Raw genomic sequence first — 230,686 nt, 5'->3', positions numbered from 1 at the left:
TGTAAACCGAATCGTGTAGCAATACATCACCAATAGCATAGATGGATGCCGTCGTGACGGTTGGCTCAGGTTCGGAAGGGGGCTCTTCTACAGGTGTTTCGACGATTGGCTCTTCGGTTTCAATTGGGGATTCTTGATTTGTCGATGAAGATTGACCACAACCGAATAATAGAATCAGGCTTGAAGCGAATGTGAGATGAGAGATGGTTTTAAAGGGTTTCATCAAAAATCTCCTTTTCAAAATGGAATTAATCTTAATATATATATAGTATTCGTTAAAAATCTATAAAACTCCTTGTACATAAAAATGGCAGGTCAAGAAGACCTGCCGAGAAGATTATTTAATATGTTCTTTCACCATGTCACGCATTTGGTCGAATTCACGTTGAATGACCTCACTTGGTGGAGGCGTCATTAAACTAACGACATAAATGGCGAGTGCAGACAGGAAGAATGCTGGAATCATCTCATAGAGCGTTCCGAACGTGCCAAAAAGTGAAGATGCGTAATTCTTCCAAAGGATGACGACAAATGCACCAGTCAACATACCGGCAAGGGCGCCTTGACGAGTTGTTCGTTTCCAAAAGAGACTGAACAGTATGAGAGGTCCAAATGATGAACCAAATCCTGCCCAAGCATAACCGACAAGATTTAAGATGGTGTCATCTGCATCGAGCGCGAGTACAATCGATACGACAGAGACGAGAATGACAGTGATACGACCGACCATGACGAGTTCACGGTCACCTGCGTCCTTACGGAAGAATTTTTGATAAAAGTCTGTCGTCGCTGCACTTGATGAGACGAGCAATTGTGATGAAATGGTCGACATGATGGCAGCAAGAAGAGCCGCCAATAACACACCGGTGACCAAATCAGGGAACAATAAGTCTGATAGATTAATAAAAATGTTTTCAGGATTATCGATTGTCAGTCCTTGTTGCGTGTAATAGGCAAGACCAAACAATCCGGTCGCCATCGCCCCGACGACAGTGAAGACCATCCAAGAGATTCCAATGCGACGTGCTGTTTTAATGTCTTCTAGTTTTCCAATTGCCATAAAGCGTACGATGATGTGAGGTTGACCGAAATATCCAAGGCCCCACGCGAATAAAGAAATGATACCAATCAGCGATTGTCCCGTCCAAGGGTCAAGTAACGCTTCATCGATATCCCGAACCGTGTCTAATGCGTTCGAGACACCATCCGTTGCCATAATGGCGATCGCCGGTACAAAAATGAGCGCAAAAAGCATAATCAATCCTTGAACGAAGTCCGTCCAGCTTACGGCTAAAAAACCACCGATGAACGTATACAGAATGATAATCGATGCAAGAATGATAACGCCTGTCACAAACTTGATGTCAAAGACGGCATTGAACAGTCGTCCACCTGCAACGAACCCACTCGTCGCATACAACGTGAAAAAGATGAGGGTGACAGCAGCAGAAAAGGAACGTAACAATCCTTTTGAGTCTTTGAATCGCTTCTCAAAAAAATCTGGAATTGTGATCGCATCATCCGATATGTAGGAATAAATGCGCAATCTCGGAGCGACCAATAACCAGTTCAAGTAGGCGCCGATTGTCAACCCGATGACAATCCAGCCGCTTGAGATTCCCGTGGCATACATCGCACCAGGTAATCCCATCAAGAGCCATCCACTCATGTCAGACGCGCCAGCAGATAAAGCGGCGACGCCGGGTCCGAGTGCCCGTCCGCCTAACATATAATCTCCGATACTGCTTGTTCTTCGATATGCGATGATCCCAAGTAAGACCATCAGTGCCATGTATAAGACAATGGACACTAAAATTCCGTTCATCAACATCCCCCCGAAAGATATAAAATATGAAAACGTTTTCAGTGATAGAATATCACTTTGTCAAAATATTGTCACAAGAACGGGGGAGATGTAAAGATGTTTTTGATATCTGGTCTTAAGTTATCGAAATGTGCAAGAGACGAGATGGTCATTGACAAGACCTGTCGCTTGTAGGTGGGCATAAACCGTGGTTGGTCCTAAAAATTTAAATCCACGCCGCTTCAGGTCTTTACTCAATCGCTCAGACAATTCTGTCGTTGCGGGGACTTCATCAAGTCGCTCCCACGAATTGATGATCGGTTTATGATCAACGAACGACCAAATATATGAATCGAACGAGCCAAACTCTTCCTGTAGTTTGATGAACTGTTTCGCGTTATTGATGGATGCTTCAATTTTTCGTCGGTTCCGGACAATTCCGCTATCTGCCATGAGTCTCTCAATATCTGCTTCTGTAAAACGTGCTACTTCGTTCACCTCGAAATTTGCATAGGCGGAGCGATAGTTTTCACGCTTTCTTAAAATCGTGATCCAACTGAGCCCAGCCTGTGCACTCTCAAGTGTCAGACACTCAAAATGTTTTTGGTCATCGTGAACTGGATTGCCCCATTCCTCGTCATGATAGCGAACGTAGAGCGGGTCATTCCCACACCACGGGCAGCGAAGTGTTTCTTGCATCTCCATCAACTCCTTTTTATATAAGTGTAGCATGCCTCAACGATTACTCGTTTGGAAGGTTGGGTATAAAGTTGGGGAATGGAGGCATCAAAATGAGTGACTGGATGATTTCGATAATCGAACAATACGGATACATAGGAATCGCGTTCATGATTTTTATTGAGAACGTCTTTCCGCCCATCCCTTCTGAAGTCGTATTACTCTTTGGTGGTTTTTTTGCAGTCAAGACTGATTTATCAATCATACTCGTGATTGTCGCTTCGACGGTTGGAGCTATTTTAGGGGCAGTATTACTGTACGGACTTGGTCTCTTATTTGATGTCGAACAGATTGAAAAGTGGACGAAGAAATATGGGAAGTGGCTTCGTCTTAATATCGATGACGTTAAAAAAGCGGATGCCTGGTTTGATCGCTATGGAGGATGGATGGTCTTCTTCGGTCGATTGATGCCAGTCGTTCGAAGTCTCATCTCTGTCCCGGCTGGTATGTCAAATATGCCATTTCTGAAGTTTTTACTTCTCAGTACTGCCGGAACGGCAATTTGGAATACGATCCTCATCATGGTCGGGATGAAGGTTGGTGAGAACTGGCAAGATATTCTCGCCTACCTGGATGCGTATTCTTACACGATTTACGGCCTGCTCCTCGTTGGGGTGATCGCTTATGTTGTTTGGCGTAAAAAACGGCACAAAAACTAGCAAAAGACTAAATGAAAAAGCGGGTGGACCTATGAATGGGTTCGCCCGCTTACTCTTCTTTTTTCTTCTCGGGTAATACTTTTGTAAGTGTTCGTTCTGTCTTCTCAGCCAAGTATTCAGAGAAGCGGAATAAGATAATACCGACAATGGCTGATACGAAAATGTAGAGACCAACAAATAAGTTGATTGCACCGTTCGAGAGGGCGGTAAACAAGATGGAGAACTCTCCACGAGGAGCGAGAGAGAAGCCGGCTTCATTTGCCTGAACACGAGATAGCCCGTAGATCCTGCCTCCGACACGACCGACAATCCATTTCGACAAAACACCCCAAACAATCAAGACAAAAAATAGTGCGTTAACGATGACACCTTTCTCTAAATTGATTGATATCCCAAATGAAATAAAGAAAATGGGGAGAAACAAATCACGAACTGGTACAGTCAAACGTTTAAGCGGACGAACGTCATGGATATCAGCTAGCATGATTCCGGCAATGAAGGCTCCTAAAATCTCAGAAAGCCCAAATACCATACCGATCCCAGCGAAGAAGAGGATAAGTCCAATAAGACCGATACTCGCATCATCCTGACGCAACAAATGTTTCGAGAACTTTTGTTGTTTTGATACAAAATTTGAACCAATAAACAACAGCACACCAAAAATGAGGAATCCGGCAAACACTTTGCCAACGTCAGTCATGGCTATCGGTTCCTCTTGAATAATGAATGGGGCAATTGTAAGCAGGAGTGGTGCAAAAATATCTTCGAAAATAAGTAGAGCGAGTACGAATTCTTTAATATCTTCATGTTTTTCGGAGTGGCGCTCAAGCAGTTTCGCCGAGATGGAAGAGCTCGTCGCATACAATACGGCACCAATCAGGAAGGCACGTGGAAAGTCCAACCCAAACAGCAAGGCGATTCCGAATGAGACACCAAATGAAAGGACGATGTCCAGAACGCCCGCCTTCCATACTCTTCGCATCCGTTTCCAAAGTTCACGTAACGGAAACTTTAAACCGAGCAGGAAAAATAACAGAATAATCCCGATTTCACCCGCAATTTTAAATACCTCGTTTCCGTCCCAGAAAAAGCCGACTCCAACACCAATGGCGATAAACGCTAAAATACTAGGAAAGTACAGGCGTTCAATAAGGAGGCTGAAGACGGAGATGAGCGTGAGCGCCAGTCCGAGCAACACGATGATGTTCAATCCATCCATAAGTCATCTCCTTCGTTGAGGGGTATTAACTTTCTGATTGATTCCACTGGTACTCCATGCCAACTGATTCAGGACGTGAATAGTCAAAGCCGAATTGTCGATATAATCCATCCGCCGGAATATCTGCGATCAGACTGATGATAGCCGTCTCATCCGCTTCCTTTAAAATCCACTCCATTAAATTCTCCATAATTAGCTTTCCAAGACCGAGGCCTTGACACTCTGGATCAACAACGATGTCGACTAGATGAAAGACCATCCCGCCGTCCCCGACGACTCGTCCCATTCCGACGATCTCATCATCTAAATATAAACAGACACCAAATAATGTGTTTTTAAGACCTTTTATTGTACTTTCATCCGATCGCCGAGGCATTCCCGCCTTCACACGTAACGACTGATGTTGTTCCGGTGTCGGTGTCTCAACTTTAACAGTAACTTCATTGACCATACTAAAATCCCCCTCTACACAAGTTAATTTTACTTTCCCACTATATTGAATGAGTAAACCTTGATTTCTGAAAATGGCTATCGGCATAATGAGAGAAGAGACAGGGGGAATTGCGGATGTTACATGGACAATCGATCTTGCCCGCGATAAGGGATATGCGCGATCTAGAACGATTTTTGTCAAGTGAACTTGAGTTAGGCGTATTGCTTGAGGTTCATATGAGTCGTTTAGAGTCAATTTTCAAACTGCTGGAGAAGCATCAAAAAAAGGTATTCGTTCATATGGATTTAATCCAAGGCATGAAAGCGGATGAATTTGCGACCGAATACGTCTGCCAAACGTTTAAACCGTTGGGAATCATCTCGACGAAAGGAAACGTCATCGTTAAGGCGAAACAAAATAATGTGATGACGGTACAACGTTTATTTTTAATTGACTCGACATCTTTAGAAAAGAGTATCAGACATATTGAACGGTCAAAACCAGACTATATTGAGGTGCTTCCAGGAATTGTGCCGAAGTATATTCGACGAGTGCAGGAGCGGACCGGTATACCGGTATTTGCAGGTGGCCTCATTGAGACGACAGAAGAAGTGAACGAAGCCCTTGCTGCTGGTGCAAGCGTCATTACGACATCGAATCGTAAACTGTGGACTGAGTAAGCTACATTCGGGTATACATTCTTCTAGGAGGGATGAATAGATGAAAGACGTGATGATTATTACAGGAGTGACTCAAGGAATTGGATATGCGCTCGCAAATGAGTTTGTAGACCAATATGAAGTGATTGGTTTAGATATCGAGGATGACCCGCATATTGAAGGGATGCTCTTTTATCAAGTTGATCTTGGAAATACAGAGGAATTACAACGTGTATTTGAAAATATCAAGACACGTGTCGGACGTGCGCACGTTTTGATTAACAATGGTGGAATCGCCTCACTCGTCAAGCCAATCGACGAACTGAATGTCGATACGTTTAAACGAGTCATCGACGTCAATTTAGTCGGCACTTTTACTTGTGCAAAATACTTTTTAGAACTTAATCATGATGAATCGTACGGTCGGATCGTCAACATGGCCTCTACAAGGGCTTCTCAAAATGAACCTCACTGGGATGCATACGGCGCCTCAAAAGGTGGAATTGTCGGTTTGACTCACTCACTTGCCATTTCATTGAGTGAACGACCCGTAACGGTAAATGCAATCAGCCCAGGGTGGATTCATACGTCAGAAGAAAGCTTACGTGAAGTCGATCATCGTCAACACCCGTCAGGACGAGTCGGGGAACCGGATGATATCGCCCGAGCAGTAAGCTATTTGATTGACCGAAACAATGACTTTGTCAATGGTCATAATCTCGTCGTAGATGGTGGAATGACGAAAAAAATGATTTATGAAGAATGATAAGACTATATACCTAATTTTAGAAAGAAAATAGGTTATTTCTGCCTAAATCCGGGTAATTAATAGAAGAGTTTATACCCGAGATTAGGAGGAAGGTGCTATGAATCCCCTTGTAGAAGAAGCACTCCGCTTTTCATCGATTCGTCATGGAGGACAACATCGCAAAGGTTCATCGATTCCATATTTGTCACATCCATATTCAGTTGCATTGCTTCTCGAAACGGATCAGCAACCGCCAACGGTCGTGGCAGCAGGGCTCCTTCATGACTTGATTGAAGATACGAATACGGAACCGGAAGAAATTTTAGCGAGATTTGGTCCAGACGTGTTACGGCTCGTACTTGCCGTCTCTGAGAGAAATCGGGAGGAAACGTGGGAACAACGAAAACGAAAGACTTTGCAACACATCTCCTTTCTACAATTTGATGAGGTCGCACTCCTCGTGGCGGACAAGCTACATAATCTCCGTTCCATCCGCTATGATTTAGAGATGGAAGGGATGACGGTGTGGCAACGCTTTAAACGTCCGATGCGCGATCAATCTTGGTATTATCATCAGCTGCTACTTGCTTTCGAACCATTTCGTAGTTCGACAGACTTGATTGGTCTGTACGAACAAGAACTCAATATCTTATTTTATGGCGGAAATAATGAAAAAGATCGGAAAGTGGCAAGACTCTTTGAATCAATTCTTACCTATTTTATCGAGGATGAATGGGTTCAAGAAGCGGCACCACTTTGTAAAACTGCATATGAACTAAAAGAGATTGTTGCTCGTGCATCGGTGGATGAGGCTGAGGTACATGAATTTCGTGAACAACTCGAGCGAGCTGGTTGGAACACACCTTTGTCGGCCCCATTACTAGCTGCAATTCAAGAACTGGGCTATCGAACTGCTTTGGATGCACCGGATTTTGTCACACTCATGCGCCGTTCGATTGTCAACTAGGACGGTTCATGCTATAGTCAAGTGGAAGATAAAAAGGGGAGTAGCGACCACAATCGTGGTCGATGGGTCGTCATTACAGTGCGCATGCACTCGGTCCATCGAGCTTTTACAAGTCCGCAAGACCTTTTTATGGGCGTTTTTGTCGTCCATAAAAAGGTCTTTTTTGTTTACCCAAGGAGGAGAAAAAATGATATTTGTTTATTTCTTATTGGCTGCGGCCATCACGGTTTTCGCCGCAATCAAGTTGTCCACATACGCCGATGTCATGACGGAAAAGTCAAAAATGGGCGGGATGCTTATTGGTACCGTTCTTTTGGCGGGGGCGACGTCACTACCTGAAGTGACGACAAGTATATCGGCGGTCATGATTGACAATCCAGACATCGCTATCGGAAACATGCTAGGCTCTAACTTGTTCAACATTTTTATTTTGGCAATGTTCGATCTTTATTTCCGTCAAAAACAACTCTTCAATTATGCGAGCCGTGATCATTTATATACGGCGGGACTTGGTTTGTTGTTGACCGTTACGACTTTGGTCGCCTTGATTGTCCGTGTCGATATGACGTTTATCGGAATCGGTGTGGACGCACTTTTGATCGCTATTCTTTATGGGGTCGGAATTTACTATATTGGGAAGCAGCCGAAAGAGCCAGTCGCTGAACATGAAGTAGAAAAAGAGGTTGTTGTCAGCAAGTATGAAGATATCACCTTGAAACGAGCTGGATTTGGATTTTTGATTGCTGCCGTCGTCATCATGGCGGCCGGAACAGCACTCTCCATCACGGGTGACCAGATTGCCGTCGTCACAGGACTCGGTTCAAGTTTTGTCGGTAGCTTTTTGATTGCGGCATCAACGTCTTTACCTGAAGCGGTCGCCGTGTTTATGGCACTTAAACTTCGAAACGTCAACTTGGCGTTCGGATCGATTCTCGGAAGTAACATCTTTAACATGCTCATTATCGCTATGTCAGACGTCTTCTATCGCAATGGTTCGATTTTGGCAGACGTATCTACGTCACATCTCGTATCAGCGGTCGGTATCACGATTCTATCAATCCTTGTCATGTACAGCGTGCTTCGACAAAACGTCACCTCGAAGGTACGCTACGTCATTCCTTCACTACTTGTGGTCGTCGTTTACTTTGTTTCGTCTTATTTGATTTTCATCGGATGATTCGATGCATCAGCTTCTTGCTGATGCATTTTTTTGTGGGAATGTGAAGCAGTCGCTTCGGGTATAGAGGAAGGGAGAGGAGGGGTGGCGATGCAAATGCATGAAGTAGGAGTACGTGATGCGTATTCAATTCTAATCCCGGCCTATAACCCTGATGGTGCACTCGTCACACTTGTAGAGAAATTGAGAGCAGACGGATTCTCGACAATTATCGTCGTGAATGATGGAAGTGATGCATCGTCCGATTCAATTTTTCGGGAGCTAGGTTCAATCGTCGATGTGGTGTTAGCACATGAACAGAATCGAGGAAAAGGAGCAGCACTAAAGACTGGTTTACGCTATATTGTGGAGAATTATACTGATAAGTTAGGTGTCATCACGGTAGATGCCGATGGACAACATCTTCCTAAGGATGTCGTCAATGTATATGAGGAGGGTGTAAGTAAGCCGCATCATCTAATCATGGGATGTCGTGATTTCAGTGGTGACAAGATCCCCCTTAGAAGTCGCTTCGGTAACCAGGCGACGCGACTCGTCATGTTAATCGGGAGCGGATTGAAATTGAAAGACACACAGACTGGTCTACGTGCCATACCGATGCGATACGTGAGACAGTTGCTCGACATTCCTGGGAACCGATACGAGTTCGAGATGAATATGCTGACGTTCACCAAACGCTTGCAGGTCCCCATTCAACAGACGACCATCCAGACGGTATATGAGAACGAAAATGACTCGTCCCATTTCAGACCGATTTTAGATTCGATATTAATCTATCGCATGTTTTTGATGTATTCGGCATCATCCGTCGCATCGTTCCTTGTCGACGTGGGTATGTATGCAGTCTTTATCTATTTATTGTCACCGTACTTCGATACAACCCATGTCATCGTGGCAACGGTACTCGCACGAATCATTTCCTCTTTATTCAACTATTTCGTCAATCGGAAAGTCGTCTTTCATTCAAAAGCGCGACGATCACTTTCCAAATATTTTTCTCTCGTCGTTCTCCAGATGGCGATCTCGGCACTACTGGTATATATCCTGTTTCTATTATTTAGACAAGGAGAAGTTATCTTAAAAATTATTGTCGACAGTTTTCTCTTTTTCGTCAGCTATTATGTTCAAAAGCGATGGATTTTCAAAAAATAACCGGCTACGAAATCGTGGCCGGTTTAGTATGCGAGTGTACCTGTTTTCACTGAGGTGTAGCGATGTAACTCACGGGGACTCATAATACCTGTCTTTTGCATCATGTCGCGCATTAAGAGCGCACAGACCCGCGCATCTTCTGCAGCGTCGTGGTGAATGAACGGGACATTCAAGTAGTCTGCCATCGTGTTTAACTTATGGTTCGCTAATCCTGGATAGAGTTTTCGTGACAGTTTGACAGTGCACCCGTACTCAATCGTTGGAAAATCGTACAAGTCATATTTCACGATCGCCTTTCTCAAGGCGCCCATATCAAATGAGGCGTTATGTGCGATGACGAGGTCGACTTCTCGTAAAATCGGGTAAAGAGAGGCAAGTACTTCCGGTAACGCTGGGGCATCCCACACGTCGCTCGGACGAATGCCGTGGACACGGATGTTACCCATATCAAAGTCCTCCTCTGGATTGACAAGTCGTTGATCAGTGTCGATGACTTCTCCGTTTTTGAGGATACTCCATCCGACAGAACAGATACTGCGACTGTCTCGGTTTGCGGTCTCCACATCGAGCGCGAGAATGGTATGTTGCATGGTGCTTCACCTTCTTTCTTTGCAATAAAAAAAGTCTAACAGAAAGTTAGACGAATGTCGTGGTTAAGCAGCGACGAGTGTACGACACGCTTCTGCACAGCGCTCACATGCTTTCGCGCAAGCTTGGCAGTGGTCATGCAAGTGGCGACCACACTCGACGGCACATGTATCACACACCTGAGCGCACAATGCGACAATTGGTTTAGAGAAAGCTGAATCTGTTTCTAAGGCGTTTAACGCCAACGTGCAAATGTCAGAGCATTCCCTTGTCAGTCGAATGCATTCGGTGAACATGTGCAAATCTTCTTCTTGTAAACTTTTTGAAAAACAATGATTACAGGCGCGCATGCATTCAATCACGCTCGTCAATGTCTCTTCTACAGATGTGCGTTCCATCATAAAGTCCCCCTTGTATGAAAAAGTCTACATTACCTTACCCGTTCAACAAGGGATTGAATCGCATAACATCAATAAAAAAGTCACATCTCATTTGAGATGTGACAGATTAATGGAGCATAGGGGGCTCGAACCCCTGACCTCTACGCTGCCAGCGTAGCGCTCTCCCAGCTGAGCTAATGCCCCGTTCGAAATCATTATATCATCCTAGTATTCGACATGGCAATTCCCTTTTTCATTTTAGGTTTATAAAAATGGAAGCATGGGAATTTCATGTTAGACGTTATATTAAGAAAGTAGGTGTGTTTCATGGAAATGATTTTATTGGCGCTCTTACCAGCACTCATGTGGGGGAGTATCCCGCTCATCGTGTCGAAAGTGGGCGGGAAACCGATTCAGCAATTGATTGGTACGACCATCGGAGCCATGATCATGGCAGGAATCATCGCCCTCGTTTTCAGACCAGAGTTCACGACACTTGCGATTGTGACCGGGTTTATTTCTGGGGCGTTTTGGGCGCTCGGTCAATATTTACAGTTCCAATCGTTCCAAATCTTAAGTGTCTCAAAGGCGATGCCAATTAGTACCGGTATGCAACTCGTCGGGACGTCTCTCTTCGGGGTCATCGTACTCGGTGACTGGAAGACGACGACAGAGCTGTGGTTAGGGTTTTCGGCGCTCGTCTTGATTATCATCGGGGCGACAATGACCTCATATCAACAGAAGAAAGACCAAGACAGCGCCGGTGCATTGAAGAAGGGGTTACTGGTCCTATTCGTCTCAAGTATCGGTTACGTCACATATGCTGTCTTGACGAACTATTTTGAGGTGGACGGAATCACTGCAATCCTTCCACAATCAGTCGGGATGTTCATCGCGGCGCTTCTCTTCAGTCTTCGGGAGAAGGACGTGAAGAAAATCGATCCACGTACGTTCAAAAATATCTTGGCAGGTCTTGCCTGGGGAATCGGGAACTTCGGACTTTTCGTTTCAAGCGGAGAAGTCGGGATCGCGACTTCGTTCGCCTTATCCCAATTGAACGTCGTCGTGGCGACACTCGGTGGAATCTATCTATTGAAAGAAGAGAAGACGACAAAAGAACGTGTCTTTGTCTTTATGGGAATCGGTCTCATTGTCGTCGCTGGATTTATGCTTGGGATTGCCAAGAGTTAAATTTCGATGATGAAATGAAAAGAACCTTGAATGTTCACTCGGTCTAGAGTGCCATTCAGGGTCTTTCTTTTGAGTAAATTTTAATCGTTAAAAGGAGAGCAGGAGATGACGTAATCGATAGGGAAGTAATCCCATGTTGCGTTCGTCATATAGGACGTGCAACGCATTCGTGATGAATCAAAAAAATGTAGAGTAAAGGAGAAAACAATCATGGAATCAAATGTAGTGACGATCTCGACGCTTGTGGATACACCAATCGAAAAAGTCTGGGAACTCTGGACAGATCCAGTTCATATCAAACAATGGAATCATGCATCTGAAGATTGGCATACGACCGAAGCGGAGAATGACTTACGCGTCGGTGGGAAGTTTCGCAGTCGGATGGAAGCAAAAGACAACAGTATGGGGTTTGATTTTGAAGGCGTGTATGAGGAAATTCAAGTGAACGAGCTTATTCAATATCGCCTCGATGATGAACGGAGAGTGAGAATTTCATTCGCACCAGAAGGTGATCAGACAAAGATTGTTGAAACGTTTGATGCGGAATCGATGAATCCGGTTGAGTTGCAACGTCAAGGATGGCAGGCAATCCTCGACAATTTCACTCGATATGCGAATGGTAAGAGTGTATAAAAGATAAACAGATGCTTTGAACAGCAGGTCCCTTTTCAATGATATGAACAAGGTTTTCGATAATACTGAGCGATGCGATGATTTTGAGCGGTGTTTAAGCGTCTTTCATCGAGTTGGAGTAAATAAATCCGTGCACATGGTCCGTTGTGGTGGGCGCTCATATATGTGAGCGGAATAAACCATCTTTAAGGATATGCTGCCATGTCAACATTAGTATTGTCAGACTTTTTTATGGTTTTTGACGTTAATGTACTCGTCATCTGAGTTCTTTCACTTAGGGAGCACATATGTGCAAAAGGTGCTTGTCCGAATTCGTTAGTAGAGTTTCGTCAACTAAATTATTTCGTTCATTCTTTTCTCGATGCGTAAGAAGTCGCTCAGCTCGAACATTTTCCTGTTGAATGTGCGCTCAAGTTGACTCGCTGTACCTTTTTCAAACCGATAGGGAAATTCGAAGGGACTCATATACTATTGGGGAGATTTAAAAAAATGGATATAGCACAAAAATTAATTAATACTCTACTAGACACAACTATTGATGATGCTGTTAGAGATGACGCAGCCATAGATTTAGGTTTCATATCCAACAATGAGATGGTAGAAGCCGCATTATTAAGTATCGTGAATGATCAAATGACAGAAGAAATGATAAGAGCTAGCTGTGGAGAATCTTTAGCTCAAATTTGGTTAACAAATCAAAAATTTGAATGTAATAAAATTAATTTGTTAGATGGAGTTGCATTTGAAGAAGCAATTGCTTTGATGAAAGTTAAAAATCCTCTTTTATAGAAAAAGAGAAAAGATAGTTGCTTATAATGATTACTCTATATGTAAGATAAATGATAATCCTTTTAACCACAATTAAAGCAAAATAAATCCTTTTGCAGATTAAATGAGTAAAACAAAGAGAAGATGGGATTATAACTAGCCCATTATAGAACTTTTCAATAAAAAGAAGGTTCTGGCCACCAATTTTTAGCGGCCAGAACCCTTTTTGCAATTTCCCGGATGATTTTGACGATAAACTTCCATAGGTGGACTGAATGGACTTTCTGTGAGAAAAAATTCTGTAGAGAATGTGGTGAAGTTTAGACGCGATGAACGAACGACTACTTGATGACTTTACGTTCGAAGGATTGTATCTGTTCGTCCGGACGGTGTTCTCGTTCTCGGAAGTGATGGAACACTCCGAGTGGATGTGTGTCGTCGACAAGAAACATTACTTCCCTATGTTCCTTGTCCTTTGTGACGGGAGGCACGGAGCGCAAGAGAAAAGTCAAATACAAGGATTTGGGCCGTCTCCTTACGCCCAAATTGAAATTAAGAGAGAAAAATGGAAATTGATCATAGTGATTTATATTAGATATAGTCAATATATGATCCGGTATCAGCATATCCATAAACTCGAATAGCATCCTCAAGAACCTCTCCAGGAACGTGAATTTTTTCAAGGATATCTAAAAGGTCTTTTCGGAGTTCCTCGGTATCTGCCTTAATTTCTAACCATTCAATGTATTTGTAGTCCCCAAGTCTGAAATGATAATACCACTCAGCATCCCACATCGAAATATAGCCGGTTTCAATATCTTTTGTCCGCCATTGGAAGTGTGTGGGATTATTGCACATTGCTTCTCTAATTTCTTCCCATTTTGTATTATTCATCACTGGATGGGAGTAATAAGAGTTCATTTTAATCATTCTCCTCTTTTTTCAACTTGCGTTGTCTAATACGCCACATCATCGACGTTATAAACGCCGCCCATCCTCCGAGTACAAGGATATAAATTGCCAAGAAAAACACAAATTCTCCATAGTCTTCGAGCTTTTCAAATGGATTTTGAATAATCATCGGTTCGGATAATATACCGACCATCATCAATGGAATGAAGAAAAGAAAGAAACGTTTCCAAAAGTAGTGTTTGTATGGTTGTGAGAATGTCTGCTCCATAATCGTGTACCTCCTCAATTGAATTACACTTATTTACATATATGATAGCATGTTCTCAATTAATGTTGGATGATTGGTCTTTATTTTTTTGGCAATTTCAATTGAAAAGAGGGTGGCCAATTTGTTCAGCGACCCTTCAGTCAATTCATTCACTTGTTACAGCCAGTTCTCCAGTCCCAAACGTCGCACTAAAAGCACGGCACCAGATCACTACGGTGCTATATTCTGACAGATCGACATCTGCCGGAACTAAATAGTTTTGGTTTCCTGTATTCCCTTTAAGTGCTCCAAGTCGAATCCCTTCGGACGTCTCTTGTCCTGGCTTTGTCAAATAGACAAACAAATCAGGTCCGTTCGTCGTTTCAAACTCTTCAAATCGAAGATACGTCCCGTCTTCTGCCTCGATGGAGCGAATCGTGCCCGTCGTCTCATAATTTTTCTCCCCGTCCATGAACACACCCGCTACTTCGGTTGGACTCGGTTGTGCTTCCGGTGTCTCGGTTGTCTCTTCCTCTGTCTCTTCTTCTGGAGCAGGCGTCTCAACTGCTGTCGGCGGCAATCCTTCATCGACTGTCTCAGTCAAAAATAGTGGTGAGATGAGCCACCAGGCGATGGCGATCACGGCTACGCCGATTACACCGATGATGATTTTTGAACGAGTTTTCATGTGTGAATCCTCCTATTCATGTGTTTGAATCGTTACATTTCTTTTCCCGAATCATGGGCTTATAAAAAGACGCGAATTAATACATTCGCGTCAATTGAACATCATACCGTCTCGGTCCAGTTCTCCTCGATAAACGCGTCGCGTCCCGAGATGGCCCGGTCTTCCTTGTAATGTTTTGGATTCTTTTTATGATAGTCCTGATGGTAGTCTTCTGCAGCAAAGAACGTTATCGCCGGAATGATTTTTGTGACGATTGGGGCCGTGAAACGTCCACTTGCCGCTAACACATCGCGACTCGCTTCCGCAGCGATTCGCTGCTCCTCCGTGTGATAGAAGATGGCTGGGGCATACTGAGGCCCACGGTCTTGGAACTGCCCACCGTCATCGGTCGGGTCTGTCTGAATCCAATAGAGTTCTAGGAGACGCTCGTATGAGAAAAGAGCTGGATCGTATGTGATCTGAACGACTTCTAGATGTCCGGTCGTCCCAGTCTTTACTTGTTCATATGTCGGATTGTCGATATGTCCTCCCATATAGCCGGACACGATTCCTTCAATCCCTGGTAGTTCTTCAAAAGGTGTCACCATGCACCAAAAACAGCCGCCTGCAAATGTTGCTTTTTCCATCTTGTCGTTCCCTCCAAATCGTATTTCAACAAAAAAGCGCTCACGTCGGATGACATGAGCGCTCTCGTCATATCGTCCAAGGTTTCCCTTGCTGGTCGTAGCACCTTGCCTGAGGCAGGTTGCTGTGAAGTCATGGAGCCAGATCTCTCGTTCACTCTTGATATCGATATGTAGTTGGTGAAAGCATCATACCACCCTCAAAATACTTTCGTCAATGATTCGGTTTTCGTTTTAACTGAAAAATCGTCAAGACGATGATGAATCCAATCAATGCGATGGAGATGAACGTACCATACGGCACATTCTCACCATATAATTGCAAGAAGAATAGACCGAATACGGCGAGCAACACGAATACGTAGGAGCGCGTCATAGGAACCTCCTGTTTTTTCTTAAGTGTAACAAGAACACATCGACTTGGCGATGAGAAAAGGAAATCAAGCATATAACACGAATAAAGGGTGGGAGGTAAAGGAGGAATGAACAATGAAACAATCACAATTGTTAGAGCTGACAATCGAAGACGCGCATCGTGGCTATAAAGAAGGGAAATTCACAGCAAGAGACGTGACCGCGTATTATCTAAAAAGGATTGCGACATATAATGATCGACTCCATGCAGTGATCCAGGTGAATCCGGACGCACTTTTCGAGGCAGAGGCGGCAGACCGGGGCTATAAAAAAGGGGTACGCAAACCACTACTTGGGATTCCCGTATTGATCAAAGATAATATCGAAACGGGCGGACTGATGCGGACAACGGCAGGTGCTGCCGCGATGCGACATCATTTCGCAGGTCGGGATGCCGAGCTCGTCAAACGGTTACGGGCTGACGGGGCCATCATTCTCGGTAAAGCAAACCTGTCCGAATGGGCCAACTTCTTGACAGAAGACATGCCGAACGGTTGGAGTGCCGTCGGTGGCCAGACGATGAATCCGTATGGGGACCAACTAGATGTCGGAGGATCAAGTTCAGGGTCGGCATCTGCGGTTGCGGCAAATTTAACGCTTCTTGCAGTTGGATCTGAGACGAGTGGTTCAATCGTACACCCGAGCGTGCATAATGGCATCGTCGGAATCAAGCCGACCGTTGGACTGATCAGCCGCTCGGGAATCATCCCGATTTCACGTTCTCAAGATACGGCTGGACCGATGGCGCGGACACTCCGTGATGCGGTCATCGCTTTACAGACGATATGTAGTGAGGATGAATCGGATCCGGCGACTCTAGAGACTCCTGTCGGACCGCCTTATGTGACATGTCTCGATGTGAGGCAGGCGGTCGGGATGCGTGTCGGGTTCATCAGACCGGACATTTCGGAAGAAGAAGTCGGGTTGTATGAACAGGCGCTTCGCTTGTTGCGTCAAGCCGAAGTAGAACTCGTCGAGGTCACGCTACCAAAGCATACGGGGCTTGAACAAGCAGACATTCTGTTCGACGAATTCAAGCTCGGGATCGAGGCGTATCTTGCGAACACAACCGTGCCTTTTAAGACGCTTTCTGACTTGATCGAGTGGAACGCAGAACACCCTGAATCGATTCCGCACGGTCAAACCATTTTTGAAGAAGCGAACGCCCGATCTGGGAAACTGATTGAAGCGAGCTATCTCGACCGTCGCATCGAGGACGTTCGTTTAGCGAAAACAGAAGGGATTGACGCGTTGCTTGCGTCGCATAAACTTGATGCGATCGTCTTACCACATGATGCGAACTATGACATGGCAGCGAAAGCAGGGCATCCGACGATCACAATACCCTATAAACGAAAAGAGAGCGGTGCCCCGTTCGGTCTATCATTCACGGGGACGAGCTATTCGGAACGTGATTTGATTCGTGTCGCCTATGCGTTCGAACAGTTCATCACTCGTCCGACGCCTCCTGATTATTCGTAAGTTGCACCCGTCTCTGACGTCCGCTACAATGGTACGTATGCGGATTAGAGAAAGGACAGGTTAGAATGAAATCATCTATATACGGGTTGACGTTCAATCAACTCACAAACGAGTGCATGGAAGCAGGATATGGTGCCTTCCACGCACGACAAGTCTGGGACTCGCTCTACATCGATCGAGTCAAATCGATGGACGCGCTAAACGTCCGTGACGAGGTACGCGATTACTTAACAGAGAAATATGTCATCTCGACACAAGAACTGTTCGTCAAACAAGAAGCGGGCGATGGAACGGTCAAATTCTTACTTAAACTTCATGACGGGCACTACATCGAGACGGTGCTTATGCGTCATAAATATGGGCGTTCGGTCTGTGTAACGACACAGGTCGGTTGTAACATCGGCTGTAGCTTCTGTGCGAGCGGCTTGTTGAAGAAGACGCGTGACTTGACGGCTGGTGAGGTCGTCGAACAAATCATGACCGTCCAACATTTCCTCGATGAAGAAGGAGAAGGGGATCGCGTCAGTCATATCGTCGTCATGGGAATCGGTGAACCGTTCGATAACTTTGACAACTTGGTCGACTTCTTGCGCGTCGTCAAAGATGAGCGTGGTCTTGCGATCGCCCCGCGTAAAATCAACGTGTCGACGAGTGGTCTCGCGGACAAGATTTACAAGTTCGCAGACCTCGACTTGCGGATCAACTTGGCACTTTCACTTCATGCACCGAACGATGAGCTTCGGACTCGCATCATGAAAATCAACCGTGCGTTCCCGCTTGATAAACTCATGCCATCGATTCGTTATTACGTCGAGAAGACGAATAAACGCATCACGTTCGAGTACATCTTGCTATCGAAAGTGAACGATCTACCGGAACATGCGGAAGAATTGGCGGATCTGATTGAAGACATCAAAGACAAGTCTTACATCAACTTGATTCCGTATAACCCGGTCAACGAGCATATTCAATATGAACGAAGCACACCGGAAGATATCATGGCATTCTATGATATCTTGAAGAAACGTGGCGTCAACACGGGTGTCCGTCTCGAGCACGGGACAGACATCGATGCAGCTTGCGGTCAGCTCCGCAGTAAGCATATGAACGTCGAGGGTGCGAAGTGACGAGAGGCCTCTCCGATAGCGGAGAGGCCTTTTGTTTACCTTTTTTGACCGACATACTCGATGACGGAAGAGTCACCGTGATGGAGTGACCCTTCTTCGCGCCATACAACCACCTCATGTAAGATGAGCGGTACGAAATCGTCCTCTAGTTTGTGGAACATTTCTTCAGAATAGAGAAGTGAGACGTCTTGTGGTCCGCCTGTGCCGTAAGCGAGTTGATTTGTAGAGTACACTTCGGTCAGGAATACACCACCAGGTCGAAGCGTTCTTTGAATTCCGGCGAACACCTTTTCTCTGACATGTTGAGGAAAGTGACCGAAGATACAGATGACCACATCATACGCATCTTGCGACCAATCCGCTTCATTCAAGTCAATCTGTTTCGTCTGAAGGGAGACGTTTCGCGAAATCGCCAAGCGCTCCGCTTTTTCGAGCCCTACTTTCGAAGCGTCCCACATCTCGACTTCGAAGCCAAGCGAAGCGAGCCATACCGCATTTCGACCTTCACCCTCCGCAATCGCCAGCACACGCTTTCCTTCAGGTGGATAAGACGTGATCCATTCGCGTAAAAACTTGTTTGGCGCTGTACCGTACACATAATCTTCCGAGCTAAAGCGTTCATCCCATTTCGACAAACCATCCACTCCTCTCACTTTTCCTTAAATATAGCAAAACAATGAGACTCAGATGGAAATCCTTCACGATTTTCTGAATTCATGCTTAGTCCAGTTGGGAGAGGGGAATAGATTTCTGAACTAATGGATAGAGTGGAGGCTAAGTAATGGAGAGAGTAGATGCGTCGTTGTGGATTCGGGTACGAAATACGCTTGGTGAAGGTCCTTGTTGGGATGCTGAGTTGAAGCGTTTTTATTGGGTGGATATCGAAGGTCATACGTTGTGGTGGTATGACGAACAAGAAGATGAAATTTCTTCTTTTGAGGTCGGGAAACAAGTCGGTTTCGTCATTCCAAAAGTGACGGACGGTGTCGTCCTTGGTCTAAAAGACGGGATTTATGAATGGGATGAAATCAATCGGGAGCTAAATAAAATTGTCGAATTGGATGATCCCGACGGTCGATTACGTTTTAATGATGGGAAAGCCGATCCATATGGTCGTATTTTTGCGGGCACACTCCACCTCGAAGATGAAGAAAATCAAGCGACATTGTATCGGGTCGATCGTGATGGAACGACTACATCATTGATGGATGAGTTGACGCTTTCGAACGGATTGACGTGGTCTCCTGACCATTCCGTTTTTTATCATATCGATACACCGACTGAAAAAATCCGGAAGTATGATTTTGATTTGAAGACAGGAACAATTTCGAACGGAGAGGTCGTCATCGATTTTTCGGAGGAAGAAGGTTTTCCTGACGGGATGACGTCCGATTCTGAAGGTTGTCTATGGATTGCGCATTACGCGGGTGGAAGAGTATCGCGGTGGGACCCGTCAACAGGCAAAAAGTTACTTGAAGTCCATGTTCCCGCACCAAATGTCACTTCATGTGCCTTTATCGGAGATGGACTCAATCGATTAGCTATCACGACGGCTCGTGAAGGAATGGATGAGGAGGCGCTTTCTGAATATCCGGAAGCGGGATCGGTATTTATCATCGACACAGAAGTGAAAGGGATGCCATTGTATCGTTTCGGTCGCTGAGGAGGAAGTACGATGGTGAAACGACTGTTAGTTCGAGCTGGAATTGGGTTGGCAGTTGCTGCAGCGGTCAAGATTGGGATTCAAAAGTTACAAGAAAATCGAACGCGTGAAGAAGATCATTCGTATCTCGATCCGAAGTGGGATGAAGTGCCAAGTATTGATTCGGATAAAGATGAGGATGAGGTCGGATTGACTCAACTCGATTCGATTTATCGGGCTGAATGGCAGGCGAATGCTTATCCACGCTCGGAGGCAGAACGAAAAGCATTGGAAGAATAATTGTATGTTCTTCAAAAACACGTCCATGTGGCGTGTTTTTTATTGACAAAAGTAAGGAACGACTCCATTATACAAAGAGTAATGATTACGATTTAATGGAGGTCCATCATGAAACGAATTCCAATTACAGTACTTTCGGGTTATCTCGGTAGCGGGAAGACGACACTGCTCAACCACATCTTACATAACCGAGAACATAAAAAATATGCGGTCATCGTGAATGATATGAGCGAGTTGAATATCGACGAGAAGCTGATTGATCAGGGCGGGTTCTCGCGGACCGATGAAAAGCTAGTCGAACTCTCGAACGGGTGTATCTGCTGCACGCTGCGGGAAGATTTGTTGACGGCTGTCTATGACTTAACAAAAGACCGTGAGCTCGACGGGATCATCATCGAGTCATCAGGAATCTCTGAACCAATTCCTGTCGCGCAGACATTCACGTATGCCGATGACGCTCTTGGGATTGATTTGACGAGCCGTGTGTACATCGATGCGATGGTCACGGTCGTCGATGCGTACCGTTTCTTCAAAGATTTCAATTCTGGTGAATCGCTCATGGAGCGTCAACAAGCCGTCGACACCGGTGACGTCCGTGAAGTAGTCGATTTGCTCGTCGACCAAGTCGAATTTGCGGATATCATCGTATTGAATAAGGCGGACCGTGTGTCCGAAGGGGAACTACAGGAGATGAAGGGGTTACTCCAAACACTGAACCCGAGTGCGAGATTGTTGACGTCGACATACTCGAACGTCGCGTTAGAAGACCTTCTAGACGTCCAGTTATTCGATTTTGATCAGGCGATGCGCGCTGCAGGGTGGATCCAAGAACTCGAGTCGGAAGAACATACGCCGGAAACGGAAGAGTATGGCATCAGCTCATTTGTCTACCGGCGCCGTCGACCGTTCCACCCTGAACGTTTGATGCACTGGATGGAACATTATCCAGAAGAAATCGTCCGTGCAAAAGGATTTTTATGGATTGCGACAAGAAACGACCTCGCTTGTCTGTTTTCACAGGCAGGGTATGCATCAACGCTCGAACATGCAGGTCGTTGGCTTGCGACGTTACCTGCAAGTGAACGTGAGGAGATGTTTGCAGCTGAACCTGAGCTTCGTGAGGATTACATCGAGCCATACGGGGATCGGCAAAACGAGTTGGTGCTCATCGGTCAACGAATGGAACGGGAAGTGGTCGAGCAATCGCTTGACGCCTGTTTATTGACGGACGAAGAGATGCCGTCATCGTGGAATACGTTCCATGACCCACTTCCGGGTTCAGGTCATCTCGTCACATATTCAGATTGACCGTTTACAAAAGATTAAAACATCGCTATACTGTGACTGCATAAGTAACCGCATATTAATGACTGCACTAGGGGTGCTTCGGCTGAGATGAGAGCATGGCTCCGATCCCTTATAACTCGATCCAGATAATACTGGCGTGAGGAAGTGCGGCACTTTCTCTATGCAAGTTTGTATAGATTTTGTTGCTGCATTCTCATGAATGCGGCTTTTTTTATGCAAACACATTTAGAGGGGGAAACAAAATGAATGAATCATGTGGTACGAGCCCAATCGTCGGGTTTCGATTCACACTGAGCCCGATGACAGACGATTTTGTCGGGACAATCAAAGGTGCTCTAAAACGAACGGATCTGTCAGGTGTGTGGAGACATACGGATGACGTGTCGACGGTCATCCGTGGACGAGTCGAGCATGTGTTTGACGTCGCTCGAACGGTGTTGAGTCTTGCTTCGGAGGAAGGGAAGCACGTCTCGCTGAGCGGAACGTTCTCTGTCGGTTGTCCAGGAGATTCAACGGGAGATGAGGCACTCGAGGCTCCGAGCGAACCATCAAACGGTGCATCAAGAGACCAGTATGTGTCTTCGCAGTTCGCACTCTATCCGATGGGTGCTGACAATTACATGGAACTCATCTATGAAGAAATCGAGCAAGCAAAACAGGCTGGTGTCTATAACGAGTCGATGCATTATGCATCAGGCATCCATGGGAACTTAGATGACGTGTTCTCGTACTATGAGGCGGCTTTTAAGCGGACGCGCGAAAAGAACCGACATGTTGTCATGACGGTGACGTTCAGTGTAAATAGTCCGTCACATGGAGGGCGACATGCTTAAATCGTGGAAATTAAAAGAGGTCGTCCTTGTCTCCGTATTGTCTGTCGTCTTTGCCGTCGTCTACTTATTGTTCGTCCATATTGGGAACTTATGGGCAGGATTGATCGGACCGATCGCCTACGAGTGGATCTTCGGTATCTGGTTCATCGTGTCAATCATCTCGGCGTACATCATCCGGAAGCCTGGTGCCGCCTTCATCTCAGAAGTGATGGCCGCGACGATTGAGATGTTGATTGGGAATGCCATTGGGCCACGCATCATCTTGGTCGGCATCGTTCAAGGTTTAGGGGCAGAAGCCGTCTTTGCGATGACGGGCTACCGACGTTATGAGCTATGGGTACTCATGCTTGCCGGATTTGGGTCGGCTGTCACGAGTTTCGTCTATACATATTTCATGAGTGGGTTCGCGATGTTAGAGCCAGGTTATGTGGCGACGATGTTCGGGCTGAGAGCCGTCAGTGGGATGGTCATCGCTGGGATCGGTGGGAAGTTGCTCAGTGACCTATTGCTGAAGACAGGATCACTTCGCGGTTATGCGATTTCACGAAGTGGGAACGTCCATGGTTGAGACAGAGTCACTTCATTTTAGATTCCCAGAGAGTTCTGAGGCGATTCTTGAAGACGTGACCGTTTCAATCCGTCAAGGTCGTACGATTCTTAGTGGGGCGAGCGGAAGCGGGAAATCGACGCTTCTCGCGCTATTCAACCGTCTCTATCCGGAGAATTGTGACGGAATCCTTGATGGTAGACTCGAACTACTTGGACGATCATACGACGACTATGCACCTGGCGAGATCAATCAGCGGGTCGGGACGGTGTTTCAAGACCCGGATACGCAATTTGTCATGGAGCGGGTGGATGAAGAACTGATCTTCACACTTGAGAACTTGTCGACACCTGTCTCAGACATCGAACAACGCGTGACGGAAATCCTCGAATCGTTACAGTTGAGTGATTATCGAAACCGAAAAATCGATTCGTTGTCAGGCGGACAGAAACAGCGGATTGCTGTTGCGTGCGCTCTAGTCGGAAGACCGGAATGGCTACTGCTCGATGAACCGTTGACTCATCTTGACCCGGTGACCGCGTACGAATTTGTGGAATGGCTCGATCGAGTGACAGGACTGAACGTCATCGTCGTTGAACATCGTCCTCACCTATGGGGTGATTACTTTGACTGGCATATTGAATTAGAGCGAGGGCGTATCGTTCGGAATGAATCCTTTTGCCCGGTCGATGACTTTGCATTTATAAAGTCAAACGCTTCGCTAAAAAATCCTTATCACTACACAATCGAAGAGGTCAGACGTGATTCATTTCAGCTGAAAAGATCGGAGCTTCATGTCCGAGCAGGAGAAGTGATTGCCATACTTGGTCCGAATGGGAGCGGGAAGTCCACGTTTTTAAGAAGCTTAACGGAACATGACCGACGGGTTGGGCTCGTACCGCAATCGCCGGAACATTTATTTTTCATGAATTCTGTCGAAAGTGAATTACAGTTTGGTCATGAAGATTCGATTGAGAGCGTTTTATCTGACATGTCGCTTCTTGATCAGCGACATCTCCATCCGTTATCTCTCAGTCACGGACAAAAACGGAGGCTCGCAGTTGCAATCCAGTCGCTATCGAACAAACAGTTGCTCGCATTCGATGAACCGACAGCGGGTCAAGACGAACCGTCATTGCATGCGCTCGAGCTGTTGATGAAGCGACATGCTGAAATGGGTCGAACGATTCTATTCGTGACCCACGACTTGTCGTTCGCCCGCATCGCCAACACGTTTTATTTGATGAAGGACGGGGAACTTTCAGGACCATTTAAAGATGAACTCTGGAAGGACACGGAGACACTTCGTCATTATCGGTTGCAAGGGAGGAGAGCGCGATGTCACTCCATGACATGAATCCGACGGTGAAATTTCTAACATTGACGTTCGTCATGTTCGGTCTCGCATTGTTTTACAATCCATGGACCCCGCTCGTGATCGTAGTAGGGACGGTACTGATTCAATGGATGGCAACCAATGTCTCATGGAAAAGATGGCTACTTTTCTTGATCCCTTTTCTCATCACGGCGCTCGGAACGTTTTGGACAACGCTCGTTTTCGGAAAAGACCTCGGGGGAGAGACATGGGTGACCATTCTGAGTCAGGAAGTCACAATTGAGGAGAGGGATGTCGCGATTGCCCTCAGCCTTCGCGTATTGGCGTTCACGGTCCTCTCGCTTCTTTTCATGTTGACGACGGATTCAAAGCGGTTCGTCATGAGTCTGATGCAACAGGCGAAGTTGTCACCGACAATCGCATATAGCGCGCTCGTCGGGTTCCGTTTCATTCCTCTTTTAAAACGGGAACTGCAACAACTTCAATATGCACATCGCCTACGGGGTGTCCCACTCGATACGAGATGGGAACGTCTACGGCACGTGCCGAAATTACTGTTGCCACTCCTTGCCGGATCGATTCGAAGAGCGGAGCGTGTCGCCTTCTCGATGGAAGCGAGAGGGTTTACAGGCGGAAAACGGACGATTTATGACAGGGTTGAAGTCAAATCAAGTGATTTTATATGGTCAGGTGTCTTTTTCGCGTTGTTTGGATTTGCCATCTGGGCAGGAATATAAAAAACGAATGGCCGCCACAAGGGGCGGCCATTCGTGCGGCTCGTCCCACGGCGCCCCGACGCCTGCAGGAAAGCAATCCGATGGAGACCCAGCAGCGACTTGAGTCGCGATGCGGCTCCGGGATTGCCTGCGGAAAGCGTGGGCGCCGAAAGGACGAGTACGAACATGTTATTTGTCAACAAGCTGTGACGACTCACTCGGAGTCGTCTTTTTTTGTTTCTTTTACGATTCGAAACTTTGGTTTGATTGATTCATTGTTGAACGCCTCGAGCACTGTGTTCTCGTTGGCCATACGGATCTGTTGTGGTTCACCTTTGGCCGTCGTACCAATGCAGTACATGTTTGACTCGTAATCGGCAAAGAGCGACTTATAGGATGTCGCATGGTGCATCAATCGACCAGGTGAACCCCAACCGACGATGATCATGCCATTGCTTGCTGCTACCTCTTGCAACGTCTCTTCGACATAGTGATAGTTTGTCTCGTCGAGTTGTGATTCCACATACGGAAGATTATCATTGATGGCAAGTGTCGGCACAAGGCTGATGACACGCATCTCCCGAATCGGCTGTGACAAATGATTTTGCATCAACATATAGGCACGTTGCGTTGTCGTACCTGATAAGAAAGCATCGCTCATTCTCGGTGAATAAATGATGACGGCACAAATGACCCCGTCTTCCACATCCGTGAACTCATACGTTCGCATATAGCGTTTTGTTTTATCTTCATTGAAGATTGATTTTACGCGGATGGTTACTTCTTCTACATGCGTATTCATTTCCATTCCTCACTTTTTCATGTAAGCATCAGCCGAGTGTTTTGAACCACTCGATGTATCGAATCGTATAATAGGCGACATGTTGACTGATTGTGTCCCGTTCTTCAGGGATGTACGTCACGTTTGTTTCGTAATTTTCATAGTATGTCATAACATCGTTAACATACTGCTCACTCCGGTTGTACTCGAAGATAGCATTTCGAATAGATGTGGTAGAATCCGTTTTCTTCCCACCGTGTTCACTTAAATAATACGCCGCGGTATGTGCGGAATCAATAAGACTATGTGGGTCTGCTTTCCCGTCTCCATTCCCGTCACGACCGAGACCACCGTACTGGTCGATCAATGCAAGGTCTGTCAAATCGACTTCGTCTTCTGGGACGTCACCTTTTTGGTCATCCGTATCATATTCCCAACCGAGCCAAGTACGAGGCATGAATTGGAATGGTCCGATCGCACCAACGGATGAGCGCATGGAAGAACTGTGAGAGAAAATCGTCTCGACGCGATGTACGGCGGCAAGCAAATGCCAGTCCACATCGTATGCGTCAGCAGCGTCCTGATAGACAGCGATGTGAGCGTTCGGTACGCCATGCTCACCATAATAGGTTCGATACAATCCATTGTTTACTTTATCGTGTTGACCGAGCCAGCCGATTGCCCCGAGCAAAAGCACGAGCACAATGATAAAACCGGTCAATCGCAGCATCATACGTTTCAAGATACCGCCTCCTAGCTTTTAGACAATACCCGAATAGTGTAGCATATAGCTAAGAGTAAGGACAGGAGTGGATATGGATGCTCGAACGATTGATTTTTACGGCAATTATTGGATACATGTTGATTGTCCAAATCTTCAACGCAAAATTGATCCGTCCATTGATTGAGACGAAGGGACGGGCGTGGGTGTACGATCAAACCGTAAAATCAGCATGGGGACTGACCTTGTTGATTGTCGCCCTCATATTTTTATTTCAAGTACCGCCATCCGAAGTCGGTTTGACATTTGCGCCAGAAACGGGCAACGAACAGGCGTGGCAAGTCTTTTTCCTATCATGTATCCTCGTTGCATTTACGCTCGTCTTTTATTTATTGGTCAAGACCTCATCAAAACTTCGTCGAGCATTGCGTCCTTATTATGAGCTCGATTTAGAAAAACTGCTCCTGCCAAGAACGAAGAATGAGGAGCAGGCATGGAGCGCCGTCTCGGTCACGGCCGGCGTGACAGAAGAGTTTATTTTCAGAGGAGTGCTCTTGTACACAATCTCCCTCTATATAGAAGTACCGAATCTGACACTTGCCTTGATCGGAGGTGCCCTGTTCGGTATGGCACATGCCTATCAAGGGATCAAAGGTGTCGTTACGACAGGCATTGTCGGTTTCGGTCTCGGTCTCTTATATCTAGGGATGGGTGTCCTGTGGCCGGTCATGGTCTTGCATGCACTGCTTGACTTGATTGCTGGACCAATCCATGTCGACGTAAAAAACGATTAACCGCGTCTTCATATGCAGGCGCGTCCTTGATCATACAATCCGTATGTTCCGCCCCGTCAATCAATAGCAAGTCATTTTGCCGGTTCAGAGCGTTCATCTCGACTGACATCCACGTTGGGACGAAATCATCTTTTGATCCGTGTACGAATAAGATCGGGGTCGTCGTTTCGGTGACGGCCTTTTTCGGTTGTACTTGCTTCATCGTGAACCCGGCACGTGACCATAAGAAATAATTGATACCGGGAAGGAAAAGTTCTGCCGGTATCCGGTGTAACTCCTTCAACTGGTATCGCATCAGGTGACCCATATCGTCAAACGGACATTCTGCGATGACGAAATCGACATCTGTGAGAGGGGTCGTCTGAAGGACCGTCGCGGCACCCATCGAGACCCCGTGAAGACCAATTTGGTCGACCGATTCATTTATTTTCAACCATTCGATCCAATCAATCATATCGATTTTTTCATGATATCCGTAAGAAGCATAAATCCCTTCGGATTCCCCATGAGACCTCAAATCGACAGCGAGCAAGTTATAACCGAGGCGATGGAACATGGCAAGATGAGGAGCCATGAAACTATGAGAAGCGGTATACCCATGAACGAATACAATCCACTTCGTCGATGCCTCATTTCGATAAATCCGTCCGTAGAGTCGATAATCGTCCCTCGACTGAATCGAGACGTGCTCGAACGGAACATCATGATAGAAGGCGCGATCCTCTTCTGTGTACGGAGCGAGTAACATCTCCGGTGTTTTCCGTTTCCCTCGAGTCATCCGTTTGAAGGCATAGTAGCTGATTGCGTAATAACTTGTGAAAAGTGAAGCTAATCCGATTTGCCATTTCCGTTGCATAATACCGACTCCTTTCACCGTTATTGTACCCGAAATGAAGACAAATCGTCCTATTTTCATACATAAGAAGAACGCATACGCACAATAACTCCTTAGGTTGGATAACATATATTCACTCGTTTTAGATGTGAGCCAACGCTATGATTAGTAAACAATATACAAGGGAGTGGGAATCACGATGGAGCGAACGGATATCTTTCGAATGATTCAAAGCATATTGAGCAATCCAAACGGCACACTTGATCGGGGAGTAACTTTTAAGTGGACAAGCGATGGAAACATACGAGTCGTCGGACTCGTGTTTGATTTGTTGCTAGACCGCTATTTTTTACACAACAAAACGAGTCTATCCACCGAGGTACAGGAAATCGCAATGTCAACCGGATGTAGACCAGAAGAGGTCGTCCGGGCGTTTGCCTGTCTCTCGGGGATTCGACTCGAATCCAATCATATAATGGAGCGGTTCATGGTGATCGAAGAAGCGATGATCTCTCAAAGCGGAGAAATCGGAGTCACAGTACGTTTCGGCGGTTGGCTCACATATCAGCTCCAACAAATCTGTCAGCATGAGAAGATACTTAGTTTCTAATCTCTGTCAGCGTGCCATCAATGACGCGTAAGACACGGTCACACACATCAAGCATGCGCTCGTCGTGCGTGATGACGACAACGCTGCGCCCTTTACGGTGTGCCTGTTGTGACAGTAATTCCATCACTCGACGTCCGTTCTCATAATCCAGGCTCGCCGTTGGCTCATCTGCCAGAATCAGTCGTGGAGAATTGACCAAAGCTCTTGCGACGGCAACTCTTTGTTTTTCTCCTCCTGACAGTGTCATCGGGAGATGATGCAGCCGATGTTCTAATCCGAGCTCTTGTAACAGTTCTTTAGCATCGACGTTTCTGTTTTCTTGAATGAGTTCGAGTTGCTCGAGCACCGTCAAATAGGGAATGAGATGAGCCTGTTGAAATACGAACCCGACCTCATGAAATCTTAGAAGACGCCGTTGTTCCTCATCTAAATCAGACACGTCTCGTTCATTCAGCAAGAATGTTCCATGTTCCGGTTTACGAAGCAGTCCGAGAATGTATAACAATGTGCTTTTCCCACTACCACTTGGGCCGACAATGGCGATACATTCTCCCGGAGACACGTTTAAATTGATATTGTTTAAAACGAGTTGACCATCGAATTGATGGGATACGTGTTGTAGTCTCATGATGCTTTTCCTCCTATGATTTCAATTGCGTCAACTTGGCGAAGTTTCCAAAGGGGGAGCAACGCGCCAAGAATCGATAAGATGATGAACATGAAGCCGAATCGTAAAACGTGACCGATGTCGACGATAAACGGCATGGACGACGGAATCACTATATCAGCGATGTACATAATCCCGATAGACGTAACAACAGCGGATGAAACGATTACGATGACCTGAAAGAGCAAAGCTTGCCCGATGATACGAGGTGACAGACCAATCGCTTTTAAAATACCGAGTTCCGGTAGTTTTTGTAAGGTGAACAAATAGAAAAAAGCAGTCAAAATAAATGTACCGATTACGAGTAGGAATGCTCGCATCATCGTAAAGGTACTCTGTTCGGCACTATAGCCAGGAACGGACTCGATGAGCTCCTGTTGACTCATCATGAGCGTATCGGATGCTGAGTGATTTGTACCAATTTCAGCAGATACATATGGGCGTTGTTCAGAATATCGTAAATAGTCGAACCATGTTTCATTCGTCGTGTAGAGAACAGGTCCATGACTGTATCTTCCGATTGACTCACCGGCGATTGTAAAGTCATATTCCGACACGAAGTCTGTCAAAACATCACCTGCTCGAAGGTTCTCAGAAAGACTAGAATCGTACAGGACTTCTCCTTTTTGTAGATGATCGACTGGGCCGATATCGCTTCCTTTTGGAAGAGCAAACAGTGTCACCTCTTCCTTTTTTCCATTCAGCGTGATTGTGAGGGGACGTACACTCATCGTCGCGATAGAAGAATCGGCAGGGACGTCTAAGAAGGACCGCGTCAACTGTCCATCCGAATCCTTGTCTAATCGATACGTCGAAGCGTTTAATTCGTGCAGGGCAGAGCCATTATCGTATGCGAGTCCGTCGGCAAGTCCAGTGATCAAAGTTGTCAACATAACAATCAAAAGTGTAATCACAAAGAGCATGGAAAACTTTCGTTTTTGTCTCCACATCTCTTTCCATCCTAATTGCATAAAAAAACCTCCTTCAAGTTCTTATGAAGGAAGTGTAATCGTTTAATATGAACAGAATATGAACAGCTTCAAAAATGAAGATGAATCGTCGTCCCTTTTCCTTTTGTGGATTCGAGCGTGATCTGCCCACCGTGTAAGGCGATGATGTCTGAAGTGATGGCAAGACCTAAACCGGTTCCTTGACTCGACCTCGCGACGTCGCCTCTGAAGAATCGGTCGAACAAATGTCGTTTCGTCTCTTCATCCATTCCGATCCCTTCATCGGTAAAGGAAACGGTGATACGTGGGTCGGTGGAGCAGGTGATACGAATCGTTCCGCCCTCGTGAGAGGCGTGAACGGCATTCACCAATAGATTGTTCCATACTTGGGCGAGAAGGACCGGGTCACTTTTTAGTATGGTGTCGGTCGGGATATCGGTCATGACGGCGAGTCCTTTTTGGTCGAGCAGAAAAGCATTCATTTGTATGACCTCTGAGATGGATTGAAGGACGTTCACATCTGAATCAAGGGAAGGCGGCTGTTCGTCTAAACGTGATAAGAGTAAGAGTTGTTTGGTCAATTGAGATAAACGTCTCGTTTCCTGTTCAATGACGCGAGCGTATTCATTCGAGACACCATCGGTACGTTCTGCCAGTTTCTCGGCATAACCGACGAGTGATGTCAAAGGCGATTGAAATTCATGAGAGACGTTCGACACGAACCGACGTTGGCGTGCCTCAGTCTGATTGATGACAGTTGTCATCTCTTGAAACTGTCTCGCTAACGTTCCGATTTCATCTTTTCGCTCGATAGGCAGATGTTTCGGCTCCTGTCGCATCGCCACGTCCGTTGTCGCTGTAGTGAGCGTTTTTAAAGGCCGGACGAGTGAACGTGTCGAAATCGCAATCAAGCCGAACGCAAGGATTGTTACGAGCGCGAAGAACATGCCGACAAAAAGGTGAAGCTCTCGGATCTGGGCACTTAAATCCGGACGAATGAAAACGACGTCCCCGTTTTCGAGGGTCATTCCGTACGTATTTGTCAACTCGTTATCGAAAAGGCCTAATAAGAACAAGTGAAACGGAAAATCACGCATTCCTTGATAAGCGCTACCTTCACGGACGGATGCAATCACTTCTTCAGGAATCGACTCATCTCGAAATTCCCCACCGTAGCGAGAGCGCATATTGGTTGAATCAATCACGACCAATTGGTAGCCTGTTGCAGCTAAAAACGTATAAAAAGCCTCTTCATCCGCATCTGTATGTTCAGCAAAATAAGTCGATGCCTCGTTTGCAACCGATTCGGTCTTCTCACTATATGAGGGTTGCCACCACGTATAATATGCGACATTACTGATGAGGAGAGAGATTGCGCCAGAGACAAGTAAAATGAAAAACATGGTGAGGATGATTCGAGTATAGAGCGTCTTCATTTCACTACCTCGAACGAATAGCCGACGCCACGAACCGTTCGAATAGAGAGTGCAGGATGATCGAATCTGTGTCGAAGTCGTTTGATGTGCACATCGACGGTTCGTTCGTCGCCTTCAAAGTCATAACCCCAGACAAGTTCAATCAATTCCTCACGGCGATATACTCTTCCTGGAAATGAAGCCAACTGAAACAATAACTCGAATTCCTTTTTTGGAAGATAGAACATTTTGCCTTCCAGTTTCACCTCATACTCTTTTAAATCCAACTGAAGCGGGCCTGCCTGAATGCGCGAAGCGGACGAACGTTCATAGCGCCGGGATACGGCTTGCAGTCGAAATAATAACTCCTCCGGGATGAACGGTTTTGTCATGTAGTCATCTGCCCCGTGTTCAAAACCTTGACGCTTATCCTCCCATTCGCCGAGCGCGGTCAGTAAGATGACTGGAATATCGAATGCGCTTTTTAGACGGCGACACAACTCTCGACCATCTATGCCAGGGAGCATGATATCAATGATTGCCGCATCGATTGGCTGGCTCATGTATAGTTCCTCTCCTGTCTTGCCGTCGGTCGCAATCAAGACATCATGCCCGGCTTCTTCAAACGTCTCTTTCACGAGTCGTAAAATGGAAGAGTCGTCTTCCACGATGAGTAAACGCATGTTGATCAATCCTTTCCTTCGGACTCCGTACGCGAAACGAGGTGACCCTTTAAGAGCCACCTCGAGTCCATTTAGTTCAATTGCTTCGTCATCTCTTGATGCAAGGCGCGAAGCGCACGGATGAAAGCGTCTTTGAAGTATTTATCCTCTTGGGTTTCTAGTGTTTGTACCGCTTTTTGATCACCTGTCGTTGCTTTTACGAGCAGATTCACGACTGTTCCCCAACGCTTGACGTGTTCTGGTCTTGGGTGATTGAGGGCGGTTGTCAGCGTGAACCAATACGGTTGGTCACGTCGTTGCAGAGTGGCAATCATTTGTTTTGCAAGAAGTGCCTCTTCTTCGGAAGGGAGTGTTGCCGTTGCGAACCAACCAAGTAGCGAGGCACTCATCGATTCGAGTTCCTGCTTCATTGATTGTTCCATCGGCAAACGTCCGAAATCTGTGACGTTCACAAACACCAGGCGGTCTTTCGGGTCGATATGGGTGACCCATCCGGTGATGACTTTCAACTTGTCCCGTTCCTTTGACTGTGCTTTACACGTATAACCCTGTTGTTTTCCGATGTAGATTCGGAACTGCCCCCGATCGACATGTTTATCCACTTTGAATTCAATGTCTTGTCCCACTTGAAACGGTTGATTTCGCTTATTCAAAGTCTGTCCTTTTTTCAACTCAGGTCGTTTTGAAATATGACGCAATGCTTCTTGCTCGGTTCGATCATCCAATGTCCAAAGATTGTGAGGGGTCACATTCTTGAAGCGATGGCGTCGTACAAAAATGTATTGATCGAGCGCATCAATCGCGTCTGCGGAAGCGAGCGTTCCATTCAAATAGTCATCAGCGATGTCGCGTAACGTGAGGGATTCGAGACGATCGATATATCCGGCGTATGGAATTGTTTCGACAACGTATAAAGCAGTCGCAATCAATTCACTTTCGCGAGGGGTCAACGGTCGTTTGGCCATGGTGCACTTCCTCTCTAGATTCATACGATTAGTATAACAAAAACAATGCAATCGGTGCGAATTCGACCGAGATTTGGAAAATCATGAGGAATGGACAGGATTCCCACAACGCATCACGAATAGTAACTTGTAGAGAATCGGATGAAGGAATGAAAAGTGAGGTGAGGCGATGAAACTCTCCATCGAACCAGGTGATTATGTTGTCTTGATTGAAATCAATAAAGAAGTCTTAAAATGTGTCTCACTCGAAGAAGCGGATCAGGCAGACCGAATCAGATACGAATTAGTCGGACGGATGAGTGAACGGCTACCAGCTGAAGTCATCGTACCGTCCATCATCGACTATATTCGCTTTGGAAGTGGGTATATTGGAGATCGTATCGTCTGGGATGCGGAAACGGAGTCTTTTTTTTGTCAACAGTTCGAGACAATCGAAGGCTCACCGCTCGGAGAAGATTTGGAAGGATTCCGACCTGACCCGAGTCGAGTCGAACTAGCACGGTACTATACGTACTTGACTATTGGACGGATTGTCGAATATGAGATGTTACATCCTGATGAACCGAGCTATTGGTAAACTTTTCGACAACTTTTTATTCAAAAAAAGGGAAATCTAATCCAAAGTTTGAGATAATGAAATCACTTTATCAGTTTGGAATGGAGCGGAAGGAATGAAAAAGATTGCCCTTTTGACAGCGATTGCGCTTTTACTCCCTGCAGGAGTGGACGCAGCGAAACCTGTCGTGCTAGAAAAGCATGGATACGTGGTCTCAGAGCCACGGATCACGAATCAATATTACGTTCATCAAATTGGAACCGATTTGGCTTGGAGTAAAACGAGAGGTGCATCAGATATTGTCGTGGCTCTCATCGATTCATCCGCGGATCGTAACCATACAGATTTAAAGAATGTGCCTCGTGTCGTCAATTCGATGAAGGGTCCCTACAGTGCGGATACACACGGGACTCATACTGCCGGAATCATGGCAGGGAAACATAACCGGTTTGGGATTGCAGGACTTGCTCCAAACGTACGTTACCATTTTTATAATGTGTTTTATGGAAGAAACTCAGAATATACAGACTCATGGACGGTTGCAAAAGCAGTTGATACGGCGGTAGCGAAAGGCGCGACAATCATTAATCTCTCTTTAGGTGGAGATGACTATGATAGTCGGTTAGCTGCTTCCATCAAACGAGCGAGAGCAAAAGGTGTCATCGTCGTCGCGTCCTCAGGGAATGATGGGGCGAACCAAACATCATTTCCGGCAAACATGAAAGAAGTGATTGCTGTTGGTGCGATTGATTCGCGTCATCGTGTCGCTGACTTTAGCAATATGGATGGAAATGTGAAAATCGTCGCCCCAGGCGTGAACATCCTCTCGCTCGGGGTCAATAATCGTTTCATCTATATGGACGGTACCTCTATGGCCGCCCCGATGGTCAGCGCAAGTCTCGCGCTTGTCAAATCGATCAACCCATATTTAACTCCGGATGAAGTGGATGCCTTAATCGCAAAAATGCCACGTTCTCAAGGAAAGGTTTATACGGAGTTGAATACGTTGAAGTTACTTGAGGCGACGCCACGTCCTCTATCACTTTCTGCAGATTCTTTATGGAAACAACGATATATTACGGATGTGAAACTAGATGTCATGCAACGTCCGACGATCAAAACGACTTACGGATTGTATATGGGCAGTAAAAAAATTAAGACGTTAAGTCCAAACTCGAATTTCACGATGTTTGCTTACGGGGATTGGTTACCGAGCGGTCAATATCGACTTGTCGCCCAAATGACGGATGGAAAATACAAACGTTCTACGAGTAAGACGATTGAATATATCAATACGGTTAAAACAGCGGTCTCTGTCAATGCCACAGATGCTCAGACGTTCTCTTTACAGACGACTCGGAAAGGGGTTGTCACTGTCCTCGATTCTGAAGGGAACACCATGTATGAAGCCCTTCATATCGCCGGAACGTTCCCGGTAAGGGGAGATACGACGAAACCGTTAACAGTGATTTTGAAGCCGACAGATGTGCGTGAAAAAGTAGTGTCGTCAACTTACGAACCTCCTGTGATTGAGGAAGAGCCACCAGTTGCCGAGTCACTGTAAATAAAAAAGCCGTCTCCTCCGAAAGGAGAGGCGGCTGATTTTATTTAACTCTTGGTGATGGCTTCTCCACACCAACGGATACTCGCTTCTAGTACATTTCCTTGGTCGTCAATATGCTCAAAACTGAGTTTACCATCGCGGATAATCTCGCATAATCCGACTCGAACCCGATCGCTCCAAGCGCGACGTGTTTCATGGGATTCATCGAACACCGGAATCGCGTCTGGGAAACGCTCTTCTAGGTGTGCTAAATTATGATGGTCAAAATGATAAGGTCGCTTTGAGAGTTCGTTCGGTGCTTTAATATCGAACGGTTCAAACCCTCGGACGAGACGATTATTTCGGTAGAAGGCGAACACGCCGTTGTTCGGGTGGAGCACTTTAATGTCATCGATTTCTATTACATAGGTTAGACGTTGAATCCAACCGTTTTTTGCATCTTGATGCATCAAAATCCCTCCTTATTCAATGAACACGCCTTATTTTAGCGCTGACTGAACGTAAAATCAAGTTTCGAATTTAAGTTGTCAATCATTGAAATTTCCGCTACAATGGTTGAAGTGACTATGAGGTCTGGACAATCGCGGGATGCAAGTCTTGAGGAAAGTCCATGCTCGCACAGCCTGTGATGGCTGTAGTGATCGTGCTACACGAAAAGATAAGTGTAGGCAACGCAAGTTGACGGCAGAAGAAATACCTAAGTCTACGGATATGGTATCCGCTTCTTGAAAGTGCCACAGTGACGGAGTCTGATCGGAAACGTTCAGAGTGGAACGAGGTAAACCCCACGAGCGAGAAACCCAAACTATGGTAGGGGAACTTCCAGACCGGAACCGAACGGGACGGAGGGCGCCTATGTGCGCAGATAGATGATTGTCACTCCATCGTGCCAGGGAAACCGCTATGAGCACCGGAGTACAGAACATGGCTTACAGGACAACATAGTCTCAACTGACAACGACAAGGAGTTCAAGCACATATACTTGAGCTCCTTTTTTCATGATTTTTTTACAACTTACAGAATCAATGAGAGAATTTAATGTAGAAAGAAGGCGATTGCAGATGGCAAAACGTAAACTGATTGCGACGGCAGCGATGGGAATCGAGGCGCTCGTTGCAAAAGAAGTGAGAGATTTAGGATATACATGTGAAGTGGAGAACGGTCGAGTGTATATCGATGCAGAGATGGAGGACATTCCACGCTTAAATATGTGGTTGCGTACGGCAGACCGGGTCAAACTCGTCGTAGCGGAATTCAAGGCGACAACGTTCACAGAACTTTTCGACGGGGTCGTGGCTTTGCCATGGACAGACCTCATGCCGTGGGATGCTGCGTTCACGGTTGACGGTCGATCGGTCAAATCGAAATTGTTCTCAATCCGAGACTGTCAAAAGATCACGGAGAAAGCGATCGTTGAAGCGATGCAACGCGGCTATCATAAGGAAGGGGAATGGTTGCCGAAATCAGGTGCGAAATTCCCAATCGAAGTCGCATTGTTGAAAGACGTAGCGACAATCACAATCGATACGTCAGGTCCGCTTCACCGTCGTGGGTACCGTGAGCTTCATTCACAGGCACCGCTGAAAGAGACGATGGCGGCAGCGATGATTCAACTGACGAACTGGCGCCCGGATATGCCGTTTTATGATGTATTTACGGGATCAGGGACACTTGCGATCGAGGCGGCGATGATCGGCCGGAACATCGCTCCGGGGATCAACCGTGAATACTTCGCACAGGACTGGACATGTATCCCGAAAAAAGCGTGGTATGCTGCGATTAATGAAGCGAATGAGAAGGCGGAATGGGATAAACCGCTTAAAATCTACGGGATCGACCTCGACCCGCGCATGGTGAAACTCGCGAAAGATAACGCCGAACTCGCTGACGTACGTGATGCGATCACGTTCGTGCATAGCGACGCGGCTGCCTTAAAGCCGAAAGAAGAGTACGGTGTCATCATCGGTAACCCGCCATACGGGGAACGACTGCAGTCAGAAGAAGAAATCATCGACTTGTATGAACGGATTGGAGCGCAATATGCGAAATATCCTGGTTACAGCGTCTACATGTTGACGAGTTACGAAGACTTTGAGAAGGCGTACGGTCGTCCGGCGACGAAACGTCGAAAGTTGTACAACGGGAATATCGAGACCCAATACTACCAATTCTTTGGGAAACGTCGTCCACGACCAGATCGTGACACGTCATCAAAACCTGAATAAGAGATCGAATGACCGTTCTAGTGAGCGGTCATTTTTTCTCGTTCCCCTAAAACCAACTCAGTTGTTTCATCATTGGGCGAACAGGTTATACATATCATATGTATAATAAGAGGGGGACATAGGATGCAAAAGTATACGGTCGAATACCAGTTACATGCGAAAGAGCAGAATACCCGAACGGTCGAGGTAGAGATGGATCGGGTGCCAGACTTGAATAACCAAAAAGAATTAAACGCTGCCTACCAAATCGTTTCGGACGCCATTCGGGAACCGATTACAAGTTTTGAGATTGTATCTATTACATGAGCCCGGGGCAATTGCTTCGGGCTTTCTACATATGACTTAAAGGAGTGGACAGATTGAATATTTTAGTAGTAGGACTTGGTGATGTGGCTAAAAAGGCGTATCTCCCTGTGTATGCCGGCTTGAAAGGTATTGGTGTGTATCTCGTGTCAAGGAGTGAAGAGAAGTTGAACGACATCGTATCGACGTATCGTTTCGAAGGAGGATATACGGACCTTCAGGACGTTTCGATGACTCAAATTGATGCTGTCATGATTCATTCGACAACAGCGGTTCATTACGAGCAAGCCAAGTATTGTCTAGAGCTAGGTAAGCATGTCTTCATCGACAAACCAATCACGTTCACACTTGAAGAGACAGAGCGACTTGTCGCATTGGCGAAAGAGAAAGGAGTCCATCTCGTCACGGGCTTCAATCGTCGATTCGCGACAGCCACTCAGGCGTTGAAACAAGTCGAGCAAAAGAATATGGTGTTCATTCAAAAAAATAGAACGTATAAACCGGCCACACTGCGAGAATTCGTCATCGAGGATTTTATACATGTCGTCGATACATTACGTTATTTAACGGACCTTCAACCTGTCGAACGGTTGCGTGTCACTCCACGTTACGACGGGGACGTATTGAAACAAGTCATGATTCACTTCACTGCAGGTGGAATCGAAGCAATCGGTTGGATGAACCGAGATAACGGCTGCACCGAAGAAGTGATGGAGATCATGTCTCCGTCAGTGAAACGAGTCACGCGTGACGTCGAACGGATTATGGAATACGGGGTCGATGGGATGAAGGAATGGTCGCTAGACCCTTGGGAGTCAAATTTGAAGCGTCGAGGTTTCATCGACTTGATTGAAGATTTTGTGAAACTGTTAAAAGGGGAACCGAACAGGTCGGTTGTTGCTGAAGATAGTCTAGAGACGCATCGACTATGTGAAGAGATTCTTGAGGCCGTGCAATGAACGGGCTGTTTCTCGCAGATTCAGAGCGGGTAAAAACCCGATAAAAGGAGGCGATTTCGTTGGATATCCGTGAACTGATTATGCAAATCAATGACTATTTATGGTCGTACCTTCTCATCTTCGTATTGATAGCAGGAGGACTTTATTTTACGATTCGGATGGGGTTCGTCCAGTTTCGGATGCTACCTGAGATGTTCAAGTTACTATTTGTGAAAGGTCTTAAACACGAGAAAGGTCAGGTCTCTTCTTTCCAGGCGTTCGCCATTGGAACGGCGGCACGTGTCGGTACGGGAAACATAGCCGGTGTATCGACCGCAATCGCACTAGGAGGTCCTGGTGCCGTGTTCTGGATGTGGCTAATTGCCCTGATTGGAGCGGCATCGGCGTTTGTTGAAAGTACGCTCGCCCAAGTATATAAAGTGCACGACGGCAAGGCGTGGCGCGGTGGACCGGCCTACTACATCGAACGAGCGCTCGGAGAACGCTGGCTTGGGATTGTATTTGCGATTTTGATTACGTTTGCGTTCGGTTTCGCGTTCAATTCGGTACAGGCAAACACGATCGCCCTTTCGGTCAATAATGTGTTTGAGATCGACACGGTATGGGTCGGGTTGATTTTGTCGGTTGTCACCGCTATCGTCATCTTTGGTGGGATTCGTTCGATTTCAACGTTATCAGGAATCATCGTCCCGGTCATGGCTGGGGGATATATTCTGCTCGCCATCTGGGTCGTGCTGACAAATCTCGATGTCGTACCTCAAGTCTTTTCGGCGATCTTCTCTGAAGGCGTACTCGGTTTCCAACAATTGTTCGGTGGAGCGGTCGGAGCGGCAGTCCTTCAAGGGATTCGACGAGGGCTGTTCTCGAACGAGGCTGGGATGGGATCTGCGCCAAACGCGGCAGCTACGGCTGAAGTGAGTCATCCGGTCAAACAAGGATTGATTCAATCGCTCAGCGTATTTGTGGACACGTTGTTCATCTGTACGGCAACGGCGATGATTGTTTTGATCTCAGGCGTAGAAGGGTCTGAGTCGTTCCAAGGGATTGAGCTTGCCCAAGAGGCACTTCTCGTTGAAATCGGTCCGATTGCGACGACGCTTATGACAATCGCGATTCTCCTCTTCGCCTTCAGTTCCATTTTGGCAAACTACTATTACGGAGAAACAAATATTGAATTCATCTCGGAAAAGAAACGCTATCTGATAATCTATCGAATTGCAGTAATTGGAATGGTCATGTTTGGTTCAGTTCGGTCGGCTGGATTAGTCTGGTCCATCGCTGATATCTTTATGGGCCTCATGGCGCTCGTCAACATGTATGCGATCTTCCGATTAAGTAAAGTCGCGAAGACGTTACTCGATGACTATATGGCTCAAAAGAAAGAAGGGCGAGACCCGGAATTCTTCAAAGAAGGGGTCGACCTTCCCGGAAAAGAGCACATCGAAGCATGGGAAGCGAAAAAAGAAGAAATCAGTTAAATCGAGATACGAGAGTGCTTCCGAAAAGGGAAGCCTCTCTGTCTTTTCAATTTATTTATTTCAAATACCGCATTTTAATTATATTTTATGAAAGAAGAGAGTAATTATGAAACAAGTTTTGATGACAATCGTCAAGCGTTTCTTTACAGAACGCTTTTTTGATCAAGCAGCTATGTTGGCCTATTATTTCATTCTATCCACGTTCCCGTTCTTATTATTCGTTCTAGGGATTGTTGGCTTATTACCATTCACGAGCGGGGATGTGATTCAAGCGTTATCGCTCATCATGCCTGAAGCTAGCTATCGACTTTTAGAAGGAAATATTGAGGCGATTTTCGATAACTCCAAACTGAAATTGGCATCATTCAGCATTTTGCCCGCTCTTTGGATCTCTTCAATCGCCGTACAGTCATTGGTCCGTGCTTTGAATGATGCTTACCGAGCAGTCCGAAATAAAGCATTTTGGAGAGGGGTCTTACAAGATATTGCGATTACATTGGCACTTATGTTCGTACTGCCGTTTTCATTACTCGTACCGGTAATCGAGACGGCACTTCGAGAAGTGTCTTCTTACATCTTGTTCATCGATGAAATTGTCACAACCTATGCTCAAATCTGGTTTTACTTCAGATGGATTGTTGGGACGGGTCTACTCTTTACGGTATTCATCTTCGTCTATAAATGGTTGCCAAGTATATCAGGTACATTTAAGAATAGCTGGGCCGGTGCTGCATTTGCGACTGTGGGAATTTTAATCGTATCAAACGTATTCAGTTACTACTCGCAATTTGCAAACTATGAACAGTTCTACGGTCAACTTGGGGCGTTCATTGTCTTATTAATTTGGTTTTACCTTGCAGCTTCCGTCATTTTGCTCGGCGGACTCTTGAATGCGACATTAATCGAAAGGAAAGAAAAAACTTCATTAGACGTGTAATTGCTAGTTATCATTTAAAAGAATAGGGAATGGTAACGTAAGGTCACATCATCTAAGCGGAGGTGGGAAACATGGATATGCAACGGCTCGTACACAATCGTCGTTTCATCGATCAATCATTGTTTTACCTCGCCTTACACCTGTGGAAATGGGTTCTTCTGTTACCTGTCTTATTCTACCTCGACGTATCGTTTCGACATTCGCCATTCTCTGAGTTTCTGATCGTTAGTATCATCCTGTATCTTATGTTTCGGGTGATACAATACGTCATCGCCAGTCGTGCTTCTTTCATGGAATTGGTCGAGTTCGGCTATTCAGTTTTATCACTCGTTCTCGTCTTTTCATTTTTGATGGAAATCGGTGCACCACCGGTCGCCATAGCCATCATTGGCGCCGCATATTTAAGCCATCCGATGCTTGCATTACATCATTATCAAAATTTCTCTGAACGAAAATGGCTGAATAAGCAATTTCAATTGTTTAGTCCGATGTTGCGCCAAGGAGAGGTACCTGTTCATGTCCTCGTATTGACGGAAGATGAAATAGTGATTACTGTAGAGAGTGGAAAAGAGTTTACGTACCGTCATATTTATTGGGGCGGTTTTTATGTAGAAAATGCTTCCTAAAAGGTGGTTACTCCGTTGTTTAGTGGATTCGACAATATCATTGTCATTTTGTTCTGGATTGCGACATTCATTGCGTTCTTCAAAGGAGCGTATGATATGTGGCGTGAATATCGAACGACGAAAGAAAAATCAGTATTATACTATCTAATCGCGATGATCATCACATGGTTCTGGTTTAACCCATATGAATTGATGGCACTCCATCCGTTCGTATTGATGGCGTATTATTGGAATCGAAATAAATGGATGCGTAACGCTATGCTCGTATTAGTGCTCGTTCCATTTGTGATTCGTGTCTGGTTAATCGCAGCAACGATGTAAAACAAAAACTCGGTCCCTTTGAAGGGAACCGAGTTTTTGTTTTGAACTTTAATTATTCTTTTTTCGCAGCTGCCAATTCGGCTTCCATTTCACCGAATTCACGGTTGATGCGTTTTTGTTCTTTCTGGCTAGTAAAGTTACTGACAAGTACGATTGCCAACATACTTAAGAAGAAGCCAGGAACCATTTCGTAAAGGACAGTTGAGAGTCCAGTGACGATCCAAAGAATAACTGTGATAGCACCTACAAGAATACCAGCAAGGGCACCTTGGCGTGTCATCTTGTTCCAATAAAGTGACAATAGGATTGCTGGTCCGAATGCAGAACCGAAACCGGCCCAAGCATAACCAACGAGTGTCAAGATTGTACTAGAAGGGTTGAGTGACATAAGTGTCGCTACAAATCCGACGAGTAAGACACCGATACGACCAGCGCGTACCATTGTTTTTTCACTTGCTTCTTTATTGAAGAACTTGCGATAGAAGTCTTCTGTCAAAGCAGACGACGTAACGAGCAATTGTGATGATACAGTCGACATAACCGCTGCAAGAATCGCGGCTAACAAGAATCCAGTGATGAACGGGTGGAACAAGACTTCAGAGAACTGAATAAAGACTGTTTCCGGGTCACCGAGCGGATTTCCTTGTCCACGGAAGTATGCGATTCCGACGAAACCAGTCATGACTGCACCGATGATTGATACTGTCATCCAGCTCATTCCGATGCGGCGAGCTGTTTTCAATGATTTCACATCACGGATTGCCATAAAGCGAACGATGATGTGCGGCTGACCGAAGTAGCCAAGTCCCCAAGCGAGGAGACCGATAATCCCGAGTGTCGTTGTCCCTTTGAAGAGATCGAACAAGTCGGCATTAATAGTTGTTGCAGAGTTGACAGCAGTGTCCACTCCACCGAGATCCGTTAAAGCAACAAATGGAACGAGCACGAGTGCCAAGAACATGATGACACCTTGTGCGAAGTCCGTCCAACTAACTGCCGTGAACCCGCCGAAGAGGGTATACAAGATGACGACACTAATTGTGACGATGACACCTGTCTGATAGTTTAATCCAAATGAGCTTTCAAACAACTTCCCACCAGAAACAAGTCCGGCTGACGTATAGAACGTGAAGAAGATGATGATGACGGATGCAGATAGGATCCGTAGCCAGTTCGAGTGATCTCGGAACCGATTCTCTAAGAAGTCTGGAATCGTAATCGAATCGTTCGCCATCTCTGTGAAGACGCGAAGTCGTGGAGCAACTAACAAGTAGTTCAAGTAAGCTCCGATGACCAATCCAACGGCTAACCAAATTGCTGATAGTCCAGTTGCATACATTGCACCCGGTAGTCCCATTAACATCCAACCACTCATATCCGAAGCTCCGGCTGACATGGCTGTAACTCCTGGCCCCATTTTACGGCCACCTAACATATAATCTGATGAATCGGTCGTTCGCTTATACGCAACGTATCCGATAAGAAGCATCATCACGAGATAAAGCGCGATTGATACCCATTCTTGCCATAGCATTGAATTACCTCCTATTAAGTTAAGAAAATCTATTTCATCAAACTCGTTCGCGATTGTGTGAAGACATCACACAGTCAAAAGCAAAAGTTGAAAAGGCGAACTTGTGTCTTACCTTACCGAACGATTTAAATGATTGCAAACTGACACCTTTTCATAAAAATGGCTCTAAAGCCCGTCGTATCAACGGATGAGAGTGAAAATGAGGTGTGGAAAAGTTTAAATATTCTGAATATTTGAAATGTTGAGGACTTCCCTGTGTAACATTTCTGTAATATTAGACCTGATTTTTTCAGAAAAATCGAAAAAGAAAGAGCATGATTCACATGCTCCTTCCCTGATTATTGAAAAGCTTTCTCTTCGACAAGACGCATCGTCGGGAAAGTTTGCCCCGATTTCGCCTGCATTGTAACCAAAATATATGTCTCATTTTTGTGTTGCATGATAAACACCATCGTATAACCCGACTCATCAGTATAGCCCGTTTTCGTAGCGGTCACATACTTCGAGTAGTTGATACTTCGTTCATTGACGGATGAACCGAGGTGATACCACCAGCGTCGTTTACCATTTCCGTCTTTATCATTGAATTCTGCCTTAAATTCATATGTACCGGCAATTTCAACGAGTTCGGGATATGTACTAAATGCGTAGGCAATCTTGGCCATATCGTTTGCCGTCGTATAATGGTTCGGATCCGAATAGCCGTGAGCATTAACAAAATGAGTACCTGTTAACTCCAACACGTTTGCACGTTCGTTCATCAATTGAACGAATGCCTCAGTCGACCCGCTCGTGTATTCTGCCAAACTGTTTGCGGCATCATTACCTGATTCGAGAAGAGTCGCATAGAGCGCTTGACGTACCGTCAACGTATCTCCAATCGCAAGGTGGGCAATATGGCTATCCCAAGGGATATCGAGTGTCGAAGACTGAATTGAAATGAGCGGCTGATCGAGTTCGTTCGCTGCCGATGCTTTTTCGTAGGCGAGTAGAGCCGTCATCAATTTTGTCGTACTGGCCGGAAAAACACGATCGTCAGCATTTTTATCGATCAAGATTTGTTGTTTGTCTACATTTACGAAAGTCATCGCGCCAACAAGGATATCCTCGTTTGCAATCAACATCGTATCACTAGGATTCCAAGTACCCATCTCGATTTCAGGAAACACTGGGCCTTGTTTCATCGGTTCGACTTTTAATGTGGCGGCTTCTGCAGGCTCTGGCGATTCTTTATCCTGTTTGAATCCGACTAACGTCGGGATCAGTGCGACAATTCCGAGCAATACTATTGCTGCAATCATTCTTCGCATGATGTACGTTCTTCTTCGGTGTCTCCTTCTACGGGTCAAAAAAGTCCCTCCTTTCATCGTTACTCTATAAACATAATAGAAATTGTAGATGTTTTGCGCTCATAAAATAAATAACTAGGTCAATGATTCAAGATGAAAGAAATGCGTTTCGGGTATAGAGATAAAGATGCTCACAAAAGGAAAGGAGAATGTATCATGCATCGATATCCGTTCACGAGCTCCATCTGGCGGCAACATGATACCGGGACATTATATCCACCATTAACCGCTTCAGAGTCATCTGAAATCGTCGTTATTGGGGCAGGTATCGCTGGTCTGGTCTGTGCGTATGAACTTCAAAAGCGAGGGAAGCAAGTCACGCTTCTTGAAGCATTAGAGATTGGTCATGGGACGACAGGACACACGACGGCCAAGTGCTCTGTCCAACATGGGACGATTTATCAGAAACTGATTAGACACTTCGATGAAACGACTGCCCGACTATACTACGAATTTAACTCAGAGGCACTCGTCTATTTAAAAAATCAAATAGACGAGGGATTTGATTGTGATTATTCGGTTGAAGACTCTTATTTATATTCTACAGAACCAAATGAGGAACTATCTAAAGAGCTCGATGCTTATCGTCGTTTAAAACTGGATGGTGGGGAGGCGACCAACGAAGTCGGTGACGCACTTCCCTTTCAAATAGAGCAAGCGCTTGTGATTCGAAATCAAGCACAGTTCCATCCGGTCAAATACTTACGTGAATTGGCAAATCGATTTGTCGGTCTCGGCGGAAAGATTTATGAACAAACGAGAGCGTTCGAGGTAAGTCAAGGTCCTCGACCAATTGTCACGACTTCAACAGGAAGAAGAGTGCAGGCAAATCAGGTCGTGATTACAACACACTATCCATTTAATGACTTACGAGGCTTATACGTATCAAAATTCTTAGTGGAACGATCTTATATCGTCGCTTGCGAGACGGACGCAATACCGCTAAAAGGAATGTATTTGAGTGTCGACCGCGACAGTCGCTCGTATCGGACATATGAAGACAACGGAAGAACTTTTCTGTTGGTCGGGGGAGAGGGTCATACAGCGGGACAGGTGACAGACACCCGAAGTCGGTACGATCGTCTAGAGAGCGATGCGCAACACCATTTTAAAACGATGCGTTCGACGTATCGTTGGTCTTCTCAAGATCTCATCACTTTGGACTCGCTACCGTATGTTGGGCAAATGTTCAAACGGGAACCAGACATCTTACTAGCGACAGGATTTCAGAAATGGGGGATGACTAATGGGATTGCAGCGGGAAATTTACTCGCTGACCAGCTCACCGGTCGTCCAAATCGTTTTTTAGAATTGGTGTCTCCGCTTCGGAAAACCGTCAAACCATCTGGTGTTGGTCCATTTGTCAAAACCAATCTTGATACGGCAACACAATTTGCGAAAGGTGCCGTGGATCGCGTCCTCGAACGTCGGGACGTCGAGGACCTTCAACTAGACGAAGGTGGTATCGTACAAGTGGACAACCAGACGAAAGGTGTATATCGAGACCTCGATAACCATTGTCACGTAGTCAATCTGACATGCACACACCTCGGTTGTACAGTGAAATGGAATAATGCGGAACGGACATGGGACTGTCCTTGTCACGGGTCACGTTTTGATGCAAAAGGGGCTGTGCTGGAGGGTCCTGCGACAAAACCACTTCCCTACAAGAAGCGAGAAGATTTGTAAACTAGTATAGGCAAAGGTTGACAGCTATAATAAAGTAGAAAGAGAATAGACAAACTTACAGGGGTGAATGACAGATGGAACTGACAAAAGAATGGCGTGAACATTTTAAGCAACTACGTGCTTTCGATGAAGCAATCTCTCTCTTATATTGGGATATGCGTACACAGATGCCGGAACAGTCGGCACCGCTTCGGGCGGAAACAATCGGTTATTTGTCGACCGAGGCATTTAAACGACAAACGAGTGAATCGTTCGCATCTTTACTAGGACGAATGACTGAGGAAGAGGGTCTATCTGATGTCGAAGCGCGTTCGCTTGAAGTCGCAAAAACTCAATATGAACGAAATGCGAAGATTCCTCACGATGAGTATCAAGCATACGTGACGCTAGTATCTGAAGCAGAAACCGCATGGGAGAAAGCAAAAGACCAAAACGATTGGGACATGTTCGCTCCTTATTTAAAGAAAATTATCGGATTCCAGCAGAAATTTGCGGAATATTTCGGCTATGAGAAACATCCATACGATGCCCTTCTTTATGATTTTGAGCCAGGGATGACAGTCGAACTTCTCGATCAACTATTCGCTTCGCTCCGGGATGAGCTTGTACCACTGATTCAGCAACTTCCAAAAGAATCACTTTCAATGGACTGGTCAATGCCGGCAGACGTACAGGAAAAGATTTGTCACGATTGGATGAATGTCGTCGCATACGATTTATCACGCGGGCGTCTCGATGCGACCGTCCACCCGTTCGAAATCACCATCAATCGTCGTGACGTACGAATCACGACAAAATATGATGAAACTGATTTTCGGAACGCCTTGTTCGGAACGATGCATGAGGCGGGACATGCTACGTACGAGCAACAAATCGATCCGATGCTTGACGAACTCGGTCTAGGCGGGGGAGCATCAATGGGAATCCATGAATCGCAGTCACTTTTCTTTGAGAACTTTATTGGTCGGAGCGAAGCCTTCTTACGTCGCGTGTATCCGAAACTCCAAGAGCTTTACCCAGCATACGGAGAAATCGACTTTGATACGTTCTATCGTGGAGTGAATGAAGCGAAACCTTCTCTCATCCGGATCGAGGCGGACGAGTTGACGTATAGTCTCCACATCATTATCCGCTATGAGCTCGAGAAAGCGCTCATTCAAGGAACGTTATCCGTCGATGAGCTCCCGGCTGCATGGAATGAGAAATATAAAGAGTATCTCGGTCTCGACGTGCCATCGAATGCTAAAGGTGTGCTCCAAGATGTACATTGGGCTGGTGGTTCGTTCGGCTACTTCCCAAGCTATGCGCTCGGGTTGATTTATGCCGCTCAATTGACGGAGTCTTTGAAAAAAGACCTTCCTCAGTTTGAAACATTGATTCAAGACGGTGAGATTGAACCAATCAAAGCGTGGCTACAGGAAAACGTCCATCAATACGGAAAACGCCTGACACCGAATGAACTCATCCAACAAGTGACGGGACAAGAAATCTCGGTTCAACCACTCGTCCGTTATCTGACTGACAAGTATCAGTCCGTAGCCAAATGAAACGATTCGCGCATCGAGGTGTGATGGCATTACAACCTGAGAACACGATGTCGGCATTCAGACTCGCGCTTTCTGCGGGGGCAGAAGGGATCGAGACCGATGTTCATTTGTCCAAAGATGGTGAGCTCGTTCTCATCCATGATGAAACGTTGGAGCGAACGACTGACGGATACGGTTTGGTATCTTCATATACACTTGACGAACTGAGAGCATTTAACGCCGGTGTACGATATTCTCAAAAAGAAGTAATCCCGACACTACAAGAACTCCTCGAACTGGTTCGGGATGAATCAATCCGATTAAATCTTGAGGTGAAAACCGATGTGCTTCGATATGCTGGAATTGAGTCCCGAATACTCGACATAATCGAGACTTCGGGCATAGCCCCATCTCGTATCCTCTTCTCATCGTTCAATCATGAGACGATTCATCGATTGAAAAAGATGCGTCCAGATATCGAGGCGGCAATCTTACTTGCTCAACCGCTGTATGACGTTCTCGGATATCTCGAATCCGTAGGTGCCGATTCAGTCCATCCGCATATCGATCGCATCACGGACGAAGAAGTGCGATGGTTGCAACAACATGATATTGTTGTCAGACCCTATACAATCAAGACGAAGGCTCAACTCGAGCGCTGCCGAGCGTTACAAGTCGACGCTATATTCGTCAATGATGTTGAATGGGCAAGTAAAACCCCTTAGTCGCAGACTAAGGGGTTTTATAATTCGATGTGAGGGAACTACAATTTATGTAAAGGTTGCGCTTTCATTCGTTAGCATATCGGAGCACATTCAGGACATAATGTCCCCTTTACGTCACTGTCGGATTGTCTTAAGTTTAAGATGTCACCGAGCTACATAGCAATCAGATGTAGCACACCATGTAGCACTGCATCACACTTGTTGTATGCAAGTCGTAGGTTACCGTAGACAAAAGGAGGAAATTTCACATGAAGAAGTTGATGTCTTTACTAGGTACACTAGCACTAGCCTTCGCTTTCATCCTACCGGTTAGCGCCGATGGACATGAAAATGCAATGGTCCGTGTGCTACATGCTTCACCTGATGCACCGGCAGTTGACGTGTATGTGGATGGGGAAGTCGCGGTCGAGGGAGCAGAGTTTAAAGACCTCACTGATTACTTGACACTTCCTGCAGGAGATTACAACGTTGAAATCAAGCCAGCAGGTGACGCAGAAACAGTCGTCGTTGCAGCTGACCTTTCAATTGAAGCAGGCAAATTCTACACAGCCGCTGCGATCGGTCAACTTGAAAACATCGAAATCGCTGCAATGGAAGATGATGCGAACTTTGAAGATGGAAAATCTAAAGTTCGTGTCGCACACTTTGCACCAGATGCACCAGCAGTGGATGTCGCACCTAAAGGTGGAGACCCACTCTTCTCGAACCTTGAGTTCAAAGCTGTGAGTGATTATGGCACACTTGATGCTGGTACGTATGACCTTGAAGTTCGTCCGGCAGGTGCGACGGATGTTGTGAAAGCACTTGATGGTGTGGCACTCGAAGGTGGTAAAAACTATACTGCATTCGCAATCGGTCTCCTTGAAGGAGAACCAGCGTTTGAAGTACTCCTTGCTGCTGATGGCGGAGAAATGGCAATGGCGCCTGAAACAGGACAAGGTGGTCTTGCTCAAACAGCTTCAATGAACTGGTTGCTCGCAGCAGCAGTAGTTGGAGCGGCAGCGGCTGGATTCTACGTCTTTCGTCGTCAGAAGCAAGACGCTTAAACTTGTATTCTTAGGAACCATCGGATTTCTCGTATGGAGCGCGCAAGCGGAAGCCCCAGAAAAATCGTTCATCATGCCAAAGGCTGAATTCGCTGAACCACTCGTGTTGACTTCTAAACAAGTCGATCGGCAATCGTTTCATTCGAACAGTTTCGTCCCATCCCGACTCGTCATTCCTTCAATCGATGTCGATACATCGATTGAAGCGGTCGGGAAGGACGAGGCTGGAAGGATGGATACGCCTTCTAACGTGAACCAGGTCGGTTGGTATCAATATGGGGCGAAAGCAGGCGCGACAGGAAACGTCGTCTTGTCAGGTCATCTCGATGACTTGAACGGTCCAGCCATCTTTGCGAACCTAGGTCAGCTACCAATCGGAGAAATGGTGACGCTCCAACAGGATGACCAAGTCGCAACGTATGAAGTCGCTAGTGTGAAACAATATCGCCTTGATCAAGTCCCGCTCGCATCAATCTTTGCGGCGACTCAAGCAAAGCGGATTCAACTGATCACGTGTGCAGGGCCATACGATGAGAAACTAGGGTATCGTGACCGTATCGTCGTCACGGCACATTTAATTGAAACGAAATAAAAGCAGGAGATGCAAACTTACATGTTGCATCTCCTTTTTCATGTCTCATAAAAATAGACCCCAACCAATGTGGTTGAGGTCTGTTCATGGATTAAGCGTCCATGCGGTCTAATAATTTTGAGAGTAAAATGAGTTCTTCATCAGAGAAATCAGTGAATACATCCATCAAATATTCGATCTTCATGCTTTCTAACGTTTCGAACAACTCACGACCTTCATCTGTCGCTTGAAGTTCGACGACACGGCGATCCCGCTCGCTGCGTTCGCGAGAAATCAATCCTTTTTTCGTCAACTCATCAGCGAGTGCTGTGATCATCGAAGCTGAAAATTGAAACTCATTCGACAAAGCAGAGGCGATTTGAGGACTCTGTTGACAAAGAGAACGTAGAATGAAGAATTCATTACGAGTCAAATATTGTGAGAACATCGAACGGAGATTTTTTTTCACTCCACGATAGTTCATCCGGATTCCACGTTCAGCATCAGCGACGAGCTGACGGCGTGAAGCAGTTGGTACAGGTGTTGTCATCCTCGAAACTACCTCCTAGTGATAATATTATTCATATATACTTCAGAACATAGAAACATTCTACATTAAAAACATGTTGTCTGTAAAGTTATAAAGGCTCGTCTTTCGCACGGATTTGTTGAATGATGTCCTCATAATGTTTCAAGTCAGGATAAAATCGTCTAAAGAAGAATTCGATTTGCGGGTCATCACCTTCTGCCAACAGTTTAGCCAGGACAGCGTATACGACACCCATTCCTTGTCTCGGTAAGAGGGATGAGGGGAGTAGTGTCGCACATTGTACGGCTTGCGTATAGTAAGTCGAAAGCGTGTCGTTCAAATCTTTGAACGTTCGGATGTCTGCATAATGGAACATCCGAGTCAATTCAACGATTGCCGAGAGATCGGTCTCAAGCAACCATTCACTTTGGAAGATGGCATTGTCTAGTTTTTCAACGGTCTGGTCGTTGGCGATATAATAGTTCAAATTGTCTCGAGTAATTGCCACTTTCTCCGGAGAATCAAGAATTTGTTCAACCGTTTCTTGTTCGAATGTCCGCAATTGTTTCCGGATATTCACAAACTCAGAATCAGCAATCTCTAGCAGTCCGGCGACACGACTGAAACTTCGTTTGATTTCAGGTGGGACGGCATTTGGATTTTTGTATCCGAGGTCATGCTCAATTTCGGCCCAAGCATGCTGTAGAATCGAGCGGACTTGAATTTCCGCTTCTTTTTCTGCAAAGCGACGGTATTCACCGAGAGCGAGTCGTTTCTCACTCAACTCCACGACATAATGTACAGACAAATAACCGAACTCGTTGGAATCAAGCAAAGTTGATTTATCAATTGACTGTTCTCGGTCAATGGTGAACTCGTCCTCTAATATTTGTGCGACAGTTCGCACATCATCATGAAAGTATGTGACGATACGGATCCCGGCAAGGTCTTGGACATCACGTAACGATCGATATTGATAAGGTTTACGAGATAATTTGGCATAGAGACTATCCGCCTCTTTAGCACGGGCAACTATTGAATGAAACTGGATTCCGGCTTCCGTCAATAATTCACTGAGGAGTGCCTTCAGTTTAGTGGCAAATGCTTCGTAATCTTCTTTTTCATTCAAGTATTCAAGCATGATCGTGTTCAAGTCTTGTTTCGGCACGGAACTCACTCCTTTTCTCTGTCTTTAGTATATCATCTCCATTACGAAACGATATGGTAGCATATGTACAGAGGGGGAATGAAGATGAACCATACATTCCGGTCATCCGAGAGAGAAAAACTAGAAATCATCGCAGGTTTACTACAACAGGCCGATTATCGGATATCCCGCATCCGAGAAGACGGGAATCAATATGTCGTGACCGCGCGCTTGGTGGGGCGGGCTACAATCGAAGGTGAACGTGAACGTATCGAAGGAATCGTGCAACATTTCGATGTGGAAGAGTGGACACTCCACGAATAAACGGTGATGATTCATGTTTATACCCTCATTTTTCGGGAATAACAAAAACAGTGAAATATATGACTGTGAACGTTTAGGAGGATGGGGCATGTTAGAAACAAGGGTAGTAAATGATATGACGACGGTAGACCATGAAGTGAACGAGATGGTTTCGGGAGGATGTGTAAACGAACACATCTATTTATTTGCCAAAGACGAAGAATTGACGATTCGATTGGCGGCAGAAGCAGGTGTCCAACCGTACCGTATCCCGGAAAAGGGGATGTTCGAGTCGTTGCTCTCAAAATTCACGAGCAATTCGGAAGATCGGATGGAACAAATGGAAAGCTTAGGTCTCACGAAAGAGATGGTCGACTCACTCGAGCGTGAAATCAAGGATGGTAAAATTGTATTAGTCTGCGATAAATGACAATGGACCGGTAGCCCGGTCCATTTTTTTAGTGCTTCGTTTGATAATAGGCATTGACGATTCGGCGCAAAGATTGCTGGTCGAGACGAAGTTTTGAAAAGCCTGCATCTTTTAACAATTGTTTTGTGTTCTCGTCATGGAACGTGATATTCCGGTTCAAGTATGGATTGAATACCTTCACCATGTCGTTAAATGACTGTTCGACAGAGCTGAGTGTGTCTGTCGGTGTCTCCGTAATCGTCAAGTGTGGGAACGAGAGTGACTCTTTCATATAATCGAGCATCATCTCATTGCGTGGTGGCGAGTCATTCGTGACGTTATAAATCGTACCCGCTTTTGCATGCTCGATCGCGGCTAAAAGCACGTCCGCGACATAATCGACCGGAACAAGGTTCGAGGTACCTGAGGCTGACCCGATTAAACGGATTGACTCAACGCTATGACCACGCCGTTCCAGTTTACGTTTGAACAATTCAAGTGCACGCATATACCCATACATCGTGAATTTCGAATCCGCTTCTCCGGTTTTAGAGTCACCGACGATGATTGCCGGACGAAAGATCGAGACGTCGAGCTCATCTCGTGATTGCCAGACCGCCTGTTCGGCATGTGCTTTGCTCTCTTCGTATGGATTTAAAAACGATTGCGACACGTCATATAACGTCTCGCCACCGATTTCTTTTGCCCCGAGTGTATAAGCGGTGCTCACATGGAAAAATCGAGGTGCATCAATCAACTTGGCCAATCGAAGGGCCTCTCTCGTCCCGGTTAGATTCGTTTCGAACAATTCTTCTCTTAATTCTTCGTCAAATTTGACGAGTGCTGCCATGTGTAGGAATAAGTCCACTTTTCCCTTGTGTGAATCGATGAATCGTTCATCGGCACCGAGTGCGCGCGCCGTCAAATCGCCAGGCAACACATCGATTGATTTTCTTTCTTCCGCCGTGAACTGGGCGTTTACTTTCTCCGGTGTTCGGGCAAGCATACAGATTCGATGCCCTCGTTCGATCAACTCTTTAGCGAGTCGTCCCCCTAAAAATCCTGTTCCACCAGTCATAAAAATATACAATCGCGTTCTCCCTCTCTGTGACATTCTGCATCCATCATATCAAGTCTCGTCAGATGTAGCCACTTTGCGTCTTTTAAAAATTCATGTTTAAAAAAAATCGAAGTCGGTTAAGAACTATAGAGAAGCGTACGAACGGTGCGTAAAGACAGCTTGCCTGTCAAATCCATTGAAGTGAGGTTTTTTAGAATCATGGCAAATCTATTCGGAACAGACAAGGATGACGTAGCAAAGAAGCAACAAGACATTGAGAAAACGGTTCAAGAAAAAAATATTACCCAAATCCATCTTTATTTCTCAGATGTACTCGGTGATTTAAAACTCTTGACGCTTTCGGCAAAATTGTTGCCTGAGGTTTTTGAAGGAAAAACAATGTTTGATGGTTCTTCAATCAACGGATTCTCTTCCATCAAAAACTCCGACTTATTCTTGAGACCGGATTTAGATCGTCCACGTTATGAGCAAGATGGTGATGAGAGTATTTTGGCGTTCTTCTGCGATGTGTGTACACCAGAAGGTGAACGATATGAATATGATCCACGGAATGTGTTGAAAGATGCACTTGAACGAGCTGCACGAGACGGCTACTCGGTATTCGTCGGCGCAGAACCTGAATTTTTCATCTTTGATGAAAATGGAGAGTTTTATGACGAAGCAGGTTACTTCTCGACGCGTTCAGAAGACAAAGGTTATGAAGTACGTCAACATATCGCAAACCGATTGAGCAATGTCGGATTCAATATTGAAGCGGTTCACCATGAAGTTGCTCCTGCGCAACATGAGATTGGTATCAAGTACGACGATGCGCTCCATACGGCGGACAACATTCAATTCTTCAAAGAAATCGTCAAAATCGCGGCAAAAGAAAAAGGGGCATCTGTCTCATTCTTACCGAAGCCGTTACGTGACGTGAACGGTTCTGGGATGCACTTGAACATCTCGGTATGGAAAAATGACGAAGACGGGAAAGCGACGAACAATGCGTTTGATGAGGCCGACGCGGATTATGGACTTTCTCAAACAGCACGTCATTTCATCGAAGGGATTCTAAAGCATGCCCGTGCGACGGCTATCTTTACAAACCCACTGCCTGAGTCATATGAGCGTCTCGTTCCTGGATTCGAGGCACCGGTCAATATTTGCTGGAGTCCGTCGAACCGCAGTTCGATGATTCGAATCCCAGCTTCCCGTGGAAGCGCGACGCGTGTCGAGGTTCGAAACCCTGACCCGAGTGCTAACCCGTATTTGGCACTTGCCGCCCTCATCTACGCTGGTTTAGAAGGGATTGAGCAGAAGCTTGAACCATCTAAGCCGAACGAAGACGACTTGTTTGAGTATTCAGCTAAACAAATCGAGAGCCAAGGAATCGCTTCGCTCCCTGCGACGTTCCATGAATCGATTCAATCGCTGAAACAAGACAACTTCCATGATTACTTTAACCACAATATGATCGATCGCTACTTGTCACTCATTCAAGTACGCAAATAAAAAATGACGCCAGCCGATTCAATCGGCTGGCGTTTTTTAAAGATTAATGGATTCCGCGCATATATACTTTGATTTTTGGTGCGAGTGCGAACAGAATCAAGCTTAAAACGATGGCAACACCACCGATTACCCCGAAATAGAGCATCTCGTTCTCAGGTGAGTAGAACTTGACGAGCTGTGCGTTGATTCCTTGTGCGGCAGCGTTCGACAAGAACCAGAGTGACATCGTTTGAGCGGAGAATGCTGCTGGTGCAAGTTTTGTCGTAGCCGACAAACCGACCGGCGATAAACTTAGTTCTCCCAAGACAACGATGAAGTAACTCAAGACGAGCCAAAGCGGGTTGACAAGGGCATCCGGACCGCTGAAGTAAGCAGGAAGTAGGATGACCAAGAAACTGATTCCGGCAAACAAGATTCCGAAAGCGAATTTCGTCGGGATGCTTGGCTCACGGTCTCCAAGGCGTACCCAAAGCCAAGCAAAGACCGGTGCAAGTAGAATGATGAAAAGCGGGTTCAACGATTGGAACCAAGCTGGAGACAACGTGAATCCGAAGAATTCAAGGTCAGTCCGTGTATCCGCGTAACTCGCAAGGATTGTTGCCCCTTGCTCTTGAATCGCCCAGAACATGACGGAGGCGATGAAGAGCGGGATATAGGCAATGATGCGTGAACGCTCAACCTCTGTCGTTTTTGGACTGCGATACATGATGATGAAGTAAACTGTTGGAATTGCGATTCCGAACACCCCGACGAGCGAGATGAATGTGTTAATCGTGAACCAGCCGAGTGGGATCAAAATCGCAAGTAAGATGGCGATTCCGATTGTGACAAGGCTGACGATTCGAATCGTTTTCTTTTTCTCATCAGGAGATAACGGGTTTGGTACGTATGAGCCAGCAAGGCCAAGGTTCGTTTTACGCGTCAATACGAAGACGACGAGTCCAACGAACATCCCGATGGCAGCAAGGGCGAAGCCCCAATGGAAACCGTAATCTTTTTGAACTTGTCCAACGATGAGCGGTGAAATGAACGCGCCCAAGTTGATACCCATGTAGAAGATACTGAATCCAGCGTCACGACGGCGATCCGTTTCACTATACATATCTCCGACTATACTTGATACGTTTGGTTTCAATAAACCCGTACCAATAACAATCAACGCCATCGAGATAAATAAGAAGACGACGCTACCTGGAATCGAGAGGACGATGTGTCCGAGCATGATGAACACACCACCGTAGAAGACCGCCCGTGACGTCCCGAATACTCTGTCCGCAAGCCATCCCCCAATGACCCCTGACATATAAACGAGTGCACCATAGACGGACATAATCGAGAGCGCGACGTTACGGTCGAGCCCGAGTCCACCTTCAGAAACTTCATAGTACATATAGAATACGAGGATGGCCCGCATGCCATAGTACGAGAAACGTTCCCAAAATTCAGTGAAGAATAAGGTGAACAACCCTTTCGGTTGTCCGAAGAAGCCTTTTTGTGGAACACTGTCCACGATTGTCTGTTTATCGATCCTTTCCATGAAAGATCCCTCCTTAACCGTTTTATCATAAAAAGGATTATTATGATTGTAAAGTGAATTGAATGATAATTTCAAATTTTAATAAATATGCAAAGAATGAAAAGACCACACTTCCATGAGCAGAGAGTGTGGTCGATGAGTGATTACGCTGTCTTTTGTTTTGCTTCCGTTGCCTGGACATGACGTCCGAGTTGCCAGTAAATGATGCCAGATAGGCAACTTGCGCCGCCGATCAAAATCAGTGCGATATGCCCGGCACGATTGTCGAAAAAGACACTTGCGATGATTGGTGCCGTCACACCGCCAATTAGCCATTGAACACTTGCAGCCCCATTATAGGCACCGCGCATATTCTCTGGCGCAATCAAGGCGATGAACGTCTGTTGAACAGGCGACATAATCATCTCGCCAAGAGTGTAAAACGCATAGACTGCGAGTAAGATTCCAACGAGTGGAAGGTAAGGAACATCAAGTGCGTACAAAGCTCTAGGGACGACGGCGAGTAAAATCATCCCGATTCCGAAGACGGTCGCTCCGGCAAGCATGACTTTCCCAAACGGTTTATTCCCGAGCTTCGAAGCGATTGGAAACTGGAAGAGGACGACCATGATTCCGTTAAGTGCCAACAGGTATGGGAATGGGTTCTGTTGTGCGGTGTATGTCGGGAGCGACTCTTTCAAAAAGAGCGGTAACATGCTCTCGACGACCGAGAATCCCATTGATATGAATATACCCGCAAAGATGAAGATCAGAAACACGCGGTCATTATAAAATACGCGCAACACTTCCCGGTTGCTCGGGGTCTCATCTTCTGTGAACTCCGGCAATGATTCGCGAATGAAGTAGCCGAGTGCGAGGGCATAAAGACCGAAGATGAACGCCGCTGCAAAGAAAATCAGCTCGCGGTCGATGAACAGTACCGCACTCCCGAGGAGAGGTCCAAACGCAGCACCGATGTTATGCCCCATCCGTAATAGGCCGAATGCTTCGTTCATATGCTCGGGTTCTGTGACGTCAGCAACCATCGCACTAGCAGCGGGATGGAATAGTGAGTTAGTCAAACCGAGCATCGCATTTAGTAACAATAATGGCCAAAACGAATCCGCGAACGCAAAACCGATGAGGGCAAGCGCGTCACCGATGATGGCAATCATCATGATCGGTTTTCGCCCATAGAGATCGGCGAGTCGGCCGCCAATCATCGAGCCGAGGAGCGCCATGATTGGTCCAGTCGCCATAATGATTCCGACTTGAAGGTAGCTATCTAACTGGTCGCTATAATAAAGGACTAAGAATGGGGCGATCATGAACATCATGATTCCCGTAATCGTCTCCCCTAAGAAACGAATCCAAATATTGCGGTCAAGCCGTTTGAGTGATTGAAACATACAGGTCACCTGCTTTATTTAATTTTAGACACAAAAGGGACGTCATATGCATAAAGGCATACGACGTCCCACGTTGTTTATGCATGCCTCGATAGGCAGGCGTCTTAGATCTGTTTCAATCGAAGAGGTGCCTGCCAATCAGTATGAACTTGAGTGAATGGTTTCGAAGATACTACTGACATGGGAACCTCTCCTTTCTGTTAATTGTGTTCTTCTCTTCAACTGTATGACACATTTCATGAATATGTCAACAGATTCATGAAGAGATTTAAAGTAACTCATTCAAATTTTTACGATTCAAACGATAGTCAATGAGTCTAGACAAGACGACTTGAATCATCGCGGTGATAGGGACACTCACGAACATGCCGACGAGACCGAACAGGCTGCCCCCGATAATGATGGACGTGATGACCCAAAATGGCGTGATCCCGACACTGTCACCAAGAATTTTCGGACCGAGCCACAATCCATCGAATTGTTGCAACAAGAAGATGAACAAGAGCACCAATACGGCGGTGAACGGGTCATAGAAGTATGTGATGATGAACGCAGGAATCATCCCAAGTAGTGGACCGACATACGGGATGAAGTTGAGGACGCCGACGATGACACCAAGGAGTAGCGCATATGGCGCCCCGATGATCAAAAGTCCGATGACAGCCAGGACACCGATGATGAGACAGTCAAGTGACTTTCCGATGATGTATCGTTTAAAAATATAATCCATCTCCTGAAAGATATCGATGGTCGTCTTTGCAGTACCGACGGGTAATAGCGCGTAGAGAAGGCGCTTGAACATACGAGCGAAGACTTCCTTGTCTTTCAAGAGATAAATTGAGATGACAATCCCAATCAAGAAGTTGATCAATGTCATCGTAAAACTTGAGACATAACCGACAGACGAGAGGACGGCTGTTTCGACCCATCCCGAGTAGCGGTCTTCGAAGCGCGCAAAATCAATCGCCTGGGCGATGGTTGCGTTATAGTCTTTCAAGTAATTGTTTACATCACCAAGAAACGCATCGATTTGACGGATATAGACCGGTAACTCTTCGATAAGTGATGAAAGACTCGAGTAAATCCGTGGGAACAAGGTGACGACCGAGATCGCTAAAATCCCGATAAACGTGATATAGACGATGAGCAGACCTTGATACCGCTTCAAATGGAACCGTTCCTCTATATAAGAGAGTACGGTGTTGAGTAGTAAAGCGATGGCAATCCCCATGATAATCGGGGTCAGTAACTGAAACGTGTACTGCAAAACACGTGAGATGGTATCCGGTTCACTGATGACACGCCATAAGACGAGTAAAATCAGACCGATCACACTGAGTTTCCAAATAAGTTGACGATTAAGCTCCAATGCTCTATCCCCTCATACAAATATAATTTTTCTACCCTTTTACTATGAATGTTTTTTGAAAAGGATTCAATAGATGTTCACCTTGAAAAAAATGTTTGACACCGTTGGAAATGTCTGGTTAACTTAGGGACATACTAAAATTACATAGCGAATAACACTTTCTATCAAGAGAAGCGGAGGGACTGGCCCGATGAAGCTTCAGCAACAGATTGCAAAATACTGTGCTAATTCCAGCAAGGTGACCTTGAGAGATGGGAAGGTGGTTGACTAGATACTTCTGTATTGAGCACCCCTTTCCTCAGAAAGGGGTGTTTTTTCGTATCAGGAGGAAGAATCATGGCAGACAGACGTTCACAATTATTAAAATCTTTACCAACCCAACACTTCGTCGGATTAGCAGAAGAGGTCGCGGCGGTAGAAGCTAGTGGAAAGACCGTTATCCGGCTCGGGCAAGGGACGCCCGACTTACCGACTCCCGCTCCAATCTGTGAGGCGCTCGAACGTGCCATCACGGACCCGTCGACACACCAATACGGTCCGTTTCGCGGACAGGCGCGCTTAAAAGAAGCGGTCGCATCATTTTATTCTCGGGAATATGGTGTCGAACTCGACCCGGAACGGGAAGTCGCTATCTTGATTGGCAGTAAATCTGGTCTGATCACACTCCCACAATGCCTCCTCGAACCGGGTGACGGCATCCTACTGCCGAACCCAGGGTATCCGGACTATATCTCGGGTGCACGTTTTGCTGGTGCCGAGATCATCGATTTGACGTTAAAAGAAGAAAACGGCTTCCTTCCGGACTATTCGACACTCGATCCGCTTCACGCTCGACTCATGTATTTGAACTATCCGAGCAATCCGACGGGTGCTGTCGCAACACCGGCATTTTTTGAGGACACCGTCGCATTCGCCAAACAACATGATGTGATGGTCGTCCATGACTTTGCGTATGGAAGCATCGGGTTCGATGGTCACGTTCCTCCGAGTTTCCTTCAAGCCGAAGGGGCGAAAGAAATCGGAATCGAAGTCTATACAATGTCGAAAGCATTCAATATGTCAGGATGGCGTGTCGCGTTCGCGGTCGGGAATGCTGACATTATCGAGGCAATCAACACCTATCAAGACCACGTCCATGTATCTGTCTTCTCTGCCATTCAAGAGGCGGCCATCGTGGCGCTCGAGTCACCTCGCGAACTCCGTGACGACCTCGCGTCGCTTTATGAAACAAGACGAAACCGACTGATTGACGGATTACGCCGTGCCGGGTGGGACATTGAGGCGCCGAAGGGTTCCTTCTTTGTATGGGCGAAAGTGCCTGAGGGAGATGCAAAGTCTTTCTCGACAAAGTTACTCCACGAGGCGGGCGTCGCCGTCACACCAGGCTATTTCTTCGGAACAGAGGGGGAGCGCTACATCCGATTCGGTCTCGTATCGTCTGAACAGAAGATTGATGAAGCGGTAGAGCGGATCGAGAAATTGTTCGCGGCTTATGAGGAGGTTCATCTATGATTCGTCAGGCGGTACTTGAGTACGATCATTCGAAAGACGCACTTGAGAATCTTCCCGCGCGTATCGGGAAGCGGGAGGCGCTTGTCTTGAGAGGGAAGAGCGGGTATAGCAAGGCGGTGCGCGTGTCGCCTCGCCTTGCGGATCTCCCGAGCGTACGATTTACTGGAGAATGTTCAGACGAGGAAGTTGAACGGTTGAACGGTTATCGACCTGACGTATGGATTGCCGTTGGTGGCGGCAAATTGATTGATACAGCAAAACGAATCGCGGCTTCTCAGAGCGTACCGCTCATTGTCGTCCCAACACTCGTGTCAAACTGTGCCGCCTTCACACCGCTTAGCGTCATCTACACTGAGGAGGGGTCATATATCCGTTACGACACATTTCCGGTCGTCATCGAGCGCGTCATCGCGGATGAACGACTGTTACGTGATTCACCTTACGACTATTTCAAGGCTGGCGTGATCGATACGGTCGCAAAGTGGTACGAGGCCCGATATATTAGCGGAACGACATCAAGGGATGCAGGCATTCAGTCAGGGCTATCGCTCGCGGCACAGTGTGGCAAGTTGATGGACCTGTCGATCCGCGAACAGGATTTCCGTCGCTACGGCACGGACATCCGATATATCGTCGATCACGTCCTCGCAATCGGTGGTGCGGTCGGTGGGTTTGGAGATGCCGGCACACGTGTTGCTGTCGCGCATGCCGTTCATAATGCGCTCAGTCGCTTTGACTCGACTCATCATTGGCTACACGGGGATAAGGTGGGGTTCGGATTGGTGGTTCAAGAGCGACTGGTAGCATCAGAGGACACCGTAATTCTCGAGAACTGGCTTCAATCCATCGGTGCACCAACTTCACTTGCGCAACTTGGTATTCGTTTTGATCAAATCGATGAATTGGTCACATTGATTCGTAAAGAAATCAAGATTCAAGGATTTCGTGATTTCGATGATTTAGAACGGTTAAAAGAAATTCTCATAAATCTTCAAGAAGTGGTTTACAAATAATGCTTTTATCAGTAATATAATAACAAAATAATAGAACCGATTGCTTATCAAGAGTGGTGGAGGGACTGGCCCGATGAAACCCGGCAACCAGATCAGTATGATCATGGTGCTAATTCCAACAGACGAGACGTCTGGGAGATGAGCGTGTCCGACTTTCACTTGTCGTGCCCGCCGCTCTTCGTGAGTAGCGGGCTTTCATTTGGAGGAGGAAATATTCATGAACATCAAACAAAAAACACTTTTGGCAGGTACATCATTTCTTGCAGCAATCGCACTTTCCGCGTGTGGACAATCCGAGGCGAGCGAGACGCTCAGCACGGAAGAACTGACGATCGGAGTGACCGGTGGCCCACACGAGCAGATTGCAGAGAAAGTGCAAGAACTCGCGAAAGAGGACGGGCTTGAAATCGACATTAAAGTATTCAATGATTACAACACACCGAACACTGCTCTCGACGAAGGCAGTCTCGACGTGAACAGTTATCAGACGCTCTCGTTCTTAGAACTTCAAAAATCAGATAAAGGCTACAAGATTGACGACGTATTCAAAACGGTCGCCTTCCCGATGGGGCTGTATTCTGAGAAGTTGAAGGATATCAAGGATTTAAAAGAAGGGGATAAAGTGGCTGTACCGAATGACCCGGCGAACGAACTTCGAGCGCTCCGTCTATACGAGACGGCTGGTCTCATCACATTGAAAGAAGGTCTGACGGATAAGGCGACGAAACGGGATATCGCCGAGAATCCACTCAACCTTGAATTTATCGAACTTGAAGCCTCACAGCTCCCGACACAGCTTCCGGAAGTGGCGCTTGCAGCAATCAATACGAACTTCGCTATGGGAGCTGGCCTTTCAATCAACGAAGACGCGCTTTTCCACGAAGACACGGTCGATAACCCGTACCCGAACTATGTCGTTGTCCGTTCAGCTAACAAAGAAGATGAAGTTGTCGAGACGTTGAAATCATACTACCATTCGGATGAAGTACGTACTTTCATCGAAGAAGAATTCAATGGTTCTGTCGTACCAGCGTTCTAAGGAGGGATTCGATGATTGAACTGAAACACATCACAAAGCAATTTCACGTCAATGGAGATACGATTACCGCGCTCGACGACGTCTCCCTCACAATCGAAAAGGGGGAGATTTTCGGCATCATCGGTCGAAGCGGTGCCGGTAAGAGCACACTCATCCGGATGATCAATCTATTGGAACGACCGACGACAGGTGTCGTTGAGATTGAGGGACAAGACATTACACAATTAAAGAAAAAAGAACTCTCTTCGCTACGTCAGCGAATCGGGATGATCTTTCAACATTACAACTTATTGAAGACTGCGACCGTTGAAGAAAATGTCGCCATCCCGCTCCGCCTCGAAGGGCTCGGGAAAGGAGTCATCCGTGAACGGGTCGACCGCTACCTCGACATCGTCGGTCTATCCGAACATCGGAACCATTACCCTGAACAATTATCAGGCGGACAAAAACAGCGCGTCGCCATTGCTCGTGCGCTCGCACATGAACCGGACATCCTCCTCAGTGACGAGTCGACGAGCGCGCTTGACCCTGAGACGACGGAATCTATTTTAGAGTTATTGCTCGAGATCAACCGAAAGCTCGGTTTGACGATTTTTCTCATCACGCATGAGATGGAAGTGATTGAGCGAATTTGTGACAGGGTTGCGGTGATCGATCACGGCGAAATCATCGAGCAAGGGAATGTGTTGGATGTCTTTTCAAATCCAAGACACGAAACGACGCAACGGTTCTTGAAGACGAACCTCGACGTCCCGGAAGAAGTCGTGTCGGAATTACAGACGCGTGGTACACTCGTCCATCTATCGTTCATCGGCAGTCAGACGGAACAGGCTGTGCTCGCCCAGTTGACGAAACGATTCGGCATCCTACCGAACATCATCGGAGGCGGGATCAAGAAATTGAAAGCGGGTCTTGTCGGAAATCTGCTCGTTCACCTTGATGGCGATCACGATCAAACAGAACTTGCTGTCCGTTATTTGATGACGAGCGGCGTAAACGTAAGGGAGGTGTCGAACCATGCAACAGTTCTGGACAGACTGGGGTGACCTGATTTGGACGGGGACGATTCAAACGTTGACGATGACAAGTATCGCGCTCCTTATCTCGACCTTGATCGGACTTCCGCTCGGGACGTTGCTCGTACTGACGAGACCGAACGGGCGTCTCGCGAACCGATTCGTTTATGGTGGATTGTCGAGCGTCATCAACGTCATCCGCTCGATTCCATTCATCATTCTATTGTTTTTCATCTTACCGTTCACACGGTTCATCATGGGCACGACCATCGGGGTACAAGGTGTGCTACTACCACTCATCGTCTTCACTGCGCCGTATATCGCTCGTCTCATGGAGTCTGCTCTTCTTGAAGTCGATCGCGGGGTCATCGAGGCATATGAGGCGATGGGGATCTCGACGAGAAAGATTATCTGGTACGTCCTCATTCGAGAGGCACGCTCTTCCATCGTTCTCGGATTGACGATCGCAACGATCGGTCTGATTGGCGCGACGGCCATGGCCGGTCTCGTCGGAGCCGGTGGGCTTGGAGATATCGCGTATCAATACGGGCACCTTCGTTTCGAACCAGAAGTCATGTATGTGACGATTTTTGTCCTGATCCTTCTCGTTCAATCGATCCAGTCATTCGGAAACCGATTGGCAGCCAAACTAAAACGAGCCTAAAAAAGAATCGTGTCGCTTTAGCGACACGATTTATGCGTTGTGGAGCAAGCGTTTTAATTCAGCGATTCGGTCATTTCGAGGAATAAACGTCCGAATCTCCTTTTCACTGAAACCTACTTGGATGCGATGATGGTCAAAGACGATAGGGCTTTTCAAAATTTGAGGGTTTGATGCGACAAAACTATATAGTTCACGAATCGACATCTCATCGAGTTTCTCTGCCGCTTGCTTATACACACTCTTTTGTACCGACAACAAGTCGGTCGTCCCATTCTCAGTCAGACTCAACATTTCTTTAAATTCACCAAAGGATAGGCCTTGGTCTGTCAATTTCTTTTCGATGAAGGGAATCTTTTGTTCCCGCAACCAATCAATCGTTTTTCTGGAAGAACTGCAGCTCGTATGCGTGAATACCGTGACCGTCACGACAACCACTTCTCCTTTACATCAGTTTGGTTCTAACTATTATCTCTCTTTATACGGTACGAACCGTGATTATGTTTCAAATCACATACAGTTTCTTTTTGATTGAAGACGACTTCGGACGGGTACAGGTTTCAAGAGCAACCACATAAGGAGGAATGAAGATGTTTGACTATACTGTACAGTCTGACCGTACCGTGGATGACGTCATCGACCGTCTAGGTGAAACGTTGAAAGCAGAATCGTTTGGCGTGCTATGGGATTTTGATTTGAGTGAAACGTTAGAGAAAAAGGGTCAAGCAATCGATGGGAAGTATCGCATCCTAGAAGTATGCAACCCGAAGGCGGCGAAAGAAGTGCTGTCGCAACATCTAGAAGGAGGTTACTTCCTTCCATGTAAAATCGCCGTGTTTGAAAAAGACAATCATACACATATTGGCATGCCTAAACCGACCACATTGATTCGTCTCATTGACGATGAATCGTTACAGGCCATCGCGGCAGACGTCGAATCTAGACTTCAACGTGCGATCGACCACTGTAAATAACTGAAGTACCATCCGCTCATGAAACTTGGGCGGATTTTTTTCGTATAGGACAGTTAGATAATGGTAAAATTGGAATATGATCAAAAGTGGAGGGATTGTATGTTCAAACGTGGTATGACAATCTTACTTGGCGCGTCCTTGTTAAGCGCATGTGGAGCATCTGACATAGAAGTCATTCAACTAGATTACATCGAGAAACAATGGAATGTCGAGAGTTATACGAAAGAAGGAGAAATCGTTCAAATCGACGAGACGAAAGAAGTACTCATGGCGTGTGAGGGTGAACGTACGACTGAACTAAAGGGAGATATCACTGTGTATCAGACAGTGTTTGCTGGGCGAAAGGGAGTCGTTCCATACATGGATCCGTACTCGATGAAGGTGGTTACCTATTTAGAGGGGGATGAACGATATGCGGTTTGTCGCGAAAGCTACACAAATCAGTTCGTAGCGCAAAAGATTGATTCATTCCCAACTTTCGTGAATACGAACGAAGGAATTGAAGTTCAACACTTACCAAGAGTCGAACAGGCGGCTACGATGGAACAGAATAACTTACTGAAGGCGGATTTTGCGGAGATTGATGGAAATAGAATCACGCCATTCTTACATACATTACTTGAAATTCAACCAGCTCTTTTTGGAGAACTCGAAATAGAACTTGGCGACAAGACGACCAGACATCCAATCGTTCAATTTGAACCGAGAGGAATCGAGATGCCTACTCCGCAGTTCGCCATCGGATATGATGAGAAAACGCTTCAGCCATATACCCTTTACTCATTTGATCGTCAATATTTCATGCAACGCTCTTTCAAATTTGCAGATATGGATGATTACGAGTCGATGGAAAATCAAGGATTTGAGGAGTTAAGCGTGGATACCATTGTCGAACCCGGAGAGTTAAAGGAAGGAGAAGCGGTTCCCTTATATTCATTCCACTACATAAAAGATGGCGAACCCGTGACTGAAACAATGACGATGCGCTATATTTCTGGAACTTTACTAAAGGAAGGCGAAGAACCTGCCTCTATTTATGAGGATTGGATGCATGATTCAGAAAAAAGACCGAGAGTCGTTGCGCACCGTAAACCGTTTGACGAGAATGCACTCACTTATCCTGATTTTATCGACATCTCGACGGAAGAATCTGAACAAGTCATGGAAGTATTAAAGGAGGCAGAACCGGTCGGCCGTAAAGGTGAGCCTGCAGACTATCGATACTTGACGTTGACGGAAGGATGGAAAGGGCAAGAATTTGAAATTAGCTATAAACAGCGGTCAAAAAAACTTGATATCTATCTGACAGATCCGCTTCGGGATCAGACGTTTAAACTATCGAGCAAAGGAGCGGAAGTGTTCTTGGATATTTTCCCGGAGTACAAAGAGTCATGATGAAACGAATGCTATTCACGTTATGTGCAGTTGGAATTTTATCGGGTTGTGGTGGGGAAGAAGTAAGTGTCGTCAAACTTGAGCATATGCCAGCGCAATGGGATGTACGAGACATGAACTCGAACAGCTTTGATATCGGGCCGGAGACGTGGGCGAGCGATTTACTCCATGCATGTACCGATGACCCGATTCCCCAAATCAATGAAGACGTCACGGTCTATCATTCGTATGCATTGAACCGAAAAGCCATGATTTCGGACTACGATGCACATGCCTATAAGTTAGTGACGTATGTAAAAGGAGAGCAGAACTATGCCATTTGTCAGGATGGTTTTTCTCCAAAGATGAGAGTCGGACTGATTGAGGAACTCCCTTCGTTTGTTCAAGCATCAAAAGGCGTCACCATCCCAACCGTCCCGAATATCGGGATTGCAACGATGGAGCAAGAAGAGAGTGTGAAGGGAAGCGATTATTCCGATATATTCGAAGTCCCTGTCCATCTAGTTGACGGAACGATGATTCAAGTGACCCCTTCCTTGAATGGAAGCATCACATTAACCATCGGAGAAGACGAAGGCATCTTTCCGCTCTCCATCATTGAACCTTACAACGCGCAAATGGGAGTTGTGACGATTGCACTCGGATACGACGAGAAATCCCAAAAGGCTTATTTTTTCGCAGAGTCCGAAGGTGGATTACTTTCCTACGACCCGGTTGTCACGATGACCGAAACCGATTATTTTCAACCAAAGCAATTTGAAGGGTTACAGGTTGAGCGGGTATTGCAGGCAGACTCGCTCGAACCTGGAGTCGAGACACCGCTCTACACATTCTCTTTTGTGGAGAACGGAAAACGTGTGACGAAAGACGTCCGTCTTACCTACACGGAACGCGAATTTGCGACGGCTAAATCGATCGAAGCAGACATCGAATCGAATCCTGCCGTACCAAGTGGTCCATTCGTTTTCGTCCATAAGACCCCTTTAAACGGAAAGGCAACGATTGATTATCCGAACGTGTTGCGCGCTGCAGGAATTGACATGTCTGATTTGATGGACGCAATCGATGGGGCAGAACCTGTCAATCGTGCGGGAGATGTGGAAGAGTATTCACTTCTTACCGTCATCGACGGATGGGTCGGTCAGGAGTTTCAAATAAGTTTTAAGAAGCGCTCGAAAAAAGTGGACGTGTATCTAACCGATGCCAAGCGGAATCAGACGTTTAAATTGACGAGCGCAGGTGCAGAAACGTTCTTCAGCTATTTTCCAGACTTGAAAGAGTAAAGGTGCCTATTGGCGCCTTTTCATTTGGTAAATACTTCAAAATCAAGATATTGACCTTCTATACAAAAAGTAGGCGATGACAAATAGCTCAATACGTTACACTGAGATTCACGATTTAGTACGAATATCCTACGAAGAAGAAAGGTTGCTATAGTTGATGAGTACATTGAACCAGAAAGTAATTCATTCAGATGATGTATTTCGTTCCATCGAGACGAATATGGCGATGATTCGATTTGATCGGCAACGCCGGGTCGTCGATGTGAACGATACGTTCGCAAAAGCGATGAAATATAGACGTGAAGAGATGATTGGCATGCAACACCATTTGTTCTGTCCTTCCTCTTTTGTGAATAGCCCGGAGTACACGGCGTTTTGGGAGAAATTATGGAGCGGATTCAGTTTCTCGGATAAAGTGGAGCGCGAAAACGCAAAAGGAGAGACGATTTGGCTCGAGGCAACGTATATGCCAATCTTTGAAGGGGATGACGTAATCGGTGTCGTCAAAATTGCATCGGATATTACAGAGCGTCAACAAGTCATTGAAAATTATGCATATCGTTTCAAATCGATGACCGATGTGCTCGACGAACGAGCGAAGACAGGCATGCAAGATACAAAAGTATTGAATGAAACGATTGAACGTCTTGCCAAAGATGCAGCGGAAAACCTTCACGCCCTTCAGAACTTGCGACGTCAAGCTGATGACATCGCAAAAATCGCCTTGTCCATCAAAGAGATCGCAGCACAAACGAATCTATTGTCTTTAAATGCCGCCATTGAAGCGGCCCGTGCTGGTGAACATGGGCTAGGATTCAATGTCGTGGCGACGGAAGTACGTAACTTGTCCCGTATGGTCGAACGAGCGGTCATCGACGTCAACTCGAACACGGAAGGGATGAACGTCGAGCTACGTAAGATTGTAGAAGGGGTCACCGCATCCAATCAAGAGATCCAGTTGAGCGCAAAGACGATGGAACAGACGATGGAGCGTTTCCATACGTTCGAGCAAGCGGCAGCCGAGTTACATGATACGGCTGACACGTTCACTTCCAACTTATGAACCGATTGACCCTTTGACGGGTCAGTCGGTTTTTTTGAGTTGCAACGTATGTCCGTTTTGCTTCAACCACGCCTTCGCATCATCCGTTTTAGGATAAACGGTTCGTAACGTATCCCAAAATGAGGCTGAGTGATCGAAATGGACGAGATGTGTCCATTCGTGAGCGATGACGTAATCCATCATCTCTTTCGGTGCCAGCATGAGGCGGACATTGATGGAGATAGTCCCAGTTGAACTACAGGATCCCCAGCGTGTCTTTTGGTGACCGATGCGAATCTTTTTTGCTTTAACTCCTAAAGACTGTTCGTAAATCGGTGCACGTTCAATCACATATTCACGTGCTCGTTCACGTAACCACGCTTCGTAGGATCTTATTAAGGTGGTCTCGTCCCAATCCCTCGGGACGAAAAAAGAGGAACCGTCATATCGGAGTGTCGTCCCATCATCTTTTTTGGTCGGATAGCTTTTTCCATGAAAGACGAGCCCCTCATTGAGTACAGACGTCTGTTTCGGAAGGTTATGACATGTATGGCGAATCCATGTTGCGTGTTCTTCTAAAATCCAATCGACGACTCGTTTTGACAAACGCGCTGGGATGCGTAGCTCGATGCCATTAGGTGTGACATAAAATGCAGCTTTTTTCCTTCGTTTCTGTCTAACGATGTTGACGTTCATCCATAACCTCCTCTCCATATCTCGATTGAGTATATCGAAGTCAGCAAGAAACCGCCATGCTTTTTTGGCACGCAGTCGAACTAACTTTGATACAGTAAGGGAAGGAGGGATGAACATGAAATCAATTTTACAACAACAACTTGAACGTACAGGAACGAATTCGGTGAAGTGGGATGGGTTGGATCGTTGGTTCCATCTATCTGAAGATGTATTGCCACTCTGGGTGGCCGATATTGATATCCGTACTGCACCGTCTATTTCGGAGGCACTCGCCAAAAAAGCCGCTCAAGGAGAATTTGGATACACGTTGTTCGCGCCTGAAGCGCAGGAAGCGGTCCGCTCTTGGTACGGGCGACGTCACGATTTAGTTGTCGACCCGAAACATGTCTTGTTTTCAAGTGGGGTTGTTCCTGCGTTGACGCATATCGTTGAGGCACTGACTGAAGTCGGGGATGGTGTTGTCATTCAGTCACCTGTTTACCCACCGTTCCATGAACTCGTCGTCGGCTCGAAACGTCAGGTATTCGATACACCGTTGAAAGAAAACGATGGACGGTACGAGATGGACTTTGTCGCTCTAGAAGAAGCGATGAAGCAAGCCTCACTCTTCTTACTCTGTTCCCCACATAACCCGGTCGGACGTGTCTGGACGAGAACAGAACTCGAGAGAGTCGTGGAACTCGCAAATCGATATGATGTGGTTGTCGTCGCAGATGAGATTCATGCGGATTTGACATTCCCATCCCAAAAGCATACCGCAATCGGTTCACTTGACCCTCGGGTGATCACAGTTAGCGCACCTTCAAAAGCGTTTAACATCGCTGGGCTATTTGCCTCATATATCATTTGTCCGGTCGACGATTGGCGGAAGCAGATCACGAAAGTACAGAATAAACATCACGTTCTTCCAACACCTTTTGCGAATACGGCCATCGTTGCGGCCTATACCGATAAACGTGCGGAACAATGGCTCGATCAGTTACGCGAAGAACTTGAACAACAAATGAACGAGGTCATCGATTCAATCGAATCGAATCTGCCAATGCTCCGTACGGCGCGTCCTGAGGCGAGCTATTTATTGTGGATCGACTTTTCTAAGCTCCCGATGTCTGCCGAAGAGCGGAAGTCTTGGCTTCATCAAGACGTTCGAATCTTCCTATCCCCTGGAAGCCCGTTCGGTCCTCAAGGTGAGTCGTTTGAACGGATGAATATCGGGACACGTCGAGAATTGTTGGAGGAGGCGATTCATCGTCTGAGCGCTCAAATGGAACGAAAGGCGTTTGTGTAAAACGAGAATCGGGAAAAATTCACAGTGAGACGATGAGAGAAAGTGAGTGGATGAGATGGAGACAATCAATTGGAAGAAAAAGATGGAGGAACAGTTAAGGCGAAGTGGATTCACCTTGCAAGTCGAAAATATGTCCAATATTCGCTTGACTGAGATTCATGCGAGTTCTTCTCCGTTGATTTCTTATCCGCTGCGTATCCGATTGTATGAGCGGATGGGTTGGCTCATGTGCACGGTCGATTCGCCGACGCTTGACCGAAATGAGGACCATCCTTTATTCGAGCGAATGGTAACAGCCGTGTTCGAACGGATTGTGCGTCATTTGTACAATGGTTATGGATTTCATATACTGACGTTCATCGGCGATACCGGGAACTATATCACCCCAAAAGATTCAGAGACGGGAGAAGTTGTTCGACTCGTCGCCCACTTGTGGAATGACCGATCTTACATCCATCTTGACACGTTCGAAGAATATCCAGCGCTGTATGTGACCCCACCATGGGCCCATCAGGCGTATGCTATCGAGAGCACAGACGAGGAATGGGTCATTTACGCGGGTAGGGGCGGGAGACCGTCGACTGATTATCGGGCAGATGGCGTTGAATTGAAATCCCATCGTTTGGCAGACGGAGAACTCTTCTTCCCGGTCGACCGTATCTCCAAAGACAAAGGGACACTCGCCCTTGCGGAGTGGCTTCGTCTCGAGCGGAGAGAGGTTGAAGACTTTATGATGTCGTTCATGCAGACGATTCGAAAGTTCGACCCTTCCTTCGGATTTGCTTGGGGCGGGACAGAGACATTCTTTCACGGTGTACCGGTCGAGCCATACGCTCAAGTCCTCAGGCTCGAGAGCGGCAAGCGTCGCTATCGCGTCATGAACAATACGGCGAATCGACTGTTTGCCGTATCGGATGACCCGAATGAGTGTCTGAAGGAAGTGAGCCGAACATTGGGGACGATCACGCTACCGGAACGCCGCGTGTCGGCACTCGGTCAACTGGTCATGGGGATTTGGCAACAGTTTGAGACCGATGAAGAAACCTACATCCAAGAAGTCGCATATCGGGATATCTCGAAATTCCAGATGGAAGAGAAGATTGGTCATGCTTTGGCGAATCAGCAACGTATTCGCTGGATTGACAAAAATCACCCGCACCAGAATGTGATTGAGTATGCCCATCTTCGCATCACGTTCCCGAAACGACCACCTGGCCTTGTCACTGTCGAACCTGCCGAATCCGGACATGAAAGAGGTGCCTTATGAGAATTGTTGACGCACGTGCCATGCCGATCGATCATGAAGATTTGATTGCAGTCACTTCGTCTTCGGTCTACTATCGAGAAAAGAAAGACCAGACGACTTTTTCCCTGTATCGCTTTGATGAAGAGGACGGGATGATTACCCAGTTGAACCGACGACCTTATGAAGACTACGGATATTCGAAACTCTTCGTAGATGGGGACGTCGTGTACTTCTTGAACGAGATCCCAAGTGACGATGGCGTGATCAAGACAGAGTTGATTTCTTTCTCTTATAAATCAGGGAAAGAGGAGGTCGTGACGACGTTTGAAAAACGAGGAAACAGTACACTGTTCTGGGTACTCGATCATCGTTACTTCCTCTTTTTGACGGCGTTTGAATCGTCTGACGAAGCATGGTTGTATGATCGCGTGACCGGTCAGCAGGAGCGCATTCGAGACGAGCGTCTAGTCGGGAAAACGGAGCGGTTCCGCGAGCTTTACTTGTTCACGACCACATTTGAAGGCATCTCCTACATTGTCTGTAACGCCAGACTCGATGAATTCGACTACTACGACGCCCTCGACAATGGGCGAATTTCCCCAGACGATCCGATTGATCATTCGGAGGCGCTCCTCATCTGTCCACTCGAGGAGGCGGTCGAGGCGGTCTTTAATCAACGAGAGGAATTACCGTTCGATGACATTCTTCGATTACATGGAGAAGGGGACACGGTTCAATATTTGGGTGAAAAGGAAGGCGTTCTCCGATTTTCGGCGTTTGTCGACTCGTTGAATGAAGAAGTGATCTATGATTTGACTGCGCCTGACGTGTTACACGAAGTAGCAGTGGTCGACTGGGGTGCCTATGAACCGCTCGACTTCACATATGATGATGTCAGTTCGACAATTTTCATAAAAGTCGATGAGAGCGACATGCACACCGAAGTCATTGATATGGCGACTGGAGCGCGCTATATCGATGTGGAACCGTTTGAACGTGTCATCGGTCGGCGCTATCTCGTCCACGAATTCACGGAAGGTCTTACGAGTGGTGTCGTCATTTTCGACTTAGAGACAGAGGAACGCTTCGCATATGACAACGCCTATTATATGGTCATCGATGATGCCGTTTTAATCTTGTCAATGTCTAGCACATAAATATAAACACCACCCATTAATTAGGTGGTGTTTATATTTGGATATATAGTTTACATAACATATTACTGTAAACCTGATATAGCGTGTTTTTTTCGTTCATCACCGATATGGGCATACACTTGTGTTGTTGCCACAGATTCATGACCGAGCAGCTGTTGAATCGTCAACACATCGATTCCGCTCATCGCCAGTCGAGAAGCGAACGTATGGCGAAGCTTATGTGGTGTCACTTGTTTATAAGTCAAGAAAGGGAGAAACGATTTCAACCGATCGATATGACTTTTTAACATGTGTTGAACCGTGCGGACAGCGATTCTTTTTCCTTTCTCGTTCTGAAACAATGCTCCCTCACTCGACGTTTGGCGATATTCGATGAGAAGGGGCTGTAGTGGACCTGCAATCGGGATGAGGCGCTCTTTGTTCCCTTTACCGATGACACGGATTGTCTCGGTCTCAAAGTTGATATCAGACCAGTTGAGCCCGACGAGTTCTGATACGCGCATACCGGTTAGCCCGAGCAGTTGGATGATTAGAAAGTCACGTTCGCGATTTGCCTCATACCAGCTCGCCTCACGATTTGTCATCCCGACATTGCTTCGTACAAGCGTCGAGAAATCGAGCCATTCCGACTCTGTCAAATAGACAGGGTTCCGTTTTCCCCGTTTCGGACGCTCCACGGTTTGGAACGGATTGACCGTTGCCTGATTCGTCTCAATCAAGTAGTTGAAAAGTGACTGCAGCGTCGAGAGTTTTCGATTGATAACGCTCGGCGCATTCTCGAGCTCGAGCGCAAGATAGGTCGCATACGCTTCTGCACCCGCATGGTCAATTTCTGTAAATGCGACCAACTCAATCGTTTCAGGATCGAGTTCGGTCCCACTTACATGTTCGACCCACCGGAAGAAGTCCAACACATCATAGACATATCGTTGAGCCGTCTGCTTCGAGTAGTGTTTGGCGGCTAAGTGATGGAAAAAATGTTGGATAAATTCCGGTAATCGATGCAACCCATTCAACTCGAATCGTTTTGTCGTCGCAGTTGTCGGTCGTTGACCGAGTTGGCGGAAAATACTCATCGAACCCCTCCTGTTCTGACTTGGTTCTTCCCATTTCGTTTTCCTTCGCGTAAATAATGATCCGCCTCTTTTACAATCTCTTCTAACGCGTCCTCTTGCATGCGGACCGCGAGACCGAACGTCATCGTAACACGGAGACGCTCACCCTCATATTCCAGATACGTTGCCTCGATTTGACGCCGTAATTGTTCGACCGACGCGTAAACATCTTCGGATTGTTCAGAGATAAAGAGTAAAAACTCTTCGCCGCCCCAGCGGACTACAATGCCATCGATGGAAGATAGGGTAGCCGCTACTTGTTGGATGACGCGGTCTCCGCAATCATGACCGTACGTCTCGTTGAACGATTTGAATCGGTCGATATCACAGAGCACTAAAGCGTAAGGGTCACCATCACGCCCCGCTTGTTCAATCGCTTCGGAGACGCGCTCGTGCCCGGCTTTCCGATTCAATAGCCCGGTCAATCCGTCCGTAGAAGCAAGGCGTAGTAATCGCTCATTTGACAGCTCGAGTTCATCCGTCACCTCAACGACGGCTTTCTCAAAGATAAACGAGAGACCGGCAATCATCATGACCGTCGAAAGGATGCAAAAAAGTCCAAGCGTCTGTTCAATGTGTTGCGGCAATGCCACAATCCCGTCTGACACATAGATAAAGAGAATACTGTAAATCAGCATTGCGAGAGTGGTCGTCAAAATCCGTTGTCTCTCTGTCACGCTCGGCATGAAAAAGACACCATACGCCATCATGAGAATGAAGTAATGCATGTTGACATCCCAGCCTAGAATGATCGTCGAGATGATGGCGTTATATACGACCTCGATAAAGAGTCCGGTGAAGAAAATCCCATACCATTGTTTATGTACAAAATAGAACGAAATCGTGTAATATAAGACGCTCACGCCGTTCGAGATGAACAGTGAGGTCACATCCAATTGCCAAAATAATAGACAAAACAAGAGATGAACAAACCAGGCGATGACATTTCCGAAAAAAGTGATGCGCTCATTATATAACGTCCCACGACGGGCATCATACGTTGTTCCCATCTCACACCTCCTCTCATTCAGTATAGCGAAAAAGGGATCGTTTTTATATAAAAGTCATCAAAACCATTCAAAAAAACGCTTATAAAACGTATTTATCGTTGCGTGAAATAGATATTTCACGCAATGTTTATGAGTTGCGCGATTGCTCTAGAGTCGATTGGTTTATCGGTCAATAAGTTTTATCACGAAATAAACGGTAGACAATAATTTGTTATGTAAACCATATTGATTTGTCTTGAAATTGTAATGTTGAACCATTATACCTTATGATGAAAATAGGACTTGAAACGGCAACTAAGGTAACGTTACACTGTAAACGTAAACCAAAGGGGGATTTTGGATGGATGATCAGCGTTTGAAGCAACTTTTGTCTGAAGCGAAGACCATCGCGGTCGTCGGTGTATCCGACAACCCGAACAAGACGGCCAACCAGATTGCAGAGTATTTGCTACGCGTCGGGTATACCGTCATCCCTGTCAACCCGATGCTCGAGGAGTGGAACGGTCGCAAGGCATATCCGTCCGTCGAGAGCATCCCGGGTAGAATCGATATCGTCGACGTGTTCCGTCGCAGCGAATTTTTAGCAGGTGTCGCAGAAGATGCGGTACGACATGGGGATGTCGGGCTCGTCTTCAATCAGCTCGGTCTCTCAAGTCCTGAGGCGGAGCAAATCGTACGTGACGCCGGACTCGATTACATCGAGAACCGCTGCTTGTACGTGGAGCATGCTCGTCTACTCGGATAAGACCTACCTCCTTGGTAGGTCTCCTTTTTTTCAGCAATGGCTGACAAGGGAGGCTTGCCAGAATGGATGAACAGCTATACAATAGGAAAGAAAAACGAACGTGTGTTCGAAATTGAGGTGACTGCTATGTCAACAGATCTATTTAATTACAATGAAGACGCCATCCAGGTGCTCGAAGGACTCACGGCCGTACGAAAACGACCGGGGATGTACATCGGGTCAACCGACCATCGCGGACTTCACCATCTCGTCTATGAGATTGTCGACAATGCGATCGATGAGGCGCTCGCCGGGTTCGGTGGTCAAATCGATGTGACGATTCACAAAAATGATGCGATCACGGTTCGTGACCACGGACGCGGAATGCCGACAGGGATGCACGCCTCAGGAAAACCGACACCTGAAGTCATCTTCACCGTCCTCCACGCAGGTGGGAAGTTCGGACAAGGCGGATACAAGACGTCGGGTGGTCTCCACGGCGTCGGTGCCTCGGTCGTCAACGCGCTCTCGAGCAAGGTCGTCGTGACGATCCATCGCGACGGAAAAGTGTTCGAGCAGACATTCGCGGACGGCGGTGTGCCACAGACGACACTCCTCGAGACGGGCAAGACGCGTCAGACCGGGACGAGTGTCTATTTCAAACCGGATGCAAGCATCTTCTCGACGACAACATATAACTATGACACGCTCGCCGAACGATTACGTGAATCGGCATTCCTCTTAAAAGGATTGACGATCACCCTCACGGATGAGCGCACAGATAAACAAGAGACGTTCCATTATGAAGAAGGAATCGCCGAGTTCGTTCAATATTTGAACGATGACAAGGCAACGCTCCATCCGATCGTCTATTTCGAAGGCACAGAGAACGAGATTGAGATCGAACTCGCGTTCCAGTTCACGGACGCCTATTCCGAGAACGTCCTCTCTTTCGTCAACAACGTCCGGACGCGCGACGGCGGGACGCATGAGGTCGGTGCCAAGACGGCAATGACCCGCATCATGAACGAATATGCGCGCAAGAACGGATTGCTTAAAGAGAAGGATAAGAACCTAGACGGTGGCGACGTCCGTGAGGGACTCACGCTCATCGTGTCGGTCCGGATCCCAGAGGAATTCCTTCAGTTCGAAGGACAGACGAAGTCGAAACTCGGCTCACCAGAGGCGCGTGCGAGTGCCGATAGCGTCATGGCGAAACAGTTGACGATCTTCTTAGAAGAGAACCCACAGATGGCCACGATGCTCATCAAAAAAGCGATTCGCGCGGCTCAGGCACGCGAGGCGGCACGAAAAGCACGTGAAGAGGCGCGGAACGGCAAGAAAAAGAAACGTTCAAGCATCTTGAACGGGAAATTGACGCCAGCGACATCGAAGAATGCAGCGAAGAACGAACTGTTCCTCGTCGAGGGTGACTCGGCCGGCGGTTCAGCCAAACAAGGACGTGATCGGACGTTCCAAGCAATCCTTCCATTACGCGGGAAGGTCATCAACTCGGAGAAATCAAAGCTCCAGGACATCATGAAAAACGAAGAAATCAACACGATCATCCATGCAATCGGCGCGGGGGTCGGCCACGATTTCGACTTGGACGACTGTAACTTCGACAAGGTCATCATCATGACGGATGCCGACACGGACGGTGCGCATATCCAAGTGCTCCTGCTCACATTCTTCTTCCGTTATATGCGTCCGCTCGTCGAGGCAGGCCGCGTGTTCGTCGCCTTGCCACCGCTCTACCGTATCTCAAAAGGAAAAGGGAAGTCCGAACAGTTCGACTACGCCTGGGACGAAGAGGCACTCGAGAAGTTGGTCAAGGTGTATAAGAAAGGCTATATCCTCCAGCGTTACAAAGGTCTCGGTGAGATGAACGCGGATCAGTTATGGGAGACGACGATGAACCCGGATACGCGTACGCTCATCCGTGTCACGGTTGATGATGCGGCTGTCGCGGACAAACGTGTCTCGGTCTTGATGGGCGACAACGTCACGCATCGTCGTGAGTGGATCGAAGAGAACGTCGCCTTCGGACTCCAGGAAGATGATTCGATCATCGCCAATGAACATGTGACTAAAGCGATTGAGGAAGTGATGTAACGATGTCGACGATTCAACACATTTTAAACTTATCTCTCGAACAGGTCGTTGGTGACCGGTTCGGGCGCTATTCGAAATATATCATTCAAGACCGAGCCTTGCCGGATGCGCGAGACGGGCTCAAGCCTGTACAGCGTCGGATTCTATATGCGATGCACCATGAAGGGAACACGAACGACAAGCCGTACAGGAAGTCTGCGAAGACGGTCGGGAACGTCATCGGGAACTATCACCCGCACGGTGACTCGTCCGTCTATGAGGCGATGGTACGTCTCTCACAAGACTGGAAATTACGTTATCCACTCATCGACATGCATGGGAACAACGGATCGATGGACGGTGACCCGGCAGCGGCCATGCGTTATACGGAAGCGCGTCTCTCGAAGATCGCCGGTGTCATGCTGACGTCGATCGCGAAGAATACGGTCGACTATACACCGAACTTTGACGATTCGACGGAAGAACCGCTCGTCTTACCGTCACTCCTCCCGAACCTACTCATGAATGGGACGACAGGAATCTCTGCAGGTTATGCGACGGAGATCCCGCCACATAACTTGACGGAAGTGCTCAACCTGGCTATCGCGCGTCTGAAAGGTCAGGTCGATTCGGCGACAGACGCCCTCGCATATGTCACAGGTCCTGATTTTCCGACCGGAGGAACGGTCATGGGGAAAGACGGTATCTTAAAGGCGTTTGAGACCGGTAAAGGGAAGGTCATCATCCGTGCGAAGTCAGAGATCGAGCAGTTAAAAGGTGGTCGTGAACAAATCACCATCACGGAACTGCCATATGAAGTGAACAAAGCGAACCTTGTCAAAAAGATGGAAGAGCTTCGACTTGATAAAAAGGTTGAAGGTGTCGCGGAAGTCCGTGACGAGACAGACCGGACCGGCCTTCGCGTCGTCATCGAATTGAAGAAAGAAGCGGACGCAGAAGGTGTCCTCCATTTCTTCTTGAAGCATACGGACCTGCAGCTCGCCTATAACTACAATATGGTCTCGATCGTGAACCGGACTCCGAAACAGATGGGGATTCTCCCAATCATCGATGCTTATTTGAAGCACGTCGAGGAAGTGGTCACACGCCGCACGACGTTCGAACTCGAGCAAGCGAAAAAGCGTGCCGAAATTGTCGATGCCTTAGAACAAGCCATCTCTGTCCTTGATGAGACGCTCGAATTAATTCGTTCCGCAAAAGACAAAGCGGACGCGAAGAACAAACTGATGGAGCGGTTCTCGTTCACAGAACGCCAGGCCGAAGCGGTCGTCATGCTCCAATTGTATCGACTCACCAATACGGACATCGTCGAGTTGCAAAAAGAAGCAAAGGCGCTCCAAAAAGAGATCGCCCGCCTCTCGAATATCCTCGACGTGGACGCGACGAAACGGAAATTGATCGTGAAAGAACTCACGGCATTGCGTGACGAGTTCGGGGACGACCGTCGCTCGATCATCGAGTCGGAAGTCGAGGAATTGAAACTGAAGACGGAAGTCATGATTGCTGTCGAGGAAACAATGGTCTTCGTCAGCCGAGACGGATACGTCAAACGTGCCTCAATGCGTTCATACGGTGCGTCAAGTGACGTCTTACCCGAGATGAAAGAGAAAGACCGCCCACTCCTCACGACACAGGCAATGACGACTGACCACTTGCTCGTCTGGACGAACAAGGGTAGCTATCTCCTCATCCCAATCCACCAGATCCCAGAATCGAAGTGGAAGGACGCCGGCCAGCACGTCGCCAACCTCGTCCCGATCGAAGGGGAACAAGTCATCTCGGCAGATGTCGTCTCGACGTTTGATACGGATGCCCATTGCCTCTTCGTGACGAAAGATGGAATGGTCAAACGTACACCGCTACGTGACTATGACGCACAGCGGAAGTCAAAACCGCTCATGGCCTTGAAGCTAAAAGGTGACGATGAGGTCGTCTTCGCAGGAATCAGTGATGGTCCAGGACAATTGTTCCTCGTCTCAGAGCGTGGATACGGTCTCTGGTTCAAAGAAGATGACGTTCCAGTCGTCGGACAACGCGCAGCCGGTGTCAAAGCGATGAACCTGAAGGATGGTGACGTGGTCGCCGATGCCTTCTCGTTCTTCACGCCACCGTTATTCGTCCTCGTGACGCAACGCGGAGCGGTCAAGAAGATGAAGCTCGAGGACCAGTTCGACTGTACGAACCGTAACCTTCGTGGGACAATGCTCATTCGTGAGGTCAAATCTAAACCGCACCAAATCCGTCGTGTGCTCCCGGTTCATGGCGATGAGACATTGCATATCGTCGGGAAAGAGAAAGCGAAACAAGTGAAGACAAAAACTCTTACGCTACTCGATCGCTATGCCAACGGGTCGTTCGTCTTCGACGAAGATTCGTTCGGTGAGATTGAGGACGTCTATCTCGATTAATAAACAAGACCTGTGAGCGGCAACATGCCAAATCACAGGTCTTTTTGCTGTAGCCACTTTTCTAGTTCGTGTTGTTGTCGACGGTGATGTCGTGTATGCATCTCGACAAGCTCGAACCATTCTCTCGCGTTCAACCAGCCGAAACCGTCATGAAGTGTTTTTTGGTTATCTCCAGCGTCGTCTAGACGAGATTCTAACGCTTCCATCCGTGAAATCAAGGTGAGCAACCGCTCTCGTAATCGGTCGTGTGAATCCGTATTATTCGGTGGTTGATTCATTTCAGGTGGGAGTTCGATTTTGATTGGCGGAAACCCGCCTTCTCGAAACAACCTCTCCCCAAATGGCGTCTTCTTACCACCGATTTGGCCGTCTTCTTGAAGACAACGGTCGACTTCATCTAAATACTCATTCGCAACCAAAATGATATGATCGTACATCTGACAAATTGACCAAATAGTAGGGGTGTATTTATACCGTAAGTCGGGTTCTGAATAGTATGGCAGTGTCTCCTTGTAATGCTCTAGTTCATAACGTTTCATGCTAGACGCCTCCTCCATTTTCTTTCAGTATACGTGACTCATACGAGTCAATGGGGAATATGAAAAGCGAAAAGGAAGAACGGATGGATTTGACGAAAGAAACATGTAGGACAAATGATAGGGGGATCTATATGTCTCAATGGCTAACGTGGGCGAAACGGATTCAGGCGCTGTCTCAGGCCGGTCTGACGTTCACACGTGATCAATATGACCGAGAACGATATGAAGAGCTCCAAGAAATCGCAAAGGAGATGTTTGAACGGCATTCAGACTTATCGAACGAGGCAATCTCACAATTGGTCCATGTCCAAGGCTATCCGACACCGAAGCTCGACGTAAGGGGTGTCGTCTTCAAAGGAGACCGGCTTTTACTCGTCAAGGAGCGGTCAGACGGATTGTGGACATTACCAGGCGGCTTCTGTGAAGTGAACCGTTCTCCTGCTTCGAATATCATCAAAGAAGTGGAGGAAGAGGCTAGCTTGGACGTGATCCCATTGCGTCTCCTCGCCTTATTCGATATGCATGAACATCCACACCCGCCACTTTCTGAGCATTACTACAAACTTTTCATCGAGTGTGCCTTGATCGGCGATGGGGAGGGGGCTGCCGGTATGGAGACGAGTGATGTCGGCTTCTTTGAACGCGATCATTTACCAGAACTCTCCCTTGCCCGTAATACGCTCGAACAGATTCATATGTGCTTCGACGCGCATTGGCAAGAAGATGACTGGACCACTTTATTCGATTAGGAGGTTCTACCGATGAAAGTGAGACGATACGGACATATCCATCAATTATCCTTTTATGCTCCTGTTCTTCCGATTAACGTCCAGTTGATCGAACATGAGCTTGGGCTCGTCTTGATTGATACAGCGCTAAAACGGAATGCGTCAGACATCCTGGCGTATATTGAAGAACTTGATAAACCGCTCCTTGCCATTTTGTTGACGCATGCCCATGGAGACCATGTCGGCGGGGTGGACGCAATCAAAGCCGAGCACCCACTCGCAGAACTGTTCATCTCCCGGCGTGATGCCCGTCTGTTGTCAGGGGACCGTTCATTAGATGAGGACGAGCAGAACAAGATTCGTGGTTCCTTGCCGACAATCCGTTCTACACCGGATACGCTATTAGATCCCGGGGAGCGGCTGTTTGGGTTACAGGTACTTGCAGCAAGTGGACATACGCCGGGTTCAATCGCATTTTATGATGAAGCGAATCGAGTATTACTCGCTGGGGATGCTTTTCAGTCACAAGGCGGGGCTGCAGTGGCAGGGGACGTCCGTCCACTTTTCCCGCTCCCTGGTCTTGCAACGTGGAATCGATCCGTTGCTGTCGAGAGTGCGGAGCGGCTAATCGATTTATCTCCACTCCTGACGTTTGTCGGGCATGGTCCGCCGCTCAAAGGTACGCATCGACTTTATTTGGCATTGAAGCGGGCGCAGCGAAAACAGGCGAGAAAGTTTATTCGTTAATGGAGGGGTGAGACGATGCAGCTAAACGAAATCCCGATCCATCAATTCGAACAGGCGCAGCAGATGCTTGAGATTCAACGGAACGCTTATGCCGTTGAAGCGGAGTTGCTCGGGTTTGATGAAATCCCGGCTCGATATGAGACGATTGATGTCATTCAAAACTTGCCAGGCACGAGCTACGGGTTGTATATCGAGGAGCGGTTGATCGGATTTATCACGGTTGAAGCATCCGAGAAGACGGTTGAGATCACAAAACTTTGTATTGACCCGACATATTTTCGGGCGAGACTGGCAACGACGTTACTCGAGCATGTGTTGAGTATTCATAAAGGCCAACTTGTATACGTACACACCGGCAAACACAACGGACCTGCCAAACGTCTGTATACGAAACTCGGATTCGTGCGGAGCACTGAATTTGAACCAGAACCAGGCGTCACATTAATTCGATATACACATTCATCTTAATTTTTTATCTCATCTCACTATCATAAGTATACTAAGATAATGAGATGAGTATTTATTTTTACTGATAATATATGTTATGTTAACTAATAAAAAAACAGTACAAAAATACTCTAAATCAGGATGCCCCCTTCTTAGAATATCTTGTACCAATATAAGGTCAAATCAATCTGTGGGTTCGCATGTTGTTTGATGGTGTCGACTCCGCCGAGTTGAAACCCTTCCTTTTCATAAAAGCGACATGCAATGAGATTATCGTTCTGCGCTTCAAGAGATAATCCAATCAGTTCTTTCTCTTTGGCCCAACGTTCGGCTGTCTCAAGCAACATTCGTCCGATTCCTTGCTTACGGTACGTCATTCTGACCGCGATGTTTTCGATATATGCGAATCGATTCCAATCTTTCACGATCCGAATTTGTCCGACACACTCATCTACATCCATCGCTACATATACGATTCGATCGTCCTGACTCATATAGCCATGCCAGTTGATTTGGTCGTCTGGGAATGATATTTCTTTTACGTCATGATCAAGCTCTTCAATATATGTCCATTCACCATTTATATAACTTGGTATCATTCGACCGATGATGGGAAATGGATTATTTGCGTCATTTACTTGATTGATGAGCGATGCTTCTAGTTCTTTTAATTGAATCCGACTCATCTGCTCCACCTCTTTTCGCTATAGAGTGGTATCTATTTATTCAATTCACTTATTGCTTTTCTTATGAGAAATAACAATCTGTTTCATCGATTATGATTCTCTGTATCAATGAAATGAATTTTGCTTTCAAAGGAATGTTAGCGCTTTATGAATAAACGTTTCAAATGTATCTCGAATCTGTTTAATCTATGCTTCACAGTTGCTAGACCGCTGAAGTCATGCTATTTTTAGACAGATGAAGCATCTAAGGAGGAATTTTAGTGAAACGAACAACAAAAGGTTTGGCAGCTACATTATTCTTAGCAATCCCACTTGCCGCTTGTGGTGATGATAGCACGAATCAAGCAGATACGACACGTTGGGAAGAAATTCAAGAAGAAGGAAAGTTGACAATCGGGACAGCCGGTACCCTCTACCCCGCTTCTTTCCGTGAAGAAGAGAGTGATACGTTGACAGGTTTTGACGTAGAACTCATGAAAGAGATTGCGAAGCGTCTCGAGCTCGAAGTTGAGTTCAAAGAAATGGCGTTTGACAACATGTTGACGAGTGTTCAAAACGGGCAGATTGACGTCGCAGCAAATGATATCTCGGTCACAGAAGACCGCAAAGAGAAATTTGCTTTCTCGAAACCGTATAAGTACACGTACGGAACAGCGATCGTTCGGAAGAGTGACCTTTCTGGCATCGAATCACTTGAAGATTTGAAAGGCAAAAAAGCCGCTGGTGAAGCGACGACGGTCTTCATGGACGTCGCACGTGAATACGGAGCAGAAGAAGTCATCTATGATAACGCAACGAACGACCAGTACTTGCGTGACGTCTCGACAGGACGTACGGATGTCATCTTGAACGATTACTACCTTCAAACACTTGCGCTCGCCTTCTTCCCTGAGTTTGATATCACGATTCACCCGGATATCGCCTATAATCCACAAGAAGTCGCTTTCTTGATGGATAAGGAAAATGACGAGCTTCAAGAGAACATCGACCGTGTATTAGGTGAGATGCTCGAAGACGGTACAGTCAAAGAATTATCTGAGCAATTCTATAACGGTGCAGACGTCTCGGTAGAGCCTGATGTGGACGCAACGATCGTCGAAACGAAGTAAGAGGTCGCTATGACGTTCTCAGACATCAAATGGGACGCCATTTTTGACGTAGACCTAGCTATCGAGTCGCTTCCTTATTTGCTAGGAGGATTGCCGAATACGCTTTGGATTTCTTTCACGAGCATGTTCTTCGGTCTTGTGCTCGGTTTACTGTTAGCGTTAGGGAAGTTGTCTCCAACGCGCCTCCTTCGCTATCCGTCGACGTTTTATATCTCGTTCATGCGTGGCGTGCCCATTCTGATTATCTTGTTCATCCTCTATTCGGGGTTCCCCTTCATCGGCATCGAATTTGCCGCATTGACAGCAGCGATTCTCGGATTCAGTTTGAACTCCGCCGCTTATATCGCCGAGATTATCCGTTCCTCGATTCGGGCGGTTGATAATGGTCAGGTCGAAGCGGCCCGCTCGCTCGGGATGGGGAAATGGTTGACGCTCAAAGGAGTCATCTTGCCACAGGCGACACGGATTGCCCTCCCCCCGCTCTCGAACGTCTTTCTCGATTTGATCAAAGCAAGTTCCCTTGCGGCGATGATCACCGTCCCTGAGATATTCAATAAGGCGAAAATCGTCGGAGGTCGTGAATTTGATTATATGACGGTTTACATTGTCGTAGCATTGATTTACTGGGCGATTTGTACGTTCATGTCGTTCTTCCAAGAATGGCTCGAACGTCATTTTGAACGATATTTAGATTCTCCAAAACGATGACTGACTGGCTGACGCCAGTTGGTCTTTTTTTATCGATTCATCATTATGTACTCATTCATGATTTTCCGCACATCTCAATCGTCGATTATGCTATGATTTTCTTAATTATCAGAAAAATATAGGGGGATTTTGAATGGTGCATCCATGGGTTTCACATTTAAATGATCAAGTCATCGGGCAATCAAAAGCAATCAAGCTTGCTTCGATCGCATTATTGTCAGGGGGGCACGTCTTGCTCGAAGACCGACCTGGGACAGGGAAAACGACTCTCGCGCGTAGTCTGGCGAGTTCCGTCTCGGCGGCGTTCCAACGCGTACAATGTACGCCGGACACATTGCCGAGTGATATTTTAGGGATGGAACTGTTCAACCCGACGACAGGGGCGTTCGAACGTCGGACGGGTCCAATCTTTACATCCATCCTTCTTGTCGATGAGATTAACCGCACAACACCACGAACACAATCGGCCTTGCTTGAGGCGATGCAGGAGCGGCAAGTGACGCTCGGGGAAGTGTCACTTCGGTTACCGGAGCCTTTCTTTATGATTGCCACACAAAACCCGTTCGACGGGCAAGGGACATTCCCGCTTCCGCAAGCCCAGTTGGATCGATTCCTGTTCAAATTGACACTTGCTCCCCTGTCACGAGATTCAGAACGTCGTTTGATTCGAAACGAGCATCTGTCGACGGAACCGTTCTCGCTGCAACGTGATGAGCTGTTGAAGATGCAGCAGGAAGTACGGGATGTCCGATTCCATGAGGCGATGGAGGACTATCTCCTCGATTTGATGGAATCGCTCCGACATCACCGGGATATCGAGGTCGGTCCAAGTCCAAGGGCGACACTTGCCTATACGATGGCAGCTCGGGCACATGCCTATATGGAAGGACGGGACTTCGTTTCTCCAGAAGACATCCGGGCGCTCGCTCTTCCTATCTTAGGACACCGCATCGTCTTGACGGTCGAGGCTTCCTTAAAAACGAAGCCGACGAAACTCATCAAATCTGTACTCGAGACCATCCCGGTCCCATCAGAGGTGTAAGATGCAGTTAGTCAGCCCACGCTATCTCGAGTCCGGATACATGTGGCTCTTGTTTGTCGTCGGGGTCTTCACGGCGCTATATGGGAATGTCTTAATTGCAAGCCTGTTGATCGGGTTCAGTCTTTATGCCTTGGTCATGCCCGCTTTCATGTTTCGGTTGGCGGAACAAGTGCATGTCGACCTCACCGAGGAGCTAAAACTGTTCCCGAACGATGACGCCATCTATGTGTTAAAACTCGTATCTACCGCAAAAGTACCACTTGGAGTCGTCCGCCTCTCTGGTTATCTGCATCCGACGGTAGAGTCAGAAGGTCACGCGTTTTGGCGACAAGAGAATTTTGTTGAGACGAATGCAACCGTCGACTTTACCATCCCGCTCCATGCGAAGAAACGCGGCCCGATCCGTCTTGAGGCAATCGGGATGGAGATTCGTGACCCGTTACGGATGTTCTCTTTATACAAAGAGGACGCGCTTCCTCGAATCGGATATGTATTCCCTGAGTTTTCACCGTACCCAATCCCGAAACGGCCGCCTACCCTTCCTGGGGAGGAGATGGTCCGCCATAGCGCCTATCGTGACCCGGAAACGTTCCAGTCGGTAACACCTTATCACGGACAGCCGATGCGACAACTGTATTGGTCGGCCTATGCGAAGACAGGTGAACTGCTCGCCCGTACGGAGCAACCTGTACAAGCGAATGAATATGTCATCGTCCTCGATTTGTTGACGAAAGACGGACGTGCCCTCACCTATCAGATGGAGCGACTCATCTCACAAGCTGCGGCCTTATGCCGAGATTTTGAGAAAGAGAACGCGAGTTACGGCCTGATTGTCCCGACACTTACGAAAGACGGGATCACGTACGATTTACCGCCTGGAAGTGGAGAAGTCCATTTCCGTAAAATCATGACGACGTTCGCCTGTCTGTCAGAGAGCGATTTTCCATTGGCTCGTTCGTTGTTCGAACGAAAAGTCGCCAAGTACAGCGGGAATCAATCGATTTTACGGTTAGGAGGTGACGGACAATGAGATGGTTATGGTGGGTCTTTTCAGCTTTTTATATCGGCCATGTGTTTCCTTTGCTCTTTTTATTGACGCTTCGTCTCCCTCGGAACACCCAACTCATCGTGCAGACGGTCATGAGTATCGGTGCCCTGTATTTCTCATACGAGATGAGCATCTTGCTGCTCGTTTTCACCTACGTCCATGCGTTTATCCGAACGTTGGATTGGACGGATCGTTACGCGATGGCGAGTGTCCTGTTCTTAGTGGCGGACTGGTTGTTCCCACCGGCGACACAACCGCTCGCGATGGTGCTCTTTCCGTTCATCTTTTTAATTTGGCAACGAAACTTATATTATCGTCGTGACTATAAACGTATGGTGACGATGCTTGTGCTCGGTCTGGGAATCGGGTTAGCCGTTTCTCTCATCCTGCGTACGATCAAAGAGCTGTTGTTCGGAAATGTCATCGCCTGGATCAGCCCTTTCTTCTTATGGATCGGTAGCTGGTTCGACGGGATTGTACTCGACCCGAATGATCGAGTGAACCGCATTCTCGTCCCAGACAATCCGAACATCGATGCAGAGACGGTATCGCAGGAGACGCTACTCGAGACCGCTTCGAATGAGTCACTGTTTTTCATCGGCATCTTTGTTGTCACCTTGTTGATTGGTGTCGGTTTGTTCTTCTATCTACAGAAGCGAAAAGATATCCAGGAAGGTGGAATGATTCCAAAAAGTATTCACCACCCAACGCTTTCAGATAAACGTATCGTCCGCTCGCCACGGCAAATCCAGCTCCTCGAAACAGGTCGGAAGCTCGAGCAACTTCAACCACGTCTGCGCGAAGAGACGGTGTCTGACTGGCTTCAGCGAATCGAGTTCACGGACCATACGTTGTACGCGGAATGGCTAGAGGCAGCGGAGTATGGAGATAAGGAAGCCCCGAAAGACGTGAATGAGTCTTTCGAGCGGCTTGTCACACAGTTGAAGAAACGATAAAAAAACATCCGGTCATGAGGAAACCCTCTGCCGGATGTTTTGCTTTGCGTTATAAAATTGGACTGAGGAGGCGTGACACGCTCTCCTTGAAGCGAATCCAACGGGTCCTTGACTCATATCGTTCAATCGTCAACCGCTCCGCACGGGCCTCGTCCCGTTCGAATGCATCGATGACCGATTGTGCGACATCTCGGTCAAAGACGAGTGCTGAGATTTCAAAATTGAGGCGGAAGCTTCGGGCATCGATATTCGTCGTCCCGATCGAGGCGACTTCTCCGTCGATGACGAGGGTCTTCGCATGAAGGAACCCTTCCTCGTACGTAAACACCTCTGCTCCGTAACGTACGAGTTCTGCCGCATTTGCATAGGTCGCCCAGTAGACAAACATATGGTCCGGCTTATTCGGGATCATCAGTTTGATTTTTGTGCCTGCCATGAGCGCAATTCGGCAGGCATCGAGGAAGCTCGCATCCGGAATAAAGTAAGGAGTCTGAATGTAGATACATTCCTTCGACTGCGTGATCATTTTGACGAGCATGTTCTTCAGATGCTCCGTCGAGGAGTTCGGTCCCGATGTCACGATTTGAACCGGGGAAGCGTGATGTGAGACTCCTTCCACCGGCCATATGAAATCGTCTTTTTGCGCCTTCGTTTTCGTCGGGACTGAGCGATTCCAATCCAAGATGAACCGTTCGAGCAATTCCTTGACGGCGTCGCCAGAGATGCGCAGATGGACATCGCGCCAATAGCCGAAGTGCTCATCTTTTCCGAGATATTCATCCCCGACGTTGAAACCGCCAATATAGCCGAGTCCACCGTCGATGATACAAAGTTTTCGGTGATTTCGATTGTTCACACGGAAGTTGATCCCAAGTTTTGAGGGGAAGAAGGATTTGACTTCCCCGCCGTGCGCGAGTAGGTCCTTGAAATGTTTATGTCTCAGTCCCCTCGACCCGACAGCATCATAAAGGAGACGGATACGTACCCCTTGTTTTGCCTTCTCCGTTAGCAGACGAATGAGTGACTGGCCAAGCGCATCATTTTGGATGATGTAATATTGAATATTGACTTCTTTCGTCGCTCGTTCAATGTCTTGAAACATTTGATCAAATTTTTCCGTTCCGTCGTGCAAGACACTGATATCGTTGTGGAACGACATCAATGCATTCGTCGACACGAGGTTCAGACGAGCAAGTCGACGATATTTCAATAGCAGCGGATGGTCGAACGGTGCGAGGGTACGGTCGAGTTGGTCGAGCTGTTCTTCGACATGATGATGGTACGCTTCGCGTTTCTCTTCTTCGACTTCATAAAAGTTTTGAGATTTGATCAGTCGACCAAAGAAGATGTAGACGAAGAAACCGATGAGCGGTAGGAAGAAGAGGACGAGTAACCACGCCCACGTCGTGCCGATATCCCGCCTTTCAAAGAAGATGATGGTGATGGCGAACGTGAGATTAAGTAATAAGATGAGCCATGTCAATATGACGATGATGAGTCCGATAGTCACTTCCATCGTATCCCTCCCTTTCATTCAATTCTTACCCGAAATCAAGCAATGTTAGCAAATATTTTTCATGATGTGGGTATACATATAGGAAGAAGTAATGAAACGGGGGAAGTTTATGGAAGACATGATGATCGGGTTCAGCTTACTTGTCCTTATCGGTGCACTTTCACAGCTATTGGCATGGCGGTTTGACTTCCCGGCCATCTTGATTATGACCGTTGCCGGAATTTTGGTCGGTCCGATTTTCGGTTGGTTGGAACCCGATCAAATACTAGGCGACCTTTATAGCCCCCTTATCTCGATTGCGGTGGCCCTCATCTTATTTGAAGGAAGCTTAAGTCTTGAATTTAAGGAGATTGATGATTTAAGGAGACCGATTTTTCGTCTCGTCACAGTGGGCGTATTCATCTCGTTCATCCTGACATCTCTATTATTGATATTTATCGGTGATTTTCATTGGTTACCCGCCTTCACACTCGGCGCCATCTTTGTCGTGACAGGACCGACCGTGATCATTCCGCTGTTACGGCAAGCGAACTTATCACTTCGACCCTCAAAAGTGTTGAAGTGGGAAGGAATCATCGTCGACCCGCTCGGCGCTCTGATGGGCCTATTCGTTGTTCGGATCGGATTCATCTTGTATCAGAACGACGGGCTCGCAAGCCATCTACCGTTCTTTTGGTCTTGTATCGTCGCTGTCGCCTTTGGGATTGCGGTTGGTCATTTACTCATACGCCTATTCGGAAATGAGAAAGTTCCAGAATATTTACGGACGACGTTGACCTTCTCCGGCGTCCTTCTCGTCTACTCGATCAGCGAATGGGTCATGCACGAGGTCGGATTGTTGGCCGTGACGGCGATGGGCTTGACGATGGCGAATTCCAAGCATGGTCATCTCCATATTTTGAAACAGCTTCGTGAGTTTAAAGAGAATATCTCGATTTTGCTCGTCTCGACCGTATTCATCATCTTGACCGCGAGTTTGACGCGAGATAGCTTACTCGCCGTCTTCGATTGGCCGCTCCTCTTATCGATTATTGGAATTTTATTTATCGTCCGTCCGGTCTCAGTACAAACGTCGTTACTTGGATCACCTTTGACGACGAAAGAACGGGCACTCATCAGCTGGATTGCCCCTCGTGGAATCGTCGCTATGACGGTGACGGCATTCTTCGCCCAAGAGATTGCCGAACTAGGGGTTGAAGATGCGGAGCGGATGTTGCCGATTACCCTCGGGCTCGTCGTCACGTCTGTCACCTTACATGGATTGACAATCAAACCGCTTGCCAAACGGTTAGGTTTGACGAAAGTGAAGAATCCTTGGGAGAAAGGATAAACACAAAAAAGACACCGCCCGATGGCAGTGTCTTAAATGAGCTTGAATTAGTTCAAGACTTTGATTGTGATCGACTTGCGACCGAAGTTGAGCGCTTGCTCTTGTGTCGGCATCAAGATGTCGATCTTGTTACCTTTGATGGCACCACCAGTGTCTCCAGCGATTGCTTCTCCGTATCCTTCAACCCATACTTTAGAGCCGAGCGGGATGACAGAAGGGTCGACCGCGATGACTTTTTGGTTAGGGTTCGAACGAACGTCGATACCTGTCGCTGTGATTCCAGAACATCCAGCACAGTATGGTGTATAAGCTGTTGCTTCAACAGTCATTGTCTTACCTGAAGCCGGAGCTTGGGTTTGCGTTGTAGACGATGCTGTTTTCGTAACAGGTGTTGATGTTGAAGTCTTCGGTGCTGATGTCTTCGCATCATTCGCTACCGATGCAGCTGCTGCACCTTTCACGGCGAACTCTTGTCCTGGGAAAATAAGATCTGAATCAAGACCGTTCCAAGTCATCAATTGATTAACAGAGATCCCGTGGTTCAATGCGATACGATAAAGTGTATCACCTGATTTAACTGTATACGTTTTAGATGCAGTAGAAGCTTTTGCTTCTGCCTTTCCAAGTTTCAAGACTTGGTTCGGGTAAATCATATTTGAGTTTAAGCCGTTCGCTTGTTTAATGTCGTTTACAGAGACGTTGTTGTTCACGGCGATACGATAGAGTGTATCTCCAGACTGAACTGTGTGTGTTGATGCTGCCGAAGCTGGAGCAGCGACTCCTAAACTAAGGCCAGCGAGTGCCGTTAGTGTCAATAGTGGTTTTTTCATAAGAATATTCCTCCCTTTTCTAACGCCCCCTTACTGTAACACCTCTATATTTCACAGCGATTACAGGACGATATGAGAGTGATATCAGTTCATTTACAGAACAATTCATGAGGATGAGAGGTTTCAGAAAATTGTTTTAATCCATCGAAACGGCTTTACAGAGCCATTTTAAGATATAATAAAGTATGAAATAAGGAGGTTTTGGTCTTTGGAACTATTACTGCTATATTACATTGTGACTAATTTACTAGCGTTTGTGTCATTTTTTGTCGATAAACGGCGTTCTCGCGTCGGGGCTTGGCGGATTTCGGAGCGTACGTTACTGACGATGGCATGGGTCGGTGGGGCGTTCGGGGCTTATTTGGCGATGCGGATCTTCCGACATAAGACATTGAAGCCAAAATTCCGAATTGGGGTACCAATCGCCATTCTCGTTCATGCCGCATTCACTGGATGGCTCATCTTTTAAGCATTATATAGAAGAAACACGACAATCAATCTTTTTTTAGATAGTAAGGAATTGTCGGAATCGTCTCCGTTTTTACTAGAACGAAAGTATTTGATCCGTTGAATCGGATACAAAATATCGAAATGTTACGAATTTGAGGGGAAATGCGTTTTGAAGAGTATGAGACTGACAAGACATGGTGATTCAACGTTTTCGATAACCGATCAGTTCACGATTTTATGGATTGAATCCGGAGTAGTCGATCTGGTGGTGAATGGAGAATGGATCAAACTTGATTCTAATGAAGGATTGATGCTCACAGACGGTCAAAGTTACGTGATTCAACGAATGAAAGAATCGTCTCAAATCGTAAAACTTCAATTTGACCCGTATGAGTTGTTCCATCCCAATATGGCAGAGAGATATGTAAAATCATACGATACTCTCGACAAGTCCATACATATCTTAAAGAAGGAACGGACACCACGCTCCCTAGTTCAGACGATTGAACGTTCCATCCAATATATAGAATCAGAGGGACCGCTCGCAATGATGGATGCGACATTACAATGTACGGTCATCTGGCGTTATTGGATTCAGCAAGAATGTCTGTCGACGAAGCATTCAAAAAAACTGGAGAGCCTCCGAAACATGCTTTCCTGTGTTCATTCACAACTTGAAGACAAACTTTCGTTAGCTCAAATTGCGACCGCGGGAAATGTGAGTCGTAGTGAATGTTGCCGCTTATTTAAACGATTCGGTGACACGTCTCCTCTCGCGTATGTCCAACTTAAAAGAATGGATCGGGCCGCAAACCTGTTAGAGGATTCGACGGAGTCGATTGCTGACATCGCCCAACGTCTGAGCTACTCTAGTGTCAGTCACTTCGTCCAGACGTTTAAAGTACATCATTCGATCACCCCACTCGCCTATCGAAAAAAATACCAAATGAAAAGAGCCGAATGATTTCGGCTCTTTTCATTTATCTTGCCGTCCAACCGCCATCTGCTTTCAACACATCGCCATTTACGAAGCTTGAATCGTCCGATGCTAAAAAGAGCGCGACGTTCGCAATCTGCTCCGGCTCTCCCATCGGTGCTTCCCCGGCACCTTGAATGGCACGCATCCCCATTTCGCTTGGCGCCGTGATTGTTGAACCAATGTTCGTATTGACGCCACCTGGTGCAATCGCGTTTGCCCGAATCTTGCCGAGCGTTCCATGTGTCGCCGCGATGTTTTTCGTTAAACCGATTAACGCATGCTTCGATGCCACATACGCTGCACCACCTCGTGTACCGAACAATCCTCCGACCGACGCGTTGTTGATGATGACGCCACCACGGTCCTGCTTCTCCATCACTTGGATGGCGGCACGTGAAAGTTTCATCGGGCCGGTCAAGTTGACGGCAAGGACACGGTCCCATAATTCATCTGTCACTTCACCGACGGTCATGAAGTTGTCCATAATTCCTGCATTATTGACAAGAATGTCGACCGACCCAAACGTTTCTTTCGCTGTATCGACGAGTCGGTCGATATCTGACTGATTCGCTACGTTACCAGCGATGCCGACGACATCTCCACCTCCCGTCTTGATCTCTTCGACCACTGCCTGAACAGAATCTTCATTCAAGTCGAAGGCGACGACCCGTGCACCTTCATTCGCGAACAGTTTGGCGATGGCTCGCCCCATACCAGAACCAGCACCTGTAACGATTGCCGTTTTTCCTGAAAGTTTCACCGAACACTCCTCCTTTACAAGTAAGAACGTATATAAAGCGTGATGACAGCAAGCTACCTGTCACTATGCTATACCCGTATTTGTTAACGTACACATGAAGAAACATGGCGAATTTTCTTCAATTGATTTCCAACTATCTTTATACTTGAGTGGAGACGACTATATAAAGAGGAGAGATGATGTGAGACCATTCCATTCAACGATTCACGGTCAAGGCGACCCTGTTCTTTTCCTTCCCGGTGGGGGATTCACTGGATCACAAGGCCAGTTATTTGCCGAAGCTCTACATAACGATTTCGAAGTACACCTGTTAGATTTACCTGGCTTTGGTGAAAGTGAGGGACTACATACTTATGCGACATCGAAAGTATTCGCGGACTGGGTCGAGGCGTATCGAATCTCACGACAACTTGAATCGGTTCGGCTGATCGGTCATTCGATGGGAGGTGCTATCGCCTTGGCATATGCGGTCCATTATCCAGATCAGGTCAGCCGATTGGTTCTTCTCGATCAAGGACATAAACCAAACGCCATTCTCCCTTATCGTGAATATGGCATTTTCGGATTCACCTTCCCATTACTGCGACTACTGTATCACAACGCACCAAAACGCCTGTTGAACTGGATGGAAGCACAAGTGAGCACACGTGACTCTATATTTTCTGAAGAACGGTTCCAGCTGTTCTGTAGACGAATCGGGGTCGAACCGACCGCAAACGTTCGAACAGCTTTTGAGCGACCGGCGCGTCTGTCGTCTGGTGGCTTACATTTGTTGTTCGGTTACGACGGGCTTGATTTCACCGACTTGTTACAACGTGTGCAAGTGCCGACGCAACTTCATTATGCGGACTTCACAGGTGTTGATTTGAAGGAGGCGAAACGGACGCTCCATCATGTCAAACGAGCGGAACGACAACTTCATCCCTCTGTACAATTAATTGCCGTACCAGGTGGACACTTCGTTCAGTGGAGCCGTCATTTCTCGATGGGACACGTTGAGCGATTCTTACGTACATAAAAAAGGCAGCGGAACCTTCTCCGCTGTCCTTTTTCGTCATGATGTCCGATTGTGGCGTACGAGCCATTCGTGGAGCTGGTGTTGTAGCTCGGGATGGAGCGGCTGCCTGAGTTGTGAACGATATTGCTTTTTCACGTCCAAAATACTCATCTCACCGTCGAAATGTTTCAACATATGGTCCATGTCCTTAATCTTTTGTACCTCGATCTGTTCCGCGTGGAGTGCGTCGAGCTCGTCAAGATGATGAGCGTCCGTTTGAACGTCTCGGTCTCCCGTCATTGCGAGCGTGGGAATGTGCAACTGAACTAGTCGCTCACGAAGCGACTCATCCGTGAAAGCAAGATGCTCCCGTAACCATTTGGCAGGGAATTTCATCAATTGGATACGCATCGTGTCCTGATCCGTTGCTGTGACGCGTTCGAATAGTTTTTGTTGTTTCCCGATGACCGACTTCTCGTTCAAGCTAAGTCGAAGCAGTTTGCCCTTGATTCCTTTCGTACGTTTCACTTCATCGAGTAAGGCATGCGCCTGTTCCTGCATGCTCGTCTTCAAGGCAACACCGGCCCCCGACAACAGGATGAGACCGGAAACGGATTCACGTTCGGCCGCGAGCGTCGCAACGATACATCCTTCGCTATGACCGAGCAGCAATATGTCTTGTGAGACATGGTCACGAGATTTCAGATAACGGACAATCGTTGCGACGTCATCTACGAGTCCTGTCAGACCGACACTATTTCGATTGCCTCCACTCTTGCCGATTCCCCGTTTGTCAAAGCGTAACGTGACGAAACCTTGTGTCGTCAGCCATTCTGCCAGGTCTTTATACAGGTTCGACTTGAAGCCGGTCCCGTTCCCGTCGCGGTCCAATCCACCAGTACCCCCGATGAGAATGATGGCTGGAAATGGCGACTGACCATCGTGTGGAGTCGTCATTGTAGCTGGGATGGTTGATTCTCCTTGAATGAATACCTCTTCTTGCTTATACATCATCCATTTCCTCCTTTTCTTCGACGGGCATGAACGCATACGAGAACTTTCGTAACGTGCGTTCTTTGGATGGCTCATTGTCCAACACATCTTCCAATAAGTCATAGAGACCTCTCAAAAATCGGTCACTTTCAGTATCGGACAGGTAGAGCGGGATACTCCGGAATCCGACTTTGTCTTCCGGGAGGTCGATCGAGTCGCGCTTCAAATAGTTCCCGAAATCCATGAGCAGTGACATCGTGAACGTATAGCAGACCATGTACAGTTGCTCGTGGTCCTCCTCCTCGACAATCTTATTGATACTGGTCAACGGGTTGTTTTGAATCGCATATACCTTCTCATACACCCCGCGTACTTTGTTCTCACTGACGACGGATAAGATCTCGTGTTGTACCATCTTATTGATATGGCGATAGAGGCTCGCCTGAGGCACATCTGGAAGTGCTTTTGCCAAATCAGCGGTCGTAACCCCTTCATTCATCAAAACATGTTGAAAGATTTTCATACGAATCGGATTCAACAAACTTTTTAAAACATCTTGATTCATTATCTTCACCTCAATGTTATCATATTTGATAATATTATTATTTTTGATAATATCATGTGGTCGAATCGTTGTCTATGTCCATACAAAAAAGCCGCCCTCATAAGGCGGCTGATTCGACATATCCCTTGTAATTAACGTTCACAGGCGATCCCGTCTTGATCACGGTCTTTCGATTTATTCGCATCATACAAAGCTTTGTTCACATATGGCGTATACCGAGTTTTTCCGCCTTTGTTTTTCGTCGTCTTCGACTTTGCCACGCCGCCTTTATACACCTTGTTCAGCTCCGTACAATTTTTGAAGCGTTTCGCCGCTGCATCGACCGATTCCGTTGGTGCTACACTCAACCCGATCATGAGAACGAACGTTGACAGTATCAGTAAGATTTTTTTCATCAAATCCCTCCTCTTATCAGTTATATCGGGTGAATTTGTGTGATATTCATCATTGAAAGAGATAAAAAATTCTTTCCGACCCGAATGAAGTCCAAAACAGGTACTTGCTGTTAGTTCTTCTCCACGACACGTCGCACGATGGAGAAAAACACTCGGTTCGGTAGAAAACGCTTCAACGCGATCAGTAGTCCCGCCTGTTTACCTGATGGATAACGAAGTCGTTTCTTCCGGTCGTTCGCTGCACGCCAAATCGTCTCAGCGACAACATCGGGGCCTTCGGCATTCGCACCAGCGGCGTTCGTGTTATGAAGTGCGACCTCTGTATAGTCATCATATACATCAAGAGGTTGATCGCGAACGAGTTCTTGGGAACGGCTATAAAAGTCTGTCTTAATCGGTCCCGGTTCAATCAACTTCATGTCAATATTAAACGGTGCCAGTTCGAACTGAAGCGATTCGATGAATCCTTCAATTGCCCACTTTGAACTGTGATACAAGCTATAGATTGGGAATGTGATTTGACCACCGACTGAAGACACGGTCACAATCCGGCCGCTCCGCTGTTCACGTAAATAGGGAAGCGCTGCCCGGATCACGTTCATGACACCGAAAACGTTCGTATCAAATTGCCGCTGAATCTGTTCAGGCGAGGCTTCTTCGAAAATACCGACTGCTCCATATCCGGCATTGTTTAATAACACATCGATTGTTCCGTGATCGGAGACGATTTGCTCAAAGGCGTTACGAATACTCGATTCGTTCGTCACATTTAGCTGATAAAGCGACACACCTTTCAAATTCGACAATTCTTGATGGTCTTCAGGTTGTCGCATCGTCGCGGCGACATGCCAGCCTCGTTTGCTGAACAGTTCGACGGTAGCTCGACCGATTCCGCTTGACGCTCCTGTGATGACAATCGTTTGTTTCTGCTTCATATTCATTCTCCTTATAACGTTTATATGTTTAAACTTTTAAACTAATTAGTGGAAAAGAAGCCCTTCTCTTTGTTTCCAAAAAGAAAGGTCAAAGGATGCATTCGTCTTCGATTGCGCGCGTCAGTGCCTTCAGCAGTCCGACCGCGTCCTCGAGCGTCAAGAAGTAAAAGTTCTCTGTTCCGACTTTCTCTGATGAGACGATGCCCGCTTGTCGCAACAGTTTGAGATGATGTGAGATGGCCGGTCGAGACAGCTCGATCTTTTCATCAATCTGATTGACGTTCAAGCGTTCATGTTTGGCGATCTCGACGATGATACGTTGACGATTGACGTCGGCCAATACTTGGAACAACGGGATTGCATCTTCAAATAAAGATAACGATAACTCAGGTGTAGCATCTGGTTGCTTCATATTCATCACTCCGTTTAAAAGTTTAAACGTTTAATCCTGCATTTAGAATACTAGGTGACCCACCTTCTGTCAACGAAGTTGTTCGTACACTTCGCGCAAAATGCTTGAAATCATATGTCTCGAGTCATAATCTCGCTTTGAGATTCGGACGAGAGGTGACGGTTCGGGAAAGAGCTGGGCATTGATGTCGTCAATCGTATAGCCTGCTGCGGTTTTTGATAGTACGTTATCAGTCAAGCGTTCTAGATAATCGAGCTTTTTGGTCAGTTGCTCTCTCCCCTGTTCGAGACGCCCGGCGTGTTGGCAATATACTTCCTCAAAATCAAGACTCAAGACACGTTTGAGCGAGCGGATCTGTTCGGGGACGGACTCCTCCGGAATCATCACTTTCGGATACGGATGGACGAACAAATCACCGGAGAACAGTCGACCGTTCTCCTCATCGAATAAGACGACGTGATTCGGTTCATGACCGGGTGTATGAATCACCTCATATGAATGATGTTCCGACGTGATTTGATTGTCATGATAGGCGATTGGTTGAAACGGTTCCGGGTCACCCGAGAAGAGAGCCCGATAATCCGGGATGTCTAGCCCCGTTCGGCACATTTCCATCGCAGTTTCACGTATGTAGATCGGTACTCCGTATGTTCGCTCGAGCCAAGCGGCCGTGCCGATATGGTCTTCGTGAGGGTGTGTGATACTGACAAGATCAATCGGGACCGATTCATAAAACGCTTGGAGAGCCGGAAGCATCGTCCGTGTCCCCGTATCGATGATCATGCCGTCGATATAATACACATACATCGACATTTCGAATGGGCCGTTCTTTACTTTAGTACTTACGGCCGTCACCGGCCCATAGTTCTTTACTTGCATCATGCGCCCCTCCTCTATCTCACTTTTCTTCATTATAACGAAAAAGAGCAAAGACCTGCAGACCATTCACAGTTCTTTGCTCAATTCATTTTCTTATAGGTCTTCCCCATTCGTTGCGATGACACGCTTATACCAATCGAACGAGTCTTTCTTCATCCGCTCCATCGATCCGTTCCCTTCGTTGTCACGGTCGACATAAATCATCCCGTACCGCTTCTTCATCTCCCCTGTCGTAAAGGAGACGATATCAATGATGCCCCAAGGCGTGTAACCAATCAAGTCGACCCCGTCATAAATGACGGCTTGCTTCAATTGTTCGATATGGGCTTTCAAATAATCGATTCGGGCCGCATCATGTATCTTTCCGTCGACGATCTCATCGACCGCACCGAATCCATTCTCGACGATGAAGAGCGGAATCTGATAACGGTCATATAAACGGTTGAGCACATAGCGGAGACCGACCGGGTCAATCGCCCATCCCCAGTCACTTGACTGGATGTACGGATTCTCGACACCATTCGGTAGGCCACCGTTCACGATATCCCCGTGATTGTCCGCGACGACATCACTTTTCACGGTCGTCGACATATAGTAACTGAAGCCGAGATAATCGACCTTCCCGTTCTGTAAAATCTCTTCGTCTCCTTCAAGGATCGGGATGTTATACCCTTCCCGCTTGAACTCGTTCAAGGCGTAGCTCGGATAGAAGCCACGTACTTGTACGTCCGGGAAGAAATACCGTTGACGCATCATCTCTTCGGCGAGCATGACGTCGTCCGGGTTCGATGAATACGGATAGATCGGGACATGCGACACCATCGCCCCGATTTCGAAGTCCGGATTGATTTCTTTCCCTTTGGCGACGGCGAGGGCGCTCGCAATCAGTTCATGGTGCCCAGTCTGATACATGACTTCGCGGGCGTTCTCGCCTTCTTCTAGGAGGACGCCCGAATTCGTCCATAAGAAGAGCGGGTTGTTGACGTCCATCTTGTTGTTGATTTCGTTGAATGTCATCCAGTATTTGACCTTGTCTTTGTAGAGGTCGAAGCAGACCTCGGCGAAACGGACGAAATGCTCGACAACCTCACGATTGCGGAAGCCACCGTATTCACGAGCAAGGTGGAGCGGCATCTCAAAATGAGAGAGTGTGATGATTGGTTCGATGTCGTGTTTGAGTAGCTCATCGAACAAGTCGTCATAAAACTGAAGACCCGCCTCGTTCGGCTCTGCATCATCGCCGTTCGGGAAGATGCGACTCCACCCGATCGAGGTACGCAAGCATTTCAATCCCATCTCGGCAAAAAGGGCCACATCTTCTTTATAGCGATGATAAAAGTCAATCGCCTCATGGTTTGGGTAGAATTCGTTCGGCTCAACCTTGTCCGTGATACGACGCGAGACGCCGTGTGCACCTGCCGTCAAGACATCGACGACACTCGGTCCTTTGCCGTCAGCGTCCCAACCACCCTCGAATTGATGGGCGGCGAGTGCGCCTCCCCATAGAAAGTCTTTCGGTAACATCTTCATCCTCTATTCCTCCTTCACATGAATCATACACGTCAAGTATAATTGTACCGGTACAATTAAACAAGGTTGATACAATAAAACAATTTTGTTTTTTCATGATATAATACAATAAGTGACGAAAAAGTGAGGAATGACCATGTTAAAATACCAACAAATCGCAAATGAAATCGAACAATACATCCATGAACAAAACTTAAAACAAGGGGATAAATTACCTGTCCTCGAGCAGATGATGAATCAATATGCGGTGAGCAAGAGTACGATCACGAAAGCTTTAGAGCTGCTCGAACGAAAAGGTATCATCTTTCAACTCCGTGGTAGTGGCATTTTCGTCAGACGCCATAATCGTCCCGGTTATATGAGTCTCTTTTCCACTCAAGGATTCAAGAGTAACCTTGGAAATCGAATCTTGACCTCTGATGTACTCGACGTGTCTGTTATGAAACCAGATGTGTTGGTGGCTGAAAACCTCGGGATTGACGTGACTGACGATGTATACCGTGTCGAACGGGTAAGATATGTGGATAGCGAAGTGCTTTGTCATGAAGAATCGTATTACGTAAAAGCCATCGTACCTTACTTGAATCGAGAGATTGTGGCAGATTCCATTTTCGATTACGTCCAAAGTGCGCTCGGTGTCACAATTGGTTTTTCTGACATGTATCTACAGGTCGGTCGATTGACTGACAGTGAAGCGGAATACCTCGGTTTGCATGAGGATGATCCGACGCTTCGTATCGAAACAATCTTTCATCTGACGAATGGGAAGCCATTCGACTACTCACGCATCACTTATCATTACGCACATTCGCAGTTCGTCATTCAGGCGAACGGCCCCTATATGTAAAGAAACCCCTCATGCGCGCATGAGGGGTTGTTTGTTAGACAAGTTCTTTTCGGTTCAAATCGAATAGCTCGCGATCCGTCTCATATAGGAGTTCGTCAAACCGTTCGGTTCCGTGTTCTTCGATGAACAGCTCTTCTGAAGGGTAAATCGGTACAAACCAGACGATTAGGACGCTCTGCTCCTTGTTTTTATACGTGAGGAACGACTCATCTGAGTAAAAAGGAGCGGTCACATAGACCGAAGAAAATGAATATTGTTCGATCACTTCCTCTGGCAGTTCGTAGAGTTCGCCCAACTCGAACGCCTTGTGCGTTCTAATCGCATAAAGGGTCAGCTGCAACATCAATTCAGCAAACTCATCTTTGACATGCTGTTGATTGAAGCGGAACAGCAACTCTTGGTGAGCGATCGAACCATTTTCGAATTGAAGTGTATGCCAATGTAGTCCTAATGTCGAAATACTTGTGATTTTAGAGGACTCTTCTTCAAGTTCGATGATTTGAACATCATCTTCTAGCAAGTGAGGGATATCATACCCGCTGACGAACGTGCCACAATGTTTTTCTAGATGTTCTAAATAGTTCATGTTCCATCCCTACTTTCTCATAATTGGTGTACTGTTTGATTCGGGTTTTGAGTTTGCGTCAATCGATTGACGCAAACTCACTTCTTCTTTACTTGGGTCATTCAAAATACTTTGATGTCTCCATTCACGTGATCCAAGAGATAATATGTATCATGGGCATCGTGCGCGAAAACAAAATTTCTTGCGATGTTCGGATGAAATTCAGCAGTGAACGTTTCAATTGTTTGCTCGTGTGTCGGAAATGAAAGGGACTGCCACACCTTCTTCGTTTTCGGAATCTGAAGCTGAGGCAATAGTTCGTCAACAATCAATGTCTTCCAATCTGCGTCATTTAACATGAAACGATATACATTCTTACGGGAACCAAACGTTCCACCTAAACAAAATGATACCTCAATCGGGAATACACCCATAGTGACATAATCGAAAAATGTCTCGATATGGGCTATCTCCGTTGTCTCGACACGATTTACTTGTTTCCCTTGGAGTGTCAAACCGTCTTCATAATAACTCAGAATCCAGTCCGTCTCTCTTCGTAAGACGATGACCTCATTCGAAGAGAGAGTCAATTCCGACTCTAATAACTCACGATTTTTGATGGTTTTGGTAGTCAGATGCTCTTCTTGACGTTCAAAAGAGAAGAGATGTTTTCTCGTAGCTCTCACAGTTCGTTTCCGTTCAATGCGCAATGGAAAGTCCTCATCCTTCAGATGTCGAAAAATTAATCGATTTGCTTCTCCTTCTTTCAGTGCATGACTCGGTATGATCACCATTTCTAGTTGTTCATGTTGATTGTATAATTTTTTTGACATCATGTTGTTTTTCGTCTTTTAAGGAACCAATACCCGAATGGCAACATCGCTAACACTGCAAAACCAATCAATCGGATAGTATTCGATGTTGGCTTGTTTGATTCTGCTTCGTCTGAATAGCCATCCGCTCCATCCATCATTCCTTCTTCGGCATTCCCTTCAACACTTTCATGCTCTTCAATCAATAAGGCTTGAAACGCCTCAGTTGAAATCTCATTCCCGCTAATCATCTGTTTTGAATTAGATGTCAACGCCGTCAACATGTCCCCATCATAATCAAACCATGCCGACCTTTCTGTGTATTTCACGAGATGTCCTTGTACGTCCATCAACGTTTTTGGTGTTTCTTTATCAGAACCGAACGTTGAGAACGCATATGTATTTGCAGATTGTTCGTACGTCCCGATCACGTTGACCGGTTCATCATCTTGAAAGACGGTCGCCACAAATTCTTTTGTCGGGATGAACGAACACGTCTCATCCGTCTTGTAACAAGAAGAGGACGGGACATACGTCTCAAGTAGTGGTCCGAACGTGATATTCTCACTGTCCGTCATATGATAAGAAGTCGGGTCATCTCCCTGAATATGGTCCATCACAATGTCATAAAAATATGCATCTGCAAAACGTTCCGGCGAAGATTCAGTCATCTCGGCTGATACGGTCGTCGTGCTTGCAAGCAGTCCGACACAACATATAAGTAAGCTCGTCATTCGTTGCATGTGTTTCTCCCTTCATCAACCTGAAGATTTCAGCAGCATCGCGTGATTGATGTGAATTAATTCGGCGTGCGGCTGTTTGTGACGACTGACATATGAAGTGAAACGTGATGACGCAACAAACGCGTTCGATTCATGAATCATCGCCAGTCGGACGAGAATGAGCCGTAATTGTTTTCTTCCTTCTCCCAGTGTAACACGGTCGACTCGGTTGTTTTTGTCAAGTCGGTTGATTAACAGCTCCACTTTACAATCTTCTTTGATCAAGTAAGAGACCAAATAGGCCGTCTGTTGAATCAAGTCTTCATATTGCGCATGGAGCCCGTTCCCAAGCGGACCGCTCAAATCAAGGGAAATCGTGAACGTGTCGAGATTTTGTCGTTCGTAGACTTTCGCCTGGACATGTCCAGTCTTTGAGGTGGCGACCCAGTCAATATGCTTGGCCGGCTCTTTCTCATATCGTTTCGCGCTTTGAATCATCAAAGGGTCTTTCAGTGGAGAATGTTTGACGATGCGGTCACCCATCCGAATCATGCGCGATTCGGATATCGGCGATTTCGTGATGGCAGGTAACACGATCCATGAGGGAAGCGTCATCCCCTCATCCGTGAAGAAGAGGGTGCCCAAGTGAAACGGTAAGGTGACACGCATGACACATGTATGAATCGAAGCGGGTCCTCGCTTCACAACAGAGACGGACACGTGATGAATGTCTTCTTCAATCCGTGAGTCATATGCCCATGCCCCGTTTTCAAAAGCAATCCGTTCATTCCCCTCTAATCGGACCAAAAACGGAACACCAAGTGCAATGATTCGCTCATATCCATCGATGTGGATGATACACGTCGTCTCATCGTCGATGAATAAGAGGTCTTCTTTTTGCCGGATGGAAAACGAGACTTCATTTGAAAGCGTTCGAATGATTCGCTTCCGGATGAACATGACGATTAATAAGGTCCCACATATATAAGAGATGGGCCACACATAAGGCATCCACATCGCGATAAGACCGAGACTGACATAAGCAGGCCACAGTTGGTCCTGAAGAATGGACGGCGTACTGATTCCGACCTGTCGCATCGTTACACCCTTTCGACCGGGACGGGTACCGATTCGAGTACGTCCGCTAGCACTTGGCGCTTCGTCGATTTGATGTCGCCTTCAAGGGTGAGGGTTAAACGGTGTGACAGTACATGTGGCGCAACGCCTTGGACATCTTCAGGCGTGACAAACTGACGGTCGTTCAAGTATGCATAAGCTTGTGAGGCTTTGACGAGAGCGAGCGTCGCCCGTGGACTCGCCCCGACTTCGACTAACGGATGTTGCCTTGTCTCTTGGATCAGTGCGAGTAAGTAAGTGACGACATCTTCATGAATACGGATGTTCTCGACTTCTTCTTGTGCTTCTAAGAAAGCGGCATTTGTCATCAAGGCATCTACCACATGTCTCGTCTTTGAAATCGTCTGTAGAATCAAGTTTCGCTCTTCATCTGCCCCAGGATATCCGACTTGAAGGGACATGAGGAAGCGGTCGAGTTGTGCGTCCGGTAGCGCGAAAGTCCCGGCAGACTCGATCGGGTTTTGCGTCGCGATGACGAAGAACGGTTTAGGTAGCTGATAGGTGACGCCACCGATGGAAACTTGGCGTTCTTCCATCGCTTCAAGCAAGGCGGATTGTGTTCTCGGGACGGCACGGTTCACTTCATCGATTAACAAGATGTTTGTGAAGATGGGACCGGTACGGTTCTCGAACGTCTGCGTCTGCATATTGAAGAAGTCTGAACCGATGATGTCAGAAGGCAGTAGATCTGCCGTGAACTGGATTCGAGCGAAGTCTGCTTCAAAGCTTTTGGCGATGCTTTTCGCAAGTAATGTCTTCCCGGTCCCAGGCACGTCCTCTAACAAGATATGGCCGTTCGCCAATAGGGCTGTGCAACATAATTTTGTGATTTCCGGTTTCCCGAGGTAAATGCGGTCTAATTGGTCCAATACGTGTCGGATGGTCATGAGTTCGACTCCTTTTGTATGCGTAATAGGTATGCGTCAAGTTGACGTGTGAACGCTTCTTCACGGTGTGGTGAGATTTCCCCGTTATCATAGCGCGTCTCTAAATAAGTGATCAGTGATGCATCGAGCTCGATTCGTTTCGCCCAGGTCGACAACGTCTCGGACGGGCGGCGACGTTTTTGTGGCGGCAGTGCTGCTTCGAAATGAATCAACTGTTGCCGAATAGCTGAGGCAGGTAATGGATGAAGCGTTCGGTTTATCTGCTCCGTCGAGTTGTCAGAGGTCACTAGCGAGTGATCCTCGATATCTAACTCTTCCTCCTCGATTTGTTTCTTCGATGGGCGTCGTCTCTTCCAAAGCCACCATCCGAGCAAGGTGATTAGTGCGGTAATCATGTATGGGAGGTAGGAGACGTTGTTCGACTCTTCTGATGAGGGGTTTCCGTAAGAAGGTGACTCGTCATTAACCTTCTCTCTTGGAGTTCCACCTTTGTCTTTTGAAATTTCACCTTTAGACCCCATATCGATTCCTCTTACATTGTCGTCAATAGGTGCATTACTCATACACCATCGTTCTACATCAACGACTTCAATTATTCCAAATAGCTTTCGTTTGTCCCTACAGTCCAATAGCCAACTCGTAATCTCGCTTCCTGAGATATCTAATGATTGGTAGTAACGGTATCCAAGTTGACCGGAATAGGAGATGAGCGCGACCAGTAACAAGGAGAAAAGAATTCCTGACACAAAGATCATTTTGGCTTGTTTCATTGGTGTTTCCGCTTATGTATATTCGGTTTGATCGTTTTCATCTGATGTGACGGCTCCCTCTATAGATTCAATCCTTTATTTGGAAATTGGATTATATGGATTATACCATGCACCTTAACGGAATATTCAGTTATTTTTAGACAAAAGAAAAAGCCCGTTCATTGAACGAGCATCCACCATTCTCTATCTTCATCCTCTTCGTCGAACACCCATTCTTCAAATCCATACACGCGAATATCCTGGTCGCTACGGATGTCCCATTGGTTGATAAACGTTTTTTCATGTGGAATCGGGATCCATTTTTGATGGGATGAATCACGCCGCATAAACGTTTGTAACTCCTCTTCATCTTGAAATACGAGAAGCTCAGAGTTCCAGAGTGTAGGAAAATCTAGCAGCACGACAACTCGCATTCGCTCATCCACACGCCGCTTTGTTAGTCGCTTTGCTTCATCGAGCAGAGTATGGATGATCGCCTGTTTGATTTGGACATTGTATTGTATATCAAGTAAAAAGGTTTGCCCGATTGGAATCTTGGCATACCAATAACCATCGTGAAACTCAGTTGGAAAATCATGATGATTTTCTTGCATATTACACTGAAGACGACTCAACTTTCGTTTCAGACCACGCACTTTCCGATGTCTCATTTCAGGATGGACTCGACTTGATGCATATGGTGCCGGTCATGCTCGATGAATTCTCCGATAATCACATATAGTGAATATGGGACACCTTGATAAGGATCATGTGAGACGCCATTCGCTGTCGTTTTATAAGTCAGTGCTTCTTCACTTAAGGACTCGAGCATCGTGACGAGCGTTCGCCGACTTTGTAGTGATTCCTTCAATACAGCGTCACCTGTCAACTTCTCTGCCCTTTTCGTCGCCCGCGCGTTAAACGAGTCAAAATCAGGGAAAATCATCCCTTCCCCGTTCTTCACCGATGGGATGATGACATTCAACAGATGGTTGTCCCAATGAGCGATATGTAGAATGATTTGTTTTATGGACCACTTCTCCGAGTCTATCTGTTTATTCCAATCCAATTCACTCAGCTTTTCTAACGAATCGAGCCATTCTGTGTACGCTGCGAATTCTTGAATGACTTGCATCAAATCCCCTCCCCGTTCTCTTCAAATTACTGCGATTATAGCACGAACAACTCTTTTTTAAATCAAAAAACGGCACCGTTCGTCATGAACAGTGCCGCGCGTGTCTCTATAACCAGACTGGTAATGAGAAGAAAACTAAGAACAATACGGTCAAGACACCGACGACCGGACTGAGCGACCGATAGCCCTTCTTGAACAAGACAATCATCGTGTATGCGATGAATCCGAGTCCGATCCCATCGACGATGGAATACGTGAACGGAATCATGATGATGACAAGAATCGCCGGGAAGGCATGCTCCCAGTTATCGAGCGGCAAATGCTTCACGTTCTGGAACATCATCATTCCGATGATGATGAGAACTGGTGCAATCGCCGTCACGGGGATGATGGCAAAGAGTGGTAGCAATAAAAGTGATACTACATACAATCCCGATGTGACGAACGAAGCAATCCCGCCTCTTGCACCGACCGATATCCCGGCAGCCACTTCGACCGTCGAGACAGTCGGGCTTGATCCGAACATGGCACCGGCCATCGTCGAGAGACCTTGTGCAACGAGACCTTTCGGCGCATCCTTTTCTTTGTCGATTGCCCGTGTCTGATTCTGGATCAAGCTGATGTTTTCAATCAACAAGACGAGCGTCAGTACACCGACCGCGACCAAGAAGAGCGGAGACGCAGATTCCGCGAACGAGATGTTTCCGAATACCGTGCCGAATGACTCGAAGAACGGTGTCAACGAGAAACTACCTGTCCACTCCAGTGTTCCCATCACGGCGCTGAGTCCAACACCGAAACCGATTGTCCAAAGGAAGCTGCTTGGTCCCATCTTCAAGAACAGCAAGATGGCGACGAAGAGTGATAAAAAGGCCACCTGGACGTTACGCTCTCCGAGATCACCGATGTGGAGCAATGCCCCGCCCCCACCTGAGACAATCCCAGCTGCCTCGAGGCCGATCAAAATGAGGAAGAGGCCGAGACCGACCGTCAATCCGTCATGAATGATCGGCGGGAACGCGTTCGCCAATTTACGCGCCACTTTCGTGACCGTCAACAGGACGACGAGTACACCTGAGACGAACGAGACGGCGAGCGCACTTTGCCAACTCAATCCCATCTGTAAGACGAGCGTATACGTGAATAGAGCGTTAATCCCCATTCCCGGTAACAAGAGAAGGGGTAGATTGAAGAATCCCGCAATCAACGTCCCGATGATGCTTGTCAAAATCGCTCCGACGAGCGCTCCCTCGAACGGGAGTCCGGCTTGTGTCAAAATTGCCGCATGTACGGCCGGGATATATGCTGTCGCCAGGAAGTTCAGCACGCCCCCGTATGTTTCTGTTTTCCATTCTGTTTGTTTTGCCATAGGAATCAATCCTTTATTGGCACCCTCACCCACCCGTGTATACACACGAGATTGATTATATCCTGTCAGACATCTAACAAGCAAGAGCGATTCGACTCAATTCAGTCTTTGGACCCATTCATGAGACCGATTCCATCAAAAGATTCATTTTATAAAACAAGAACGTTCGTTCTTATTTTAAGCGACTTTTTGCGAACAAATCTGCTATAATGAAAGGGCAGGTTAACGCAGCAATAGTGGGGTCAGCCGCCAAGTCCACAATGGAGGAAGGCGGTGGTGCGGATGGAACAACTTTGGACCTGGGTTGGGGATTATGTCATGATCCCAATCCTCGCTCCGATCATCGTTCACTTGGTGATTCACCGAACATCCGATCGTGCAACGTCTGAACGCACAAAAAAATGACCCCCTCGGCGCAATGAGATGGGTCACTTTCTGATTCACTAACCATTGTGGCGGCTGGGACCACTCTTAAAGTGGGAGCCTGTAAGCCAGAGGTCGGTGTGTCCAGCACCGGTCTCTTTCTACTTGCATCATACCATACTTTATCCGCCTTTTCAGTAAGAGAAACATCATTTGGCACGAAAATCACAAATAATTCAAACGCTCAGGAAACTTTATCCTGAGCGTTTTTCTTTCATTTCGTTATAACGAGAGAACCAGACGAGCATCGCGTCCGCTTCCTCTTTCGGAATGTCATCAATCGTCTCAACTGAAAGGAACCCTCCACGTGTCGAGAACTGCACCGTACATAACCCGAAACGTCGTTGTAAGAGTGATTGCTTCACTTGTATCTGTTCAATCCTCGGTTTGTCCGTCAAGAACGATTGGACGTTGAATGCTCCAGTGCGCAATTGGATGAATTGATCGGTGCGGACATATTTGGTTGTCACGTAACTGAGTACACGTCCTCCGATGATGACAGCCCATAAGAGGAGAAGCCACCATGCGTACTCTCGGAAGAAGTAGAGGACGAGCCCTGAGATGATGATGCCGAACCAGCTGATTCGCAGCAGTTTGATGCCTAGCGCACGTCTTGGAAGCCGGTGTAATTCATCAGACCATGCGAAATGTGTGAAGTGTTCACGTAGGACACGCATCGCCCGGTCACGTCGGACGAACGGGAGAATCGTCGATGATTCATCTTTTAGTTCATCCATCGTCCCTGCAGCGACGAGTTCGACACCGACAATGTGGAACCAGCGACGGATAAACGTTTCTTTAATCCGAATCGCTTGAATCTTCTCATACGGGATCTCTTTCGCGCTTCGGTTCAATAGTCCTTTTTCGACACGAATACGTTCTCCTCTCCGCTCGAGTCGGAAGTTCCCATACTTCAAGAAGTTGATGACCATACCGATCACGACCGACAGCATCAACACCCCGAGGACGAGAAGACCGATTACGATGATGGATGCATGGACGACATAATCTTCGACCTGATTGAACGCCCCATCCAAGTTGATGAAGTCGTCAATCGACGAGATGATTGTTGAAGCGACCGGGAAGATGGCGAATACAGAGAGCGACGTGATGGAAGCCAACACGATTTCGCGCGTGGACAAGGCGTATAACAGACGGCTTGGTAACGGCTCTACCTGTTCTGTAGTCGCATCTGTCGTGTCTGAATTATCTTCGGTTTGTGCATTCTGTTTCCGATGACGGACTTGCTCGAGAATCTCTTCCAATCGTTTGGCTTCGGCTGGAAAGACACCAGCCAGTTTGAATGATGCATCGTCACTATTGGCATTCGTATCGAATGTCAACTCTACGACACCAAGCAATCGATAGAGAAACGGGCTGTTCGAGTGAACGCTTTGAATTTTGTAGAGCGGAAGCGACTTTTCTTTTTTCAACCAGTTACCTTCAATGACATAGACAGTCTTTTCATCCAGTGCATATCGGAAGTTTAACCATCCAAAGAACTTCTGGACAATGTCGAGTAATAGAAAGAGTAAGATACCGACTCGGATGATGATTCCGAATGTCGACTCCCAGTCGTTGTTCAGCACAAAGAGTAAGACGATTGGAATGGCGAATGATTTGATGACCTCAAGAATGCGAAGCACCAAAACGCGACTCGGAAGTCGATGCCACGTTAACGCGGTCTCGGTCATACGACATCCTCCTCTTCGATACGCGCATAGATGGCAATCTGCTCGCGGAGTGTTTTCGCGAAGGATTCTTCAATCGCATAGATTTCATGAGAGCCTGCTGCAGTCCCGATGGTGATGGTCTGTAACCCGTATTTACGGAGCAATGGTCCCTGCTCCGCATGTACATATTGGACTTTGGTCATCGGAATGAGCACGTCATGTGTTGTGATGATGCCGTGATGGATTCGGATTTCAAGTGGCTGGACGTCATATGTGAATCGTTCTTGCTTCCACTTCTGGAACCAGATGATGTCAATCAAGCTATAGACGACATCGATGACTAGTAGTACGATAAAGCCGATCTGTAGCCAAGTCGGCCAGTCGAACCAATATGCGGCCCCCACAAGAGCTCCTGTAACGAGAAGTCCGATGAGATAAAAGATCGCGCTCGATAATCGAAAGACCGACCTTGCCTCGATTGGAAGTGTTCCGCTGATTCGTTGTGGTGTGACACTCTCTTCTGGTGTCGGTGTTGTTTCTGACATGGTGAATCCCCCTATCGTTCATATGTATCTGTCCCTATTGTATACGCGTTTCCGCTCGAAAAGTTTCAGGATTCGGTCGGGAATGTATACAATCGCTCATATACCCCTTCAATCATCGCCCGATCTTCTATTGCGAAAACCTGTTTTAATCGTTGGATAGCCTCTAATCCTGCCATTTTCAAGTCATCTGTCAACTGTCCGGTCATTTTTACGGAAGCAAATGCGCCCGCGACGACGACTTGGTCACATGTGTAGGCATACTCATACGTGGCCCAGTCTTCTGGAGCGTATACATCTCGATTGATCCAACTTTCAATTAGGGCGTACGCATATGATAAAAAGCAAAGGTCTCTGTCTTTTCGGATCACCTCTTCGTACATAACCAATGCATCGGCTCCGGCATCATTCCCAAACGGTGCGTATTCTTCCGTACAGTCCACATAAAAATCATCATTGAAAAATGCCTCGTATTTCGGATGCGAGGTCAGGAAACTCGGTCCAACTTCCGGGTCATCCACATAAATATGGTTGTCCCAATCAAAAAGGGATTCAACATACCCTTTTCTCAATTTTTGACGAATGAGCTTTTCGACTTCGTTTGTACATTCCGCATTGGATTCAAAAGACTTCACTTGTACTTTTCCGATGGTTCCTAGTTTTCCGTAGTTTACAGCAAACTCATCATCCATAACGATGATGTTCCAATACTTTGTAGTATGTTCAAAAGACCGCTTGATCATGTAGCGTTTCCTCCCGTCTTCAGAGCATTCAATCATATGACAATTGTACCTCGGATGAATCAGAAAAAACGAACCATCCAATCGATTCGTCTCTTCGGTCATTTCATCATTTTGCTCTCGAATTTGTTTATGAGCAGATTTTTCACTTCGGCTCGTAACGGAATCGTGCAATTTATTCGTTCGCTCTCGCATAGAGTGTTTCCAATGAAAAACGACTGGCCCGAGAGAGTTCTTTGGCGTACACGGCCTCAATGGTTTTGTCGATATAGGCATTTTCTTCTTGAAGATATTCGATAAGTAACATTTTGTATTCGTCAGAAGTCGCTTCCTGATGTTTCATTCCATTCAGTTCTTCAAGATAGGCATCATTTTCTGCTTTGAATCCTTCTAGCTCTTCGACTGCTCCGGCCACGTCAACGTTATCCATCTATATACTTGATAACATCAGCATTTTTATCTGATGATTCTGGGCATCTGCAGGAATGGTTCCAGCGTCAAAAGCGATAACCGGTCGAGGATCAACTTCTTCTGTTGAGGATGTCGCGCCACAACCAATCAACGACATCATCATAGTAAAAATCAGTAAGAGTATTATTAAAACCCTTTTCATCTTTATCCACCTAAAAAGTAAGTCATGAAAGCAACATAGCGATAGACTTCTTGGCATTGTCAACGATTTCTCCAGACTAACATATTTTACGTTTATTACCAAATTCATCGTTAAGAACCCTTTGCCTTATAGTCAGTGTCCATCTCTAATACTCAATTGAAAATCAAAGAAATATCACATCAAAAAACCATGAAGGCACACTTGGTTCTGTGTACTCGATCACGGTTTTTTGACAAGTTATTTCGATTTTATTGCTGGCTTGCTCGTCCTTTAATCTTCAAAGAACCATTTCTTACGTGGTTCCACTTTTAGGTTGTCTCCATGTTTTTTCATTTCCGTCACAAGGTAGCGTTCGAGTTCGTTCATCGCCTTGACCCAGTCGGTCATTGTCGCCACGAGAGGAACGACGATTAAGATGAGTTCTTCCTCTTCTTCTCTCATGCGCTCAATCATCAGTTTCGCAAAGTCAAAGTTCTCATGGATGAGATCTTCTTCACGGTCGATAAGATGCTCATTCTCGAGCTCATAGGCAGAAAATAGTCGCTCATGTCTTCTCAATAGATGACGAATGTGCCGATACAGTTCATCTCTCAACTGTGGTGGCAATTGCTCAATTGTGTAAAAATCATGATCGAGTTTCTCAATCACATGAAGTGCTGCCCGGTTCGTCTCAATCATCTTAGATTTAATGACGGCTCGTCGGAAAATGGGCGTTTTCTGTTCAAGCCAACGATTCGCTTTAATTTCTTCTTCGAAATAGGCGTACGTCTGTTTCGAATCGTTATGCAACTTCTTCGTCTCTGGTAACGACTCGAAAGAGGAGCGTCCACCTTCCGTTTCTGAGAATAAGCGCGCGATTCGGACGACCATTTGAAAGACATCGGTTACTTGTGCTTCGAGTTTCCGTTCATATCGTGGTGGGAACAAAAGTGCATTTACAATCAACGCGACCGTGATCCCCATCATAATGAGTAAGTAACGTTCGCCTGCAAACACCCAAACCGGCATATCCGACTGACTTGCCCCTTCCATAATGAGAATCGTTGTTAAGATGACGGTCCGTGTCGTCGATTCTAAATTTAAAAACAGAAGGATGGAGATGGCAATGATGATGACGAATCCGATCGCAATCGGTGTCGGATTCGGGGTGAGCAACAAGGAACCGACGGAGAGCAATGCCCCAATCAAGTTCCCTTTCATCTCTTCAATCAAGCGAAGCCCGGTCTGATAGACCGACGGCAGGAGTGCAAGTGACGCAGCGAGTGCCGGGACGACGATTTGTTGGAATTGAAATGCCTCGGCAATCAGTAAGACGATTGCGACCGACAGTCCGGTCTTAATAGTTCTAGCCCCAAATTTCATGTAGTGGTGCCTTCCTCTCTTACACCTGTCATATGTATTTTTTGCCTTCTTCCTCAATTCTAAAACGTACCATATTCTTTTCAAGCCGAATCGAACCATTTCAGGCAGTTTTGTGAACGCTTCCGTGTTATGATGGCGTTGGATATTTCTTTCATCTTGATGGGGAGGGGTTTACTTGTCAACAATTGCTTTATTCGGCGGAAGTGGCCGTACAGGGGAACGGATACTTGAACGCTTACTTGAACGTGGACATACTGTCCGACTTTTAACGAGACATTCCATCGATGCGAACAGTGGAGTCATTGAAATGATTGGAGATGCGACGGACCGCGAGACCGTCTTCGAAACGGTTCAATCATCAGATATCGTGATCTCGGCGTTAGGGACGGATAAACAAGATGTCTTGTCTACATTCACGCCACTCGTGATCGAGGCAATGAAACAATTCAACGTATCTCGTGTCATCACAGTTGGGACCGCCGGCATCTTGCAGGCACATGAGAGTGACAACTACCGCTTTCAAACAAAAGAATCGAAGCGCTCAATGACAACTGCGGCAGAAGATCATGCCCGAGCTTATGAGTTATTACGGGATTCAGGTTTAGCCTACACTGTCATCTGTCCGACTCAACTGATCAATCAACCCTCTAACGGTGAAATCATCGTATCAAAAGAGGTATTGGGGACTAAACATTCAGGTCCAATTTCGAGAGATGATGTTGCCGATTTAGTAATGGCTTGTTTAACGGACGATGAATATGTCGGACACCGTGTCGGCATCACAACGGAATCATAATTAGGGGATGGGAAACATGCACTCACAAAGAGAACAACTAGCACGACTTGCTTTAACGTTTGAACAAGAGGAGATGACGGACGCAGCACGACTCGCTCGGACCGCCCTACAAAAAGTAACGAATGAAGAAGTGTGGATTGCCGTCTGTGGTCACTTCTCAGCCGGGAAGTCGACATTGCTCAATGACTGGCTAGAAGATGGATTCCTTCCGACAAGTCCGATTCCTACAAGTGCCAATATCGTCACGTTGCGGGGTGGAGAATCAGCGGCAGCCGTCGCCATCAATGATACGGATTGGATTTCATTAGACTCTTCTTCCCTATCAAACATCAGTGACTATTGCAAAGTCGAGGAAATCAAGGAGGTCGAGTATACGATTGACCGATTCCCGTTCGATGAGCACGTCGTGTTGATGGATACACCAGGGATTGATTCAACGGATGAACGCCATCGCCAAGCCACGGAACGTTCGCTCTTCTTAGCAGACCACTTGTTCTTCATGATGGACTACAACCATGTGCAATCGGAACAAAACATTGGGCTGATGAAACAGTTTAGCCGGGAAGGACGGCCCTACTCCATCATCATCAACCAAATCGACAAGCATGATGAGCGTGAACTCTCTTTCGTGGACTTCAAGGCGTCACTAACAAAGGCGTTCCGTCATCATGATATTGTTCCGAACGAGACATTCTATATTTCACTTCGTGATGTACAGCACCCTCATAACGAAGTCGAGCGCTTGCGGTCTTATGTACGTCAGGTCATCACCGAGGCAAAACAGCATACAGTCGAACACGCCGATGCTCTGATTGACACGTTGGTCCGTCGCAACGAAACATCGATTCAGTCGACATTGGAACAGTTGCCAACGTATGAAAAGAGTCCGAAGGAAATGCAATCTCGCCTACACCGGCTGGAGAAGAAACGGGCATGGTGGACATCGTTCCGTCGTGAATTTTTTAAACATCAAGCACCAATCGTCGAAAGTGCACCGATTATGACCTATGAATTTCGTGAGTTATTGCGCTCTTACCTCGAAAGTTGTGACCCATCTTTCAAGGTCGGTCTCTTATTCTCAAAAGAGAAAACAAGACAAGAACGTGCGCGCCGTGAAGAAGTGGCCGTCAAAGAGTTCAACCGTCTGATTGACATGAACTTGCGCCCACATCTCGTGAAGTACGCGGAAGATATCATCCGAGATTTAAAACTTCCGGAAACGCTGCTGCCAAAAGGAGATGTTCTCCCGATTGCACCGAGCTCACTTATCACTGAACAAGTGAAGTCCGGCGCATCACTCAGTGGTGACACAGTGTTACAGTTCAGTCGTGACATCGAGACGGCCCTTGCGTCATGGGTGACGAAAGTCTCGGAACCTTGGGTCCATTCGACGGATATGTATATGAAAGCTGAAGTCGATCTGCGCTTGGAACAATTCTCGGCTGAAGAAGACGACTTGTATGACGCCCTTAATACGGAAGCGTTGCGTATTCGTCTCTCCGACCGCCTGGAATCGATTCGAAAATATGAAGAATTACAACTTGATTCGAATCAATTGGATCAGTTGGCAGTTCGAAACTATGTCGATGCGACATACCTCCCTAAAAAACAGTCAAATACTGTTGAATCAGAGGTTGCATCGACGTCGATTTTAGAAGATGATCATGATTTATTTGATTTTAATTTTACTTACGAAAATGCGGTATGTGAAATATTAGAGAATCATCCTTTATTCCGCTCTCGTGTCTCGACATTGCGCAAGAAAATCGAGCGTGCGAAACATGAACAGTACACGTTCGCCATCTTCGGAGCGTTTTCGGCCGGAAAATCCTCGACTCTCAATGCGCTTTTCGGGGAGACGGTGCTACCGACCTCACCGAATCCATTGACGGCATCCATCACAAAAATCGTACCGCCAGATGGTCGGATGAATCGAACAGCGATGATCACCTTCAAATCACGAAATGAACTTGAGGATGAGCTACAAGGTTATGGGACTTCCCTCGCCTCTCTCGATGTCGACCATCCTTTCGTCAATGCCGTAAAATCGGCACCGCTCGAGTATCTCGGACGAACGGAAGTCGTCGACTATGACACGTTCTGCGCGTTCGTCGCACAAGAAGAAAAAAGCTGTATCGTAAAAGAAATCGAACTGTATCTCGACTCACCGTGGGCACGACGCGGCATCGTCTTCGTCGACACACCAGGGGCCGATTCACAGTTCAATCGACATAGCGAGGTACAGTTCGGCTATATGCGTGACGCGGACGCCGTCTTGTTCGTCACCTATTATAATCATGCGTTCACCGAAGCTGACCGAGAGCTCGTCATCCAGCTCGGTCGTGTCCAAGGGACCGGAGACCATGAGATGTTCTTCCTCGTCAATGCGTCTGATCTTGCGAAAGATGACGAAGAACGGGATGCTGTCACGGACTATGTGTCGCAACAGTTGACCGCACTTGGTGTTCGGAGACCGACCGTCCTCCCGATTTCAAGTCGAAACGCCATCCAAGGGGATGACGCTGGATTTGACCGGTTCGTCTCGACACTTGAACGCTACGTCGACAAAGACCTTCGTCTCGCGAATGCGATGCGTATCCAAGATGAGACGACGGCTCTACTCGATGCGTTCGAACGCGTCCTGCACGAAGCAAAAGAAGATGAGACGGCGAAAGAACAACGTCGAAAGCAATTGGCTGCCTTACTTGACAACCCGCCGGCACTCGATGTGTCAGTACTCATCGACTTGTTTGACCGAGAAGCGAAAGAACTTCTCGCCCACCTTGAGACGCGTTCGCTCCTCCGCCTCTCGGACTTCGTCAAGGAGACATTCCACCCGGTCGAGGTCGACGGGTCGAGAAAGAGCCTTGAGCGCGCACTAGCAAGAACATTGGACAAATACGCCTACGACATCCAGCAAGAACTACAAGTCTTCCAGTATCGGCTGGAGCGGTATGTTCAACGCGAATTTTCAGCATTGATTAAGCGCAAGACGGAGCGCCAAGCGTCTCTCCTTCCCACGCTTGAATTTGATCGTGAACTCGACGTGGCCTGGCTACGGGATGGCGTCGATCCGATTCATCTCGACACGTCACCTTATCAATCGGTATTGAAGCGCTATAAGAATGCGAGCCAATTCTTTGAAGGTGACGGACGGACACAACTTAAGGATGAATTGACGACACTCCTCCGTGACATGATTCGCAATCGTCTTGAAAGCATTCATGCGAAACAAGTCGAGCGGGCCGACGGGGAAATCAGTAAATCTGAAGTCGAGATTGAACGAGAGTGGTCGACCCAAGTGAAAGAACTTGCCGAAGCAGAACTTAACATGTTGACGGATAGCCATTCCTTTGATGAGATGCGTGAACGACTCGAATCGCTCAGAAAGGAAATGGTATGAACACATTACTGCTCATCGGACTCATCCCTGCCGTCGTCATGACGATTGTCTTGGGAGTGTTTCTGAGATATCTCTATTTGAACAAAGAATAAACGAAACGGTCCTTGATGCGCACATGACATCGAGGACCGTTTTAAGTTTGTACTTATTTGTCTGCTGGATAAACCACACCGAGTTGTTTTCGAACGTTCGTCATCACGTCAGCTAAGCGAATCATATCGGTCGCTGAGTGATCTATCGTTTCCGGATGATGCGCTTCGATTGCACGAACGAACGCTTCGATTTCATAAGACATCGGAGCATTCTGTGATTCTGAAATAATTTCTGACTTGCCATCCCGTAACTCTAGACGGACTTCATCGCACGTCGCAATATCATCGATGACGATGCGCCCCTTCTCTCCGATAATTTCAGAAGGAGTCGATGTCGCATGGATCTTTGAGTGCATGATGATCACATCCAAATCGTCATACGAGAGAACGACGGTTCCGCTCCCGTCCACTCCGGATTCCAGCTTCACGCCGCTCGCCTGAACGTCATTCGGTTGACCGAACAATTTTAAAGCGGGCCCTAGAAGATAGACACCGAGATCCATCAATGAACCGTTCGAAAAATCAGGGTTGAACGTGTTCGGGTTCTCCCCTTTCTTATATAAGTCATACCGGGAAGAATATTGTGATTTATTGAAGACAGCGCGACGCACCGGAGCGATTCGCTCCATCTCCTGTTGAATCCGTTCAAAGTTCGGCATGAATAGATTGCGAAGTGCTTCAAGCAAGACGACCTGGTTCTCCTTCGCCACTTCAACCATACGTGTGACTTCCTGGACGTTCGAAGCGAGCGGCTTTTCACATAAGACGTGCTTGCCATGCTGCATGAACAAGATGCTCTGTTCGGCGTGAAGTGAGTTCGGGCTCGCAATATAGATGGCATCGATGACATCACTTTGTGCCATCTCTTCAAGTGACGTGAACGTATGTACGATGGAATGACGTTCAGCGTATTCTTTAGCGCGTAATTCTGTGCGCGAGTAGAGCGCTGTCACTTCTACGTCATCCAACTGATTGATTGTGTCGATGAACCAGTCTGTGATGAAGTTTGTTCCGATGATACCAAAACGGATCATGTGAATTCCTCATTTCTGTTCTTTCAGTTTTTTTTGTGAGTAAAATTTCATCCAATAAAGGAATCTTATCATACCCAACTTGTGGGATTGTCGATTTCAGTTTTCTTGCCCGCGTCACCGCATCATGAATGATACGTTCTAAACGATAGCCACGACGTTGATAAAAGCCGAGCGCTCTCAAATTATCATTCGTTGTAATGACGGCCGATTGAACTGCTCCGTGATGTATAGCGATTTGTTCAACAGCACGTAGTAAACGAGACCCAATCCCACTATTCTCTATCAGACTATCAAGAGATACAATCTCTACTTCCTTATCTCGCAGGACATATGTCACAAGACCTCGGATTTTATTGGATTTCATATAGACGAATCCTCCGAGCTCCGCACAATCGTATGTTCCAGAAGAGACGACCATTTGAGATGACCCCCACTGTTTAATATAGAAGTCTCGAACTTGTTCTTGCATACTAGAATCGATTGGTAAAATCATGGTGCTCACCTCTGTTGTTTATATATAAAACTGTTATATACATACGGTATGTGAAATATAAAATCAGTCCATTTTTCAGCTTCTTCATGATCGACTCCATTGCCCTTATCATATTTCGGCACGCTTTCTATCCTTGAATGGCCAGCGATACACCTGCTCTTCTTTCACGACATAGGCAACACCGTCTTCAATTGTCAACGAAGAACAGTCAAGCAGATGACGTGGCATCGGAAAGGAGTCAATCCATCCGTTCGCATGGGCATGAACGAGACGACCGTCGATTGAAGAAATGACCCACACTCCCTTCTCTGACGCACACATCACGTCACAATCATGAAGGACCGGAGCCTTTCTAACCTCTTGATTATAGCGAAAACGTACGGCCCCCTCTTTTGAGAAACAGACGAGTGCATTGGTGGAGATTCCTTTTCCAAAGATACCTTCGTCCCCGTACCCGACCCAAATCCCGGTATCATTCATCGCAACCGCTGCAATCGCATTTCCTGCATGAAAGGAATGCTTGATATGGCCACGTGCATTCAATACCCACGCATTGATTGGTTCCCCTCCTAACGTAAACGCCCAGATGAACAAGTGATTCTTGTCGATGATCCGAATACCCGAAACGTGTTTGTGATGATTGAGAGATATAACGGACTCGTTCCATTCGATGTAGAAATGATGATCGGATTGTACCAAATTAGCGGTTCCCATTAGCTCTTGAATATCAAAATCAACTAATTCTCTTTGTTGATACATACATACTCATTCCCTTCCTTCTTCCAATCGCATGAACTGTAACGCCTCTTGAAATCGTCGTGTCTCTTCATCACTCACCACTGCATCCACATACCTCGTCCTCCAGTAAGGAGAGAGGTCCACCTCTTCTACACCAATCCGCTTGAACCAATCCAACACCGTCTCATTCGATTGGTGTTTTAATGAAACCGGTAAATCCAGATTGAACTGGATGAGCGCATTCCGAATCGCGCTATCGGTCCATTTAATCTCTTTAGATTCCACAAATGCTTTTGCTTTGGCCGTTCGCACTCTTCGTTTTACGGCGTCACTCGAAAAATCAACAGTCGAGGCGACACGCTTTCTTTTCCGGATCATGCTGAGCATCAAAATTAGGAAGACAATCAAACCTCCTATAAGGAACCATAACCAGACTGAATTTCCCGACTCTGTTACCGTTCCACCTGTTCCGAACGTATAGTCTAAAAAGACATGATTCAAGATTTGAAAGTCCTCATCTTCCTTCAGACGAAACTTCCCTCCATAAGCACCACTGCTGGTTCCGTCCTCTCCAGACAAGAGAAGCACGATCCCACCTTTTGTCGGGTCATGAAACCAGTCCCAAAACAGTCGGGCCAGATAGATGAATCCAGTCACCAACATCAAACTACCTAACATGACCATCAATAGTCGGATTGTAAATTTCATCGTAACCTCCGTCACACATTATGTACTATCGTATCATGCAAGATTATGGATTGTCAGAAAAATCCAAAAAATAAGAACCGAGAGATTTCTCGGTCCCCTGCTTTAAAGGATTGCTTCTGCAAGTAATCGGTCGAACTTGCGCACATCCACTTTTTTATTCAAATTGATTTTAATCGTTCCGGCGCGAGTGAACAGCTGGACTTCCGAGTTCAAGTCGAACATGCGTCCTGCGTTTTCGGTCGAGTACATATTGATCGAATCGTACGGAAGCGAGTAGACCTCAATCTTCTTACCCGTCAACCCTTGTGCGTCACGGACAATCAGTCGTTTGTTCGTGAAGACAGCGACGTCACGCACTGTCTTATAAGCCGCTACCGCCCGCTCCCCATCGATGAATGACTCCGTGATATCACTCGGCACCTCACACTCCGAATAAAACGTCCAAGATAAATCTCCAATCGGGTTTCCCATGTTGATTCCTCCCTGAATAAATTAAATGTACTATCTCTTATATTCCACAATTCTCGTTTGATTAGACCTTGAATGGGAAGATACTGTATAGCATGTTGATTGTGGAGGAGGACGTCGTTATGATCGCGCAGCAGGTGATCACATTACTACTGATTGGCTATTTTATTTATTTGATTGATTCCAAAAGAAATTACTTTCCTGTCCCGGTTATTTTGGTTTTGATTGGGATTGGTCTCTCGTATATTGCCTTTTTTGATTCGGTGTTCATCTCAAAAGATATGATTTTCGAGGTGTTCCTGCCAGCACTTCTCTTTACATCGGCTTACCAGTTCAAATATAAGGATTTGAAGGACAATATCGGGATCATCACTATATTGAGTACGGTCGGGCTTGTCTTGACCGCCATCTTGATGGGATATGGTACGTTTTGGATCAGCGAGTTGTTTACCCCGCTCACGTTGACCGCTTCCTTTTTATTAGCATCCATCTTGATTCCGACGGATCCCGTTTCCGTGACGGCTATCTTGAAACGAAGTAAGGGGGAGAAGCGGATTGCTGACGTCGTCGAAGGCGAATCGATGGTGAACGATGGAACGAGTGTCGTCATCTTCACCATCTTTCTCAGTATGTTCGCGACAGGAGAACGATTCTCCACACTCAGCTTTTTGACCGAATTTTTGATGGTGTCCGCCGGAGGAATCGGCATCGGCTTTATTTTTGGATTTCTACTTAAGAAATTGATGATCGTCAGTTTTAAAAAGCATGAGCTCGTCATGTTGACCATCGTGACTGCATATGGTGCCTTTTATCTCGCCGATGCGCTAGAAGTGTCTGGGGTCCTCGCAACGGTGACGGCCGGCATGATGTTGTCTCACGAACTCGGAACAAAAGAGGATTACGAATCGGTCCAGCGTCATCTAGACGGTTTCTGGGACATTGTCATTCCGATGTTGCTAGCGCTCTTGTTCTTATTGATTGGAATCGAAGCGACCAGCTATCTTTCTGTATCACTCTGGACGTTCGCCGTTCTTTTGTTCCTACTTTCAATCGTGACCCGATTCATCGTCGTCGGCGGCCTCGTCTATTCGGTCCCCGTCTGGCGTAAGGAATTTAAAGATGATTTAACGGCGACTTCTCTCCTTACTTGGTCCGGAATCAAAGGGACGATGTCGATTGCCCTCGTCCTCTGGCTAGAAGCAGAGAACATCGACGGGTCGAACGAGATGATTTCCCTCGCATTCGCCGTCATTTTACTCTCGCTTGTTTTGCAAAGCATCGGTGTCTATCCACTGACGACATATTTAACGAACAAGCATGACGATAGATAGAGTCCTTCCTTGAGAAGGGCTTTTTTACGAATTGAAAATTGACTTTGTCTACTTTTAGTGTAAAATTACACTTGTAATATATTAGGAGGTGATTATGTTGGAAAACACTTCAACACCATCCGCTGCCATTTCTACTGGAGTTGTGACGGTTGTACTTGCTCTTGTTGCATCGTACCTTACTCCATCGTTCTTAAAAGTTGGAATCATCTGGGATCTCGTCGCTTTCTTAGTCATCGGCATTGCGACGTTCAGTTTTACATACCACTTCTATCAATCAAAACGACTCACATATTGGCAATACATTTGTTGCTACATCATTGTCTGCCTACTCTTGTTCACGGTGTTTCTCGGAATCTCATGGTTACTGATTTTCATTAGCTCGGCGTCACTTTGAGTTCTACGAATAGGAAGGAAGAACCCATATGCAAAAATCCGAATTTCTCGGACAAGTTTCTCGTAAGATCAAGCTGATTCGAATCGAATCCCAGCATTCACAGGAAGAGATGGCCAATTTACTTGGCATATCTAAAAAAACGCTCATTCAAATCGAGAAGGAGCGGAATGAAGCGAGTTGGTCGACGGTTGTGACATTATGTGCACTATTCAATGAGAGTGAGGTTCTCATACATCTAATCGGTGACGACCCGGTCGAGTTCGTTAAGCTGATTGCAACCGAGAACACATACGAGCCGAAAGAAAAGACGCTCGGCGGACGCGTCTTTTGGCATGCAATCAAAGAGGGTCCCCACTTCATTCTTCAACAGAACATCATCAGCGGACATTACCGCGTCATCGATCTCGATCATGTGAGATGGTACAGCACGTTTGATGCGGAAGATGCCGAACAAGTGCGGTTGAAGTTGGAACATCGACGAGGGGGATCCAATGACTCAAAAGCATAAAGATTTGATGATGGCTTTCAGTCTAATCGTCATAACGATCGTCTATTTTTGGCTGATCCCAAACATCGCGAATGACTCCATTTGGTTCGTTGGCACAATCATTTTACTCGTCCTCTCGTCTTTATCAATCACGCGCTTGATTCAATCATACGTTTCACTTTCTTTGATGAAATTCGTCCTGATTAGCGTGATTTTTTTCCTTGTACTCTGTTGTCTGTTAATCATCCTATTTTATGTCGTAGCATTATACCAGATGAAGCATCTATAACGAATTGGAGGGTTTCAAATGCGGTTTTATGTCGGTTCAAGTTTTGCGAATATCGAAGAAGTACGGTTTATCCGTGATCAGCTGATTGCGCTCGGTCACGCCCATACATACGATTGGACACAAAACGAACGTGCCGCTTCAATCGATGCGTTACGTACGATTGGCGAAGAAGAGGTTGCTGGAATTCAAACAGCGGACTTCGTCGTCATCCTCTTACCTGGAGGAAAAGGCGCACATGTAGAGCTCGGGATCGCTCTCGGGATGAACAAATTCGTTTTCCTATACGATTTAGGCGATCAGATGATGAATATGGAGGAGACAAGTACGTTCTATCACGTCGATGCGGTACACCTTTGTGACGGAGCGTTCCGTGACCTTCCCCGCCAAATTCATCATCATCTGCAGTCCTTTACTCACGCTTAAGCAGATGCCCTTGATTCTCACGGAATCGAGCCGGGGTGCAACCTACCCATTCCGTAAAATGCTTATTCAGCTGAGCTGGACTGTTAAATCCGACTTCCTGGCTGATTGCGAGTAGAGTTAGATCCGAATAGCGTAGGAGCGACTTCGCCCGAATTAGGCGTTGTCTCGTGATGTATTGATACGGCGTCTGACCGATTCGCTCTCGAAATCTCCGAATGAACTGATATTTGCTTTGATGAACGATTCGACTCAATTCCTCGATTCGAAGCTCTGTATGATATGAATCATGAATGACACGCAACACAGGAGCGAACATGTCTTCATCCTCTAAGGAAGTGTCTATGAGGTGATGTTGAATGAATGTCATGACATCAACTGTTGAATCAATCCCTAAAAACCATCGACTTGACCACTCCCCTAACAACTTTCTTGTCGACATGACCGCCACGGGAGGAAACGTTGGATTCAACTTGTTTTCAAACCCGTTCAAGCGGCTCGCTGCGAACCGAAAGCTCACGTAAGTCGTTTCAGTCGAATCAGCGAACAGTCGAAATGACTGATTCGGTTGAATCACAATCGATTCGCTGTCTTGAAGACGATATTCGAACGCATCCACCCCAATTCCGATTTTCCCTTCTAATACGAGCACCCAGACGATGTCTTCTAAGCTCTCTTCTCTCTCAGTCGTCCAATCCTCATTAGACGACATGTAGCGAATGGTGATGTCAGGCAGTGTAAATAATTGTTCCATATATCCCTCCAAATTATTGCACCAAAATCGAGCAACATACTGCACGATGATTCACTTCAAATCACGCATACTATTCATAACAGTCAAGTGGCCACTTCACTGACCTTATGAAAAGATGGTGATTTCATATGTTTCAATCGCTTCATCCCAACCTAAAAGTAAGACTTGGCTTGAATTTTTTTCAAAAGCTGACACAAACCGCTATATTTCCTTTTTTGACGATTTATTTTGTTCGACAGTTCGGTGCAACTGAAACCGGACCGCTCATCGTCATGACGATGATTGCCTCATTCATCACGAGCCTCTATGGTGGTCTTCTGTCCGATCGATATGGAAGAAAGCGCGTTCTCTTCATCGGAGAAATGCTACGATTCGTGTGTTATATAGGAATGACAATCGCAGGTTCGCATATTGTTGGCAGTGCTATGTTGTTATTTGTCTTCTTCTTTTTAAGTAATCTTCTGAGTAGTGCCATCACGCCAGCAAACGAAGCCATCTTAATCGACGATAGCCGACCCGAGCAGCGGAAATACTTATATACACTCAGTTACTGGCTAATGAACGGGTCCATTGTAGTTGGTAGTTTGCTCGGAGGTTTTTTCTTCGAACAACATCTCTTCTCACTATTGATGGCGGCTACTGTCATCTCATTCGGTTGTATTTGGATCATTTTCTTTAGACTTGAAGACCTCTATGAACCGTTACCACTAAAAGAACAGAAGACCACTAGTGTATGGGAAAGTTACCGAACGGTCATGAAGAACCATCTCTTTTTAAAATACCTTATCGCAGGTATTTTGACGTTGTCGTTAGAGTTGCAACTGACGCATTATCTCGCGATTCACTTTGCTGAAACGTTACAAGCTGTTCCGTTCTTTCATTTCTCACTAGATGGGACGAAAATCCTCGGATTACTTCGAGCGGAAAATACGATTCTCGTATTATTGCTCGGTCTGGTCATGATGCGTTGGACCAGATCACTCTCTGAACGCGCGCTACTTTACACAGGGGTTACGCTGTTCAGTCTCGGATTCGCTATGTTGCCAATTTCCAATAGCTTTTCGATCTTAGTGCTCGGTACGGCTTGTTTCACGTTCGGAGAACTGCTGTATGTCCCCATCCATCAAGCCATGCTTGCTCGAATCGTAGAAGACCACCTCCGTAGTCAATACTTGGCCGTGAACGGTCTCCGCTACAGAGGTGCGCTTCTCATTGGTGCTATCAGCGTCTCGGCCTATGATGTCGTTTCACCCAGATGGATGGCCGTGACGTATATTGGATTTGGCATATTCGCAATCTTCTTCTATCGTTCAATTTTAAAACAACTGATTGAATTACCGATTATAGTTAAAAACCAAGCCTTCTAATAATATGAACAATCATCCTTGAATCAATCGATTTCATTCAGTTGCGTCATGAGCTGTTCGATCTCAGCTTTTAAGAACTCAGTCAACTCGACCAATTCTTCCTCAGATGGAAACAAGGATACGCCGGCCACATGATACGTTTTAGGGATCGAAGCAGTACCACCTAATGCTAATGCGTTTTTATATTTGTTCAGAGTGCCGTCTGGATGTTGCCGATACTGCATATACATGCGAAGTGCGGCAATCTGAGCAAGCGCATATTCTATGTAATAGAAAGGTGTTTCAAAAAGATGAATCACGCGCAGCCATTGTTTTCCTTTTAAATCACTCACATCGTTCCAATCAATCAAATCAGTCTCATATTGATCGACTAAGCGTTCGAAGATTTCATCAAATGTATCCACGTTCTTTTCTGCATCATATAGATTATGTTGAAACTGATCCACGATGAAAACACTTGGTAAAAATTCGATCATCAACCGAAACTGTTCTAGTTTAGCTTGAATGAAAGCTCGTTCATCTGAAAAGATTTTCGTCCAATGGTCCAACGAAAACAATTCTAGTGACATAGCTGCGAATTCGCCGACTTCAAACGAAATAGTCTGTGCTTCGAAAAATAGGTGTTGCTGTGAAAGATCATGGTGGATGGCGTGACCCATTTCATGTAATAAAACAATGTAGTCATCAAATCCACCAAAACGATTCATAAAAATGAAAGAGGATTTTGAGTCGGGTAAAGATTCACAAAATCCACCTCCCGCTTTATTCGGTCGAGGTGATAGATCGAGATGGCCCTTCGCACGCATGTCAAAAAACAGTTTTCCAAAGTAAGGATCGAGTTCATTCAAGATTCGTTCCGTTCCAACGATTAAATCATTCAGCGAAACGGATAGATTGTGGTGATCCGAAAAAGGGGAAATCAATGAATCCCATGGCGAAAGTCTCGACTTCTTCAACCTCTTTGTCTGTCGTTGCTGAAACGAACGGCGAAGTGGCTCAAAATGTTTACTGACTTGATTCGCAAATCGCATACAATCGTCGACGTCATAATCTAAACGTCCTAGCTTCATGAAAGCTAGTTCGCGATAGCTCATAACATTTAATCGTTGCGCCTGCTGTTCCCGATTTTGAATAAGACTTTTCAAGCATTCAGTGATGTCATCTTCTTTTGAAACATACGCTTTGTACATATGCGTAAAAGCCTGTTTACGGATGGATTCGTCAGCATCGTATAGGTCTCCTTGAAGTTCCGCAATCGACTTAGAATCATCTGTCGGGTCAGTCAATTGACCGATTGTTTGCAAATATCTCTGTATGAGTTGATCCTCTTCAATCAATAATTCAACATTCTCTTCATGATAAAGATTCATCCGATTTCGCATGAGGCGAGTGACGTGATGCTCATCCTCTATAGACTGTAAGGTAATTCGTGAAACATGTCTTTTCAGCTCATTGAGTGCAGGTTTTATAACGATATGAACATGATGTTGTCTTTGATTGGCTTCTTCGCAATCGCTGTGTCGCTGAACGTCAATATAGCTCTTCGTGACGTATTCATCATATTTCCCAATCAATGCTGAATGTTTCGACATGAAGCCATCTAACTCATTGGAATCAATTTTATGAACAGTCGCAAGTACTTGGTTCGTCTCTTTTATTTCTTTAAAGTTGATCAACACTGCACCTCGATTCTTAGTTAACTTTCTATATTATGGTTATAACTGAAATTTTTGTTTCCAATATTTTCACAATATGCTATTCTTACAAAAATGATCTGACAAACGCGATGAAGAGAAGAGTACATCCATGAATCTTTCGTAGAGAGCCCCGTCCGGTGAAAAGGGGTAAAGAGGATGGATCGAAACAAGACTCCGAGCAGCGCTATGGAACTCATCTCGAGGGATATGGCGACGGGCACTCCCGTTATAGAGTTGAGGTATCGTCCGACTCGTTCGGCAGTACCGAACAAGGTTCGTACGGTGACGTGCGGACGAACAGGGGTGGCACCACGATGAGAATCTCGTCCCCAAGACTTCGTTCTTGGGGGTGGGATTTTTTTGCGTTGCGAAAGTGATTAAAAACACAAGGAGTGATTGACTTGAACTCGTTTCGAAAAACCTCTACGCTGCTGCTCGTCAGTGTCGGAATCTCAAATCTCGGTGCCTGGGTATACTTTATCGCGCTCAACCTGATCGTCCTCGAGATGACGGGGTCTCCATTCGCCGTCTCGATTCTCTATGTACTAGTCCCGCTCGCTTCAATCACAGCGAACCTATGGTCAGGTAGCCTGATTGATCGGGTCGATACGAGACGATTGATGATGTTGCTAGATGTCCTGCGCGCATGTCTCGTATTCAGCTTAGGCTGGATCGATTCTTTGTGGCTCATCTATGGAGTCGTTTTCATCCTGAATTTGATGAGTTCATTGTTCGAATCATCGAGCCTGGTCTACATGACGCAACTCGTACCTGCCTCGAACCGACAAAAGTTCAATGCGATGAAAAATTTTGTGCAGTCATCCGGTTTTATTTTAGGTCCGACGATTGCGGGATTACTCTTTCTAGTCGGGAGCCCGTCATTTGCGATTTTTGTGAACGCCTTCGCACTCATCGTCTCGGTAGGCATGCTGCTTCTCCTTCCGTCTCATCTTCGAACAGATGCGTCTGTTGAACCATTCTCTGTTCGAATGATTATGGAAGATTGGAAGGTCGTCATCCGTTTCGCTTCGAATGCCAGATATGTGACGCTCATTTATGGATTATTCTGCGTCACGACGATCTTCATGTCTGGACTTGACTCGTTGGAAGCGTCATTCGCGACCCAAGTCCTACACTTGTCTGAGAGCCGATATGGGTTTCTCGTCAGTATCGCTGGAATTGGGATTATCGTTGGGTCACTCATCAATTCAAGATGGAGTCACCGTCTTTCTTTATCGTTTTGTATCGGATTCGGGGGTATCATGACACCAGTCGGCTATCTCCTATTCGCAGGTTCATCCTCGTTCACGATGGCTTCCATCGGATTTTTCATTCTGACGTTCGCGCTTGCCTTTGCCAATACCGGTTTTTTGTCATTCTATCAACACCATGTCCCGGTCGAAATCATGGGTCGGTTCTCGGGTGTCATCAGTGTGGCAGAGTCGCTACTCGTCATCGTTCTCACATTCGGGATCGGACTCCTTGCCGAATTGGTCGGGATTCGTCCGGTCTATCTCGCATTCTCAATTGTTTTCTTCTTAATCGGTTGTTTCACGTTGTACGTCATTCGTGACCGTTCGAAACGGGAGTATTTCACTCACGATTCAATTGAAGAAGCTTCTTAATTCATAGATCGGTCGTTTAAATGCGACTGGCTCGTTCGATTCGATGTATAGCCTCGATGATAATGTCTGGTCGTTGTAAGTGAATTTGGTGTCCTGCATTTTCCGCGATGATGAGTTCAGATTGATTCGATAAACTCAATTGTTGATGGATGAGTTCATGCCATGTTTCCTCTAGTAAGCGAATTTCTGACTCAGGCACCCCTCCATTTATCCCTTCCTGAATCATCGCTTCATGGTCTCTGCCGATGACAATTAACGGAATCGATGAAAATGTGCCCATTTGTTTGATGATCGCGGCGTCATCACGCCAGAACGATTCTTCTTCCAACATCGTTTTATACAATTGAGGAGATTGATAAAATCGTTTAAGACGTGCACGTGCATCTGATGATAAGCCTTGTTGCTCGAGTGAAAATTCTGGTTGATGAAGACGCTCTAATTCTTCTTTTGTTAGATTTGAATAAGAACGACACATCGTCCGCCAATCTTCATCGGAATATTGACGATCCATCACCGGAGTTTCTATGTCATCTAATATAGAAAAATCATGGGAAGTGGAATCGACGAGTACGACTCCTCCTACTCTATTCGGAAAAACTTTAGCCATGTGTTGCGCGCACAAACCACCGTAAGAATGACCGACTACTAGAATCGGTTGATGTAGCTGAAGGGCGTTCAATAATTCAGTACATTCCAAAATGTGAGATGATATTCGACTCGAATAATCGTTCATCTCACTCTCACCATAACCGGGGCGATGATAAAGTAATACTTGATACGACTCACTTAATTGCTCGGAAAGAGAAACCCACTCTTCGAATGAACCTCCCATACCTGTCATGACCACGATCAGGCGTTCCCCGGAACCGAATAAACGATATTCAACATCATACCCATTGACTTCAATCATTCTATTCATTTAAGCCACCTTCGAATCAATTCGAGATCCTCTGGAAACGCATGGTCTAATCGTTCTAACTCATGAAGCGACCACCAATTGACTTCCTCTATATCCGAATCAATCCTAGCGGTCTCGACCCGCTCTTCACACTTTGCCAAGAAATAATGTGTCTCGACTTGATAGTTCGACATGATAGCTTGTTTGATGTGTAGTCGTTGATTAACAGAAATGCGATAACCCGTTTCTTCTAACACTTCGCGCTGACAACACTGTTCCAGAGTTTCTCCGTCTTCTAGACCACCTGATGGCAAACTCCATCGTTGAACATCACGGTTCTTTACGAGGAGAATTTCCCTTTTTTTGTTGATGCACAAAGCAGCTGATCCAATCCATTGTTTCATCCATTCGTACCTCTCTTATTTACAAGTTGACCAAGTAATTGATAATCGAATGAGTGCTCAATCGCATCAATCACACCGTGCAGAATTTCGTCATGCGTCAACCAACGAAAGTTCTCACCATCCTGCTTCGCACCTAATTGAACTTGTCGGTATGTTTGATGTTCGCTTATGTTCAAAGCCTTCTTCTCATGTTCAGGATTCGCCTGACTCCCTAAAATATGTAGAACATCTGCGTGCAAAGAATGATTCAATATGAGTTGCATCGCCTTCCCGGAGTCCTTGTGCACCCACGCGATGACTTGTTTAAATGGTCCGTGTCGCTTGATTGATTCTTGAAGCCCTTTTGATAGGTCCTCTTCGTTACGATAATCGACAACTAGCGGATGACACGTTTCAGGGGTTTGTCGAACGACTTTTGCCATTCTTTCCGGGTCTCGCCCGATAACAGTGACAAGATGTTCGCTTGCCAAACAAGATGTGACTTCAGCTAACATTCCGGTACCACCGACAATTAAGATATGTTTTAGATTCATGTCATCACCTCATTTCCATTATACACCAATAAATGAATTCGCTTTCGGTAAAGAAGCGTTCTGAAACATTCGCGTTTTTTCAAAAATATCCCGTTATTCATTTGAAGAATCACTTATAATGAATCAAGTGTCCGAATCGGTTTGAACCATCACTATTTCGGAAAATGGATAATAGTGTTACTATTACAATTTATTTCTTTTAGGGAGGAGGAGACGAGATGCGGCATTGGTCTGCCATGTCACTTCAACTAATTGCGCTCATCGTTGGGTCGTTGACAATAAGTACTTTATTATCTTCTCTTCTGATGATGAACAATCTACCCATCTGGTGGATGATCTATATCCCTGTCCTCTACCTTTCAACACTTCTCATCCATCGGGCTTCTGGTGTCCTGATCTCGATAGGATTTGGTGTTTACTTTTTCATCATGATGTCTGGAACTCCGATTCCCTTTATTGTTCAACTACTGATTCTTCTGGTAGTAGCGATGTTGACGATTCTAGCTTACTTGCTTCAAGTCATCCTGTTCCGCTCACAATTTGCCTTGAACGTCGCAGAAGCGAGAGTCAGTCAACTGATTGCTGTCGATCCGGAGACCGGGTTTGATAATCGAAATCGATTTTTCATGGACCTTGAAGCAGAGCGGGATCGATTGATTCGAAGTGGTGGAACGTTCGTCGTCACATTCATTTCGTTGCCGCTTTTAAACGATTTCGAAAAACGATACGGATTATCCGAATATGAATGGTTTTTAGATTATTTCAGTGACGAGTTACATGAAGCAACACGACGGACCGATAAAAAATATCGGGTTGCCACAGACACGTTCGCCATCCTCTTTCCGCAAACCTCACTCGAAAAGGCACAAATTGTTCATGAACGCATCAAACCACTGTTACATGGATACTCTCGTCTTGATAGCGAACCGCTTGTGATTGATTGTTTAGACAAATCATTTGAAGTGACCTTAGAGAATTCCTTTATGAGTTTGGATGAGATTCGGATGTACTTGAGTGAAGACGAAAAAAAATGAGTTCAGAAATGGACTCATTTTCAAAATATCGGCTTTAAAAATTATTTTACCGAGCAGTGAAATCGGCATTACTTCATAAAATAGAAGTAGTGGGAATATATGTCCTTGCATACGGAGGTTATGTTGAAAAAAATTATATTTATACTTCTTTCTTTTACGGCTTGGTGGGTATTAGCAGATGAGTTGATTATACTAATTCCAACTGAAAATTATGCACTGTTGCTACTTTCAGCCCTTTTTTGGGCTCCGGTCTTTTCGGTTTGCGTTACAACTCTAAGTGTACATTACTTTAAAAGATTGAATCATCCTAAATTGTATTGGAGTATGGTGACAGTTTATTCATCTATCTCATTATGGGGAATAATAAGAACCATATATATTTTATATTTTGAATAATCTTCGAAGAACGAACTAGGAATTGTGTGAGACCTTCACTCTATCTGAGCGTGAAAAAAGAAGGACAAGTTCGAACATGTTATTTTATCGATAAGCTAAAATGAGTTCAGAATTGGACTCATTTTTTATTCGTATGAATTTTAAGTTTATGATTCTCATCGATTTCAATGACGTATTGTCGATTGATGGTCATTTGAATCGGGCTCTGTATCGACAGCTTAGGTGAAAACAGCCACACACGACCTTGTGGAACCAATAAAATGTATGTATCGCTATTCGGTGCGCCTAAAAAATTCAGGTGACGCTCATCGATTGGGTTACCGTCTCGGCGGTGGATCTCGATGTTCGCAAGTTCTTGTGCGACATGAAGCGGATTGATTGCAGTCAGGCTCATCTCGCCGATTCCAAGAAAGTCATCAGTAGAAAATACATCTGCATCACTTTCTACATTAATTGAATGTCGCGCAATCAATTCGACGACATTCTCGTCCGCATCGTAAAAATAAAGTGACGAGGCATCAATTCCTTCGAAATAAATCTCATCCTCCCCATCTTCACGTAAAAGTGAGACACGTGATTTGATCCATTCTTTCGCTTCTTTGAATCGGTTGGCCGGAATGTTGATGGCGAAATGATATTGTCGCTCTTGATTGGTCGTCGCTTCTTGAAACACCAACGCATCTTCACCTAGATTGATTCGAAAGCTCGTCGAGTCTTCTTCAATGACTGATAATCCAAGCTGATCTGTATAGAAACGTTTCATTTCACCAAGTCGGTTCGTGTAAAGCATCGTTTCTGTGATTCTCATGAAATCTTCCCTCACATTCCTCATCACTATTCTTCATCCCTTTACTTGGTCATTCGTTTGTATTTTTTATATGCTGCCGAACTCATATCCATGCCTAACAGCTCGTTACAAACGTTCCTCTGCCAAGTGTGTGGGTTGAAGCCCATCACTGACTTTGACGTTTCACCTGAATCGTCGAAAATCAAAGCCAGTTGAGCCACTCCGTTCTCTATATACGATTTGGCCAACTTCCAGTTATACTGTCTGAAATACTCACCTAAAGAAAAGAATGGTTGAACAGCCCATGGACATCGCTCAATGGCCCTGAGAAGATACTCTCGCTCCATATGACGCAGTGCTTTTGACATGCTTAGACAAATCAATGCAGAAACCTCAGCTGAAGCCTCTTCTATGCATCGATTCGCCACCTCAATGACTTTCTCGTCCATCTCGAAATCATTCCACCCTATATCATATAACGCCAAGGCAAAATAGAAGGGTTTATCTGGATGGTATGAAAAGGCTGTTCGGCAAAACGCATTCACTCGATCATAATCTTCAATCCGATCCATCCGTTCGTAACCAATCAGCAAATCCCAGCGATATGAATCGGTTGGATCAAGCAGCACATAGTCAATCAACAGCTGCTCGATATCCGGAGTATCGCGCATGAAATGTTCAAGTTCATTGAATCGTTTGTCGTGAATAAGTAACTCGATTCGCTCCAACATCTTCTGCTGAATCGAAGTGAGCGCTTGATTTCCTGAATATAAATCGAAAATCAAGGATGACTTCCATTGACTCACCCTGTTATCCTCCTTTATCCGTCACGTTCAACGAGTCGGAATATATCATCAATCCGCGACCTCGTGATGCCGTTGCGCTGCTCGACAGCGAGAGGATGATTCGTCGGTTCGAGTTCGATCAACGGACGTAGTCCGACTTCACGCATATGAACATTCGTTTTCAGATTGATAGTGTCCGGGTAAATCGGGAGATCTGTCGATAGCCAACCGAACATCGGTTCGAGGTCAACACGTGTTGGGTCTTCCCATAAATCGATGACTTTGAAAAAGTTATCCGGACTGAGTGATACCCAGACGTTCCAGATGAATGGATCCTCTTCCCCGATGACCGGAATCTCGAGACATCCATAAATGAAAAAGTGAGTTTCATCGAGGACACACACATCATCAGTCAAGACGACGCGCCTCTTCATCTCCCGTTTCGACAGCCCTTCTAAAATGGTTGGCATAATCGATCCAAAACCCACTTCACTTTCTGTCTTCGTGCCACATTTCGAGCAATTACATTCACTGTTGTGTTTTCGTTTGAAAAGGTATCTCATAAGTACTCGCTTTCTAGTTCAACTTTAAATTTGGTATGTGAAATAAAAAGATTCATTCTACACGTATTTCATTTTTAATTTAAGGATGTCACAGTTTGTTAGACGAATGTAGTAACTCTTGAATCAGTCTCTAACACTCGCGTCCTCGTATCATTTTTCGATAGAAACACCTCTTCCCCATTTTCATCGAAGCAATATGCGATGGGAATCGAAATTCCACAATTTCGATACGACCCATCTGCATGACTCGTTCCGATGATCATCGCTTTTCGTTCCATCGCAATTTTTCTCGCTTCTTCCGACCACTCCGTGAACTGTTCTTCACTAAACATTCCGACCCCGATTGGATTGAAGATGATGGATAGCTGCTCATGCGTTTTTAATCCCTCACTTCCCATAAAAATCTCCCTGCAAAGTAAATATCCGTATTCTTCCGATCCATCCGTGACATTTGATGGCATGAACAAGAGCTCATTCTCAGGTGTTTTCCGTCGCGTTAACAACGTCTCACCTTTCTTGTTTATAATGAGGACCCGATCTATATTCGTGTCATCTCGATACCCTAAAACAATCGATGTGTTAAATTTAATCGCTAAGTTACTTAGCACATCTAATTCTGTATGTGTACAATATCCCTCTGGATAGAGAATCAAGTCCACCGTAGGGTTCGACTCAATCTCTAGCTTCAGTTGCTCGAGATTTCGTTCCATCTTTGGTTGTCCAATTAGTACATTCATCATTAGTCCCCCGCTCCATTGACTACGTCTAGTATTCATATGTATGGGAGATGATTGTATGCACCTCACCATAAAGCACGAATTCAATACTTCTTCATAATACCATCGATCATCTGACTTATTCCTATTTGACTGTCACGATCACATTCCCAACTTTTTTCCCTCGGTCCACATATCGGTGTGCCTCGACAATCTCATCGAGTGGATAAACCGAATCAATGACGGGTTGCAATGCACCTGATTCGAACAGTTCATTCAAAAACATCAAATCCTCTTTTCGTTCACTCGCTGGCCCCTGCCCCGCAACAGAACGGAATGACCCGTTCTCCGCAACATGTTTTCGAGCCAATCGCTTTTCGATTTTTCCAGACGCATCAAACACCACATCATACGTACCCAATTCGCGGTCGTATCCTTCTTTCAAATAATCGATGACCACATCTGCCCCGAGTCGCTTCACGAGCTCCACGTTCCGCTCATGGCAAACTGCCGTGACATGTACGCCGAAATGTTTCGCAATCTGTACGGCAGTGGAGCCAACTGCACCTGCGCCACCATAAATCAAAACATTCTTCGCCCGTTCGATGTGTGCCTTCCGTAAAAAATGTAACGAGGTCGTCCCTCCGAACGGAAGTGCCGCCGCCTCAATAAAACTGGCATGCTCAGGCATCTTCACAACACATTTCGATTCGTTCACACAAGCGAATTCTGCATATCCGCCAAACCGCATTCCCGTGAGCGTATAGACGTTGTCTCCGACCTGAAAGTTTTTCACACTTTTGCCTGTTTCCACGACGATACCTGCCAACACGACACCAAGAATCGGTTGTCTTGGCGCCTTGAACCCCACAACCATTCGCATCGGTAGTTTTCCGAATGTCGGAACGTCTAGTGCGCGAAGACGTCGATCTCCTGAATGAACGGCCGATGCATATACTTGAATCAGTAGCTCATTGCTTTTCGGCTTCGGTCGGTCCACTTCTTGGATGACGAGCACTTCCGGACCTCCATATGCGGTACAAATCGCAGCTTTCACGTCGATTCACTCCTTTTCTGACTTGTCACTTCATTTTGTTATACACGTTCCCGCAATCATGACAGTTCAGTCGATTCGGTACATAAAAAACCGGATGACCTTCTTAGAGATCATCCGATCCATTCTTTAAAGAGACTTTCACATCGACGAGGGAAAACGGATTGTCAAGCGATGCGGCAGCTGCTTCTGATTGTGCGACGTTCATTTCGGTCACCGTCGGCTCTTGACGCCTTAGACGGAATGCCCGTTCGAGTCGACTCGTCAATACATTAAAAATAAAGATCAGCGCTGCGAGCGCGATTGCCGGGATCATGAATAGATGATTGGTCATCCATGTCATCGCTGTGAATTGTCTGAAATAGTATCCGAACATCGAAGACCATTCATAAATCGTTGGCATGACACCTTCTTGTAAGAGAACAGTCCCCCCAAAGAAGATTCCAAACAATGAAAGATGAATGAGCAACATGAGCGTCTGTACAAACTGTTGCATGAAGACGATGACAAGCGTCGGAATCAAGTGGGGCAAGAGATGTAGTCTCACACGATGCCAGACACTCCCACCGAGCGTCTCGGCAACAACCATGAACTCTTGTTGTAGCAATTGTCGAATCTCCGTGATGAGATATAGCGTGACGGCAGGAAGTCCGAGAACGACCAATACGATCAGCTCAATCTTCACTCGATCCCACAGTGGAGGTACTTGTGTCGAATCCCAAAAGATCATCGTCGACGCGAGCATCATCAATGCGAGTAAAGAGATTGGTAGAATCAAGAATCCATCGAGCAACGTTTTAAAGAAGTGATTCAATCGTGCTCCCCTGAAAGCAAGCGGTATCCCAACCAATAAACCGATCGTCATGCGTCCAAGCGCGACAATCGCACAAATCCCGACCGTCCACTTAAAACCTTCGACGAACATCTGAAATAAATCATATCCCGCATTGTCCGTCCCGAGCCATTGATATTTTGACGGTTCAAGTGGTGGTTTACCGATGAGTCTACCCTCATCCGAGTAGAGCATAAGAGTTTGATCAACGTTCCCATCACGAAATACGGTATTTCCAAAACTCATCAACAGTAGACCCGCTACGATTGCAAAGCAGAAGATAAAAATCGGGTCCCGCATTAATACGCGTCGCATCAAATCCCTCCTTTCCAAGCATTCGGAATAATCCACTCAATGAATAGGTCCAACAGAAAAATCGGGATATAGATAACAAATAAAATGACGAGTAAGATCTCCATCTGTGGATTGTAGACGGCGAATCGAAACAGCCCTTGGACGTTAAATAAATATTCGACAATGAGAAGCGTCGATAAGATGGTAATGATGTTTGAACGGAAAAAGAGGTAGAACCGATAGATGATGTTCGGCAACAAATGGTTCCAAAACAGCCCTCTCGGTCGAATCCCTTTCGCTTGAGCAAGTTCAAGGTAAGGGATGGCCTCTTGTTCATGAATATGGATGGTCAGCCATTTGATAAAGAAGAACAACGTCGTCAGTGTCAATGTAACAATCGGTAGAAATCGTATGTATTCTGCGAACCCACCAGCAACTTCGATTCGGTCAAATCCCGTTACTCTATGTATAGAAATGGCGAGAAATTGTGAAAAGATTAACCAAAATAAATCAGGAACCATCTCAAGCGTCTGGCTCGTTTGGAGCAGGACAGTACGAACCCGTTTACCGCTCCGATAATAGAAGTAGGCATACATGAGACCAAGTATAGTCGACACGGCAAGCGCCGTCGTAAAAATGATGACCGACTCTTTGACGAGCGGTCCAAGTGCAGGTAATAAAGGTAAATCTGTTTGAGCGGTGACGTTGTAGTATGTAATCTCATCAAGCTTTTGGAGTTGGTTCAGCTGTTGTTGGATGCCGTTCCAGTAACTCGTCAGACTAAAATCTGTTTGAACGACGAGCGTCGGTAGCGCACTGATCGCAATCAAGACAAAGAATGCGATGACAAGATGTGCAGATTTTCGTGCAATATAGGCCATAGTTCCGTCTCCTTTGGATGACATATCTCAATCATAAGTGTGGAAGGATGTACGTTATTCCTTCATTTTGTAAAGGGAATTATATCCAAAGACACTTTCCATTGATTCTAGCATAACTATTATGTGAATAGAAACAATTTTCAGAAATTAATATGGAGAATGATGTATGCTATGATATGTATATAGAAATATTTAGGAGGTTGAAAAGATGTGGATTGTTTTGGGACTGGCTGCGATTGGAGCCACGCTTTTGAACTTGACTGTCTTTATGATGGAGAAGGATTACAAACTACCGATGGCGATTGCGCTGTCCTTGACCGCTCTCACGCTATGCGCCGAATATAGCTTGCTCAACATTTGGGTAGAAGCTAAGGACTGGGGTGCCATAACAGATGTCGTACCCGGCATGTCACGCGCGCTTTGGTTCTTAACGATTGCCGCAATCTTTTTGAATATACTTCCGATATTTTTAGAGGGGAAGCGAAAAAGACTGATGCAATCAAAAAAGGAATCAGATTCAATTAAAAATAAGTAATTACATATAAAACATGTTCGAAGCTATATTTCTGGCTTCGAACATGTTTTTTTGACATTAGTTTTTTTGACATTAGTTTTTTAGGCATCATATATGCTTATAATCAAATCACAACTTCTATTACTCTACATCTAAATTTATAACATACACATGCTCACCAATAAATAATTGCCCATTCACGAGCAAAGCAACCTGTTCAACATTTTTTGGGATCTCATAAGTCAATAAAGCTCTTATATCCGCCGGTGCAGTTAATTGATTTTTACCATCCCATCCATCTTTTTTAAGTATCGTTACCTTTTCCACCTCATATTTGTCACCATTGCCGTCTAGTAAAGGATAATGTTGCGGCATAAATCTAAAGATGAAGTCTTCCTGACCCGGAACATCTTTTACTTTCAATGTAAGTTCTATTGGAATCGTGAGTAAGCGTGATTTAGAATTCGAAATGTTAATTTCCTTTGGTGAATCAACCGGTTTGAAGACCTGGATTTCCTCTTTTTCTTGTCTTAAGCCATCCACTTCAAAAACTTGATATGCGGCTTCCCCTCGCTCTTGAATAGCATCTTCCAAATCAGTTTCGTCTTTAGCAGGTTGCTCTTTCTTTTGATCCTCTTTAAGGTCCGCTAATTTCTCACCCGTCGTTCCCTGAACGGCTGGTCTGCTCGTATCAGTCGTTTCCAACTCTCCGCCTTCTGGTAATGCAAAGAAAAAGAGTAATATTACGGCTGCTCCGAGACCACCTCCGACGGTCCCCAAGACCCACTTGAAGCGTCTCTCAGTCTTCTTCGTGTTCACCTGTGTCCCACGCATTGCCTGATAAGGCATCACGTTGACAGCCATCTGTGCGGGAAGGAGTGCTCCGCCGAGCCCTGTCAAAATTGGGACGAGTAAAGTCGCCGTGAGGAAAAGTACTTCGGTGAGCGGGAGTGATCCATATACGTTCCAGACAAGGATTCCTGCAACTATCAGTCCGAGCATCCCTGCTATTAAGCCAAGCAGACCTCCCTCGAGTAGCACGAGTCCACGTATGTTCGAAAAGCGCCAGCCGGTCGCCTTCAGGATCGCAATCTCGCTTCTGCGCTCGTTGATGTTCTGCCACATGACCTCTGTCGTTGTCAGGACGGCAATCAGGAGCGAGACACCCATGGCGACATAGTGCATCGTTCCCACTTCCAGTGCAACGTATTCCCCAAGGAGTGAGGTGAACATGACACCTTGCAGTCGGACGGAGACGAATAAGAAGAACATGAACAGACTCGTCGGCACGGCAATCGCGAGGAGCGTCAAGATTGTTCGTTTCCACTGTGTGACGAGCTGGTTGAACGCCATCCCAATCACGCCTTCGGACCGAACGAGCCGTAATCCGCGTGTCGTCGCACCAGAACGTAGAGCCTCATATGGTTTAATCCACCGAATCATCAGCATTGGCACAAGCGAACCTAAAAGATAGATGGCTAAACCTGCGAATCCAATCAGGATCACACGTAATCCTGTTGTTCCTGTATCACCTGCGAGCAAAAATGAACCCAAAATCAACCATGCGATGAGTGCAACCACACTGCCAAGTAAGCATGCCTCCATCAAGAGGAGGCGTGAGAGTTGTCTTGGTCCCCAGCCGAGTGAAAGAAGGACCGCGAACTCTTTCTTCCGGGCATACAGCATAATCAAGTTCGACGTGAACACATACAAAATTGCGACGAGGATGACACTAGCAATGACGCCACCCATGCCCATCTTCGTCTCCTCGAAGATGGTGAACGAGGATCCCAGGCGGACCCACGGTTGTTGAACCCAGCCGAGCGCTTCTCCTTCTTTGAGGCCTGGCAGATACGTGAGCGCCATTTGCGGGGACGATCCGAGCGTGACGTCAGTGATGAGTCCCGTTTTCTCCTCAATCTCCTTCGCGATTGCTTGGAGTTTTGCCTCGCTCTCCTCGTTCAGCTCATCGACCCCGCTCACATTGACACGGATTGCTGAAATAGGTTTCTCACCAATAATGGCGGCGGCCGCCTCGAGTGTCGTCAGGACGAGAGGTGGGCGCGTCAAGAAACCACGGTCGTTATTGACCGGCAGCATCTGCTTCACCGGGTTGACCGGTTCGTCATTCGCATCGATCACCCAATCAGCCTTTGCTGGAAAATACGTTTCCATCGGCAAATCAGTGAGCGGGTCACGAGCCATATCTAGCTTTTCTGGATCAAAGAGTCCGATGTAATTTAGTTTGACTCTCGGCCAATTATCACTCGTTTCGCCATACAAAGATAAAGGACGATACATCTGTTTGTAAGGATAGATACTATCCTCGGGTACTTCGTAAGGTTGTACTTGATAGGCAAATGGCCATCGCTCATCGAATGGACTTTTGACAGTTTGATAATTGAGTGACGAAGGTTTAAAAGCGAGGAAATTAAAGGCTTGATCATCATTCTCAAAATCAAGGGTGCCATCTTTTAGAAATGTATCGACTAGCTCTTTGTGTACTTGTTTGGAGGAAATGCTTTCGATTTGATCAAGGAGCTTTCCATCTAACGTATCAAGGTACTTTTGTCCACCCGCATCTCGAATTTTCGAAGCAATTTCTCTCGTGTTCGTCGATTCAAATGGTAACTTAACTTCCTCTAAGTCAAATGCCATCGTTGAATCAACAAACGTTTTCGTACTCATGATGACAGGCATTTGAATGATTCCATTCTCCACTGTTGTCTGACCTGTCTGCTCGAAGTATCGACTAATGCCTTTCTTCTCAATCATTGCCCCATCTAACCCGACAAGCGCCGCCTCAGCTTCTGGATCAATGCCTGCTATCATAAAGTTCGAACCGAAGCCGGCTGTAAATTTCCCACCTGGCATGGCGGGGCTCAGACCATAATTAGGATCAGCATCCATCGGTTGCCACTGTCCTAGAAAATAGGTCGAATAGACGTCAGACTCGACTTTCGCACCCGAATCTGTTTGCTCCGTGAATTTGACACGATAGACAACTGGTTGATCTAGTTTAAATTCTCCGACATCTTTGAAATAGTCATATGACCCGATCATCGCAATCGGTGCCGCGACTTCGATGTCGCTGATTTGCTTGATCTGCTCATACTGCTCGAGCGTGATCCCACCCTGTAGTCCGCTCATATAGTTTGGCTCGAGGAGGTTCAACTCCTCGGTCACGCTCCGCGTGCCCGGTGGCCGAACGACGATATGGTAAGAAGACTTCCACCGTTTCTCGAGCTCAGAGACAACCGTCCCCTTGTTCAACTCCGTCAAACCTACGAGATACGACAGCCCCGTACTGACGATCAAGACACCGACGAGGAGCAGGATGAACCGTTCCTTGTTACGCCACCATGAATTCCAGATGAACTTAAGCATGGATTGTCACCCTCGTATCAATCACCTCGATGATTTCACCGTCCTTCATCCGAACCTGCACCTCGGCTCGCTCGGCAATACCCGGGTCGTGGGTCACACAGATGACGCCGCATCCCTTCTCCCGGTTCAACTCTCGTAACAGTTCAAAAATGACTTCACCCGTCTCGGAATCAAGGTTTCCGGTCGGTTCGTCCGCGAGTAGCCATTCCGGCTCATGGATGAGCGCGCGTGCGACTGCGACGCGCTGTTGCTGTCCACCTGATAACTGTGACGGGAGAGCATCTACCTTGTCGCTCAACCCAACCCGATTCAACAGAGCGAGTGCGCGTTCTTTCGGATCATAGTCGACTTTACGACCGAATAGCGGTGCCATCACATTCTCAACTGCGGTCAGAGTCGGGATGAGATGAAACTGTTGGAAAATGAATCCGACTTTTTCGAATCGGAAGTCAGCTAACTCTTTAGCTTTCAGTTTATTCAAGAGTTGATCATTGTAATACAGTTCACCGCTCGATGGAGCGTCTAACGTTCCAAGTAAACTCAACAACGTCGACTTACCCGAACCTGAAGGACCGATGATGGATATGAAATCTCCACTTTTAAACGTCAAAGTAACATCTGATAACGCATTTGTTTCGACCCCTTCACCGGAAAACGTTCGAGTCATTTGATTACACACGAATGTACCCATTACTTCCCTCCTCATTTCATATGCAGAACATATATATATTTCTAATATACATAATATTTGGAATTTAGATACCTTTTTTTTGTAAATTAGGTTTATTTTCCTTGAAACCGCAAACAAAAAACTTGTACTGAATTCATTCAGTACAAGTCACTTGTATCCTATTCCTATTCAGTCGAAAACAATAGTTCGCCGTCCATAGATCTCAACTCATAATCGATCCCGCTTTGAAACTGCTTCGTCATCGTCGCGCGACATGTAAACACATGTCCTGGACCATATGCAACGTCCGGAATTTCCTTGAAGCCGTATGACCGCTCACCGAACCATAGCGTCACGTTCGATGAACCCTTCGATGATCGGTCATCGACGACATAACATTCTCCCGTCTCGACGATGTAATTCGTCGTCATACGGTCGTACGTCTCCATGCCTGCCATCCCAAGTACAAGAACAGAGCAAAAAATCGCGAGAAAAGCTTGTCCTAGTTTTGCTCGATTCCGAGTCTTTCTCCACTCTCTCCAATAGATGACAAGAGATCCTAGACACAATAATCCAATCAACCAATAAAATATAATTTCCAACAACCCAATCACCTCATTCTGTAATACGACTTTCTTCAAAAAAAGGATTCGTGATCCCTCAAAAAAACTCGACATACGTCGAGTTAAGTCGTTTCATACTCCAGCTTTCGCTTTTGCCAAGCGACAAGCAGGATGCTGATGATGACGAGCAGGAACCATGAGGACAGTTTTCCTAAATCCACAATGGCCCAACCGTTCAACTGGTCCGGATACGCCCAGCCGTTGTAAAAGGTCACAATATTCTCAGCGAGCCAGATGAAGCAGGCGATCAAGAAGAACGAAAGCACGACCGGCATCTTGAATCGCCGGTCATCCAGCCTGTACGAGACAATCGAGCGGCCAAACGCCAAAAAGATAAGTGCGATCAATAGCCACCGAAGGTCTAACCACACATGGTGCCAAAAAAAGTTGAAGTAAATCGCAATGCCAAGTCCAAAGGCGATGATCGGGTTAGGCATTTGAGTGAACTGTAAATCGAGACGACGCCACGCCTGAACGACATAACTTCCGACGCTCGCATACATAAATCCGGCATAGAGTGGGACGCCCCACACTTTTGTGAACGCCTCATCCGGATAGCTCCAAGACCCCATCTGCACTTTGAATAGTTCAAGACCAAGACCGATGACATGGAACCAGCTGATGACTTTCACTTCTTCGATTGTTTCGAGTCCTGTTTTCACGAGGATCACCTGGACGAACAAACACCAGATGAGTAAGACGTCATAACGGGGAATCGGCAACTCCACAATTTTTGTGACGGCGAGCGCTCCGAAGATGGCGACCGGGAATATACAACTGAGTGCTTGTTCATAGGCGAAAATAAAGAGATAGCGGATACGTCCCATCGATTCGTCCTACCTTTCTATATATTCGTACAAGAAGGAAGATTCCCCATCATAAAAACGTGGGTCAAATACACCGAGCCGTTCTTCATTCGCCACGATGACGACGAACGGCGACCATTTCGTCAAAGTGAGTGCCTCTTGATTCGCTTCAAACAATGGTTCAAGACTCGTCATTTCGGCACTCGTCAATTCGTATCGCAAGTTCGCTTCTTGATATATCGAATCTTGAAAGAGCGATACGTTTTCGTCAGTCTTCGTGATCACCGTGAACTGAGTCGGGACAAATGAAGCCGAGAGCGTCACTTCGTCATATTCCTTTGAATAAGACTGATATAAATAGGCGCCTTGCGCACTTTGAATCGCGACATAAAGAACGAGGGCAGCCCATGCATACCGATACGTCGTATACCGCACTTCTTGTTTGCGGGCGACGAGCCAGGCGACTAAGAAGATTCCCCAATAGACAAAATCGACAATCGGGATTACACCGAATGTAACTCTCACGTCCGAAATCGGTTCAAAATACCCTGTCCCCCACGCATTGAACAAGTCGGATGTATTGTGGATGAACACAGACAATAAAGCCCACCAAAAATAGCGGATGTCCGTCACTCCAAAGAGGAGACGAACGAGTATGTAGATGAGTAGTGCAAAGAGCGGGACGAGAAAGATTGAGTGTGTGATGCCCCGATGCCACATCTGATACATCCCTTCCGTGTCCCATAGTCTTGAAATCACATCACTGTCCGGGATTTGGCTCCCGACGAGCGTCGTGACGAACAAGGCCCTTTTTTCATGTTGTTGTAAATCGCGTTTATCGGCTGCACCATATAGCGTCAAACCGAATAACGTATGTGTAATCGTATCCACTTTCTACCTCCATAGCGAAAGAGACATCTCCCAATAATGGACGATGTCTCTTCATCTTAGTTCTCTTTATCCATTTTCATGGCGCGTCTTGCGACGATCGTTACGAAAATGACAGCGACAATCGGAATGATCAATGGCATCCAATTCAACATCCGCCTGTCCCCCTTCATTAAGTGTCGCAAGCAGTATAGCACATCTGATTACTCGATGGATGAATGAATGCTTGTATTCTCATAAGTAGTTGCCATCTTCTCGATCGTCGCCTTCATATGATCGCGAAGCGTGAGCGGTTCGACCACTTCTACTTGTGCCCCTAAAGAGAGCAACCAGTAAATGAATCCGTCCGATACGGCCGCATCAAAACGGATGAGGAATCGTTCGCCATGCTCGGACACGGAGACGTCTTCCCCCAACTTATCGAAGATGACCGGGAGAACGCGTTCGTCGACCGATAAAACGATTTGCTCATCTAAGCCGTTGTACATATTGAATGATTTTTGGTAATAATCATCTGGAAGATGATGTTTCGGACGAATTGTGCCGTCTTCCACAATCTCGGAGTTGACGATTCGGTCGACCCGATAGTTCCGAACCTCTCCGATCGATTCATCGATGCCAATCAAGTAATATTGTTCGTGATTCCAATGCAAGTCGATCGGATTGATGACGTATCGTTCTCCGTCACGGCGGAGCGGGAACGTCCGCTTTGTCACGTCGAATCCGATGACATCCGTATATTGGAATGAGATGGCTTTTCGTTCATGGATCGCGCGCTGAATGCGGTCGATGTGATACGGAATCTGTCCGTGTTTTTTCTTCGGTGTCTTAATGATCGATTGTAGCGTTTTCGCCTCAGGATTGCTCGTCAACATTTGAAGCTTTTCAACGATTTCTTCGGTTACGTCTTCTGAGATGAATTTGGCTGCGACAATCGCATCGACCATCATCCGAAGTTCATGAATCTCGAATAAACGAGCAGAGTGCCAATATTTTTTGGCGAGACCATTCTTCTCCAATTCATCCTGCACTTCAAACCCCGAATTATTCAGTGCCTGGATATCGTCTTTCACCGATTTTTTTGCTAACTTAGAAGTATCTCCAATCGTTGACAAGTATTCGAGCAAATCTTCTAGCGTCTTAGGATTTGCCTCGTCCGTGTAACGTTCGAAAAAACGTCGAACTTCAAGTAACCGCTCTCGGTTATTCACGGTTCTATCCCCTTTCATTTCTATATCTATAATATGTATAAACAGACATTATCATTTTATTTCCACGAAATAAAGGTATTTTCCATTACAAAACGTTTAAGGAGGCGCCATCTGAAGTGAAATATTATGCACACGTCGACGGCTCAAAAATTGAATATATAGACCGTGGTCACGGTCCTGTTATTGTTTTGATTCATGGGACCCAATCATCTAGTTTAGAACCATACCATGTGGACCAGTTAATTTTGTCAGGTTTTCGGGTCATTGTCCCATCTAGACCCGGATATGGAGAAACACCTTACTCTTTTTCAGCATCTCCTCAACTCTTTGCATCCCGACTTGCTCATTTGATGCAAATGCTTGAAATTGATCGATATCATGTTTATGGCATCTCTGCCGGAGGACCGACCGCGATTGAACTTGCTTCCCAAAATCAGCGTGTACTCAGTTTGACACTCGCGGCCGCCGTGACGAGTGTCGTCGATTTTCCATATCGGGACACGGTCAGCCGGAATGTCGTCCAACCCGCCTTTATCGCACTGCAGTACATCATGAAACAGTTTATCGCTCGGGCGATTCAAAAACATCCATTCGAAGCGACGGCCCGTATGATTCAATCGACGAGCGTATTGGCACTCGAGACGATTCGAGAAGAGGTGTCACCTTATGACATCTTCCTCCTGAAACGCGTCGCGAATCAAATGGCTTTTGGACTTGGCGCACAGTTCGATTTGAAACAACGCGTCTCGAGTGAGGTCTTACTCGGTGTGTCATGCCCAACCTATATCATTCACTCGAAAAACGACAAAGCCGTTCCTGTTCGGCATGCACATTACGCGAAGCGCTTGATTCCACATGCTCAACTTACGATTCTGAACAGCCCTGGTCATTTGATTTGGGTCGGACGGCAAGCGAGAAAATCAGAGCGACAAATCGAACGATTTATCCGTTTCAACTCGTAAAGCATCTCAAAAAGAGGTGCTTTTTTACGTATCTAACCCGAGGACTTCGATTAATCGATTCGTACTATGTTCCGGTATCCTCCAGACAATGTCCCCTCGTTCAAATTTCGTGATGACACTTGGGCGGTTCGATTGACCGAGCCAAAGCTGATAGCGTTCCTGTTCTCCACCTTTATAATGCAATGTAAGATCGAAATCAGGAGCCACTTCAATCTCAATGCCTTCGATTTCTTCCGAACTTCGCAACATTTCCGCGAACACTCTGACTTGCGCTAAATCATAAAAGTCCAATACTGGTTCAGAGTTGAATCGTTCCCGTGTTTTTGACTCTGCTACCATCACGCGTTCCATTTCTTCTCTTTCGAGCTCTTCTGTATCGATTTTATAAGGCATCGTCACTTTACGAACTTCAGCTGCCCAACGAACCCACTTATCCATTACTTCACCCCTCTCGTCTTATATACGTCGCATCGATTAAATCGGTTTCAACATTTGGAAAATAAAAAAAAGCCGAGCAATCGCTCAGCTTTTACACTCATTCATACTTCCAGCCAACTAGACTTGCCTCCGCTCCGACATAGCGAATCCGCTTCTCGTTATCACTTGGGAAGACACGAAGCGTTGCCACAGCGTCACCATCGTTCACGAAACATTCGACGCTCGACGAATCGACGAACAGATGAAGGGACGTGACGTCGATCACTTTTGTCCTTGTCGTCCCGAACTCCGTTGCGAACGGTTCACCCGCATTTGTCCGATCGATCGTCAGTTCACGAGTTTCTTTCTCATACCGAATCACAAGAGATTCATCATCTGTCTTCAATAGTTCTAGCTCGAAGTCTTCACCAGTCGACGATAATTCAAGCTCATAGCGCTCAGGTGTATCGATTTCCAAATACGTATCTGTCTCATTGACAAATTCACCTTGTCGAAGCTTCTTCATCTCAGGAACAGGTCGTTGTTTCAACATGCCATCTTCTAGTGATAATTCACGTGGCAACGTCAACGCATGGGCCCAACCGTAGCGGTCTGTCGGATATTCAATCTCCGGTAAGCCCATCCAGCCGACTAGAATACGACGACCATCATGCTCCGTCGTTTGCGGAGCGTAAAAGTCGAAACCGAAGTCCAGTTCCTCGAACGCACCATGGCTGAATACGTTCGTATTCAAGTCGAGATGACCCGTCAAGTAGCCAGACTGATAGATGTTATGGTAGCGATGTCCTGACGCCTCGATCCCTTGAGGAGAAAAGATCAAGACATGCTGTCCATTGATCTCGAAAACGTCCGGACATTCCCACATATAACCGAACTGCTCGAGCTCGGTTTTCACTTCATCTAAAAACGTCCATTCGTTCAAGTCGGTCGAACGATATAAGACGACACAGCCCGTCTCATCTGTGCGCTGTGCTCCGACAATCGCATAAAATGTGCCAGCTACTTCCCACACTTTCGGATCGCGGAAATGTTCTGTATAGCCAGCCGGGATATCTGGGATGGCCACATTCCGGCGTTCAATCATCCCGTCACGTAGGACACCGATAATTTGCGAGGCGTGACGCGTCCAATCGTCTGTCCGATGATTCCCGGTATACATCACGTGAAGGGTGTCGTCTACGACGAATCCACTTCCAGAATAGGCACCGTGGGAATCTTCCTTCGTTTCAGGGACTAACGCCACCCCGCGGTCTGTCCAATGGACAAGATCGGTAGAACAGACATGGTACCAATGTTTGAGACCGTGAACTGGCCCGAGCGGGAACCATTGATAGAATAGATGGTACTCTCCATCATAATATGTGAAGCCGTTCGGGTCGTTGAGGAGGCCCGTCGGCGGCTGGATATGGTATCCAAACCGCCACGGGGATGCGGCCGTCTTTGTTCGGAGCACCTCCATCTCGAGGGCGCTCACGTCACGGAGTGAACGATAACGTTCGGCCTTCGTCCAATTCATAGTGTCACTTCCTTTTTCATTATGCGGCTTGTTTGACCGCTTCTTTTTTTGCTTGTCTTTTTGCAAGGATGAATGTCAATCCGAACGTCACAGCGAATGCGATCGCCATTCCGATGATATACGAGATGATTGACCCTGGTGCGATCGAGATAATTCCAGGTAATCCAGCTGCGCCGAGCGCTACTGCCAATACGTCGTTTCCGACGATGAAAGCAGATGCAATGGCCGAACCGACAATCGCTGCGATGAACGGATAACGGAGTTTTAAGTTAACCCCGAACATGGCAGGCTCTGTGATACCGAGTAGTGCCGAGATCCCTGATGCTGAAGCGACACCTTTCATCTTCTTATCGCGTGTCAAGAAGAAGACCGCAAGCGTAGCTGCCCCTTGAGCAACGTTCGACATCGCTGCGATTGGGAAGATGAACGACCCGCCTGTTTCTGCGATATCAGCGAGGAGTTGAGTCTCGATTGCAATAAAGCTGTGATGCATCCCAGTGATAACGATCGGCGCGTAGAGGAGACCCATAATCAAACCACCGACGAATCCGAGTGAGTCATACGTCCATACTAATCCATCGATGATCAAGTTCCCTGCTTCACGTGTGATTGGACCCACGAATGCGAACGTGATGAACGCTGTGAAGAGGAGCGAGAGTAACGGTGTGAGCAAAATATCAAGTGATGCCGGCATGAACTTCCGGATGTTGATTTCCAATTTCGATAAAATATATGTCGAGACGAGGACTGGTAATACTTGTCCTTGGTATCCTAACTTCTCAATCTCAAGACCGAAAATGTTCCAAACCGGAATGTCTTCAACCGTTGCCTGTGCATACGCGTTGATCAAGTCCGGGTGAACCATGATCATCCCGAGGGCCGCACCAAGATATGGGTTGCCACCGAACCTCTTGGCTGCCGAGAATCCTATGAGGACAGGTAAGAAGACGAAGGCGGCGTTTGCGAACGTATTAATCATCGCTGCAAGGTCAGCCATACCTGGATACTGATCAATCAATGATTGTCCTTCAAATAACAAATCAGGTGCTGTCAATAAGTTGTTGATCCCCATCAAGAGACCGCCGGCAACGATCGCCGGGATGATTGGTACGAAGATATCGGATAACATTTTGACGAATTGTTGAAGCGGATTCATCTTTTTCGCCCCAGCCGACTTCACATCTGACGTGGACATGTCACCAAGCCCAGTCAATAGTGAGAACTCGGTGTATACCTTGTTTACCGTACCTTGTCCGATGATGATTTGATACTGACCACCTGTCGAGAACGTTCCTTTGACAACATCAAGTTCCTCGAGTTTTTTCTCATCGACTTTTGACTCATCGTTCAAAACGAGACGAAGGCGAGTCGCACAGTGGGCAGCTGCCGCAACGTTTTCTTTCCCACCAATCGCTTCTAATATCGATGCTGCTTCTTTTTTGTAATCCATCTTCATTTCCCTCCTAACGTTTCATTCACAAGTTGTCGTGATGGAATTGCTGGAATAGCTCCATATGCCGTACAAGTCAATGCACCTGTGACGTTTGCATATTCAATGTCGGAACGTAAGCGCTCCGGGTCAAATCCGAGTGTCGCTAATCGATACAAATAAGCACCGACGAACGCATCTCCCGCTCCCGTCGAATCGACACTATCAATCGAGATTGAAGGAACGATTTCATGATGCGCGCTTGTCGCAATCAACGTGCCACGAGAGCCGAGTGTGATGGCAATCTGTTTTGCGCCTAACTCTAGAAGTGCTTGAACCGCTTCATCAAGTTGCTCTTCGTCGGTTAACAAGTGTGCTTCTTCTTCGCTCAATTTAATGAAGTCCGCTTCGGCGATGAAGTGTCTCGCATCTTGTTTAAATTGCTCGAGGTCCGTAATCAATGCTTCCCGATAGTTCGGGTCGAATGAGATGAACAAGCCATCCCGTTTTGCAAATTGCAATAATTTGAAGTACGCGTCTTTCAGTTTTCCGTCTAGTAATGCTGTCGCTGAACCGAAATGAATGAGATCTCCTTTTTGAATCAATGACAAATCGATGGATTCAAACGCATAATCTCCGTCACTTCCGCGTCGGAACGTGAAATCTCGTTCCCCGTCTTCTTGAATCGACACAAATGCGAATGTCGTATCCCCCGCTTCCACGAGATTGTCCGTGTCGACGCCATTGTCCGTCAATGTCTGTTTTAAAAAGAGACCGAACGGGTCATTCCCGACTTGACCGAGGAAACTGGATTGTCCTCCATGCTTACTGACGACTGCCGCAACATTCGCAGGTGCGCCACCTGCTTTTTTGACGAACGTCGTTCCGTTGACGAGGTCGCTCGAAGCATCCTCGCACACCCAGTCAATCAGTAGTTCGCCGATACAATGTACGGTGTTCATATCGTCCACCTCCATAAATCATATAAGTTCTTTACAAAAATGGTACCGGTTCCAATTTAGAATAAAAAATGTTGCGGAACCGGTTCCGCAACACAAATGTAAACGATTTATTTTATCTTGTCAACGCTTTCGCGCACTTTTAATTCAAAAATTGTGAACGTTTTCATCGGAACGTCGTCACCATGTAAAAGTTGTAGCATCATGTCAGCCGACTTTGCCCCGGTTCGTCGATACGGGAGATGGACGGTAGTAATGGATGGGTGTAGAACTTCCGTGAAATCATAACCGCCAAAACCACTAACTGAGACATCATTTGGAACTGAAATACCTTGATTCGCTAGGCCTTTCAACACGCCGAGTGCAATATTATCCGTTGCACAAATAATGAGTGAGGTCGAATCAATTTCTTTCGCCAATTGTTCTCCGACCGGGATGGCGTCCTCGATCTTAAATGTCGTCTGAACAAGATTGACGTGTGCACCCGCCTCATGAAGCGCCTTCAAAAAACCATCACGCCGATTTTGTCCGACTGCGATATCCGCCTCCGAAACACCGACATACACGACGTTCCGATGTCCCCATTCGGTGAATCGAGTCCCAAGGGCATATGCGGCTTCATAGTCTGGATAGACAAGACTGTGGACGTTGTCATGCTGTTGACCGATTAGCAAAACCGGAATTTGAATCGCCTCAATCGCTTCAATATGACGTTCCGTGACCGTCGTCCCGAGCCAAATGATGCCGGCGACTTTTTGTTTGGCCAAATTGTACAGTTGTTCAATCTCCCGTTCTGTCTGTTGTGCCGTATTGACGACGAGCATCTGATATCCTCGTTCTGTCAACCGTTCATCGATTCCCATCATCGTCCGTGAAGCGGCGTAAGAATCGAGTCGTGGAACGATGACACCAATCATCTTCGTCTGTTTTGACTTCAGACTCTGGGCAAATTGATTCGGTTCATAATTCGTTTCCCGGATGACCCGATCAAGTTTTTCTCTAGTCGCCTTTCCTACCGATCCGCCGTTCAAATAACGTGAGACCGTACTCTTTGCGACCCCTGCAATCTCGGCGATATCTTTTATGGTGACTTGCTTCATCATTACCCCTCCATATGAAAAAAGCTGACGTGCGAGACGCCGTCAGCTTAATGGTTAACTACATATCGTTTCTTAAAATTTAAATAATATAAACCGTTCCGCTTTTCAAATCCGTTTTGAACGAGCACTTGATGCATTTCTTGTTGATGTGGGCTCGTCGGCGGAATCCCGGCTCGGACAGTCTGTCCATCCATCAATTTAGAGTCTAGTAAGGCAAGACGTAAACCTTCTGTCGCATACCCGTTATTTTTGTATGCATCAAACACCATCAGGTCAAGTTGATATACCCGGGCAAGTTTGAGTAACAACACTTTACCGACAAGTTTGTCATCGACCATCAAGTCATAGTAGAAGTCTTCCCCATAGCTGTGCTCTTCTGCGTGATAAAGTTGTTCCGTCCCCATTTCCTCGAGGATTCCTTTTAACTCTTCGGCAGAAACACCATATGAGTTTTCTCCATATTTTTGAAAGTGTTCATATTCGATCTCATCAATCTGGCGAATAGGTTGACGCACGATGTTCATCCCGTGCCCTCCTTAACTAGTAGTTCAATATCTGTCTGCGCTTATTATAAACGAATCCAATCATGAAGCGCAAAAGATAACCGAACGTCATATCGGTTCTATATGAATATGAACCGAATCGACCGCATGCTGCTCATCTAGTTTTCGTTCGATCTCATCACATAGTTCATGAGCCGCGTCCACTGTTAAATCGCCATCAACTGCAATCGTCACATCGAGCATCACGTGATTTCCTAAATGACGCCCTTTGATTTCCCGAACTTCTTTCACACGTTCGAATTGATCAATCGTTTCCTCATAAGACTCGACGAGATGTGGAGGGAACCCGTCAGAAAGCTGATGGGTGGCATCTAAAAAGATTTGAATCGCCGTCCGGATGATCATACCGGCAATGACAATTGCTAACACCGTGTCCATCCACGGAAGTTGGAAATATGCGAACAAGACTCCCAGTGTCGCACCAATAGAAATCATCGCATCCGCCAAATTGTCTTTCGACGCAGCTTTGAGTGCCAATGACTTTGTTTTCTTCGCAAGATTCAAGTTGAATCGATACACCCCGAACATGACGAGCGCACTGACGAACGCGACGACCGCTGCTAGCGGATTCGGTTCTGCATATTCTCCCCCGATTAAATTCGACAGACTATTGAAGAAAACGAAAATACCGACTGCAATCATGATTAATGAGGCAATGAGTGCTGAAATGGTTTCCATCTTCGCGTGCCCATATTTATGCTCGGCATCCCGTGGCAACGCCGCAACACGAATTCCGATATAAACGGCTACGGACGCGATGATATCGGTCGTATTATTGAATCCATCGGCTAATACCGCCTCTGATTCATATAAATATCCAAAGAAGACCTTTAATACAGATAAAATCAAATAAGCCGTGATTGACACAATCGCTCCCTTGAGCGCTTTTGGTGGATGATTTGTCGTTTCCATCCGCCCACCTCCTTATTAGCTCAGTTAGTATAGCAGGTGAACTTCGTGTGGGGATAGAGAAACAATGTTTCTTATACTCAAAATAAATGGAATATATTCCCGGTAGTTTCGTTTAACAAATTTTATGGTAAAGTAAACAGGAAGAGACCTTAGGGTTAAACCGCAAAAAGAGGTGAAACAGATGTTTACAGAACGAGATGGAATCAAATTGAGATTGGAACAAATTGACAGATTGCTTGTTGATTTGAATCGTGAGGCCAAGCAATTGATGGCACGCCTTCGCGAATTAGATGCCTCTGGAGAAAATCCGCACGAAGTATCATTGAAACCTGAAGAACGTGATACGTTGAAATCGTCAATCGACGAGACGCTTGAAGCGCTTCAAAGCCGTTCAAAACGTCCAGTGAACGTGAACGATGAGAAGAAGAAAGAACTCGCTTCTCATAAAGCACTGATCGATGAACTATCAGACTTACTCAGTAAGAAAAAATGAGACGCCTCTGCGTCTCATTTTTTGTGAAGGAGCCCTACTATGTATATCGTAACCACTTGCTTACGTCCGACAGATGAAGTGTTATCTCGGGCACATGCTCATGCCGCAGAATACAATATGAAGTTTGTGGATCGACGCAAACATTCCATCGATGAACTGAAAAAGCGCCATCACCAGGACGTACTTGTATTTGACAAGAGACGCGTCGAGTACACACCACTTCACACTACAGAACCATTCTTTTTTCACCCTTCTAGCTCTGTCTTTCGGGTGAAACAACTCAGTCGTGGTGGAACCGATCCGCTCATTGACGCTTTACAAACCAAACCAGGTGATCAAATTTTAGATTGTACGCTCGGATTAGGTTCGGACAGCATCGTCATGAGCCACGCTGTGGGTCCCACGGGAAAAATCGTTGGCCTCGAAAGCCAATTCATTACAGCACAGCTCGTCCGGGAGGGCCTAACCGTTTGGGTCGAGAAAGATGAACACGTCAATGAGGCGATGCGCCGCATTGAGGTCGTCCATGCCAATTCTCTCAAATATTTGAAATCGTGTGCGGAAAATTCATTCGACTGTATTTACTTCGATCCGATGTTCGAAAAGACGATTTCAGAATCGGTTCATCTGAACCCACTTCGCTCAATCGCCGACACCTCCCCACTCTCCCAAGAGTTGATGGACGAAGCAAAACGAGTAGCAAAAAAACGAATTGTCCTAAAGGCGCATTTTGAGAGCGATGCCTTCGAACGCTATGGTTTTACTCACATTAAGCGAAAAACATCGAAGTTCCATTACGGATATATCGACCTGGAGTCTAAGACTATTTAGTTCATATTGACTAAATAGGTCTTTAGACTCTTTTTCTGGTTATTATTTTCTGAATATTGACATTAATCAGACACAAACGGTACATTTACAACAAGCTCACACATTTTCCCATTATTTTTTTACAGGAGGTTCATACAAATGAAAAAACGTTCCATCCGTCGAACGACGCTCGCGGCTCTCATGACATCTGCCATGACAGTCAGCATCGTTCCGGCTGCTGGTGCTGCACCGCTATCGGTTGCACCATCTGTCCCGACAACGAGCTCGCTCGCTCCGTTCGACCACAACATCATCGATGAAGAGCGTCTCGCAAAAGCACTTGAGAAACGCGGTGTCATCAAAAAAGGATTGTCAGCATCTGAACGCATGAAAGCGGTCGACGCATACATCGCGAAAAAACAAGGTGAAGCCAAAGATCCACATAAACATGTCGACGAATTGAATGAGAAAGCTTCAAAAGCAAAAGAGAAGATACATACTCAATTCGAAAAAGAAACAGAACGCATTCTCGACAAAGCGAAAAAAGGACAAGCGAACTACCGTAAAGGAAAACCGAACGGTCAAGTGAAGGTTTCTCCAGCGCAGCAATCGTCTTACAACGGCGCGGTCCGTGAAGATAAAGTCCTCGTCCTCCTCGTCGAGTATAGTGACTTCAAACATAATAACGTCGAGCAAGATCCAGGTTATATGTATAGTGACAACTTCAGCAAGGAACATTATGAAAAATATATGTTCGGTGATGAGTCGTTCGAACTGTTTAACGGTGAGAAGGTTCAAACGTTTAAACAATATTATGAAGAACAGTCGGGTGGCAGTTATACGGTCGACGGTGAAGTTTCAGAATGGCTAAGCGTTCCTGGAACTGCGAAAGACTACGGCGCTGACCGCTCAACAGGCGGTCATGACAATGCTGGCCCTGGTCCACGTCAACTCGTCAAAGATGCATTGAACGCTGCGGTCGCATCTGGCATCAACCTTGCAGAGCATGACCAATACGATCTTTACGACTTAGATGGCGACGGTGACTTCAATGAGCCGGACGGCCTCGTCGACCACTTGATGATCATCCACGCTGGTACTGGTCAAGAAGCTGGTGGCGGTGCACTTGGTGACGACGCAGTATGGTCACACCGTTGGGTTCTCAATGGCGTTTATCCGGTAGCCAACACAGAAGCTGCAGTTCCATACTGGGGCGGAAAAATGGCTGCGTATGATTACACGATTCAACCTGAAGATGGCGCAGTCGGCGTCTTCGCACACGAATTTGGTCATGACCTCGGTCTTCCAGATGAGTACGATACACAATACACAGGTCAAGGTGAGCCAGTACAATCATGGTCAATCATGAGTGGCGGTAGCTGGGCTGGTAAAGTCGCTGGTACGGAACCAACAAGCTTCTCTCCACAAAACAAAGAGTACTTCCAAAAAATCATGGGTGGAAACTGGGCTAATATTACAGAAGTCGATCTTGAAGATATCAACTCTCAAGGGTTTGTCTCACAACTCGACCAATCGGTAACGAAGTCGAACAACCCAGGAATCGTCAAAGTCAACCTTCCTGATAAGAAGATTAAAGGGATCGAACCGGCTTATGGCGAGCGCTACTATTACTCGACTAAAGGTGACGACATCCATACAGAGATGGCAACACCTAGCGTGAAACTTGGTGCGGATGGCGTCCTCACATTCGATTCATTCTACGAAGTCGAATCAGATTATGATTACTTGTACATTAAAGCTGTAAGTGGTGGTCAAGAAGTCGTACTTGATGTATTCGGTGACGACATCAACGGCGAGAACGAAGCTGGATACCCTGCTGAGACAACGAACGGTGCATGGGTCAACAAATCATATGACCTCTCACAATTCGCTGGACAAGATGTTCAAATCGTATTTGAGTACGTGACAGACGGCGGCGTCGCAATGAAAGGCTTCGCAGTCGACAACTTGTCAATCAAGTCAGAGTCAGCAACACTCTTCGCTGATGATGCGGAAGGTGCTGAAGCCGTGACACTCGATGGATTCGTCAACTCAGACGGATACGATTCGAAACCGCACTACTACTACCTCGAATGGCGTAACCATGCCGGATCGGATATGGGTCTTCTCAACGGTCGTGGCGTGAAATACAACACAGGTCTTGTTGTGTGGTATGGTGATGACTCTTACACTGACAACTGGGTCGGTGTCCACCCTGGTGAAGGTTTCCTCGGTGTCGTCGACTCTCACCCTGAAGCTCTCATCGGAAACTTGAACGGTCAAGAAACGGTAGCTGGTAGCACACGTTACCAAATCGCTGACGCTGCGTTCAGTCTCGATAAGACACTCGCTTGGTACATCGATTCACCAAGTCGTGGTGTGTATGACTACAAAGCACAAGCTGGCGTGAAGCAGTTCAATGATGCGAATTCGTACATCAACTCACTCATCCCAGATGCAGGACGTAAACTTCCGCAATACGGACTCGTCGTTGACGTTGTCGGTGAAGCGAAAGACAACTCTGCAGGTGCTGTTTGGATCCGCACAAAATAAGTATTTACCCTTTGACCTCCAGTCTTCTAAGTAAAGAAGATTGGAGGTCTTATTATTCTGAAAAAGCTTGAAAAACGCGAGTAACCTGTGTAACATAGTTGGTGTAACGCCTCTGTAGGTTAGTGGCAGACCTCAGCAATGGTAATGCTGCAGCACGAGTTCGATTCTCGTCGGAGGCATCAAACATACCGCTCAACGAAGCGGTTTAGAGCACTTCCTGTTTATGACAGGAGGTGCTTTTTTTAACTTCCCTTCCCTATATCGTTTTTGATGAACATTCTAACGACAATCAATGGTACAATTTGGATTACCATATCTTTTACAGGAGGGTTTCGATGAAACGAGCACTTGGAATAGGAACCGTCATGATTTTATTAGCAGCTTGTTCGCCTAGTCCTAATCAGGACTCAAAACCTGAACCAGTTACAGAAAACACCATTGAAACATCCGAAGAAACCGTCGGAGAATTAACTCTATTTTTTAAAGGCGAACCAACCCAAGAAGAAATTGATATCTTCTGGGGATACTTACGATCAGAAAGTAGTGATGTGCTCGCCACATTCGCTGACGGATCAGAAAGTCTTTGGGCATGTAAAGCCACATGTGAGAACCCTGACTCGACTGAATCCATCGACCTACAAAATCGTTTGGATCAAACCACTACTAACGTCGAAGAATTACGAGTTGGGCTCGAACACTTAAAACAATTCGACATCAATCATATTCAACACGTTGAAATCGATTCCGTCCTTCGATCATTAACCTATTCGCAAGACGTGATCAAGCACTTCAAAGAAACGAAGCATCAGTTGACTTGGAGAGAACAAGCAGACGTGCTCGGGAGCGCATTTAGTATTGTAAAAGGTTTGAACATCGAACTGAGCGGAGTATAACTGCTTTCGTATCGCATGGATCATATATCAGCCTGAGCGTACATCACCTTGACATCATTTCCGTTCCTCTATAAACTTGAAAAGTTGAAATCATTGAATAGTTAGAGGAAGGAGCATGATTCATGCTAAACGAATGGTTATGGATTCCTTCTGCCATCCTTACACTCGGTCTTCTCGTCCTCAGTTACAAATTGTTTGGACGGGTCGGATTATATGCTTGGATTGCGATGGCTTCGGTCGTAGCAAATATTCAAGTCACACAACAGATTGTAATTGGCGGATACATTTTTACGCTTGGTAACATCGTCTACGGTTCGCTCTATTTAGCGACTGACATTTTGAACGAAAAACACGGACGAGCTGCGGCTCGAAAAGGGGTATGGCTCGGGTTCTTCATTTTGATCGTTTCGACTGTACTTATGCAGTACGCCCTATTGTATGAACCGTTCGAAGAAGCGCTCTTCATGCACGAAAGTTTTGAGGCACTCTTTTCGATGCTTCCATTGATCACGCTCGGTAGCCTTGCCGCTTACCTCGTCTCACAATTGTTTGACGTCTTCGTCTATTCGAAGATTCGCGCCAAAACGGGTGAGAAAAAATTATGGCTCCGAACGACAGGTTCGACTGTGCTCTCACAATTAATTGATACGTTCACATTCTGTATCATCGCTTTCTGGGGAATGGATTGGGAGATTTGGTGGAATATCTTCATTACGACGTACGTGGCGAAGTTCGTGATTGCTTGGATGGCGACACCGTTCATGTATTACGCGAAACGTACGAATCCGCAAGATGAAGCCGAACAACATGCAGCATAAAACAAGCCGTAACTTCAATTTCGAAGTTACGGCTTTTATCATGGTCGTTCTATTTGGATACGAACAGCATACGGACGGGCTTCTTCAATCGATGCCGACTCACGACAGACGGTGATGGCTTTGAACGGATCAATGGCGACCGCTTCGATCGTTTGATCGTTCGTTTCGACTTCAAGAATCGTATAGACAGGCAAACGCTCGAGTTTAACCCACTCCCCGTTACGTTTTTTTTCATAGATGACTGGTGTTTGAATCGAGTAACGTCGGAGTAAATCATGTACATTCATCTGATCTCCTCCCTATTCAAATCGTACACCTATTATAGAAAGCGTTTTCATATTTGTAAAGCGAGCTTACTTTTAGATTATACATATTTCCTCTTCATTTCGAATCGTAAATGTCCGATATAAAGAATAGAGAAATGGGGTGAATTGATGCGTTATCGCAGACAGGAAACTTTTCGCTATATTCTACCAAATCCCCGTACGATCCCTTATCGACTCGTTTGGGAAGAGAAAGAACTTTATGACGGAGAGGGACTTCTATTGAATGTGAGCTCCCATGGACTGAAGTTGCGATCAGATTATCTTTTCCCGCTTTCCGATGATTTACAGGTCCACTTCGTCCTCGATCTCGTTCCGACCCTCCAACCTATTGAACTGGTCGGTCATGTCAGACATCGCAGCCAATTAGGGTCATTGTATGATTATGGTATTTTACTGGATGCCAAAATGGACGAAACTCAGCAACTCGTCACGATGATTAAAATGTATGCACGTGAAAATAAATGAGAACATGCGCCATTGCATCTTCTCATTTTTTCGTGTTTCCAAAAGAGGGTATACTACTATTACGACTATTATTGGGCGAGGTGTTCGTATGACAAGAAAATTTCTATTAATCCCATGGGGCGTGGCCATTGCATTGGCTATTTTTGGCCCGAACGTACCGTTTGATGGGCGATTCTTACTTGATTTTGTGACGTATAACACGGATGCCTATGAAGGCTATTCCCTCTCTTTATTCAGCATTTTAGGTGTGTTCCCGTTAGCGATGTTCCCACTTCTTTGGTCAGAAGTGAACCAGCTCAAGCCGAATCCACTCATTGCTGCCATCAGTAGCTTTTTCGTTGGTGGCTTCTTACTCGCTCCCTATTTGGCGTTCGCAAGACAATCACCTTATCCGACTCCCGTCAAACCGCTTCCGACCCGCATTCTTGGCGTCGTCTTGCTAATAGTGACGATTGGATTGTTCATCGCTGCCGCGAATACCGGGAATGTTGCAGAATATTGGTCGTATGTGGAGAATAATCAGTTTGTCCGAACGATGACCGTCGATTTCTTCTTGTTGGCATTTATTCAGATCACGTTAATGAACCGCGATGCGAAACGGTATAAGATGAGCCTTTGGCCTCTTCCATACATCCCGCTCTTCGGCTTGATCTTCTGGCTCATGATTCGGCATCAAAAACCGTTTAACGAAGCACCACCAAAACGTGAGCTCGCCGAGATGAAACATTGATATCCCGTTTTGTCTCATGAACCGTTATACTAGTTAGTAGTTTTGTAATTAAAGGAGATTATCGCATGCGTTATTTTCAAGTAACCTCTTATGTGACTGTTAAGAATGAAGAACTTGTCTTGAATGAATATGTAAAAGTGCCAAATCCAAAAGTAGATCAATTTTTAAAAGAAACGCTAGAGCTTGATTTGTATGATGATCAAGTGACGTTGCGTGAATGCGTTGTTGGGAAAGGAAAGTGGGAATGTCCTGTCGGTGACTTTGTCATCACGGAGCACACCGATGAAAAGAAATTTAATCGTCTGCAAAACAGCCGTTCCTCTAAAACGAATAAGTAATCTCGATATGAAAACCTCCTCGTCTATTAGACGGGGAGGTTTTTATCATAAACATGGCGTTTATTCATCCGATTCTTCATCGGGATCTGGATCAGGATGTTGGGTCGGAGCCGGTTTTTGTGCCGGGTTTGATTCATCATCCGGAATTGGATCTGGATGTACCCCTGGTTGTGATTCATCTCGTTTCATCGTATCCCTCCTTCATCTTTACTCCATCAGTTTATCCGTTTTCCTCATTCATGAAACGTATCAGTGTATGTTTTGATTCCCAATTACTCGTCTTGAGATGGCTTTTTCAATCTCTACGATGATAAATACGACGGCTCCAAATGCCACTGGATAAATCCAATCTTCCCACGTAAGTGGTGCAGTCCCGAACAGCGTATGCATGAACGGAACATACGTGATGAACAGTTGGAGGGCGATGAGCAACCCAGATACGAGAAACGCGATCTTATTATCGAAGAAACGACGATTAAATGCAGGTACCAATTCTGTTCGACAATTATACAAGTGGAACAACTGTGCCATAACGATCGCATTTAAGGTGATTGTTTGTAATTTTTCGGTCGAGTAATCGAAGTCTCCAAGCATGTAGTTGATCCATAAACTACCTCCCCCGATCAATATCGATACGAACGTGACACGGAAGATGTAATAGCGACTGAGAAGTGGTACGTTCGCCGGCCGTGGAGGACGCTTCATCGTGCTCTCCTCTAACGGTTCAAAGGCAATTGCCAATGACAAGGTAATTGCGACGACCATGTTGACCCATAAGATTTGAACCGGGCTGAGTGGAGCTGCTGCCCCGAGTAAAATACTCATCGCAACGAGTAATGCCTGTCCACCGTTCGTAGGGAGTAGGAAGAGGATGGTTTTCTTCAAGTTATCATAGACACGACGTCCTTCGCGTACGGCGTTATATATGGTTTTAAAGTTATCATCGACAAGAACCATTTGAGAGGCTTCTTTTGCGACTTCCGTCCCTTTAATCCCCATTGCGACCCCAATATCGGCACGTTTTAAGGCTGGTGCATCATTCACACCGTCTCCGGTCATCGAGGTGATCAATCCATTCTCTTGTAACCCTTTCACGAGACGAAGTTTATCGTTCGGACTCGTTCGCGCGAATACATCGTTATGAATCGATGCTTCTTTGATTTCTTCATCAGACATGTCTGTCAGCTCTCGACCTTCGAGCGCCCCTTCAACTTCCATACCAAGCTCTTTTGCGATGGCGACGGCCGTATCCTTATGGTCACCTGTGATCATTTTAATTCGGATTCCAGCATCGCGACACGCGACTACCGCATCGATTGCTTCTTGACGTGGCGGATCGACGATACCGAATAAACCGAGGAAAGTTAAACCATTTTCAACATCTTCATGGTCAATCGACTGTTTTGAACTGTCGACACGTTTTAATCCGGCACCGAGGACGCGTTGACCACGGTCGGCAATCTCTTTTCGCTTTTCATCCCAATACTCTTGTTTGAAGCCATCTGTTGCCGCCATATCAAACAAGCGATCCGGAGCCCCTTTGACGAAGATCATGCGCTCGTTTTTATATTCAACGAGCGTCGCCATGTACTTGTACTCTGAATCAAAAGGAATTTTAGAGATGACTTTGAGACGCTCGATTGGGCGCTCTGCTTTCTCAGCGACAGTTAATAAACACGCCTCGGTCGGGTCCCCATTGATGACCCAATCCCCATCTTCTTCGTTCAACTGTGCATCGTTACACGTCTTTCCGACAGTTAATAGGTCAATCATTGACTCATCGTCATCCAAGTCAAACGGTTGGCCGTTCAATTCTAAGTCTCCGTTCGGTGCATATCCACTTCCAGAGACTTCAATGTCATGTTTCGCCGTCACGATTTGTTTGACGGTCATCTCGTTTTTCGTCAACGTTCCGGTCTTATCGGTACAGATGACCGAGACTGCGCCTAACGTTTCAACAGACGGCAGACTTCGAACAATTGCTTTTTGCTCTGCCATATTTCGGACCCCGAGCGCCAAGATAATGGAGATGACAGCTGGTAATCCTTCCGGAATGGCCGCGACGGCTAGACCAATCGTCGTCAACATAAGTTCGACTGGCTCATAATCTCGTAAGAAATACCCAAACGCATAAATAATGACAGAAATAATCAAGATAGCGATTGATACGGTCTGACCAAATTTCGTCGTTTGACGAATGAGCGGCGTCTTCACGGTTTGCACTTCTGAAATGGACGCATTGATCTGACCTAGTTCAGTGCCTTCTCCGATTGCTGTGACAATTGCTTTGGCACTTCCTGTCGCCACACTCGTTCCCGAATAGACCATGTTTTTTCGATCAGCGAGTACGGCTTCTTCTTTAACAACGTCTGGCTTTTTCTCGACCGTCGTGGCTTCACCCGTCAATGCGGATTCCTCCACTTTGAATTTTTCTGCCTGAACGACCCGTGCATCAGCTGGCACTTTATCACCGGCAGCGAGCACGAGAACGTCTCCGACCACAAGATCACTTGAGTCAATCTCGGATTGTTTACCGTCACGAATGACGGTCGCTTTCGTTTCCAACAACTTTTTGATTCCTTCTAGCGCTTCCTCAGCTTTGTTCTCTTGAAGATAACCGACAACTCCGATGACCGTCACAACCAAGACGATGACAATCGTATCGATATATTCGCCAAGAAAACCGGTGACAACTGCCGCTCCTAAAAGGACGTAAACGAGAATATCATTGAACTGTCTTAAAAATTTTATGATTTCAGGCGTCTTCTCCTTTTCAGGTAGAACGTTCTTTCCGAACTCCTCCTGACGATTGGTGACCGTTTGCTTCGAGAGACCTGATTCCACATCAGTCTCCACGTGGGATTGAACCTCGTCTACTTCGAGCGCATGCCATTCCCTGTTCTCGTTCTGCATGTTCTTTCCTCCTCGACCAATACTTTATGAAACATCTATCCCCTATCTGTTCCCAATCTGATGCGGCTCGACACGTCCAAACTTGTATAATTGATGTCATTTTTCAAAGAAAACGCTCCCATGATTTTTTGTTTCTTCATGTAAACGGTATCATGAATCAATTTTGATTTTTCTGATGAAAATGGCTTTACAGAAGTCTTTCAATCATTGAATATAGAAGAAATTATGAATGAATACAGATAGATAGAAAGAAGGAAGAGTTTATGGTCATTATTCAAGGAATTGCACTTTTACTGCTCATCCTCGCCTTGTTCACACTTTTCAGTTACAAGGCGCCATTCGGAATGAAAGCGATGGGCGCATTGGCAGGTGCGGCAATCGCAAGCTTCCTCGTCGAAGCATTCAACGCATATGCCATCGGCGGATTACTGCCACTCCCTTTATATGAAGAAGTCGGGCAGGCAGCCGGTTCATTATCTGGTCCTGCTGCCGCGGCACTCGTTGCCATCGCACTCGGAATCAACCCCGTCTATAGCTTAATGATCGGATTATCCGTGTCTGGTTTCGGGATCCTTCCTGGATTTTTCGCAGGATATATCCTGGCTCTGGCTGGCACACGAATCAATCGCTATCTTCCGACAGGTGTCGATATGATTTTCTACGTCATCGTGATGGCACCGCTCGCACGTCTCGTCGCTACTGGCGTGGACCCACTGGTTTCAAATACACTTGCACAAATCGGTGCAGTCATCGAACTCGCCGCGACGCAAAACCCGGTCGTCATGGGACTCGTTCTCGGTGGAATCGTTACTGTCGTGTCGACGTCACCTCTCAGCTCAATGGCTTTGACGGCGATGCTCGGATTGACAGGTGTGCCGATGGCGATTGCCGCTCTCGCGTTGACTGCATCCATTTCGATGAACTACCTGTTGTTCCGTCAACTGAAAATCGGTACGAAAAAAGACCAGCTTTCTGTAGCCATTGAACCGTTGACACAGGCCGACCTCATCTCGGCGAATCCAATCCCAATCTATAGTGTGAACTTTGTAGGGGGTGCAATCGCAGGATTGATTGTAGCGATGACCGGTATGATCAATGATGCGCCCGGGTCGGCTGCGGGTATTCCTGGTCTACTCGTCATGTATGGCTTCAACGACTGGCAGACCGTCACACTGACAGCTGTTGTTTTATTCATCCTCGGAATCGGATTCGGATTGATTGGAAGTCGACTCTTTAAAAACTTCCCGATTGTCCGTCATACGGAAAAAGTTGAATCAACAGAAGAAGATGCCGCATAAAAAAATCGATGCACGCTCGAACGGTTTGTTCAGCGGCATCGATTTTTATTTTGCTTTCGGAAGTGGGGCCTCTATTCTGACAGGGGTGCGATAGATTGGGAAATAATCAGATAATCCATGCAATTGAATGTGCTTTGCATTTAATTGCTGATAAACCTGTTCGTTGAATACAAATTGACCAATGTAGTAAGGAAGCGGCTCATCTCCGGAAAAACTCAATTTAAAGTCATAGAGTGCATCTTGACCGGCGGCCCCTCCTCCGAGATGCAGATGAAGTTTACCCTTTTCACCCGCACGACGAATCATTTCACTGAATAGGAAATGGTTAGGACGGAGAGGTAAATAGTCTTTGAGAGACCCTCCTAAGTGGTAGTTTGCTCCCTCGTCACCATATAAGACTAATACTCCTGCAATCACGGTATTTTCAAAAACTGCAAATAGAAACTCGGTTTCGAATGATTCGCTCGTCAGTAACTGAGTGAAATAAGAATCAGGATAATAGTAGTCTTCAATTGCATCCCGACGATTCATGGTCGCCTCATAAAGATGCATAAATGTGTGAATGTCAGATGCGTCACCACGCACAACAGTCAACTGTTCACGGATGGCTCGTTTCACGTTTCGTTTCGTCATTTTATGGAACCGCTCAGTCAAGTATTCATACGGTTCATCTAGTTGGACATGGACAGTCTTTCGTACTGGAACTGCTCTCCCGAATGTTTCCATAATGACCTCATCAATTCTTAATGGATGATAACGAATCGTTTCGGTCACAGTTTTCTCGTTCTCCTTACGTTTAATGAAATGTTGCCTTGCGACTTTCACTTCATCATCTGTGAACGTTCCAACACGAAACGGACCACCATATCCGTAAGCTGTTACAAGATCATCATATTTTTCATTGATTCGGCGACGGATATATGGATATACAAGCATCCCTTTCGATGTGATGGCAAGAAACAGCTCTGGTGAGTCGTTCGATTCACAATTCACGTTGACATAATCAAAATGATCATACGCATCGCATGTTGTTAAATCCAACCATTTTTCCCATTCCATTTGGTCTTTGATGATTTTGAATTCCATCATCTCATCCCCTTTTCAGTAAGTGATTTCCATAACCACTTTTCCCATTAAAGGATGAGCACACCAGTGAAGAATTTAACTTTTTGTTGTTAACAATCAATATCCGTTTAAAGTAATTTACGAAATAAATATCGTTATTTCTTTTTACGTTTTTGTTCAAAAAAAGAACGAACTCACACTCAGGCGAATTCGTTCTTTTAGAAATCTTATGGAAATCAATCTACTGACATCACTTGACCCGTCTCGGACGATTGTCGAGCAAGTTCAATCAAGTGCGTCGTGAGTGTCGCATCTTTTAGAGATATGATAGGCTGACGCGTCTGATAACTTTCAGCCAACTGTTCATAATACTTAAAATAGCTGCCTTTCTCGACTTGAATCGTTTCGACCTCGTCCGTCGATAAAATCCCAGTCTCTAACACGTCACTTGCTAATTTCCCTTGTTTCAACGCTTCTTCCTGTGGGTCGAGACCAAATTTCATGAAACTTCCCTTCGTCCCATGCACTTCGAATCGTGGAGTCTCTCCAGCGATGAATGGGTTCGAGCGAAGGTAAACTCGCTTCTCTCCATAATAGAATGTCACATAGAATCCATCGTCAGACTGTCCACCCACACGTTGAATCATCACATCCGCTTGAATTTTGTCCGGCTTTCCAAACAAAGCGAGCGTCTGATCGATAAGATGACTTCCTAGGTCAAACAAGATCCCTGCACCCGGTCCTGCATTTTCACGCCAACGGTCCCGAACATTTGGACGGAAACGATCAAAACGCGATTCCACTACCTTCCAGTCCCCTAATTCATTCGAGTCGAGTAGTGACTTGATTGTTAAGAAATCTCCGTCATAACGACGATTCTGATAGACGTTGACGATCCCCCTCGATTTCGCTTCAAGTTCCATCAACTCATATCCTTCTTCCGTTGTCAGGAATGCAGGTTTTTCAACTAGCACATCTTTCCCAGCCTTGAGACAGTCAACGATCATCTCTTTATGTAAATGCGATGGTGTGGTAATCACATACAATGTAGCATCCGATTGTAGTGCCTCCTCTAACGACGCATATACCGTTGCACCAGGTAATTCAGCCTGTACTTCTTCCGGGCGTGATGACACGACACCGCTCACTTCAAAAGTGTCAATCGCCTTTAAAAACGGCAAATGGAACGTGTTCGCTGAAAAGCCGAAACCTACCAAGACAGTTTTAATCATCGAAACTCCTCCTTTTTCACTTTCATCATTATATCAAAAAAAGGGTCCAAAGACCCTTATGCACTCATGCTCTCATCTAATCTGTATTCGAACGTATTGTACCCGTTTCGTGAATCGACAAAGACGAAACCAAAACGTGGATAATAACTATTTAGAAATTCATTGTCAGCGACACAATCGAGACGAATTGGTTCATCTTCATCGGCTTCCTCTAGTACATGCTCCATGAGCTGCTGACCGACGCCGCGACCTTTCAGCTTTTCGCTGACGACGATTCGATGGATATATTGTCCACGCTCACTGTCGTCCCATAAGTTATCATCCCAGGCGTCTGGAGGTAACAATGCGATTGAAGCTAAAATTTGTTGGTCATCTTCAAAGACATATACACTGCCTTCTGTAATGTCAGTGCGCACACGCTCTACGAGGTCCTGTTCCAAATATTCGGTCCATTGGTCGCTTCCTTGTTCATTTAGCGCTACGGCTCGTTGTTCGATTAGGTTCGCGATGTTTTTGGCATCGCGCTTCGTCGCGAGTCGAATCATAACGTCCTCCTTTAGTTATACAGTATTTGAAATACAAATATAACGGAGAACACTTTACCTTTCAACCATCTTGCTCACTGTTGAAGTTCGAACGGAATGACCTCACCTTCGTTCAACTGATAGCTATAGGACAAGGTAGCGTACAAGCTGTGGGAGACGGAACAATATCGTTCAACGGACAGTTCAATCGCACGTCGCACCCGTTCTTCAGACAAGTCGCCTTTCAGGATATACAAGATGTGAATGGCTGTAAAGCGTTTTGGATGATCGATTGCCCTTACCCCATCAATCTTCATTTCGAACGATTCTAACGGTTGACGCATCTTATGCAAAATCGATACGATATCGATTCCGGTGCAGGACGCTGTCGCGTGAAGCAACATCTCGGTCGGACGTGGTCCTGTATCAAGTCCACCCACGTCCTCTGACGCATCGAGGGTGACTGTATGCCCCGATGGCGTATGCGTCTCAAACGCCATGCCTTGCTTCCACACTACTTCCATGTTCATGATCTTCTCCCCCTATTTCATTTGATAGCAACCTATTCCCGCATTTGATGTATGATTAAGCCATAAATCAATTTTAAGGGGTGTATGTCGTTGGATTGGTCCATTCTTTTCAGTTGGGGGCTATATATTGTCCTCGGGTTAAACTTATTGTTCGCACTCGCCGTCATTTTTGCCGAAAGACGTGACGTCGGCGCGACCTGGGCCTGGTTACTCGTTTTGTTTTTCTTGCCGGTGCTCGGATTTATCATCTACCTTTTCCTCGGGAGACAGCTTAAGAAGGATAACTTCTATAATTTGAGTGTAGAAGAACGTTCTTTTCATGCGCTTCAAGTTGAAGCACAGCTCGAACAGATTCACACGCCTCAAACGCAGATTGCTCAACCGTTATTTGAAAAGTATGATCAACTGCTACAAATGAACTTGCGATCTTCAAAATCATTGATTAGTGTACATAACCGCTCCCTCATCTTGCATGACGGTGAACAAAAGTTCAAAGCGTTAATGGATGACATCCGCTCTGCCGAAACGGAAATCAATATCCAGTACTATATCATTCAGCGCGATGCTCTCGGACAGGCGCTGTTAAAGGAATTGATTGAACGAGCGAAAGCGGGTGTCAAAGTCCGACTCCTTTACGACGCAGTCGGCTCTCGCAGTCTCCGTAATTCAGACTTTAAAGAGTTGATTGCGAATGATGGGGAGGTACGTGTCTTCTTCCCACCGACGCTCGGAATGATCAACTTTAAGTTAAACAACCGAAATCACCGAAAAGTCGTCATCATTGATGGGAAGATCGGCTATGTCGGTGGCTTTAACGTCGGGACCGAATATCTCGGACTCGTTGAGAAGTTCGGATACTGGCGCGACACCCATTTGCGTGTTGAAGGAGACGTCGTCTATAATCTTCAACACCGATTCATCCTGGACTGGAATTACTCAGGTCACCGCAAGCATGATCCGGAAAATACGTTCTGCTTTGCGAAACATGAGATTAAGGACAACTCCCCGATGCAAATCGTCACGAGCGGTCCGAACTCGGATACGGAACATTTAAAAAATATGATGATTAAAATGATCATGTCGGCGAAACGACGGGTCGTCATCCAAACCCCTTACTTCATACCTGATACGAGTTTTATGGATGCATGTAAAATGGCACTCAACTCCGGCGTTCAAATGGACATCATGATCCCAGGAAAACCGGACCACCCGTTCGTCATGTGGGCATCGCTCTCCTTCCTCGGAGAATTGCTCGACTATGGGGCAAACGTCTATCTGTATGATGAAGGTTTTCTTCACGCGAAGACGCTCGTCGTCGATGATGAGATTGCGACGGTCGGAACGACGAATTTGGATGCCCGAAGCTTTCGTCTCAACTTTGAAGTCAACGCAGTCATTTATGATGAACGCGTCGCCCTCGAACTTGTTTCCTTATTTGAGACAGACACTGCAGTCAGTCGAACGTATACGATGGAAGACTATGAAAAGCGAAAATGGACGGTTCGCTTACGCGAAGGGGTCTCACGACTCCTCAGTCCGATTCTATAAGAAAGAAGCAGAGCTGAACGCTCTGCTTCTTTGTCATTTTATAACTTGAATCGTGAGACAAGGTCCTGTAGTTCCTCTGCCATCGTCGCAAGTGCTTTCGCCGATTGTGACACCTCTTCAATCGATTTCAATTGATCATCTGTCGTTGCTGCGACTTGCTTAGAGGTACTCGAGTTCTCGTCGGCGATGTCCGCGATTTGAGATGCAGTCGCCGCCACTTCCTGAACGTTCGCTGCAATCTCCTCGACAGTTGCCGTCACGTCTTCGATTCTCGGGGTCATAGCGACTGTCCGCTCTTTAATTTTCTCAAATCGGTCTGCCGTCATTTCTGAAGAAATAAGTCCGGCTTTCGTGTGGGTAGATACTTCTTGCATCAAATGAACGGATTGCTCCGTTTCCTGTTTAATACGATCAATCAATGCCGCAATTTGTTTCGTTGACTGTTGAGACTGCTCCGCAAGTTTCCGAACCTCGCTCGCGACGACGGCGAATCCTTTCCCGTTCTCGCCAGCCCGCGCCGCTTCAATCGCTGCGTTCAATGCGAGCAGGTTCGTCTGTTCCGCAATCCCGTTGATGACCGAGACGATTTCGCCGATTTCACTCGAGCGATGTGCCAACGATTGAATGACGCCTTCAAACGTCACGACTGATGCATCAATTGCCTGCATCTGCTTGACGTTCTCTCTCACTGTCGTCGACCCATCTTCCGCTTCATTTGACGTCTCGCGTGATAGTTCAGACACGTCCATCGAGCTCTCTGAGATACGCATAATTCCGGATGTGATGGCTTGTAGCGATGTCGCATTGTCATCAAGTTGACGTTTTGAACCATCGGCACTGACCGCCATCTGATCGACCGCACGAGCAATCTGTTCTGACGAAGCGGTATTGTGCGCGGAGTTTGCCATCAATTCCTGCGAAGATGCCGCGACTTGACTGATTGAATCGTCTAGACGTAGCAACACCATCCGTAGTGAGGCACTCATCTCATTAAAACTCTCTGAAACGCGACCGATCTCATCATTCGATAAGACAGGGATTGGTTCAGTCAAATCGCCGGACTTAATCCGTTCAGCGCCTTCCGTCAATAAGCGCAATGGGCGTAAAATCGACCGGAGCACGAAGTACAAGAGCACCGCTGCCACACCGAACATACCGACGATGACGAATACGGTCGTCCAAAGAATACCGACAGTCTCGTCTTGAATCTCACCGTCATAAAGTGTACCTGTGATTTTCCATCCAGTGAGTGGGTTCGTCACGAACGCTTTCTCGACACCCTCTCCGTTCTCCTCTACTGATAGAATTCCCTCATCTGTTGCAAATAATGACTCTGTCGAAGCCTCGGTAGACTTTTCTCCGACTTCAATCGATGGATGAATGACGACTTGTTGTGCCTCATCAAAGATCGCCACATATCCTTCCTGACCGATTTGAATACTCGATGCGACGTCAGCAATATCATTGACATCGACGTCAACCGCAACGACACCACGACCGTCCGCTGTCTTTTTTGAGACCGTGATCATCATTTTCTGAGAGGCGGCGTCGACGTAGGGATTCGTGATGGCGACCTCTTGCCCACTTGCCTCTGCCGCCTCATACCAAGGACGGGTACGAGGATCATACCCTTCAGGCAATTCCTGTTCAGGATAAATCGTCATCGCCCCCGCTGCTGATGCAAAATAAATGTTCGTCACTTTTGGATGTGTTTCTAAATACTCCGTGAACTTTTCTGCTAACGCCTGATTTTCTTCACCTTCTTCATAGATAGAAGCATCGAGCCGATTGGAGAAGAATGAAATGTCCGTTTGAATCGGCGCAATTAAATTTGTCACTTCGTTGTTCATCCGGTCTACTCCCGAATTGGCAGACTGGATCATTTGTGACTCAATCTTTTGCTTTGCCTGCGCGTATGCGACGACCCCGATCAATGTCGCCGGAATGAGCAATAATAAGACTGATAAGACAATCAATTTTTGTTTGATGCTGATGGTACGTTTCTGTCTCATAAAACATCTCCTTACCCCGAATAGAATGTTGAAGAAGGATCGGTCTGATAGACCGAACACTCCTTTCGTTACCTACAATATCGGTTAGGAAAAATAGATGTTGATCATTGATTGAATTATTCGAAAATTATTTTTCGGAACCTGAAATGGAGTTTCACTCCAAGAATCAATATAGAAAGAAATCATTATATTCGCAATCTGTATTTTATTCAGTTAACATATCGGAAAAGGGGGCAAAAGCATGAATACATTATTGGAAGAAATTAAAGCGTACAAAGATCAATTCAAGCAAAAAGCACCGGCCGAAAAGCAGCGATTGATGGCACAAGCGACGCAAGAATTGAAAGATTCAGGGATTGCATCGGGACTAACCGTCGGCGATCGAGCACCGATGTTTGAATTGCCTCATGCAGACGGGACAAACGTCGGCTTGAAGGCACTTCTCGAGAAAGGACCTGTCATCGTCACGTTTTATCGTGGTGGATGGTGCCCATACTGCAACCTCGAACTTCGAGCGTATCAGCGTGAATTAGTCAAAATTGAGGAAAAGGGTGCCACACTCGTGGCGATCAGCCCAGAGACACCTGATTACTCACTATCTACGAAAGAGAAGAACGAGCTCGACTTTTACGTGTTGAGCGACGTGGATAATCAAGTCGCACGTCAATTTGACCTCGTTTTTGATATGCCGGATTATTTGATTGAGATTTATGAAGCATCTGGTCTCCACGTCGATGCACATAACGGCAATGAGGACTGGCAGCTTCCGAAGCCAGCGACGTTTATCATCCAACCGGATGGTACGATTTCATTCAGTGATGTGCCCGCTGACTATACAGAACGTGTCGACCCGAAAACGGTCGTTGAACAATTATAAATGAAAAAGGAGGTGACGTTGTCATCTCCTTTTCTTGTACCATTTTTTACTGATTGTCTTATCACTTCTTGAATTCCTCATGCAATATTCCATACACCATGCTATCGGTCCATTCATTTTTATTCCAATAGTCCTTCAAGAAATGAGCTTCTTTTCTCATTCCAATTCGCTCGCATAATGTTTGGGAAGCGACATTCCTTGCATCAAGATTGGCTTGTATTCGATGTATGTTGAACTCGTTAAACAACTCTTTGACCAATCCTCTAACTGCTTCAGTAGCGAACCCTTTCCCAGAGTGAGAATCAGCGAAGCAATAGCCAATCTCGACAGTTTCTTTTATCCCCGTATACCAAACTGTGAGATCCCCGATCACTTCATCTTGAAGGACAACCGCCAAATTCAATGGACTTGTTTCGGTAAGGGTAGAATTGGTCAATTTTTTAGCAAACGCTTCATTCATATTCTCAGATGTCCAAGGGTCATGTAAGAGATATCTACACACGTCAGGATTTTTATAAATATCAAATGTAGCATACAGATCGTCCTTCTTGAATGGTCTGATTTCTAGACGTTCAGTGGTAAATTCCATATCGATTCCCCCTTGCAAATCGTCGTGAGTATCGTAAGAATACTCACAACCTAATAACTTTATGGTATAACGACAAATTCCTCAACGCGTTTGAGAAGTGTTTCGAGTAAGCGTAGTGACCGGTATGTGTCTCCTGTGTACTCGAGACTATGGTTCATCTGTTCGACAATCTCGAGTTCAGTCAATGCCTCATGCTCAAGATTCTTGATTCGTTCAAGTATGTAGTGTTGGTCTTCCGTACCCATGAGAACGAGCTGTTTTCCCTCATGAGACAAGATCGCTTCGTATACGTCATTTCGTTTCAACAACGGTGTCAACCAGACCAGTTCGGCGTCGCGAAACACATGACGGCCACGTTCACTCGTCATCGCAATCGTACCGAGCGATTTTCCGATGATTATGTATTTATTAAAGGAATGGGATTGTAGCAGTTGATCGATGACGAGCCGAACATCGTTAACAATCGCCACTGATACATCGACTGATTCATATCGCTCATCCCGATAGTTGTAGTTGACCTCAAGGACGTTCAATCCATTCTCTAAACAAAGCGCTGTCGTATAGCGAAACATCGGGGAATCATTCGTATATCCGTATCCCGGCAACAAGATCACGAGGGTGTCGGATGACGAATTAGACTGGAGAAATGAATACGAGACAGGTATTCCGTTTGTGCCGATGACTCGACCCTCTTTTTCTTCATACATATCGTTCCCTCATTTCTGCAAAAGTTGCGTGTCATGGTGGTGAATCATCGTCCCAATCGTCTCTCCTTGAAGGATTCGTTGAATCGCATTCCGCTCCTTGAAATCGAACAAGTGAATCGGCAATCCGTGATCCCTTGCGAGTAGTAACGCTGATTGGTCCATCACTTTCAAATCATGAGAGATGACGTCGTTATAGTGAAGGGTTTCATATTGACGAGCCGCTGCATCCAATTGTGGGTCTCGATCAAATACGCCAGAAACACCGTTTTTTGCGACGAATAAGGCATCACACCCCACTTCGATTGCACGCTGAACGGCCGGATAGTCTGAAGAAACGAACGGTTGACCGTTACCGCCTGCGAAAATGACGATATATCCTTTTTTCAAATGATTGATGGCACGAAGTTGAATGTATGGCTCGGCAACGCTCGGCATCGGGATTGACGTCATGACGCGAACTTCTTGATCGACGTCTCGTTTCAAGATGCCCCGCAACATCAATGAATTCATGACGGTACCGAGAGTGCCGATATGATCTGCCTCGACGCGATTGATGCCCCACGCTTCTGCTTGATTCCCTCGGAAGAGGTTGCCCCCGCCGACCATGACGCAAACTTCAACCCCACTCTTTGCGAGTGACAATATTTCCTCTGCAATCAGGCTGAGACTCATTTCATCAAAATTATCCGTTCCATCACCAGCTAGAGCGGCTCCACTTAACTTAATACAGATTTTCCGATGTTCCATCTTTCCCCAACCCTTCATTTGGAATTTTTTGTTCAATTCAGTATAGAAGAGTTTAAATAATGGAACAACACTATTTTTAATTGATTCATGAGCACATTTCTTTATATTCCTGATAAGACTCCTCGAACATATAAAGTCCACCGATTTCTTCATCAATGAACGAATATAGAGAAATTTCAAAGTCATGGAGTGATGATTCATTAAGACACTCTTTTACTCTTAGCAAACCTTCTCTTACGTACAGTTTTCCCTTTTCAATATTATCGTTTGAGATATAGTACCGTCCAAGACAAAGATAGTAACGAGGAAATTCTGGGTACTCCGTTATCGCTTTTAACAGATACGATTCATACTGTTCTGGATGTTCGAATTCATGTAGATTGGCCATTGAATAGTAGAGGATCCCTTTTGACTTAGCATCCATTTTATTCAGCATCGACTTGATCTCTTCAATCTTTGCTTCGTCTAATACTGGATAGACGAAAGTTGATTCAAGATATACGCCGAGGGCGAAGAAAATCGAATGCTCCGGAAACTTATCAAATGCTTCGAATAAGTGTTTAGAGGCACTCTCATAGTCTTCTTCCGGCGTATCCATTTCAGCGCTAATGAGAGTCGTCCAGGCGATGAATTCGTCTGGGTACTCTCGGACTAATTCTCTGGCGGCACGGATTGCAAGGAATAGCTTCTTTGGCGATTGTGCCATAGTTTGTATCTTTTGGATTTCTTGATCAAAATTTATCATTTTCTCTTACCCTTAAAAAACAAATTTTCACTACTTCCCCCTAATTTAACTAGGTGATTTGAATACCATTTTGTCACCACACATGAAGTAGCAATATGAGTTCCCAAATTATAACTAGACGCACATTACTATGATTTATTGAACATAGAAGATGAAACGGTGAATTTATTTCATGTATGTTTATGATTGTAGCTCAAAGGCAGAATGAATCGCTATAGATAAAAAAGCTCAGATCGGCACAAAAAAAGACCGTAGAACATTCTACAGTCTCTAAGCTTAGGCACCCATAATCGAATCATGACGGGTCGTTTCCCAACCATACGCCACTTCGCGGAGTAACAATTCACCAAACTCCCGATCCTTTTGGTCGATGACTTGCCCTTGTTTCCGCTCATAAAATGTGCGGAACGGATTCATCTCAAGCGCCCAAATCAAAAGTCCCGCCTCGCACATCGACTGTACGGCGTGCTCAAGGAGAGCGGACCCGATTCCGTTCCCTTGATGATTCTCCAAAATATAAATGGCATACACTTCGTTCGTGTGGTCCGGGTACTCACCCGTACGCTCTTCTCCGTAAAGGACGAAGCCTACAATCTCATCATCCACAGTCGCCACAAAGCCGGCTACTTCCTGTTGACGAAGCGCTGTCCGCAACCGTTCTGCCCATTCGATGGAACCGGACGATACTTTTAGCAAATATTCAGTCGGCACGATCCCCCGATAGGTCGTTCGCCATCCGTTCACACGCACTCTCGCAATCCCATACACATCATCTGGTTTGGCGACCCGAATGTCCAATGTGACCCCCTCCTAACCCGAAGCTTTACAAATAGTTTACCACAAATCCCCAACTTGCAATCCGAGATTATGTGAATTTTCGTCGTTCTTCTACCACAAAAAAGAGCCGTCACCTCGACCGAGGCAACGGCTCTTCAAGCGTTATGCGACTTCTTTTGATTGGACCGGTGTAGACGACGTTAACGGCTTCTTCAAGAATGAGAGGAGCAATGCACCGACGAGGGCACCTGTCAAGATGGCAAGGGCATAGAGTCCCATGCTCATCGCGACATTTCCAGCTCCTTCAAGAAGTGGGAAGACGAAGATTCCGCCGTGTGGGGCTGGCAATTGAATCGTGAAGAATGCTGACAATCCACCTGCGATTGCAGAGCCGAGGATTGCAGATGGTAAGACGCGAATCGGATCCGCTGCTGCGAACGGGATGGCCGCTTCGGTGATGAATGAGGCTCCCATGATATAGGCAGTCTTACCTGCTTCACGCTCTTGTTTCGAGAATTTCTGACGAGCGAATACAGTCGATGCGAGTGCGACAAGAATTGGTGGCACCATTCCACCCGCCATGACGGCTGCCATGACTTCTTGGTTTCCAGCTGTGAGGGCTGCCGTACCGAACACGTATGCCGTCTTGTTGATCGGACCACCCATGTCGACTGCCATCATACCACCGACGATGACACCAAGAAGGATGGCGTTTGCGCCGCTCATGCTGTTCAACGTATCCATCAACCATGTCATCAGTGCTGCAATCGGTTCATTGACGACGAGCAACATGACCATACCTGAAATGAACGATCCGAGTAACGGATATAAGAGGACCGGCTTGATTCCTTCAAGTGAAGCTGGCAACTTCGCAAGCGCCTTTTTCAAGAAGAGAACAACATAACCTGCCAAGAAACCGGCGATGAGACCACCGAGGAATCCGGCGTTCCCTTGACTTGCAAGTACCCCTGCGACGAGACCTGGCGCGAGACCTGGACGATCGGCAATCGACATGGCGATGAAACCAGCGAGAATCGGAACGAGGAAACCGAAGGCAGCTCCACCGATTGTCATTAACTGGGCGGCAAATTCATTGTAAGACGGGTCATCCGGGTTCGCCGAGTTGATGCCCCAGAAGAAGCTGATCGCGATCAAGAGACCACCAGCCACAACGAGTGGGAGCATTGCAGATACACCGCTCATCAAGTGCTTGTAGATACCTGTACGTTGTTCTTTCGGTGCACCAGATGTTTTTGAAGCTTCATATACCGGCGCATCTTGATTGACGGCGCGATTGATGAGTTCTTCTGGTTTACGGATTCCTTGCGCGACCGGTACTTCAATGACACGCTTTCCAGCGAAACGATCCATTTCTACGGCTTTATCTGCTGCGACGATGATTGCTGTTGCACGATCGATATCTGCACGTGTAAGTTCGTTTTTCACTCCAGTAGAACCGTTCGTTTCGACTTTAATATCGACGCCCATCGCTTCCGCCTTTTGTTTCAAGCTGTCCGCTGCCATATACGTATGGGCGATTCCTGTCGGACAAGCCGTGACTGCTAAGATGAACGGTGCATCTTCATTCGTAGGTTTGACGACTTCTGCCTTCTCTTCAGCAGCTTCCTTCTCCTCGATGGCACGGATGACATCGCTTTCAGAAGTTGCTGCATAAAGGCGCTCTTGGAATGCTGGGTCCATCAAGTAGACCGATAATTTAGAGAGCGTTTCAAGGTGTTCGTTATTTGCGTTCTCCCCAGCTGCAATCATGAAGAAGAGACGACTTGGTTGACCGTCTAACGCTTCATAATCGAGGCCTTCTGAACGACCGAAAGCGATGGCTGGTGTTTTGACGGCGCTCGTTTTCGCGTGGGGGATGGCAATCCCTTCTCCAAGTCCTGTCGTGCTCTCGCTTTCACGTTTTAAGATGGCGTCACGATATCCGTTACGGTCAGATAGTTTGCCGGCACGGTCTAGGACATCGACGAGTTCTTCGATGACCTCACGCTTAGAGCTGGCGCGAAGATTCAATTGAATCGTATCGCGTTGGAGCAAGTCCGTGATTTTCATGTTGTTTCCTCCATTCGTTTGAGTGGTGTGAGTTGTACTTGATCGATCAATCGGTCAATATCTTGTTTTGAACAAAGACCAAACGTATATGCGGACGAACTACCTGTTGTGACAGCGTAGCGGAACGCCTCCTGTTCGCCTTTTTCTTTGACGTTTGCGACAAATCCGGCAACGAGTGAGTCTCCGGCACCGACTGAGTTGACGAGTTTCCCGACCGGTGTGTTCGCCGTAACCGCGCCGTCTTTGTTGACGAGTAGTGCTCCATCACCTGCAAATGAAATGATGACGTTTTTCGCGCCACGTTCGACGAGCTGCTCCGCATAAGGAAGAGCGTCCTCAAACGTCTCGATCTCTGTATCGAACAGTTCGCCTAACTCGTGATGGTTCGGTTTGATCATCAACGGTTCGAGCGAAAGGACTTCAAGCATGGCATCTTTCGTCGTATCGACGACGAAGTCGGCACCTTTTTCACGAATAGATTCAGCGATTGTCCGGTATAACGAGTCTGGTAAATTGCTTGGGATACTCCCTGCAAGAACGACGATGTCACCTTCATCGACTTGGTCGAACTTGGCTTTTAATTGTTCGAGTTCACCATCCGTGATGTTCGGTCCGCTCGCGTTCAATTCGGTCTCTTCTTTTGCACGAATCTTGACGTTGATTCGGGTATTTCCATTCACTTCAACGAAGTCCGTGTGTACGCCATGGTCGACGAGCGACTTTTTGATGAAGTCACCTGTCGTTCCACCGATAAAGCCAAGAGCTTTCGTTTCTTTTTCATATTCTCGAAGCACGATCGAAACGTTGATCCCTTTTCCACCTGCTCGTTCGGTTGTTTCTTCGATTCGGTTCACTTCTCCTAAATTTACTTCTGGTAATGTCACATAGTAATCAATAGAAGGGTTGAGTGTTAACGTGTAAATCATTTCGCATTCACCACCTTTGTTATTGTTTGGATGGAACTCATTGATGCATCGCTTGATGTGATCAATTGCGCAGCGTCTAACGTGGCGACTCGGCTGAACGTTCGTTTCCCGATTTTCGATGCGTCCGCGAGCACGTATGACGTCTGTGCTAATTCAATTGCCGTCTTTTTGACAAGCGCTTCTTCTGGGTCTGGTGTCGTGTAGCCTGCGTCAAGGTCGATTCCGTTCATTCCGAGGAAAGCGAGGTCAACTCGATAGTTCATCATGCTCTCACGCGCGTTGTATCCGACGAGCGCCTGAGTCGACCGTTTCAATTCTCCGCCAATCACAAACGTCTTAATATCAAGATCAAATAATTCATTCGCTATCGGTAGACTGTTTGTGACGACGACAATTTTCTTTCCTTCTAAAAACGGAACCATTGCCTGCGTCGTTGTACCGGCATCTAAGTAGATCGACATGCCGTCTTCGATGAATGTTGCGGCCTTCCGTGCAATCGCAACTTTTTCATCGACGAAACGATCTCGTTTCTCTTCAAATGTCGGTTCTTCGTCAGGAGTCGCGATGAGTGTCGCTCCACCGTGCACCCTTACCAGATATCCTTCCGCTTCGAGGTCCGTCAAATCACGGCGAATCGTCGACTCGGATGAATCCGTCAAATCAACCAACTCTTTCAATTTGACGACTTTCTGCTCAGATAAGCGTTGTAAAATCAACTGATGTCGTTGTTTCGTTAACATCTTGTTCCCTCCATACGTCTAATATAAAGCGTTTTCATTATAAAAACAACTAAAAATCATTCAAAAACATTCAGATACATTCAATCTGTCACAATTATAACACAAAAAACGGTCAATAAATGACCGTTTTTTGTGTTTATGACTGTTTTCTTAACCACTCCACCACTTCTTGCACGAGTTTTGGATGAATTGGTTCATCAATCGCCTCGCGGTATTCTTTATGAAGCGTCAGAAGAGAATGCGGCGAATCTCGCTCCACGAGAAGGTGATTCATGTCATCGATGATAGAGGACGTAACTTCCCCTTTCGTCTGAATCATATGGACGTGTTCCGGTGGGACTTGAACGTCACGTCCCCCTGTAATCGCAAGGACCGGAACTGTGACATGTTCTAACCGCTCTCGTACGTCATACGAGGCATGTTCGCGAATCCATTTCGCGTTCACGACTTGTCCCCGATATTTAAATGCGGATACGTTCGTACGTAAAGATCGCTCGAGCAAATCATCCTGTCGTTGCCTTACTTTTTTCGCCACACCTGTCACTCGGTAAAACATGCCTTTCAATCCTTTGACCCGTTCGACATCCTTTGCTAAGGCGTCTGCTTGATACAAAAACATCTGTTTCGATGACTCATGGAATCCTGATAATAAAATGAGTCCATCCGCTTTCGTTTCAAGCTGAACGGCAGGTGCGAGGACTGCTCCCTCGCTGTGGCCAAGTATATAGAGATGGTTCACGTCCGCTAGTTGCCGAATCGTTCGCACCACAAGAATCGCATCGTTAATCAAATCATGTAGACCGACCTTATTAAAGTCACCATCCGACTTCCCGATTCCTTGCTTATCGTATCGGAACACGTTGTAACCATGATCGTATAGTGCCTCAGCTAACTTGGCGTACGTATTAAAACCGACGCCACCCATATTTCCGTCACGGTCACTCGGTCCGCTCCCGCTCAACATGACAATGGTCGCCCGAGGCTCCTCATGTGAAAGAAAAGTTCCTGCAATCGTTCCATATGCTGTCGTAATCGTCATCTCTTGTTTCATCGTATCGCCTCCACTTCTATCATACCCGAAACCGGCCACCAAAAAAATATGTCGCTGTCTCATCGGACAGCGACATTATGTGTGTAATTAATTTGTCAGCCAAGCGTGAAGAAAATCGACAGCATTGGATATTCCTTCTTCTGAAAGGCGTTCAAAGGAATCTTTCTCCGTCAGCACATGCCAACTCCCTTCAAGTGAGTCACTTAACGTGAGATATGTGAGTTTCGCTTCATCATATGCATCGCCAGGGGAACTCGCTAACGAGCGAACTTCTAATTCTTCAAACGGCTCCTCCTCAAGCAGAGAATAAGATTTCATTCCTTTCGTCCGAACGAACAAGGGACCGTCCCCTGTTCCAAGAATATCGAGCATGACGACCGCATCGATTTTCTCTGTTCGATTCGTCAGACGTTCAAGATAATCGTCACTCGCTTCTTTCGAGTTACCATTCCCGTTCAAAAAGACATATCGAATCGTGTGCTCAGGCAACTCAGCATTCATCACCTGCATCAGGTGGTATAAAACAGTTGAGGGACCGACCGTAGATAAATAATGTGCGCCGTGCCATGTTGAATCAAGTCGTGACATGATGATGATTTCCTTGTCTGACTTACCCGTTTGAACAAATTCGACATATGGGATTTCTTCGTGGTAGGGCTTGACCCTTACGGTTTGATCATCCTTCAGCTGTTCTGCCGTTTCCGAGTCTATCCCTGTACCGTCTAGTGGTAAATAGGATGATGTAATCAAATAACCCATATCAGATGAGTTATTTTCATACGGTGTGATGATGTATCCAGCAGCCCCTTTTGAAGCAAGTAATGACAAATAAGCGTTCGCTTCTCGGTCATTCAAAATCTCTCCAGCGTAGTCGATCGTGTACGCATCTTCTCCGTTTTCGTAGGAAAACTCGGTCGTCGGTAATACGATCACTCTTCCTTTAACGTCGGGAATGTTTTGTCCCCATTGCATATGTAAAACTTTACCTTTAAACGGTTTTTCAAACAACATGTTCGAATACCCTTCAAACGTCTCGCCCTCAATCAGGAGTTCGGACCAATAAGTCGTTCGCTCTGTGTAGTGAACGATTCGATCCATTTCAACCTGTAAATCGGTTCCTAATGTTTCAAAAAAGTCGGCACTTTCCCAACTGTCTGCACTTCGGTCGATTGACGAAAAATATTCAGCCGTCTCAATCGGCGTCGGATGAATCGGGTTGAAAAAGAGGAATACTGTCGCTACCGAGCGTAGCAGACCGATGATTAATAACATTCTAAATTCTCCACTCTATAAGGTAATTAGCTATGTATGCCAAGTTTTATTATAAATTGCTATTTATATTGTGACTATTTAATTTTTCATCAATTTCAATATAATTTTGGGATTTATTTTTGTATTTAGGAAACAATAAAAAAGTGCCCGCTCTCTCGAACGGGCACTTTGATCGATTCTTTACTTATACACCTTCGTACGCTGCGTACATAATCTCTTTTAATTCTTCGACGAGCGGCATTTTCGGATTCGCCGTCGTACATTGATCTTCGAAAGCGTCGACTGCCATTTTGTCAATCTTCGCATCGAGTTCTGCTTTCTTGATGCCTTGCGCTTTGAACGATAGTTTGATGTTCAACCGTTGACCGAGCTCGATAATCGCTTGGACGAGTGACTCGACACCTTCAGCTGTCGTGCTTGCTGGAAGTCCGAGGTAACGTGCGATTTCTGCGTAACGCTCGTCTGCGATAAATGACTCATATTTCGGGAACGCCGCAAGTTTTGATGGGCGTGTAGCGTTGTAACGGATGACGTGTGGCATAAGAATTGCATTCGTACGACCGTGTGGTACGTGGAACTCTCCACCGATTTTGTGAGCGATCGAGTGGTTGATACCGAGGAAAGCGTTCGCGAATGCCATTCCAGCCATCGTTGAAGCGTTATGCACTTTCTGACGTGCTTCCGCGTCGCTACCGTTTTCATACGCTTTTGGTAGGTAGTCGAAAATCATCTTGATGGCGCGGAGGCAAAGGCCGTCCGTGTAATCGTTCGCCATGACTGAAACGTATGCTTCGATTGCGTGTGTCATGACGTCCATTCCTGTGTCAGCCGTAATCGATGCTGGTACGGTCATGACGAACTCAGGGTCGACGATTGCAACGTCTGGTGTGATCGCGTAGTCAGCAATCGGATATTTCACGTTACGTTTTTTGTCTGTGATGACGGTGAATGGTGTCACTTCAGATCCTGTACCAGAAGTTGTCGGGATTGCAATGAACATTGATTTGTTACCGAGTGTCGGGAACTTGTAAGTCCGTTTACGAATATCCATGAATTTCTGACGAAGGTTTGAGAATTTCTCTTCTGGACGTTCGTAGAAGAGCCACATCCCTTTCGCAGCATCCATCGGTGAACCTCCACCAAGTGCGATAATCATGTCTGGCTGGAAGTGACGCATCGCTTCGGCACCGTTCATGACCGTCTCAACAGATGGGTCTGGTTCGACTTGGTCAAAGATGCGATACTCGACGCCTGCAGGCAAGTTTTTGATAACTTTGTCAGCGAATCCGAGTTTGACCATCATTTCATCAGTGACGATCATCGCCCGTTTTTTCGATGTGAGTGATTGAAGGTACTGTACTGAGTTTTTCTCGAAATAGATTTTTTCAGGTACTTTGAACCATTGCATATTCACGCGACGTCTCGCCACCTTTTTCACGTTGAGTAGATGTTTCGCCGTCACGTTTTCTGAGACGGAGTTCTTACCGTAAGACCCACAACCGAGCGTGAGTGATGGGGTCATTTCGTTATAAAGGTCACCGATTCCACCATGTGCTGAAGGTGAGTTGACGATGATGCGGCAAGCTTTCATGCGAAGACCGAATTCGAGGATCGCATCGTCATCTGTTGAGTGGATGACCGCTGTATGACCAAGACCACCGATTTCGAGCATTTTTTCAGCGATGGCGAATCCTTCTTCACGCGATTGTACTTTATAAGCACCGAGAACCGGGCTCAATTTCTCATGAGAAAGAAGTTCAGTTGCGCCGACCGTTTCAAGTTCAGCAATCAAGATTTTCGTATCAGCTGGTACTTTGAGTCCTGCTTTTTCAGCGATCCACGCTGCTGGCTTCCCTACGATTTCCGGGTTAACCGCGCATGTGTCCGTGCGGATTACGAGTGTTTCAAGTTTTGCTTTTTCTTCAGGTGAGCAGAAGTAGCAACCAAGTGCCGTCATTTCGGCCTTCACTTCTTCGTATACTTCCTGGTCGACGATGATCGCTTGTTCCGACGCACAAATCATACCGTTGTCGAACGTTTTTGAAAGGATGACGTCAGAGATGGCACGTTTCACTTTCGCAGTCTTGTCGATATAGGCCGGTACGTTACCAGGTCCGACACCGAGTGCTGGTTTACCAGTCGAGTAAGCGGATTTGACCATCGCTGCCCCACCAGTCGCAAGAACCATTGCCACACCAGGGTGGTTCATGAGTGCTTTTGTAGCGTCGAGCGATGGAACTTCAACCCATTGGATCAAGTTTTCAGGAGCACCTGCCGCTACCGCTGCGTCACGAAGGACACGTGCAGCTTCACTTGAGCATTGTTGAGCCGATGGGTGGAAGGCGAAGATAATTGGGTTACGTGTCTTGATGGCGATGATTGCTTTGAACATCGTGGTCGATGTAGGGTTTGTGACCGGTGTGACCCCAGCGACGACACCGACTGGTTCCGCGATGTACGTGATTCCGTTTTGAACATCGTCTTCAAGGACGCCAACCGTTTTTTCTCCACGGAGTGAGTTGTAAATATATTCTGTCGCAAAGATGTTTTTGATCATTTTGTCTTCAAAGACACCGCGACCTGTTTCTGTATGTGCTAATTTCGCAAGTGCGACGTGTTGCTCAAGTCCAGCGAGCGCCATCGCTTGTACGATATGATCGATTTTCTCTTGGTCGAACGTCATCAACGTATCGAGTGCGACGTGTGCACCCGCTACGAGCGTATCCACCATTTGTTCTGCCGTAGTTTCTACTTTTGCTTTCTCTTTGACTGCCATGTTAGGTTCCTCCTCATAATTGAGAGCTTTTAATGAACATATTGACTTGATGGAAGACACAATGTGATGACTGCTTTCAAGAGATTGTGCTTTCCTTCACATTCATAGAATACAATGTTTTTCAGATTTTGTGGGTGACAACATTGTGAACTCTTTCACAATATTTTTTCGCCTTTTGTTGATAGCTCTTGATTTTTATATGCGTCCTCAGTAAAATCGAATGCGTTTTCATGAAAATGTAAGTCACTATCCATGTAAACGCTTACATTAATTGTGTCTGTTGTATCTCTTCTATGCTGTATCAATCGTCACATCAACCCGTTTTTAGGTTCAACTGCACCTAACTCGTGTATAATGAAAGTAGAACCTAACTAGGAAGTGAATCTACTATGCCGAAACAAGATGCAGCGGACCAGTTCGTCAAACTGATCCCTTTAATTCGTCGTAAACTGCTACGTCGATCTGATTTTCCACAAATCCCGAACTTGAACTTCTCTCATTTCCATCTATTGATGTTGATTGAGGACGAGGGGGCTGTCACGAACGGTCGAATTAGCGAGACACTCTCCATCGCACCGCCGAACGTCACCCCGCTCATCACGAAACTATTGAATGAGGGCTATATCACACGCGTACCGGACGAACGGGATCGTCGGGTCATTTGGAATCAGTTGACAGAGAAAGGTGAACGTATTTTACTCGAACGGAGAGACTCGTTCCGCAGACTCTTCGAGGAACGTCTCGCCTTTCTAAATGAAGATGAAACCGATCGACTCATTGACAGTCTGAAGACGCTCACCGAGATTGTTGAGAAGATGGATAAAGGTGACGAGTAAAACTTCTCTCGTCAATTCACGCAACTTCTTATATAATCTGTAATGAATCTACGTACAAATGGAAAGAGAGATGACATGTAATGGGTCGTAAATGGAACAACATTAAAGAGAAGAAGGCGTCGAAGGACGCTAACACGAGTCGCGTCTATGCGAAGTTCGGTCGCGAGATTTATGTGGCCGCCCGTCAAGGGGAACCTGATCCTGAGTTGAACCAGTCATTAAAGTTCGTTGTGGAGCGTGCGAAAACGTATAACGTGCCTCGTGCAATCATCGATCGCGCCATCGATAAGGCAAAAGGTGGCGACGAGGAAAACTTCGATGAACTTCGTTATGAAGGATTCGGACCGAACGGTGCGATGGTCATCGTCGATACGTTGACTAATAACGTGAACCGTACAGCATCTGAAGTCCGTGCCGCATTCGGTAAAAACGGAGGAAACATGGGCGTCAGCGGTTCGGTCGCGTACATGTTTGATGCGACAGCAGTCATCGGTGTGAACCAAATGTCGGCAGATGACGTCCTTGAACTGATGATGGAACACGACCTTGACGTCCGTGACGTCATCGAGGAAGACGAGACGGTCATCGTCTATGCCGAGCCAGAAGCGTTCCATGCTGTTCAGACTGCGTTCAAGGCTGCTGGGGTTGAAGAGTTTGCCGTAGCGGAGTTGACGATGCTTCCACAAAATGAGGTATCGCTCGATGACGAATCGAAAGAACAGTTTGAAAAATTAATCGATGTTCTCGAAGACTTGGAAGATGTGCGCCAAGTCTATCACAACGTCGACATGTAACATGCCAGCGATAACTTTCACGAGTTATCGCTTTTTTCATATTCGATTTGACAAGGGTCACGTCATATGTTAAATTTCAAAAAGTCTTTATCATATTAAAGTGATACCAAGAGAAAGAAAATGTGAAAGGTGTTGGATCAATATGAACGCAGTACTACTTGCTGTTATCGTCTTGTTTGCACTCGCCATCAGTCGTGTGCACATTGTATTGTCCTTAATATTAGCTGCGCTAGTCGGAGGGCTTGTTGGAGGGCTTGGGTTTAACGATACGTTGACCGCTTTCAGCGACGGTCTTGGCGGCGGAGCGAGCATCGCCCTTAGTTACGCACTTCTCGGTGCATTTGCCGTCGGATTATCGAAGACGGGTCTACCGGACGTCTTAGCTGAGAAGTTGATCGCGATGTCAGGTCGTGACGTATCAGGCAAACGCGTGAGTTATGTCAAAGCGTTCTTATTGTCGCTTCTCTTATTGTTGTCAATCAGCTCACAGAACGTGCTTCCGATTCACATCGCCTTTATTCCGATCGTGATTCCGCCGTTACTCGTCTTATTCAATGAATTGAAATTAGATCGCCGTCTCGTCGCAACCATCTTGACGTTCGGTCTCGTGACACCTTATATGTTGCTACCTGTCGGGTTCGGCGGGATTTACTTGAACGAAATTTTGATTGCAAACGTCGAAGCGAACGGTTTGGCTGTCGGAGACGTCAACATCGTCTCGATTATGGGAATCCCAGCGTTAGGGATGGTCGTCGGTTTGATTGCCGCGTTCATTCACTACCGGAAACCGCGTTCGTACGAAACAATCGCACTAGGACCAACTGATTATGAAGTTCGTCAAATGAGTGGTTTCAAGATGATTATGACGCTCGTCGTTGTTCTAATCGTCCTCATCGTCCAATTGCAGACGGAGTCGATGATTGCATCGGCGGTGACAGGATTGATCTTGCTTTCCATCTTTCGCCTCATCCCATGGTCAGAAGCCGATGACATTTTCACGAGCGGGATGCGCATGATGGCATTTATCGGTTTCGTCATGATTGCCGCTAGTGGATTTGCAGCCGTCATTCGTGAAACAGGCGCAATCGATCCGCTTGTCAATGGCGCGAGCAATTTGATGGGTGATTCTAAAATGATTGCAGCTCTCGTCATGTTACTCGTCGGACTCGTCATCACACTTGGAATCGGGTCGAGTTTCTCAACCGTTCCAATCATTGCGGCGATCTTCGTACCGCTTTGTGTACAGTACGGCTTCTCTGTCGAGGCGACGATTGCTATCATCGGGACTGCAGGTGCTCTTGGTGACGCCGGAAGTCCTGCGAGTGACTCGACACTCGGTCCTACGAGTGGATTGAACGCTGACGGTCAACACGATCACCTTCGCGAAACTGTTTGGCCAACGTTCTTACACTACAACATTCCACTCATCATCTTCGGTGTGATTGCCGCGATGGTACTTTGATCATTTTTTCCGTCGTGAATAAATGGTCCCTAATAAAATCAGGATGAGAATAAACCAGATTCCCGTATACATGAGGATTTCGGTGAACATAAAACTCCTCCTAAACAAAAGATAAGGAGCGACGGCTGTCGCTCCTTTTTATGATGAGGTTTTTAAGACGGTCTTGCAAGTTTCGAGATACGCATCGACCACTTCCGCCACTTCTCGTCCTTCTCGAATTGCCCATACGATTAAGCTTTGACCTCGTTTCGCATCCCCAGCGACAAAGGCGTTGTCCACTGCTGTATGAAAATCTTTCGTCTTCTCGACACCAATCTTTCTCAACTCGTGCTCCGGACGCTCAAATCCGATTGCGACGAGGACAAGGTCCGCAGGGTACATCTCCATCGAGTCTTCTTCTACGAAGAATGTCGCTTGACCATCTGGGTTGATCACTTTCGTCATTCGTTCCGTTTCGATTCCGGTGACTCGCCCTTCTTTCGTAACGATTTGGTTGGAGCGAATCAAGTACGTCCTCGGGTCTTTCTCATAGACCGCAAGTGATTCAGCGTACGCATAATCGGTCGTAAGCGTGTCAGGTTGAAGCGGCCAAGGTTTCTCAGGGGCACGAAGCAACCCTTTTGATGGGTGCTTCCCAAACTGAACGACTGATTTTGCGCCTTGACGAATCGCCGTCGCCACGCAATCGGCTCCTGTATCTCCACCTCCGATGACGATGACGTTTTTATCTTTGGCATCGTAAACGGAGGCGAGAGAAGCTCCTTTACGTTCATGCATGGATGCCGTCAAATAATCCATCGCCATTTCAACGCCAACAGCATCATCGCCGTCGATCCCGAGCGTGCGTTGTTTCTGAGCCCCTGTCGCAAAGATGACCGCATCGTAATCGCTCCGAAGCGATTCGACCGTCACGTCGGTACCGACTTCCACGTTCGTCCGGATAACGATGCCCTCTTGTTCGAGTAAACGAACACGACGTCTTACGACATCTTTATCGAGTTTCATGTTCGGGATTCCATACATGAGAAGCCCTCCAGCTTCATCCGCCTTTTCGATAATCGTGACCGAGTGCCCAAGTTGATTCAATTGATCGGCTGCAGCCAACCCGGCTGGACCACTTCCAATGATGGCGACCGTCATCCCGGTTTTTCGATGGACCGGTCTCGGTTTTACCCAGCCTTCTTCAAATGCCCGGTCAATGATCGTTCGCTCAATCGATTTGATGGCAACCGGATCTTCACTGATCCCGAGTGTACATGATCCTTCACACGGTGCAGGACAAACTCTTCCCGTGAACTCGGGAAAGTTGTTCGTCTCCATCAATCGATGGTAAGCACCCATCCAGTCCGCTTTCGTGACGAGCTTGTTCCATTCTGGGATATAGTTGTGGATCGGACAACCGATCGTCTCCTGACCAATCAAATCGCCGACGTGACAGAACGGTGTGCCGCAGTCCATACAGCGTGCGGCTTGTTGTTGGACGGATTGATCATCCATACGAGACGCATATTCATCATAATCCCTCACTCGCTCCTCGACATGACGTTCTGGCAGCGTCGTTCGCGCGATGTTCAAAAAGTTATGTTTCATACGGTACCTCCTTCAGTCACGACACGGAACAATTCAAGTGCTCGGTCGGCCTCACTCAATTCCGGACGATTCGCCTCAATTTGACGCATCACGTCTAAGACGTTCGCATAGTCTCTCGGAACGACTTTCACAAAGTGTGAACGTACTTGTTCAAATGTCTCTAAAATCGTCCGAGCTTTGACACTGTCCGTGTGGAATTGATGTGCTTCGAGAAGCGCATAAATTTGTTCCATGTCCTCATCATCCAGTTCTCGTACGACGGAGACGAGTTCTTTATTCACGAGTTGTTCATAGGCTTGCGTGCCGTAAATATAAGCTGTACCACCAGACATACCGGCTGCAAAATTTCGTCCGATCTGTCCAAGTACAAGGACCGTTCCTCCGGTCATATATTCACACCCGTGATCCCCAACGCCTTCTACGACTGCCGTCGCACCAGAGTTACGAACGGCGAACCGCTCACCGACGTGCCCGTTAAAGAACGCCTGACCGCTCGTCGCTCCGTATAAGCAGACGTTACCGGCAATCATTTGTTCACTTTCATCGAACGGGGCATGCTTTTCAGCGATCAAAGCAAGTTTCCCACCACTCAAGCCTTTGCCGATATAGTCATTCGCATCCCCGATGACAGAGATGGTGATCCCGCTTGGTAAAAATGCTCCTAGACTCTGTCCGGCAGATCCGCTAAGCCGAAGCGAGATCGTATCGTCCGGTAGGCCAACCTGACCATGAACTTTCGTCACTTCAAACCCTAACTGCGTTCCGACCGCCCGATCCGTATTTCGGACCCGCCCTACGAAGAACGTCGGTTGGGTAGAAGTGATGGAGCGTGATACAGCAGGGATGAGCTTGCGATGGTCATAAGAGCGGTATGCCGGATGCGGTAGTTCTTCTCGTTCTGGTAACGGAGTCGGCATCGAGAGCATCGGGGACAAATCTAAACGCCCCGCTTTCGGATGATTCGTCTTCCATTCACTTTCTTCGAGTAAATCCGTCCGACCGATCACGTCGTCAAGCGATGTCACACCGAGTGATGCTAAAATTTCTCGGACTTCCTCAGCCAAGAACGTCATCAAATTGACGACATGTTCCGGTTTCCCCATAAATTTCTGACGAAGTACGGGGTCTTGTGTCGCGACACCGACCGGGCAAGTATCTAAGTGACAAGCGCGCATCATGATACATCCGAGGACGACGAGTGGTGCTGTCGCGAATGCAAACTCTTCCGCCCCGAAGATTGCCGCCATGACGATATCGCGGCCTGTCATGAGCTTCCCGTCTGTCTCGAGCGTGACTCTACCTCGTAGCCCATTCAACGCGAGCGTTTGATGTGTCTCGAGGAGACCGAGTTCCCACGGGAGTCCTGTATGCTTGATGGACGTCTTCGGAGATGCACCGGTTCCGCCATCGTATCCACTAATGACAATCGTATCCGCGTTCGCTTTCGCCACGCCCGCTGCAATCGTTCCAACTCCTGATTTCGAGACGAGTTTGACACTGATTTTTGCATTCGGGTTCACATGCTTCAAGTCAAAGATCAGTTGCGCTAAATCCTCAATTGAATAAATATCGTGATGCGGAGGCGGCGAAATGAGACCGACGCCTGGAACCGACCCCCGGACTTCAGCGACCCATGGATACACCTTGTTCCCTGGAAGTTGTCCGCCTTCCCCAGGTTTTGCACCTTGGGCCATCTTGATTTGAATCTCATCGGCATGGTACAAATATTCGGCCGTCACACCGAAACGTCCACTCGCCACTTGTTTGATACGACTGATTCGTTCATTTCCAAACTCGTCCGGCACGAAGCGGGCACGGTCTTCCCCGCCCTCACCCGAGTTACTTTTCGCACCGATTTGGTTCATCGCGATGGCGAGCGTCTCGTGTGCTTCTTTCGACAATGACCCGAACGACATCGCTCCCGTTTTAAAGCGACTTACAATTGAGGTGATCGGTTCAACATCATCAAGCGCCACAGGACGTTGTGCTTTAAAGGCGAACAATTGACGGATGAACTGTCCCGAAGACTCGTGCAATTTCACGTAGGCATCATAATATTTTCGTTCGTTTTCACGGCAAGCGCGTTGCAACAAATGAATCGTCTTCGGATTGAACGCATGTTCTTCCCCGTCTGAACGCCACTGAAAATCACTGCCCGCTTCAAGGGGACGATTCGTCGTATAGGCAGATTTATGGAGCGTTTTCGCCTCATCTTCTAATTCAATGAATCCAATCCCTGATAGTTGAGACGTCGTTCCCCGGAAATGTGTTTCAATCATATCTCGGTCGAGGCCGACAGCTTCGAAAATTTGAGCCCCGCGATAACTTTGAATCGTCGAGATTCCCATTTTTGACATGATTTTGACGATCCCCTCAACGACCGCCTTTTGGTACGAGCGAACAGCCTCTTCAAATGAATGAACAATCTGCTCATTCTCCACCAAGTGTTGAATCGTCGCATAGGCAACGTAAGGATATACCGCATCGGCCCCATATCCGATCAAAGTCGCTGCCTGATGCACTTCTCGAACTTCTCCACTCTCACAAACGAGACTACAGTTCGACCGCAAGTTCTCCCGAATCAAGTGTTGGTGCACCGCACTGAGTACGAGAAGCGCAGGCATGGCAATCCGGTCATGTGACATGAGGCGATCAGATAGAACGATTACGTTCGCGCCATTTCGTACGACCTGGCTGACGTTTTGTAAAAGGGCTTCAAGCGACGCCTCTAAATCATCCTCGAACGTTGTATCGACGCGTGTGAGCTTGAGTCGCTCATCGATTTGATTGAGTGTCGCACCGTCAATGATTGGATGATCCAACCATACTCGTTTGGCATGGCCACGTCCGGTATGGACCGGATCTCCTTGCGGACCGATCCAAGTAAATGTCGCCGTGACGATTTTCTCCCGTAAGGCATCGATTGGCGGATTCGTCACTTGAGCGAAGTGTTGTTTGAAGTAATGGAAGAGCGATCGAGGGCGTGTGGAAAGAACAGCAATCGGTTGATCGTGTCCCATCGATCCAATTGGATCTTTCTCGTCTTGGATCAACGGAATCATATACTGTTCAATGTCCTCTTTTGTATACCCGAATGCACGTTGCACACGTTCGAGTTCTAAGACACTCTGCTCCTGAACACCTCTGTCCTCTATTTTCATCATTTGTTTGAGCCATTTATGATACGGCTCGGACTTCGCAATCGTCTCTTTAATCTCCTCGTCCGGAATCAAACGCTTCTCGATCAAGTCAATCAAAAGCAATTGTCCAGGTCGTAGTCGCTGTTTTGATTTCACGTTCTCGGCGTCGACTGGGATGACCCCTGTCTCTGATGACAGAATCAACTCTCCATCCAACGTCTCGACGTAACGCATCGGCCGTAACCCGTTTCGGTCTAAGATTGCTCCGATTTGTCGCCCGTCCGTGAAGACGACCCCTGTCGGACCATCCCACGGCTCCATGATGGAAGAGTGATATTGATAGAAGTCACGTTTGAACGGCTCCATCTTTCCTTCAACAAACGGTTCAGGAATCAACATCATCGCTGTGTGCGCAATCGAACGACCGGTACGTGTGAAGAACTCGAAGGCATTATCAAGCATCGATGAGTCACTCCCGTCCTCCTGAAGGACAGGGAACAGATGGTTCACGTCTTCAAACAAGTCTGTCGATGTGACCCCTTCGCGCGCTCGCATCGCATCAATATTGCCTCGTAACGTATTGATTTCTCCGTTATGGACGATCATGCGGTTCGGATGGGCTCGTTCCCAGGAAGGAAACGTATTTGTTGAGAATCGTGAATGGACGATTCCGAACGTGCTCTTGTAGTGTGGAGATTGCAAGTCCAAATAAAAAGCGTCGATTTGAACAGGCGTCAACATCCCTTTATAAACAATCGTTTTTGTCGATAGACTTGCAATATATAAGTGTAACGATTCGACTTTTTCAATCTTTCGACGGAGTTCATAGAACACACGTTCATTCGCATCTTCATCGAGGAACGGACATGAGATAAACCACTGATAGATGACTGGTTGTGTCACACGTGCATGTTCTCCGATTTGTGTCGAATCCACGGGAACTTCTCGCCACTCGATGGTCGAGCAGTCTAATTCATCCGCCATACGCTCCATCAATTTGATTTTTTCTTGTAGTCGATCTTCAGATGGCTGAAAAAAAACCATTCCGACAGCGTAGCGACCGAGTGACGGAAGGTTCATCGTTTGCGTAAACAATTCATGTGGGATTTCGGTCATGATACCTGCACCATCGCCGGCATCGATGACACCTTGTCCTCCTCGGTGCTCCAAGTTGCATAACATCGAGAGGGATTTACGGACAATCTCATGTTTTTTTAGTCCGTGTAGATTGACGTATAATCCAATCCCGCATGCGTCTTTTTCAAATCTTGAGTCATACAGTCCAACTCGACTCATATCATCGACCCCTTTCACTCACAGTTTCGTAATTAACATTCTGTTCTAAATATTCTGAAAAATCAAGTGGACTGTATGTATTTTTGCATAATAGAAATGTCTGCAAACGTCTATGAAAGCGTATACACAACTGATATCAACAGGTTCTATCGTTTTAGTTATGTTAGATAAAGAATAAATATCCACGAATATTATTTATTTATAGGTTCTTACGAACACAAAAAAGGATATCTATGAAGATATCCTTTTCTTTATTCATTGTTGTACTGTTTTTCGCGGATGATGGAGAAACGATTTAGGACGCTTCCACAAGATCAAACCGATATACCCGATTGCGAGCAACGCGAGCGCACTGACGATGACGACATATAATGTCCCCTCTTCAATTCTCGCAAAAATACCGATATACGCCCAAACGAATACGAGTGGGTATATGAAATCATGATGCCACCACATGAAAAGAAGCGCCAAAACGACACCGACCATGAGCATAAGCGAGGTCCAAGCAAGTTCATCAAGGCCTAAGAACGACGTGATTCGTTCCGTCTTCATCACGACGAACGTATTGACGATTGTCGCGACCGATACCCAACCGATATAGATCGAGAACGGGAAGCGGTCGAGCCAGCTCGTGGATGTCCGGAAGGCGATGTAGTACAGCCAGCAAAGAGACGCTAGGAACGAAACCATAATCACAAGGGAGAGCACGAACCACTCATTCGTAAATGCAAGGAGCCATAATCCGTTCAACACACAAGAAATGAGGAATCCTGCTTTCATGCGCTCAGCCTGCCGATTCGCCGTCGTTCCTTTCTTAAGTTGTAAGACTAACCATACAAGTAACGCCACATAGATGACACCCCAAATCGAGAAGGCGTAACCCGCCGGTTTAAAGTAGATATCGATTCGGTCTGAAACTGCGGCATTGTCACCGCTCGCAAAGTAATTGATGACGACGGTCGCCAAAAAAGCGACCCAGTTCACAATTGGCCATTTTGATAAGTCCATATGCACGATCTTCGAAATGAAGACCAAACACCTCCTTTTAGCAACATAACAATCTTTACCCGCATCCATGTGACTCTACACGTAGAAAGGGGCTCGCATATGCGAGCCCCCCTCTATTAAAAGTCGATTTCATCCGGGTCTGGCCCAAGGCGTTCACCTGTCGCCACTTGGTCGATTTTCGCTAAATCGTCCGCATCGAGTGAAAAGTCGAATACATCGAAGTTTTCACGGATTCGGTGTGGTGTCACCGATTTTGGCAATGCCACATGACCCGATTCGAGATGCCAACGAAGTACTACTTGCGCTGGTGTCTTCCCGTGCTTCTCTGCAATCTCAGAGAAAGTTGGGATGTCTAGGAACTTACCTTGCATAAGAGGACTCCATGCCTCGATTTGGATGCCTTCATCTTGGCAATAGTCCAATAAATCCGGTTGTGGAAGCTGAGGATGAAGTTCTACCTGATTGATGAGTGGTGTCATCAACCCTTCCTCTTTTAACGCTTCTAGATGATGTTCCTTAAAGTTGGACACACCAATTGCCTTGATTTTTCCTGCTTCATATAAGTCGATGAGGTCTTTCCATGCATCGACGAAACCATCTACCGGCCAGTGAAGAAGACAAAGATCCAAATAGTCTGTCTCAAGGCGCTTCAATGAGTCTTCAAACGCTTCTTTCGTCTTCCCTTCACGGATATCATCATTCCAAATTTTCGATGTGATGAATAGGTCAGAACGGTCGACTCCCGAGATTTTAATTCCTTTTGCGACACCTTCTTCGTTTTTATAGATGGCAGCCGTATCGATATGACGGTATCCAGTCTTCAGCGCCTCGACGACAGCGGCTGGTGCTTCCGTCTCATTGTCGACTTGCCACACACCAAACCCAATCATCGGAATCTCTACTTTGTTTCGTAACGTAGCATATAGCATTTCATTCATCCCCTTTTCTTTCTAACGAGCTGATTGTATCATACCCGACAATTTATTTCGGAAAACTAAATCGTTAAATCTTTTCGGGTAAATCGGATGAATGAAAGAGATGAAAAAACAATCAATAAGCCGATTAACCAAATAAAGTGAACGCCACCGAACTCTTCACGCATGATGGACGGAGCATCGAAGAGAGAGAAGAAGGAGATGTTTCCTAACCATTCAAACTGCTCACTTACTCCGTTGATAATATTCACCATCAAGAAGAACGTGAAGATTCCGCCGGTCACCATATAAGATTTACTACTATCATCAAACAAACTGGCCAGCATATAGGCGACGACACCTAATACGAGTAGCATGAGAGCCCCATTTAATTGAAGCATCCATAGAATCGTATAGTCGATTTGTAAATCGAACAATAGATCTGCTGCCATGAGACTGAGACCATTCAATCCGACAAATAGAACTACCGCTATGATGAGGATGATAAACGTGGACAACACATACGTGACACGAGAAATGGGGGCAGCCATATACAACATGATTTCCCCTGAATCGACCGGTTTTGCCAATAGTTTTGAGGCAAACGTCAACGCAAACAATACGGCAAGTACATAGAAAATCAATCCATAATAATTACTCGACAGTAAGTTGAGTAGATTATCCATCGCCATCGTCGCATCGATTTGAAACACTTCGAGCAACTCAGGCGGCAGCGACTCTAATTTTGCTTCAATTAATCCCGTCTCCTGAATGGACGGGAAAATCGCAGCCAAAAAGAATAGGTAGACACTCGTCCCGACCGAATAACCGAGAATCCAACTCCGATTCTGTTTAAACATGGAGCGTATTAACATTTATGTCGCCTCCCCGTAATACTGCATAAATAAATGTTCGAGTTCGTCTGCGCCACTTTCTAATGAACGAATTTCAAAGTTGGTAAGCGTTCGAATCAAGTTGTTCAAATCTTGTGGCGATGTGATGGCGACTTCAACGTGTGCACCATCTCTCGTCCCAGAAGTTTCAGTGAATCGGATTGCCTCATCCTCCGTCGCAAATTCGATTCGATACCGTTTCACGCTATGCTGCCGAAGCTCTTCCATATCTTCCTCGATGATGATACGGCCGTCTTTAATCAATGCGGCACGATCGCACGTCCGCTCCATTTCCGGGAAGTGGTGTGAACTCATGAGAATCGCCTTTCCTGCTTGTTTTTCTTCAATGAGCCAATCAATCAATCGTTCCTGCATGAGTGGATCGAGTCCACTCGTCGGCTCATCTAGGAGATAGACGGGCGCCTCCTTCATGAAGCAGGTGATGATGGCGAGCTTTTGTTTCATCCCTTTGGACATCTTCCGGACTTTCGTCGACTCATCGAATGCGAAACGTTCACGAAGTCGTTGTTCTCGTTTGGCATCCGTCTTGTGTAAATGACGCGTCAATCGAATGATTTCTTCTCCGGTCATATTTTGAGGGTAGTTGATTTCCCCCGGCAAATATCCAACGTTTTGCTTGACCTGCTCGGTTTCTTTCCAGCAGTCAAACCCGTTAATGGTTGCTCTGCCTTCACTTGGTTTCAACAGACCCATCAGATGACGAATCGTTGTTGACTTGCCGGCTCCGTTCGGTCCGATGAATCCGAAGATCGTTCCTGGTGACACTTGAAGTGATACATCAAAAATGCCGTGAGTTGCATCGAATCGTTTCGTTAATCGCTCAATCCGAATCATCACAAACCCTCCTTTTTTGAAATATATAATTGATATGATTACAAAACTAGTATATCACGTTCTTTTTTGAAATGGAAATGGTATATTTATTACAAAACTAGAGGAAGGAGCGCTCTGACGAATGGATGGATTCGCAAAACGCACTGAAGAAAAACGACAGGCCATCTTAAGTGCCGCCTATGACTTGATGACAGAGAAGCAATCTCGATTTACCGTAAGTGAACTCGCCAAGCAAGCACATGTCTCTCCTGTGTCGATCTATAATTACTTTGGTTCGAAAGAACAAGTCATGGTGGAAGTATTGAATCAGATGACGGAGGAACAAATGAATTGGATTGATGCGCAACTTGAGTCGAACGCTCCGTTTGAGACGTTACTCGTCGATATTTTGAAACGTAAAATCAAAACAGCTGTTCTTTTTGACGAGACCGTCACCACGATGATTCAGCAAGATCCGAACTGGGAACAGTTGGCGTCCCGTGGCTATGCATCCTTCGCTAGATTGATTGAATATGGGAAACAACAAGGCGCAATCGATGCCACGTTATCGACCAGTTCTTATTTACGTTACGTCCAATTGATGCAACAGGCTATCCTATCTGATCCTCATTTTTCAATCGGGGATATGAAAGAGACAATGGAAGACTATTTTCATTTCTTTTTGAATGGCATCATCAAACGCTAAAGAGGTGGCTGTCTATGAACAGACAACCACCTCAACTTATGCTTTAAATATAAAATCTTCTATCGGATAAAGGGAAAGATCTATTTCACAATCACCCGTCAGGACGAGGTCACTCAACACTTTACCGATGAACGGACCAACTGTTAAACCGGATGACCCTAATCCGTTCGCCACAACCAATTTTTCAGCACCGGGAACTCTCCCGAGCACTGGAATCGAGTTCGGGGTGACTGGACGGAAACCGACTTTCGTTTCGATGAGTTCTGCTTCTGCAAGCCCTGGTGCTGACTCAAGTCCTTTGCTTAGCACTTCGTGAACGCCTATCGCGGTCGGTCGAACATCGAACGCTTTTCCTTTTTCGTGGGTGGAGCCGATGACGACCTTCCCGTCTTCAAATCCAAGTAAATAACGGCGCCGTGGCGGCATGACGACCGGCCAATCCGACGCGTCGGTATCTTTTAACTGGACGTGAACGAGCTGCGCTTTCTCTCCGTCGACACGAACCGTATATCCGAGAGGCTGTAACAGTTCCGGTAGCCACGCCCCTGCCGCAATGATGATTTCATCCGCCTCATACACAACCCCGTCACATTCAACGCCAATTGTATCCCCGCCAGTCAAACGTGCCGAACCGTTTACAAATGCTATACCGCGTTTCATGGCGACTCGCTCGAGTGCAGCCCGGAACTTCCCGCCGTCCACACGTGCCCCACCCGTGACAAGAAGCGCATCATATTCATCCGACAATGGAGGAAAACGACGTTGCGCCTCTTCGGCGGTCAATCGTTCTAGTTCACCGATTTCTGGTGCCTCTTCGCGACGAATCATCGTCCGCTCCATCATTTGATCGAGTTTTGTTTCTTCATGGAGGGCTAGTGTTCCGACACGTTTGTAACCGGTCTCTGTCTCTCCTTCTGTTTCTAACTCTTTCACGACCTGAGGATAATAATTCGCACCTCCTTTAGCAAGTGCGTACCATGCTTTGTTACGGCGCTGCGCGATCCACGGGCATACGATGCCTGCCGCCGCATCTGTCGCACGACCTTCTTCTTTGCGGTCGATGACCGTCACGTCAGCTTTCCCAGCTAAATGATAGGCTGTCGAGATACCAACGATTCCCGACCCGATAATCACAATTTTCTTCATCATGAATCTGTCCTTACAGACAGATCAACACATCCTTTCGTGAAAAAATCATCGACCCGATGGATCGATGATTGATCATTATTCTCTCATCGCTAGACGATACAATAAGTCTAACAATTCAATATACAACCAGACGAGCGTGACGATTAATCCGAACGCCGCCACCCATTCTAATTGTTTTGGAGCCCGTTCCTCGACTTGACGAGCGATGAAATCAAAGTCTAAGACGAGTGCGAGCGAGGCGACGATGACAATGACAAATTGTACACCAATCGCAAGCGGGCTAGAACCTGTCATAAATGCCAACCCTGAACCGAATAGGCTCATGACGAGTTGGACGAGATATAACAGCATGACTGTAAACATGGCAGCCATGACCCCGGCTCTGAACTTTTGCGTCACTTTGACAAGTCCTGTCGTATAGACAAACCACATCGCAAAGGCGACGACGAACGTCGTCATGACGGCACGACCGACGATACCAGGGACCATCGCTTCAAAGAAGTATGAAATCGAACCGACGAAGACCCCTTCGATGATTCCGTAAAGAGGAGCTACGATTGGTGCCGTATTCGGCTTGAACGTGATGAGTAACGCAAAGATAAAACCGAGGATGAGTGACCCGATCATGAGCGGGAATAAGAGCCCTTCCCCGATTGTAGGAACGACGAGCCATGTCGTTCCAGCTGCCGCTGTCACGAGAAGAAGCAAGGTGAACACTTTTGACCATGTTCCTGCTTTCGTCATCGGCTCGGCACTGTAAGCTGTAGACTGCATTGATTTACGAAGTAGTGGATTCGATTTTAAGTTCAACGTTGTATAGCTCCTTTATGAGTCAATTACTGTTTTGCGAATACGTCGATAAACGCACGCATGTAGTCTGGTAAATCAGGTGGTCGACGACTTGAGACGATATGTCCATCAACGACAACAGGTTCGTCATGCCAGATTGCACCTGCGTTCTCCATGTCGTCTTTGATTCCTGGTGTACTCGTAACGTTCACACCATCCAAAATATTTGCTGAAATCAAGACCCATCCGGCGTGACAAATTTGACCGATCGGTCGTTTTTGTTCATCCATATAACGAACGAACCCTTTTACCGAATCAAAACGGCGCAACAAGTCAGGTGACCAGCCGCCCGGTACGAGAATCGCATCGAATGATGTGATATCCACATCATCAAATGATACGTCCGACTTCGCTGGCACACCATATTTACCGATATACGCATGGTCGGCCTTCTCTCCGGCTAAAATCACGTGCGCCCCTTCTTCACGAAGACGGTGTACGGGATACCAAAGTTCTAAATCCTCGAAGTCATCACTGACAAGTTGAAGGACTTTCTTTCCTTGTAGTTTCATCAAACCCCTCCTTCTATTCATTCCCCATTATACCCGAAACCGAGTGTGGCGAAAACGAAGAATCTCGATTGTTTTTTCAGGATATGGATATAATCCGCTCCTAGATACTATATCTTGTGTTATGTTATGATACCTTTAGTCATTGGAGATTGAGAAGGAGGTTCATCACCTTATGAAGCAATATCACGATTTATGTCGACATATCCTCGAAAACGGGGTAGTGAAAGAAGACCGTACCGGCACAGGAACGACAAGCGTTTTCGGCTATCAAATGCGATTTAATTTACAAGAGGGGTTCCCCCTCATCACGACGAAAAAGTTACATACTCGTTCGATCATTCACGAACTTCTTTGGTTTATCTCGGGAGAAACCAACATTCGTTATCTACAAGAGAACGGTGTCCGCATTTGGAACGAATGGGCAGATGAAGACGGGAACCTTGGGCCAGTATATGGTTCACAGTGGCGTTCTTTCCCGCGCCCGGATGGTACGTCCGTCGATCAGTTGGCGCAAGTGATTGAACAAATCAAGACAAACCCTGACTCGAGACGGTTGATTGTCTCGGCATGGAATCCTGGACAACTCGATGAGATGGCCCTACCGCCGTGTCATTTACTCTTCCAATTTTACGTCGCTGACGGGAAACTCTCTTGTCAGTTATACCAACGGAGTGCCGACACGTTTTTAGGCGTTCCGTTCAATATTGCATCGTATGCGCTGTTGACGCACATGGTCGCTCATGTAACGGGACTCGAAGTTGGTGATTTCGTGCATACACTCGGAGATGCTCATATCTATCACAATCACCTCGAACAAGTGGAGCTTCAACTGTCGCGTGACCCGCGTCCATTACCACAACTCAAAATTGTTCGAGACGTTCCTTCCATCGAATCATTCCGTTTTGAGGATTTTGAAATTCTCGGATATGACCCGCATCCACATATCAAAGGGGAAGTGAGCGTATGATTTCGCATGTCGTCGCATATGGACTCAATCGGGAGATTGGTAAAGACAATGATTTGTTATGGCGATTGCCGGATGATTTGAAGCACTTCAAGACCGTCACCTCTGGCGGAACGGTCGTGATGGGAAGAAAAACGTTCGAATCAATCGGAAAGGCATTGCCGAACCGACGGAATATCGTCGTGACGTCTGATACTTCGTTTGAAGCAGATCAAATCGAAGTATGGCATGATTTAGAACGTCTCGTCGAAGAAAGTCAAAACGAGGAGTGGTTTGTCATCGGCGGCGCCACGTTGTATGACCAAACGATGTCGGTGACAAGCCGAATCTATGCCACTGAAGTCGAATCGACATTCGAGGCTGATACGTTTTACCCAGAACGAATCGGTTCATGGACGATCACGCATCAATCGAATCACCCGCAAGACGACAAGCATGCCTATGCCTTTTCGTTCATACAATACGACAAAGCAGACATCGATGAATAGTCGATGTCTGCTTTTTTAGTCAGGTAGTTTTTCTAACCACTGCTCAATTTTCTGCGTAATAACCTCATCTTGATCATCGTCTGAATAGTCATCATAAATCGCTTCAAGCTCGGAGGCAGTTCGCTTGGACACCGCAAGGATGTGACTATACTTACCACGCTGTTCTTTTACGGCAGAAAGTGTTCCTCTTGCTTCATGGGCACGAGTATCGTCTAAGACGAACATCTCGATGTTGTCATTACAAGAATATGCTTCATAAGGACGGTACACGACTTCATACCGTCGATGTTCTTTTGGTAATCGGTTCGCGAGCGATGTGAATGTATTCTCGGACATGGTCACATAAGCAATCCGCTTTTCCTCGCGAACAGCTGATGAATAGCGGACGACACGATTTCGGCCATCACGTTTTGCTTTATATAACGCCTCATCTGCATATGCACACCACTCACCAAGCGTATAACCAGTCTGACAAACTCGAGTGTATCCGATTGATACCGTGACGTGATGATCGTATGGGAATTCCATCTCTTCAATCCGTGCACGGACACGCTCTAACACTGATTCGACGATCGCTCGGTCTGATACGTTCAAGAGGATTAAAAATTCTTCTCCTCCGTAACGGATGAGTTCATCACTCGAACGAATCGCGTGTCGAATTTCTTCCGATACACGATGAAGAACGTCATCCCCGTAAGAATGACCGAACGTGTCGTTCAACTGTTTGAAGTGATCGATATCGAGGAGAGCGACGGCAAAGCTCTCGCCTGAACGTTCTAATCTCGAGATGAAGCGAGAGAACGTTGCCTTTAAATATTTACGGTTGAACGCTCCGGTCAGTTCATCAACAAGCAATGCTTTTGAAACTAAACGAGACTTTTCGATATGTAGCCCAAGTCGGACTAATCGCTCCTCCATCGGTACCCACGATTCCCAATAATCATCGAATCCATAGGAATAGGCAGCGAGTCGATAATGCTCATTCGTTCCGATGACGATGAGCGGAACGTATAATTTTCTCATCTTGCTCACAAACGATTGGATATCTCGCTCTTTAAACTGTGGCCATAGTTCGACATCCATGATGATCGCCTTCGGAACGTCCTCATAGTCATACTCGACTGCTTCTTCGAGTGTTTGCAAGAAGACAGGACGTGCCCCGAGCTTCTCTACGCGCGACTTATAGCGGCTGAATGTCGAAAAGCTTGCAGATAAAATGAGAACGAGGTCCTCTTCTTCTTGTTCGATTCCTAGAACCGTGTGAATGTAACGTTTCACAGGAGAGATTAAAGTCATCGCCTCTGCTTGTGTGAGGACGTTAGGCAACTCCTTCGCATCAGACTCGACACGACTAAAGATTTCTAGAAGATGCATCAAACGTCGTTGTCGTACTTCCTTCTTCATCCAATCAAGTAGAAACTCGATATCTGTTTTAGGAATTTGCCTAGACTCTGATATTTTTTTCAAAATCATATGTATACGCTCAGTGAGTTGACCTTGCTCCATATCCGTCCCCCCTATGTTCGTACTCCCCGAATTCTCTTATGTTTCGATTATGCGACTTATTAAGTTAAAATACAACTATTTCCTTATTTATTTTCTATTGTTTTACATATACATAGGTCTTATGCCCTAAAAAAGACATACAAAAAGCGGTCCTACGACCGCCTTCTGTTATTTTTTCACTTTTAAGTTCGGTGACGTCATCTCTTCCGGGCGAATCCATTGATTGAATTGTTCTTCTGTCAATAAACCGGTTTCCAACGCCGCTTCTTTTAGAGAAGTACCATTTTTGTGTGCCAATTTGGCAATTTTCGCTGCATTCTCATATCCAATATGCGGGTTGAGCGCAGTGACGAGCATGAGCGACTGCTCAACGTTACGAGAAATCACGTCTTGATTCGGCTCGATGCCGACCGCACAATGGTCGTTGAATGAATGAAGGCTGTCAGTCAATAGACGACATGTTTGCAAGAAGTTATACATGATGACCGGTTTAAAGACATTCAACTCAAAGTTTCCTTGGCTCGCCCCGAAACCAATCGTCGCATCATTACCGAGTACTTGTGCGGCAACCATTGTGAGTGCCTCACTTTGTGTCGGATTGACTTTCCCTGGCATGATCGAACTTCCTGGCTCATTTTCAGGAATCGTGATTTCACCGATTCCCGCACGTGGACCCGATGCCAACCAACGCACGTCGTTCGCAATCTTCATTGCATCCATCGCTAACGCTTTTAAAGCACCATGTGTAAAGACGAGTTGATCGTGACTTGTGAGAGCGTGGAACTTATTCACGGCCGTCACGAATGGCTTACCTGTTTCTTCAGAAATCTTCTTCGCCACGACATCCCCGAAATCTGGATGGGCGTTGATTCCCGTTCCGACAGCTGTTCCACCGAGAGCAAGCTCAGTCAGTGGTTCAATTGTCCGTTCGATCATTTGTTTTGAGAGTTCAAGCATACGTACCCAACCACTGATCTCCTGTCCGAGCGTAACGGGTGTCGCATCTTGAAGGTGTGTCCGTCCAATCTTAACGATGTCCATATATGCTTCTGCTTTTTGCGAAAGTGTTTGGTAAAGAGAATCGATTGCCGGCAATACGTCATCTTGTACCGAAAGAATGGCAGCAATGTGCATCGCTGTCGGATACGTATCATTTGAACTCTGCGATTTGTTGACGTCATCATTTGGATGAATCGTGATCGATTGATTGCGTACATTCAATTTTTCATTAGCGATATGCGCAATCACCTCGTTTACGTTCATGTTTGATTGAGTACCAGATCCCGTTTGCCAGACGACGAGTGGAAATTCGGCGTCATGCTTTCCTGCTAGAATCTCATCCGCTACTTCCGCGATGATTTCAGCTTTCTCTTCTTCGAGTACCCCGAGCTCAGCATTGGCAAGAGCAGCACCTTTTTTCAAAATGGCAAAGGCATATACAATCTCAAGCGGCATCTTCTCTGCACCAATCTTAAAGTTTTCAAGACTACGCTGTGTTTGAGCTCCCCATTTCGCTGTAGCTGGAACTTTAATTTCCCCCATTGTATCCCGTTCGATACGATAATCCATGCTAAATTCCCCCTCTATAGTTGACTACGCTTTCATTTTAGCGAAAAACCATCTAAAAAGAAATGACTCAATCCAAAAAGCGACCAAGAATGATCTTAGTCGCTTACTTTGTTCCATTCAACGCCTCACGCGCAATCACATCCGCACGATTTTCCGCGCGCGGAATCCATTTCAAAAAGACGTTTGGTAAATCATCATACGCAATCAATGCTTTCAGAAAGAGCGGTTTCGCCGATGCATCTTTCATGAAACGTTGCTCCAATGCACGAACAATCACTTCAGCATCAGAGTAGAGCATAAATGACGTCTCCCCTTGTATCTTATGCGCCTGTTCAAGCGCATAGGCACAAGCCGCTAGCTCCGCATGGACAGTCGATAGACCTTGCATTTGGTGCTTATACGTCGAGACCTTACCGTCTGATGACTTGATCCAGACACCAATCCCGTTCTCACCAGATGTCTGGTTTGTTGCTGCGTCAAAATAAATGTGAACCAAATCGATACGCCTCCCAGTCCGTATTAATCGGAGCATGGATATCAATCTGTGACAGACGTTTAGATAAGAGTGCAATCTCTTCATGTCCGTCCAATTTTTTTGCAAATTTCTGGTGTGGTGCCTCTAGCGTTTCATTCTGCACATGCAAGTACAGTGTTTCAACTGTATCGTAATGTTGAATCAGGATTGTCGCCGTCTTCGGACCGATGCCGCGGACGCCAGGGATATTATCCGAAGAATCACCTTGCAACGCTTTCACGTCGACAAACTGATACGGTTTCACGCCATACATCGACTCAAACAAACTTTCATTGACGAGTTGCTCCTCACCTTTTTTCGGCATGATTTGGAACACGTTCGGTGACAACAATTGCAACAAGTCACGGTCAGAGGAATAGAGATACGATTCTCCAGGAAACGCCGTCGCAACGGCTCCCATCAAGTCGTCTGCCTCATACCCGGTCAACTCTGACTGTAAAATTCCTCGTTCGTCTAATGCTGCTCTTAATTTGACATAATCTTCAAAGAGCGGTTCCGGCAGTCCGTTGCGCGTCGCTTTATATTCAGGATACAACGCGTAACGATGAGTAGACTCTCTTGTCCCGTCCCAAAAGAAGGCGATATGTGAAAAGTCTGTCGTCCAAGCATCAACTTTTCGAAGTAATCCTTTCACCGTCACGTCCGGGTCGAGTGCCCGTCGACGCTCAGTCGCAAAATAATAGCGTGACAATAAGTTAAATCCGTCAACTAGAATAAGTTTCATCCTGCTCCACCTCGCATGCTTTTAATCCTCGTGCCAACGCTTCGGCATCTATTTCCTTCCCAATCCAGACGAATACCGAACGGTCTCCTTCATGTAACTCATTCGCAAAGGTCGCGCCCATGAGCTGATTCGTTGCTTGAATGACGAATTTTCGATTCTCGTCTTTTAGTCGGACGATGGCTTTCATCCGATAAATCGAATCCTCATAATGCATCAGTACCTCACGCACGTACCTTGTCACACGCTCACGCGAGAGCGGACGATCTGCATTCAAGGTGATGGCTCGAAGTGATGAGACGGATGCAGTCGCTTCTGTCAGTCGACTCAATTGTTCTTCATCGACTCGTGAAAGTTGGAATGTATTTTCAAGTAGTTCGTAGTCGCCTTCCGTTTGAATCGTTTCCACGATACGGACGGTCGGATTGATTTGAGTAATCTGTTCACGGGCATCATGCAATTGTTCTACCGAGACCAAATCCGTCTTGTTCAATAAAATTAAATCTGCATAAGCAATTTGATGGATGCCTTCCTTAAACAGTTCGCGTTCCATTTGGCTGGCATCGACGACAGTCAAGATGGCATTCATCTTAAAATGTTGACGTAAGTACTCATCATAATAGATTGTCTGGATAATTGGTGCCGGATCGGCAACACCAGTCGTTTCGATGATGATGCGATCGAAGGTTTCCTGTTTTGCAACGAGTTGATAAAACGTCTTACTCAAATCATTTTGAATCGAACAACAAATGCATCCATTCGAAAGTTCGATTTGCTCTTGATCCATCTTTACAATCAACTGTTCATCGATATTGACCGCCCCAAGTTCGTTGACGATCAAACAAATCTTTTCATCCGTCGCAGCGAGTAGACGATTCATATACGTCGTCTTTCCTGCTCCTAAAAATCCGGTCACTAATTGTACGGGAATCATAATACCACCCTTTTCTTACAAATCTTCGTGTGCGCGAGCCCATTTCTCATAGCGCGCGTCTAGTAAATCGATCAAATGAAGCATCCACGCTTCTGTCGTCATCGGTAAAACACTCGAGCCCCATTCACGTTTCCCGTGATGCGATAAGATCATATGCCAAACCCGATGATGCACATCAATCGGCAAGCGAACGGATGTACGGCGCAGCGTTTCCTCGAATAACAGGCCACCATACGGCATATGCCCAATCAATGTTCCGATCGGGTTGATGGAGATGCCAGTCGTCTCACTTGTCCCTTCGACAGGCGATAATTTCTCAAAACGGTTCGGACTCGACAAGAGGTGGCTGTATTCATATATTTTTCCAATGTCATGGAAGAGGATCCCTAGTGCAAGCTCATCCCAATTTAACGGTTCTTTTCGTTCTGCTATTGCTTCACAGGCCGCATACAATGATTCGAACGTCCCTTTATAAGCTTGTTCGATTTTAACACCGTTCATCGTATTCCAAAGGTCAACTTTATGCAACTGCTCGGCTTCTTTAATCACACGGAATACCATCGCCAAATAGTCGTCCTGTTCCTGAATCCGATATCCGAGACGTAACATGCAAACGGTATGCTTCAGCAATCCTCCAGCGTAATTATGATGATGGTAAAGTGCAGCTGGTGATAGTACGAAATCATCCCAAACGAAATCAAGGAGGCCATAGGCGATCTGTTGATAGGTCGGTGACAACGTATCGATTATGCTGAACAATTCATCTGCAAACTGTTCCATCGTCTCATCACCCGGTAATCCCGGAAGTAAAGAAATCGCTTCATCTTTTGAAATCGGATGAACTCGATCAATCGTGATTGATTTTGCACCGTCCGGTTTTGGATAGACATCGATTTTCCCAGACAATTCGATGACGCCTGATTCATAGATCGGGAGTAGCTCACTTTCATTTCCACGGAGCCAATGCTTCGCACGCATCATTCCGTTCGCCGTCGTGACAGTTAATTGAAGCCACTTCGCTCCATTTTTTCCTTCTCTGACTTCGACCGTACTGACGAGTGCTTTCGTCTGGACGGGAGCTCCATCTGCTAGCTGATCTAATCGCTCTTTCGATTTTTCGACTTTCGGTATTTGAAATCTTTCATGGTTCATTGATGAACCGATGACCGGATTAATTTGTTGATAATAGTTCATGAACATTCCCTCCTCGCATCTTCTGACATTGTATCGTGTTTCCGTTCATTAGGCGAACATACTTTCTAGTAGGGGCCCGATTTCACATTCATTATATTGAAAGCGCTTACGATTATTGGTACGATAAAGGTAGTTCTACAAAGGGGGAAACGATAATGATTTCATTAATCGACACGTATGAACGTTTCATCGCCTCAGGGGAAGCGACACGTTATGCAAAAGAGCAACAATCCATCGAACATATTTTACAAGCATCTAGTTGTCCGGTAGAGATCAAGGACTTAGAACAGTCCCTCACTCATCTTTCCGGTAATCCATATGCAAAAGATGAGTCACTCGACAAAATCGTCGAGCACGAGATGAAAGGGGCAATGGCCGCACTCGAACTGTCCGGTTATCCGCTTCAGACTCCACTTGCGAAGGCAGTCATCTTATCCTCTTTCGCCCGTACGAATCGTCTTAACATTGATAAATTAAAAGAATTGAGCCATGCTGACTTACTTGTCCGGATTCAATCGTCAGAGCGCGCATGGAAGCGAACATATACGCTGTTACACCGTTCGACGCCGACACAAATTTGTGGACAAATGGATTCACTCCTCGGTGGGTGTGCCATCCAGCGCGTTTTAGAGGCAATCAAACAACCTGGAACGACAAAAACAGCATAAGAAAAGGAGCGGTCCCCGTGCCGCTCCTTTTCTTATGCTTATCCTTCTGTTACTTCGACTGCGTCTGGTTCATACAACGTCACGTTACGTGCCGGTGAAAATGTCGAAATCGCATGCTTATAAATCAATTGTTGACGACCTTCCGATTCAACGATGACGGTAAAGTTATCAAACGATTTGATGACACCTCGAATTTGAAACCCGCTCACTAAAAAGACGGTCGTTGGTACCATTTCTTTTCGGAGTTGATTCAAAAAATGATCTTGAATGTTGTAACTTGCTTTCATGCTGGATTCCCCCTAGTCTTTATCTCTTTAAAATAATCGGAATTTTCGAAAAAACCCCTCTACATCATCATAAATATTTTTATATGATAGTTCAAATGATTTTCGCCCCATATCGACCCAAATTCCATCAAATTGATGCCGGAACCACGTCAACTGTCTCTTTGCGAACTGTCTTGTATGTTGTTTCAGTAAGTCTGTCGCCCGATCTTTCGAGATGTCGCCCTCTACATATGGAATGATTTCTTTATATCCAATGGCCCGCATCGCTTGCGTATCTCGATATCCTTCAGCAATCAAACGTTCTACTTCTTCGACAAGCCCAGCTTCCATCATCGCGTCGACTCGTTGATTGATGCGGTCATATAAAAGTTCACGGTCTGCGTGTAGGACGAACAGTCGGTAATCATAATGTTCTGAAGGAGCACTGTCTGTCGTCTGCGTATCTCCTTGCATCGCTACTTCGAGCGCTCGGACAACGCGACGGACGTTATTTGGATGAATTGTCACTGCACGTTCTGGATCGAGTTTTGCCAATCTTTGATGAAGCGCTTCACGTCCCTCCACTTCTGCCATTCGTTCAAGTTCAGCACGCAGCTCCTCATCAACAGGTCGTTCCACAAATTCATAATCATATAAAATCGAACGAATGTATAAACCTGTCCCCCCGACAATAATGGGCAGCTTGCCACGGGCATAAATATCATCGATGGCAGCACGCGCCAACTGTTGAAATGCCGCGACACTCATTGCATCATCCGGGTCGCAAATATCAATCAAATGATGCGGGATTCCTTCGGCTTCCTCTTTTGTTACTTTTGCCGAACCGATGTCCATGCCGCGGTACACTTGAACGGAATCACCCGAGACGATCTCGCCGTCGAACGCTTTTGCCAGTTCGATGCCCGTCTTCGTTTTTCCAACCGCGGTTGGTCCGACGATGACGACGACAGGTGTTTTTTTCATACCTCTCACTCCTCAATTAAAAACCCGTCTCCTTACGAGACGGGTCATCAAATTCTTCTTTTTATTCTATCATCAAATACGACGGCAAACAGCATCCAACCACATAAAAGTAATCCGAGTAATAATACAAGTCCATCACTCATCTGCTTTCGCCTCCTTTAGCTTCCTCATTCCCACTTTTCACATTTTAGACACAAAATAGATGCGAAAAAAGCACACTCATGAAGAGTGCGCCAACCAAGAACAAAGATGTATAGAAGAAACTACTAATCAATCTTTACCTTCTGAACCAATCCCAAAAATGAGCACCTTGAGCGACAATCAAATAGTCGAGCCACCGCATATAATCAATGGGAAGTTTTTCCATATCATCTTCGTAAGTCAAAAATTCACCGACCCAAATGTAGTTTTCATGTTCGTTGACAATTTCGCACACAATCCATTCCCCATCCATACCGGTACCTATGGGAATGAAACGATCAGGACACTCCCATACATCACGATATTCGATGATTTCATCTACAGAAAGGAGTTGGATTCCCCCCCATATGCCGGGTGGACAAATAGTCGTGCGCCATTATGCATTTTCAAAAAGTGCATCATGTCCTCAGGTGTTCTTATTGGTAATCGTTTGATTTCAAGTTCTGTCGCAGGCTGATTGAAGAAAAATAATAAAGTCTCAATCTCTCCCTCTTCCCTCTGTACTTCTAATCGATTGTCTACAAGTCGACTTTTCAATGCTTTCAAGGCTTCCAATCCATACCCCTCTTTCTGCGTAACATTTTCTCTTTAAAATAGTATATAACAAACTATTTCACGCTATACAAAAAGGTCATCTGATGTGATAAAACTTCACCAGATGACCTTCTATGATTTTTTTATAGTATTAAGCCACTTCCACTGCCTGTTTCGTTCGTTTGACCGAAACGATGAAGTAGAGTATTGCTGTCCCACTCGCTGCCCACCAGATGATGTCGTATAATCCGTTCATGAGTCCGGCCATCCCAATCATCGCAGGAACGATCAGAGTCAACCACGACAATACGAGAGCGACACGTGCCGTGATGGCCTCGTTCGGTTTGCCAAGACCCATCCCGAAAAAGAAGAGTCCCCATAAAAGTGACCAGAAAAACCATGTCAACGCTCCCATTGGATCGGCTGCTGCAATCGCTATTACCCCATAAAATGCGGCTGCGATAGAAACGAATAATGAGAACCAGCCGACGCCACGTCCGTCTAAGTTCAAAATAAACGTCACACCAACGTATAAATAAGTGAACGCGAACAGATAGATGCTTGCAAGACCGAACTGTTCTTCAGGACTTGCCCCAATCAGTAACCATGTTGCGATAAACGTTTGCAAGATTCCAGTGAACAAACTGAAAACACCAGCACTCTTCATGTCAACCTTCCCGAGAAGGACGAGACTATTTAAAAATAGCGCGACGCCACCAAATAATAAACTTACGTTACCCACACTCATTACCCCTTTTGTACAGATGTCTGACCTCTATTCTACTGTATCACTTTAGCTTGAATTCGCTTTCAGTGCAAGGGGATTTTTGATTGTTCACGAGAACGTCATCCGTTATTCATTTTCAAGCATTTGAATCGCTTCATCGATACGTTCTTGCTCTTCTTCTGAAAACGTCGGATATTGTGGATCAATTCGTTCGAGGACATCGATCATAACGGAAGAAATGATGTAACGACTGTACCACTCATCATCGGCCGGCAAGATATACCATGGAGAAACGTCTGTTGATGTGTGCGTGATCATCTCTTCGAATATCTTTTGATAATCATCCCAATATTGACGCTCTTCCACATCGCTAAATGAGAATTCCCAATTTTTTTTAGGATCTTTCAATCGTTCAAGCAAACGATCGCGCTGTTTTTCCTTCGAAACGTTGAAGAAGAACTTGATGACTTCAAACCCGTTCTCTTTTAAATACAATTCGTAATCGTTAATTTGGCGATATCGCATCTCCCACACTTTATCTTGATCAACCTCATCCGGAAGTACCTCGTCCCCTAACAAGTCATGAACTCGAGGCGCAATCACTTCTTCATAATGCGAACGATTCAAGATTCCGACTTGACCGCGCTCTGGCAATAAATCGTGCATTCGCCATAGGTAGTCATGTTTTTTCTCCGTATCAGACGGTTTCTGAAATGCATTCGTCTTTAATCCTTGGGCGTTCAAATTTGAAAAGATATAGCTGATCGCCTCGTCTTTCCCGCCTGCATCAAGTGCTTGCAAGACGACGACGATACCGGTCTTGCTCTCGGCATATAGTCTCCAATGCAGTTCTTTCAACCGTTCCACACTATTCGGAATCAGTTCATCGGTCAATTCCGAATCATCAGGTCGATCGTCAACACGGGTAGAATAATCCGTTAATTGAACTTGAGTGTTCGCTGCGACCATATATTTTTTTAGATTCATCTTGGTTCTCCTTTTCACTTAGCATTCCAATTTGATTTACCCCAAATCGACACAAAAAATCCTTTCCGAAACAATTCGGAAAGGATTTCTTAAATTGATTCTTAGTAGATTCCGACAGCATCAAATGATTTCGCAGCCGATACCGCTTGTGGGCTAGTCGCACCGTAAAGATCTTTCGCCGATTGAACGACAGCTTGACGGAGGCTTGAGAAGTTTGATGTTGGCGTCAAGTAAACATTGAGCGCACGGTAGTAGATGTCACCCATCTCCATGACTCCTACACCTTGCACAGATACGCCGTAATGCGATCCACCGTTACCTAAGAGGTATGCCGCTTTGTTCACGATACCTGAGTTGATGTGAACTCCACCATTGTCTTGTGTTCCTGTGTAACGTTTCGAGTAGTGATCTGGATCTCCATATGCAGCCGGGTTCGACATTGAACGAAGTCCGTCTCCTGCCACTCCTGGAGTGTAGATGTCTTCCCCTACCAACCAGTCGAAGTTAGTTCCGACACTGTATTCCGCAACTGTACCTAAGATATCAGACACCGCTTCGTTGATGGCACCCGACTCGTTTTGATAGATCAATCCTGCCGTATACTCTGTGACCGCGTGTGTCAATTCGTGCGCGACAACATCAAGTGCGCCAGAGAGGTATGTGAACGTCTGACCATCTCCGTCACCATATACCATCTTGCTTCCGTCCCAGAATGCGTTGTTGTAGCTACGGCTATAGTGAACCGTCGAGTTAAGGGCCGCACCAGCGTTATCGTAACTGTTTCGTCCATATGTGTTCTTATAGAAATCATACGTCTTCGTCGCGTTGACGTGTGCCGAAACTGCTGCACGGTCATACGTCGTATTTAAGACGTTATCGACGTCAGCCCATAGCGAACCTGGAAGTCTTGTACGGTTCCCGGCATCGTATGTGTAGATCCCTTTTCCACGTGTTGAATCCTGTAAATAGTAGTATGAACCACTCTTTGTCGTTTTGAACGTCTGACTGTATCCAAGAACATCGATTCCTGTTCCTGTATATGTAGTTCCTGTCACACCGTTCGTCGGTTTAGCGTGTGCCAATTGATCGAATTTGTTAAGAACTTCTCCAGTACCCGCATCAATGAAGTATGTCCAACGTGACGGTTCTTCCGCGTCTAGAATGGTTCCGGTCACTTGATACGCGTATACAGATTTTTCACCAGATGGATAAACGACCAATTCAGCTTCCGGTTCAAGCTCGTAAGCCCCTTTATGTCCGACAAGCTCTTTATAGCTTGAGATGGCTTTCTTTTCGCTCAATTTGATTGACTTATGTAGATTCTTCACCGATTTCGCATCGTCTACGACTGTCTTCAATTGTCCATCTTCGTCCACCACACCGACAACAACACCACCGAATACTGGCACTCCGTCGACAGTCTGTTGTAATTTGACGACTTTACCGAGTTTGTCTGACTTCGATTCGATCGTTTTGAACTCACCTTTTGATTTTACGTACTCTTTGACGATTGTCGTCGGAGCACTTTCAGATGGTTTCGTCAACGTACCTGACTTCAATTCTGCCGCCCCGACCAATTGTGGTACGAGTAGGACACCTGCGATTAATGATGTAGATACAACTTTTTTCATGTGTTTACCTCCTTTGTGATGATTCTTACTTTACACAGTTTCCCACAAACAATGTATCCAACTTTTTAATTATTTTGACAATTCTAAATATTGAGTATATAGAACTAATTTGTTCTTATTCATAATCATTTAGCCATTAAAAAAAGTGCCACCCAGGAGGGGGGCACTATAAATATTAATATACATCTTTTTGCGTGAAGTGATAAAACGCATACGCCAGAGCGGCCATTGACCAGATGAGAATGATGAGTAACGAAAATGGTAACGTCATCCCCTCAATCGGAGGGGCTTGTCCCTCCAAATAGGTATGAAGGCCGAAGTTGACGTTCACCAGGTATTTCGAGCTATCCCAATTTGAGCCGAGGGATGTCAAAAGTGGTCCGGAAATGAGGACGGCCATCATGATGCCGATTCCAGTTGCCGTATTTTTCACCAGCACCGAGATCATGAGAGAAATTGTACCGACAGCAGCCACGACAAGCCACGATAGCCCCATCGACATGAGCAAGTACTCCCACATCGGCAACGTATGAACGAAATCGGTCGAGAATGTGCCGGTCGGTGACGCTTGGAATCCTGTCAAGATCGGAGCTGTCCACCCGTCCCAACCGAGAACAATCCCCGATATGGCATAACTGACGACGGCGGTCACAAATATTAAAATCGACGTGTATAAAAGCGTCGTCAGCCATTTGGCAAGCAAGATTTTATAGCGCCGAACCGGTCGGGACAGCAGCGTCTTGATTGTCCCATCATTATGTTCCCCACTAATGATATCTGCCATCAATACGATAATAAAGAGCGGTAGCACGAGCGTCGTACCTTGTGAAAAGAAGACGCGCATGAACGTAGGGGCACCCGGATAGCTCGGGTTGATGTCATTATCTAAATAGTATTGGTTCTGTTGGACTCGAAACTCAAGGATTTGTCGGAACTCGTCCTGCACGTTCGCAGAAGCGAGTCGGTTCTGTGTATCGATAATCTCTTGCTGAAGGTCGACACGCCAGTCGATCGTCCCTTGTTCTTCACGTTGTTTCTCGATTTGACGATAGTTCGCGTATGTGAACATTGAGACGAGAACGATCAGGATGATTGAAACGACCATCAATCTGCGCTTCCGATGAATTTTAAGTACTTCGTTCCGAATGAGTCCGAGCATGGATGGATTAGGCAATATGATCACCACCCGTCAATGTAATGAAGAGATCTTCTAGCGTCTGCACTCGGCGTTCGAGTCCGAAAACGTCAACATCTCGTTCCATTAAGTATCGATTCAACTTCGCTGTCTCCTCGACGTTCATCGAGATTCGAATCGTCCTTTCATCGATCACGTCCGCCTGATCAATGCCCTCGTAACCTTGAACGATTGGTAACACTTCAAAGCTATTGGTGACATGCAAATCGACCGTCGAAGCAAGTTCCTCAATTAAGGCTTGAACTGTGCCCACTTTGACAATCTTCCCTCTCGACATGATGGCAACGCGGTCCGCCAACAATTCAATCTCCGCTAAGATGTGACTCGAGACGAGAACACTGAGTCCAGTCTCTTCAACGAGTCGACGAATAAATAGTCGTAAATCCCGAATCCCCATCGGATCAAGACCATTCGTCGGCTCATCTAAAATGAGGACACGTGGATTGTTCAATAACGCCTGAGCAATCCCGAGCCGCTGACGCATCCCGAGCGAGTACGTCTTCACTTTGTCATCGATTCGAGCGGTCAAATCGACGAGGTCAATCACTTCTTGAATCCTTTTGTCATCCACACCAGGCAACATGCGCGCGAACGCTTCTAAATTCTCACGTCCGGATAAGAATTTATACAGTTCTGGATTCTCGACGATGGCTCCAATTTGATTCATCGCTTGAACGAATTGCTTGTCGACTCGATAGCCACAAATGGAAACATTTCCTTTCGTCGGTTTAATCAAACCAACAATCATCCGAATCGTCGTCGTCTTCCCGGCCCCGTTCGGTCCTAAAAAACCGAATACTTCTCCTGGCTGGACTTCTAGCGAAATATTATCGATGATTGTCTTCTTTCCAATCACTTTTGTCAGTTGATGTAACTTTAACGTCGGTTCCATTGTCTCACCTCTTTTCTTATTCTATCGGACAAAATCGAATCTGTCCTATTCGAACATTCACATAGGGCACATCCATACATTTTTGATATGATGTTTGTATAGAAAGCGAGGTCAGCCCATGAAACAGTCGAAATGGTATGCATTTTTAACTGGCGCCGTTCTCTTGACGGGAATCGCGTTATACGGTCTTTGGATTGGTTATCAAGATATCGTCAATCCGCCAGAACGAACACTGTCCGTCTCTGAAGACGAGCGTCCTGAACCAGAAGGAGATATCTACGTCGCGCTTGGCGATTCGTTGACTCGCGGAGTCGGGTCGACATCAGGCGCAGGATATGTACAACCTGTCAGTGAAGGTTTGGAAGATGAATCGCTCCGTACCCAAAACTTAGCCGTGTCTGGGGCACGAACTGAAGATTTACTCGCTCAACTTGAGCAACCTGAAGTGCGTCGCACGATTGAGAACGCCCGATATATCACACTAACCATCGGCGGAAACGATTTGTTCAACCGTGGGGAAAACGTCGACAATTTTGAGTCTGTCGATATTCAACAAGTCGTTACGGATGCGAAGACAAATCTCGAAACGATTTTTTCTGAGATCCGTGCGCTCAACGACTCGGCGACCATTGTCTATATCGGTCTTTACAATCCGTTCCAAAATGATGAGAACGGGCAAGCATTCAATCAACTCATCCTCGACTGGAACGCATCCGCGAAACAGTTGGCGAACGCGCAAAACATTGATGTAATCGATCCATTCGCTTATATCTCTGACTTATCACGTGATCTCGCGACCGATCAATTTCATCCGAGTGACCGTACGTATGAAAAATTCGCGAATGATGTACTCTTCGTTCTCGAATAAACAAAATCCTCGTCAACATAAGCTGACGAGGATATTTTTATTTTTCGTATCGAACGACCCACTGTTCACCATGTTTCATGAGACCAGTCCCTCGCCAACCTGTCTGTAGCAACTCAACTTGTTTCATCTGATTTTCCATCGGCACATCCATCGCTTCTGAAGTAGGTTGCCATGTGCGATGTAACTCCTTATAAAAAATATAACGGAGTTTTCCACCATACTTTTCTTTCAATGCCCCGATTCGGAGTCCGAGCGTGAACTTATCTTTCATGCTCGGAATATTGAACGGTGCGACGGTCGCGCAGACGACATCGAATCGGTCGTCGGTCTCGCACTGTGCCATCAATAGTTTCCCTAGGTGTGTCTGTAGCCCGTATCCCCTGAAATCTGGATGGACGTTCGTCACTTCTTGATAGAGAACACGCTCAAGCGAAGCGTCAGGCCGACCGATATCTCGACCTAAATGTTCGTCGTCAATTGGTGGGATGAGCATGGCTCTGAATGCAATGAGACGTCCTTCATGTATTGCTCCAACCAACGTTTGATCCGTCAACAGTTTCGTGAACTCTTCAATGGATAACGACTGATAGTGCTCTGGTTCAGCCAATGCCTGAATCACCGTTTCCTGAAGAGACAATAGTTCAGGTAAATCTGACAAGCTCAGAACGTGCACGTGAAGCGAAAGATCTTTCACGTCACCTTGCCACATGCGACTCTTCTCCAATCACATATGAATCAATCGTCAGTTCACGTAGCACGTCTTCATCGACGTCAATTCCGAGTCCAGGTTGATCATTTAATGAGATAATCGGTAAATCATATGATAAGTTTCCGACATCTTTCCCGAACCGGAGAGGCCCTGTCAGTTCGACCGTTTTTACGATGTGACTAGAGAAAGCGACATGGAAACCTGCACTTGATGCAATCGAAGATTCGACCATTGACCCGATCTGACATTCAATTCCCGACATTTCGGCCATATGCACCAGCTTTTTCGCCGGATAAATGCCGCCACACTTCATCAATTTAATGTTTGCTTTATGTGCCGCCTGCATCATCGTCAAGCGTCTCATATCGTGAATGTCTTTCAAACCTTCATCCATCATGAGCGGAACCGCAATTTTTTGCTTCACTTCCAGCATGCCTTCAAAATCATCTGATCGAACCGGTTGTTCCACCCAATCGATTCCATATGGCTCGAGCAGACGCATCGCCTGAACTGTGTTGGCCGCGTTGACCCATCCTTGATTGACATCGACTCGAATCGGAACATCCGGTCCTACCGCTTCTCTTACGGCTTTGACACGTGCCACGTCCGTTTGCACATCGACCCCGACTTTCATCTTCACGGCCGTGTAGCCTTGATTGATTTGTTCAAGTGCCTCTTGTGCCATATGACTTGGTTCCCCGATACTTAAGACGTGTGTGACCGGGAATGACTCATGGTACCGACCACCAATCCATTCATAGATCGGTTGATTTAATTTTTTCCCGATCAAGTCATGACAAGCGATATCGAGTGCCGCTTTTGCTGCCGGGACCCCGCGAATTGCACAATCCATCTCATCATGAATGCGCTCTAAGTGCAACGGATTTTTTCCGATTAATAGCGGTGCTAACAAATGACGGAGTACACTGATCGTACTCTCAGCCGACTCACCCGTCACATGCTCGTCCGCCACCGCTTCCCCATAACCGACAAGTCCACAAGTCGTGGTCATCTTGACAATGACAGACGGCATATCATCGTAACGATGATAACTGACGATAAACGGAACTTTTAACGGGAAACGAACTGAGAAAATTTCAATCTTTTTTATATTCATTTTCCTCACTCCTTTACTTCGATTGCGCTTTCCTCTATATTGTCGTTATATAGTCGTTAAATTGCAAGGGGGGATTTTCAGATGTCCATCCATATCGCTGTCGTCGGTTCGCCAGCTTTCATTCAACAAATAATTAAAGATTCTTCTTTACCGGATGTCCGGATTGAAGGGTTTCCTTATGATGACCCACGCGAGGCGGAAGACATCGCTGATCAACTCATGTTTTTTGACGGAGCTTTCTTCTCCGGTTCATTTCCGTATACGTACGCGACCGAGAAGGCGAACATTCCATATGCTCATCACGTTGTTCAAGATGATGTCGTGTTATTGACTTCACTCTTATATATGACGTTAACACAATACGTGCGATTAGAAGACATCTCGATCGACCTCGTTGACATGTCCCGACTGGAATCGATATTCGCATCATTTCCAAATCATGTACCCTCATCACAAGTGAAGCTACTCCACCCCCATATGAATCTTGAAGACTTGATTGCCTTTCATGAACAGCTTCAAGAAAGCGGGACGACACGATTTGCTTTGACGAGTGTGGAGCAAGTCCACCGTCGATTGATCAGTAGCGGTTATGCTAGTCAACTCATGATCGAACCAAAGGAGAGAATTCTCCATCATTTCAATGATTTTCTACAACAGATTCGATTGAAAAAGTCAGACCAATCACAATTCGCTGTCCTCTTCTACTCGAATGCGAATGAAGACACGCTACAACATGTGACAAATCAACAGTTGTTCGACGGCAAATTGATGGAATCTGACGAAGAAGGTATCGTCCTTTTATCGAATAAAGGAAAAATCGAGTCCGCCATCTCCAGTGGAACCATCCTATTGGAAAATTCGTCTGCGTACGTCGGTATCGGATATGGATCAGATTATAAACGCGCACTCGAACATGCTCGTTTAGCCTTTCATACAACAGGCGATGCCGCTATACGAATCGTCGACGATTCGAAGCGATTAACGTTCTCAAATCAACCGTCACCGATTCATTTCCGCGTCACGCAAACACGTGTCTATAACATGATGAAACAAACCGGCATGAGTCCGACCAATATCGAAAAGATCATTCACTTCTCAGCTAATCAACTCGAATTCACAGCGAAAGAGTTGACCGATTATTTGCAGGTGACTCGACGTACGACAGAGCGACTGATTAAAAAGTTAGTCGAAGCGAAACTCATCCATGCGATTGGTGAAGAGATGAGCTACAGTCAGGGTCGACCTCGCAACGTCTATAAATTTCAATTCCCGGTCGAATGACGACCGGGAATTCTTGTTTTACTGTGCCGCCTGTTCAGCGACAGGTTCTTCTTGTTGAATGACCGCCATGCGTTCAATCGTATATCCAGTAAAGGCATACAGAATCGAAATAACCGGTACGATGAAGTTTAAGACGGCGTATGGCGCATATTCGAACGCCCCGACACCGAGCGTACCGAGAATGAATACCCCGCACGTGTTCCACGGAATAAATACCGACGTCAATGTTCCACCGTCTTCGAGTGCACGGGATAGATTCTTCGATTGCAGCCCCATTTTCTCATAAGCCCCGGCAAACATGCGTGACGGGACAACAATTGAGATGTACTGCTCCGAGCAAGTCGCATTTGTCGCAATCCCTGCTAAAATCGTTGAAGCAATCAACGAACCTGCTGTTTTCGCTAACTTCAGAATTTGATTCATGATTGATTGAAGCATTCCTGAATATTCTAATATTCCTCCGAACGTCATCGCAACGATCGTCATCGATACCGTATACATCATCGCATCAAGACCGCCTCGGCTGAAGAGGTTATCAACCAATTCATTTCCCGTATCAATGACATAGCCACTTTGGAGAGCGCCTACGCTGTCCGCGAGCGTGCCCCCTTGGATGAACACTTGAGCCAAGAAGCCAAGTGCGATTCCGACGACGAGTGCAGGAATCGCCGGCACCTTCTTCGCGACGAGTAAAATGACCGCGAGCGGTACGACGAGTAACCATGGAGAGATGACAAAGCTGTCTTCAAGAATACTGAGTGTCTGTGTGATTTCTGACGAGTCCGTCGTCGAATCCGCAAACCGTCTACCGAGCCATGCGTATACACCTAACGCAATGATTAGTCCTGGAATCGTCGTATATAACATGTGTCGGATATGTACGAATAGATTCGTATGTGTTAAACCTGCCGCCAAGTTTGTCGTATCTGACAATGGTGACATCTTATCCCCGAAATAAGCACCAGAGATGACGGCCCCCGCAACCATCGGCGCTGGTATCCCCATACTCAGCCCGATGCCCATCCCCGCTACACCAATCGTTCCCATCGTCGACCAGGAGCTCCCGATTGAGAGCGCGACGACCGCACAGATGAGACAAATCGTTAAAAGAAAGTATGCGGGTGAGATGATTTTCAATCCGAAATAAATCATCGTCGCGACAATTCCTCCCCCGATCCATGCCCCGATTGTCAACCCGACGAGAATGATGATGACGACTGCCGGCAAGGCGAGACGAATTCCTTTATACATCATCTCTTCAATCTCTTTCCACTTAAATCCGTGACGCCATGCGACAATCGAGGCGACTGCCGTCCCGACGATAAGCGGGATATGTGGTCCTTGTCCGAGCTGGACGATTGAGATGAGCATGACGACGATCATCACACCGAGCGGTAATAGTGCCCACCCCAATTTCATGTCTTGCTTGTTCCCCGTTGTTTCCATGTAACTTCCTCCCCTATAGCGAAAATTCAGAATTGTCGTTATATTGTCGCTAATAACGTTATGATAGCGCTTACACTTGTTTGATGCAATAAAAAAATGAGTGGACAGACATCTGTCTATCCCACTCATCGATTCTTATGTGGCGGCGATACGGAGGGCATCCGCAAGAAGTAGTGCCCCATCTTCTAGCGCATCACGGTCAAATGTCATATGCGGATGATGGAGACCTGGTCCTAAATCAGCCCCGATTCCAATCATCGTCGCATCCAGCGTCGGTTTCTCAACGGTATAAAAATGAAAGTCATCGCTACCTGACGTGACGATCCGTTCGACAAGAGCCGACTCACCAAATCGTTCTTCAATCGCTCGTTTGGCGATTTGGCTCGAACGTTCCCCGACGACGGCTCCAGGTGTGAAGTCCTGCCATTCCCACTGCAGTTTTACGCGATGAAGTTGACCGACTTGAAGTAACATGTCTTCGACACGATTACGCAACTCGAGCAATTCTTCATTTTTTTGAGCACGAACGTCAATCGAGAACGTCGCATTCCCCGGAATGATATTCATATTGTCGCTCCCGGCGTGGACTTTCGTCAATTTGACGGAATGCGGCTCAAACGGAGATAAATAAATGCTTTTTAGCATGTGTTGAATCGTAAAGATGACGTCGAGTGCGTTCTGTCCTTGATGCGGTCTTGCACCGTGGGCATCATCACCGAGCACCTCTCCCTTTAAGAAAAAGGCTGCCCCATGCTGAATCGCTGCCGTATATTGCCCTTTTTTCAACTCTTCTTGTGGACGTAAATGAATTCCGAAAAGTTGGGTCACGTCTTCTAACGCGCCTCGCTCAATCATAGCGAGCGACCCGTTCCCTTGCTCTTCAGCAGGTTGGAAAATAAAACGAATGCGTTTCTGTAGCGTTTCGTCCTTCAACTGCTCGAGGGCGCCGAGGACCATGCTGATGTTCGCGTCGTGTCCACATGAATGATTCGCTTGAAACGTTCCGTCCACTTGTTGCCATAACGCATCGATATCGGCTCGGACCGCGATTACGTCTTCACCCGATCCGATCTCTGCAATCACCCCGGTCACATCCTCAAACGTCCGATGTGGAATCGACCAGTCTGATAAGATCGATGCGATTGTTCGAGTCGTCTCGACTTCTTTCCAACTGATTTCTGGATGAGCATGGAAATGCTCAAACCACTTGATTACGCTTGTCATATGTATCTCCACACCTTTATATTTTTTTGACGCCTTTGATGAGGACCCACTGTAAAGGCAATCGACTCCATGTGATCCATTTCGGGATGACTTTCCCACCGATTCTAGATGGCTTCACGGCCATATTGATATTTGCAGGGAAGACAGCGATAAAGAATGCCGGTAGCGTCCGTTTCACGAACGACGTTCCTTTGTTCAGTAATAGCATCGCCCCGAAGACGACTTCAACGACTCCGCTCAGTTGTACCATCAATCGACGGAACGGCCAAGACTTCGGAATAATCGACATGAACGCCTTTTCTCTGACAAAATGTAAAATCCCTGCCCCGAATAGTAACACCCCATATAAATTTCGAACCATATCTCATCCTCCTTTTGTATAAGCATAGCAAAAAAGGCGGGCATATTGCCCACCTTTTACAGTGCAGAACCGTTTGCATTTTGAATCTCGACTTGAACCGTTTCCGTTTTTCCGTCACGGACATATTCGATGTCGACTGTTCCATCTGTATCCCGGATCAATTCACTACGGAGATCGATGAACGAGCTGACTTCTTTGTCATTGATTTTCACGATGACGTCACGCGCTTCAAGACCCGCTTTCGCAGCTGAACTGTTTTGTTGGACTTCCACGATAATCGTTCCAGCCGTTACCGATTCAGGCAGGTTGATTTGTTCCGTCAAGTAACCTGGAGGGAACTCTGACACATCACGTAGCGAGACGCCGAGCGAAGGATGGTTCACTTCTCCCGTTTGTTCGATTTGATTGATGAGTGGAAGGGCGATGTCGACTGGAATTGAGAATCCGACTCCCTCGACTTCTGCCGTTGCAATCTTCATCGAGTTGATTCCGACGAGTTGTCCTTCTTCATTGATTAATGCACCGCCCGAGTTACCTGGGTTGATGGCTGCATCCGTTTGAATGACCTCGGCGTTGAAGTCGGCTTGACCGTTCTCATCCGTATCCACCGGTACGAGACGTGACGTCGATGAGACGACACCACGCGTCACCGAGTTCTCGAATTGTCCGAGTGGATTCCCGATCGCGATGACGGTTTGACCTGGTTTCAATTCGCTCGATTTTCCGATTGAGATGACAGCTGGTACTTTGTCAGCATCAACTTTTAAGACCGCCAAGTCATACGTCGCGTCACTTCCCATGAGCGTTGCTTCTGCTGTCGTTCCGTCATTAAACGTGACCGTCAGCTTGTCTGCCCCATTGACAACGTGATGGTTCGTTGCGATAAATGCCGAGTCACCTTCTTTTTTGTAGATGACCCCTGAACCGACTCCAGCCTCGACCGCTTCACTCGAGAAGCCGGTTTGGGCGAAGTTGTTCACGGTCACGACGGCAGGTTGAGCAGTCGCGACGGCATTCGTGACTGAAGAATCGGACACGTTTGATGACGTTTGGACCGGAGTCCCTTGTGAGGTCACGTTCGTGTCACTCACACTCGTAGCGGGTTGGTCGATGAACGGGTAAGCGATTGCGCCCGTCAGCAATGCCCCGATGATCCCACCGACAAGTCCTGGGAACATACGGCTGACGAATGACGGTTTTGATTGTGTTCGTACTTTTGCTTCTTCTCGGTTGGATGAACCGAGTTCTGTATCTAACCAATCTTTTTGTTGCTCTGATTCATGTAATTGATCGCGTTCATTTGATTGATCGTGACGATCCATAATGATTCATCTCCTCTGTGTTATCTTCTACCCTTACTATAACGAAGAGGAACACTCATTTATAAAATGATAAATGAATTACAAGATTCTTCACATTTTGCGTCATTTCATTCAGACAATCACATTTCTTAGCGTACCGAGTCCTTCAATCGTCACTTCGAGGGTGTCTCCCGTTTGAAGATACATCGGTGGCGTCATCCCGTGACCGACCCCGGCTGGCGTACCTGTCGCGATAATATCGCCTGCTTCGAGCGTCATTCCTTTTGACAGGGTCCGAATGAGCTCATCAATCGGGTGAATCATATCACCCGTCGTCCCGTCTTGGCGTGTCTCACCGTTGACATCCGTTCTGATTCGGAGTGGAAACTGTAGCTCGTCCGGTGTCACGATGAACGGTCCCATCGGACAGAACGTATCGAGCGACTTCCCGCGGAAAAATTGAACATGTTCTTTTTGCACGTCCCGTGCCGTCACATCATTTAGAATCGTGTATCCGAAAATGTGTTCCTCGACCGATTCGATGTCTCGTCCCGACTTTCCAATGATGACGGCGAGTTCGCCTTCGTAGTCTAGTTTGTCCGTCAAATCCGGATGTCGCTCAATGACTGCCTCCGGACCGACGACTGAGGTCGGTGCTTTCGTGAAAATGACGAGTTTCCCCGCTCCTGCTGTATCCATCTCTTTCACGTGTTCCTCGTAGTTCTTCCCGATACAAATCACGTTTTTCAAAGGACGATACGGGGCGAGCAATTTCACATCCGTCAATCGGTATGACGGCGCCACGTCCAAATCAATATCTGGTTCGAACTCACGGGCAATCACTTCTAATAAATTTGTCGTATGTACTTGATTGCTAACATCGAAGACAAAATCGCCCTCGACAACCCCCACTCGTTGTTCTTCCTGCATGTCAAAACTACACCATTTCATCAAAAATCCCCCTTTTTCATCATTATACAAAAAATCGAGACATGTCTGCCTCGATTACACTTTGTGTGAACTACTCGCCACTTATTTGCTTCACAAATTGAAGTGGGAGCTTCTTGGGAAGACCGTACTTTTACTAGCCACGG

The 230,686-nt window shown here is 46.4% G+C and carries 236 protein-coding genes, 2 tRNA genes, 1 other RNA gene, 4 riboswitches and 1 other annotated feature (1 of these 244 cut by a window edge); of the genes, 99 read left to right on the top strand and 140 right to left on the bottom strand.

All coding sequences use genetic code 11. The features are described from left to right. The 3 genes from KNO91_RS09355 to KNO91_RS09345 all read right to left on the bottom strand — a co-directional run. On the bottom strand, window positions 1-223 hold the 5' end (the start) of the coding sequence (locus KNO91_RS09355; RefSeq protein ID WP_214817714.1) for a CapA family protein. 920 nt of this gene lie to the left of the window's left edge; 223 of the gene's 1,143 nt are visible here — the first part of the coding sequence; the start codon lies at window positions 221-223; the stop codon falls past the left edge of the window. A gap of 114 nt (window positions 224-337) precedes the next feature. Further along, the gene (putP, locus tag KNO91_RS09350; protein ID WP_285800645.1) at window positions 338-1,825 is read right to left on the bottom strand and encodes a sodium/proline symporter PutP; all 1,488 of its coding nucleotides are present in this window, start codon (window positions 1,823-1,825) and stop codon (window positions 338-340) included. Between the two features lie 120 nt (window positions 1,826-1,945). Further along, window positions 1,946-2,503, bottom strand: coding sequence for a DNA-3-methyladenine glycosylase I (locus tag KNO91_RS09345; protein ID WP_214787819.1), 558 nt, complete (start codon window positions 2,501-2,503; stop codon window positions 1,946-1,948). Between the two features lie 92 nt (window positions 2,504-2,595). Between KNO91_RS09345 and KNO91_RS09340 the strand changes: the two genes are divergently transcribed. Further along, window positions 2,596-3,201, top strand: coding sequence for a DedA family protein (locus KNO91_RS09340; protein WP_214817712.1), 606 nt, complete (start codon window positions 2,596-2,598; stop codon window positions 3,199-3,201). A gap of 49 nt (window positions 3,202-3,250) precedes the next feature. Here the strand turns inward: KNO91_RS09340 and KNO91_RS09335 are convergent, their stop codons facing one another. Together KNO91_RS09335 and KNO91_RS09330 are read right to left on the bottom strand one after the other, a co-directional pair. After that, a complete protein-coding gene (locus KNO91_RS09335) occupies window positions 3,251-4,420 on the bottom strand; it encodes a cation:proton antiporter (RefSeq protein ID WP_214787824.1) in 1,170 nt (389 codons plus the stop codon). 25 nt (window positions 4,421-4,445) lie between these two features. Further along, the gene (locus KNO91_RS09330) at window positions 4,446-4,871 is read right to left on the bottom strand and encodes a GNAT family N-acetyltransferase (protein ID WP_214787827.1); all 426 of its coding nucleotides are present in this window, start codon (window positions 4,869-4,871) and stop codon (window positions 4,446-4,448) included. A gap of 116 nt (window positions 4,872-4,987) precedes the next feature. Between KNO91_RS09330 and KNO91_RS09325 the strand changes: the two genes are divergently transcribed. From KNO91_RS09325 to KNO91_RS09305, 5 genes are all read left to right on the top strand, one after another. Continuing rightward, a complete protein-coding gene (locus tag KNO91_RS09325; RefSeq protein WP_214794859.1) occupies window positions 4,988-5,533 on the top strand; it encodes a glycerol-3-phosphate responsive antiterminator in 546 nt (181 codons plus the stop codon). 40 nt (window positions 5,534-5,573) lie between these two features. Then, window positions 5,574-6,278, top strand: a complete 705-nt coding sequence (locus KNO91_RS09320; protein WP_214817709.1) for an SDR family NAD(P)-dependent oxidoreductase — start codon at window positions 5,574-5,576, stop codon at window positions 6,276-6,278. A gap of 100 nt (window positions 6,279-6,378) precedes the next feature. Next, window positions 6,379-7,227 (top strand): HD domain-containing protein, encoded by an 849-nt coding sequence (locus KNO91_RS09315; RefSeq protein WP_214817706.1) that lies wholly within the window; start codon window positions 6,379-6,381, stop codon window positions 7,225-7,227. 187 nt (window positions 7,228-7,414) lie between these two features. Further along, on the top strand, window positions 7,415-8,404 hold the full coding sequence (locus KNO91_RS09310; protein ID WP_214817705.1) for a sodium:calcium antiporter: 990 nt from the start codon (window positions 7,415-7,417) through the stop codon (window positions 8,402-8,404). A gap of 90 nt (window positions 8,405-8,494) precedes the next feature. Then, window positions 8,495-9,556, top strand: a complete 1,062-nt coding sequence (locus KNO91_RS09305; RefSeq protein WP_214817703.1) for a bifunctional glycosyltransferase family 2/GtrA family protein — start codon at window positions 8,495-8,497, stop codon at window positions 9,554-9,556. A gap of 23 nt (window positions 9,557-9,579) precedes the next feature. On the opposite strand, the gene KNO91_RS09300 is transcribed toward KNO91_RS09305, so the two are convergent. The 3 genes from KNO91_RS09300 to KNO91_RS09290 all read right to left on the bottom strand — a co-directional run bounded on the left by KNO91_RS09300 (window position 9,580) and on the right by KNO91_RS09290 (window position 10,728). After that, on the bottom strand, window positions 9,580-10,146 hold the full coding sequence (locus KNO91_RS09300) for a 3'-5' exonuclease (RefSeq protein ID WP_214787840.1): 567 nt from the start codon (window positions 10,144-10,146) through the stop codon (window positions 9,580-9,582). Window positions 10,147-10,209: 63 nt separating this feature from the next. Then, a complete protein-coding gene (locus KNO91_RS09295; RefSeq protein WP_214787842.1) occupies window positions 10,210-10,542 on the bottom strand; it encodes a four-helix bundle copper-binding protein in 333 nt (110 codons plus the stop codon). A 113-nt stretch (window positions 10,543-10,655) separates the two neighbouring features. Beyond that, window positions 10,656-10,728 (bottom strand) — tRNA-Ala (locus KNO91_RS09290). A gap of 123 nt (window positions 10,729-10,851) precedes the next feature. Between KNO91_RS09290 and KNO91_RS09285 the strand changes: the two genes are divergently transcribed. From KNO91_RS09285 to KNO91_RS09275, 3 genes are all read left to right on the top strand, one after another. Beyond that, on the top strand, window positions 10,852-11,715 hold the full coding sequence (locus KNO91_RS09285) for a GRP family sugar transporter (RefSeq protein WP_214794869.1): 864 nt from the start codon (window positions 10,852-10,854) through the stop codon (window positions 11,713-11,715). 210 nt (window positions 11,716-11,925) lie between these two features. After that, window positions 11,926-12,348 carry an SRPBCC family protein gene (locus tag KNO91_RS09280; protein ID WP_214817701.1) on the top strand — a complete coding sequence of 141 codons (423 nt, stop codon included), beginning with the start codon at window positions 11,926-11,928 and terminating at the stop codon, window positions 12,346-12,348. Between the two features lie 489 nt (window positions 12,349-12,837). Continuing rightward, entirely contained in the window at window positions 12,838-13,137 is a 300-nt protein-coding gene (locus KNO91_RS09275; protein ID WP_214817700.1) for a hypothetical protein, read from the top strand. A gap of 570 nt (window positions 13,138-13,707) precedes the next feature. Here the strand turns inward: KNO91_RS09275 and KNO91_RS09270 are convergent. The 5 genes from KNO91_RS09270 to KNO91_RS09250 form a co-directional block, all read right to left on the bottom strand. Further along, a complete protein-coding gene (locus KNO91_RS09270) occupies window positions 13,708-14,037 on the bottom strand; it encodes a DUF6678 family protein (protein WP_214817699.1) in 330 nt (109 codons plus the stop codon). Between the two features lies 1 nt (window position 14,038). Next, window positions 14,039-14,296: a hypothetical protein gene (locus KNO91_RS09265; RefSeq protein ID WP_214817696.1), complete on the bottom strand. Its 258-nt coding sequence runs from the start codon at window positions 14,294-14,296 to the stop codon at window positions 14,039-14,041. A 145-nt stretch (window positions 14,297-14,441) separates the two neighbouring features. After that, entirely contained in the window at window positions 14,442-14,963 is a 522-nt protein-coding gene (locus KNO91_RS09260; RefSeq protein ID WP_214817695.1) for a DM13 domain-containing protein, read from the bottom strand. A gap of 101 nt (window positions 14,964-15,064) precedes the next feature. After that, window positions 15,065-15,589: a peptide-methionine (S)-S-oxide reductase MsrA gene (gene msrA, locus KNO91_RS09255; RefSeq protein ID WP_214794876.1), complete on the bottom strand. Its 525-nt coding sequence runs from the start codon at window positions 15,587-15,589 to the stop codon at window positions 15,065-15,067. A 67-nt stretch (window positions 15,590-15,656) separates the two neighbouring features. Then, window positions 15,657-15,756: riboswitch (SAM riboswitch) on the bottom strand. A gap of 44 nt (window positions 15,757-15,800) precedes the next feature. After that, window positions 15,801-15,962 (bottom strand): hypothetical protein, encoded by a 162-nt coding sequence (locus tag KNO91_RS09250; RefSeq protein WP_214794877.1) that lies wholly within the window; start codon window positions 15,960-15,962, stop codon window positions 15,801-15,803. Between the two features lie 113 nt (window positions 15,963-16,075). On the opposite strand from KNO91_RS09250, the gene KNO91_RS09245 reads away from it, so the two are divergent. Both KNO91_RS09245 and rlmN read left to right on the top strand, forming a co-directional pair. Continuing rightward, entirely contained in the window at window positions 16,076-17,482 is a 1,407-nt protein-coding gene (locus KNO91_RS09245; protein ID WP_214794879.1) for an amidase family protein, read from the top strand. Between the two features lie 65 nt (window positions 17,483-17,547). Then, window positions 17,548-18,609 (top strand): dual-specificity RNA methyltransferase RlmN, encoded by a 1,062-nt coding sequence (gene rlmN / locus KNO91_RS09240; protein ID WP_214794881.1) that lies wholly within the window; start codon window positions 17,548-17,550, stop codon window positions 18,607-18,609. A 35-nt stretch (window positions 18,610-18,644) separates the two neighbouring features. Here rlmN and KNO91_RS09235 read toward each other — a convergent pair whose 3' ends face one another. Continuing rightward, window positions 18,645-19,253: a class I SAM-dependent methyltransferase gene (locus tag KNO91_RS09235; protein WP_353047458.1), complete on the bottom strand. Its 609-nt coding sequence runs from the start codon at window positions 19,251-19,253 to the stop codon at window positions 18,645-18,647. Window positions 19,254-19,390: 137 nt separating this feature from the next. On the opposite strand from KNO91_RS09235, the gene KNO91_RS09230 reads away from it, so the two are divergent. The 7 genes from KNO91_RS09230 to KNO91_RS09200 all read left to right on the top strand — a co-directional run bounded on the left by KNO91_RS09230 (window position 19,391) and on the right by KNO91_RS09200 (window position 25,312). After that, window positions 19,391-20,272, top strand: a complete 882-nt coding sequence (locus KNO91_RS09230) for an SMP-30/gluconolactonase/LRE family protein (RefSeq protein WP_214817693.1) — start codon at window positions 19,391-19,393, stop codon at window positions 20,270-20,272. 12 nt (window positions 20,273-20,284) lie between these two features. Next, window positions 20,285-20,551 carry a hypothetical protein gene (locus KNO91_RS09225; protein ID WP_214787868.1) on the top strand — a complete coding sequence of 89 codons (267 nt, stop codon included), beginning with the start codon at window positions 20,285-20,287 and terminating at the stop codon, window positions 20,549-20,551. 108 nt (window positions 20,552-20,659) lie between these two features. Then, window positions 20,660-21,859 (top strand): GTP-binding protein, encoded by a 1,200-nt coding sequence (locus KNO91_RS09220; protein ID WP_214817690.1) that lies wholly within the window; start codon window positions 20,660-20,662, stop codon window positions 21,857-21,859. Window positions 21,860-21,918: 59 nt separating this feature from the next. After that, a riboswitch (TPP riboswitch) is annotated at window positions 21,919-22,019 on the top strand. An 82-nt stretch (window positions 22,020-22,101) separates the two neighbouring features. Next, complete coding sequence (locus KNO91_RS09215; protein ID WP_214817687.1) at window positions 22,102-22,692, top strand: Ykof family thiamine-binding protein; 591 nt, start codon at window positions 22,102-22,104, stop codon at window positions 22,690-22,692. Further along, window positions 22,685-23,260, top strand: a complete 576-nt coding sequence (locus KNO91_RS09210; protein ID WP_074034359.1) for an ECF transporter S component — start codon at window positions 22,685-22,687, stop codon at window positions 23,258-23,260. The genes KNO91_RS09215 and KNO91_RS09210 overlap by 8 nt, the downstream gene beginning before the upstream one ends. Beyond that, a complete protein-coding gene (locus KNO91_RS09205) occupies window positions 23,253-24,596 on the top strand; it encodes an ABC transporter ATP-binding protein (protein WP_214817684.1) in 1,344 nt (447 codons plus the stop codon). The genes KNO91_RS09210 and KNO91_RS09205 overlap by 8 nt, the downstream gene beginning before the upstream one ends. Beyond that, a complete protein-coding gene (locus tag KNO91_RS09200) occupies window positions 24,578-25,312 on the top strand; it encodes an energy-coupling factor transporter transmembrane component T family protein (RefSeq protein ID WP_214817681.1) in 735 nt (244 codons plus the stop codon). Before KNO91_RS09205 ends, KNO91_RS09200 begins: the two co-directional genes overlap by 19 nt. Before the next feature lie 193 nt (window positions 25,313-25,505). On the opposite strand, the gene KNO91_RS09195 is transcribed toward KNO91_RS09200, so the two are convergent. Together KNO91_RS09195 and KNO91_RS09190 are read right to left on the bottom strand one after the other, a co-directional pair. Then, on the bottom strand, window positions 25,506-26,093 hold the full coding sequence (locus tag KNO91_RS09195; RefSeq protein WP_214787884.1) for a DUF1643 domain-containing protein: 588 nt from the start codon (window positions 26,091-26,093) through the stop codon (window positions 25,506-25,508). A gap of 28 nt (window positions 26,094-26,121) precedes the next feature. Beyond that, complete coding sequence (locus tag KNO91_RS09190; RefSeq protein WP_251126120.1) at window positions 26,122-26,805, bottom strand: lytic transglycosylase domain-containing protein; 684 nt, start codon at window positions 26,803-26,805, stop codon at window positions 26,122-26,124. 86 nt (window positions 26,806-26,891) lie between these two features. Here KNO91_RS09190 and KNO91_RS09185 point away from each other — a divergent pair, with 86 nt between their 5' ends. Further along, a complete protein-coding gene (locus KNO91_RS09185) occupies window positions 26,892-27,587 on the top strand; it encodes a CPBP family intramembrane glutamic endopeptidase (RefSeq protein WP_214817678.1) in 696 nt (231 codons plus the stop codon). Here the strand turns inward: KNO91_RS09185 and KNO91_RS09180 are convergent. Then, the gene (locus KNO91_RS09180; RefSeq protein ID WP_214817675.1) at window positions 27,520-28,443 is read right to left on the bottom strand and encodes an alpha/beta hydrolase; all 924 of its coding nucleotides are present in this window, start codon (window positions 28,441-28,443) and stop codon (window positions 27,520-27,522) included. The two genes, KNO91_RS09185 and KNO91_RS09180, sit on opposite strands and share 68 nt — an antisense overlap. Window positions 28,444-28,621: 178 nt before the next feature. On the opposite strand from KNO91_RS09180, the gene KNO91_RS09175 reads away from it, so the two are divergent. Next, complete coding sequence (locus KNO91_RS09175; protein WP_214817672.1) at window positions 28,622-29,032, top strand: hypothetical protein; 411 nt, start codon at window positions 28,622-28,624, stop codon at window positions 29,030-29,032. Here the strand turns inward: KNO91_RS09175 and KNO91_RS09170 are convergent. The 5 genes from KNO91_RS09170 to KNO91_RS09150 form a co-directional block, all read right to left on the bottom strand. Continuing rightward, window positions 29,022-29,660: an ABC transporter ATP-binding protein gene (locus tag KNO91_RS09170; protein ID WP_214817669.1), complete on the bottom strand. Its 639-nt coding sequence runs from the start codon at window positions 29,658-29,660 to the stop codon at window positions 29,022-29,024. The genes KNO91_RS09175 and KNO91_RS09170 overlap by 11 nt on opposite strands. Next, window positions 29,657-30,670 (bottom strand): FtsX-like permease family protein, encoded by a 1,014-nt coding sequence (locus tag KNO91_RS09165; protein WP_214794901.1) that lies wholly within the window; start codon window positions 30,668-30,670, stop codon window positions 29,657-29,659. Before KNO91_RS09165 ends, KNO91_RS09170 begins: the two co-directional genes overlap by 4 nt. Window positions 30,671-30,738: 68 nt before the next feature. Then, window positions 30,739-32,085 carry a sensor histidine kinase gene (locus KNO91_RS09160; RefSeq protein ID WP_214817666.1) on the bottom strand — a complete coding sequence of 449 codons (1,347 nt, stop codon included), beginning with the start codon at window positions 32,083-32,085 and terminating at the stop codon, window positions 30,739-30,741. Continuing rightward, a complete protein-coding gene (locus tag KNO91_RS09155) occupies window positions 32,082-32,747 on the bottom strand; it encodes a response regulator transcription factor (RefSeq protein ID WP_214794905.1) in 666 nt (221 codons plus the stop codon). Before KNO91_RS09155 ends, KNO91_RS09160 begins: the two co-directional genes overlap by 4 nt. A 71-nt stretch (window positions 32,748-32,818) precedes the next feature. Beyond that, window positions 32,819-33,712 (bottom strand): hypothetical protein, encoded by an 894-nt coding sequence (locus tag KNO91_RS09150; RefSeq protein WP_214787905.1) that lies wholly within the window; start codon window positions 33,710-33,712, stop codon window positions 32,819-32,821. A 169-nt stretch (window positions 33,713-33,881) separates the two neighbouring features. Here KNO91_RS09150 and KNO91_RS09145 point away from each other — a divergent pair, with 169 nt between their 5' ends. Together KNO91_RS09145 and KNO91_RS09140 are read left to right on the top strand one after the other, a co-directional pair. Then, window positions 33,882-34,289: a type III PLP-dependent enzyme domain-containing protein gene (locus tag KNO91_RS09145; RefSeq protein WP_214787908.1), complete on the top strand. Its 408-nt coding sequence runs from the start codon at window positions 33,882-33,884 to the stop codon at window positions 34,287-34,289. Between the two features lie 94 nt (window positions 34,290-34,383). Continuing rightward, complete coding sequence (locus KNO91_RS09140; RefSeq protein ID WP_214817663.1) at window positions 34,384-35,832, top strand: S8 family peptidase; 1,449 nt, start codon at window positions 34,384-34,386, stop codon at window positions 35,830-35,832. 44 nt (window positions 35,833-35,876) lie between these two features. On the opposite strand, the gene KNO91_RS09135 is transcribed toward KNO91_RS09140, so the two are convergent. Continuing rightward, a complete protein-coding gene (locus tag KNO91_RS09135) occupies window positions 35,877-36,281 on the bottom strand; it encodes a hypothetical protein (RefSeq protein ID WP_214817661.1) in 405 nt (134 codons plus the stop codon). Window positions 36,282-36,401: 120 nt separating this feature from the next. On the opposite strand from KNO91_RS09135, the gene rnpB reads away from it, so the two are divergent. The 8 genes from rnpB (at window position 36,402) to KNO91_RS09095 (ending at window position 42,682) form a co-directional block, all read left to right on the top strand. Beyond that, an RNA gene (gene rnpB, locus KNO91_RS09130) (RNase P RNA component class B) lies at window positions 36,402-36,769 on the top strand. A gap of 125 nt (window positions 36,770-36,894) precedes the next feature. Then, window positions 36,895-38,058, top strand: a complete 1,164-nt coding sequence (locus KNO91_RS09125; protein ID WP_214794918.1) for a THUMP domain-containing class I SAM-dependent RNA methyltransferase — start codon at window positions 36,895-36,897, stop codon at window positions 38,056-38,058. A 123-nt stretch (window positions 38,059-38,181) separates the two neighbouring features. Further along, window positions 38,182-38,364 (top strand): hypothetical protein, encoded by a 183-nt coding sequence (locus KNO91_RS09120; protein WP_214817659.1) that lies wholly within the window; start codon window positions 38,182-38,184, stop codon window positions 38,362-38,364. 53 nt (window positions 38,365-38,417) lie between these two features. Further along, complete coding sequence (locus KNO91_RS09115) at window positions 38,418-39,320, top strand: Gfo/Idh/MocA family protein (RefSeq protein ID WP_214817657.1); 903 nt, start codon at window positions 38,418-38,420, stop codon at window positions 39,318-39,320. Between the two features lie 59 nt (window positions 39,321-39,379). Further along, a complete protein-coding gene (locus KNO91_RS09110; protein ID WP_214787954.1) occupies window positions 39,380-40,798 on the top strand; it encodes an alanine/glycine:cation symporter family protein in 1,419 nt (472 codons plus the stop codon). A gap of 106 nt (window positions 40,799-40,904) precedes the next feature. Then, complete coding sequence (locus KNO91_RS09105; protein WP_214794922.1) at window positions 40,905-41,735, top strand: YihY/virulence factor BrkB family protein; 831 nt, start codon at window positions 40,905-40,907, stop codon at window positions 41,733-41,735. 71 nt (window positions 41,736-41,806) lie between these two features. Further along, the gene (locus tag KNO91_RS09100; protein ID WP_214787960.1) at window positions 41,807-42,361 is read left to right on the top strand and encodes a hypothetical protein; all 555 of its coding nucleotides are present in this window, start codon (window positions 41,807-41,809) and stop codon (window positions 42,359-42,361) included. A gap of 15 nt (window positions 42,362-42,376) precedes the next feature. Continuing rightward, complete coding sequence (locus KNO91_RS09095; protein WP_251126041.1) at window positions 42,377-42,682, top strand: hypothetical protein; 306 nt, start codon at window positions 42,377-42,379, stop codon at window positions 42,680-42,682. A 52-nt stretch (window positions 42,683-42,734) separates the two neighbouring features. Here the strand turns inward: KNO91_RS09095 and putP (KNO91_RS09090) are convergent, their stop codons facing one another. Then, window positions 42,735-44,216, bottom strand: coding sequence for a sodium/proline symporter PutP (gene putP, locus KNO91_RS09090; RefSeq protein WP_214817656.1), 1,482 nt, complete (start codon window positions 44,214-44,216; stop codon window positions 42,735-42,737). Window positions 44,217-44,554: 338 nt separating this feature from the next. Beyond that, a complete protein-coding gene (locus KNO91_RS09085; protein ID WP_251126606.1) occupies window positions 44,555-45,517 on the bottom strand; it encodes a D-alanyl-D-alanine carboxypeptidase family protein in 963 nt (320 codons plus the stop codon). A 204-nt stretch (window positions 45,518-45,721) separates the two neighbouring features. Here KNO91_RS09085 and KNO91_RS09080 point away from each other — a divergent pair, with 204 nt between their 5' ends. The 5 genes from KNO91_RS09080 (at window position 45,722) to KNO91_RS09060 (ending at window position 51,143) form a co-directional block, all read left to right on the top strand. Next, entirely contained in the window at window positions 45,722-47,254 is a 1,533-nt protein-coding gene (locus tag KNO91_RS09080) for an FAD-dependent oxidoreductase (protein WP_214794926.1), read from the top strand. A 74-nt stretch (window positions 47,255-47,328) separates the two neighbouring features. Continuing rightward, window positions 47,329-48,801: a carboxypeptidase M32 gene (locus tag KNO91_RS09075; RefSeq protein WP_214817655.1), complete on the top strand. Its 1,473-nt coding sequence runs from the start codon at window positions 47,329-47,331 to the stop codon at window positions 48,799-48,801. 23 nt (window positions 48,802-48,824) lie between these two features. Continuing rightward, entirely contained in the window at window positions 48,825-49,505 is a 681-nt protein-coding gene (locus tag KNO91_RS09070; protein WP_251126605.1) for a glycerophosphodiester phosphodiesterase, read from the top strand. A gap of 248 nt (window positions 49,506-49,753) precedes the next feature. Continuing rightward, complete coding sequence (locus KNO91_RS09065) at window positions 49,754-50,551, top strand: DUF4397 domain-containing protein (RefSeq protein ID WP_074034410.1); 798 nt, start codon at window positions 49,754-49,756, stop codon at window positions 50,549-50,551. Window positions 50,552-50,624: 73 nt separating this feature from the next. Beyond that, the gene (locus KNO91_RS09060) at window positions 50,625-51,143 is read left to right on the top strand and encodes a class F sortase (protein WP_214817654.1); all 519 of its coding nucleotides are present in this window, start codon (window positions 50,625-50,627) and stop codon (window positions 51,141-51,143) included. 91 nt (window positions 51,144-51,234) lie between these two features. Here the strand turns inward: KNO91_RS09060 and KNO91_RS09055 are convergent, their stop codons facing one another. Beyond that, the gene (locus KNO91_RS09055; protein WP_074034413.1) at window positions 51,235-51,672 is read right to left on the bottom strand and encodes a MarR family winged helix-turn-helix transcriptional regulator; all 438 of its coding nucleotides are present in this window, start codon (window positions 51,670-51,672) and stop codon (window positions 51,235-51,237) included. 88 nt (window positions 51,673-51,760) lie between these two features. Next, window positions 51,761-52,819 (bottom strand): GTP pyrophosphokinase, encoded by a 1,059-nt coding sequence (locus KNO91_RS09050; protein ID WP_224861169.1) that lies wholly within the window; start codon window positions 52,817-52,819, stop codon window positions 51,761-51,763. Between the two features lie 84 nt (window positions 52,820-52,903). On the opposite strand from KNO91_RS09050, the gene KNO91_RS09045 reads away from it, so the two are divergent. Further along, window positions 52,904-53,122 carry a hypothetical protein gene (locus KNO91_RS09045; protein ID WP_214794936.1) on the top strand — a complete coding sequence of 73 codons (219 nt, stop codon included), beginning with the start codon at window positions 52,904-52,906 and terminating at the stop codon, window positions 53,120-53,122. 88 nt (window positions 53,123-53,210) lie between these two features. Then, on the top strand, window positions 53,211-53,531 hold the full coding sequence (locus KNO91_RS09040) for a YflT domain-containing protein (RefSeq protein ID WP_214692491.1): 321 nt from the start codon (window positions 53,211-53,213) through the stop codon (window positions 53,529-53,531). Window positions 53,532-53,559: 28 nt separating this feature from the next. On the opposite strand, the gene KNO91_RS09035 is transcribed toward KNO91_RS09040, so the two are convergent. Beyond that, the gene (locus KNO91_RS09035; RefSeq protein WP_214787977.1) at window positions 53,560-54,600 is read right to left on the bottom strand and encodes an SDR family oxidoreductase; all 1,041 of its coding nucleotides are present in this window, start codon (window positions 54,598-54,600) and stop codon (window positions 53,560-53,562) included. A gap of 189 nt (window positions 54,601-54,789) precedes the next feature. On the opposite strand from KNO91_RS09035, the gene KNO91_RS09030 reads away from it, so the two are divergent. Next, window positions 54,790-56,085, top strand: coding sequence for a glutamine synthetase family protein (locus KNO91_RS09030; protein WP_214787979.1), 1,296 nt, complete (start codon window positions 54,790-54,792; stop codon window positions 56,083-56,085). Between the two features lie 43 nt (window positions 56,086-56,128). Here KNO91_RS09030 and KNO91_RS09025 read toward each other — a convergent pair whose 3' ends face one another. The 3 genes from KNO91_RS09025 to KNO91_RS09015 all read right to left on the bottom strand — a co-directional run bounded on the left by KNO91_RS09025 (window position 56,129) and on the right by KNO91_RS09015 (window position 60,379). Beyond that, window positions 56,129-57,622, bottom strand: a complete 1,494-nt coding sequence (locus tag KNO91_RS09025; RefSeq protein WP_214787980.1) for a peptide MFS transporter — start codon at window positions 57,620-57,622, stop codon at window positions 56,129-56,131. Window positions 57,623-57,765: 143 nt separating this feature from the next. Beyond that, entirely contained in the window at window positions 57,766-59,010 is a 1,245-nt protein-coding gene (locus tag KNO91_RS09020; RefSeq protein WP_214817653.1) for an MDR family MFS transporter, read from the bottom strand. A gap of 268 nt (window positions 59,011-59,278) precedes the next feature. Further along, complete coding sequence (locus KNO91_RS09015) at window positions 59,279-60,379, bottom strand: AI-2E family transporter (protein ID WP_214692476.1); 1,101 nt, start codon at window positions 60,377-60,379, stop codon at window positions 59,279-59,281. Window positions 60,380-60,537: 158 nt separating this feature from the next. Beyond that, a riboswitch (SAM riboswitch) is annotated at window positions 60,538-60,637 on the top strand. Window positions 60,638-60,715: 78 nt separating this feature from the next. On the opposite strand from KNO91_RS09015, the gene KNO91_RS09010 reads away from it, so the two are divergent. The 5 genes from KNO91_RS09010 to KNO91_RS08990 all read left to right on the top strand — a co-directional run bounded on the left by KNO91_RS09010 (window position 60,716) and on the right by KNO91_RS08990 (window position 65,623). After that, a complete protein-coding gene (locus tag KNO91_RS09010; protein WP_214817652.1) occupies window positions 60,716-61,891 on the top strand; it encodes an aminotransferase class I/II-fold pyridoxal phosphate-dependent enzyme in 1,176 nt (391 codons plus the stop codon). Next, the gene (locus KNO91_RS09005; protein WP_214817651.1) at window positions 61,888-62,904 is read left to right on the top strand and encodes an iron-containing alcohol dehydrogenase; all 1,017 of its coding nucleotides are present in this window, start codon (window positions 61,888-61,890) and stop codon (window positions 62,902-62,904) included. Before KNO91_RS09010 ends, KNO91_RS09005 begins: the two co-directional genes overlap by 4 nt. Before the next feature lie 41 nt (window positions 62,905-62,945). Beyond that, window positions 62,946-63,049: riboswitch (SAM riboswitch) on the top strand. Window positions 63,050-63,121: 72 nt separating this feature from the next. Continuing rightward, the gene (locus KNO91_RS09000; protein ID WP_214794947.1) at window positions 63,122-63,943 is read left to right on the top strand and encodes a MetQ/NlpA family ABC transporter substrate-binding protein; all 822 of its coding nucleotides are present in this window, start codon (window positions 63,122-63,124) and stop codon (window positions 63,941-63,943) included. 11 nt (window positions 63,944-63,954) lie between these two features. Continuing rightward, window positions 63,955-64,989, top strand: a complete 1,035-nt coding sequence (locus KNO91_RS08995; protein WP_214817650.1) for a methionine ABC transporter ATP-binding protein — start codon at window positions 63,955-63,957, stop codon at window positions 64,987-64,989. Then, window positions 64,961-65,623: a methionine ABC transporter permease gene (locus KNO91_RS08990; RefSeq protein ID WP_214794951.1), complete on the top strand. Its 663-nt coding sequence runs from the start codon at window positions 64,961-64,963 to the stop codon at window positions 65,621-65,623. The genes KNO91_RS08995 and KNO91_RS08990 overlap by 29 nt, the downstream gene beginning before the upstream one ends. Window positions 65,624-65,653: 30 nt before the next feature. On the opposite strand, the gene KNO91_RS08985 is transcribed toward KNO91_RS08990, so the two are convergent. Continuing rightward, on the bottom strand, window positions 65,654-66,049 hold the full coding sequence (locus KNO91_RS08985; RefSeq protein ID WP_214692466.1) for a Spx/MgsR family RNA polymerase-binding regulatory protein: 396 nt from the start codon (window positions 66,047-66,049) through the stop codon (window positions 65,654-65,656). Between the two features lie 161 nt (window positions 66,050-66,210). Between KNO91_RS08985 and KNO91_RS08980 the strand changes: the two genes are divergently transcribed. The 4 genes from KNO91_RS08980 (at window position 66,211) to KNO91_RS08965 (ending at window position 70,335) form a co-directional block, all read left to right on the top strand. Continuing rightward, the gene (locus tag KNO91_RS08980; protein ID WP_214817648.1) at window positions 66,211-66,594 is read left to right on the top strand and encodes a DUF302 domain-containing protein; all 384 of its coding nucleotides are present in this window, start codon (window positions 66,211-66,213) and stop codon (window positions 66,592-66,594) included. A 99-nt stretch (window positions 66,595-66,693) separates the two neighbouring features. Continuing rightward, window positions 66,694-67,989: a hypothetical protein gene (locus KNO91_RS08975; RefSeq protein ID WP_214817646.1), complete on the top strand. Its 1,296-nt coding sequence runs from the start codon at window positions 66,694-66,696 to the stop codon at window positions 67,987-67,989. Further along, window positions 67,986-69,272: a hypothetical protein gene (locus tag KNO91_RS08970; RefSeq protein ID WP_214817644.1), complete on the top strand. Its 1,287-nt coding sequence runs from the start codon at window positions 67,986-67,988 to the stop codon at window positions 69,270-69,272. Before KNO91_RS08975 ends, KNO91_RS08970 begins: the two co-directional genes overlap by 4 nt. Before the next feature lie 157 nt (window positions 69,273-69,429). Continuing rightward, window positions 69,430-70,335 (top strand): methyl-accepting chemotaxis protein, encoded by a 906-nt coding sequence (locus KNO91_RS08965; RefSeq protein WP_214817642.1) that lies wholly within the window; start codon window positions 69,430-69,432, stop codon window positions 70,333-70,335. A 21-nt stretch (window positions 70,336-70,356) separates the two neighbouring features. On the opposite strand, the gene KNO91_RS08960 is transcribed toward KNO91_RS08965, so the two are convergent. Next, on the bottom strand, window positions 70,357-71,010 hold the full coding sequence (locus KNO91_RS08960; protein ID WP_214817640.1) for a M48 family metallopeptidase: 654 nt from the start codon (window positions 71,008-71,010) through the stop codon (window positions 70,357-70,359). Window positions 71,011-71,125: 115 nt separating this feature from the next. Between KNO91_RS08960 and KNO91_RS08955 the strand changes: the two genes are divergently transcribed. The 3 genes from KNO91_RS08955 to KNO91_RS08945 are packed head-to-tail and all read left to right on the top strand — an operon-like array spanning window position 71,126 to window position 74,701. Then, window positions 71,126-72,298, top strand: coding sequence for a MalY/PatB family protein (locus tag KNO91_RS08955; RefSeq protein ID WP_214817638.1), 1,173 nt, complete (start codon window positions 71,126-71,128; stop codon window positions 72,296-72,298). Window positions 72,299-72,353: 55 nt separating this feature from the next. After that, a complete protein-coding gene (locus KNO91_RS08950) occupies window positions 72,354-73,565 on the top strand; it encodes a hypothetical protein (protein ID WP_214817831.1) in 1,212 nt (403 codons plus the stop codon). Continuing rightward, the gene (locus tag KNO91_RS08945; protein WP_214817636.1) at window positions 73,562-74,701 is read left to right on the top strand and encodes a hypothetical protein; all 1,140 of its coding nucleotides are present in this window, start codon (window positions 73,562-73,564) and stop codon (window positions 74,699-74,701) included. Before KNO91_RS08950 ends, KNO91_RS08945 begins: the two co-directional genes overlap by 4 nt. Window positions 74,702-74,763: 62 nt before the next feature. Here the strand turns inward: KNO91_RS08945 and KNO91_RS08940 are convergent, their stop codons facing one another. Together KNO91_RS08940 and KNO91_RS08935 are read right to left on the bottom strand one after the other, a co-directional pair. Then, a complete protein-coding gene (locus KNO91_RS08940) occupies window positions 74,764-75,777 on the bottom strand; it encodes a tyrosine-type recombinase/integrase (RefSeq protein WP_214788028.1) in 1,014 nt (337 codons plus the stop codon). Beyond that, window positions 75,774-76,826 carry a GGDEF domain-containing protein gene (locus KNO91_RS08935; protein WP_214817635.1) on the bottom strand — a complete coding sequence of 351 codons (1,053 nt, stop codon included), beginning with the start codon at window positions 76,824-76,826 and terminating at the stop codon, window positions 75,774-75,776. The genes KNO91_RS08940 and KNO91_RS08935 overlap by 4 nt, the downstream gene beginning before the upstream one ends. Window positions 76,827-77,166: 340 nt before the next feature. Here KNO91_RS08935 and KNO91_RS08930 point away from each other — a divergent pair, with 340 nt between their 5' ends. The 3 genes from KNO91_RS08930 (at window position 77,167) to parC (ending at window position 82,073) form a co-directional block, all read left to right on the top strand. Next, a complete protein-coding gene (locus KNO91_RS08930; protein ID WP_211782816.1) occupies window positions 77,167-77,571 on the top strand; it encodes a CoA-binding protein in 405 nt (134 codons plus the stop codon). Window positions 77,572-77,697: 126 nt separating this feature from the next. Next, window positions 77,698-79,665, top strand: a complete 1,968-nt coding sequence (parE, locus tag KNO91_RS08925; RefSeq protein ID WP_214788035.1) for a DNA topoisomerase IV subunit B — start codon at window positions 77,698-77,700, stop codon at window positions 79,663-79,665. A 2-nt stretch (window positions 79,666-79,667) separates the two neighbouring features. Continuing rightward, window positions 79,668-82,073, top strand: coding sequence for a DNA topoisomerase IV subunit A (parC, locus tag KNO91_RS08920; RefSeq protein WP_214817633.1), 2,406 nt, complete (start codon window positions 79,668-79,670; stop codon window positions 82,071-82,073). Window positions 82,074-82,105: 32 nt separating this feature from the next. On the opposite strand, the gene KNO91_RS08915 is transcribed toward parC, so the two are convergent. Then, entirely contained in the window at window positions 82,106-82,612 is a 507-nt protein-coding gene (locus tag KNO91_RS08915) for a DinB family protein (RefSeq protein ID WP_214817630.1), read from the bottom strand. Between the two features lie 131 nt (window positions 82,613-82,743). Here KNO91_RS08915 and KNO91_RS08910 point away from each other — a divergent pair, with 131 nt between their 5' ends. The 3 genes from KNO91_RS08910 to KNO91_RS08900 are packed head-to-tail and all read left to right on the top strand — an operon-like array spanning window position 82,744 to window position 84,555. Continuing rightward, window positions 82,744-83,361, top strand: a complete 618-nt coding sequence (locus KNO91_RS08910; RefSeq protein ID WP_214788042.1) for an NUDIX hydrolase — start codon at window positions 82,744-82,746, stop codon at window positions 83,359-83,361. A 12-nt stretch (window positions 83,362-83,373) separates the two neighbouring features. Next, on the top strand, window positions 83,374-84,087 hold the full coding sequence (locus KNO91_RS08905) for an MBL fold metallo-hydrolase (protein ID WP_214817627.1): 714 nt from the start codon (window positions 83,374-83,376) through the stop codon (window positions 84,085-84,087). A gap of 15 nt (window positions 84,088-84,102) precedes the next feature. Then, window positions 84,103-84,555, top strand: a complete 453-nt coding sequence (locus KNO91_RS08900) for a GNAT family N-acetyltransferase (RefSeq protein WP_214788048.1) — start codon at window positions 84,103-84,105, stop codon at window positions 84,553-84,555. 131 nt (window positions 84,556-84,686) lie between these two features. Here the strand turns inward: KNO91_RS08900 and KNO91_RS08895 are convergent, their stop codons facing one another. Further along, window positions 84,687-85,220 carry a GNAT family N-acetyltransferase gene (locus tag KNO91_RS08895; RefSeq protein ID WP_214817625.1) on the bottom strand — a complete coding sequence of 178 codons (534 nt, stop codon included), beginning with the start codon at window positions 85,218-85,220 and terminating at the stop codon, window positions 84,687-84,689. 260 nt (window positions 85,221-85,480) lie between these two features. Between KNO91_RS08895 and KNO91_RS08890 the strand changes: the two genes are divergently transcribed. The 5 genes from KNO91_RS08890 to KNO91_RS08870 all read left to right on the top strand — a co-directional run bounded on the left by KNO91_RS08890 (window position 85,481) and on the right by KNO91_RS08870 (window position 90,083). Continuing rightward, the gene (locus KNO91_RS08890) at window positions 85,481-86,329 is read left to right on the top strand and encodes a transporter substrate-binding domain-containing protein (protein ID WP_214817622.1); all 849 of its coding nucleotides are present in this window, start codon (window positions 85,481-85,483) and stop codon (window positions 86,327-86,329) included. Between the two features lie 9 nt (window positions 86,330-86,338). Continuing rightward, entirely contained in the window at window positions 86,339-87,037 is a 699-nt protein-coding gene (locus tag KNO91_RS08885; RefSeq protein ID WP_214817618.1) for an amino acid ABC transporter permease, read from the top strand. Between the two features lie 133 nt (window positions 87,038-87,170). After that, complete coding sequence (locus tag KNO91_RS08880) at window positions 87,171-88,079, top strand: AAA family ATPase (protein ID WP_214788060.1); 909 nt, start codon at window positions 87,171-87,173, stop codon at window positions 88,077-88,079. A gap of 1 nt (window position 88,080) precedes the next feature. Then, on the top strand, window positions 88,081-89,109 hold the full coding sequence (locus KNO91_RS08875; protein WP_214794982.1) for a DUF58 domain-containing protein: 1,029 nt from the start codon (window positions 88,081-88,083) through the stop codon (window positions 89,107-89,109). Further along, the gene (locus KNO91_RS08870) at window positions 89,106-90,083 is read left to right on the top strand and encodes a hypothetical protein (RefSeq protein WP_214817616.1); all 978 of its coding nucleotides are present in this window, start codon (window positions 89,106-89,108) and stop codon (window positions 90,081-90,083) included. The genes KNO91_RS08875 and KNO91_RS08870 overlap by 4 nt, the downstream gene beginning before the upstream one ends. Window positions 90,084-90,132: 49 nt before the next feature. Here the strand turns inward: KNO91_RS08870 and cls (KNO91_RS08865) are convergent, their stop codons facing one another. Continuing rightward, complete coding sequence (gene cls / locus KNO91_RS08865) at window positions 90,133-91,599, bottom strand: cardiolipin synthase (protein WP_214794986.1); 1,467 nt, start codon at window positions 91,597-91,599, stop codon at window positions 90,133-90,135. A 109-nt stretch (window positions 91,600-91,708) separates the two neighbouring features. Here cls (KNO91_RS08865) and KNO91_RS08860 point away from each other — a divergent pair, with 109 nt between their 5' ends. Then, window positions 91,709-92,929 (top strand): cation:proton antiporter, encoded by a 1,221-nt coding sequence (locus tag KNO91_RS08860; protein ID WP_214794988.1) that lies wholly within the window; start codon window positions 91,709-91,711, stop codon window positions 92,927-92,929. Window positions 92,930-92,976: 47 nt separating this feature from the next. Here KNO91_RS08860 and KNO91_RS08855 read toward each other — a convergent pair whose 3' ends face one another. Continuing rightward, window positions 92,977-93,759 carry a LysM peptidoglycan-binding and 3D domain-containing protein gene (locus tag KNO91_RS08855; protein WP_214749086.1) on the bottom strand — a complete coding sequence of 261 codons (783 nt, stop codon included), beginning with the start codon at window positions 93,757-93,759 and terminating at the stop codon, window positions 92,977-92,979. Between the two features lie 208 nt (window positions 93,760-93,967). Here KNO91_RS08855 and KNO91_RS08850 point away from each other — a divergent pair, with 208 nt between their 5' ends. Both KNO91_RS08850 and KNO91_RS08845 read left to right on the top strand, forming a co-directional pair. Further along, window positions 93,968-94,228, top strand: coding sequence for a DUF1294 domain-containing protein (locus KNO91_RS08850; protein WP_214817614.1), 261 nt, complete (start codon window positions 93,968-93,970; stop codon window positions 94,226-94,228). A gap of 159 nt (window positions 94,229-94,387) precedes the next feature. Next, window positions 94,388-95,173, top strand: a complete 786-nt coding sequence (locus tag KNO91_RS08845; protein ID WP_214817612.1) for a helix-turn-helix transcriptional regulator — start codon at window positions 94,388-94,390, stop codon at window positions 95,171-95,173. A 16-nt stretch (window positions 95,174-95,189) separates the two neighbouring features. On the opposite strand, the gene KNO91_RS08840 is transcribed toward KNO91_RS08845, so the two are convergent. Beyond that, a complete protein-coding gene (locus KNO91_RS08840) occupies window positions 95,190-95,948 on the bottom strand; it encodes a glucose 1-dehydrogenase (RefSeq protein ID WP_214794998.1) in 759 nt (252 codons plus the stop codon). A 181-nt stretch (window positions 95,949-96,129) separates the two neighbouring features. On the opposite strand from KNO91_RS08840, the gene KNO91_RS08835 reads away from it, so the two are divergent. Then, entirely contained in the window at window positions 96,130-96,966 is an 837-nt protein-coding gene (locus KNO91_RS08835) for an alpha/beta hydrolase (protein WP_214817611.1), read from the top strand. A gap of 36 nt (window positions 96,967-97,002) precedes the next feature. Here the strand turns inward: KNO91_RS08835 and KNO91_RS08830 are convergent, their stop codons facing one another. The 7 genes from KNO91_RS08830 to bglA all read right to left on the bottom strand — a co-directional run bounded on the left by KNO91_RS08830 (window position 97,003) and on the right by bglA (window position 102,654). Continuing rightward, window positions 97,003-97,956 (bottom strand): alpha/beta hydrolase, encoded by a 954-nt coding sequence (locus KNO91_RS08830; RefSeq protein WP_214817609.1) that lies wholly within the window; start codon window positions 97,954-97,956, stop codon window positions 97,003-97,005. Beyond that, window positions 97,949-98,503, bottom strand: a complete 555-nt coding sequence (locus KNO91_RS08825) for a helix-turn-helix domain-containing protein (RefSeq protein ID WP_214817607.1) — start codon at window positions 98,501-98,503, stop codon at window positions 97,949-97,951. The genes KNO91_RS08830 and KNO91_RS08825 overlap by 8 nt, the downstream gene beginning before the upstream one ends. Before the next feature lie 131 nt (window positions 98,504-98,634). After that, window positions 98,635-98,859 carry an excalibur calcium-binding domain-containing protein gene (locus KNO91_RS08820; RefSeq protein WP_251126114.1) on the bottom strand — a complete coding sequence of 75 codons (225 nt, stop codon included), beginning with the start codon at window positions 98,857-98,859 and terminating at the stop codon, window positions 98,635-98,637. Between the two features lie 149 nt (window positions 98,860-99,008). After that, window positions 99,009-99,833, bottom strand: coding sequence for an SDR family oxidoreductase (locus tag KNO91_RS08815; RefSeq protein WP_214817601.1), 825 nt, complete (start codon window positions 99,831-99,833; stop codon window positions 99,009-99,011). Between the two features lie 88 nt (window positions 99,834-99,921). Next, entirely contained in the window at window positions 99,922-100,245 is a 324-nt protein-coding gene (locus tag KNO91_RS08810) for an ArsR/SmtB family transcription factor (RefSeq protein WP_214788098.1), read from the bottom strand. A 69-nt stretch (window positions 100,246-100,314) separates the two neighbouring features. Next, on the bottom strand, window positions 100,315-101,124 hold the full coding sequence (locus KNO91_RS08805; RefSeq protein WP_251126602.1) for an MBL fold metallo-hydrolase: 810 nt from the start codon (window positions 101,122-101,124) through the stop codon (window positions 100,315-100,317). 93 nt (window positions 101,125-101,217) lie between these two features. Then, complete coding sequence (gene bglA / locus KNO91_RS08800) at window positions 101,218-102,654, bottom strand: 6-phospho-beta-glucosidase BglA (protein WP_214817596.1); 1,437 nt, start codon at window positions 102,652-102,654, stop codon at window positions 101,218-101,220. 136 nt (window positions 102,655-102,790) lie between these two features. Between bglA and KNO91_RS08795 the strand changes: the two genes are divergently transcribed. Then, window positions 102,791-103,501, top strand: a complete 711-nt coding sequence (locus KNO91_RS08795; protein ID WP_214795014.1) for a GntR family transcriptional regulator — start codon at window positions 102,791-102,793, stop codon at window positions 103,499-103,501. Window positions 103,502-103,535: 34 nt separating this feature from the next. Here KNO91_RS08795 and KNO91_RS08790 read toward each other — a convergent pair whose 3' ends face one another. The 9 genes from KNO91_RS08790 to KNO91_RS08750 all read right to left on the bottom strand — a co-directional run bounded on the left by KNO91_RS08790 (window position 103,536) and on the right by KNO91_RS08750 (window position 110,877). Further along, the gene (locus tag KNO91_RS08790) at window positions 103,536-104,087 is read right to left on the bottom strand and encodes a suppressor of fused domain protein (RefSeq protein WP_214817594.1); all 552 of its coding nucleotides are present in this window, start codon (window positions 104,085-104,087) and stop codon (window positions 103,536-103,538) included. A 101-nt stretch (window positions 104,088-104,188) separates the two neighbouring features. Further along, window positions 104,189-104,899 (bottom strand): hypothetical protein, encoded by a 711-nt coding sequence (locus tag KNO91_RS08785; protein ID WP_214817592.1) that lies wholly within the window; start codon window positions 104,897-104,899, stop codon window positions 104,189-104,191. Further along, entirely contained in the window at window positions 104,899-105,621 is a 723-nt protein-coding gene (locus KNO91_RS08780; protein ID WP_214817590.1) for a hypothetical protein, read from the bottom strand. The genes KNO91_RS08785 and KNO91_RS08780 overlap by 1 nt, the downstream gene beginning before the upstream one ends. A 15-nt stretch (window positions 105,622-105,636) precedes the next feature. After that, on the bottom strand, window positions 105,637-106,698 hold the full coding sequence (locus tag KNO91_RS08775; RefSeq protein WP_214817588.1) for a DUF58 domain-containing protein: 1,062 nt from the start codon (window positions 106,696-106,698) through the stop codon (window positions 105,637-105,639). A 2-nt stretch (window positions 106,699-106,700) separates the two neighbouring features. Continuing rightward, window positions 106,701-107,624, bottom strand: coding sequence for an AAA family ATPase (locus KNO91_RS08770; protein WP_214817586.1), 924 nt, complete (start codon window positions 107,622-107,624; stop codon window positions 106,701-106,703). Then, complete coding sequence (locus KNO91_RS15335; protein WP_251126601.1) at window positions 107,621-108,019, bottom strand: hypothetical protein; 399 nt, start codon at window positions 108,017-108,019, stop codon at window positions 107,621-107,623. Before KNO91_RS15335 ends, KNO91_RS08770 begins: the two co-directional genes overlap by 4 nt. A 533-nt stretch (window positions 108,020-108,552) precedes the next feature. Beyond that, complete coding sequence (locus KNO91_RS08760) at window positions 108,553-109,044, bottom strand: DUF3916 domain-containing protein (RefSeq protein WP_214817581.1); 492 nt, start codon at window positions 109,042-109,044, stop codon at window positions 108,553-108,555. Then, the gene (locus KNO91_RS08755) at window positions 109,041-109,508 is read right to left on the bottom strand and encodes a DinB family protein (protein ID WP_214817579.1); all 468 of its coding nucleotides are present in this window, start codon (window positions 109,506-109,508) and stop codon (window positions 109,041-109,043) included. Before KNO91_RS08755 ends, KNO91_RS08760 begins: the two co-directional genes overlap by 4 nt. A 106-nt stretch (window positions 109,509-109,614) precedes the next feature. Further along, window positions 109,615-110,877, bottom strand: a complete 1,263-nt coding sequence (locus KNO91_RS08750) for an NCS2 family permease (RefSeq protein WP_214795032.1) — start codon at window positions 110,875-110,877, stop codon at window positions 109,615-109,617. A gap of 282 nt (window positions 110,878-111,159) precedes the next feature. On the opposite strand from KNO91_RS08750, the gene KNO91_RS15400 reads away from it, so the two are divergent. Continuing rightward, window positions 111,160-111,282, top strand: coding sequence for a hypothetical protein (locus tag KNO91_RS15400; protein WP_255349577.1), 123 nt, complete (start codon window positions 111,160-111,162; stop codon window positions 111,280-111,282). Window positions 111,283-111,494: 212 nt separating this feature from the next. Here the strand turns inward: KNO91_RS15400 and KNO91_RS08745 are convergent, their stop codons facing one another. The 5 genes from KNO91_RS08745 to KNO91_RS08725 all read right to left on the bottom strand — a co-directional run bounded on the left by KNO91_RS08745 (window position 111,495) and on the right by KNO91_RS08725 (window position 116,230). Further along, window positions 111,495-112,994 carry a PH domain-containing protein gene (locus tag KNO91_RS08745; protein WP_214817577.1) on the bottom strand — a complete coding sequence of 500 codons (1,500 nt, stop codon included), beginning with the start codon at window positions 112,992-112,994 and terminating at the stop codon, window positions 111,495-111,497. Next, window positions 112,991-113,518, bottom strand: coding sequence for a PH domain-containing protein (locus KNO91_RS08740; RefSeq protein ID WP_214817574.1), 528 nt, complete (start codon window positions 113,516-113,518; stop codon window positions 112,991-112,993). The genes KNO91_RS08745 and KNO91_RS08740 overlap by 4 nt, the downstream gene beginning before the upstream one ends. Before the next feature lie 65 nt (window positions 113,519-113,583). Next, window positions 113,584-114,258 (bottom strand): WGR domain-containing protein, encoded by a 675-nt coding sequence (locus tag KNO91_RS08735; protein ID WP_214817572.1) that lies wholly within the window; start codon window positions 114,256-114,258, stop codon window positions 113,584-113,586. Window positions 114,259-114,430: 172 nt separating this feature from the next. After that, entirely contained in the window at window positions 114,431-114,685 is a 255-nt protein-coding gene (locus KNO91_RS08730) for a hypothetical protein (protein ID WP_214817570.1), read from the bottom strand. A 453-nt stretch (window positions 114,686-115,138) separates the two neighbouring features. Further along, complete coding sequence (locus KNO91_RS08725) at window positions 115,139-116,230, bottom strand: FUSC family protein (RefSeq protein WP_214795041.1); 1,092 nt, start codon at window positions 116,228-116,230, stop codon at window positions 115,139-115,141. 175 nt (window positions 116,231-116,405) lie between these two features. Here KNO91_RS08725 and KNO91_RS08720 point away from each other — a divergent pair, with 175 nt between their 5' ends. Both KNO91_RS08720 and KNO91_RS08715 read left to right on the top strand, forming a co-directional pair. Next, window positions 116,406-117,026, top strand: coding sequence for an NAD(P)-dependent oxidoreductase (locus KNO91_RS08720; protein WP_214817567.1), 621 nt, complete (start codon window positions 116,406-116,408; stop codon window positions 117,024-117,026). A gap of 16 nt (window positions 117,027-117,042) precedes the next feature. Further along, window positions 117,043-120,429: a dynamin family protein gene (locus tag KNO91_RS08715; protein ID WP_214817564.1), complete on the top strand. Its 3,387-nt coding sequence runs from the start codon at window positions 117,043-117,045 to the stop codon at window positions 120,427-120,429. Window positions 120,430-120,574: 145 nt separating this feature from the next. On the opposite strand, the gene KNO91_RS08710 is transcribed toward KNO91_RS08715, so the two are convergent. The 5 genes from KNO91_RS08710 to KNO91_RS08690 form a co-directional block, all read right to left on the bottom strand. Beyond that, window positions 120,575-121,555: a Gfo/Idh/MocA family protein gene (locus KNO91_RS08710; RefSeq protein WP_214817562.1), complete on the bottom strand. Its 981-nt coding sequence runs from the start codon at window positions 121,553-121,555 to the stop codon at window positions 120,575-120,577. Further along, a complete protein-coding gene (locus KNO91_RS08705) occupies window positions 121,482-122,048 on the bottom strand; it encodes a GNAT family N-acetyltransferase (protein ID WP_214817559.1) in 567 nt (188 codons plus the stop codon). Before KNO91_RS08705 ends, KNO91_RS08710 begins: the two co-directional genes overlap by 74 nt. Before the next feature lie 108 nt (window positions 122,049-122,156). Next, window positions 122,157-122,807 carry a hypothetical protein gene (locus KNO91_RS08700; RefSeq protein ID WP_214817555.1) on the bottom strand — a complete coding sequence of 217 codons (651 nt, stop codon included), beginning with the start codon at window positions 122,805-122,807 and terminating at the stop codon, window positions 122,157-122,159. Window positions 122,808-122,813: 6 nt separating this feature from the next. Next, window positions 122,814-123,494, bottom strand: a complete 681-nt coding sequence (locus KNO91_RS08695; RefSeq protein WP_214817553.1) for a hypothetical protein — start codon at window positions 123,492-123,494, stop codon at window positions 122,814-122,816. Window positions 123,495-123,596: 102 nt separating this feature from the next. Beyond that, window positions 123,597-123,965, bottom strand: a complete 369-nt coding sequence (locus KNO91_RS08690) for a PH domain-containing protein (protein ID WP_031423744.1) — start codon at window positions 123,963-123,965, stop codon at window positions 123,597-123,599. Window positions 123,966-124,084: 119 nt separating this feature from the next. On the opposite strand from KNO91_RS08690, the gene KNO91_RS08685 reads away from it, so the two are divergent. From KNO91_RS08685 to KNO91_RS08670, 4 genes are all read left to right on the top strand, one after another. After that, complete coding sequence (locus KNO91_RS08685) at window positions 124,085-125,293, top strand: cation:proton antiporter (RefSeq protein ID WP_214795055.1); 1,209 nt, start codon at window positions 124,085-124,087, stop codon at window positions 125,291-125,293. A gap of 97 nt (window positions 125,294-125,390) precedes the next feature. Then, window positions 125,391-125,687, top strand: coding sequence for a hypothetical protein (locus KNO91_RS08680; protein WP_214795057.1), 297 nt, complete (start codon window positions 125,391-125,393; stop codon window positions 125,685-125,687). 28 nt (window positions 125,688-125,715) lie between these two features. Continuing rightward, window positions 125,716-126,195, top strand: a complete 480-nt coding sequence (locus tag KNO91_RS08675; protein ID WP_214817550.1) for a helix-turn-helix transcriptional regulator — start codon at window positions 125,716-125,718, stop codon at window positions 126,193-126,195. 286 nt (window positions 126,196-126,481) lie between these two features. Next, complete coding sequence (locus tag KNO91_RS08670) at window positions 126,482-126,886, top strand: nucleoside 2-deoxyribosyltransferase (RefSeq protein WP_214795061.1); 405 nt, start codon at window positions 126,482-126,484, stop codon at window positions 126,884-126,886. Here KNO91_RS08670 and KNO91_RS08665 read toward each other — a convergent pair. Then, window positions 126,873-127,637, bottom strand: a complete 765-nt coding sequence (locus KNO91_RS08665) for a helix-turn-helix domain-containing protein (RefSeq protein ID WP_214817545.1) — start codon at window positions 127,635-127,637, stop codon at window positions 126,873-126,875. The two genes, KNO91_RS08670 and KNO91_RS08665, sit on opposite strands and share 14 nt — an antisense overlap. A 128-nt stretch (window positions 127,638-127,765) precedes the next feature. Here KNO91_RS08665 and KNO91_RS08660 point away from each other — a divergent pair, with 128 nt between their 5' ends. After that, a complete protein-coding gene (locus KNO91_RS08660) occupies window positions 127,766-129,004 on the top strand; it encodes an MFS transporter (RefSeq protein WP_256441824.1) in 1,239 nt (412 codons plus the stop codon). Between the two features lie 23 nt (window positions 129,005-129,027). Here the strand turns inward: KNO91_RS08660 and KNO91_RS08655 are convergent, their stop codons facing one another. After that, the gene (locus tag KNO91_RS08655; RefSeq protein WP_214817540.1) at window positions 129,028-130,680 is read right to left on the bottom strand and encodes a M3 family metallopeptidase; all 1,653 of its coding nucleotides are present in this window, start codon (window positions 130,678-130,680) and stop codon (window positions 129,028-129,030) included. Window positions 130,681-130,781: 101 nt separating this feature from the next. Next, window positions 130,782-131,035: a binding site (T-box leader), on the top strand. A 67-nt stretch (window positions 131,036-131,102) separates the two neighbouring features. On the opposite strand from KNO91_RS08655, the gene KNO91_RS08650 reads away from it, so the two are divergent. Continuing rightward, window positions 131,103-132,326, top strand: a complete 1,224-nt coding sequence (locus KNO91_RS08650; protein ID WP_214788186.1) for an MFS transporter — start codon at window positions 131,103-131,105, stop codon at window positions 132,324-132,326. 16 nt (window positions 132,327-132,342) lie between these two features. On the opposite strand, the gene KNO91_RS08645 is transcribed toward KNO91_RS08650, so the two are convergent. Genes KNO91_RS08645 through KNO91_RS08635 form a run of 3 tightly spaced genes read right to left on the bottom strand, consistent with a single transcriptional unit; the run spans window position 132,343 to window position 134,161 of the window. Next, window positions 132,343-133,245 (bottom strand): alpha/beta fold hydrolase, encoded by a 903-nt coding sequence (locus KNO91_RS08645; RefSeq protein ID WP_214795064.1) that lies wholly within the window; start codon window positions 133,243-133,245, stop codon window positions 132,343-132,345. Then, entirely contained in the window at window positions 133,242-133,628 is a 387-nt protein-coding gene (locus KNO91_RS08640; protein ID WP_214795066.1) for an NUDIX hydrolase, read from the bottom strand. Before KNO91_RS08640 ends, KNO91_RS08645 begins: the two co-directional genes overlap by 4 nt. Continuing rightward, window positions 133,625-134,161, bottom strand: coding sequence for a Rossmann-fold NAD(P)-binding domain-containing protein (locus KNO91_RS08635; RefSeq protein WP_214817537.1), 537 nt, complete (start codon window positions 134,159-134,161; stop codon window positions 133,625-133,627). The genes KNO91_RS08640 and KNO91_RS08635 overlap by 4 nt, the downstream gene beginning before the upstream one ends. Window positions 134,162-134,379: 218 nt before the next feature. Here KNO91_RS08635 and KNO91_RS08630 point away from each other — a divergent pair, with 218 nt between their 5' ends. Beyond that, entirely contained in the window at window positions 134,380-135,195 is an 816-nt protein-coding gene (locus KNO91_RS08630; protein ID WP_214817535.1) for a diguanylate cyclase domain-containing protein, read from the top strand. Window positions 135,196-135,709: 514 nt separating this feature from the next. On the opposite strand, the gene KNO91_RS08625 is transcribed toward KNO91_RS08630, so the two are convergent. The 7 genes from KNO91_RS08625 to KNO91_RS08595 all read right to left on the bottom strand — a co-directional run bounded on the left by KNO91_RS08625 (window position 135,710) and on the right by KNO91_RS08595 (window position 141,503). Beyond that, on the bottom strand, window positions 135,710-136,399 hold the full coding sequence (locus KNO91_RS08625) for a glyoxalase (RefSeq protein ID WP_214817533.1): 690 nt from the start codon (window positions 136,397-136,399) through the stop codon (window positions 135,710-135,712). A gap of 41 nt (window positions 136,400-136,440) precedes the next feature. Beyond that, a complete protein-coding gene (locus tag KNO91_RS08620) occupies window positions 136,441-137,184 on the bottom strand; it encodes a hypothetical protein (RefSeq protein WP_214817530.1) in 744 nt (247 codons plus the stop codon). Window positions 137,185-137,198: 14 nt separating this feature from the next. After that, the gene (locus tag KNO91_RS08615; RefSeq protein WP_214817526.1) at window positions 137,199-137,726 is read right to left on the bottom strand and encodes a DUF2199 domain-containing protein; all 528 of its coding nucleotides are present in this window, start codon (window positions 137,724-137,726) and stop codon (window positions 137,199-137,201) included. A 98-nt stretch (window positions 137,727-137,824) separates the two neighbouring features. Then, complete coding sequence (locus KNO91_RS08610) at window positions 137,825-138,463, bottom strand: hypothetical protein (protein WP_214817523.1); 639 nt, start codon at window positions 138,461-138,463, stop codon at window positions 137,825-137,827. 124 nt (window positions 138,464-138,587) lie between these two features. After that, a complete protein-coding gene (locus tag KNO91_RS08605; RefSeq protein ID WP_214817520.1) occupies window positions 138,588-139,499 on the bottom strand; it encodes an NAD(P)-dependent alcohol dehydrogenase in 912 nt (303 codons plus the stop codon). A gap of 103 nt (window positions 139,500-139,602) precedes the next feature. Beyond that, window positions 139,603-140,643 (bottom strand): ABC transporter permease, encoded by a 1,041-nt coding sequence (locus tag KNO91_RS08600; RefSeq protein WP_214795084.1) that lies wholly within the window; start codon window positions 140,641-140,643, stop codon window positions 139,603-139,605. Beyond that, entirely contained in the window at window positions 140,643-141,503 is an 861-nt protein-coding gene (locus tag KNO91_RS08595) for an ABC transporter permease subunit (RefSeq protein WP_214795086.1), read from the bottom strand. Before KNO91_RS08595 ends, KNO91_RS08600 begins: the two co-directional genes overlap by 1 nt. 208 nt (window positions 141,504-141,711) lie before the next feature. Between KNO91_RS08595 and KNO91_RS08590 the strand changes: the two genes are divergently transcribed. After that, the gene (locus KNO91_RS08590) at window positions 141,712-142,038 is read left to right on the top strand and encodes a hypothetical protein (protein ID WP_214817517.1); all 327 of its coding nucleotides are present in this window, start codon (window positions 141,712-141,714) and stop codon (window positions 142,036-142,038) included. Between the two features lie 120 nt (window positions 142,039-142,158). On the opposite strand, the gene KNO91_RS08585 is transcribed toward KNO91_RS08590, so the two are convergent. The 6 genes from KNO91_RS08585 to KNO91_RS08560 form a co-directional block, all read right to left on the bottom strand. Further along, complete coding sequence (locus KNO91_RS08585) at window positions 142,159-145,404, bottom strand: ABC transporter permease (RefSeq protein WP_214817514.1); 3,246 nt, start codon at window positions 145,402-145,404, stop codon at window positions 142,159-142,161. Next, window positions 145,397-146,095 (bottom strand): ABC transporter ATP-binding protein, encoded by a 699-nt coding sequence (locus tag KNO91_RS08580; protein ID WP_251126599.1) that lies wholly within the window; start codon window positions 146,093-146,095, stop codon window positions 145,397-145,399. Before KNO91_RS08580 ends, KNO91_RS08585 begins: the two co-directional genes overlap by 8 nt. A gap of 164 nt (window positions 146,096-146,259) precedes the next feature. Next, window positions 146,260-146,523: a hypothetical protein gene (locus tag KNO91_RS08575; protein WP_214788220.1), complete on the bottom strand. Its 264-nt coding sequence runs from the start codon at window positions 146,521-146,523 to the stop codon at window positions 146,260-146,262. A gap of 236 nt (window positions 146,524-146,759) precedes the next feature. Then, window positions 146,760-147,524 carry a DUF817 domain-containing protein gene (locus tag KNO91_RS08570; protein WP_214795094.1) on the bottom strand — a complete coding sequence of 255 codons (765 nt, stop codon included), beginning with the start codon at window positions 147,522-147,524 and terminating at the stop codon, window positions 146,760-146,762. A gap of 9 nt (window positions 147,525-147,533) precedes the next feature. Continuing rightward, window positions 147,534-148,394, bottom strand: coding sequence for a metal-dependent hydrolase (locus tag KNO91_RS08565; protein ID WP_214817511.1), 861 nt, complete (start codon window positions 148,392-148,394; stop codon window positions 147,534-147,536). A gap of 200 nt (window positions 148,395-148,594) precedes the next feature. Next, entirely contained in the window at window positions 148,595-149,602 is a 1,008-nt protein-coding gene (locus tag KNO91_RS08560; protein WP_214795098.1) for a helix-turn-helix transcriptional regulator, read from the bottom strand. A gap of 116 nt (window positions 149,603-149,718) precedes the next feature. Here KNO91_RS08560 and KNO91_RS08555 point away from each other — a divergent pair, with 116 nt between their 5' ends. Beyond that, window positions 149,719-150,564, top strand: a complete 846-nt coding sequence (locus KNO91_RS08555; RefSeq protein WP_214817509.1) for an alpha/beta fold hydrolase — start codon at window positions 149,719-149,721, stop codon at window positions 150,562-150,564. A gap of 24 nt (window positions 150,565-150,588) precedes the next feature. On the opposite strand, the gene KNO91_RS08550 is transcribed toward KNO91_RS08555, so the two are convergent. The 7 genes from KNO91_RS08550 to KNO91_RS08520 all read right to left on the bottom strand — a co-directional run bounded on the left by KNO91_RS08550 (window position 150,589) and on the right by KNO91_RS08520 (window position 157,481). Continuing rightward, window positions 150,589-151,002 carry a YhfM domain-containing protein gene (locus KNO91_RS08550; RefSeq protein WP_214817507.1) on the bottom strand — a complete coding sequence of 138 codons (414 nt, stop codon included), beginning with the start codon at window positions 151,000-151,002 and terminating at the stop codon, window positions 150,589-150,591. Between the two features lie 97 nt (window positions 151,003-151,099). Continuing rightward, a complete protein-coding gene (locus KNO91_RS08545; RefSeq protein WP_214817505.1) occupies window positions 151,100-152,518 on the bottom strand; it encodes a glycoside hydrolase family 32 protein in 1,419 nt (472 codons plus the stop codon). A gap of 19 nt (window positions 152,519-152,537) precedes the next feature. Beyond that, complete coding sequence (locus tag KNO91_RS08540) at window positions 152,538-153,968, bottom strand: sucrose-specific PTS transporter subunit IIBC (RefSeq protein ID WP_214817503.1); 1,431 nt, start codon at window positions 153,966-153,968, stop codon at window positions 152,538-152,540. A gap of 2 nt (window positions 153,969-153,970) precedes the next feature. Beyond that, a complete protein-coding gene (locus KNO91_RS08535; protein WP_214795106.1) occupies window positions 153,971-154,909 on the bottom strand; it encodes a carbohydrate kinase family protein in 939 nt (312 codons plus the stop codon). Window positions 154,910-155,016: 107 nt separating this feature from the next. Beyond that, a complete protein-coding gene (locus tag KNO91_RS08530) occupies window positions 155,017-156,006 on the bottom strand; it encodes a LacI family DNA-binding transcriptional regulator (RefSeq protein ID WP_214795108.1) in 990 nt (329 codons plus the stop codon). Window positions 156,007-156,053: 47 nt separating this feature from the next. After that, window positions 156,054-156,530: an N-acetyltransferase gene (locus KNO91_RS08525; protein WP_214788246.1), complete on the bottom strand. Its 477-nt coding sequence runs from the start codon at window positions 156,528-156,530 to the stop codon at window positions 156,054-156,056. An 87-nt stretch (window positions 156,531-156,617) separates the two neighbouring features. Beyond that, on the bottom strand, window positions 156,618-157,481 hold the full coding sequence (locus KNO91_RS08520; protein WP_214795110.1) for a cation diffusion facilitator family transporter: 864 nt from the start codon (window positions 157,479-157,481) through the stop codon (window positions 156,618-156,620). A gap of 181 nt (window positions 157,482-157,662) precedes the next feature. Here KNO91_RS08520 and KNO91_RS08515 point away from each other — a divergent pair, with 181 nt between their 5' ends. From KNO91_RS08515 to KNO91_RS08490, 6 genes are all read left to right on the top strand, one after another. Continuing rightward, window positions 157,663-157,974 carry a hypothetical protein gene (locus tag KNO91_RS08515; RefSeq protein ID WP_026826028.1) on the top strand — a complete coding sequence of 104 codons (312 nt, stop codon included), beginning with the start codon at window positions 157,663-157,665 and terminating at the stop codon, window positions 157,972-157,974. Between the two features lie 39 nt (window positions 157,975-158,013). After that, the gene (locus tag KNO91_RS08510) at window positions 158,014-158,805 is read left to right on the top strand and encodes a class I SAM-dependent methyltransferase (protein ID WP_214817501.1); all 792 of its coding nucleotides are present in this window, start codon (window positions 158,014-158,016) and stop codon (window positions 158,803-158,805) included. 138 nt (window positions 158,806-158,943) lie between these two features. Continuing rightward, window positions 158,944-161,337 (top strand): immune inhibitor A domain-containing protein, encoded by a 2,394-nt coding sequence (locus KNO91_RS08505; RefSeq protein WP_214817499.1) that lies wholly within the window; start codon window positions 158,944-158,946, stop codon window positions 161,335-161,337. 108 nt (window positions 161,338-161,445) lie between these two features. After that, window positions 161,446-161,516 (top strand) — tRNA-Thr (locus KNO91_RS08500). Between the two features lie 156 nt (window positions 161,517-161,672). Next, window positions 161,673-162,230: a hypothetical protein gene (locus KNO91_RS08495; RefSeq protein WP_214795245.1), complete on the top strand. Its 558-nt coding sequence runs from the start codon at window positions 161,673-161,675 to the stop codon at window positions 162,228-162,230. A gap of 122 nt (window positions 162,231-162,352) precedes the next feature. Continuing rightward, window positions 162,353-163,048, top strand: a complete 696-nt coding sequence (locus KNO91_RS08490) for a queuosine precursor transporter (protein ID WP_214795247.1) — start codon at window positions 162,353-162,355, stop codon at window positions 163,046-163,048. Window positions 163,049-163,086: 38 nt separating this feature from the next. Here KNO91_RS08490 and KNO91_RS08485 read toward each other — a convergent pair whose 3' ends face one another. Continuing rightward, window positions 163,087-163,335 carry a hypothetical protein gene (locus KNO91_RS08485; protein ID WP_214788265.1) on the bottom strand — a complete coding sequence of 83 codons (249 nt, stop codon included), beginning with the start codon at window positions 163,333-163,335 and terminating at the stop codon, window positions 163,087-163,089. 147 nt (window positions 163,336-163,482) lie between these two features. Here KNO91_RS08485 and KNO91_RS08480 point away from each other — a divergent pair, with 147 nt between their 5' ends. From KNO91_RS08480 to KNO91_RS08470, 3 genes are all read left to right on the top strand, one after another. Next, window positions 163,483-163,839, top strand: a complete 357-nt coding sequence (locus KNO91_RS08480) for a PilZ domain-containing protein (protein WP_214788268.1) — start codon at window positions 163,483-163,485, stop codon at window positions 163,837-163,839. Window positions 163,840-163,927: 88 nt separating this feature from the next. After that, window positions 163,928-164,569 carry a hypothetical protein gene (locus tag KNO91_RS08475; RefSeq protein ID WP_214817497.1) on the top strand — a complete coding sequence of 214 codons (642 nt, stop codon included), beginning with the start codon at window positions 163,928-163,930 and terminating at the stop codon, window positions 164,567-164,569. A 65-nt stretch (window positions 164,570-164,634) separates the two neighbouring features. Then, a complete protein-coding gene (locus KNO91_RS08470) occupies window positions 164,635-164,907 on the top strand; it encodes a hypothetical protein (protein WP_214817495.1) in 273 nt (90 codons plus the stop codon). Window positions 164,908-164,967: 60 nt separating this feature from the next. Here KNO91_RS08470 and KNO91_RS15395 read toward each other — a convergent pair whose 3' ends face one another. Together KNO91_RS15395 and KNO91_RS08465 are read right to left on the bottom strand one after the other, a co-directional pair. Next, entirely contained in the window at window positions 164,968-165,096 is a 129-nt protein-coding gene (locus tag KNO91_RS15395; protein ID WP_256441151.1) for a hypothetical protein, read from the bottom strand. A 60-nt stretch (window positions 165,097-165,156) separates the two neighbouring features. Further along, window positions 165,157-167,820 carry a cation-transporting P-type ATPase gene (locus KNO91_RS08465; RefSeq protein WP_214817492.1) on the bottom strand — a complete coding sequence of 888 codons (2,664 nt, stop codon included), beginning with the start codon at window positions 167,818-167,820 and terminating at the stop codon, window positions 165,157-165,159. A 263-nt stretch (window positions 167,821-168,083) separates the two neighbouring features. Between KNO91_RS08465 and KNO91_RS08460 the strand changes: the two genes are divergently transcribed. Continuing rightward, window positions 168,084-169,118, top strand: a complete 1,035-nt coding sequence (locus KNO91_RS08460) for a PTS sugar transporter subunit IIC (RefSeq protein WP_214745183.1) — start codon at window positions 168,084-168,086, stop codon at window positions 169,116-169,118. 45 nt (window positions 169,119-169,163) lie between these two features. Here the strand turns inward: KNO91_RS08460 and KNO91_RS08455 are convergent, their stop codons facing one another. The 4 genes from KNO91_RS08455 to KNO91_RS08440 form a co-directional block, all read right to left on the bottom strand. Then, complete coding sequence (locus tag KNO91_RS08455) at window positions 169,164-170,204, bottom strand: GNAT family N-acetyltransferase (RefSeq protein ID WP_214795253.1); 1,041 nt, start codon at window positions 170,202-170,204, stop codon at window positions 169,164-169,166. 215 nt (window positions 170,205-170,419) lie between these two features. Then, window positions 170,420-171,415: a Gfo/Idh/MocA family oxidoreductase gene (locus KNO91_RS08450; protein ID WP_214817489.1), complete on the bottom strand. Its 996-nt coding sequence runs from the start codon at window positions 171,413-171,415 to the stop codon at window positions 170,420-170,422. 56 nt (window positions 171,416-171,471) lie between these two features. After that, on the bottom strand, window positions 171,472-171,960 hold the full coding sequence (locus KNO91_RS08445) for a GNAT family N-acetyltransferase (protein WP_214795260.1): 489 nt from the start codon (window positions 171,958-171,960) through the stop codon (window positions 171,472-171,474). 74 nt (window positions 171,961-172,034) lie between these two features. Then, a complete protein-coding gene (locus KNO91_RS08440; RefSeq protein ID WP_214795263.1) occupies window positions 172,035-172,469 on the bottom strand; it encodes an OsmC family protein in 435 nt (144 codons plus the stop codon). A 90-nt stretch (window positions 172,470-172,559) separates the two neighbouring features. Here KNO91_RS08440 and cls (KNO91_RS08435) point away from each other — a divergent pair, with 90 nt between their 5' ends. After that, the gene (cls, locus tag KNO91_RS08435) at window positions 172,560-174,017 is read left to right on the top strand and encodes a cardiolipin synthase (RefSeq protein WP_214788293.1); all 1,458 of its coding nucleotides are present in this window, start codon (window positions 172,560-172,562) and stop codon (window positions 174,015-174,017) included. A gap of 38 nt (window positions 174,018-174,055) precedes the next feature. Here cls (KNO91_RS08435) and KNO91_RS08430 read toward each other — a convergent pair whose 3' ends face one another. Next, entirely contained in the window at window positions 174,056-176,029 is a 1,974-nt protein-coding gene (locus KNO91_RS08430) for a methyl-accepting chemotaxis protein (protein WP_214795267.1), read from the bottom strand. Window positions 176,030-176,270: 241 nt separating this feature from the next. On the opposite strand from KNO91_RS08430, the gene KNO91_RS08425 reads away from it, so the two are divergent. Continuing rightward, complete coding sequence (locus KNO91_RS08425) at window positions 176,271-176,906, top strand: peroxiredoxin-like family protein (RefSeq protein WP_214795269.1); 636 nt, start codon at window positions 176,271-176,273, stop codon at window positions 176,904-176,906. Window positions 176,907-176,967: 61 nt separating this feature from the next. Here KNO91_RS08425 and KNO91_RS08420 read toward each other — a convergent pair whose 3' ends face one another. From KNO91_RS08420 to adhE, 11 genes are all read right to left on the bottom strand, one after another. Continuing rightward, the gene (locus tag KNO91_RS08420) at window positions 176,968-177,495 is read right to left on the bottom strand and encodes a GNAT family N-acetyltransferase (RefSeq protein WP_214795271.1); all 528 of its coding nucleotides are present in this window, start codon (window positions 177,493-177,495) and stop codon (window positions 176,968-176,970) included. Window positions 177,496-177,554: 59 nt separating this feature from the next. Further along, window positions 177,555-178,202 carry an alpha/beta family hydrolase gene (locus KNO91_RS08415; protein ID WP_214795273.1) on the bottom strand — a complete coding sequence of 216 codons (648 nt, stop codon included), beginning with the start codon at window positions 178,200-178,202 and terminating at the stop codon, window positions 177,555-177,557. 9 nt (window positions 178,203-178,211) lie between these two features. Continuing rightward, the gene (gene pyrH, locus KNO91_RS08410) at window positions 178,212-178,949 is read right to left on the bottom strand and encodes a UMP kinase (RefSeq protein WP_214795275.1); all 738 of its coding nucleotides are present in this window, start codon (window positions 178,947-178,949) and stop codon (window positions 178,212-178,214) included. Window positions 178,950-179,034: 85 nt separating this feature from the next. Next, on the bottom strand, window positions 179,035-179,655 hold the full coding sequence (locus tag KNO91_RS08405) for a hypothetical protein (protein ID WP_214795277.1): 621 nt from the start codon (window positions 179,653-179,655) through the stop codon (window positions 179,035-179,037). A gap of 315 nt (window positions 179,656-179,970) precedes the next feature. Further along, complete coding sequence (locus tag KNO91_RS08400) at window positions 179,971-180,492, bottom strand: GNAT family N-acetyltransferase (protein WP_214788312.1); 522 nt, start codon at window positions 180,490-180,492, stop codon at window positions 179,971-179,973. A gap of 141 nt (window positions 180,493-180,633) precedes the next feature. Next, window positions 180,634-182,541, bottom strand: coding sequence for a PTS fructose transporter subunit IIABC (locus KNO91_RS08395; RefSeq protein ID WP_214817486.1), 1,908 nt, complete (start codon window positions 182,539-182,541; stop codon window positions 180,634-180,636). Next, entirely contained in the window at window positions 182,538-183,467 is a 930-nt protein-coding gene (gene pfkB / locus KNO91_RS08390; RefSeq protein WP_214817483.1) for a 1-phosphofructokinase, read from the bottom strand. The genes KNO91_RS08395 and pfkB overlap by 4 nt, the downstream gene beginning before the upstream one ends. Beyond that, window positions 183,464-184,207: a DeoR/GlpR family DNA-binding transcription regulator gene (locus KNO91_RS08385; protein ID WP_214795283.1), complete on the bottom strand. Its 744-nt coding sequence runs from the start codon at window positions 184,205-184,207 to the stop codon at window positions 183,464-183,466. Before KNO91_RS08385 ends, pfkB begins: the two co-directional genes overlap by 4 nt. Before the next feature lie 136 nt (window positions 184,208-184,343). Further along, on the bottom strand, window positions 184,344-185,258 hold the full coding sequence (locus KNO91_RS08380; RefSeq protein ID WP_214795285.1) for an alpha/beta hydrolase: 915 nt from the start codon (window positions 185,256-185,258) through the stop codon (window positions 184,344-184,346). A gap of 87 nt (window positions 185,259-185,345) precedes the next feature. Next, window positions 185,346-186,530, bottom strand: coding sequence for a zinc-binding metallopeptidase family protein (locus KNO91_RS08375; RefSeq protein ID WP_214795287.1), 1,185 nt, complete (start codon window positions 186,528-186,530; stop codon window positions 185,346-185,348). A gap of 184 nt (window positions 186,531-186,714) precedes the next feature. Then, window positions 186,715-189,306: a bifunctional acetaldehyde-CoA/alcohol dehydrogenase gene (gene adhE, locus KNO91_RS08370; RefSeq protein WP_214795289.1), complete on the bottom strand. Its 2,592-nt coding sequence runs from the start codon at window positions 189,304-189,306 to the stop codon at window positions 186,715-186,717. A 389-nt stretch (window positions 189,307-189,695) separates the two neighbouring features. Between adhE and KNO91_RS08365 the strand changes: the two genes are divergently transcribed. The 3 genes from KNO91_RS08365 to KNO91_RS08355 all read left to right on the top strand — a co-directional run bounded on the left by KNO91_RS08365 (window position 189,696) and on the right by KNO91_RS08355 (window position 192,398). Further along, window positions 189,696-190,142 (top strand): MarR family winged helix-turn-helix transcriptional regulator, encoded by a 447-nt coding sequence (locus KNO91_RS08365; RefSeq protein ID WP_031423822.1) that lies wholly within the window; start codon window positions 189,696-189,698, stop codon window positions 190,140-190,142. 80 nt (window positions 190,143-190,222) lie between these two features. Continuing rightward, entirely contained in the window at window positions 190,223-190,936 is a 714-nt protein-coding gene (locus tag KNO91_RS08360) for a YebC/PmpR family DNA-binding transcriptional regulator (RefSeq protein ID WP_214795291.1), read from the top strand. A 142-nt stretch (window positions 190,937-191,078) separates the two neighbouring features. Beyond that, window positions 191,079-192,398 carry a Na+/H+ antiporter family protein gene (locus KNO91_RS08355; protein ID WP_214817480.1) on the top strand — a complete coding sequence of 440 codons (1,320 nt, stop codon included), beginning with the start codon at window positions 191,079-191,081 and terminating at the stop codon, window positions 192,396-192,398. Window positions 192,399-192,536: 138 nt separating this feature from the next. On the opposite strand, the gene KNO91_RS08350 is transcribed toward KNO91_RS08355, so the two are convergent. The 6 genes from KNO91_RS08350 to KNO91_RS08325 all read right to left on the bottom strand — a co-directional run bounded on the left by KNO91_RS08350 (window position 192,537) and on the right by KNO91_RS08325 (window position 202,094). Further along, window positions 192,537-193,988: a glutamate synthase subunit beta gene (locus KNO91_RS08350; protein ID WP_214817477.1), complete on the bottom strand. Its 1,452-nt coding sequence runs from the start codon at window positions 193,986-193,988 to the stop codon at window positions 192,537-192,539. Then, window positions 193,985-198,424 carry a glutamate synthase large subunit gene (gene gltB / locus KNO91_RS08345; RefSeq protein WP_214817474.1) on the bottom strand — a complete coding sequence of 1,480 codons (4,440 nt, stop codon included), beginning with the start codon at window positions 198,422-198,424 and terminating at the stop codon, window positions 193,985-193,987. Before gltB ends, KNO91_RS08350 begins: the two co-directional genes overlap by 4 nt. A gap of 255 nt (window positions 198,425-198,679) precedes the next feature. Further along, window positions 198,680-199,432, bottom strand: a complete 753-nt coding sequence (locus tag KNO91_RS08340; RefSeq protein WP_214817471.1) for a tryptophan-rich sensory protein — start codon at window positions 199,430-199,432, stop codon at window positions 198,680-198,682. A 116-nt stretch (window positions 199,433-199,548) separates the two neighbouring features. Next, on the bottom strand, window positions 199,549-200,361 hold the full coding sequence (locus KNO91_RS08335) for an aldo/keto reductase (protein WP_214788345.1): 813 nt from the start codon (window positions 200,359-200,361) through the stop codon (window positions 199,549-199,551). Window positions 200,362-200,426: 65 nt separating this feature from the next. Then, a complete protein-coding gene (locus KNO91_RS08330) occupies window positions 200,427-201,221 on the bottom strand; it encodes an ABC transporter permease subunit (RefSeq protein WP_214795300.1) in 795 nt (264 codons plus the stop codon). Beyond that, window positions 201,222-202,094, bottom strand: coding sequence for an ABC transporter ATP-binding protein (locus tag KNO91_RS08325; RefSeq protein ID WP_214795302.1), 873 nt, complete (start codon window positions 202,092-202,094; stop codon window positions 201,222-201,224). Window positions 202,095-202,215: 121 nt separating this feature from the next. Between KNO91_RS08325 and KNO91_RS08320 the strand changes: the two genes are divergently transcribed. After that, window positions 202,216-202,779, top strand: a complete 564-nt coding sequence (locus tag KNO91_RS08320) for a TetR/AcrR family transcriptional regulator (RefSeq protein WP_214795304.1) — start codon at window positions 202,216-202,218, stop codon at window positions 202,777-202,779. A gap of 36 nt (window positions 202,780-202,815) precedes the next feature. Here KNO91_RS08320 and KNO91_RS08315 read toward each other — a convergent pair whose 3' ends face one another. The 3 genes from KNO91_RS08315 to KNO91_RS08305 form a co-directional block, all read right to left on the bottom strand. Then, on the bottom strand, window positions 202,816-203,925 hold the full coding sequence (locus KNO91_RS08315; protein WP_214795306.1) for an NAD(P)/FAD-dependent oxidoreductase: 1,110 nt from the start codon (window positions 203,923-203,925) through the stop codon (window positions 202,816-202,818). A gap of 78 nt (window positions 203,926-204,003) precedes the next feature. Continuing rightward, window positions 204,004-204,738, bottom strand: coding sequence for a Bax inhibitor-1/YccA family protein (locus KNO91_RS08310; RefSeq protein WP_214795308.1), 735 nt, complete (start codon window positions 204,736-204,738; stop codon window positions 204,004-204,006). 26 nt (window positions 204,739-204,764) lie between these two features. Continuing rightward, a complete protein-coding gene (locus KNO91_RS08305) occupies window positions 204,765-205,289 on the bottom strand; it encodes a type 1 glutamine amidotransferase domain-containing protein (protein WP_214788362.1) in 525 nt (174 codons plus the stop codon). 172 nt (window positions 205,290-205,461) lie between these two features. Between KNO91_RS08305 and KNO91_RS08300 the strand changes: the two genes are divergently transcribed. Next, window positions 205,462-206,256 carry a thymidylate synthase gene (locus KNO91_RS08300; RefSeq protein ID WP_214795310.1) on the top strand — a complete coding sequence of 265 codons (795 nt, stop codon included), beginning with the start codon at window positions 205,462-205,464 and terminating at the stop codon, window positions 206,254-206,256. Beyond that, window positions 206,253-206,741: a dihydrofolate reductase gene (locus KNO91_RS08295; protein WP_214795312.1), complete on the top strand. Its 489-nt coding sequence runs from the start codon at window positions 206,253-206,255 to the stop codon at window positions 206,739-206,741. Before KNO91_RS08300 ends, KNO91_RS08295 begins: the two co-directional genes overlap by 4 nt. A 15-nt stretch (window positions 206,742-206,756) precedes the next feature. Here KNO91_RS08295 and KNO91_RS08290 read toward each other — a convergent pair whose 3' ends face one another. The 6 genes from KNO91_RS08290 to KNO91_RS08265 all read right to left on the bottom strand — a co-directional run bounded on the left by KNO91_RS08290 (window position 206,757) and on the right by KNO91_RS08265 (window position 213,200). Next, window positions 206,757-208,247: a GGDEF domain-containing protein gene (locus KNO91_RS08290; protein WP_214817469.1), complete on the bottom strand. Its 1,491-nt coding sequence runs from the start codon at window positions 208,245-208,247 to the stop codon at window positions 206,757-206,759. 168 nt (window positions 208,248-208,415) lie between these two features. Then, window positions 208,416-209,816, bottom strand: coding sequence for a class II fumarate hydratase (gene fumC / locus KNO91_RS08285; RefSeq protein ID WP_214795316.1), 1,401 nt, complete (start codon window positions 209,814-209,816; stop codon window positions 208,416-208,418). A gap of 103 nt (window positions 209,817-209,919) precedes the next feature. Continuing rightward, window positions 209,920-210,312, bottom strand: coding sequence for a reverse transcriptase-like protein (locus KNO91_RS08280; RefSeq protein WP_214795318.1), 393 nt, complete (start codon window positions 210,310-210,312; stop codon window positions 209,920-209,922). Then, entirely contained in the window at window positions 210,293-211,075 is a 783-nt protein-coding gene (locus KNO91_RS08275; protein ID WP_214788381.1) for a 5'-3' exonuclease, read from the bottom strand. The genes KNO91_RS08280 and KNO91_RS08275 overlap by 20 nt, the downstream gene beginning before the upstream one ends. Then, entirely contained in the window at window positions 211,056-212,006 is a 951-nt protein-coding gene (locus KNO91_RS08270; RefSeq protein WP_214795321.1) for a CobW family GTP-binding protein, read from the bottom strand. Before KNO91_RS08270 ends, KNO91_RS08275 begins: the two co-directional genes overlap by 20 nt. Window positions 212,007-212,021: 15 nt before the next feature. Further along, complete coding sequence (locus KNO91_RS08265; protein WP_214817466.1) at window positions 212,022-213,200, bottom strand: HD domain-containing protein; 1,179 nt, start codon at window positions 213,198-213,200, stop codon at window positions 212,022-212,024. A gap of 155 nt (window positions 213,201-213,355) precedes the next feature. On the opposite strand from KNO91_RS08265, the gene KNO91_RS08260 reads away from it, so the two are divergent. Further along, a complete protein-coding gene (locus tag KNO91_RS08260) occupies window positions 213,356-213,868 on the top strand; it encodes a hypothetical protein (protein ID WP_214788390.1) in 513 nt (170 codons plus the stop codon). Between the two features lie 38 nt (window positions 213,869-213,906). Here the strand turns inward: KNO91_RS08260 and hfq are convergent, their stop codons facing one another. The 8 genes from hfq to KNO91_RS08220 form a co-directional block, all read right to left on the bottom strand. Further along, window positions 213,907-214,155, bottom strand: a complete 249-nt coding sequence (gene hfq, locus KNO91_RS08255; RefSeq protein WP_012726185.1) for an RNA chaperone Hfq — start codon at window positions 214,153-214,155, stop codon at window positions 213,907-213,909. Between the two features lie 27 nt (window positions 214,156-214,182). Further along, entirely contained in the window at window positions 214,183-215,118 is a 936-nt protein-coding gene (gene miaA / locus KNO91_RS08250) for a tRNA (adenosine(37)-N6)-dimethylallyltransferase MiaA (RefSeq protein WP_214817464.1), read from the bottom strand. Window positions 215,119-215,637: 519 nt separating this feature from the next. Next, entirely contained in the window at window positions 215,638-215,874 is a 237-nt protein-coding gene (locus tag KNO91_RS15330) for a hypothetical protein (RefSeq protein WP_251126597.1), read from the bottom strand. A 130-nt stretch (window positions 215,875-216,004) separates the two neighbouring features. Continuing rightward, on the bottom strand, window positions 216,005-216,595 hold the full coding sequence (locus tag KNO91_RS08240; protein ID WP_214795327.1) for an AmiS/UreI family transporter: 591 nt from the start codon (window positions 216,593-216,595) through the stop codon (window positions 216,005-216,007). A gap of 111 nt (window positions 216,596-216,706) precedes the next feature. After that, on the bottom strand, window positions 216,707-217,567 hold the full coding sequence (locus tag KNO91_RS08235; protein ID WP_214817461.1) for a PPK2 family polyphosphate kinase: 861 nt from the start codon (window positions 217,565-217,567) through the stop codon (window positions 216,707-216,709). Between the two features lie 101 nt (window positions 217,568-217,668). After that, window positions 217,669-219,198, bottom strand: coding sequence for a M4 family metallopeptidase (locus KNO91_RS08230; RefSeq protein ID WP_214817458.1), 1,530 nt, complete (start codon window positions 219,196-219,198; stop codon window positions 217,669-217,671). A gap of 175 nt (window positions 219,199-219,373) precedes the next feature. Further along, the gene (locus tag KNO91_RS08225) at window positions 219,374-220,372 is read right to left on the bottom strand and encodes an ABC transporter permease (RefSeq protein WP_251126595.1); all 999 of its coding nucleotides are present in this window, start codon (window positions 220,370-220,372) and stop codon (window positions 219,374-219,376) included. Then, window positions 220,365-221,285, bottom strand: coding sequence for an ABC transporter ATP-binding protein (locus KNO91_RS08220; RefSeq protein ID WP_214788402.1), 921 nt, complete (start codon window positions 221,283-221,285; stop codon window positions 220,365-220,367). The genes KNO91_RS08225 and KNO91_RS08220 overlap by 8 nt, the downstream gene beginning before the upstream one ends. Before the next feature lie 118 nt (window positions 221,286-221,403). Here KNO91_RS08220 and KNO91_RS08215 point away from each other — a divergent pair, with 118 nt between their 5' ends. Continuing rightward, complete coding sequence (locus KNO91_RS08215; RefSeq protein WP_214795335.1) at window positions 221,404-222,153, top strand: GDSL-type esterase/lipase family protein; 750 nt, start codon at window positions 221,404-221,406, stop codon at window positions 222,151-222,153. A gap of 37 nt (window positions 222,154-222,190) precedes the next feature. On the opposite strand, the gene KNO91_RS08210 is transcribed toward KNO91_RS08215, so the two are convergent. Both KNO91_RS08210 and KNO91_RS08205 read right to left on the bottom strand, forming a co-directional pair. Further along, a complete protein-coding gene (locus KNO91_RS08210; RefSeq protein ID WP_214817456.1) occupies window positions 222,191-222,862 on the bottom strand; it encodes a hypothetical protein in 672 nt (223 codons plus the stop codon). Then, window positions 222,849-223,979, bottom strand: coding sequence for a mandelate racemase/muconate lactonizing enzyme family protein (locus KNO91_RS08205; RefSeq protein ID WP_214817454.1), 1,131 nt, complete (start codon window positions 223,977-223,979; stop codon window positions 222,849-222,851). Before KNO91_RS08205 ends, KNO91_RS08210 begins: the two co-directional genes overlap by 14 nt. An 81-nt stretch (window positions 223,980-224,060) precedes the next feature. Here KNO91_RS08205 and KNO91_RS08200 point away from each other — a divergent pair, with 81 nt between their 5' ends. Then, window positions 224,061-225,260 carry a helix-turn-helix domain-containing protein gene (locus KNO91_RS08200; RefSeq protein ID WP_214817452.1) on the top strand — a complete coding sequence of 400 codons (1,200 nt, stop codon included), beginning with the start codon at window positions 224,061-224,063 and terminating at the stop codon, window positions 225,258-225,260. A gap of 18 nt (window positions 225,261-225,278) precedes the next feature. Here the strand turns inward: KNO91_RS08200 and nhaC are convergent, their stop codons facing one another. The 5 genes from nhaC to KNO91_RS08175 form a co-directional block, all read right to left on the bottom strand. Then, a complete protein-coding gene (nhaC, locus tag KNO91_RS08195; protein ID WP_371816661.1) occupies window positions 225,279-226,679 on the bottom strand; it encodes a Na+/H+ antiporter NhaC in 1,401 nt (466 codons plus the stop codon). 162 nt (window positions 226,680-226,841) lie between these two features. Then, complete coding sequence (locus tag KNO91_RS08190) at window positions 226,842-227,930, bottom strand: amidohydrolase (protein ID WP_214817450.1); 1,089 nt, start codon at window positions 227,928-227,930, stop codon at window positions 226,842-226,844. Window positions 227,931-227,946: 16 nt separating this feature from the next. Then, entirely contained in the window at window positions 227,947-228,291 is a 345-nt protein-coding gene (locus KNO91_RS08185) for a DoxX family protein (RefSeq protein ID WP_214788420.1), read from the bottom strand. Between the two features lie 56 nt (window positions 228,292-228,347). Then, on the bottom strand, window positions 228,348-229,613 hold the full coding sequence (locus KNO91_RS08180; RefSeq protein WP_214795347.1) for a S1C family serine protease: 1,266 nt from the start codon (window positions 229,611-229,613) through the stop codon (window positions 228,348-228,350). A 111-nt stretch (window positions 229,614-229,724) separates the two neighbouring features. Beyond that, the gene (locus KNO91_RS08175) at window positions 229,725-230,543 is read right to left on the bottom strand and encodes a fumarylacetoacetate hydrolase family protein (protein WP_214817448.1); all 819 of its coding nucleotides are present in this window, start codon (window positions 230,541-230,543) and stop codon (window positions 229,725-229,727) included. Window positions 230,544-230,686: the final 143 nt, after the last annotated feature.

It is taken from the genome of Exiguobacterium sp. s59 (genome assembly GCF_018617475.1).
Classification (GTDB): Bacteria; Bacillota; Bacilli; order Exiguobacteriales; family Exiguobacteriaceae; genus Exiguobacterium; species Exiguobacterium aestuarii.
Note: the sequence above shows the minus strand (reverse complement) of the source record. Positions and strands in the feature narration are given on the sequence as shown.

Coding starts and splice junctions, on each gene's coding strand:
- KNO91_RS08930 (WP_211782816.1), top strand. CDS start 77,167: ATGGATGATCAGCGTTTGAAGCAACTTTTGTCTGAAGCGAAGACCATC.
- KNO91_RS08295 (WP_214795312.1), top strand. CDS start 206,253: ATGATTTCGCATGTCGTCGCATATGGACTCAATCGGGAGATTGGTAAA.
- KNO91_RS08415 (WP_214795273.1), bottom strand. CDS start 178,202: ATGTATGAAGAAAAAGAGGGTCGAGTCATCGGCACAAACGGAATACCT.
- KNO91_RS09155 (WP_214794905.1), bottom strand. CDS start 32,747: ATGCGTTTACTCATCGTGGAAGACGACTCTTCCATTTTACGACTCGTG.
- rlmN (WP_214794881.1), top strand. CDS start 17,548: ATGAAATCATCTATATACGGGTTGACGTTCAATCAACTCACAAACGAG.
- KNO91_RS08705 (WP_214817559.1), bottom strand. CDS start 122,048: ATGATTTTACCAATCGATTCTAGTATGCAAGAACAAGTTCGAGACTTC.
- KNO91_RS09145 (WP_214787908.1), top strand. CDS start 33,882: ATGAAACTCTCCATCGAACCAGGTGATTATGTTGTCTTGATTGAAATC.
- KNO91_RS08180 (WP_214795347.1), bottom strand. CDS start 229,613: ATGGATCGTCACGATCAATCAAATGAACGCGATCAATTACATGAATCA.
- KNO91_RS08715 (WP_214817564.1), top strand. CDS start 117,043: ATGCACTCACAAAGAGAACAACTAGCACGACTTGCTTTAACGTTTGAA.
- KNO91_RS09030 (WP_214787979.1), top strand. CDS start 54,790: ATGGCAAATCTATTCGGAACAGACAAGGATGACGTAGCAAAGAAGCAA.
- KNO91_RS15395 (WP_256441151.1), bottom strand. CDS start 165,096: ATGAAACGAGATGAATCACAACCAGGGGTACATCCAGATCCAATTCCG.
- KNO91_RS15335 (WP_251126601.1), bottom strand. CDS start 108,019: ATGATTACCGCACTAATCACCTTGCTCGGATGGTGGCTTTGGAAGAGA.
- KNO91_RS08630 (WP_214817535.1), top strand. CDS start 134,380: ATGCGGCATTGGTCTGCCATGTCACTTCAACTAATTGCGCTCATCGTT.
- KNO91_RS08950 (WP_214817831.1), top strand. CDS start 72,354: ATGGAGACAATCAATTGGAAGAAAAAGATGGAGGAACAGTTAAGGCGA.
- KNO91_RS08215 (WP_214795335.1), top strand. CDS start 221,404: ATGAAACAGTCGAAATGGTATGCATTTTTAACTGGCGCCGTTCTCTTG.
- KNO91_RS09220 (WP_214817690.1), top strand. CDS start 20,660: ATGAAACGAATTCCAATTACAGTACTTTCGGGTTATCTCGGTAGCGGG.
- KNO91_RS08385 (WP_214795283.1), bottom strand. CDS start 184,207: ATGTTAACGAAACAACGACATCAGTTGATTTTACAACGCTTATCTGAG.
- KNO91_RS08755 (WP_214817579.1), bottom strand. CDS start 109,508: ATGCAAGTCATTCAAGAATTCGCAGCGTACACAGAATGGCTCGATTCG.
- KNO91_RS09165 (WP_214794901.1), bottom strand. CDS start 30,670: ATGCAATTAGGATGGAAAGAGATGTGGAGACAAAAACGAAAGTTTTCC.
- parE (WP_214788035.1), top strand. CDS start 77,698: ATGTCAACAGATCTATTTAATTACAATGAAGACGCCATCCAGGTGCTC.
- KNO91_RS08190 (WP_214817450.1), bottom strand. CDS start 227,930: ATGACAAGCGTAATCAAGTGGTTTGAGCATTTCCATGCTCATCCAGAA.
- KNO91_RS08910 (WP_214788042.1), top strand. CDS start 82,744: ATGTCTCAATGGCTAACGTGGGCGAAACGGATTCAGGCGCTGTCTCAG.
- KNO91_RS09025 (WP_214787980.1), bottom strand. CDS start 57,622: ATGGAAAGGATCGATAAACAGACAATCGTGGACAGTGTTCCACAAAAA.
- KNO91_RS08230 (WP_214817458.1), bottom strand. CDS start 219,198: ATGAAAAAAGTTGTATCTACATCATTAATCGCAGGTGTCCTACTCGTA.
- KNO91_RS09305 (WP_214817703.1), top strand. CDS start 8,495: ATGCAAATGCATGAAGTAGGAGTACGTGATGCGTATTCAATTCTAATC.
- KNO91_RS08340 (WP_214817471.1), bottom strand. CDS start 199,432: ATGGACTTATCAAAATGGCCAATTGTGAACTGGGTCGCTTTTTTGGCG.
- KNO91_RS08475 (WP_214817497.1), top strand. CDS start 163,928: ATGACAAGAAAATTTCTATTAATCCCATGGGGCGTGGCCATTGCATTG.
- KNO91_RS08455 (WP_214795253.1), bottom strand. CDS start 170,204: ATGGAATTCAAAATCATCAAAGACCAAATGGAATGGGAAAAATGGTTG.
- KNO91_RS08670 (WP_214795061.1), top strand. CDS start 126,482: ATGCGGTTTTATGTCGGTTCAAGTTTTGCGAATATCGAAGAAGTACGG.
- KNO91_RS09215 (WP_214817687.1), top strand. CDS start 22,102: ATGAATGAATCATGTGGTACGAGCCCAATCGTCGGGTTTCGATTCACA.
- KNO91_RS08510 (WP_214817501.1), top strand. CDS start 158,014: ATGTATATCGTAACCACTTGCTTACGTCCGACAGATGAAGTGTTATCT.
- KNO91_RS09170 (WP_214817669.1), bottom strand. CDS start 29,660: ATGAGACTACAACACGTATCCCATCAATTCGATGGTCAACTCGTTTTA.
- KNO91_RS08615 (WP_214817526.1), bottom strand. CDS start 137,726: ATGAGATACCTTTTCAAACGAAAACACAACAGTGAATGTAATTGCTCG.
- KNO91_RS08520 (WP_214795110.1), bottom strand. CDS start 157,481: ATGGAAACGACAAATCATCCACCAAAAGCGCTCAAGGGAGCGATTGTG.
- KNO91_RS08955 (WP_214817638.1), top strand. CDS start 71,126: ATGAAATCAATTTTACAACAACAACTTGAACGTACAGGAACGAATTCG.
- KNO91_RS09310 (WP_214817705.1), top strand. CDS start 7,415: ATGATATTTGTTTATTTCTTATTGGCTGCGGCCATCACGGTTTTCGCC.
- KNO91_RS09275 (WP_214817700.1), top strand. CDS start 12,838: ATGGATATAGCACAAAAATTAATTAATACTCTACTAGACACAACTATT.
- fumC (WP_214795316.1), bottom strand. CDS start 209,816: ATGGATTATCGTATCGAACGGGATACAATGGGGGAAATTAAAGTTCCA.
- KNO91_RS09135 (WP_214817661.1), bottom strand. CDS start 36,281: ATGCATCAAGATGCAAAAAACGGTTGGATTCAACGTCTAACCTATGTA.
- KNO91_RS09205 (WP_214817684.1), top strand. CDS start 23,253: ATGGTTGAGACAGAGTCACTTCATTTTAGATTCCCAGAGAGTTCTGAG.
- KNO91_RS08450 (WP_214817489.1), bottom strand. CDS start 171,415: ATGATTAAAACTGTCTTGGTAGGTTTCGGCTTTTCAGCGAACACGTTC.
- KNO91_RS08805 (WP_251126602.1), bottom strand. CDS start 101,124: ATGCAAGTAAAGAACTATGGGCCGGTGACGGCCGTAAGTACTAAAGTA.
- KNO91_RS08205 (WP_214817454.1), bottom strand. CDS start 223,979: ATGAATATAAAAAAGATTGAAATTTTCTCAGTTCGTTTCCCGTTAAAA.
- KNO91_RS09180 (WP_214817675.1), bottom strand. CDS start 28,443: ATGCAACGGAAATGGCAAATCGGATTAGCTTCACTTTTCACAAGTTAT.
- KNO91_RS08820 (WP_251126114.1), bottom strand. CDS start 98,859: ATGATCGGGTTGAGTGTAGCACCAACGGAATCGGTCGATGCAGCGGCG.
- KNO91_RS08395 (WP_214817486.1), bottom strand. CDS start 182,541: ATGAAAATCACGGACTTGCTCCAACGCGATACGATTCAATTGAATCTT.
- KNO91_RS09045 (WP_214794936.1), top strand. CDS start 52,904: ATGAACCATACATTCCGGTCATCCGAGAGAGAAAAACTAGAAATCATC.
- KNO91_RS08420 (WP_214795271.1), bottom strand. CDS start 177,495: ATGGAATTTACCACTGAACGTCTAGAAATCAGACCATTCAAGAAGGAC.
- gltB (WP_214817474.1), bottom strand. CDS start 198,424: ATGAGTCGAGTTGGACTGTATGACTCAAGATTTGAAAAAGACGCATGC.
- KNO91_RS08175 (WP_214817448.1), bottom strand. CDS start 230,543: ATGAAATGGTGTAGTTTTGACATGCAGGAAGAACAACGAGTGGGGGTT.
- KNO91_RS08995 (WP_214817650.1), top strand. CDS start 63,955: ATGATTGAACTGAAACACATCACAAAGCAATTTCACGTCAATGGAGAT.
- KNO91_RS09265 (WP_214817696.1), bottom strand. CDS start 14,296: ATGGAGCAGACATTCTCACAACCATACAAACACTACTTTTGGAAACGT.
- KNO91_RS08900 (WP_214788048.1), top strand. CDS start 84,103: ATGCAGCTAAACGAAATCCCGATCCATCAATTCGAACAGGCGCAGCAG.
- KNO91_RS08870 (WP_214817616.1), top strand. CDS start 89,106: ATGAGATGGTTATGGTGGGTCTTTTCAGCTTTTTATATCGGCCATGTG.
- bglA (WP_214817596.1), bottom strand. CDS start 102,654: ATGAAGATGTTACCGAAAGACTTTCTATGGGGAGGCGCACTCGCCGCC.
- KNO91_RS08355 (WP_214817480.1), top strand. CDS start 191,079: ATGAACGCAGTACTACTTGCTGTTATCGTCTTGTTTGCACTCGCCATC.
- KNO91_RS08760 (WP_214817581.1), bottom strand. CDS start 109,044: ATGAGACATCGGAAAGTGCGTGGTCTGAAACGAAAGTTGAGTCGTCTT.
- KNO91_RS08430 (WP_214795267.1), bottom strand. CDS start 176,029: ATGAGACAGAAACGTACCATCAGCATCAAACAAAAATTGATTGTCTTA.
- KNO91_RS09065 (WP_074034410.1), top strand. CDS start 49,754: ATGAAGAAGTTGATGTCTTTACTAGGTACACTAGCACTAGCCTTCGCT.
- nhaC (WP_371816661.1), bottom strand. CDS start 226,679: ATGAAATTGGGGTGGGCACTATTACCGCTCGGTGTGATGATCGTCGTC.
- KNO91_RS08685 (WP_214795055.1), top strand. CDS start 124,085: ATGATCGCGCAGCAGGTGATCACATTACTACTGATTGGCTATTTTATT.
- hfq (WP_012726185.1), bottom strand. CDS start 214,155: ATGAAAGCAAGTTACAACATTCAAGATCATTTTTTGAATCAACTCCGA.
- KNO91_RS09300 (WP_214787840.1), bottom strand. CDS start 10,146: ATGCAACATACCATTCTCGCGCTCGATGTGGAGACCGCAAACCGAGAC.
- KNO91_RS09100 (WP_214787960.1), top strand. CDS start 41,807: ATGGATATGCAACGGCTCGTACACAATCGTCGTTTCATCGATCAATCA.
- KNO91_RS08645 (WP_214795064.1), bottom strand. CDS start 133,245: ATGAATAGAATGATTGAAGTCAATGGGTATGATGTTGAATATCGTTTA.
- KNO91_RS08530 (WP_214795108.1), bottom strand. CDS start 156,006: ATGAAGCAAGTCACCATAAAAGATATCGCCGAGATTGCAGGGGTCGCA.
- KNO91_RS09150 (WP_214787905.1), bottom strand. CDS start 33,712: ATGGCCAAACGACCGTTGACCCCTCGCGAAAGTGAATTGATTGCGACT.
- KNO91_RS08695 (WP_214817553.1), bottom strand. CDS start 123,494: ATGAAATTTACAATCCGACTATTGATGGTCATGTTAGGTAGTTTGATG.
- KNO91_RS08545 (WP_214817505.1), bottom strand. CDS start 152,518: ATGAATTGGACGAAGGCCGAACGTTATCGTTCACTCCGTGACGTGAGC.
- KNO91_RS09125 (WP_214794918.1), top strand. CDS start 36,895: ATGGCAAAACGTAAACTGATTGCGACGGCAGCGATGGGAATCGAGGCG.
- KNO91_RS08735 (WP_214817572.1), bottom strand. CDS start 114,258: ATGATCAAGCGGTCTTTTGAACATACTACAAAGTATTGGAACATCATC.
- KNO91_RS08965 (WP_214817642.1), top strand. CDS start 69,430: ATGAGTACATTGAACCAGAAAGTAATTCATTCAGATGATGTATTTCGT.
- KNO91_RS09000 (WP_214794947.1), top strand. CDS start 63,122: ATGAACATCAAACAAAAAACACTTTTGGCAGGTACATCATTTCTTGCA.
- KNO91_RS08440 (WP_214795263.1), bottom strand. CDS start 172,469: ATGAACATGGAAGTAGTGTGGAAGCAAGGCATGGCGTTTGAGACGCAT.
- KNO91_RS08790 (WP_214817594.1), bottom strand. CDS start 104,087: ATGAACTATTTAGAACATCTAGAAAAACATTGTGGCACGTTCGTCAGC.
- KNO91_RS08515 (WP_026826028.1), top strand. CDS start 157,663: ATGTTTACAGAACGAGATGGAATCAAATTGAGATTGGAACAAATTGAC.
- KNO91_RS09185 (WP_214817678.1), top strand. CDS start 26,892: ATGCTCGAACGATTGATTTTTACGGCAATTATTGGATACATGTTGATT.
- KNO91_RS09335 (WP_214787824.1), bottom strand. CDS start 4,420: ATGGATGGATTGAACATCATCGTGTTGCTCGGACTGGCGCTCACGCTC.
- KNO91_RS15400 (WP_255349577.1), top strand. CDS start 111,160: ATGGAACAACTTTGGACCTGGGTTGGGGATTATGTCATGATCCCAATC.
- KNO91_RS08485 (WP_214788265.1), bottom strand. CDS start 163,335: ATGAATGTACATGATTTACTCCGACGTTACTCGATTCAAACACCAGTC.
- putP (WP_285800645.1), bottom strand. CDS start 1,825: ATGAACGGAATTTTAGTGTCCATTGTCTTATACATGGCACTGATGGTC.
- KNO91_RS08610 (WP_214817523.1), bottom strand. CDS start 138,463: ATGAATGTACTAATTGGACAACCAAAGATGGAACGAAATCTCGAGCAA.
- KNO91_RS09040 (WP_214692491.1), top strand. CDS start 53,211: ATGTTAGAAACAAGGGTAGTAAATGATATGACGACGGTAGACCATGAA.
- KNO91_RS08315 (WP_214795306.1), bottom strand. CDS start 203,925: ATGAAGAAAATTGTGATTATCGGGTCGGGAATCGTTGGTATCTCGACA.
- KNO91_RS08360 (WP_214795291.1), top strand. CDS start 190,223: ATGGGTCGTAAATGGAACAACATTAAAGAGAAGAAGGCGTCGAAGGAC.
- KNO91_RS08365 (WP_031423822.1), top strand. CDS start 189,696: ATGCCGAAACAAGATGCAGCGGACCAGTTCGTCAAACTGATCCCTTTA.
- KNO91_RS08490 (WP_214795247.1), top strand. CDS start 162,353: ATGCTAAACGAATGGTTATGGATTCCTTCTGCCATCCTTACACTCGGT.
- KNO91_RS08260 (WP_214788390.1), top strand. CDS start 213,356: ATGATTTCATTAATCGACACGTATGAACGTTTCATCGCCTCAGGGGAA.
- KNO91_RS08775 (WP_214817588.1), bottom strand. CDS start 106,698: ATGCGACAGGTCGGAATCAGTACGCCGTCCATTCTTCAGGACCAACTG.
- KNO91_RS08795 (WP_214795014.1), top strand. CDS start 102,791: ATGTTAAAATACCAACAAATCGCAAATGAAATCGAACAATACATCCAT.
- KNO91_RS09195 (WP_214787884.1), bottom strand. CDS start 26,093: ATGAATACGCATGTAGAAGAAGTAACCATCCGCGTAAAATCAATCTTC.
- pfkB (WP_214817483.1), bottom strand. CDS start 183,467: ATGATTTACACGTTAACACTCAACCCTTCTATTGATTACTATGTGACA.
- KNO91_RS09010 (WP_214817652.1), top strand. CDS start 60,716: ATGGCAGACAGACGTTCACAATTATTAAAATCTTTACCAACCCAACAC.
- KNO91_RS08275 (WP_214788381.1), bottom strand. CDS start 211,075: ATGAAACTTATTCTAGTTGACGGATTTAACTTATTGTCACGCTATTAT.
- KNO91_RS08785 (WP_214817592.1), bottom strand. CDS start 104,899: ATGTCAAAAAAATTATACAATCAACATGAACAACTAGAAATGGTGATC.
- KNO91_RS08200 (WP_214817452.1), top strand. CDS start 224,061: ATGTCCATCCATATCGCTGTCGTCGGTTCGCCAGCTTTCATTCAACAA.
- KNO91_RS08810 (WP_214788098.1), bottom strand. CDS start 100,245: ATGAAGCAACCAGATGCTACACCTGAGTTATCGTTATCTTTATTTGAA.
- KNO91_RS09120 (WP_214817659.1), top strand. CDS start 38,182: ATGCAAAAGTATACGGTCGAATACCAGTTACATGCGAAAGAGCAGAAT.
- KNO91_RS08915 (WP_214817630.1), bottom strand. CDS start 82,612: ATGAAACGTTATGAACTAGAGCATTACAAGGAGACACTGCCATACTAT.
- KNO91_RS08325 (WP_214795302.1), bottom strand. CDS start 202,094: ATGATTCGGATTGAGCGATTAACGAAACGATTCGATGCAACTCACGGC.
- KNO91_RS08460 (WP_214745183.1), top strand. CDS start 168,084: ATGGTCATTATTCAAGGAATTGCACTTTTACTGCTCATCCTCGCCTTG.
- KNO91_RS09075 (WP_214817655.1), top strand. CDS start 47,329: ATGGAACTGACAAAAGAATGGCGTGAACATTTTAAGCAACTACGTGCT.
- putP (WP_214817656.1), bottom strand. CDS start 44,216: ATGCTATGGCAAGAATGGGTATCAATCGCGCTTTATCTCGTGATGATG.
- KNO91_RS09280 (WP_214817701.1), top strand. CDS start 11,926: ATGGAATCAAATGTAGTGACGATCTCGACGCTTGTGGATACACCAATC.
- KNO91_RS09230 (WP_214817693.1), top strand. CDS start 19,391: ATGGAGAGAGTAGATGCGTCGTTGTGGATTCGGGTACGAAATACGCTT.
- KNO91_RS08905 (WP_214817627.1), top strand. CDS start 83,374: ATGAAAGTGAGACGATACGGACATATCCATCAATTATCCTTTTATGCT.
- KNO91_RS08745 (WP_214817577.1), bottom strand. CDS start 112,994: ATGACCGAGACCGCGTTAACGTGGCATCGACTTCCGAGTCGCGTTTTG.
- KNO91_RS08770 (WP_214817586.1), bottom strand. CDS start 107,624: ATGACCATCCGACACGTATTGGACCAATTAGACCGCATTTACCTCGGG.
- parC (WP_214817633.1), top strand. CDS start 79,668: ATGTCGACGATTCAACACATTTTAAACTTATCTCTCGAACAGGTCGTT.
- KNO91_RS08700 (WP_214817555.1), bottom strand. CDS start 122,807: ATGTATCAACAAAGAGAATTAGTTGATTTTGATATTCAAGAGCTAATG.
- KNO91_RS08270 (WP_214795321.1), bottom strand. CDS start 212,006: ATGATTCCCGTACAATTAGTGACCGGATTTTTAGGAGCAGGAAAGACG.
- KNO91_RS08880 (WP_214788060.1), top strand. CDS start 87,171: ATGGTGCATCCATGGGTTTCACATTTAAATGATCAAGTCATCGGGCAA.
- KNO91_RS08495 (WP_214795245.1), top strand. CDS start 161,673: ATGAAACGAGCACTTGGAATAGGAACCGTCATGATTTTATTAGCAGCT.
- KNO91_RS08940 (WP_214788028.1), bottom strand. CDS start 75,777: ATGAGTATTTTCCGCCAACTCGGTCAACGACCGACAACTGCGACGACA.
- KNO91_RS09060 (WP_214817654.1), top strand. CDS start 50,625: ATGCCAAAGGCTGAATTCGCTGAACCACTCGTGTTGACTTCTAAACAA.
- KNO91_RS08505 (WP_214817499.1), top strand. CDS start 158,944: ATGAAAAAACGTTCCATCCGTCGAACGACGCTCGCGGCTCTCATGACA.
- KNO91_RS08665 (WP_214817545.1), bottom strand. CDS start 127,637: ATGGAACAATTATTTACACTGCCTGACATCACCATTCGCTACATGTCG.
- KNO91_RS09105 (WP_214794922.1), top strand. CDS start 40,905: ATGAAACAAGTTTTGATGACAATCGTCAAGCGTTTCTTTACAGAACGC.
- KNO91_RS08970 (WP_214817644.1), top strand. CDS start 67,986: ATGATGAAACGAATGCTATTCACGTTATGTGCAGTTGGAATTTTATCG.
- KNO91_RS08235 (WP_214817461.1), bottom strand. CDS start 217,567: ATGAATCTAAAAAAATATATGGTCGCAGCGAACACTCAAGTTCAATTA.
- KNO91_RS08780 (WP_214817590.1), bottom strand. CDS start 105,621: ATGCAACGAATGACGAGCTTACTTATATGTTGTGTCGGACTGCTTGCA.
- KNO91_RS09295 (WP_214787842.1), bottom strand. CDS start 10,542: ATGGAACGCACATCTGTAGAAGAGACATTGACGAGCGTGATTGAATGC.
- KNO91_RS09285 (WP_214794869.1), top strand. CDS start 10,852: ATGGAAATGATTTTATTGGCGCTCTTACCAGCACTCATGTGGGGGAGT.
- KNO91_RS08885 (WP_214817618.1), top strand. CDS start 86,339: ATGACGTTCTCAGACATCAAATGGGACGCCATTTTTGACGTAGACCTA.
- KNO91_RS09080 (WP_214794926.1), top strand. CDS start 45,722: ATGCATCGATATCCGTTCACGAGCTCCATCTGGCGGCAACATGATACC.
- KNO91_RS08935 (WP_214817635.1), bottom strand. CDS start 76,826: ATGGGAACAACGTATGATGCCCGTCGTGGGACGTTATATAATGAGCGC.
- KNO91_RS09320 (WP_214817709.1), top strand. CDS start 5,574: ATGAAAGACGTGATGATTATTACAGGAGTGACTCAAGGAATTGGATAT.
- KNO91_RS08855 (WP_214749086.1), bottom strand. CDS start 93,759: ATGAAAAAACCACTATTGACACTAACGGCACTCGCTGGCCTTAGTTTA.
- KNO91_RS08945 (WP_214817636.1), top strand. CDS start 73,562: ATGAGAATTGTTGACGCACGTGCCATGCCGATCGATCATGAAGATTTG.
- KNO91_RS08265 (WP_214817466.1), bottom strand. CDS start 213,200: ATGAACTATTATCAACAAATTAATCCGGTCATCGGTTCATCAATGAAC.
- KNO91_RS09140 (WP_214817663.1), top strand. CDS start 34,384: ATGAAAAAGATTGCCCTTTTGACAGCGATTGCGCTTTTACTCCCTGCA.
- cls (WP_214794986.1), bottom strand. CDS start 91,599: ATGGAAGTGACTATCGGACTCATCATCGTCATATTGACATGGCTCATC.
- KNO91_RS08660 (WP_256441824.1), top strand. CDS start 127,766: ATGTTTCAATCGCTTCATCCCAACCTAAAAGTAAGACTTGGCTTGAAT.
- KNO91_RS08575 (WP_214788220.1), bottom strand. CDS start 146,523: ATGGAGACGTACGACCGTATGACGACGAATTACATCGTCGAGACGGGA.
- KNO91_RS09250 (WP_214794877.1), bottom strand. CDS start 15,962: ATGACGCGCTCCTACGTATTCGTGTTGCTCGCCGTATTCGGTCTATTC.
- KNO91_RS08815 (WP_214817601.1), bottom strand. CDS start 99,833: ATGAAGCAGAAACAAACGATTGTCATCACAGGAGCGTCAAGCGGAATC.
- KNO91_RS08350 (WP_214817477.1), bottom strand. CDS start 193,988: ATGAAACATAACTTTTTGAACATCGCGCGAACGACGCTGCCAGAACGT.
- pyrH (WP_214795275.1), bottom strand. CDS start 178,949: ATGGAACATCGGAAAATCTGTATTAAGTTAAGTGGAGCCGCTCTAGCT.
- KNO91_RS08535 (WP_214795106.1), bottom strand. CDS start 154,909: ATGAACACCGTACATTGTATCGGCGAACTACTGATTGACTGGGTGTGC.
- KNO91_RS08580 (WP_251126599.1), bottom strand. CDS start 146,095: ATGGGTACATTCGTGTGTAATCAAATGACTCGAACGTTTTCCGGTGAA.
- KNO91_RS09200 (WP_214817681.1), top strand. CDS start 24,578: ATGTCACTCCATGACATGAATCCGACGGTGAAATTTCTAACATTGACG.
- KNO91_RS08730 (WP_214817570.1), bottom strand. CDS start 114,685: ATGGATAACGTTGACGTGGCCGGAGCAGTCGAAGAGCTAGAAGGATTC.
- KNO91_RS08570 (WP_214795094.1), bottom strand. CDS start 147,524: ATGGGACGTATCCGCTATCTCTTTATTTTCGCCTATGAACAAGCACTC.
- KNO91_RS08305 (WP_214788362.1), bottom strand. CDS start 205,289: ATGAAACTACAAGGAAAGAAAGTCCTTCAACTTGTCAGTGATGACTTC.
- KNO91_RS08675 (WP_214817550.1), top strand. CDS start 125,716: ATGCAAAAATCCGAATTTCTCGGACAAGTTTCTCGTAAGATCAAGCTG.
- KNO91_RS08425 (WP_214795269.1), top strand. CDS start 176,271: ATGAATACATTATTGGAAGAAATTAAAGCGTACAAAGATCAATTCAAG.
- KNO91_RS08740 (WP_214817574.1), bottom strand. CDS start 113,518: ATGTCAGAAACAACACCGACACCAGAAGAGAGTGTCACACCACAACGA.
- KNO91_RS09225 (WP_214787868.1), top strand. CDS start 20,285: ATGGTGAAACGACTGTTAGTTCGAGCTGGAATTGGGTTGGCAGTTGCT.
- KNO91_RS08470 (WP_214817495.1), top strand. CDS start 164,635: ATGCGTTATTTTCAAGTAACCTCTTATGTGACTGTTAAGAATGAAGAA.
- KNO91_RS08290 (WP_214817469.1), bottom strand. CDS start 208,247: ATGGAGCAAGGTCAACTCACTGAGCGTATACATATGATTTTGAAAAAA.
- KNO91_RS08830 (WP_214817609.1), bottom strand. CDS start 97,956: ATGTATAAGCAAGAAGAGGTATTCATTCAAGGAGAATCAACCATCCCA.
- KNO91_RS08540 (WP_214817503.1), bottom strand. CDS start 153,968: ATGGATTACAAAAAAGAAGCAGCATCGATATTAGAAGCGATTGGTGGG.
- KNO91_RS08710 (WP_214817562.1), bottom strand. CDS start 121,555: ATGATCCGTTTTGGTATCATCGGAACAAACTTCATCACAGACTGGTTC.
- KNO91_RS08635 (WP_214817537.1), bottom strand. CDS start 134,161: ATGAATCTAAAACATATCTTAATTGTCGGTGGTACCGGAATGTTAGCT.
- KNO91_RS08845 (WP_214817612.1), top strand. CDS start 94,388: ATGAGACTGACAAGACATGGTGATTCAACGTTTTCGATAACCGATCAG.
- KNO91_RS09160 (WP_214817666.1), bottom strand. CDS start 32,085: ATGAAGACGCTCTATACTCGAATCATCCTCACCATGTTTTTCATTTTA.
- KNO91_RS09260 (WP_214817695.1), bottom strand. CDS start 14,963: ATGAAAACTCGTTCAAAAATCATCATCGGTGTAATCGGCGTAGCCGTG.
- KNO91_RS08860 (WP_214794988.1), top strand. CDS start 91,709: ATGGAAGACATGATGATCGGGTTCAGCTTACTTGTCCTTATCGGTGCA.
- KNO91_RS08405 (WP_214795277.1), bottom strand. CDS start 179,655: ATGGCACAATCGCCAAAGAAGCTATTCCTTGCAATCCGTGCCGCCAGA.
- KNO91_RS09330 (WP_214787827.1), bottom strand. CDS start 4,871: ATGGTCAATGAAGTTACTGTTAAAGTTGAGACACCGACACCGGAACAA.
- KNO91_RS08875 (WP_214794982.1), top strand. CDS start 88,081: ATGCAGTTAGTCAGCCCACGCTATCTCGAGTCCGGATACATGTGGCTC.
- KNO91_RS08750 (WP_214795032.1), bottom strand. CDS start 110,877: ATGGCAAAACAAACAGAATGGAAAACAGAAACATACGGGGGCGTGCTG.
- adhE (WP_214795289.1), bottom strand. CDS start 189,306: ATGGCAGTCAAAGAGAAAGCAAAAGTAGAAACTACGGCAGAACAAATG.
- KNO91_RS09070 (WP_251126605.1), top strand. CDS start 48,825: ATGGCATTACAACCTGAGAACACGATGTCGGCATTCAGACTCGCGCTT.
- KNO91_RS08300 (WP_214795310.1), top strand. CDS start 205,462: ATGAAGCAATATCACGATTTATGTCGACATATCCTCGAAAACGGGGTA.
- KNO91_RS08690 (WP_031423744.1), bottom strand. CDS start 123,965: ATGGGAAACCCGATTGGAGATTTATCTTGGACGTTTTATTCGGAGTGT.
- msrA (WP_214794876.1), bottom strand. CDS start 15,589: ATGGAAAAAGCAACATTTGCAGGCGGCTGTTTTTGGTGCATGGTGACA.
- KNO91_RS08380 (WP_214795285.1), bottom strand. CDS start 185,258: ATGAAACAAGAGATGACGATTACGACAGCATATGGAACGATTGCAGGA.
- KNO91_RS08825 (WP_214817607.1), bottom strand. CDS start 98,503: ATGAATCAAGATGTTTTAAAAAGTTTGTTGAATCCGATTCGTATGAAA.
- KNO91_RS08185 (WP_214788420.1), bottom strand. CDS start 228,291: ATGGTTCGAAATTTATATGGGGTGTTACTATTCGGGGCAGGGATTTTA.
- KNO91_RS08335 (WP_214788345.1), bottom strand. CDS start 200,361: ATGCTATATGCTACGTTACGAAACAAAGTAGAGATTCCGATGATTGGG.
- KNO91_RS08990 (WP_214794951.1), top strand. CDS start 64,961: ATGCAACAGTTCTGGACAGACTGGGGTGACCTGATTTGGACGGGGACG.
- KNO91_RS08445 (WP_214795260.1), bottom strand. CDS start 171,960: ATGATTCGACTCGCGACGAAGCGCGATGCCAAAAACATCGCGAACCTA.
- KNO91_RS08975 (WP_214817646.1), top strand. CDS start 66,694: ATGTTCAAACGTGGTATGACAATCTTACTTGGCGCGTCCTTGTTAAGC.
- KNO91_RS09005 (WP_214817651.1), top strand. CDS start 61,888: ATGATTCGTCAGGCGGTACTTGAGTACGATCATTCGAAAGACGCACTT.
- KNO91_RS08980 (WP_214817648.1), top strand. CDS start 66,211: ATGTTTGACTATACTGTACAGTCTGACCGTACCGTGGATGACGTCATC.
- KNO91_RS08725 (WP_214795041.1), bottom strand. CDS start 116,230: ATGAAATTTGGGGCTAGAACTATTAAGACCGGACTGTCGGTCGCAATC.
- KNO91_RS09325 (WP_214794859.1), top strand. CDS start 4,988: ATGTTACATGGACAATCGATCTTGCCCGCGATAAGGGATATGCGCGAT.
- KNO91_RS08330 (WP_214795300.1), bottom strand. CDS start 201,221: ATGTTAATACGCTCCATGTTTAAACAGAATCGGAGTTGGATTCTCGGT.
- KNO91_RS09175 (WP_214817672.1), top strand. CDS start 28,622: ATGGAGCGAACGGATATCTTTCGAATGATTCAAAGCATATTGAGCAAT.
- miaA (WP_214817464.1), bottom strand. CDS start 215,118: ATGAAAAAAACACCTGTCGTCGTCATCGTCGGACCAACCGCGGTTGGA.
- KNO91_RS08585 (WP_214817514.1), bottom strand. CDS start 145,404: ATGCTTAAGTTCATCTGGAATTCATGGTGGCGTAACAAGGAACGGTTC.
- KNO91_RS09085 (WP_251126606.1), bottom strand. CDS start 45,517: ATGATTGCAGCAATAGTATTGCTCGGAATTGTCGCACTGATCCCGACG.
- KNO91_RS08320 (WP_214795304.1), top strand. CDS start 202,216: ATGGATGGATTCGCAAAACGCACTGAAGAAAAACGACAGGCCATCTTA.
- KNO91_RS08525 (WP_214788246.1), bottom strand. CDS start 156,530: ATGAACATCGTGCGTCAACCTATTCGCCAGATTGATGAGATCGAATAT.
- KNO91_RS08895 (WP_214817625.1), bottom strand. CDS start 85,220: ATGAGTCGGATTCAATTAAAAGAACTAGAAGCATCGCTCATCAATCAA.
- KNO91_RS08625 (WP_214817533.1), bottom strand. CDS start 136,399: ATGAGAATCACAGAAACGATGCTTTACACGAACCGACTTGGTGAAATG.
- KNO91_RS08960 (WP_214817640.1), bottom strand. CDS start 71,010: ATGAACGTCAACATCGTTAGACAGAAACGAAGGAAAAAAGCTGCATTT.
- KNO91_RS08220 (WP_214788402.1), bottom strand. CDS start 221,285: ATGGAACCGACGTTAAAGTTACATCAACTGACAAAAGTGATTGGAAAG.
- KNO91_RS09210 (WP_074034359.1), top strand. CDS start 22,685: ATGCTTAAATCGTGGAAATTAAAAGAGGTCGTCCTTGTCTCCGTATTG.
- KNO91_RS08595 (WP_214795086.1), bottom strand. CDS start 141,503: ATGGCCTATATTGCACGAAAATCTGCACATCTTGTCATCGCATTCTTT.
- KNO91_RS09055 (WP_074034413.1), bottom strand. CDS start 51,672: ATGACAACACCTGTACCAACTGCTTCACGCCGTCAGCTCGTCGCTGAT.
- KNO91_RS08640 (WP_214795066.1), bottom strand. CDS start 133,628: ATGAAACAATGGATTGGATCAGCTGCTTTGTGCATCAACAAAAAAAGG.
- KNO91_RS09315 (WP_214817706.1), top strand. CDS start 6,379: ATGAATCCCCTTGTAGAAGAAGCACTCCGCTTTTCATCGATTCGTCAT.
- KNO91_RS08210 (WP_214817456.1), bottom strand. CDS start 222,862: ATGTGGCAAGGTGACGTGAAAGATCTTTCGCTTCACGTGCACGTTCTG.
- KNO91_RS08550 (WP_214817507.1), bottom strand. CDS start 151,002: ATGGATAAGTGGGTTCGTTGGGCAGCTGAAGTTCGTAAAGTGACGATG.
- KNO91_RS09340 (WP_214817712.1), top strand. CDS start 2,596: ATGAGTGACTGGATGATTTCGATAATCGAACAATACGGATACATAGGA.
- KNO91_RS08590 (WP_214817517.1), top strand. CDS start 141,712: ATGTGGATTGTTTTGGGACTGGCTGCGATTGGAGCCACGCTTTTGAAC.
- KNO91_RS09020 (WP_214817653.1), bottom strand. CDS start 59,010: ATGTTTCAATCACTCAAACGGCTTGACCGCAATATTTGGATTCGTTTC.
- KNO91_RS09245 (WP_214794879.1), top strand. CDS start 16,076: ATGAAACAATCACAATTGTTAGAGCTGACAATCGAAGACGCGCATCGT.
- KNO91_RS08465 (WP_214817492.1), bottom strand. CDS start 167,820: ATGCAGAACGAGAACAGGGAATGGCATGCGCTCGAAGTAGACGAGGTT.
- KNO91_RS08375 (WP_214795287.1), bottom strand. CDS start 186,530: ATGTTATTAATCATCGGTCTGCTACGCTCGGTAGCGACAGTATTCCTC.
- KNO91_RS09270 (WP_214817699.1), bottom strand. CDS start 14,037: ATGAACTCTTATTACTCCCATCCAGTGATGAATAATACAAAATGGGAA.
- KNO91_RS09190 (WP_251126120.1), bottom strand. CDS start 26,805: ATGATGCTGCGATTGACCGGTTTTATCATTGTGCTCGTGCTTTTGCTC.
- KNO91_RS09345 (WP_214787819.1), bottom strand. CDS start 2,503: ATGCAAGAAACACTTCGCTGCCCGTGGTGTGGGAATGACCCGCTCTAC.
- KNO91_RS08600 (WP_214795084.1), bottom strand. CDS start 140,643: ATGCGACGCGTATTAATGCGGGACCCGATTTTTATCTTCTGCTTTGCA.
- KNO91_RS08480 (WP_214788268.1), top strand. CDS start 163,483: ATGCGTTATCGCAGACAGGAAACTTTTCGCTATATTCTACCAAATCCC.